Annotated in this window: 195 protein-coding genes, 2 tRNA genes, 8 pseudogenes and 1 riboswitch (2 of these 206 only partly in view); of the genes and pseudogenes, 112 read left to right on the plus strand and 93 right to left on the minus strand. The window is 37.0% G+C overall.

The window, feature by feature from the left end; translation table 11 throughout:
• The 9 genes from hisD to IPP64_13340 form a co-directional block, all read left to right on the plus strand.
• Positions 1 to 640: the 3' portion of a histidinol dehydrogenase gene (hisD, locus tag IPP64_13300; protein ID MBL0330364.1), read on the plus strand. It extends 638 nt beyond the left edge of the window; only the last 640 of its 1,278 coding nucleotides appear in the window; its start codon lies off the left edge, out of view; the stop codon is at positions 638 to 640.
• A 4-nt stretch (positions 641 to 644) separates the two neighbouring features.
• Positions 645 to 1,712, plus strand: a complete 1,068-nt coding sequence (gene hisC, locus IPP64_13305) for a histidinol-phosphate transaminase (protein MBL0330365.1) — start codon at positions 645 to 647, stop codon at positions 1,710 to 1,712.
• Entirely contained in the window at positions 1,705 to 2,817 is a 1,113-nt protein-coding gene (hisB, locus tag IPP64_13310) for a bifunctional histidinol-phosphatase/imidazoleglycerol-phosphate dehydratase HisB (GenBank protein MBL0330366.1), read from the plus strand. Before hisC ends, hisB begins: the two co-directional genes overlap by 8 nt.
• Positions 2,818 to 3,399: an imidazole glycerol phosphate synthase subunit HisH gene (hisH, locus tag IPP64_13315; GenBank protein ID MBL0330367.1), complete on the plus strand. Its 582-nt coding sequence runs from the start codon at positions 2,818 to 2,820 to the stop codon at positions 3,397 to 3,399.
• The gene (hisA, locus tag IPP64_13320; GenBank protein MBL0330368.1) at positions 3,396 to 4,175 is read left to right on the plus strand and encodes a 1-(5-phosphoribosyl)-5-[(5-phosphoribosylamino)methylideneamino]imidazole-4-carboxamide isomerase; all 780 of its coding nucleotides are present in this window, start codon (positions 3,396 to 3,398) and stop codon (positions 4,173 to 4,175) included. Before hisH ends, hisA begins: the two co-directional genes overlap by 4 nt.
• Complete coding sequence (gene hisF, locus IPP64_13325) at positions 4,169 to 4,924, plus strand: imidazole glycerol phosphate synthase subunit HisF (protein ID MBL0330369.1); 756 nt, start codon at positions 4,169 to 4,171, stop codon at positions 4,922 to 4,924. The genes hisA and hisF overlap by 7 nt, the downstream gene beginning before the upstream one ends.
• Positions 4,925 to 4,948: 24 nt before the next feature.
• The gene (locus tag IPP64_13330; GenBank protein MBL0330370.1) at positions 4,949 to 5,542 is read left to right on the plus strand and encodes a bifunctional phosphoribosyl-AMP cyclohydrolase/phosphoribosyl-ATP diphosphatase HisIE; all 594 of its coding nucleotides are present in this window, start codon (positions 4,949 to 4,951) and stop codon (positions 5,540 to 5,542) included.
• 156 nt (positions 5,543 to 5,698) lie between these two features.
• Complete coding sequence (locus IPP64_13335) at positions 5,699 to 6,265, plus strand: hypothetical protein (protein ID MBL0330371.1); 567 nt, start codon at positions 5,699 to 5,701, stop codon at positions 6,263 to 6,265.
• A 1-nt stretch (position 6,266) separates the two neighbouring features.
• Positions 6,267 to 6,644: a DUF1987 domain-containing protein gene (locus IPP64_13340; GenBank protein ID MBL0330372.1), complete on the plus strand. Its 378-nt coding sequence runs from the start codon at positions 6,267 to 6,269 to the stop codon at positions 6,642 to 6,644.
• A gap of 154 nt (positions 6,645 to 6,798) precedes the next feature.
• On the opposite strand, the gene era is transcribed toward IPP64_13340, so the two are convergent.
• Positions 6,799 to 7,680, minus strand: coding sequence for a GTPase Era (gene era, locus IPP64_13345; GenBank protein MBL0330373.1), 882 nt, complete (start codon positions 7,678 to 7,680; stop codon positions 6,799 to 6,801).
• 120 nt (positions 7,681 to 7,800) lie between these two features.
• Between era and IPP64_13350 the strand changes: the two genes are divergently transcribed.
• A tRNA-Met gene (locus tag IPP64_13350) sits at positions 7,801 to 7,873 on the plus strand.
• A gap of 42 nt (positions 7,874 to 7,915) precedes the next feature.
• On the opposite strand, the gene IPP64_13355 is transcribed toward IPP64_13350, so the two are convergent.
• Entirely contained in the window at positions 7,916 to 9,604 is a 1,689-nt protein-coding gene (locus tag IPP64_13355; protein ID MBL0330374.1) for a T9SS type A sorting domain-containing protein, read from the minus strand.
• Between the two features lie 175 nt (positions 9,605 to 9,779).
• Between IPP64_13355 and der the strand changes: the two are divergent.
• Positions 9,780 to 11,083: pseudogene (der, locus tag IPP64_13360) on the plus strand (ribosome biogenesis GTPase Der).
• Here the strand turns inward: der and IPP64_13365 are convergent.
• From IPP64_13365 to gldA, 4 genes are all read right to left on the minus strand, one after another.
• Positions 11,084 to 11,692 carry a hypothetical protein gene (locus IPP64_13365; protein MBL0330375.1) on the minus strand — a complete coding sequence of 203 codons (609 nt, stop codon included), beginning with the start codon at positions 11,690 to 11,692 and terminating at the stop codon, positions 11,084 to 11,086. It abuts the pseudogene before it with no gap.
• An 80-nt stretch (positions 11,693 to 11,772) separates the two neighbouring features.
• The gene (locus IPP64_13370; GenBank protein ID MBL0330376.1) at positions 11,773 to 13,026 is read right to left on the minus strand and encodes a methionine adenosyltransferase; all 1,254 of its coding nucleotides are present in this window, start codon (positions 13,024 to 13,026) and stop codon (positions 11,773 to 11,775) included.
• A gap of 98 nt (positions 13,027 to 13,124) precedes the next feature.
• A complete protein-coding gene (locus IPP64_13375; GenBank protein ID MBL0330377.1) occupies positions 13,125 to 15,173 on the minus strand; it encodes a M13 family metallopeptidase in 2,049 nt (682 codons plus the stop codon).
• A 35-nt stretch (positions 15,174 to 15,208) separates the two neighbouring features.
• The gene (gene gldA / locus IPP64_13380; protein ID MBL0330378.1) at positions 15,209 to 16,117 is read right to left on the minus strand and encodes a gliding motility-associated ABC transporter ATP-binding subunit GldA; all 909 of its coding nucleotides are present in this window, start codon (positions 16,115 to 16,117) and stop codon (positions 15,209 to 15,211) included.
• Positions 16,118 to 16,352: 235 nt separating this feature from the next.
• On the opposite strand from gldA, the gene rsgA reads away from it, so the two are divergent.
• Both rsgA and IPP64_13390 read left to right on the plus strand, forming a co-directional pair.
• The gene (gene rsgA, locus IPP64_13385) at positions 16,353 to 17,285 is read left to right on the plus strand and encodes a ribosome small subunit-dependent GTPase A (GenBank protein ID MBL0330379.1); all 933 of its coding nucleotides are present in this window, start codon (positions 16,353 to 16,355) and stop codon (positions 17,283 to 17,285) included.
• Positions 17,286 to 17,394: 109 nt separating this feature from the next.
• Positions 17,395 to 17,847: a D-tyrosyl-tRNA(Tyr) deacylase gene (locus IPP64_13390; GenBank protein MBL0330380.1), complete on the plus strand. Its 453-nt coding sequence runs from the start codon at positions 17,395 to 17,397 to the stop codon at positions 17,845 to 17,847.
• Between the two features lie 33 nt (positions 17,848 to 17,880).
• Here IPP64_13390 and IPP64_13395 read toward each other — a convergent pair whose 3' ends face one another.
• On the minus strand, positions 17,881 to 19,122 hold the full coding sequence (locus tag IPP64_13395; GenBank protein ID MBL0330381.1) for an ABC transporter permease: 1,242 nt from the start codon (positions 19,120 to 19,122) through the stop codon (positions 17,881 to 17,883).
• Positions 19,123 to 19,276: 154 nt separating this feature from the next.
• Here IPP64_13395 and IPP64_13400 point away from each other — a divergent pair, with 154 nt between their 5' ends.
• From IPP64_13400 to IPP64_13410, 3 genes are all read left to right on the plus strand, one after another.
• A complete protein-coding gene (locus tag IPP64_13400) occupies positions 19,277 to 20,149 on the plus strand; it encodes an ankyrin repeat domain-containing protein (GenBank protein MBL0330382.1) in 873 nt (290 codons plus the stop codon).
• A gap of 49 nt (positions 20,150 to 20,198) precedes the next feature.
• On the plus strand, positions 20,199 to 22,466 hold the full coding sequence (locus IPP64_13405) for an aconitate hydratase (GenBank protein ID MBL0330383.1): 2,268 nt from the start codon (positions 20,199 to 20,201) through the stop codon (positions 22,464 to 22,466).
• A 123-nt stretch (positions 22,467 to 22,589) separates the two neighbouring features.
• Positions 22,590 to 23,462, plus strand: a complete 873-nt coding sequence (locus IPP64_13410; protein MBL0330384.1) for a hypothetical protein — start codon at positions 22,590 to 22,592, stop codon at positions 23,460 to 23,462.
• Here the strand turns inward: IPP64_13410 and IPP64_13415 are convergent.
• Positions 23,459 to 23,734, minus strand: coding sequence for a DUF493 family protein (locus tag IPP64_13415; GenBank protein ID MBL0330385.1), 276 nt, complete (start codon positions 23,732 to 23,734; stop codon positions 23,459 to 23,461). The genes IPP64_13410 and IPP64_13415 overlap by 4 nt on opposite strands.
• 39 nt (positions 23,735 to 23,773) lie before the next feature.
• On the opposite strand from IPP64_13415, the gene IPP64_13420 reads away from it, so the two are divergent.
• Both IPP64_13420 and IPP64_13425 read left to right on the plus strand, forming a co-directional pair.
• Positions 23,774 to 23,980, plus strand: coding sequence for an RNA-binding S4 domain-containing protein (locus IPP64_13420; GenBank protein ID MBL0330386.1), 207 nt, complete (start codon positions 23,774 to 23,776; stop codon positions 23,978 to 23,980).
• A gap of 3 nt (positions 23,981 to 23,983) precedes the next feature.
• Complete coding sequence (locus IPP64_13425) at positions 23,984 to 24,412, plus strand: hypothetical protein (protein MBL0330387.1); 429 nt, start codon at positions 23,984 to 23,986, stop codon at positions 24,410 to 24,412.
• On the opposite strand, the gene IPP64_13430 is transcribed toward IPP64_13425, so the two are convergent.
• A complete protein-coding gene (locus IPP64_13430) occupies positions 24,409 to 24,771 on the minus strand; it encodes a nuclear transport factor 2 family protein (protein MBL0330388.1) in 363 nt (120 codons plus the stop codon). The genes IPP64_13425 and IPP64_13430 overlap by 4 nt on opposite strands.
• Positions 24,772 to 24,912: 141 nt before the next feature.
• On the opposite strand from IPP64_13430, the gene IPP64_13435 reads away from it, so the two are divergent.
• From IPP64_13435 to IPP64_13500, 14 genes and pseudogenes are all read left to right on the plus strand, one after another.
• On the plus strand, positions 24,913 to 26,985 hold the full coding sequence (locus tag IPP64_13435; GenBank protein MBL0330389.1) for a penicillin acylase family protein: 2,073 nt from the start codon (positions 24,913 to 24,915) through the stop codon (positions 26,983 to 26,985).
• An 18-nt stretch (positions 26,986 to 27,003) separates the two neighbouring features.
• Positions 27,004 to 28,027 (plus strand): annotated as a pseudogene (gene hemE / locus IPP64_13440) (uroporphyrinogen decarboxylase).
• A gap of 6 nt (positions 28,028 to 28,033) precedes the next feature.
• Positions 28,034 to 29,131: an OmpA family protein gene (locus IPP64_13445; GenBank protein MBL0330390.1), complete on the plus strand. Its 1,098-nt coding sequence runs from the start codon at positions 28,034 to 28,036 to the stop codon at positions 29,129 to 29,131.
• Positions 29,132 to 29,153: 22 nt separating this feature from the next.
• Positions 29,154 to 30,497, plus strand: coding sequence for an MFS transporter (locus tag IPP64_13450; GenBank protein MBL0330391.1), 1,344 nt, complete (start codon positions 29,154 to 29,156; stop codon positions 30,495 to 30,497).
• A 65-nt stretch (positions 30,498 to 30,562) separates the two neighbouring features.
• Positions 30,563 to 31,285 carry a (Fe-S)-binding protein gene (locus IPP64_13455; GenBank protein MBL0330392.1) on the plus strand — a complete coding sequence of 241 codons (723 nt, stop codon included), beginning with the start codon at positions 30,563 to 30,565 and terminating at the stop codon, positions 31,283 to 31,285.
• Positions 31,286 to 31,306: 21 nt separating this feature from the next.
• Positions 31,307 to 32,452, plus strand: coding sequence for a UDP-N-acetylglucosamine 2-epimerase (non-hydrolyzing) (gene wecB, locus IPP64_13460; GenBank protein ID MBL0330393.1), 1,146 nt, complete (start codon positions 31,307 to 31,309; stop codon positions 32,450 to 32,452).
• 1 nt (position 32,453) lies between these two features.
• Positions 32,454 to 33,761 carry a polysaccharide deacetylase family protein gene (locus IPP64_13465; GenBank protein ID MBL0330394.1) on the plus strand — a complete coding sequence of 436 codons (1,308 nt, stop codon included), beginning with the start codon at positions 32,454 to 32,456 and terminating at the stop codon, positions 33,759 to 33,761.
• Between the two features lie 3 nt (positions 33,762 to 33,764).
• Positions 33,765 to 34,658: an AAC(3) family N-acetyltransferase gene (locus IPP64_13470; protein ID MBL0330395.1), complete on the plus strand. Its 894-nt coding sequence runs from the start codon at positions 33,765 to 33,767 to the stop codon at positions 34,656 to 34,658.
• Positions 34,659 to 35,651 (plus strand): hypothetical protein, encoded by a 993-nt coding sequence (locus IPP64_13475; GenBank protein MBL0330396.1) that lies wholly within the window; start codon positions 34,659 to 34,661, stop codon positions 35,649 to 35,651.
• Positions 35,648 to 35,896, plus strand: a complete 249-nt coding sequence (locus tag IPP64_13480) for a hypothetical protein (GenBank protein MBL0330397.1) — start codon at positions 35,648 to 35,650, stop codon at positions 35,894 to 35,896. The genes IPP64_13475 and IPP64_13480 overlap by 4 nt, the downstream gene beginning before the upstream one ends.
• 53 nt (positions 35,897 to 35,949) lie before the next feature.
• A complete protein-coding gene (locus tag IPP64_13485) occupies positions 35,950 to 36,567 on the plus strand; it encodes a GNAT family N-acetyltransferase (protein ID MBL0330398.1) in 618 nt (205 codons plus the stop codon).
• A gap of 3 nt (positions 36,568 to 36,570) precedes the next feature.
• Positions 36,571 to 37,218, plus strand: a complete 648-nt coding sequence (gene upp, locus IPP64_13490) for a uracil phosphoribosyltransferase (GenBank protein ID MBL0330399.1) — start codon at positions 36,571 to 36,573, stop codon at positions 37,216 to 37,218.
• An 11-nt stretch (positions 37,219 to 37,229) separates the two neighbouring features.
• Positions 37,230 to 37,709 carry a hypothetical protein gene (locus IPP64_13495; GenBank protein ID MBL0330400.1) on the plus strand — a complete coding sequence of 160 codons (480 nt, stop codon included), beginning with the start codon at positions 37,230 to 37,232 and terminating at the stop codon, positions 37,707 to 37,709.
• Positions 37,684 to 38,376, plus strand: coding sequence for a noncanonical pyrimidine nucleotidase, YjjG family (locus IPP64_13500; protein ID MBL0330401.1), 693 nt, complete (start codon positions 37,684 to 37,686; stop codon positions 38,374 to 38,376). Before IPP64_13495 ends, IPP64_13500 begins: the two co-directional genes overlap by 26 nt.
• A 56-nt stretch (positions 38,377 to 38,432) precedes the next feature.
• On the opposite strand, the gene IPP64_13505 is transcribed toward IPP64_13500, so the two are convergent.
• From IPP64_13505 to IPP64_13520, 4 genes are all read right to left on the minus strand, one after another.
• Entirely contained in the window at positions 38,433 to 38,744 is a 312-nt protein-coding gene (locus IPP64_13505) for a hypothetical protein (protein ID MBL0330402.1), read from the minus strand.
• Positions 38,745 to 38,905: 161 nt separating this feature from the next.
• On the minus strand, positions 38,906 to 39,565 hold the full coding sequence (locus tag IPP64_13510; GenBank protein MBL0330403.1) for a phosphatidylserine decarboxylase family protein: 660 nt from the start codon (positions 39,563 to 39,565) through the stop codon (positions 38,906 to 38,908).
• Between the two features lie 11 nt (positions 39,566 to 39,576).
• Positions 39,577 to 41,472 carry a membrane protein insertase YidC gene (yidC, locus tag IPP64_13515; GenBank protein MBL0330404.1) on the minus strand — a complete coding sequence of 632 codons (1,896 nt, stop codon included), beginning with the start codon at positions 41,470 to 41,472 and terminating at the stop codon, positions 39,577 to 39,579.
• Between the two features lie 231 nt (positions 41,473 to 41,703).
• A complete protein-coding gene (locus tag IPP64_13520) occupies positions 41,704 to 42,345 on the minus strand; it encodes a DUF4412 domain-containing protein (GenBank protein MBL0330405.1) in 642 nt (213 codons plus the stop codon).
• Between the two features lie 219 nt (positions 42,346 to 42,564).
• Between IPP64_13520 and IPP64_13525 the strand changes: the two genes are divergently transcribed.
• The 6 genes from IPP64_13525 (at position 42,565) to IPP64_13550 (ending at position 50,555) form a co-directional block, all read left to right on the plus strand.
• The gene (locus tag IPP64_13525; protein MBL0330406.1) at positions 42,565 to 42,924 is read left to right on the plus strand and encodes a YraN family protein; all 360 of its coding nucleotides are present in this window, start codon (positions 42,565 to 42,567) and stop codon (positions 42,922 to 42,924) included.
• An 81-nt stretch (positions 42,925 to 43,005) separates the two neighbouring features.
• Positions 43,006 to 44,319, plus strand: coding sequence for an rRNA pseudouridine synthase (locus IPP64_13530; GenBank protein MBL0330407.1), 1,314 nt, complete (start codon positions 43,006 to 43,008; stop codon positions 44,317 to 44,319).
• Between the two features lie 100 nt (positions 44,320 to 44,419).
• A complete protein-coding gene (locus IPP64_13535) occupies positions 44,420 to 47,089 on the plus strand; it encodes an AsmA-like C-terminal region-containing protein (GenBank protein ID MBL0330408.1) in 2,670 nt (889 codons plus the stop codon).
• A gap of 72 nt (positions 47,090 to 47,161) precedes the next feature.
• Positions 47,162 to 48,664 (plus strand): HAMP domain-containing histidine kinase, encoded by a 1,503-nt coding sequence (locus tag IPP64_13540; GenBank protein MBL0330409.1) that lies wholly within the window; start codon positions 47,162 to 47,164, stop codon positions 48,662 to 48,664.
• On the plus strand, positions 48,664 to 49,800 hold the full coding sequence (gene hemW, locus IPP64_13545; GenBank protein ID MBL0330410.1) for a radical SAM family heme chaperone HemW: 1,137 nt from the start codon (positions 48,664 to 48,666) through the stop codon (positions 49,798 to 49,800). The genes IPP64_13540 and hemW overlap by 1 nt, the downstream gene beginning before the upstream one ends.
• Positions 49,797 to 50,555, plus strand: a complete 759-nt coding sequence (locus IPP64_13550; protein MBL0330411.1) for a cyclase family protein — start codon at positions 49,797 to 49,799, stop codon at positions 50,553 to 50,555. Before hemW ends, IPP64_13550 begins: the two co-directional genes overlap by 4 nt.
• 212 nt (positions 50,556 to 50,767) lie before the next feature.
• Here the strand turns inward: IPP64_13550 and IPP64_13555 are convergent, their stop codons facing one another.
• Positions 50,768 to 52,219 (minus strand): DUF2807 domain-containing protein, encoded by a 1,452-nt coding sequence (locus tag IPP64_13555; GenBank protein MBL0330412.1) that lies wholly within the window; start codon positions 52,217 to 52,219, stop codon positions 50,768 to 50,770.
• A 291-nt stretch (positions 52,220 to 52,510) separates the two neighbouring features.
• Between IPP64_13555 and IPP64_13560 the strand changes: the two genes are divergently transcribed.
• The 3 genes from IPP64_13560 (at position 52,511) to IPP64_13570 (ending at position 63,107) form a co-directional block, all read left to right on the plus strand.
• Positions 52,511 to 61,099 carry a gliding motility-associated C-terminal domain-containing protein gene (locus IPP64_13560; protein ID MBL0330413.1) on the plus strand — a complete coding sequence of 2,863 codons (8,589 nt, stop codon included), beginning with the start codon at positions 52,511 to 52,513 and terminating at the stop codon, positions 61,097 to 61,099.
• A gap of 67 nt (positions 61,100 to 61,166) precedes the next feature.
• Complete coding sequence (locus IPP64_13565; protein MBL0330414.1) at positions 61,167 to 62,093, plus strand: type IX secretion system membrane protein PorP/SprF; 927 nt, start codon at positions 61,167 to 61,169, stop codon at positions 62,091 to 62,093.
• Positions 62,094 to 62,249: 156 nt separating this feature from the next.
• The gene (locus IPP64_13570) at positions 62,250 to 63,107 is read left to right on the plus strand and encodes a DUF2911 domain-containing protein (GenBank protein MBL0330415.1); all 858 of its coding nucleotides are present in this window, start codon (positions 62,250 to 62,252) and stop codon (positions 63,105 to 63,107) included.
• A gap of 51 nt (positions 63,108 to 63,158) precedes the next feature.
• Here the strand turns inward: IPP64_13570 and IPP64_13575 are convergent, their stop codons facing one another.
• Positions 63,159 to 64,850: a sodium:solute symporter gene (locus IPP64_13575; protein MBL0330416.1), complete on the minus strand. Its 1,692-nt coding sequence runs from the start codon at positions 64,848 to 64,850 to the stop codon at positions 63,159 to 63,161.
• A 118-nt stretch (positions 64,851 to 64,968) separates the two neighbouring features.
• Positions 64,969 to 67,461 (minus strand): PIG-L family deacetylase, encoded by a 2,493-nt coding sequence (locus IPP64_13580; protein ID MBL0330417.1) that lies wholly within the window; start codon positions 67,459 to 67,461, stop codon positions 64,969 to 64,971.
• Between the two features lie 115 nt (positions 67,462 to 67,576).
• Between IPP64_13580 and IPP64_13585 the strand changes: the two genes are divergently transcribed.
• Both IPP64_13585 and IPP64_13590 read left to right on the plus strand, forming a co-directional pair.
• On the plus strand, positions 67,577 to 68,500 hold the full coding sequence (locus IPP64_13585) for a hypothetical protein (GenBank protein ID MBL0330418.1): 924 nt from the start codon (positions 67,577 to 67,579) through the stop codon (positions 68,498 to 68,500).
• 23 nt (positions 68,501 to 68,523) lie between these two features.
• A complete protein-coding gene (locus IPP64_13590; GenBank protein MBL0330419.1) occupies positions 68,524 to 68,988 on the plus strand; it encodes a heme-binding domain-containing protein in 465 nt (154 codons plus the stop codon).
• Positions 68,989 to 68,994: 6 nt separating this feature from the next.
• On the opposite strand, the gene IPP64_13595 is transcribed toward IPP64_13590, so the two are convergent.
• Positions 68,995 to 70,398 (minus strand): T9SS type A sorting domain-containing protein, encoded by a 1,404-nt coding sequence (locus IPP64_13595; GenBank protein MBL0330420.1) that lies wholly within the window; start codon positions 70,396 to 70,398, stop codon positions 68,995 to 68,997.
• 152 nt (positions 70,399 to 70,550) lie between these two features.
• On the opposite strand from IPP64_13595, the gene IPP64_13600 reads away from it, so the two are divergent.
• The 3 genes from IPP64_13600 to IPP64_13610 all read left to right on the plus strand — a co-directional run bounded on the left by IPP64_13600 (position 70,551) and on the right by IPP64_13610 (position 73,445).
• A complete protein-coding gene (locus IPP64_13600) occupies positions 70,551 to 71,639 on the plus strand; it encodes an Mrp/NBP35 family ATP-binding protein (protein MBL0330421.1) in 1,089 nt (362 codons plus the stop codon).
• Positions 71,640 to 71,719: 80 nt separating this feature from the next.
• Positions 71,720 to 71,968: a NifU family protein gene (locus IPP64_13605; protein MBL0330422.1), complete on the plus strand. Its 249-nt coding sequence runs from the start codon at positions 71,720 to 71,722 to the stop codon at positions 71,966 to 71,968.
• 103 nt (positions 71,969 to 72,071) lie between these two features.
• A complete protein-coding gene (locus IPP64_13610; protein ID MBL0330423.1) occupies positions 72,072 to 73,445 on the plus strand; it encodes a hypothetical protein in 1,374 nt (457 codons plus the stop codon).
• A 680-nt stretch (positions 73,446 to 74,125) separates the two neighbouring features.
• Here IPP64_13610 and IPP64_13615 read toward each other — a convergent pair.
• The 4 genes from IPP64_13615 to IPP64_13630 form a co-directional block, all read right to left on the minus strand.
• Positions 74,126 to 74,776 carry a T9SS type A sorting domain-containing protein gene (locus IPP64_13615; protein MBL0330424.1) on the minus strand — a complete coding sequence of 217 codons (651 nt, stop codon included), beginning with the start codon at positions 74,774 to 74,776 and terminating at the stop codon, positions 74,126 to 74,128.
• Positions 74,777 to 74,926: 150 nt separating this feature from the next.
• Complete coding sequence (locus tag IPP64_13620) at positions 74,927 to 76,546, minus strand: CTP synthase (GenBank protein MBL0330425.1); 1,620 nt, start codon at positions 76,544 to 76,546, stop codon at positions 74,927 to 74,929.
• A gap of 231 nt (positions 76,547 to 76,777) precedes the next feature.
• Complete coding sequence (locus IPP64_13625; protein MBL0330426.1) at positions 76,778 to 79,114, minus strand: TonB-dependent receptor; 2,337 nt, start codon at positions 79,112 to 79,114, stop codon at positions 76,778 to 76,780.
• 243 nt (positions 79,115 to 79,357) lie between these two features.
• Positions 79,358 to 81,736 carry a TonB-dependent receptor gene (locus tag IPP64_13630; protein MBL0330427.1) on the minus strand — a complete coding sequence of 793 codons (2,379 nt, stop codon included), beginning with the start codon at positions 81,734 to 81,736 and terminating at the stop codon, positions 79,358 to 79,360.
• 105 nt (positions 81,737 to 81,841) lie between these two features.
• Here IPP64_13630 and IPP64_13635 point away from each other — a divergent pair, with 105 nt between their 5' ends.
• The 3 genes from IPP64_13635 (at position 81,842) to IPP64_13645 (ending at position 85,133) form a co-directional block, all read left to right on the plus strand.
• Complete coding sequence (locus tag IPP64_13635; GenBank protein MBL0330428.1) at positions 81,842 to 82,618, plus strand: EI24 domain-containing protein; 777 nt, start codon at positions 81,842 to 81,844, stop codon at positions 82,616 to 82,618.
• A gap of 4 nt (positions 82,619 to 82,622) precedes the next feature.
• Positions 82,623 to 83,378, plus strand: a complete 756-nt coding sequence (locus tag IPP64_13640; protein ID MBL0330429.1) for a menaquinone biosynthesis protein — start codon at positions 82,623 to 82,625, stop codon at positions 83,376 to 83,378.
• A 105-nt stretch (positions 83,379 to 83,483) separates the two neighbouring features.
• Positions 83,484 to 85,133 (plus strand): PD40 domain-containing protein, encoded by a 1,650-nt coding sequence (locus tag IPP64_13645; protein ID MBL0330430.1) that lies wholly within the window; start codon positions 83,484 to 83,486, stop codon positions 85,131 to 85,133.
• A gap of 171 nt (positions 85,134 to 85,304) precedes the next feature.
• Here the strand turns inward: IPP64_13645 and IPP64_13650 are convergent, their stop codons facing one another.
• The 9 genes from IPP64_13650 to rsfS form a co-directional block, all read right to left on the minus strand.
• Positions 85,305 to 86,099 (minus strand): polysaccharide deacetylase family protein, encoded by a 795-nt coding sequence (locus tag IPP64_13650; GenBank protein ID MBL0330431.1) that lies wholly within the window; start codon positions 86,097 to 86,099, stop codon positions 85,305 to 85,307.
• Positions 86,096 to 86,596, minus strand: a complete 501-nt coding sequence (locus IPP64_13655; protein ID MBL0330432.1) for a GNAT family N-acetyltransferase — start codon at positions 86,594 to 86,596, stop codon at positions 86,096 to 86,098. Before IPP64_13655 ends, IPP64_13650 begins: the two co-directional genes overlap by 4 nt.
• Before the next feature lie 3 nt (positions 86,597 to 86,599).
• The gene (locus tag IPP64_13660; GenBank protein MBL0330433.1) at positions 86,600 to 87,304 is read right to left on the minus strand and encodes a hypothetical protein; all 705 of its coding nucleotides are present in this window, start codon (positions 87,302 to 87,304) and stop codon (positions 86,600 to 86,602) included.
• Positions 87,305 to 87,398: 94 nt separating this feature from the next.
• Complete coding sequence (locus IPP64_13665) at positions 87,399 to 88,667, minus strand: Glu/Leu/Phe/Val dehydrogenase (GenBank protein MBL0330434.1); 1,269 nt, start codon at positions 88,665 to 88,667, stop codon at positions 87,399 to 87,401.
• A gap of 362 nt (positions 88,668 to 89,029) precedes the next feature.
• Positions 89,030 to 89,845, minus strand: coding sequence for a phosphatidate cytidylyltransferase (locus IPP64_13670; GenBank protein MBL0330435.1), 816 nt, complete (start codon positions 89,843 to 89,845; stop codon positions 89,030 to 89,032).
• Positions 89,846 to 89,853: 8 nt separating this feature from the next.
• Positions 89,854 to 90,513, minus strand: coding sequence for an LUD domain-containing protein (locus IPP64_13675; protein MBL0330436.1), 660 nt, complete (start codon positions 90,511 to 90,513; stop codon positions 89,854 to 89,856).
• A 107-nt stretch (positions 90,514 to 90,620) separates the two neighbouring features.
• Complete coding sequence (gene ftsH, locus IPP64_13680; protein MBL0330437.1) at positions 90,621 to 92,495, minus strand: ATP-dependent zinc metalloprotease FtsH; 1,875 nt, start codon at positions 92,493 to 92,495, stop codon at positions 90,621 to 90,623.
• Between the two features lie 2 nt (positions 92,496 to 92,497).
• A complete protein-coding gene (locus IPP64_13685) occupies positions 92,498 to 92,722 on the minus strand; it encodes a hypothetical protein (GenBank protein ID MBL0330438.1) in 225 nt (74 codons plus the stop codon).
• A 17-nt stretch (positions 92,723 to 92,739) separates the two neighbouring features.
• Positions 92,740 to 93,102 (minus strand): ribosome silencing factor, encoded by a 363-nt coding sequence (rsfS, locus tag IPP64_13690; protein MBL0330439.1) that lies wholly within the window; start codon positions 93,100 to 93,102, stop codon positions 92,740 to 92,742.
• A gap of 286 nt (positions 93,103 to 93,388) precedes the next feature.
• Between rsfS and IPP64_13695 the strand changes: the two genes are divergently transcribed.
• A complete protein-coding gene (locus IPP64_13695) occupies positions 93,389 to 94,162 on the plus strand; it encodes a biotin--[acetyl-CoA-carboxylase] ligase (protein MBL0330440.1) in 774 nt (257 codons plus the stop codon).
• A 72-nt stretch (positions 94,163 to 94,234) separates the two neighbouring features.
• Here IPP64_13695 and IPP64_13700 read toward each other — a convergent pair whose 3' ends face one another.
• Both IPP64_13700 and IPP64_13705 read right to left on the minus strand, forming a co-directional pair.
• Positions 94,235 to 94,639, minus strand: a complete 405-nt coding sequence (locus tag IPP64_13700; protein MBL0330441.1) for a hypothetical protein — start codon at positions 94,637 to 94,639, stop codon at positions 94,235 to 94,237.
• A gap of 50 nt (positions 94,640 to 94,689) precedes the next feature.
• Positions 94,690 to 95,354, minus strand: a pseudogene (locus tag IPP64_13705) (orotate phosphoribosyltransferase).
• 60 nt (positions 95,355 to 95,414) lie between these two features.
• Here IPP64_13705 and IPP64_13710 point away from each other — a divergent pair.
• Complete coding sequence (locus IPP64_13710) at positions 95,415 to 96,023, plus strand: NUDIX domain-containing protein (protein ID MBL0330442.1); 609 nt, start codon at positions 95,415 to 95,417, stop codon at positions 96,021 to 96,023.
• A gap of 22 nt (positions 96,024 to 96,045) precedes the next feature.
• Here IPP64_13710 and IPP64_13715 read toward each other — a convergent pair whose 3' ends face one another.
• The 5 genes from IPP64_13715 to IPP64_13735 all read right to left on the minus strand — a co-directional run bounded on the left by IPP64_13715 (position 96,046) and on the right by IPP64_13735 (position 99,534).
• Entirely contained in the window at positions 96,046 to 96,753 is a 708-nt protein-coding gene (locus tag IPP64_13715; GenBank protein MBL0330443.1) for a TlpA family protein disulfide reductase, read from the minus strand.
• Positions 96,754 to 96,885: 132 nt separating this feature from the next.
• A complete protein-coding gene (locus IPP64_13720) occupies positions 96,886 to 97,464 on the minus strand; it encodes a hypothetical protein (protein ID MBL0330444.1) in 579 nt (192 codons plus the stop codon).
• 54 nt (positions 97,465 to 97,518) lie between these two features.
• On the minus strand, positions 97,519 to 97,989 hold the full coding sequence (gene coaD / locus IPP64_13725; protein MBL0330445.1) for a pantetheine-phosphate adenylyltransferase: 471 nt from the start codon (positions 97,987 to 97,989) through the stop codon (positions 97,519 to 97,521).
• Positions 97,990 to 98,116: 127 nt separating this feature from the next.
• A complete protein-coding gene (locus tag IPP64_13730; protein MBL0330446.1) occupies positions 98,117 to 98,659 on the minus strand; it encodes an RsmD family RNA methyltransferase in 543 nt (180 codons plus the stop codon).
• The gene (locus tag IPP64_13735; GenBank protein ID MBL0330447.1) at positions 98,659 to 99,534 is read right to left on the minus strand and encodes a DUF3822 family protein; all 876 of its coding nucleotides are present in this window, start codon (positions 99,532 to 99,534) and stop codon (positions 98,659 to 98,661) included. Before IPP64_13735 ends, IPP64_13730 begins: the two co-directional genes overlap by 1 nt.
• Positions 99,535 to 99,578: 44 nt before the next feature.
• On the opposite strand from IPP64_13735, the gene IPP64_13740 reads away from it, so the two are divergent.
• Positions 99,579 to 101,003, plus strand: a complete 1,425-nt coding sequence (locus tag IPP64_13740) for an AAA family ATPase (protein MBL0330448.1) — start codon at positions 99,579 to 99,581, stop codon at positions 101,001 to 101,003.
• Positions 101,004 to 101,006: 3 nt separating this feature from the next.
• On the opposite strand, the gene IPP64_13745 is transcribed toward IPP64_13740, so the two are convergent.
• The 8 genes from IPP64_13745 to IPP64_13780 form a co-directional block, all read right to left on the minus strand.
• Positions 101,007 to 101,405 (minus strand): hypothetical protein, encoded by a 399-nt coding sequence (locus IPP64_13745; GenBank protein MBL0330449.1) that lies wholly within the window; start codon positions 101,403 to 101,405, stop codon positions 101,007 to 101,009.
• An 83-nt stretch (positions 101,406 to 101,488) separates the two neighbouring features.
• Positions 101,489 to 102,433 carry a DUF3078 domain-containing protein gene (locus IPP64_13750; GenBank protein MBL0330450.1) on the minus strand — a complete coding sequence of 315 codons (945 nt, stop codon included), beginning with the start codon at positions 102,431 to 102,433 and terminating at the stop codon, positions 101,489 to 101,491.
• Positions 102,434 to 102,441: 8 nt separating this feature from the next.
• On the minus strand, positions 102,442 to 102,810 hold the full coding sequence (gene mscL, locus IPP64_13755; protein MBL0330451.1) for a large conductance mechanosensitive channel protein MscL: 369 nt from the start codon (positions 102,808 to 102,810) through the stop codon (positions 102,442 to 102,444).
• A 103-nt stretch (positions 102,811 to 102,913) separates the two neighbouring features.
• Positions 102,914 to 104,146 carry an isocitrate dehydrogenase (NADP(+)) gene (locus tag IPP64_13760; GenBank protein MBL0330452.1) on the minus strand — a complete coding sequence of 411 codons (1,233 nt, stop codon included), beginning with the start codon at positions 104,144 to 104,146 and terminating at the stop codon, positions 102,914 to 102,916.
• Positions 104,147 to 104,287: 141 nt separating this feature from the next.
• On the minus strand, positions 104,288 to 107,230 hold the full coding sequence (locus IPP64_13765; protein ID MBL0330453.1) for an insulinase family protein: 2,943 nt from the start codon (positions 107,228 to 107,230) through the stop codon (positions 104,288 to 104,290).
• 51 nt (positions 107,231 to 107,281) lie between these two features.
• On the minus strand, positions 107,282 to 107,722 hold the full coding sequence (locus IPP64_13770; GenBank protein MBL0330454.1) for a hypothetical protein: 441 nt from the start codon (positions 107,720 to 107,722) through the stop codon (positions 107,282 to 107,284).
• Between the two features lie 3 nt (positions 107,723 to 107,725).
• Complete coding sequence (lhgO, locus tag IPP64_13775; GenBank protein ID MBL0330455.1) at positions 107,726 to 108,946, minus strand: L-2-hydroxyglutarate oxidase; 1,221 nt, start codon at positions 108,944 to 108,946, stop codon at positions 107,726 to 107,728.
• Between the two features lie 124 nt (positions 108,947 to 109,070).
• Positions 109,071 to 109,976: a T9SS type A sorting domain-containing protein gene (locus IPP64_13780; GenBank protein MBL0330456.1), complete on the minus strand. Its 906-nt coding sequence runs from the start codon at positions 109,974 to 109,976 to the stop codon at positions 109,071 to 109,073.
• Between the two features lie 251 nt (positions 109,977 to 110,227).
• Between IPP64_13780 and IPP64_13785 the strand changes: the two genes are divergently transcribed.
• Positions 110,228 to 110,488, plus strand: a complete 261-nt coding sequence (locus IPP64_13785) for a hypothetical protein (GenBank protein MBL0330457.1) — start codon at positions 110,228 to 110,230, stop codon at positions 110,486 to 110,488.
• On the opposite strand, the gene IPP64_13790 is transcribed toward IPP64_13785, so the two are convergent.
• Positions 110,451 to 110,864 carry a hypothetical protein gene (locus IPP64_13790; protein MBL0330458.1) on the minus strand — a complete coding sequence of 138 codons (414 nt, stop codon included), beginning with the start codon at positions 110,862 to 110,864 and terminating at the stop codon, positions 110,451 to 110,453. The genes IPP64_13785 and IPP64_13790 overlap by 38 nt on opposite strands.
• Between IPP64_13790 and IPP64_13795 the strand changes: the two genes are divergently transcribed.
• From IPP64_13795 to IPP64_13830, 8 genes are all read left to right on the plus strand, one after another.
• A complete protein-coding gene (locus IPP64_13795) occupies positions 110,779 to 112,035 on the plus strand; it encodes a SprB repeat-containing protein (protein MBL0330459.1) in 1,257 nt (418 codons plus the stop codon). The two genes, IPP64_13790 and IPP64_13795, sit on opposite strands and share 86 nt — an antisense overlap.
• Positions 112,008 to 112,259 carry a T9SS type A sorting domain-containing protein gene (locus IPP64_13800; GenBank protein MBL0330460.1) on the plus strand — a complete coding sequence of 84 codons (252 nt, stop codon included), beginning with the start codon at positions 112,008 to 112,010 and terminating at the stop codon, positions 112,257 to 112,259. Before IPP64_13795 ends, IPP64_13800 begins: the two co-directional genes overlap by 28 nt.
• Before the next feature lie 304 nt (positions 112,260 to 112,563).
• Positions 112,564 to 113,796: a hypothetical protein gene (locus IPP64_13805; GenBank protein MBL0330461.1), complete on the plus strand. Its 1,233-nt coding sequence runs from the start codon at positions 112,564 to 112,566 to the stop codon at positions 113,794 to 113,796.
• Positions 113,747 to 113,959, plus strand: coding sequence for a hypothetical protein (locus tag IPP64_13810; GenBank protein ID MBL0330462.1), 213 nt, complete (start codon positions 113,747 to 113,749; stop codon positions 113,957 to 113,959). Before IPP64_13805 ends, IPP64_13810 begins: the two co-directional genes overlap by 50 nt.
• Positions 113,960 to 113,973: 14 nt before the next feature.
• Positions 113,974 to 114,150: a hypothetical protein gene (locus IPP64_13815; protein MBL0330463.1), complete on the plus strand. Its 177-nt coding sequence runs from the start codon at positions 113,974 to 113,976 to the stop codon at positions 114,148 to 114,150.
• Between the two features lie 10 nt (positions 114,151 to 114,160).
• On the plus strand, positions 114,161 to 114,478 hold the full coding sequence (locus tag IPP64_13820; protein ID MBL0330464.1) for a hypothetical protein: 318 nt from the start codon (positions 114,161 to 114,163) through the stop codon (positions 114,476 to 114,478).
• Positions 114,478 to 114,606 (plus strand): T9SS type A sorting domain-containing protein, encoded by a 129-nt coding sequence (locus tag IPP64_13825; GenBank protein MBL0330465.1) that lies wholly within the window; start codon positions 114,478 to 114,480, stop codon positions 114,604 to 114,606. Before IPP64_13820 ends, IPP64_13825 begins: the two co-directional genes overlap by 1 nt.
• Before the next feature lie 169 nt (positions 114,607 to 114,775).
• Positions 114,776 to 115,759, plus strand: a complete 984-nt coding sequence (locus tag IPP64_13830) for a pyruvate dehydrogenase complex E1 component subunit beta (protein ID MBL0330466.1) — start codon at positions 114,776 to 114,778, stop codon at positions 115,757 to 115,759.
• Positions 115,760 to 115,915: 156 nt separating this feature from the next.
• Here IPP64_13830 and IPP64_13835 read toward each other — a convergent pair whose 3' ends face one another.
• The 6 genes from IPP64_13835 to IPP64_13860 all read right to left on the minus strand — a co-directional run bounded on the left by IPP64_13835 (position 115,916) and on the right by IPP64_13860 (position 133,994).
• A complete protein-coding gene (locus tag IPP64_13835; GenBank protein MBL0330467.1) occupies positions 115,916 to 119,983 on the minus strand; it encodes a gliding motility-associated C-terminal domain-containing protein in 4,068 nt (1,355 codons plus the stop codon).
• 35 nt (positions 119,984 to 120,018) lie between these two features.
• Positions 120,019 to 120,402 (minus strand): hypothetical protein, encoded by a 384-nt coding sequence (locus IPP64_13840; protein ID MBL0330468.1) that lies wholly within the window; start codon positions 120,400 to 120,402, stop codon positions 120,019 to 120,021.
• 208 nt (positions 120,403 to 120,610) lie between these two features.
• Positions 120,611 to 124,195, minus strand: a complete 3,585-nt coding sequence (locus IPP64_13845; GenBank protein MBL0330469.1) for a gliding motility-associated C-terminal domain-containing protein — start codon at positions 124,193 to 124,195, stop codon at positions 120,611 to 120,613.
• A 141-nt stretch (positions 124,196 to 124,336) separates the two neighbouring features.
• A complete protein-coding gene (locus tag IPP64_13850; GenBank protein MBL0330470.1) occupies positions 124,337 to 126,685 on the minus strand; it encodes an SBBP repeat-containing protein in 2,349 nt (782 codons plus the stop codon).
• A gap of 77 nt (positions 126,686 to 126,762) precedes the next feature.
• Positions 126,763 to 132,096: a choice-of-anchor L domain-containing protein gene (locus IPP64_13855; protein MBL0330471.1), complete on the minus strand. Its 5,334-nt coding sequence runs from the start codon at positions 132,094 to 132,096 to the stop codon at positions 126,763 to 126,765.
• Between the two features lie 143 nt (positions 132,097 to 132,239).
• A complete protein-coding gene (locus IPP64_13860) occupies positions 132,240 to 133,994 on the minus strand; it encodes a DNA polymerase III subunit gamma/tau (protein MBL0330472.1) in 1,755 nt (584 codons plus the stop codon).
• Positions 133,995 to 134,361: 367 nt separating this feature from the next.
• Between IPP64_13860 and IPP64_13865 the strand changes: the two genes are divergently transcribed.
• From IPP64_13865 to IPP64_13885, 5 genes are all read left to right on the plus strand, one after another.
• Positions 134,362 to 134,703, plus strand: a complete 342-nt coding sequence (locus IPP64_13865) for a 30S ribosomal protein S6 (protein ID MBL0330473.1) — start codon at positions 134,362 to 134,364, stop codon at positions 134,701 to 134,703.
• 27 nt (positions 134,704 to 134,730) lie between these two features.
• On the plus strand, positions 134,731 to 134,997 hold the full coding sequence (locus tag IPP64_13870; protein MBL0330474.1) for a 30S ribosomal protein S18: 267 nt from the start codon (positions 134,731 to 134,733) through the stop codon (positions 134,995 to 134,997).
• 10 nt (positions 134,998 to 135,007) lie between these two features.
• Entirely contained in the window at positions 135,008 to 135,454 is a 447-nt protein-coding gene (locus tag IPP64_13875; protein ID MBL0330475.1) for a 50S ribosomal protein L9, read from the plus strand.
• An 87-nt stretch (positions 135,455 to 135,541) separates the two neighbouring features.
• Entirely contained in the window at positions 135,542 to 135,877 is a 336-nt protein-coding gene (locus IPP64_13880) for a nucleotide pyrophosphohydrolase (GenBank protein ID MBL0330476.1), read from the plus strand.
• Between the two features lie 63 nt (positions 135,878 to 135,940).
• Complete coding sequence (locus IPP64_13885; protein MBL0330477.1) at positions 135,941 to 139,702, plus strand: DUF3857 domain-containing protein; 3,762 nt, start codon at positions 135,941 to 135,943, stop codon at positions 139,700 to 139,702.
• 2 nt (positions 139,703 to 139,704) lie between these two features.
• Here IPP64_13885 and IPP64_13890 read toward each other — a convergent pair whose 3' ends face one another.
• From IPP64_13890 to IPP64_13900, 3 genes are all read right to left on the minus strand, one after another.
• On the minus strand, positions 139,705 to 140,703 hold the full coding sequence (locus IPP64_13890; GenBank protein MBL0330478.1) for a DUF3089 domain-containing protein: 999 nt from the start codon (positions 140,701 to 140,703) through the stop codon (positions 139,705 to 139,707).
• A gap of 100 nt (positions 140,704 to 140,803) precedes the next feature.
• Positions 140,804 to 141,043 (minus strand): ATP synthase F1 subunit epsilon, encoded by a 240-nt coding sequence (gene atpC, locus IPP64_13895; GenBank protein MBL0330479.1) that lies wholly within the window; start codon positions 141,041 to 141,043, stop codon positions 140,804 to 140,806.
• 20 nt (positions 141,044 to 141,063) lie between these two features.
• Complete coding sequence (locus IPP64_13900; GenBank protein ID MBL0330480.1) at positions 141,064 to 142,569, minus strand: F0F1 ATP synthase subunit beta; 1,506 nt, start codon at positions 142,567 to 142,569, stop codon at positions 141,064 to 141,066.
• A gap of 206 nt (positions 142,570 to 142,775) precedes the next feature.
• Here IPP64_13900 and IPP64_13905 point away from each other — a divergent pair, with 206 nt between their 5' ends.
• From IPP64_13905 to IPP64_13920, 4 genes are all read left to right on the plus strand, one after another.
• Positions 142,776 to 143,705 carry a bifunctional riboflavin kinase/FAD synthetase gene (locus IPP64_13905; GenBank protein MBL0330481.1) on the plus strand — a complete coding sequence of 310 codons (930 nt, stop codon included), beginning with the start codon at positions 142,776 to 142,778 and terminating at the stop codon, positions 143,703 to 143,705.
• Entirely contained in the window at positions 143,702 to 144,331 is a 630-nt protein-coding gene (locus IPP64_13910) for a leucine-rich repeat domain-containing protein (protein MBL0330482.1), read from the plus strand. The genes IPP64_13905 and IPP64_13910 overlap by 4 nt, the downstream gene beginning before the upstream one ends.
• Positions 144,332 to 144,394: 63 nt before the next feature.
• Entirely contained in the window at positions 144,395 to 144,697 is a 303-nt protein-coding gene (locus tag IPP64_13915) for a GSCFA domain-containing protein (GenBank protein ID MBL0330483.1), read from the plus strand.
• Positions 144,619 to 145,356, plus strand: a complete 738-nt coding sequence (locus IPP64_13920) for a GSCFA domain-containing protein (protein MBL0330484.1) — start codon at positions 144,619 to 144,621, stop codon at positions 145,354 to 145,356. The genes IPP64_13915 and IPP64_13920 overlap by 79 nt, the downstream gene beginning before the upstream one ends.
• 115 nt (positions 145,357 to 145,471) lie before the next feature.
• Here IPP64_13920 and IPP64_13925 read toward each other — a convergent pair.
• From IPP64_13925 to IPP64_13945, 5 genes and pseudogenes are all read right to left on the minus strand, one after another.
• Positions 145,472 to 147,881, minus strand: a pseudogene (locus tag IPP64_13925) (TonB-dependent receptor).
• A gap of 124 nt (positions 147,882 to 148,005) precedes the next feature.
• Positions 148,006 to 148,151, minus strand: a riboswitch (TPP riboswitch).
• 6 nt (positions 148,152 to 148,157) lie between these two features.
• Positions 148,158 to 148,709, minus strand: coding sequence for an ATP-binding protein (locus IPP64_13930; GenBank protein MBL0330485.1), 552 nt, complete (start codon positions 148,707 to 148,709; stop codon positions 148,158 to 148,160).
• Entirely contained in the window at positions 148,685 to 149,290 is a 606-nt protein-coding gene (locus IPP64_13935) for a nicotinamide mononucleotide transporter (GenBank protein ID MBL0330486.1), read from the minus strand. The genes IPP64_13930 and IPP64_13935 overlap by 25 nt, the downstream gene beginning before the upstream one ends.
• 9 nt (positions 149,291 to 149,299) lie before the next feature.
• Complete coding sequence (locus IPP64_13940) at positions 149,300 to 149,935, minus strand: thiamine phosphate synthase (protein ID MBL0330487.1); 636 nt, start codon at positions 149,933 to 149,935, stop codon at positions 149,300 to 149,302.
• Positions 149,936 to 149,938: 3 nt separating this feature from the next.
• Positions 149,939 to 150,679, minus strand: coding sequence for a geranylgeranylglyceryl/heptaprenylglyceryl phosphate synthase (locus tag IPP64_13945; protein ID MBL0330488.1), 741 nt, complete (start codon positions 150,677 to 150,679; stop codon positions 149,939 to 149,941).
• 142 nt (positions 150,680 to 150,821) lie between these two features.
• Between IPP64_13945 and IPP64_13950 the strand changes: the two genes are divergently transcribed.
• The gene (locus IPP64_13950) at positions 150,822 to 151,865 is read left to right on the plus strand and encodes a WG repeat-containing protein (GenBank protein MBL0330489.1); all 1,044 of its coding nucleotides are present in this window, start codon (positions 150,822 to 150,824) and stop codon (positions 151,863 to 151,865) included.
• A 93-nt stretch (positions 151,866 to 151,958) separates the two neighbouring features.
• On the plus strand, positions 151,959 to 153,278 hold the full coding sequence (locus tag IPP64_13955) for an adenosylhomocysteinase (protein MBL0330490.1): 1,320 nt from the start codon (positions 151,959 to 151,961) through the stop codon (positions 153,276 to 153,278).
• Between the two features lie 71 nt (positions 153,279 to 153,349).
• Here the strand turns inward: IPP64_13955 and IPP64_13960 are convergent, their stop codons facing one another.
• Positions 153,350 to 153,787, minus strand: a complete 438-nt coding sequence (locus IPP64_13960; GenBank protein MBL0330491.1) for a hypothetical protein — start codon at positions 153,785 to 153,787, stop codon at positions 153,350 to 153,352.
• Between the two features lie 78 nt (positions 153,788 to 153,865).
• Here IPP64_13960 and IPP64_13965 point away from each other — a divergent pair, with 78 nt between their 5' ends.
• From IPP64_13965 to IPP64_13995, 7 genes and pseudogenes are all read left to right on the plus strand, one after another.
• Positions 153,866 to 154,177, plus strand: coding sequence for a hypothetical protein (locus IPP64_13965; GenBank protein ID MBL0330492.1), 312 nt, complete (start codon positions 153,866 to 153,868; stop codon positions 154,175 to 154,177).
• 328 nt (positions 154,178 to 154,505) lie between these two features.
• Positions 154,506 to 158,267: a carboxypeptidase regulatory-like domain-containing protein gene (locus IPP64_13970; GenBank protein MBL0330493.1), complete on the plus strand. Its 3,762-nt coding sequence runs from the start codon at positions 154,506 to 154,508 to the stop codon at positions 158,265 to 158,267.
• Between the two features lie 53 nt (positions 158,268 to 158,320).
• Positions 158,321 to 160,288 (plus strand): hypothetical protein, encoded by a 1,968-nt coding sequence (locus IPP64_13975; GenBank protein MBL0330494.1) that lies wholly within the window; start codon positions 158,321 to 158,323, stop codon positions 160,286 to 160,288.
• A gap of 31 nt (positions 160,289 to 160,319) precedes the next feature.
• Positions 160,320 to 162,359: a T9SS type A sorting domain-containing protein gene (locus IPP64_13980; GenBank protein ID MBL0330495.1), complete on the plus strand. Its 2,040-nt coding sequence runs from the start codon at positions 160,320 to 160,322 to the stop codon at positions 162,357 to 162,359.
• Positions 162,360 to 162,408: 49 nt separating this feature from the next.
• The gene (locus IPP64_13985; GenBank protein MBL0330496.1) at positions 162,409 to 163,488 is read left to right on the plus strand and encodes a PorV/PorQ family protein; all 1,080 of its coding nucleotides are present in this window, start codon (positions 162,409 to 162,411) and stop codon (positions 163,486 to 163,488) included.
• 89 nt (positions 163,489 to 163,577) lie between these two features.
• Positions 163,578 to 164,051 carry a transcription elongation factor GreA gene (gene greA / locus IPP64_13990; GenBank protein MBL0330497.1) on the plus strand — a complete coding sequence of 158 codons (474 nt, stop codon included), beginning with the start codon at positions 163,578 to 163,580 and terminating at the stop codon, positions 164,049 to 164,051.
• 2 nt (positions 164,052 to 164,053) lie between these two features.
• Positions 164,054 to 164,445, plus strand: a pseudogene (locus IPP64_13995) (HIT family protein).
• 63 nt (positions 164,446 to 164,508) lie between these two features.
• Here IPP64_13995 and ruvC read toward each other — a convergent pair.
• Positions 164,509 to 165,012, minus strand: a complete 504-nt coding sequence (gene ruvC, locus IPP64_14000; protein ID MBL0330498.1) for a crossover junction endodeoxyribonuclease RuvC — start codon at positions 165,010 to 165,012, stop codon at positions 164,509 to 164,511.
• Between the two features lie 126 nt (positions 165,013 to 165,138).
• Between ruvC and IPP64_14005 the strand changes: the two genes are divergently transcribed.
• From IPP64_14005 to IPP64_14015, 3 genes are read left to right on the plus strand one after another with little or no spacing between them, the layout of a single operon-like run.
• Complete coding sequence (locus IPP64_14005; protein MBL0330499.1) at positions 165,139 to 166,101, plus strand: flippase-like domain-containing protein; 963 nt, start codon at positions 165,139 to 165,141, stop codon at positions 166,099 to 166,101.
• A complete protein-coding gene (locus tag IPP64_14010; GenBank protein MBL0330500.1) occupies positions 166,102 to 167,256 on the plus strand; it encodes a glycosyltransferase in 1,155 nt (384 codons plus the stop codon). It begins immediately after the preceding gene.
• Positions 167,257 to 167,259: 3 nt separating this feature from the next.
• Entirely contained in the window at positions 167,260 to 168,507 is a 1,248-nt protein-coding gene (locus tag IPP64_14015; protein MBL0330501.1) for an ABC transporter permease, read from the plus strand.
• Positions 168,508 to 168,580: 73 nt separating this feature from the next.
• Here the strand turns inward: IPP64_14015 and IPP64_14020 are convergent, their stop codons facing one another.
• Both IPP64_14020 and IPP64_14025 read right to left on the minus strand, forming a co-directional pair.
• Positions 168,581 to 168,946, minus strand: a complete 366-nt coding sequence (locus IPP64_14020; protein MBL0330502.1) for a DUF3127 domain-containing protein — start codon at positions 168,944 to 168,946, stop codon at positions 168,581 to 168,583.
• Positions 168,947 to 168,987: 41 nt separating this feature from the next.
• Entirely contained in the window at positions 168,988 to 169,887 is a 900-nt protein-coding gene (locus IPP64_14025) for a flavin reductase family protein (protein ID MBL0330503.1), read from the minus strand.
• Between the two features lie 249 nt (positions 169,888 to 170,136).
• On the opposite strand from IPP64_14025, the gene IPP64_14030 reads away from it, so the two are divergent.
• Positions 170,137 to 170,218 (plus strand) — tRNA-Leu (locus IPP64_14030).
• Positions 170,219 to 170,477: 259 nt separating this feature from the next.
• Here the strand turns inward: IPP64_14030 and IPP64_14035 are convergent.
• From IPP64_14035 to IPP64_14045, 3 genes are all read right to left on the minus strand, one after another.
• Positions 170,478 to 171,869, minus strand: coding sequence for a tetratricopeptide repeat protein (locus IPP64_14035; protein ID MBL0330504.1), 1,392 nt, complete (start codon positions 171,867 to 171,869; stop codon positions 170,478 to 170,480).
• A 233-nt stretch (positions 171,870 to 172,102) separates the two neighbouring features.
• Positions 172,103 to 172,927 (minus strand): tetratricopeptide repeat protein, encoded by an 825-nt coding sequence (locus IPP64_14040; protein MBL0330505.1) that lies wholly within the window; start codon positions 172,925 to 172,927, stop codon positions 172,103 to 172,105.
• Entirely contained in the window at positions 172,899 to 173,606 is a 708-nt protein-coding gene (locus IPP64_14045; protein MBL0330506.1) for a tetratricopeptide repeat protein, read from the minus strand. Before IPP64_14045 ends, IPP64_14040 begins: the two co-directional genes overlap by 29 nt.
• A gap of 37 nt (positions 173,607 to 173,643) precedes the next feature.
• Here IPP64_14045 and IPP64_14050 point away from each other — a divergent pair, with 37 nt between their 5' ends.
• The 6 genes from IPP64_14050 to clpX all read left to right on the plus strand — a co-directional run bounded on the left by IPP64_14050 (position 173,644) and on the right by clpX (position 180,995).
• Positions 173,644 to 175,182 (plus strand): tetratricopeptide repeat protein, encoded by a 1,539-nt coding sequence (locus IPP64_14050; protein ID MBL0330507.1) that lies wholly within the window; start codon positions 173,644 to 173,646, stop codon positions 175,180 to 175,182.
• A 7-nt stretch (positions 175,183 to 175,189) separates the two neighbouring features.
• Positions 175,190 to 176,821: a tetratricopeptide repeat protein gene (locus IPP64_14055; protein ID MBL0330508.1), complete on the plus strand. Its 1,632-nt coding sequence runs from the start codon at positions 175,190 to 175,192 to the stop codon at positions 176,819 to 176,821.
• A gap of 129 nt (positions 176,822 to 176,950) precedes the next feature.
• Positions 176,951 to 177,142, plus strand: coding sequence for a cold shock domain-containing protein (locus IPP64_14060; protein ID MBL0330509.1), 192 nt, complete (start codon positions 176,951 to 176,953; stop codon positions 177,140 to 177,142).
• A gap of 247 nt (positions 177,143 to 177,389) precedes the next feature.
• On the plus strand, positions 177,390 to 178,730 hold the full coding sequence (gene tig, locus IPP64_14065) for a trigger factor (protein ID MBL0330510.1): 1,341 nt from the start codon (positions 177,390 to 177,392) through the stop codon (positions 178,728 to 178,730).
• Between the two features lie 142 nt (positions 178,731 to 178,872).
• A complete protein-coding gene (gene clpP / locus IPP64_14070) occupies positions 178,873 to 179,547 on the plus strand; it encodes an ATP-dependent Clp endopeptidase proteolytic subunit ClpP (GenBank protein MBL0330511.1) in 675 nt (224 codons plus the stop codon).
• Positions 179,548 to 179,747: 200 nt separating this feature from the next.
• Entirely contained in the window at positions 179,748 to 180,995 is a 1,248-nt protein-coding gene (gene clpX, locus IPP64_14075; GenBank protein MBL0330512.1) for an ATP-dependent Clp protease ATP-binding subunit ClpX, read from the plus strand.
• Between the two features lie 5 nt (positions 180,996 to 181,000).
• Here clpX and IPP64_14080 read toward each other — a convergent pair whose 3' ends face one another.
• From IPP64_14080 to IPP64_14150, 15 genes and pseudogenes are all read right to left on the minus strand, one after another.
• A complete protein-coding gene (locus IPP64_14080) occupies positions 181,001 to 182,554 on the minus strand; it encodes a gliding motility-associated C-terminal domain-containing protein (protein MBL0330513.1) in 1,554 nt (517 codons plus the stop codon).
• Positions 182,555 to 182,639: 85 nt separating this feature from the next.
• Positions 182,640 to 183,974, minus strand: coding sequence for a T9SS type A sorting domain-containing protein (locus tag IPP64_14085; protein MBL0330514.1), 1,335 nt, complete (start codon positions 183,972 to 183,974; stop codon positions 182,640 to 182,642).
• A complete protein-coding gene (locus IPP64_14090) occupies positions 183,949 to 184,692 on the minus strand; it encodes a hypothetical protein (GenBank protein ID MBL0330515.1) in 744 nt (247 codons plus the stop codon). Before IPP64_14090 ends, IPP64_14085 begins: the two co-directional genes overlap by 26 nt.
• Positions 184,692 to 185,120, minus strand: coding sequence for a hypothetical protein (locus IPP64_14095; GenBank protein MBL0330516.1), 429 nt, complete (start codon positions 185,118 to 185,120; stop codon positions 184,692 to 184,694). Before IPP64_14095 ends, IPP64_14090 begins: the two co-directional genes overlap by 1 nt.
• Positions 185,121 to 185,160: 40 nt before the next feature.
• A complete protein-coding gene (locus tag IPP64_14100; protein ID MBL0330517.1) occupies positions 185,161 to 186,951 on the minus strand; it encodes a hypothetical protein in 1,791 nt (596 codons plus the stop codon).
• A 291-nt stretch (positions 186,952 to 187,242) separates the two neighbouring features.
• Positions 187,243 to 188,058 (minus strand): hypothetical protein, encoded by an 816-nt coding sequence (locus IPP64_14105; protein ID MBL0330518.1) that lies wholly within the window; start codon positions 188,056 to 188,058, stop codon positions 187,243 to 187,245.
• Between the two features lie 33 nt (positions 188,059 to 188,091).
• Complete coding sequence (locus IPP64_14110) at positions 188,092 to 188,928, minus strand: hypothetical protein (protein ID MBL0330519.1); 837 nt, start codon at positions 188,926 to 188,928, stop codon at positions 188,092 to 188,094.
• A 41-nt stretch (positions 188,929 to 188,969) separates the two neighbouring features.
• Positions 188,970 to 189,467 (minus strand): dihydrofolate reductase, encoded by a 498-nt coding sequence (locus tag IPP64_14115; protein MBL0330520.1) that lies wholly within the window; start codon positions 189,465 to 189,467, stop codon positions 188,970 to 188,972.
• Positions 189,468 to 189,481: 14 nt separating this feature from the next.
• A complete protein-coding gene (locus IPP64_14120) occupies positions 189,482 to 190,276 on the minus strand; it encodes a thymidylate synthase (GenBank protein ID MBL0330521.1) in 795 nt (264 codons plus the stop codon).
• Between the two features lie 108 nt (positions 190,277 to 190,384).
• Positions 190,385 to 191,635 (minus strand): annotated as a pseudogene (locus IPP64_14125) (nucleoside permease).
• 45 nt (positions 191,636 to 191,680) lie between these two features.
• The gene (locus IPP64_14130; protein MBL0330522.1) at positions 191,681 to 192,274 is read right to left on the minus strand and encodes a bifunctional nuclease family protein; all 594 of its coding nucleotides are present in this window, start codon (positions 192,272 to 192,274) and stop codon (positions 191,681 to 191,683) included.
• Between the two features lie 90 nt (positions 192,275 to 192,364).
• Entirely contained in the window at positions 192,365 to 193,336 is a 972-nt protein-coding gene (locus tag IPP64_14135) for an electron transfer flavoprotein subunit alpha/FixB family protein (GenBank protein ID MBL0330523.1), read from the minus strand.
• Positions 193,337 to 193,374: 38 nt separating this feature from the next.
• Entirely contained in the window at positions 193,375 to 194,115 is a 741-nt protein-coding gene (locus tag IPP64_14140) for an electron transfer flavoprotein subunit beta/FixA family protein (protein ID MBL0330524.1), read from the minus strand.
• A gap of 115 nt (positions 194,116 to 194,230) precedes the next feature.
• Complete coding sequence (locus tag IPP64_14145) at positions 194,231 to 194,956, minus strand: hypothetical protein (protein ID MBL0330525.1); 726 nt, start codon at positions 194,954 to 194,956, stop codon at positions 194,231 to 194,233.
• Positions 194,956 to 195,621, minus strand: a complete 666-nt coding sequence (locus IPP64_14150; protein ID MBL0330526.1) for a hypothetical protein — start codon at positions 195,619 to 195,621, stop codon at positions 194,956 to 194,958. Before IPP64_14150 ends, IPP64_14145 begins: the two co-directional genes overlap by 1 nt.
• A gap of 132 nt (positions 195,622 to 195,753) precedes the next feature.
• Here IPP64_14150 and IPP64_14155 point away from each other — a divergent pair, with 132 nt between their 5' ends.
• The 10 genes from IPP64_14155 to IPP64_14200 all read left to right on the plus strand — a co-directional run bounded on the left by IPP64_14155 (position 195,754) and on the right by IPP64_14200 (position 206,370).
• Positions 195,754 to 196,431 (plus strand): DUF4290 domain-containing protein, encoded by a 678-nt coding sequence (locus IPP64_14155; protein ID MBL0330527.1) that lies wholly within the window; start codon positions 195,754 to 195,756, stop codon positions 196,429 to 196,431.
• A gap of 347 nt (positions 196,432 to 196,778) precedes the next feature.
• On the plus strand, positions 196,779 to 198,083 hold the full coding sequence (gene murA / locus IPP64_14160; GenBank protein ID MBL0330528.1) for a UDP-N-acetylglucosamine 1-carboxyvinyltransferase: 1,305 nt from the start codon (positions 196,779 to 196,781) through the stop codon (positions 198,081 to 198,083).
• 41 nt (positions 198,084 to 198,124) lie between these two features.
• Positions 198,125 to 198,673: a redoxin domain-containing protein gene (locus IPP64_14165; protein MBL0330529.1), complete on the plus strand. Its 549-nt coding sequence runs from the start codon at positions 198,125 to 198,127 to the stop codon at positions 198,671 to 198,673.
• A 104-nt stretch (positions 198,674 to 198,777) separates the two neighbouring features.
• Positions 198,778 to 199,953, plus strand: a complete 1,176-nt coding sequence (locus tag IPP64_14170) for an OmpA family protein (GenBank protein MBL0330530.1) — start codon at positions 198,778 to 198,780, stop codon at positions 199,951 to 199,953.
• Positions 199,954 to 200,168: 215 nt separating this feature from the next.
• Positions 200,169 to 200,705: a nucleotide exchange factor GrpE gene (gene grpE, locus IPP64_14175; GenBank protein ID MBL0330531.1), complete on the plus strand. Its 537-nt coding sequence runs from the start codon at positions 200,169 to 200,171 to the stop codon at positions 200,703 to 200,705.
• 38 nt (positions 200,706 to 200,743) lie between these two features.
• On the plus strand, positions 200,744 to 201,898 hold the full coding sequence (dnaJ, locus tag IPP64_14180; protein ID MBL0330532.1) for a molecular chaperone DnaJ: 1,155 nt from the start codon (positions 200,744 to 200,746) through the stop codon (positions 201,896 to 201,898).
• Positions 201,899 to 201,901: 3 nt separating this feature from the next.
• Positions 201,902 to 202,852 (plus strand): ATP-binding cassette domain-containing protein, encoded by a 951-nt coding sequence (locus IPP64_14185; GenBank protein ID MBL0330533.1) that lies wholly within the window; start codon positions 201,902 to 201,904, stop codon positions 202,850 to 202,852.
• Positions 202,852 to 204,195: an ABC transporter permease gene (locus IPP64_14190; protein ID MBL0330534.1), complete on the plus strand. Its 1,344-nt coding sequence runs from the start codon at positions 202,852 to 202,854 to the stop codon at positions 204,193 to 204,195. Before IPP64_14185 ends, IPP64_14190 begins: the two co-directional genes overlap by 1 nt.
• A 56-nt stretch (positions 204,196 to 204,251) precedes the next feature.
• The gene (locus IPP64_14195) at positions 204,252 to 205,184 is read left to right on the plus strand and encodes a Ppx/GppA family phosphatase (protein MBL0330535.1); all 933 of its coding nucleotides are present in this window, start codon (positions 204,252 to 204,254) and stop codon (positions 205,182 to 205,184) included.
• Between the two features lie 19 nt (positions 205,185 to 205,203).
• Positions 205,204 to 206,370: a sigma-54-dependent Fis family transcriptional regulator gene (locus tag IPP64_14200; protein ID MBL0330536.1), complete on the plus strand. Its 1,167-nt coding sequence runs from the start codon at positions 205,204 to 205,206 to the stop codon at positions 206,368 to 206,370.
• A gap of 4 nt (positions 206,371 to 206,374) precedes the next feature.
• Here the strand turns inward: IPP64_14200 and IPP64_14205 are convergent, their stop codons facing one another.
• The 11 genes from IPP64_14205 to IPP64_14255 form a co-directional block, all read right to left on the minus strand.
• Positions 206,375 to 207,193 (minus strand): glutaminyl-peptide cyclotransferase, encoded by an 819-nt coding sequence (locus tag IPP64_14205; GenBank protein ID MBL0330537.1) that lies wholly within the window; start codon positions 207,191 to 207,193, stop codon positions 206,375 to 206,377.
• 5 nt (positions 207,194 to 207,198) lie between these two features.
• Entirely contained in the window at positions 207,199 to 207,948 is a 750-nt protein-coding gene (locus IPP64_14210) for a capsular biosynthesis protein (GenBank protein MBL0330538.1), read from the minus strand.
• A gap of 55 nt (positions 207,949 to 208,003) precedes the next feature.
• Entirely contained in the window at positions 208,004 to 208,996 is a 993-nt protein-coding gene (locus tag IPP64_14215; GenBank protein ID MBL0330539.1) for an SDR family oxidoreductase, read from the minus strand.
• Between the two features lie 7 nt (positions 208,997 to 209,003).
• A complete protein-coding gene (gene rfbB / locus IPP64_14220; protein MBL0330540.1) occupies positions 209,004 to 210,059 on the minus strand; it encodes a dTDP-glucose 4,6-dehydratase in 1,056 nt (351 codons plus the stop codon).
• The gene (locus IPP64_14225; protein ID MBL0330541.1) at positions 210,052 to 210,456 is read right to left on the minus strand and encodes a hypothetical protein; all 405 of its coding nucleotides are present in this window, start codon (positions 210,454 to 210,456) and stop codon (positions 210,052 to 210,054) included. The genes rfbB and IPP64_14225 overlap by 8 nt, the downstream gene beginning before the upstream one ends.
• Position 210,457: 1 nt before the next feature.
• Complete coding sequence (locus tag IPP64_14230; GenBank protein MBL0330542.1) at positions 210,458 to 211,747, minus strand: nucleotide sugar dehydrogenase; 1,290 nt, start codon at positions 211,745 to 211,747, stop codon at positions 210,458 to 210,460.
• A gap of 65 nt (positions 211,748 to 211,812) precedes the next feature.
• Entirely contained in the window at positions 211,813 to 212,838 is a 1,026-nt protein-coding gene (locus tag IPP64_14235) for a Gfo/Idh/MocA family oxidoreductase (GenBank protein ID MBL0330543.1), read from the minus strand.
• Positions 212,835 to 213,410 carry an N-acetyltransferase gene (locus IPP64_14240; GenBank protein MBL0330544.1) on the minus strand — a complete coding sequence of 192 codons (576 nt, stop codon included), beginning with the start codon at positions 213,408 to 213,410 and terminating at the stop codon, positions 212,835 to 212,837. Before IPP64_14240 ends, IPP64_14235 begins: the two co-directional genes overlap by 4 nt.
• Positions 213,410 to 214,381: an SDR family oxidoreductase gene (locus IPP64_14245; protein MBL0330545.1), complete on the minus strand. Its 972-nt coding sequence runs from the start codon at positions 214,379 to 214,381 to the stop codon at positions 213,410 to 213,412. Before IPP64_14245 ends, IPP64_14240 begins: the two co-directional genes overlap by 1 nt.
• 78 nt (positions 214,382 to 214,459) lie before the next feature.
• Complete coding sequence (locus IPP64_14250) at positions 214,460 to 215,773, minus strand: UDP-glucose/GDP-mannose dehydrogenase family protein (GenBank protein ID MBL0330546.1); 1,314 nt, start codon at positions 215,771 to 215,773, stop codon at positions 214,460 to 214,462.
• A gap of 49 nt (positions 215,774 to 215,822) precedes the next feature.
• Positions 215,823 to 216,935, minus strand: a complete 1,113-nt coding sequence (locus IPP64_14255) for a DegT/DnrJ/EryC1/StrS family aminotransferase (protein ID MBL0330547.1) — start codon at positions 216,933 to 216,935, stop codon at positions 215,823 to 215,825.
• A 144-nt stretch (positions 216,936 to 217,079) separates the two neighbouring features.
• Here IPP64_14255 and IPP64_14260 point away from each other — a divergent pair, with 144 nt between their 5' ends.
• The 13 genes and pseudogenes from IPP64_14260 to IPP64_14320 all read left to right on the plus strand — a co-directional run.
• Positions 217,080 to 217,832 carry a hypothetical protein gene (locus IPP64_14260; protein MBL0330548.1) on the plus strand — a complete coding sequence of 251 codons (753 nt, stop codon included), beginning with the start codon at positions 217,080 to 217,082 and terminating at the stop codon, positions 217,830 to 217,832.
• A gap of 51 nt (positions 217,833 to 217,883) precedes the next feature.
• On the plus strand, positions 217,884 to 219,125 hold the full coding sequence (locus tag IPP64_14265) for a 3-deoxy-D-manno-octulosonic acid transferase (GenBank protein ID MBL0330549.1): 1,242 nt from the start codon (positions 217,884 to 217,886) through the stop codon (positions 219,123 to 219,125).
• Between the two features lie 131 nt (positions 219,126 to 219,256).
• Entirely contained in the window at positions 219,257 to 220,693 is a 1,437-nt protein-coding gene (locus IPP64_14270) for an MFS transporter (GenBank protein MBL0330550.1), read from the plus strand.
• A 12-nt stretch (positions 220,694 to 220,705) separates the two neighbouring features.
• A complete protein-coding gene (locus tag IPP64_14275) occupies positions 220,706 to 221,656 on the plus strand; it encodes an ROK family protein (protein ID MBL0330551.1) in 951 nt (316 codons plus the stop codon).
• Between the two features lie 80 nt (positions 221,657 to 221,736).
• Positions 221,737 to 222,735 (plus strand): c-type cytochrome, encoded by a 999-nt coding sequence (locus IPP64_14280; GenBank protein MBL0330552.1) that lies wholly within the window; start codon positions 221,737 to 221,739, stop codon positions 222,733 to 222,735.
• A gap of 77 nt (positions 222,736 to 222,812) precedes the next feature.
• Positions 222,813 to 223,372: pseudogene (locus IPP64_14285) on the plus strand (YeeE/YedE family protein).
• A gap of 21 nt (positions 223,373 to 223,393) precedes the next feature.
• The gene (locus IPP64_14290) at positions 223,394 to 223,804 is read left to right on the plus strand and encodes a YeeE/YedE family protein (GenBank protein ID MBL0330553.1); all 411 of its coding nucleotides are present in this window, start codon (positions 223,394 to 223,396) and stop codon (positions 223,802 to 223,804) included.
• A gap of 37 nt (positions 223,805 to 223,841) precedes the next feature.
• On the plus strand, positions 223,842 to 225,023 hold the full coding sequence (locus IPP64_14295) for a metallophosphoesterase (protein ID MBL0330554.1): 1,182 nt from the start codon (positions 223,842 to 223,844) through the stop codon (positions 225,021 to 225,023).
• Between the two features lie 3 nt (positions 225,024 to 225,026).
• Positions 225,027 to 225,590 carry a 5'-nucleotidase C-terminal domain-containing protein gene (locus IPP64_14300; GenBank protein MBL0330555.1) on the plus strand — a complete coding sequence of 188 codons (564 nt, stop codon included), beginning with the start codon at positions 225,027 to 225,029 and terminating at the stop codon, positions 225,588 to 225,590.
• A 41-nt stretch (positions 225,591 to 225,631) separates the two neighbouring features.
• Complete coding sequence (locus tag IPP64_14305) at positions 225,632 to 227,281, plus strand: beta-N-acetylhexosaminidase (GenBank protein ID MBL0330556.1); 1,650 nt, start codon at positions 225,632 to 225,634, stop codon at positions 227,279 to 227,281.
• Positions 227,282 to 227,453: 172 nt separating this feature from the next.
• On the plus strand, positions 227,454 to 228,449 hold the full coding sequence (locus IPP64_14310; GenBank protein ID MBL0330557.1) for a N(4)-(beta-N-acetylglucosaminyl)-L-asparaginase: 996 nt from the start codon (positions 227,454 to 227,456) through the stop codon (positions 228,447 to 228,449).
• Positions 228,450 to 228,551: 102 nt separating this feature from the next.
• Positions 228,552 to 229,224: pseudogene (locus tag IPP64_14315) on the plus strand (copper homeostasis protein CutC).
• A protein-coding gene (locus IPP64_14320) for a glycoside hydrolase family 2 protein (GenBank protein ID MBL0330558.1) crosses the window boundary here: on the plus strand, positions 229,221 to 230,686 show its 5' portion. 1,144 nt of this gene lie beyond the right edge of the window; only the first 1,466 of its 2,610 coding nucleotides appear in the window; the start codon lies at positions 229,221 to 229,223; its stop codon lies beyond the right edge, outside the window. Before IPP64_14315 ends, IPP64_14320 begins: the two are co-directional and overlap by 4 nt.

The following is a 230,686-nucleotide window of genomic DNA, read 5'->3' on the forward strand; positions in this document are numbered from 1 at the left end:
TTCCGCTAAACAGTATGTAAGTAAAGCCGGTGTTGCAATTGATATGCCAGCAGGCCCCTCTGAACTTGCAATGTTAGTTGATAATACGTGTAATCCTCAATTTGTTGCTGCCGATTTATTATCACAAGCAGAGCATGGTGCCGATTCTCAAGTAGTTTTGGTATCATCTAACGAACCTATAATTAAAAAGATAATTGAAGAATTGGAAATTCAATTAGAATTATTGCCTCGAAAAGCAATAGCCTTGAAAGCACTTGACAACAGTAAAGCAATTGTTGTGAAGGATAATGCTGAGGGAATGGACTTGCTGAATGCCTACGCACCAGAGCATTTAATCATTGCATGTGAAAACGATGAGGGCTTGGCAGAAAAGGTGATGAACGCAGGTTCTGTTTTTTTAGGGAATTATTCCTGTGAAAGTGCAGGCGATTATGCATCCGGCACAAATCATACCTTGCCAACCAATGGTAATGCAAAAGCATACAGTGGTGTATCTTTGGATAGTTTTGTCAAAAAAATTACCTTTCAAAAAATTACTGAAAAGGGAATGAATAACATTGGTCATGCGATAGAATTAATGGCAGAAGCCGAAGGTTTGGAAGCCCACAAAAATGCAGTAAGTGTTCGATTAAAAAAATAAAATTATGTTTGAATTAAATAATGTTCTTAGGGAAAATATTAAAAAGTTAGTTCCATATTCTTCTGCAAGAGATGAATACAAAGGGAAAGACGGAATTTTTTTAGATGCCAATGAAAATGCATACGGCTCTCCTATTGCAACGGAAGGAAGCGGTGCTTTGAATCGGTATCCGGATCCATTACAATTGGCTGTAAAAGAAAAGTTGAGCAAAATAAAAGGTCTGCCCATTGAAAACATCTTTTTAGGCAATGGAAGTGACGAGGCGATTGATATTCTGTATCGTGCATTTTGTATTCCGGGAAAAGACAATGTGATTGTTTGTCCGCCTACCTATGGGATGTACGAGGTGTCGGCTAATATCAATGAGGTAGAGGTAAAAAAAGTACCATTACTGCCTGAAACGTTTCAATTGGACGAAGAAAAAATTTTGGCAGCAATCAATGTGAATACAAAGTTGATTTTTATTTGCTGCCCGAATAATCCTACGGGAAATGGTGTAGCATGGGATACGATAAAAAAAATACTTAATACATTTCAAGGAATTGTTGTGATTGATGAAGCGTATATCAATTTTGCCAGTTACAGAAGTTTAATTCCGGAATTGTTGAATTATCCTAATTTGGTAATTCTTCAAACGCTTTCAAAAGCCTGGGGTTTGGCCGGATTGAGAATAGGGATGGCATTTGCTTCCGAACCGATAATCGATGTTTTTAACAAGATAAAACCACCTTACAACATCAATGTGGTTTCACAGGAATTGGCATTGAAAGCCCTTGATAATGTTAGCCAAGTGAATGAGTGGATTAAAACAATTGTTGAGCAACGTGAAAAATTAAGTGCAGAAATTGCGTTGTTGCCATTTGTGAAAAAGGTATATCGCAGTGATGCGAATTTTATTTTAGTGAAAGTGGTGGATGCTCCAACACTATATTATTTTTTAACACAACATCAAATCGTAGTAAGAGATAGAAGCAAGGTGGTTTTGTGTGATGATTGTTTGAGAATAACAATCGGTAAAAAGGATGAAAATGAACAATTGATTTCAATTTTAAAAAAATATAAAAATGGGTAAAAAGGTATTGTTTATCGACAGAGATGGGACATTGATCTGGGAACCGCCAGCAGATTTTCAGATTGACAGTTTCGAAAAATTTAAATTTCTTCCTGGAGTCATTACCTGGTTGGGAAAAATTGTTCGTGAATTAGATTATGAATTGGTAATGGTTACTAACCAAGATGGTTTAGGTACAGATTCTTTTCCTGAAAACACATTTTGGCCGGTTCAAAATCTAATGGTTCAAACCTTGGAATCAGAAGGGATTGTGTTTGCTGAAATTTGTATTGATCGAACATTTGAAAAAGACAATGCACCAACTCGTAAACCGAATACTGGTTTGTTGACAAAATATCTGTCGGGGAAGTATGACTTAAAAAATTCATTTGTCATTGGAGATCGTCTCACAGATGTGAAATTGGCTAAAAATTTAGGAGCCAAAGCGATTTTTATTACGAACTATGATAAATCAGATTCACACAAAAATGATATTGCGATTCAAGTAGATAGTTGGAAAGAGATTTATGAATATTTAAAAATACCGGATAGGAAAATTGTGCATGAACGAATTACGAAAGAAACAGCCATTTCAATTGAATTAAATTTAGATGGAAAAGGGAAGTCAGCAATTTCAACTGGATTGGCTTTTTTTGATCACATGTTGGAACAAATTGCAAAACATGGAAATATTGATTTGAATATCACTGCGAAAGGAGATTTGCACATTGATGAACATCATACAATAGAAGATGTTGGTATTGCTTTAGGAGAAGCCTTTTTAAAAGCATTGGGTGATAAAAAAGGAATTGAAAGATACGGTTTTGCTTTACCAATGGATGATTGTTTGGCACAAGTAGCAATTGATTTTGGAGGAAGAAATTGGATTGTATGGGAAGCGGACTTTAAGCGAGAAAAAATCGGTGAAATGCCAACCGAAATGTTTTTTCATTTTTTCAAATCGTTTAGTGATGCTTCTAGATGTAATTTAAATATTAAAGCAGAAGGAACAAATGAGCATCACAAGATTGAAGCAATTTTTAAAGCATTCGCAAAAACAATAAAAATTGCTGTAAAAAGAGATATGGAGAATATGAGTTTGCCAAGTACAAAAGGGATATTATAAATGAAGGTAGCAATTATAAAATACAATGCTGGGAATATTCGTTCCGTTTCTTTCGCTTTAAAGCGAATTGGTGTAGATCCCATTGTTACGGATAACATTGAAGATTTGAATACGGCCGATAAAATTATTTTTCCGGGAGTAGGTGAGGCCAGCAGTGCAATGCGTTATTTGAGAGATAAGCAACTCGATAAAGTAATTTGCAATTTTAAACAACCTGTTTTAGGTATTTGTTTGGGAATGCAATTGTTTTGTGAAAATTCAGCGGAGGGCAATACCGATTGTTTGGGAGTATTTAAACAAAAAGTATTGAGATTTTCTGATGCGAATAAAGTCCCCCAGATTGGCTGGAATACGATTGAAAATTTAAATTCGAAAATTTTTGATCGCCTGAAAGAACAAGAATTCATGTATTTTGTGCATGGATATTATGTTGAAAAGTCAGAAAATACAATTGCAATAGCGAACTATGGAATTGAGTACAGTGCGGCTTGGCAGAAAGGAAATTTTTATGGAGTGCAATTTCATCCTGAAAAATCGAGCGATGCCGGACAACTTATTTTAGAGAATTTTTTAAACCTATGAACGAAGTAAAAAACAATATCAATACACATTCCACTGTTTCGATAGAGGCAAGAAGCTTTGTTATCCCTGCAATAGATATTATCGATGGGAAATGTGTTCGATTGACGCAAGGAGACTACAATCAAAAAATAATTTACAATGAAAATCCTTTGGAAGTTGCCAAACAATTTGAAGATATTGGAATTATACGATTACATCTGGTTGATTTAGATGGAGCAAAAAAAGGAGAAGTTGTCAATTATAAAGTTTTAGAAAAAATTGCTTCGCAAACGAAGTTAATTATTGATTTTGGTGGAGGTATAAAAACGGATGAATCGATTGCGAATGTTTATGATTCAGGAGCCACGATTGCTACTGTTGGAAGTGTAGCTGTAAAACAAAAAGAATTGTTTTTTTCTTGGGTTCAAAAATTCGGTGCTTCCAAACTATTGTTGGGTGCAGATGTAAAAGGAGAAAATGTTTCAATTAACGGTTGGTTAGAAACAACAACAATCAATGTTTTTGATTTTGTTGAGGAAAATAAAAAACAAGGTGTTTTAAATTTATTTTGCACGGATATTTCGAAGGATGGATTATTGCAGGGTGCAAGTGTTGATCTGTATAAAAAAATTATTCATAATTCGCCACAGGTAAATTTGATTGCAAGTGGAGGAGTGACATCATTAAATGATTTAGATGAATTAAAAGAAATTGGCTGTAAAGGAGCAATTGTTGGAAAAGCCATTTATGAAGGAAGAATTACAATGAAGGAACTTAAAAAGTATATTGAATGTTAACAAAACGAATAATTCCTTGTTTGGATATTAAGGATGGGCGCACGGTGAAAGGTGTGAATTTTGAAAATATTCGTGATGCAGGTGATCCTGTTGAATTGGCCATTTTATATAGTAAACAAGGTGCTGATGAATTGGTGTTTTTGGATATTACCGCAACGAACGAAAATCGAAAAACTTTGTCGGAATTGGTTACTCGAATTGCTCAAAGTATTAATATTCCATTCACTGTAGGTGGAGGAATTAGCTCGATCCAAGATGTTGCAATGCTGTTAGATGCCGGTGCAGATAAAATCTCCATCAATACATCCGCATTTAAAAATCCTCATTTAATTCGGGATTTAGCAAATCAGTTTGGTAGTCAGTGTATTGTTTTAGCGATTGATACAAAATTTGAAAACGGTGATTGGTTTGTGTATTTGAATGGGGGTAAAGTAAAAACAGATAAGCGAACATTGGATTGGGCAAAGGAAGTGGTTGCTTTGGGAGCGGGAGAAATTTTGCTGACTTCAATGAATAATGATGGAACCAAAGCCGGTTTTGCAAATGATATCACTAGATTGATTTCAGAAAATGTGAATGTTCCGGTGATTGCAAGTGGTGGTGCTGGAGATTTGACACATTTTAAAGATGCGTTTTTGCTTGGAAAGGCGGATGCCGCGCTGGCAGCCAGTGTTTTCCATTTTAAAGAAATTGAAATTCCACAATTAAAAATATTTTTAAGAGCAGCTGGAATTGATGTTAGAATTTAATATGTATGTAATAGATTTATAGTTATGAAGCCAAATTTTAAAAAGTCAGCCGATGGGTTAATTCCTGTAGTTGTTCAAGATCATAAAACAAATGTGGTTCTGATGTTAGGATATATGAATGAAGAAGCATATCAGAAAACAACTGCAGAAAAACGAGTGACCTTTTTCTCACGTTCTAAAAATCGTTTGTGGACAAAAGGAGAAGAAAGTGGAAATTTTTTGGATGTGAATACTGTTCTGTTGGATTGTGATCAAGACACACTTTTGATAAAGGTTACGCCTAAAGGTGTTGTCTGCCATACCGGTTCAGATACCTGTTTTGATGAAAAAAATCAAATGAATTTTCTTTCACGTTTAGAAGGAATTATACTGGACAGAAAGATGAATCCGGATGATAAATCTTACGTTTCCAGCCTTTTTGGTAAGGGAATGAATAAGATTGCTCAAAAAGTAGGAGAAGAGGCTGTGGAGTTGGTAATAGAGGCAAAAGACAACAATCCGGATTTATTCCTTGGTGAGGCAGCCGATTTATTGTTTCATTACCTGATTCTATTGTCTGCCAAAGGGTTAACTATTAAAGAAGTGGTGGATTTGTTGGAAAAAAGAAACCAGAAATAGCTGTTTTTGAGGTCGATGTTCTGTTTTAGAGCAAATTAGTGTATAAAAATATGCTTTTTTACCCCTAATATTTAATTAATTTTCTTATAATTGGTGAAATTTTGCAGAGAAAAGGCAATTTTTTTTGATAAGAATAATTATTCTATGGATTTAAATATGAGCGGTTCAGTTGAAGAGGCTATTTTTACTAACAAAGTAAATAGTATCAAGGCTGCTTTTAATGTTGCGGATCGTAAAATTATCGTGTCGCATATTGGAGAACTGGATCAAGATAAGGTAAATACTATTTCTACATTAGTGGAAACACAAATGGAGTATCTTGGTGTTAGCAAAAGCGCAATCAAAAAGATTTTTAATATCGTTATTGAAATGCTTCAGAATATTTGTATTCATGGAGAGAAAGACAATAACGGTTATCAAATGACCTATTTTATTATAGGTAAAAATAGCAATGAATACACCTTGTTTTCTGGAAATATTGTTAGTTCAGTTGTTGCGGAACGTTTAAATAAACGTCTGAATGCCATTAAATCGATGAATGATTCAGATTTGAAAAAACAATACATGGATGTTCTTTCGAATGGGGAGCTTTCCTCAAAAGGAGGAGCGGGCTTAGGCTTTTTGACAATTGCATTAAAATCCAATAATGAAATTGATTTCGACTTTGAAGTTTTAAATAAAGAATATTCATTGTTTTCATTACAAGCAAAAGTATCCGGATAACATGAAGCGTATAGAAATACAGGCATCGAACAATACGCCACATATAATTTTAGATGCGGGTGCAAATAATTTGTTGATTGAAGGGAAGTCTTTTCCTGAAGATAGCAAGGAGTTCTATCGCGAAGTGATTGACTGGATGGATGAACTTAAAACAACTAATCCCAAGGAAATAAAAATTAATTTCAACTTATTCTACTTGAGCTCATCTTCTATTATTTCTGTAAAACAGTTTTTAATGAAGTTTGTAGAGTTAAGCAATGCCGGGACTAAAACAACAGTTGTATGGTGTTATGATGAAGATGATGATGATATCAAAAAAACCGGTGAAGACTATCAAAAGCTAACCAAACTAAATTTTGAATATAAAATTAACGAGTAAGCTCGATTGTTATAAAAGCAAAAATCCCCAATTGATTCAGTTGGGGATTTTTTTTGTTACATCTTAATGATTAAATTAAAAAAAAATTAAAAAACAACTTTTCCTTAGGTCAATTTAACAGGAGCGGAAGTGCTTCGAAAGAATCATTTAGCGCTTATCCACTATACCCAAACCGTTTTAATTGCGTATCACTATCACGCCAGTCTTTGTTTACTTTCACAAACAATTCGAGGAATACTTGTTTTTGAAAAAACTCTTCCATGTCTTTGCGTGCTTCTGTTCCCACCTTTTTTAAAGCTTTTCCTTGGTGACCAATGATGATGCCTTTTTGGGAATCGCGAACAACCATGATTTCTGCTCGGATTTTAATTATTTTTTCTTCGTTTTTGAACGATTCTACAACAACCTCAACGGAGTAAGGAATTTCTTTTTTGTAGTTGGTCAGAATTTTTTCTCGGATGATTTCTGAAACAAAGAATCGTTCTGGTTTATCTGTTAATTGGTCTTTGTCATAAAAGCCCGGACTTTCAGGAAGAAGTGCCAGAATTCGGTCAAACACATAGGAAACATTAAATTTCTCCAATGCAGAAACTGGAATTACTTCTGCTTTGGGTACTTCTGTTTTCCAATACTGTACTTTTTCTTCTAATTTGTCTTGGGTTGAAAGATCTATTTTATTAATAAGAAGCAGAACGTGTGCGTTTGTGTTTTTAATCTTATGAAGCACTTTCTCCTCAATTTTTATGTCTTCGTAGATATCGGTAACAAATAAAATAATATCAGCGTCTTGAAGTGCGGTATTTACAAAATCCATCATCGACTCCTGAAGTTTGTAATTGGGCTTTAATACACCCGGTGTGTCAGAATAAACGATTTGAAAATCCTCACCATTTACAATTCCCATGATTCGGTGGCGAGTAGTTTGTGCTTTTGATGTAATAATAGAAAGTCGTTCACCCACTAATACGTTCATTAGTGTTGATTTTCCTACATTGGGTGATCCAATAATGTTTACAAACCCTGATTTATGAGCCATTTCAAAAAATGTTGATAAGATATTTGGACTACAAAGAAACAAAATATATCTTTGCACCGCAATTTAAAAAGGCAGACAACCTTTTTCGTTCTTTAAGACATATAAAATATCGCGATATATTGCGGGGTGGAGCAGTTGGTAGCTCGTTGGGCTCATAACCCAAAGGTCATCGGTTCGAGTCCGGTCCCCGCTACTAGTAGCCGGTTCTTTTGTAAAAAAAAGGCCGGCTTTTTTGTTACTTTATAAGATTAACTTTTTGGGTGAAGCGGCCTTTTTCTGTGCTTAGACGTATGAAATAAATACCGTTCGCTTGACTCGAGATATCAACTTGGGCACTGTTATTATTTACTTTTTCAGAAAGGATATCTTCTCCGAGCATATTTATTACCTCTATTTGAAAAATTTTTGTTGAGCTGTTTACACTGAAAATTCCATTGGCAGGATTGGGAAATATATTAAAATCATTACTAGCACCATTCTCTGAAATTCCATTAGGTTCAAAATGATCAGGTCCAATCTTTACTAAAAAAATATTTGGGGAACTAGTAGAATATGGAGCTAAATTTAGAGAGCCAAAAGTAAGAGTAGGGCTGTCAAAATGACCTCCAACATAGGTGTTTCCGAGCGGATCGATACAAGTAGCCCATGCTTGGTCATTTGCATTTCCTACAGAATTTTCTGCCCAAGTCACATTCCCTGCGGCATTGTATTTAGCAATAAATATGTCGCTGGTAATTCCCGAACCTGAATTGGTTAAAACGGAAGTTCCCATTGTGATGGCATTACTGTTAAACCAACCTGTAACAGAAGTATTGCCTGCTGCATCAGAAGAAACGCTGTATCCTCTATCATCTTCCGATCCTCCTGCATTCTTTGCCCAAAGGACATTTCCATTCGAATCATATTTTGTCAAAAAGAAATCAAAATTACCTGCACAGGGTAGTATAGTGCTTCCAAAAGTAACAGAGGTGCCATAACCATATTTTCCTGTTATGTAAATATTATTAGCAGCATCAGAAGAGATCCCTGCTCCTGCAGAGGCCGCAGTTCCAGCCGTAGCACCCCGTCCCCATAAAATATTTCCTGCTGCATCGTACTTTGCAGTGAAGACAGTTTCCGAACTTGTAGTACTAATTGTAACCGTGTCAAAATTCATCGTAACAGGACCGGAATCATATAGATCACCTGTAATTACTGGATTATTATCTGCACCTACAGTAATACCATATGCTCTTGCAGAATAACCTGGACCAGAAGATTTTCGCACCCAGATCACGTTACCCAGTGAGTCATACTTAGCCAGGAAGCAATTCTCACCTGGTCCTGTAGCTGAAAGGTTTATTGCGTCAAAAGAAGCACTGGAACCTGCAAACCACCCGGTAATATATACATTATTGCTGGCGTCAGTTGCTACTCCTGCTGCTGATTGCACATTTAACCCCTTGGTATTTTTAACCCACAGAACATTCCCGGAAGGATCGTATTTTAGTAGGAAAGCTGCGTTTCCCGCACCAGGTGTTTTTGTGATGGTATCGGTTCCAAATACAAGAGGTGAACTACTTTGCAAACCTGCAATCAATACATTATTGCTGGCATCGGTGGTAATGCTTACTCCTTCATCCGTTGAAGGTGAGCTCACTAGCCCTGTTCTTACCCAAAGAAGAGTTCCTGTGGCATTGTATTTGGCCACATACATCGAAGCTCCGTAAGTTATTGTGGTTGTTCCAAAATTCATTGTCGGACTTCCGCTACCACGACCGGTGATGTATACATTGCCGAGATTATCGGTACAAACTCCGAATAAATAGTCCCCACAGCAAGCTGCACCCGCTTTGTTTGCCCATAAATAATTTGGGATTTGTGCAGTTAAGGAAATCGTAATTAGTAAATAAATGCTGATTAAAAGAGTGAGTTTGATTTTCATTTGTAGAGTATCTCTTCCTCCAAATTTACAAAAAATATAATTTTAAAACAATAGCAAATGAGAGAGAACTGGAAGGAAGTCAAAAGATTAGCACGTTTGAATAATTCCTATAAATCGATTATTCTATTACCTTTGTGCCTTTGAAAACAAGCCGAAGAGATATTAAAAAAATAAAATGGCAAACATCGTAGCAATAGTAGGACGCCCGAATGTGGGTAAATCAACCATTTTCAACCGTTTAACCGACAGTAGGAAAGCGATTGTTGACTCCGAGTCGGGAGTAACACGTGACAGACATTACGGTAAATCGGAGTGGAATGGAATTGAATTTTCCGTTATTGATACCGGAGGTTATGTAAAAGGGTCGGAAGATGTTTTTGAAGCAGAGATTCGTAAACAAGTGAATTTGGCGATTGAAGAAGCGAACGTAATTTTGTTTGTATTGGATGTTGCTGATGGTATTACCGATGATGATAAGGTAGTTGCCAACATTTTACGGAAAGGCAAAAAGAAAGTATTTGTTGTTGCCAATAAAGTTGATAATAACGTTCGCCAAGGCCTGGCAGGAGAGTTTTATGCGCTCGGTTTAGGTGAAGTACACAATATCTCTGCAATCAGTGGAAGTGGAACAGGTGATTTGTTGGATGAGGTTGTAAAAGCATTCGACAAAGATGCGGTTGTTGAAGAATTAGATATTCCTAAGTTTGCAATTGTAGGACGACCAAATGTTGGTAAATCATCTATGATTAATGCCCTTTGGGAAAAGAACGCAACATCGTTACTCCCATTGCTGGTACAACGCGCGATTCTATCAATACACGTTATACGGCTTTTGGTCATGATTTTTTATTGATTGATACTGCCGGTATTCGTAAAAAATCAAAGGTAGAGGAGGATTTGGAATTTTATTCGGTCATGCGCTCTATTCGTGCAATTGAAGATTGTGATGTTTGTTTGTTGTTGATTGATGCAACACTTGGATTGGAAGCACAGGATATCAATATATTTCACTTAGCAGAAAAGAATAGAAAGGGAATTGTGATTGTAGTGAATAAATGGGATTTGGTTGAAAAGACAACCAATTCAACGAAGGAATATGAAGAGAAGATTCGTGAAAAATTAGCCCCGTTTAAAGATGTTCCAATCGTATTTACATCGGCACTCACCAAACAACGCGTTTTAAAAGCAATTGAAGTAGCTGAAAAGGTTAATTTCAATCGCACAAAATCGATTAAAACACGTGAATTAAATGATGTGATGTTGCCAATTATTGAACATTCTCCTCCTGCTGCTATTAAAGGGAAATACGTGAAGGTGAAGTTTATTAATCAGTTGCCAACACATGCTCCAACATTTGCTTTTTATTGTAATCTTCCACAATATGTGACGGAATCCTATATTCGTTTTCTCGAAAATCGTTTGCGAGATAACTTCGATTTTACCGGTGTGCCGATTCAAATTTTTATGAGAAAGAAATAATTAGTCTTTCTTTTTAAAATCCAAATCAATACGAAGTTCCAGGTTAATTAAATGGCGGTATTTGCTATCGGTTTCAAACGATGCAAGTGCGGGTCTATAAATGGCTGCAACGGAATAATTCCGGTTGAAGCGATATTCTAATCCGGCAGATAGTCCCAATGTTTGGTCCGTTTTTTTATAGCTCGGTATGCTGTCTACGCTACTGGATAAACGAAAGTTGTAATTCACAAAATTAAATCCATATACAACATTTATATTTTCATACATTGTTCTGTGTTGAATGATTTCAAAATAAGTGGATCCGATATTTGTTTTTATTTCAGAACCATACAACTTGTTTATGCGAACAGGGGAAGTTAAGTCTTCGGTAATGCTAATGTTTACGGATGTTTTCTGTTTTGGCGTTTTGTAGTATCCGGAGAGCCCTAATCCGAAAAAACCAAAAGTGCGTGCGCTTGCATTTTTATAATAATCGATGTAGCTGTAATAGTTCACCCAGGGTAATGAAAATGTTATTCCCCAATTAGTATTGTTTTGCACACCATCCATTTGCCCTTTGCAGGGCAAAAGAAAGATAAGTATGCAACACAGTGTAACGAAGGTTTTCATTAAATAAGTATTTTGCCTATAAATTAAAAACGCCTCATTCTTAACTTTCAGAATGAGGCGTTATTGTATGCGATAAAAAATTATTTCAATTTAAATGCAGCTTTTACTTTTGAAACATAATCCAGTTTCTCCCAAGTAAACAATTCTACTTTCATTGTTTTTGTTTTTCCATCTGGAGATTTGAATGTTTTGGTAATGGTTTCATTTTTTCTACCCATATGTCCGTATGCTGCAGTTTCGCTGTACATCGGTGTGCGAAGTTTGAAACGCTGTTCGATAAAGTAAGGACGCATGTCGAATACTTTTTCTACAATTTTAGCAATTTGTCCGTCAGTCATTTTTACTTTGGAAGTACCATATGTATCGATGAAGATACCCATCGGCTGAGCCACACCAATTGCATAGGAAACTTGAACCAACACTTCGGAACAAACACCTGCAGCAACAAGGTTTTTAGCAATATGACGTGTTGCATATGCAGCAGAACGGTCAACTTTTGAAGGATCTTTTCCTGAAAATGCACCACCACCATGAGCACCTTTTCCACCATACGTATCAACAATAATTTTACGTCCAGTTAAGCCGGTATCACCATGTGGTCCGCCAATTACAAACTTTCCTGTTGGGTTGATGTGGTAATTGATTTTGTTGTTAAACAAATGAGCGTATTTTGGGTATTTCTTTTTTACTCTCGGAATTAAAATGTCAATGATGTCTTTTTTAATTTTTGCCAACATTTTAGGTTCAGAATCAAAATCATCATGTTGCGTAGAAACAACGATTGCATCAATACGAACAGGAACATTGTCATCATTATATTCTAAAGTAACTTGTGACTTTGCATCTGGGCGCAAGTATTTAATTTCTTTGTTCTCTCTGCGCAGCGCAGCAAGTTCTAATAAAATGCCATGTGCTAAATCCAATGCCAAAGGCATGTAGTTCGCGGTTTCGTTTGTCGCGTAACCAAACATCATTCCTTGATCACCGGCACCTTGCTCTTCTTTCTTTTTTCTGTCAACACCTTGATTGATGTCAGCAGATTGTTCGTGAATAGCAGATAAAATACCACATGAGTTTGCTTCAAACATGTATTCACTTTTGGTATAACCAATTTTACGAATCACTTCACGCGCAATTTCTTGAACATCCAAATATGCTTTTGATTTCACTTCACCGGCTAGAATAACTTGACCGGTGGTTACCAATGTTTCACAAGCAACTTTTGATTGAGGGTCAAAGGCTAAAAAATTATCAATTAATGCATCAGAAATCTGATCTGCTACTTTGTCCGGATGACCTTCCGAAACGGATTCGGATGTAAATAAATATCCCATTTATGTCTTCTTATTTTTATTAACGTTTATTTTAAATTTTTAACGAGTGCTAAAGTACAATTTATTAAGTAATTGAGAAAAATAAATAAGGCTCTTTTTTACCAAATTTTCACTCGGATTTTCTCATCACGATACATCTTATCACCTTTCTTAATATTAAATGCTTTATAAAATTCATCCACATCAGAAAGTGGCCCGTTGATACGGAATTCAGCCGGTGAGTGAACATCACTCATGATTTGTTTTGCTAAGGAAGCGTCCGTTCGATTGACCATCCAAGCATACGCATAGGCAAGGAAGTAACGTTGGTCAGCTGTATAACCATTAATTAACGCTGTTGATTGTCCTTGTTTTGTTTTCTTAAATGCCTCGTATCCCATAATTACACCGCCTAAATCGGCAATATTTTCGCCTTGTGTGTTTTCGCCTCTCACATGCATGCTATCCAATACAACATAATTGTTGAATTGCTCAACAATTAATTTTGTTTTGGCAACAAATTTTTCTCTGTCTTCTTTTGTCCACCAATCAGTAAGATTCCCGTTTTCATCATATAAACTTCCTTGGTCATCAAATCCGTGGGTGATTTCATGTCCGAATGTAGAACCACCAATAATTCCATACAGCACAGCATCATCTGGCATACGTCCTTCAAATCCGGGAACAATGATGTTACATGCTGGGACTACAATTTCGTTAGAAGCAGGATTGTAATAGGCGTTGTAGGTCTGTGGATACATTTCCCACTCCGTTAAATCAACAGGTTTGCCATATTTGTTTATCATGAAATTGTATTCCCATTTTTCAATGTTAATCATGTTTTGTAAATAACTGTCGCGTGAAATTTCTAAGCTGGACATATCTTTCCATTTGTCGGGATAGCCGACTTTCATCACAATCTTATTCAACTTGCTCAACGCTTTTTGTTTGGTGACATCACTCATCCAATCCAGTTTTTTAATGTGCTCTGCATAAATGTCGCGGATGTTGTTCCCTATTTCTAGAAGTTTCTCCTTTGTTCCTTTTGGAAGGTATTCCGTAACATATACTTGTCCGATTAATTCACCTAACGATTCGTTTGTGGTTTCTACAATTCTCTTCCAGCGTGGTTTTTGTTCTTGAATGCCATCCAGCACAGTTGAAAAGAAGTAGAAGTTTTGTTGTTCGATTTCTTTATTTAATTCATTGGCGAAGTTGTCGATTAAGTTCCATTTTAAATACACTTTCCAATCGTTGATAGAAACCTTTTTTAGAGTTGACTCTAATTGCGTGAAATATTCGGGTTGTCCTACAACAATAGAATCTACTTTGTTTAATCCAAGCAATGTTAAAGTTTCATTCCAATTGATTGATGGTGTGCTTTTGTTTAAAGAAGCAACCGCCATTTTGTTGTAGTTTTTATATGGATCTCTCAGGTCTTCCATCTTTCTCGAAGCCTTTGCAAGGGTTGATTCGATTGTCATCACAGTCGCTGCATTTTTTTCTGAAATGCTTTTTTCCGTTCCCGTTAATTCAAATATTTTTTGAATGTGTTTTACATATTCGTTTCGGATGTTAATGGTGCGTGAATCGGTATTAAAATAGTAGTCGCGCTCAGGTAAACCAAGTTTTGTTTGACCAAGATATACAACGTATTCGGAGCTATTTTTATCATCGCGAATAACACCAAATCCAAACATGCTTCTCACATTCATCTTATATAAATGAGTAATCTGTTTTAATAAATCCGATGTAGTATTAATTTTGTCGATGTTAGAAAATTCATCTTTTAATAAAGCGATTCCAGCCTTTTCTATGCTGGTAGTATCCATTCCGCTGTAATACAAATCACCGATTTTTTGTTTGTTGCTTCCTTTTTCAGCTTTCGTGTCAGCGGCAGACGATTCACAAATTTTGCGTATCGCTTCGTTAATAGTGTCGTTAATAGTTTGGAAGATACCATTACTTTTTTCGGATGCAGGAATTGGATTTTTTTTAAACCAACCATTGTTTGCATACAAGAAAAAGTTTTCACCTGGAGAGATGGAAGAATCGATATGAGTAGTAATCGGGTCTGTGAAATTATCTTCTGTTTTTTTGTCTACGCCAGTACTACAGGCATAGATAAATGTAATAAGGGCAATGGATGCGAAGATTGTTTTTTTCATTTGAGTAGAATAAGATGGAGGAGTATATGGTTAAATTATTTTGTTAGATGTTTAAAAACATCTTCTAGTTTTTGTTCTTCTTTATGTAATGTCAAAACGGCTAATCCGTTTTGTACGGCAAACTGAAAAATATCTGTGCGGACATCTTTATCGGTATGCGCTTCAATTTTCCAAACGTTGGCTTTAATCTGTGTTGCATCAAAAACGCCATTTATCTTTTTTAATGCGCTTCGGTTGGTTTCTTTATCAAACTCAACCGTAACAAATTGTTTGTTCTTGGTTTGTGTGTTTTGAATCACCGAGGTGGTATCATTCGCAACTATTTGTCCGTTGTTGATAATGATCACTCTGTCACATACGGCTTCCACTTCCTGCATGATGTGTGTTGAAAGCATTACCGTTTTTTCTTTCCCTACTTTAATAATTAAATTACGAATTTCTTCCAATTGATTGGGATCTAAACCGGTTGTAGGTTCATCCAGAATAAGCACTTTCGGGTCATGGATTAAGGCCTGCGCCAAGCCAACACGCTGTCTATATCCTTTTGACAATGCTCCGATTTTCTTTTTTTGCTCTACCTGCAAGCCGGTCATCTCAATCATTTCAGCAATACGTGCATTCACGTTCTTTAATTTATGCAATCCGGCAATAAATTCTAAATACTCTTTCACATACATATCCAAGTAAAGTGGATTGTGCTCAGGCAGATAACCCACATTTTTTCTAACATCTAAACTTTGTTCGGAAACATCAAATCCGCAAACCGATGCTGTGCCAGATGTTTGCGGGATAAAACAAGTTAGAATTTTCATCATGGTAGATTTTCCAGCACCATTAGGACCAAGAAAACCAACTATTTCACCGGTGTTTACTTCAAATGAAACATCATTCAAAGCGTTTTGTTCACCATAGGTTTTTGTTATGTTACTTACTTTTATGGACATATTAGATTCAATTCAAGATTTTCTACCCCAACGAATTAAGAATTTATACGAATGTACGAAATACAAATAATTTCCTGGTTTTTATAATTCGTATTTTTCGTATCTTTTTTAGTAACCTGTCTACCGACAGGCAGGTTCGCTGGCGTCAGGGTGTTTGTAAAGATTCGTGATTTCTAGTCACAAAGCTAATTCTTTTTGATAAATTTGGTGTTCAAAAAGTGTTAAACGATAAAAAATGCAAGGTGTTGTCATTAAGTCCACAGGAAGTTGGTATTCGGTTCTATCCCAGGGGAGTACTGTTGAATGCAGAATCAAAGGTGTTTTTAGAATCAAAGGCATAAAAACGACCAATCCGATAGCCGTTGGCGATCATGTTGATTTTGAAATGGAGGCAGATGGAAGAGGTGTGATTCATGCCATCGCTGATCGTAAAAATTACATCATCCGTAAGTCCATTAATCTTTCAAAGCAGTCTCATATTTTAGCAGCGAATGTTGACCAAGCGATGTTGGTGGTCACGTTGGCTTTTCCGCGCACTTCCGCAGGTTTTATTGATCGGTTTTTGCTAACTGCAGAAGCGTATCACATCCCAACAAAAATAATTTTCAATAAAGTAGATTTGTTTTCAGCGGATGAAATTCTTATGAAAGAACTCAACGACTTCATCGCTGTCTACGAAAAGATTGGTTATCCTTGTTATAAGGTCTCTGCAACAGAAAAAACAGACATTGAAAGTTTAAGAACACTTACAAAAGGTAAAACAACCTTAATAGCCGGACATTCTGGAGTTGGTAAATCAACACTGGTAAATGCTATGGATTCGAATTTAGATTTGAAAGTAGGAGAAATTTCAGATGCGCATAATAAAGGAAAACATACTACAACCTTTGCAGAAATGCATCTCTTGACATATGGGGGATTTATTATTGATACACCCGGAATCAAAGAGTTGGGCTTGGTAGATATGGAAAAAGAAGAAATTGGGGATTATTTTCCGGAGATGCATGCGCTGAAAAATGAATGTAAGTTCAATAATTGTATTCATTTGAATGAACCTAAATGTGCAGTAATTGCAGCTGTTGAAAAAGGAGAAATTGCATTATCGAGATATACCTCCTATGTGGGGATAATTAATGGTGAGGAATTGGATGTTACAAATTACGAATAGTTTTACCGCAGAGAAAAATGAGAAAAAAGGAGAGCCGCTGAGCGCTCTGTGTTCTCTGCGATTCCGATAGCTATCGAAACTCCGCGATCTCTGCGGTTAATTTTTAGAAATGAGAGTTGTAATACAAAGAGTTTCAAAAGCATCGGTTACCATTAATGGGGAAATAAAAAGTTCCATTGGTCTGGGATTGCTTGTTTTGTTAGGTATTGAAGATGCCGATACGCAAGAAGAAATTGAATGGTTAAGTTCAAAAATTATTAATCTTAGAATCTTTAATGATGCGGATGGTGTAATGAATGTGTCTGTGAGAGATGCAGGTGGAGACATCATTTTAGTTTCCCAATTCACATTACATGCGTCAACAAAAAAAGGAAATCGTCCTTCTTATATTAAAGCAGCGAGACCAGAAGTTGCAATTCCGCTATATGAAAAGATGATTGTTCAATTACAAACAGATTTAGGGAAAGCCATACAAACTGGTGAGTTTGGAGCCGATATGAAAGTGAGTTTGTTGAATGATGGTCCGGTTACGATTGTTATTGATAGTAAGAATAAGGAATAGATATCTTTTTTACTTAGTTACTTAATCACCTTTTTACTCAAACCTCAACGCCTCAATCGGGTCCAATTTGGAAGCTTTGATAGCTGGGTAAATTCCTGCAAGTGTTCCAACAAATAAACAAAGAAGAATACTCATGATAATCCAGCCCCAGGGAATAATAAAGCTGATATCAAAAGAGAGAGCAATCATGTTTCCTAAAATAATTCCAAGTAAGGTGCCGGCAAATCCACCTAGTTGACAAATTACAACAGCTTCTACTAAAAATTGCGCACGGATTACTTTTCTTGTCGCGCCCACTGCTTTTCGAATTCCGATTTCGCGCGTTCTCTCAGAAACAGATACCAGCATAATGTTCATTAAACCGATTGCTGCGCCCAACAATGTAATGATTCCGATAATTGTTGCTCCGAGCGTTACTTTCTGCATATTCTCAATCAACAAGTTGGCAAGGTTGTCGCTTTTGGTGATTTCGAAATTATTTTCTTCTGCGGCACTCAAGTTTCGAATAACACGAAAGGTTCCGATTGCTTCACCAATTGCGGCTTCCATCAGTTGCGAATTGTTGCACATAATGTTAATCGTAAAAGTCATGTTCGGAATCGAAAAGTACTGACGGACATTGCTCAAAGGTAAAATGGCTACTTTGTCGCCACCAAAACCAACACTGTTTCCTTTTGATTTTAAGGTGCCGATAATTCGGTATTTCCCGCTTCCAATTGTAATGATTTTGTCAATCGGATCTTGTTTTTTTGTGAATAAAGCATCCAACACATCTTTTCCTAAAATAACAACCGGACTTCCATAAAGAATTTCATTTGGGGAAAAATTTCGGCCTTTGTCTAATTCGTAACCGGACGTAGCCATGTAATTTTCATCACCTCCAAATACACGAATGTTGGGATTGGTTTTTTTTGACTCAAATTTTAATGTGGAAGCACCTGAAGCAAATGTGGATACGGATGGTTTTGCAGGAAAATTATAAGCTTTACTGAAATCCACCGCTTCTTGGTAGGTAATATTTCTGAACGCTTTTGGGCGCTTTCCGTTTCTTCCAATTCTTACAGTCATTTCACGATTTCGAATCGTAAATGTGTTGGCACCCATACTGGTGAAGTTGCTGTTGATGGAAGATTTTAATGCATCAATTGACGTGAGTGTGCCTACTAACGATGTTATCCCAATCGTAATGATAAACACAGTAAGGATGGTACGTAATAACTGGCTACGAATTGCTCTTAATGATATTTTAATATTTTCTCTTAAAACCGAAGCCATTATTTATAAAATAGAGCACCAAAATTAATAAAGTAATCGATTGGAACCACTTTATATACCCAGAGTTTGATATTTTGATAATTTTCGGTATAAAATTGGCTATAAATCGCTACAAAAATGTATCTTTATGTCGTTCTATAAAAACCCATTCATAATGTCTCAAAAACATCCTTTCATAAAACTAGCTCTTCTTTTATTCGTATTTATATTGTCGAGTTCAACCGCCTTTTCACAAGGTGCTAAAAAACCGGCAGCAAAAGGAGCACCTGCGCCTAAAGCATCTGCAAAAGGTACATTGGCTGCAGATATGGATTGTACTGTTAAACTAAATGGTGCTGCAAAAATCATCAACTTAAAAGCATATACACCTCTGGAAGTGGTTTTGAAGGTGGGTGATAATAGTATCGAAGCGCAATCCATTGATAAAAAGGCAACCTACCGAAATACAATTGTAGGAGTAGCAGGTACAACCACAATTGTTGAGATTTCATTCTTTGATGACTCAAAATTCTTAGATTATATCAAAACGGGAAATGTAAATATGGCGGAAACAGCGATTAAAAAGAATCCCGGTTTAGCAACCAATGCTGATGGAATGTTGGTGAGTTCTCCACTTCAAATTGCAATTGAAAATTCCCAACCAGAAATGGTTACCTATTTAATGAACAAAGGAGCCAGTTTTTTAAAACCAGAGAATATTTATCCTTTGCATTTGGCTATAAAATTTGCTTCTGCTACAAAACCTTCAAAAGATAAACCGGCACCTGACAAACAATTGGCTGAATTGTTTTTAAGTAAAGGTTGTAAAATTACAGATAAGGATGATGGAGGGAACACACCTTTGCATTGCGCTGTTCGTGCCGGGAAAATGGACATGGTTACCATGTTGGTTAAAATGGGTGCGGATGTTAATGCAAAGAATGATTTTGATGATACACCGATGAAGATTGCAGAAGAAAAAGGATTAATTTCAATCATCAGCTTCTTAGCTGCAAATGGCGCAAATCCTACAAAAAAATCAGAATAAAAGCACTTTACTAAACGAAACGATAACAACAAAAAAACAAAACAAAATTATGGCTTTTGATATTGAGATGATTAAGGCACTTTATGAAAAGATGCCCGCTAAAGTTGAAGCAGCGCGTAAATTAATTGGTCGCCCGCTTACCCTCACCGAAAAAATTCTTTATTCCCATTTGCATGTTGATCAGAAATCGGAAAATTTCCAAAGAGGAAAATCCTATGTAGATTTTGCCCCTGACAGAGTTGCGATGCAAGATGCGACAGCTCAAATGGCCTTGCTGCAGTTTATGCAATCAGGGCGCCCGAAAGTAGCTGTTCCTTCTACTGTTCATTGTGATCACTTAATAACAGCAAAAGAAGGTGCTGCAACAGATTTAGCTTTTGCTACAAAAGAAAGTAAAGAAGTATTTGATTTCTTAGGTTCTGTTTCTAATAAATACGGTATCGGTTTCTGGAAACCAGGTGCCGGAATCATTCATCAAGTTGTTTTGGAAAATTATGCATTCCCAGGTGGAATGATGATTGGAACGGATTCACACACTGTGAATGCAGGTGGATTGGGAATGATTGCTATTGGTGTGGGTGGTGCAGATGCTTGTGACGTAATGGCTGGATTGGCTTGGGAATTAAAAATGCCAAAATTGATTGGTGTGAAATTAACAGGAAAATTAAACGGTTGGACGGCTCCCAAAGATGTGATTTTAAAAGTAGCTGGTATCTTAACCGTGAAAGGTGGAACTGATGCGGTTGTTGAATATTTTGGTGAAGGTGCTACATCAATGAGCTGTACCGGTAAAGGAACCATTTGTAACATGGGTGCGGAAATTGGTGCAACTACTTCTACATTCGGTTATGATGCTTCGATGGAACGTTACTTAAAAGCTACCGGAAGAGCAGATGTTGCTGAGTTGGCAAATAAAGTAAAAGAACATTTAACTGCGGATGCGGATGTATACGCGAATCCTGAAAAATATTTTGATCAAGTGATCGAAATCGATTTAAGTACATTGGAGCCACATGTTAATGGTCCATTTACTCCCGATTTGGCAACTCCGATTTCTAAATTAAAAGAGGAAGCAATTAAAAATGGCTGGCCTTTGAAAATTTCTGTTGGCTTACTTGGATCTTGTACCAACTCTTCTTACGAAGATATTTCTCGTGCGGTGAGTTTAGCAAAACAAGTATCTACAAAAAATTTAAAAGCGAAAGCTGAATACTTAATCAATCCGGGTTCTGAACAAATTCGTTACACCATTAAACGTGATGGGTTCTTGGATGTGTTTGACCAAATCGGAGCAAAAGTGTTCACCAATGCTTGCGGTCCTTGTATCGGAATGTGGGATAGAATGGGTGCTGAGAAACAAGAAAAAAATACCATCATTCACTCGTTCAACAGAAATTTTGCAAAACGTGCGGATGGAAATCCAAATACCTATGCATTTGTTGCATCTCCTGAAATCGTTACAGCAATGGCAATTGCAGGTGATTTAACTTTTAATCCCTTAACAGATTTTTTAACAAACGAAAAAGGGGAAAAAGTAAAATTGGATCCTCCTACCGGTGATGAATTGCCAACTAAAGGTTTCGCTGTTGAAGATGCAGGTTATCAAGCTCCTGCTGCCGATGGAAGTAAAGTTTCAGTTGTTGTTTCTCCAACATCTGATCGTTTACAATTGTTAGATCCATTTGCTGCTTGGGAAGGTGTCGACTTGAAAGGATTGAAATTGTTGATCAAAGCAAAAGGAAAATGTACAACGGATCATATTTCGATGGCAGGACCATGGTTGAAGTTCCGTGGACATTTGGATAATATTTCTAACAACATGCTAATTGGTGCTGTAAATGCATTCAACGAAAAAACGGATAACGTTAAAAATCAATTAACCGGTGCTTACGATTCTGTGCCGAAAGTACAACGTGCATACAAAGCGCAAAACATCGGATCTATCGTTGTAGGTGATGAAAATTACGGAGAAGGTTCTTCTCGTGAACATGCAGCGATGGAGCCTCGCCATTTAGGTGTTCGTGCGGTATTGGTGAAATCATTTGCGCGTATTCACGAAACAAACTTGAAAAAACAAGGAATGTTAGGATTAACATTTGCTGACAAATCGGATTACGAAAAAATCAAAGAAGATGATTCAGTAGATATTATCGGATTAACTTCCTTTGCTCCAAATACGCCATTAACATTGGTGTTTAATCATGCTGATGGAAGCAAAGATGAAATTAAAGCAAACCATACTTACAATGAACAACAAATTGAGTGGTTCAAAGCGGGTGGAGCGTTAAATATCATTCGTGCAAATGTGAAAGCATAAAAGAGAATCAAGATACATTAAACAAGATTCAATACAAAAGTGCGTTGCAAAACTGTAGCGCACTTTTGTTATAAATACGAATAACAAAAAACTAACAACCAATAACCAATAACCAATAACGAAGTGAAAGCTTATAACCCTAAAGACTGGTCGAAATTAATTTTTCATTTTCATAAGTCGGATTCCTTTCGAATGTTACTGCCTGCTATGATTGCCTTGGCGATTTATGCATCTGCCTTGTGTTATCTGGATGTAGAGCTTAAAATCATTAAACTTCGAAGCACGACTGTTTTGCATTCGCTGTTAGGTTTTGTACTTTCATTATTGTTGGTTTTTCGAACCAATACAGCTTACGACCGCTGGTGGGAAGGTCGCAAATTGTGGGGTGATTTGATGAATAATAGTAGAAATCTGATGTTGAAATTGAATGCATTTATTCCCGCAGAAAACAAAGAGTTAAAAAGCAATTTTCGAATTTTAATCAGCAATTATGCATTTGCGCTAAAAGAACATTTACGTGGTGGATTCAAATCAGAACAACTGGAAGAACATTCCAATTTAACCCTGAAAGAATTAAGTGAATGTAATCACATTCCCAATAGAATTGCCCAGCAATTATATTATGAAATCGAAAAATTATACCAGCAGAAAATAATTAGTGAAGAAAAGTTGATTGTTTTAAACGAAGAACTGCGTTCTTTTACAAACATTGTCGGAGCCTGCGAACGTATAAAAACAACACCCATTCCGTTTTCCTATAGTACATTTATTAAACGTGTAATTTTGATATACACGATTACTTTGCCACTGGGCTTGGTGGATGATTTTAAATGGGCAACCATACCGATGGTCTTGTTTGTATTTTATGCATTTGCCGGCTTGGAGCTGATTGCAGAAGAAATTGAAGATCCTTTCGGCCATGAAGATAATGACTTGCCAACGGATGAAATTGCAGCGAGAATTAAAAAGAATTTAAGCGAAATCGTGAAGTATTAAAGTGCCATTAGGCCTTCAATTCCTTCCATTTCTTTATATTTTTCAATGATGGAATCGGCAGTGAGCATCGCTTCCTTTACCGTAATACTAATGTATTTTCCGTTGGAGGATTCCTTTTGAGTTATAATGGCTTCATCCGAAAATTTCGACTCTACCAAAGCTATCTTGCGATTATCGGCAGGAATAATGAATTTAAACATGTAAATGGTGGGCCATTCTTTTTCCTTGCTTAATTGTTCTCTTAATTTTTCGAATTGTTCTTCCTTATTCATAGTGCAAAGATAAAGCTAATGTTATAACTTTACAGCAGAATGGAAAAATTTCAACTAACCGAAGAATATATACAATTGAATCAATTGCTCAAAGCAATGGCTTGGTGCTCCAATGGTGCAGAGGCTAATGCGCTTATTGATAATGGATTAGTAAAAGTGAATGGAGAAGTTGAGTTGCGGAAACGAAATAAAATTAGAACCGGATTTGTAATTGAATTTAATAATCAGAAAGTAACAATTGAATAAACGATGCGAAATTATTTATACATCATCTTGGTAGTTATCACCTTTAATAATCTGTCCGCTCAAGAAGTTCCTCTTGAAACGCAGCTGGAACAGAGTGTTTTGAATGATTATGAACTTACTGATAAGCAATACAGTGCTTGGAAGTCGATTAAAAATAACTGGATGGCTACTGAATATGAAGCCATTCAAGCAGAAAATAAAATTAAATTAAACTGCAAAAATTGCCAAACCTTTTATGTAGAAGTGGTAATAAAAATTAATGCAAATGGTAAGTTGGAGTATTATAAATTGTTGAATGGCAAAAGATGCAGTGTAGGATTGACCAAAGAACTTGAATTAAGAGTAATGCGTAAGTTTTTTAAGTTTGAATATCCTTTTGAACTCCGAAATACTACGTTCAAAACACGCTTAGGCAACGCATTAAAATGTTAGCCGTGGTATACTTTTGAGAATATAATTCTTTCGTTTTCAATTTCGAGCAACTCAGCTACCATCATATCTTCTTCGTTGTCGACCTTTCGGATATACTCCATAAAGATGCGGTTCTCGTTGGCAGTTAATTGAGTGACTTCATAATTTAAAGATGGCAATCGCTCAAATGCATCTTTCCACCAAGTTCTTAGCGCCTCTTTCCCGGTTACCAAGCCATTTGTTTCGGGTTGTCTAATTTTTAATTTAGGACTATAATGTCTGGCGTTTTCATGATAAAGCGCCAGTAAAGTTTCTAAATCATGAGTGTTAAAGGCGTTAAACCAATTTTTTGCAATCATTTCATTTTTCTGAGCACTCATTCGACTATTTTTAGAGGTATAAAAATAGCATTTTTTGTAGATAATTCAATAGAAAAATTGTTTTTAAACCCTTAATAAAATCAATAGATTTTGCTATTTTTACCACATAGTGGTTCCCTCGGAACGAATTAAGTAGCTCTAATGACCCAACGCATTTTTTATTCTCTTTTTCTGTTTTTTTTATCACAGTCTTTTTTTGCTCAAATTGACCCGGCAAAAGTTACCATCGCGCGTGATACGTTTGGGATTCCTCATATTTTTGCGGATACAGATGCTGAAGTTGCATATGGTTTAGCCTGGGCACATTGTGAAGATGATTTTGAGCATATTCAATTGATGATTATAACCGCTCAAGCAAGAGTAGGGGAGTTAACCGGGAAGGATGGGGCTATTTCTGATTATTTCGTCCGTTTTATAAAAGCAAAAGAAATTGCCGAACAAAAGTATGAAACCGATTTGTCGGCCGAATACAAAAAAGTAATTCAATCCTATGCGGATGGAATCAATGCTTATGCTGCAAAACATCCCGAAGAGGTCAAACTCAAAAATATTTTCCCGATTACTCCTCAGAACATCGTTACAGGTTATGTGGTGATATTAACGAGTATGGTTGGAACCCCACGTGCACTCGAATGTATTGTAAAAGGAACTCCTGATGATTATATATTTAATGCCAGTGCCGGTTCCAATGGAATCGCCATGAACAAAAATATTACGAGTGATGGTTCAACCTTCTTGTTAATAAATCCACATGTGCCCTTGGAAGGCAGCGCTTCCTGGTATGAAGCACATTTGTGTAGCAATCAAAAATTAAATGTTTACGGAGCGTTAGTTCCAGGAATGATTTTTCCGGCAATGGGTTGTAACGAACATTTAGGCTGGGCGATTACCTTTAACTGGCCCGACTATGTTGACATTTATAAGATGGAAATAAATCCCCAAAATAAAAATCAATATAAGTTTGATGGCGAATGGCGAGATTTTGAGGTGCGAAAAATTCCATTAAAAGTAAAGGCGAAGTTTTTTAATCTCAAGGTCAAAAAAGAAGCTTTGTGGTCGGTTTATGGACCAGCCTATCGAACAGAAAAAGGCGTTTATGCCTTGCGATACAATTCAACTTCGAATGTGAAAGCTGCTGAACAATGGTATACAATGTGCAAAGCAAATCAATATGATGATTTTTACAAAGCAATGGAAATGCAAGGCATACCACTTTTTAATTTTGTAATGGCAGATGATCAATCGAATATTTTTTATTTGTTTAATGGATTAATACCAAAACGAAATCCTGATTTTGATTGGCAGAAAACATTGCCCGGGAATACCTCTAAAACCTTGTGGAATGAATATTATCCTCTTACGCAATTGCCTCAAAAACAAAACCCGAAATGCGGGTATGTGTATAATACCAACAATACTCCTTTTCATTGTACAGCTGCCTCAGAAAACCCCGATGAAGCAGTGTTTAGTAAGCAAGCTGGATTTAGCTGGAATAGAGTGAACAATCGTGAATTGCGATTTAATGAATTGATGAACGGCAAAACAAAAATTTCATTCGATGATTTTAAAAAAATAAAATATGATTGTGCGTATCCAACAAAACAAGGCGGGATTTATAAAACGTTTAAACCGATTTATGATTTGAAAGAATCAGAGCATCCTGATATTGCTGCTGCCATAGCAAAACTAAAAAAATGGGATTTCTCTGGGTATGCAGATAATCGTGAAGCTGCACTTGTCACACTCACCTTCGATTATTTATTCAAGAAACAAAATGCTGCTTACAATGAGTTGGAAACAGGTATAGAATACTCCACCCCAACATTGGTAGAGGCCATTCGGCATGCTCAAAAAATATTGATTAAACATTATAAGTCGATTGATGTACCTTTTGGTGAAGTGCAACGCTTGATGCGTGAGGATAAAAGTTATGCCGTTTATGGTTTGCCTGAATGTTTAAAATCCTTGGCGAGTGATGTCACCAAAGATGGGCATTTGCGAGCACAAAATGGTGATTCATTTGTCATGTTTGCGAAGTTTTCCAAAGAAGGAAATACCTATGAAACGGTTGTTCCATATGGTGAGTCAAGACGAAAGGGAAGTCCACATTTAACCGATCAGATGGAATTATACAGTCAACAAAAAACAAAACCAATCTTGTTGGATAAGGAGCAGGTGCTAAAAACGGCTACTCGCACCTATCATCCGCAATAAATAGCGTAAATTTACAATATGGAAATTAAAAATGATTTGATATTAAGAGCTGCAAGAGGCGAAAAGGTAGAAAGAACACCTGTGTGGTTAATGCGTCAGGCTGGAAGAGTTTTGCCAGAATACAGAGAAGTGCGCGCCAAAATGGGTGGCTTTAAAGAATTGGTTGAAACACCAGAATTTGCATGCGAAGTGACAATTCAACCGGTGGATATATTAGGCGTGGATGCAGCAATCATCTTTTCGGATATTCTTGTAATTCCTGAAGCAATGGGCTTGCCTTACCAAATGATTGAAGCAAAAGGGCCTTGGTTCGAAAAAACGATAAAATCGGCAGCAGATGTTGCACAGGTGCGTATTGCTCAATGGAGATTTACAATATGTTTTGGATGCAATTTCGTTGACAAAGAAAGAACTTAATGGAAGAGTTCCCTTAATTGGATTTGCGGGAGCACCCTGGACCATCTTTGCATATATGATTGAAGGAAGTGGTAGCAAAACGTTTTCAAAAGCCAAGAAGTTCTTGTATACCCAACCTGAAGTTGCCCACCAATTGCTACAAAAAATTACGGACAGTACGATTAATTACTTAAAAGCTCAGGTTGTTGCCGGTGCAGATATGTTACAACTTTTTGACAGTTGGGCAGGCGTATTATCTCCAGAACAATACAATGAATTTGCTTTGAAATACATCGCACAAATTTGTGATGCAATCAAAGATGTACCATTTACAGTTTTTGCAAAAGATGCACATTTTGCTCGTAAGCAGATGGGACAATTAAGCTGTGATACAATTGGATTGGATTGGACAATGAATATAGCCGAATCTCGTTTATTAATTGGTGATAACAAAACGTTACAAGGGAACATGGATCCATGCATGCTGTATTCGGATTATGCAACAATTAAATCAGAAGCACAAAAAATGTTAAAAGCATTTGGTCCTCATCGTCATATTGCCAATTTGGGTCATGGTTTGTATCCGGACTTAGAGAAAGATAAAGTAAAATGTTTTGTCGATACAATTAAAGAATTCAGATTCTAAAAAAGCATGTCTCAACAAACAAAAAATAATATATCCGTTTGCATAAAAACATTTTTGTTTTTAGCGGTGTTGTTGTTTTCTGTTTCTGTTTTTTCTCAAGCAAAACAAGGCAAAAATCTCATTCCAAATCCTAGTTTCGAAGAACGCAAAAGCAAAGGAAGCGATATCAAAGCAGCTATCCCCTGGAAAGGTGTTGGTACAGTTGATTATCACATGAAACCTGATAAGCGCGATGTTTCGCAGTACAAAGGTGCTCGCACAGGAACAAGTTATGCCGGTTTGCGCTTTCAAGCGGATTATAAAGAGTACATGCATGTAAAATTGCTGGAGACGTTGGAGAAAGGAGAGGTTTATGAGTTTAAAATGTACATCCGAATTTTGGAAGCAGAAAATGTTACCGTGACAGTGAAACAGCTCGGTGCATTTTTTTCACCGGAAGAATTCAGAATCGGGATGGAGTTTAAGGAAGAAGGATTGGTGGATACAACTTACAACAAAGGAATTGCCGGCACACTCAATTGGATTTTAATTCAGGGCGACTATACAGCCACCGGAAATGAAAAATATATGATCATTGGGAACTTTCGGACAAAAATGAAGGATGACTTTGTGAAAAAAAACAAGTGGAGTTTGTTTGCCTTTCAAGAAGCGTATTATTACATCGATGATTTATCGCTCCGTAAAAAAAATCCGGAAGACGATTCTCCAAAATATGATACTGAAGGAGGAAGTGTGAATTGGTTGCCGCATGCTTTTCATGCCGGTAAAACATTTGAAATAAAGAATTTGTATTTCGAAAAAGGTACTTCTAAATTGATGAGTTCCTCTGATAAAGCATTGGATGAATTGGCGAAAGCATTGATTGAAAAGCCTTCTACAAGTATCCAAATTAATGGACATATGGATAAGTTTGGAGATGATGCTGCTGAAAAACAATTATCGAAAGAACGTGCTAAAGCGGTATACGATTATTTAAAAGGAAAAGGAGTCACCAATCAAATGATCTTTAAAGGGATGGGTTCATCACAACCTGTTGCCCCAAATGATTCTGAAGAGTATAAAGCCAAGAACAGAAGAGTGGAAGTCACCATATTAAAAGAGTAGTATTCACATAATTCTAAACTGAATGAGCAAACTCAAAAAAGATGATAAAAAAACAATTCGCGCATGGACGTTCTATGACTGGGCGAATTCATCATTTCCGTTAGTGATTAATACAGCCATTTTTCCAACGTTTTACGAAGCACAAACAACTACTCGGGATGATGCCGGTGTTGTGCTAAACGATATGGTAAACGTAATGGGATTTCAATTAAAAAATTCTGAGTTTTATTCTTACATCGTTTCACTCTCCCTAATCATCGTTTGTTTTACCGCTCCCATTCTTTCCGGTATTGCAGATTATTCGGATAGCAAAAAGAAATTTCTTCGTTTTTTCTGTATCATGGGTTCTTTCTCATGTGCAGGCCTTTACTTTTTCGACAAAGACAGCATTGTCTCAAGTATGCTACCATTTCTTATTGCTACTGTCGGGTATTGGGGAAGTCTTGTTTTTTATAATGCCTATCTGCCGGAAATTGCTTCTGTTGAAAATCAGGATAAAGTGAGTGCGCGAGGATTTGCATTGGGTTATTTTGGAAGCTCCTTGTTGCTGATCTTAAATTTAGTGATGATTACAAAGTTTGAAGCTTTCGGATTTGAAACCAAAGGCGAAGCAGTTCGTTTGGCATTCATCACTGTAAGTATCTGGTGGTTCGGATTTGCTCAAATTACGCTGAGAAGACTTCCTTCAGGCTCTTCAGAACATAAGAAATCAGAAGGTAATCCTTTTTCAAAAGGCTTCAGAGAGATTTCAAAAGTATGGAATGAATTAAAACACATTACGCGTATCAAGCGTTTTTTATCTTCTTACTTTTTTTATAATATGGGAGTTCAAACAGTGATGTATATGGCTGTGTTGTTTGCAGCAAAAGAAATTAACTGGCCGGATGAAAAAACAAAAAGCACGAGTTTAATCATTAGTATACTATTAATTCAATTTTTAGGGATGGCAGGATCATTTCTTTTTTCTTTCGTATCCTCAAAAATTGGAAACATAAAAGCATTGGGTGTGGCCATTTTCTTCTGGGCATTGGTATGTGTGGGTGTGTTTCTGTTTGTAACAGAGCCGATGCATTTTTACATTACTGCAGTATGTGTTGGTTTGGTAATGGGAGGAACTCAGTCTCTGTCGCGTTCTACGTATTCAAAATTGTTGCCGCCTACAGAAGACCATGCCAGTTACTTTAGCTTTTTTGATGTGTTGGAAAAAGCCGGAATTGTTATCGGAACATTTTCATTTGGATTAATTGAAGGTATCACCGGTGGGATGAGAAATTCTGTGTTAGTTTTGATCGTGTTTTTTGTTATTGGTTTTCTGGTAATGTTAACCATTCCTAAAAGTAAAACCGTTGAAGCAGCTGATGAATAATATTGAACCCACAATGATTCGTAAAATTTGTAATTCGTAAATTCGCTTAGATTCTTAATTCGTATATGATTGTAGATATTTTTATTCCTTGTTTTATTGATCAAATTTATCCTGATACAGGATTGAATATGGTGAAAATTTTAGAAAAAGTAGGTTGTGGTGTGAACTATAATCCTGAACAAACATGCTGTGGACAACCCGCTTTTAATGCGGGATATTGGGATGACTGTAAAGAGGTTGGGGAAAAGTTTATTCGTGGGTTTCAAAACGACAGATACATTGTTTGTCCTTCTGCCTCGTGTGTAGGAATGATAAAAAATTATTATCCCGAAATGTTTCACAATTCTGTTCTTCATAATGAATACAAACAAATTCAAAAAAATATTTTTGAGTTTTCCGATTTCATGGTGAACGTATTGAAGATTACGGATTTGGGTGCAACACTCAATGGGGTTGCTACCTATCATGATTCCTGTGCAGCATTGCGTGAGTATGGTATTAAACGTGAACCACGTGTTTTACTTGAAAAAGTGAGAGGTTTGGAATTGAGAGAAATGAAAGATTCTGAAACCTGCTGTGGATTTGGAGGAAGCTTCTCCGTGAAATTTGAACCAATTGCGGTGGGAATGGGAGATCAAAAATTAGAAAATGCATTGCAAACCGGTGCTGAGTATTTAATTTCTACAGATGTTTCCTGTTTGATGCACATAGATGGTTATGCTAAAAAAGCAGGAAAAAATATGAAGATGATGCACCTTTGTGATGTACTTGCTTCCGGATGGGACTAATAATATTGATTGTTGAAAATGATTAAGCTATTAACAATAATTGGTGCAAGACCGCAAATTATAAAAGCGGCAGCATTGAGCAGAGTCATAAAAAATAAATTCTCAACTAAAATTGAGGAAATAATTGTGCATACAGGTCAGCATTACGATGATAATATGTCACAGATTTTTTTTGATGAACTCGATATTCCTCATCCGAACTACAATTTGAATGCAGGCTCTGGAACTCATGGAAAACAAACAGCCTTGATGATTGAAGGCATTGAGGAGATTCTCTTGAAAGAAAAGCCCAATTGCATTGTTCTTTATGGGGATACCAATTCGACTTTAGCAGGGGCTGTAGCTGCATCAAAAATTCAAGTTCCAATTATCCACATCGAAGCTGGATTACGGTCGTTTAATAAATCAATGCCGGAAGAAATTAATCGAATTATTTGCGACCGCATATCTACGCTTTTGTTTTCACCAACAAAAGCCGGTTTTGATAATTTGGTAAAAGAAGGTTTTAAAAAGAAAAATACCGGACCATACACGTTTAATAATCCTAGAATTTATCATTGTGGTGATGTGATGTTCGATAATGCGTTGTTTTTTTCTTCGTTAACTCACCCAAAAAGTACGATTCTAAAAGATAATCAGCTGGAAGAAGGGAAGTATATTCTTGTGACCATTCATCGCAATAACAATACGGATGAACCGGAACGATTAAATGCTTTATTTCGTGCAATTAATAAGATTGCAGTTGATGATAAGATTAAAATGATGCTGCCTTTGCATCCACGTACTGCAAAGTTGTTAGCACAGAATCTATCCCCCGAACTTTATAGCACGATAAAAACTAGTGAATATATAAAGATTGTTTCGCCTGTTTCGTATCTTGAAATGATTGCATTGGAAAAAAATGCACGATTAATCATGACAGATTCCGGTGGCGTTCAAAAAGAAGCCTACTTCTTCAAAAAACCGTGTGTGATTTTGCGTTCTGAAACGGAATGGATTGAATTGGTGCGTTCAGGATCTGCCATCATTGCCGATGCAAATGAAAAGGAGATAGTAAAAGCGTATGAAAAGTTTAAAAAGACAAAAAGATTAAAATTTCCGGATTTGTTTGGAGATGGAAATGCCGCTGAATTTATCTGCGGAGAAATTGTAAAGAACATCCACTAAAATGCTACTGGTCTATACACATAAAATTACGCATCGTAATAAATATATCTTTAATCTTTTTTTTAAAGATACATTGGGTATCGATTTTGTGCTTACCACAGATATCGAACAATTTAAGGCAGCTGAGGGTGCCAAGTTAAGTTATACCAATAATCCTGTTGCGGATGAATTGTTTTTTACTTCCCGTAATTTGTTGTTTGAAACAGGAATAAATGAACAGAATATTTCTGTGTTTGATTACAACGAAAGCAAAGTTTTTTTTGCAACGGGTAAAGCTTCTTCGCTTCCTTTTGATGTATTTGCTGCCAGTTTTTATCTAGTGAGTCGCTATGAAGAATATCTCCCACACATTCGGGATGAACACGATCGCTTTGACGCCAAAGATAGTCTTGCATTTACAAATGGATTTCTACATAAGCCGATCGTGAATACCTGGATTATTTGGCTGCGTGAATTATTGCAAAAAAAATATCCTCATCTAGTTTTTCCTAAAAAGAACTATGAGTTTGTTTCGACTATTGATATCGATAATGCGTATGCTTATCGTGAAAAAGGTTTCACCCGAAGCGTTGGCGGATATTTAAAATCCATTTCGAAATTAGATTTTAAAGAAATAACGGAACGTACACGTGTGTTGTTCGGATTAGATAAAGATCCTTATGATACCTATGAATTTCAATTGGAAACGATTAAGAAATATAAATTGAAAACAATTTATTTTTTCTTGTTGGGCGATTATGGTGTGAATGATAAAAACTTACCAATTGAAAGTAAACGTTTTCAGTCACTTATAAAGATGTTGGGCGATTATGCTCAAATTGGAATTCATCCATCATATGGTTCCAATAAAAGTACACTTCAGTTGAAAAAGGAAGTAGAGCGTTTGTCGAAAGTATTGCATCGGGATATCACACAAAGTCGGCAACACTTTTTGAAACTTACACTTCCGGAAACCTATCGTAATTTAATTGATTTGGATATTACCGATGACTATACCATGGGATTTGCTTCCCAGGTGGGTTTCAGAGCAAGTATCTGCACTGCGTTCAATTTTTATGATTTGGATACAGAGATGGAAACAAAACTGAAAATTCATCCTTTTGCAATTATGGAAGGAACATTGAAGTATAGCATGAAAGTGAGTCCGGAGGAAGCGATGAATAAAATTAAACCATTGATTGATGAAGTAAAAAAGGTGGATGGTGTATTTATGAGTTTATGGCATAATGATACATTGAATGATCGAAAAATTTGGATTGGTTGGAGAAGTGTTTTTGAAAAAATGGTGCAGTACGCTGTCGAAAAGTAATACATGCTTAAAAAATTAGCTCTTAAATATGCTCCCGAATTTGTTCTTGAATGGGCAAAACAGTTGAAGAAAAATCAGCGCAGGAAAGAATTGGAACTGCAGAAGCAAGGAGGAAATGTTATTTCTAAGCAAAGGTTGGTTGCTGATCTTATAAAAATTGGAATCAAAAAAAATGATTCTGTTTTGGTACACAGTAGCTTGAGTAAGATTGGTTTTGTTGAAGGAGGGCCCAAAACAATTGTGGATGCACTGTTTGATGTTGTAGGTAAAGAAGGCACAATTTTATTTCCTTCTTTCCCGGCAATCGGTCGCAACAAAACACATCTGGAAGAACATCCTTTTTTTGATATCAACAATACCCCTTCTCAGATGGGAGCAGTTACCGAATATTTTAGAAAATTGGACGGTGTCTATCGCAGTTTTCATCCAACAGATGCGGTGTGCGCAAAAGGCCCTTTGGCTGAATTTTATACGAATTCTCATTTCGGACAATTAACTCCTTACAATGAACATTCTCCTTTCAGAAAGTTATGCAGTAAGAATGGAAAAATATTAATGTTAGGAACCACTTTAAATGGCGCATGCACCAATCTTCATACCTTGGAAGATGCTGTGGAATTTAGATTCCCGGTATATGATGGAAAAATATTTGAGGTCGACATGGTGGATATGCAAGGGAAAACATCTCAGATGAAAACAAAAGTGCACAACCCTGATTATTCGGCAAAAAGAAATTGTGATGCATTGAAACCAATGTTTGAAAAGGAGAATGTGTTAGTAAACGAAAAAATTGGTGAGGCAAACAGTATGCTAATTGATGCGAATAAAATGCTGGAGGTGATGATTAAGAATTATAACGAAAAAGGAGTGACAATGTACACTCCGTATGGAAACTAAATGAATATTTACTTGACACTCGACTATGAAATTTACTTTGGTGAAAACCATGGTACGGTAGAGAAGTGTATCATTTATCCTACCTCTGAATTAATTCGAATAGCTGAAAAACACAATGTACGGTTTAACTTTTTTGTTGATTGTGGCTTTATTCTGAAGTTAAACGAGTATCGTGAAAAGTTTCCTGTCCTTGAAAAAGATTATAAAGCAATTACTGAACAGGTAAAGTATTTGTCAAATACCGGGCATGATATTCAATTGCACATTCATCCCCACTGGGAGGATAGTTATTTTGATGGAAAACGTTGGGTGATTGATGTAAAACGTTATAAACTAGCTGATTTTAGTGATGTAGAGATTGCAGACATTGTTGTTCGTTATAAAAAAGTGCTTGTTGATTTAACAAATAAAAATATATTTGCTTTTCGAGCTGGCGGTTGGTGTCTGCAACCTTTCACTATGCTTTCCAAGGTGTTTAAAGAGAATAAAATAACATTGGATAGTAGTGTTTTCCGCAACGGTTATTTCAGTTCCAAGCAATATGCCTATGATTTCAGAAATGCTCCGGAAAAAGATATTTACCGGTTTGAAAACGATGTGGTTGTTGAAGATAAAAATGGTTTTTTTACCGAGCTGCCTATCAGTCCGATTAAAAATTCACCGCTCTTTTTCTGGATGTTATTTTTGTTGGGCAGAAAAAATCCATTCCTGCACAAACCTTTGGGCGATGGCCAGGCAATGCCTGCACCCGGATACAGAAAAAAATTATTGACAAAGTTTACAAACAATCCGGTTTCGGTGGATGGATATAATTCAAGTCTTCTTCAAAAAGCGTTAGGTGGCTTGTCCAAGAAAAAATGTGAACACATGGTCATCATAGGTCACCCCAAAGCATTGTCGCGCTATTCGATTCAAAAAATCGAAGAATTTGTAATTAGAAATAAAGAAAAAATAATTTCACGACCTATACCAATATCTTTGGAAAATAAATGATTCAGTATTTAGAGCATAAAAAGATAAATAAAAAAAAGTGGGACGAATGTATTAGCAATGCTGGTAATTCTTCTGTTTTTGTTTATTCCTGGTATTTGGATGTTGTCTCCGAAGATTGGTCTGCCTTGGTTTTAAACGATTATGAGGCTGTTTTTCCGATTGCTTCAAAATCGAAATATAAAATCAACTATGTGTATCAACCTTTTTTTACACGTTATTTTGGTGTGTTTTCGAAACAAAAATAAGTGCAAAACTGATTTCTGAATTTGTTGAAGCAATTCCTGAAAAGTTTAAGTACATGGAGTTTTGTTTGCAGGAAGGCCAAACAATTTCATCCAAAGCATTTGAGCTCAACGAAAAGAAATATCAGTTGTTGGATTTAAATGTGAAGCACGAAATTTTGTTTAAAGAGTATTCTGACAATGCCAAACGAAACATCAAAAAAGCAATAAAAGCCGGTTTGAAAATTCGCCCGGATATCGCACCTGAAAAAATTGTACAATTATTCAAAACAACAAAAGGAAACGAATTGGAGGTTTTTAGTCCGCAAGACTATAGAACCTTGATTCAGTTGATGGATATGTGCAATGACCTCAAAAAAGGACAATCGATTGCCATTTATGATGGAGATAAGTTGTGTGCAGCAGCCTTTTTTATGTTTTCGAACAATCGATTTACATTTTTGAAAAGTGGGGTGACAGACGATGGCAAGGCAAAAGGGGCAATGCATTTGCTTTTCGACTACTTCATCAAGGAAAACTCGGGTAAAAAGTATCAGCTTGATTTTGGTGGCTCTTCCGTAGAGAATGTGGCACGTTTTTACAAAAATTTCGGAGCGAAAGATTGCGTATATTTGCAGGTGAAACGCAACAATTTACCCGCGTTGGTAAAATGGGTTAAATCTTTAAAAAAATAGGTGATGGTACATATCATTGGAGCAAACAATTCTGTTTTTAATCAGTTTATTTCAGAAATACGTGATGTAAACGTGCAAGGCGATAGTATGCGTTTTCGTAGAAATATGGAGCGTATGGGTGAGATTATGGCATATGAAATTAGCAAAACATTAAATTACGAAGTACAAGAATTCACAACGCCACTTGGTATCGCAAATGTATCGGTGCTGAAAGAACAGCCTGTGATTGCAACAATTTTGCGTGCAGGATTACCATTGCATATTGGTATTTTAAACTATTTTGATAAAGGTGAAAATGCGTTTATTTCAGCCTATCGTAAACATCATAAAGATGGGAGCTTTGATATTCAAGTAGAATACATGGCTTCGCCTGATTTGAATGCAAAAACATTAATTCTTTGTGATCCCATGTTAGCTTCAGGTTCATCCATGGTGTTGGCATATCAGGCCTTATTAAAAAGAGGAGTTCCGTTTCATACGCATATTGTTTCAGTCATTGCGAGTACAGAAGGATTGGAATATGTAAAAAAACATTTGCCTGCAAACGTTACATTGTGGGTAGGAGCGGTGGATGAAGAATTGACGGCACAATCGTATATCGTTCCCGGATTGGGCGATGCAGGTGATTTGTCTTTTGGTGTGAAAATTTAATAGATCGTGTTATGGACTCCTGGTGGGAAATTGTTTCTGTTTTTTTATTGAGTACAGTAAAGTTCTTTTTCGGAGGAGTGCCAATGGCGTTAGGTTTTAATTTTTCGCATTGGGAAAGTATTATCGTGACAGCTGCAGGTGGATGTACCGGTGTTACTGTTTTTGTGTTTGCAAGTGATAAATTACTGGCCTTTTTCAAAAAAAGAGCTGCAATTAAAAGAAAAACAAATCCAAATCTTCCTCATAAGAAAAAGTTTACACGAACCAATAGAGTGATTATTGGCGTGAAACGGAAATTCGGATTGTTCGGGTTTTCACTAATCGTTCCATTTTTGATTCCAATTCCTCTGGGTTGTTTTTTAGCGGTTCGTTATTTCGATCATAAAATAAAGATTATATCTACCTTGTGTGTAGCAGTTGTTTTTTGGGCTGTTGCAGGTGCATTTTTATACAAACCTCTCTTTGATGCCATACGATACTATATTCTTTGATTTGGATCATACGCTTTGGGACTTTAATACCAATTCGAATGAAGCACTTTCAGAAATCACATCAAAGTATCAGCTGATTGATAAAGGTGTAACCTCATTTGATCATTTCATGACAGAGTATTTCGCAATCAACGAAACGTTATGGGAAGCCTATCGCAAAAATACCATCTCTAAAGAAACATTGCGCTACGATCGTTTTCATCAAGCATTAAAGAAGTTTGATATTGATGATTTCGAATTGGCTACTGCCATCGGAAACGATTATGTAAACAGTGCTCCTTATAAAACCAATCTTTTCCCCGATGCAATAGAAGTATTGGAATATCTCAACGGGAAATATACATTGCATATCATTACAAATGGTTTTGAAGAAGTTCAGCACCTGAAACTGAAGAATTCCAAAATAGATCATTATTTTAAAGATATAATAACTTCTGAACGCTCAGGTTTTAAAAAACCTGATGAGCGGATGTTTCATTTTTCGTTGAAAGAAACCAAAGCGAACCCTGATACTAGTATCATGATTGGCGATAGTTTAGAGGCCGATATTTTAGGTGCAAAAAATGTGGGAATAAACCAGGTGTATTTTAATCCTGATGAACATAAACATTCCGAAGAGATAACACACGAAATAAAAGGCTTAAAAGAATTGATTGGAATATTGTAAAAAAAAAAATCCCCTCCGAAATAATCGAAGGGGATTTTTTTATGAAGTGAAAAAAACTATTTTTCAGTTTTTGTTGCAGTTGTAGTTGTTGTAGTAGTTGCAGCAGTTGCTGTTCCTTTTGATTTGCAGCAAGATTTACCTTCTGTTTTTTCTCCAGAACAAGCTTTCGCTTCTGTTTTTTCTCCAGAACAAGCTTTTGCACTACCTTCTTTTTTGCAACATGCTTTTTCTTCTTTTTTCTTTTTGTCATCGCCTTTTTTGTCGTCACCTTTAACAGTTACAACAGTTGCTTTAGTAGCTACTAAAGTTGTAGCAGATGCAGCACCAACAATTCCTGTGAATGCTAATAATAAAAATAATTTTTTCATTTGGTTATGGTTTTAGTAGTTGTTTCGATTATTGTACCCTAAAATTAATTAAAATAGTTGAAATGCCGTAAAATTTAACATTTGAAAATGTTAATTCCTGTTAAAAGTCATATTTCTGCACTTTACAAAGCAATCTTGTTCGAAAATAGTGATCAATAACCTTATTCAAATGTAGCAATCACCGTCTCGGGTCCGGTAACCTTTTGCTCTAAACTCACTTTTACTTTTACAGTTAGCGGTAAGAACAAATCGACTCTGGAGCCGAACTTGATGAAGCCGAATTCGCTTCCTTGAGCTGCGGTATCGTTTTCTTTGGAATAATTTACAATTCTTCTTGCCATTGCTCCGGCAATTTGACGGAATAGGATTTCTTGTCCGTTTTTATGTTTTACCACAATGGTTGTCCGCTCATTGTCAGTGGATGATTTCGGATGCCACGCAACCAAAAATAATCCCGGATGATATTTTGAGTATTTTACAATACCGTTAATCGGATAACGATTGATATGCACATTGATGGGTGACATAAAAATCGAAATCTGTAGACGTTTGTCATTGAAGTATTCGGTTTCCACTACTTCCTCAATCACCACCACTTTTCCGTCAGCTGGTGCAACAATGTTGTTGTCGTTGATGGTGATGGTGCGCTTTGGATTTCTGAAAAATTGTAAAATTGTAATTAATAGAAAAGCAGATAGGGCATATCCCAACCAAAGGACAATCGCATAAGCTCCACAAAAATAATGTGTCAGAAAATTAATTACCCCACAAACAATGAGTGTGATAATGAGTGATGGGATACCTTCTTTGTGAAATTTCATATTAAAAACGACTATTTCTTTTTACTGATTTCTTGACGTTGTTTGGTCATTTCTTCCAACTTTTGTTGGAATTTCGACTGTTTTACAGGTTTCTTTTTATTCTCTTGTAGTTTCGCGTGCAATGCTTCGTGATCAATCACAAATTTTTGAATTACCCATGTTTGTCCGAATGTAATCATGTTCGCTAAGAAATAATACCAGCTTAATCCGGCTGAATAACTGTTCATGAATCCTAAGAATAAAATCGGCATCAAGTACATCATCCATTTCATACCTGGCATTTGATTGCTGGTTCCCATCAATTGACTGTTACTCCATGTATATAACAATGTAGAAGCAGTCATTAATAATGCGAATAAACTCACATGGTCACCATACCATGGAACATTAAATCCGAAATTGTAAACGGAGTCGAAGGTTGATAAATCATGTGCCCAAAGGAAACCTTGCTGACGCAATTCGATAGAAGCAGGGAAGAAGTTGAACAATGCAATTAAAATCGGCATTTGTAATAATACAGGGATGCAACCAGCCATTGGATTAACTCCGGCTGATTTATAAAGGGCCATTGTTGCTTGTTGCTTTTTAATTGGATCATCATTTTTATGTTTCTCATTGATTTCATCAATTTCCGGTTTTAACACACGCATCTTCGCAGAGGATAAAATCGTTTTGTATGCAATTGGCAATAACAAGATTTTTAAAATGATTGTTAAAATCAAAATGATGATACCGTAGTTTAAGTTTAAACTATCCAATGCATTAAAAATAGGAATGGTTAAGAATCGGTTGAGCCAACCAAAAATTTTCCAACCTAAATTGATTTGTTTCTCCAATTCCAAATCATATTTTTTCAATGTTTTGAAATGGTTCGGACCAAAATACATGCGCATACCAATCGATTCGTTTGGTTTTGCATACGGTATAGAAAGCGATGCATGGTATTCTTTTACATAGTTTTTTGAACCTTGTTGTGAGATGGTTTCAATTTCAGATTCTTTGTTAAAAGTATTGTCGGCAATGATTACTGACGTAAAGAATTGTTGTTTGAATCCAACCCACTTTACCGGAAATTCCATTGGCAATTTCTCGTAAGTCGATTCACTAATACGATCCACATTTTCATTTGGATATTTGTAGTAAATCGTAGAAGCCATTTGTTGATTTTGATGGCTGCTTTCCTGCATTGGTGTTTTCATTCCCCAATTCATGGTAATGCTGCCATTGTGAGAAATCACTTCTTTCATTCCAACGGTATTGATGCGGAATCCCATCATGTATTCATTTCCAGTTAGGGAATAAACATATTCAATGTATTTTCCTTTGTCGCCTGCATACAAGCGCATTGCAATACTTTTGCTTTCTGTTCCTTTGATGTTAAATGCAGTTCCTTCCGGGGTAAAAAATAAGGTGTCGGTTGTAAAGTCTTTGCCAAAAGCTTTGATGCTTAAATTCTGAACGGATGAATCTGCATCAAATAAAATAAGTGGCTTTTGGTCGTGTGTTTTATAGTTTTTTAACTCTACGGAGGAAATTCTACCGCCTTTCGGAGAGATAGAAACTTTCATTACTTCATTTTCTAAAACGATGGTTTTCGAATCACCAGAAGAAGCGTCAGCAAAGCCGCCATATACTTGTTTTTTTAGAAGGTTTTGAACAGAATCGTTTACTTTCCCGGTAGAGTCTCTCAACAATGCAACCGGAATACCGGCAACAACAGCTGGTTTTTCAACTTTTGCAACGGTTTGACTTTTTATATTTTCGTTGGTTTTGAATTGCGCAATTGAGTCCGCAACAATTGCTTCTCTACGTTTAGCCAATTCTTCTGCAGAAGGCTGACTTAATACCATCCATCCAATTAATATTGCTCCAATAAGTAATAAGCCGGTAATCGATTTTTTATCCATTATAATTGATGTAAATCTTGTTTTTTAATAAGGCGCAAAGATAACAAATATTTGTTGCTCAATGGGGTATCGAGCAAGAGAATCTGTAAATAGTCGAAGCGCTATATAGGTAAACGATTGAGGGACGTTTATACTTTAAAAGAGGGTTAAAAAGGAAGTGTTTTGTTTAGGGGAAACAAAAAATCCCCGCTTCGACTATTCGGAGCGGGGATTTTCTTTGGTTTTTACAACCTATTTTTCGAATTTGTTATATCCTTTCGGGATTTCAAAAATGGCTGGGTCAATTTCCTTTTTTGTGATTTTTGTAACCTCTAATCGGCTATTCTCTTTTCCTGCTAAATCTGTTTGGAAAGAAAGCATTGGGAACATGTTTTTGATATCAGCAATTTGTAAAAAATATACCGCTGATTTTTCTTTACGGTTTAATTGACGTAATAATTTTTCAAAGAAAGAAAATTTACCATCTGCAATGTAGTAAGTGATTTGTGTGTTTTCTTCATTGTTTGTAACTATGTACTCCACGCATTTAAACCCTTGCAAGTTTTTTACATTTTGTCCTTTTTTTACAGTGCATGTTCCTTTAATTACAGGAGCTGCAGGTGTATTTTGATCACCGTATAGTTTTCTGTCGTGATTTAAAAATTTCATTGTTTTTGCATCCAAATCCACTAAAAAAGAACCTTCCACTTTGCGTGATTTAGATCCGATTTCATCGATGCGCACCATGTTGTCTTTAATTGTGTAAACATAACTGGTAGTATCGATAGTTGTAGATTTTTTGAATTCAATCACCCCTTCGAAAGATTGTGCAGCCGTTGTTAATGAAAACGATACAATCGTTACAATCACGGTGATTAATTTAAGGATAGACATTTTACGCATGGTTTGTTAGTTTTTTAGATATTGGTGAATACTGTATAATTCATTTCTTGTTTTATTACGTATCGCACTGCTGTGCTAAAATAGTAATTTTTTTTAAGAGCAGTCTCAGTATTTCAAAAGTTGTACCAAAAATTGTAAACATCTTGCATTTTTGGCAGTGAGATCCTTCATATTTGCCCAATTATCTTAATAAATAAAATATATAAAATAATGGCAGAACACAACATTACCGGGCAAAAAGGCGAGCAAATGGCTGCTGATTTTTTAGAAAAAAATGGATATAAAATCCTGGAAACCAACTGGCGTTTTATGAATTTAGAGGCCGATATTATCGCTGAAAAATCAAAAATCTTGGTGATTGCCGAAGTGAAAACAAGGAAGAGCAATTATTTTGGAGAACCGGAGAGCTTCGTTACAAAACAAAAGCAAAAGAATTTAATCAAAACAGCCAATGCGTATATTGAACGGAAACAATTGGATTTGGAGGTGCGTTTTGATATTATTTCTGTTGTTTTAAATGATCATACATCTATTAAGCACATTGAAGATGCTTTTTATCCGATGTTATAGGAAGAGCGCTGTTTTCCTTTGCCGAATGGTATTCCTGAGCTAAAACCTATTATTTTTCGTATCTTTGCAAAAAATATTAAAATGGCAAAGGAATTCAAGCGTAAAACTGGTAAAGATTTAAAAGGAAAACGTCCGTTCGGATCTCAGAAAGAGGGTGGAGAAGAAAGAAAATCTACTTCTGAATCAAAATCATTCCCCTCAAAGGATAGAAAAGACAAACGCGACTCAAAACCTGCCTTTGAACGTTTTCGTGACGAATCCCGTCCTTCAGATTTTGGAACTTCTAAGCCAAAAAGCGATGGTCGCAGTGGTGACTTCAAAAAAAGAAAACCAGCAGAAGATGGTCGTTTCAATAAGAAAGAATTCACTAAAAAAGACGACTCTTTCGATAGCAAAAAAACAGAGCGTAGTGCCAAACCGTTTAATAAAAAGCCATTTTCAAAAGAATCCGGACCGATAAAAAAATCCGTTCAGGCAAATCCTTACGATTTGGATGAAAAAGATTTTGAGTACGACAAACCGAAAACCACCTCTAGTGGAGAAAAAGGAAAAGGATTTCTCCGTGGAGTTCCTTCGGGAAAAGGCAGAGGGTATGAGAAAAAGCCATATGTAAAGAAAACCTGGACCAACAAACCTGCACCGGCAAAAAAATCACGCGAAGAAGATGATGGCAGCATGCGATTGAACAAATACATTGCGAATGCAGGTATTTGCTCTAGAAGAGAAGCAGATGATTTGATTTCATCAGGAGTTGTTCAAGTAAATGGTAAAACCATTACTGAAATGGGCTACCGTGTGAAACCAACAGATATTATTAAGTATGGCGGACAAACACTAAAAAAGGAACGTCTGGTATACCTGATTTTAAATAAACCCAAAGATTATATCACCACTGCTGATGATCCTCAAAAACGAAGAACTGTTTTAGAACTCATTGCAGGTGCTTGTAAAGAACGTATTTATCCGGTTGGACGATTAGACCGAGCAACAACAGGTTTGTTAATGTTTACAAATGATGGTGATTTAACAAAAAAATTAACCCACCCGAAATACGGTGTTCGTAAAATTTACCACGTAGAATTGGATAAACCCTTGAAGCGTGCCGATATGGATAAAATCATTGAGGGATTAGAGCTTGAGGATGGCCCAATTAAAGTAGATGAAATCTCTTATGTTGCCAATGGTGTTGATAAAACACAGGTTGGAGTAGAAATCCACTCCGGTAAAAACCGAATTGTAAGAAGAATCTTCGAACACATGGGCTACAACGTGCGTAAATTGGATCGTGTGATGTTTGGGTCATTAACCAAAAAAGACATGGCTCGCGGTCGATGGAGATTTCTTACCGATGCTGAAGTGGGGATGTTGAAGATGATTAGCACCGAAAAAGAATAATACTAAACTTATCCACTTTTCGTTATTGATAACATCTTGTTGCACTGCAAAGGATACCTCTATTTTTTTGTAAACTTTGTGACAGCTTCAGGTGCGCTCAATGGAAAACGAAAATCAATTAAATAGTCCGGAACAACAGCCGAAAAAAACACCTCGTTTTTTTCGTTTTCTAAAGCGATTCATTCTGTTTGTTTTCACACTTCTTCTGTTAATCATCGGTGGTGGTTTCCTGGTTGGTTACCTTTATCAGGATGAGGTGAAGGAATATGTTATTGGTGAACTGAACAAACAATTAAATACCGAAATCATTGTTGATGGAAAAGACATCGACTTTACGGTAATTAAAAATTTCCCGTATGCCTCTGTTGATTTTAAAAATGTAAAAGCGTTAGAAGCAATCGTGCGTGAAAATGAAGCGCCAAGAAAAAAAGATACACTTTTCTCAGCAGGAACCATTTCACTTCAATTTAATATCCTTGATATCTTCAAAAAAAATTACCGTGTCAGAAAGATGGAGTTGGAAGATGTTGACTTGAAAGTTCGAATCGATAAGTTCGGTAACGATAATTATCACTTTTGGAAAGAATCCACTGATACTTCCTCGACTTCTTTTGCATTTTCCTTAGAAGAAATAGTCCTAAAAAATATTCAAGTTTCATTTAAAAATGCGAAAGCAAAACAGAATATTGATTTTAAGATTGAACAAAGTCATTTGTCGGGCAATTTTTCAGATGAAAAATATGCTTTGCAAACTACCAGTGATTTGTTTGTGAATGTAATAAAGGCAGATAGTACAAACTTTATTCGCAAAAAAAATGTCCATCTGGAACTTGATTTGAGTGTTGATAATTCAGTGCCCTCCTACAAGATTAAAACAGGAAAAATTCAAATCGAAAACCTCCTTTTTGAAATTGTTGGAAATGTTGTAAACAGCAATAATGATCCGATTCTGAATTTGGGAGTAAAAGGGAAAGATATGGATATAAAATCTGTTTTATCCTTAATACCTAATAAATATAAAGGCGTTATTAATGATTATGAGAGTGATGGCGAGTTTTATTTTGATGCAACCATTCAAGGTGTTTTCTCAGGAAAACAAATGCCTCAAATTACAGCAGATTTTGGAATTAAAAATGCAGACATCACGCAAGTGAAAGAGAACATCCAACTTCGCAATGTAAATGTAAAAGGTCATTATTTTAACGGAATTAAAAATGCAAACGAACCATCCTTGCTCACATTGATTCCTTTTTCAGCGACTATTGATCAAGGAACGCTGTCGGGTGAATTGTCGATAAAAAACTTGGCAAATCCTTCGTTTTCCGGAAAAGTGAATGCAAATCTGGATTTGGCAAATGTTCAGAAATTTATGAAGATCGATACGATTGAATCACTTACCGGGAATGTTTTTGTGGATGCTGTTTTTAGTGGTGATGAAAAAAATATCAGCTCCGGGAATTATGAAAATATTACTACAACCGGTGATTTGAAAATCAAAGATATGAATGTGCGATTAAAGAACTACACATTGGACTTTTCCGGAATTAATGGTGATTTTAAGTTTGATAATAATGATTTGGCGGTCAATACGTTCTCAGGAAAAATTGCCAGCAGCGATTTTGAATTAAAAGGTTTTTTTAGAAACATTATTGGTTTTATGTTGAAAGAAAATCAAAGTATCGCGATTGAAGCTACCTTGAAATCGGAAAATATTAATTTGAATGAATTGTTGTCCAATAAAGAAGATTCGGGAAAATCTAGCAAATATAAATTGCGATTTTCGGAATTACTGGATGTGAATTTAAATAGTGAAATACAACATTTGGTTTTCAGAAAATTTGATGCAACCAATATTCATGGGGTTATCAAATTGAAAGATCAAAAAATGGTAGTAGACCCAATTGTGCTTTCAACAATGAATGGGACAATCACTACAAGCGGTTTAATTGATGGCACAGATAGTACAAAGCTGCTTATTACCTGTTTCTCGGATGTGAATCGAATAAACATTACCAAAATGTTTGAAGGGTTTGAAAACTTTGGACAAACAGCTGTGACGGATAAAAATTTAAAAGGCGTAGCAACGGCTAAAATTCAATTTGCTTCGATGCTTAGTCCGGATTTGAAAATGGATTTAGATAAATTGTATGCAGGAGTAGAAATGATTATCGAAAATGGAGAAATGAACAATGTGGAGGCAATGAAAAGTTTATCGCGATTTATTGAATTGAAAGATTTGGAAAATGTACGTTTCTCAACCTTAAAAAATCAAATAGAAATAAAAAATCAAATCATAACCATTCCGAAAATGGAAGTAAAATCCAATGCAATAAATATTGTTGCATCCGGAACACATACATTTAAAAATGAAATCAATTATCGAGTAAAATTATCACTCAATGAATTGCTTTCAAAGAAAGCAAAAAATGCTAAAAGGGAAAATGATGAATTTGGTGAAGTGGCAGATGATGGATTAGGACGAACCAATATCTTTTTATTAATGACAGGAACGGTTGAGCATCCAACCATTAAGTATGATTCGAAAAGCGCCATTAAAAATGTGCAGCAGGATTTGAAAGTAGAGAAGCAAACACTCAAAACAATTTTAAAGGAAGAATTCGGTTTGTTCAAAAAAGATTCCACTTTGAATCATAAAACTCCAAAGGAGGATACCAAATTCATAATTAAGTGGGACGAAGCAGATAATGGCGGTATAGAGGAAAAAAAGGAGCTGAAAAAGCCTAAAAAACCGGAAGAAGAAGATTTTTAAGGTAAAATCCCTCTTGTTAGAGTGTTTCTCCTAAAAAACACTAATTTCGTACTCCAATTTAAAAAGGAATCCATGAGTATTTATTCGAAGAAGCAGCAATGGAAATTGTGGTTGTTTATGGCAGCCATTGTTATCATTACAGCATCCCTTTGGTACACAAATACACTTGTAAATAAAATAGCGCAAGAAGAACGCGTAAAGGTCAAACTATGGGCGGATGCAATTAAGAAAAAGGCCGATTTAGTGAAGTACACCAACGAACTTTTTAATAAAATCAAAATTGACGAACGTAAGAAAGTAGAGCTGTGGGCAGAAGCAACACGTCAACTTTCTCAGGATTTAACCGATTATGGTTTTGTGTTAAAAGTGGTTTCCGATAATACTACCGTGCCTGTTATTCTTACAGACGATCATGGAACGGTGATTACCTCTCGAAATCTAGACCCCGAAAAAGAAAAGGATAAAACGTATTTGAAACTGCAAATGCAAGCCATGCGTGCAAAGCAGGAACCAATAGAAATTACGATTTATAAAGGACAAAAAAATTATTTATACTACCAAGATTCTAAATTGTTTTCGGAGCTGAAAAATAATTTGGATGATTTAATCAAATCATTTATTTCTGAAGTGGCTGTGAATTCGGCTTCTGTTCCTGTGATTTATACCGATTCTACAAGAGAGAATGTGATTGCATATGGGAATGTAGATTCTGTAAAAATTAAAGATGTCGCTTATTTAAATCAAACATTAACATTGATGGCTTCCCAAAATCAACCGATTGAGGTGGAGTTTGGCGATGGAAGCAAAAGTTATATTTTCTATCAAGAATCAATGTTGTTGACACAGCTGAAATATTACCCGTATGTGATGTTTACAATTATTGGTTTGTTTCTACTGGTAGCTTACTTATTGTTCAGCACTGCTCGCAGAGTTGAGCAAAATCAGGTTTGGGTGGGAATGGCAAAAGAAACAGCGCACCAATTAGGAACACCTCTGTCGTCTTTAATTGCATGGCTGGAATATTTGCGTTCCAAAGGATTGGATCCGGAAACAGCTGCTGAAATTGAAAAGGATGTAAAACGATTGGAAACAATCACCGAACGTTTTTCCAAAATTGGTTCTGTTCCCAAATTGGATACCGTTGATTTGGTCCAAGTGCTGGAAGCAGCTGTGAACTATATGAAATTGAGAACATCTAAAAATGTTAATTTCAGAATAGAAACAAGCAATCAAAAAGAAATTTTCGGACAATTGAATATTCCATTGTTTGAATGGGTGATTGAAAATTTAATTCGAAATGCTGTAGATGCAATGGATGGGAATGGTTCGATTGTAATCAGTATTTCGGATCAAACTCAATTCGTATACATAGATGTGGCAGATACAGGAAAAGGTATTCCTAAATCAAAATACAAAACTGTTTTTGAACCTGGTTTTACAACGAAACAAAGAGGCTGGGGATTAGGTTTGTCGCTTACAAAACGAATCATTGAAAATTACCATTCGGGAAAAATATTTGTAAAAAATTCTGAAATTGATAAAGGAACAACATTCAGAATTGTGTTGAATAAATAATGGCCGGTATTTATATTCATATTCCTTTCTGCAAACAAGCTTGCCATTATTGCGATTTTCATTTTTCCACTTCTCTTCAGAACAAAGATGCGTTCTTAAATGCACTTAAAAAAGAAATAGTACTTCGAAAAGAGTATTTGAAATCAGAAATTATTTCTACCATTTATTTTGGAGGAGGCACGCCTTCCTTGCTTTCAAAGCAGGAAATTCTTGAAATTTATGATGTTCTAAAAAGTAATTTCGAAATAGATGAAGATGCAGAAATTACGCTGGAAGCTAACCCTGACGATTTAACAGAAGAAAAAGTGGTGAGGTTGAAAGATACGCCAATCAATCGGTTGAGTATTGGGATCCAAAGTTTTTATGATGAGGATTTAAAATTAATGAATCGTGCGCACTCTGCAGAAGAAAGCATAAAAGCGGTAAAGTTGGCGCAGGAAAATGGTTTTAATAATATTACCATTGATTTGATTTATGGGATTCCTTCACTTTCACATCACCGATGGAGAAACAATTTACAGATTGCTTTTGCCTTGGATGTGAATCACATCTCAGCATATTGCTTAACCGTTGAGCCTAAAACAGCGTTGGCACATCAGGTGAAAAAAGGATTAGTGAAGAATGTGGATGAGCAGCATAGTTCTGAACAGTTCGAGATAATGTTAGAAGCCATGCATGCAAATGACTTCGTTCAATATGAAATTTCGAATTTTTGTAAAAACGGAGCGTTTTCCAAACACAATAGCAACTATTGGAGAAAAGAACATTATTTAGGCTTAGGTCCTTCTGCACATTCGTTTGATGGAATAAGTCGTCAATGGAATATTGCCAACAATGCGCTCTATATAAAGTCGATTGAAAAAGGGAATCTGAATTTTGAAAAAGAAGTGCTTTCTCCAGAACAACAGTATAATGAATATGTGATGACTTCTTTAAGAACCATCTGGGGCTTGGATTTAATACAGGTGGAAAAAAGTTTTGGAAAAATATTTTTAGATGATTGTATGCAAAACGTAAAGAGTTATATTAAATCGGAGGATGTGCTGCTTGAAGAAAATAAATTATATTTATCAGATAAAGGAAAATTAATTGCAGATAAGATTGCAAGCGATCTTTTTAAAATTCGTGAATCATGATTTCAAAAATAACACACAAAGGAAAATCATATAATGTGGATTTAGATAATCCCATTGATATTTCCATCCCTTTAAGAACAGGAAAAGAAAATGTAAATGCATGGTATTCGAATCCTGTTTCCATTGAGCCCGTCCGTATGGGAGATTGGGTGGGTGATGTGAAGCAAGGCGGTTCAGTGAATTTTCGTAACATCCTTTTTAATCCACACGGTAATGGAACACATACAGAATGTGTGGGTCATATTAGTAAAGAAGATTATTCCATCAATCAAACGTTAAAAAAATTCTTTTTTATGGCGGAAGTAATTACGGTGCTTCCCGATGAATTAGAAAATGGTGACAAAGTGATTACCCAAAAGCATATTGAAAATTGTTTGGGTGAGAAACGACCGGAGGCAATCATCATTCGTACACTCGACAATCATATTTCTAAAATTAATAAACAATATTCGAATACAAATCCTCCTTATTTATTAGAAGAAGCCGCAAAATATATAGATGGATTAGGGATTGATCATTTAATGATTGATTTGCCATCTGTGGATAAAGAGGTTGATGGAGGTAAATTGTTAGCGCATCATGCATTTTGGCAATATCCTCACAATACCCAATTGCATCGTACGATTACCGAGATGATTTATGTGCCGAATACAATTTATGATGGTAGTTATTTGCTGAACATTCAAATCGCCAGCTTCGAAAATGATGCTTCACCAAGTAAACCATTGTTGTTTCAGTTGAACACTGCTTTGTAAGATTTCATTGCTTGGTGAAATAGATTGCTTCGTTCATTCCAATGACGTTGTTTTTAATAAATAAAATTTATAATCGTCATTGATAGGAACTAAACAGTCTTTTATTTATCTCATTCGATAAAAAAACGCCCTACTCATTTGAGTGGGGCGTTTTTTAATCTAACTAAACGATCGTATTCCTCTTTGTTTTTTTCTTGTGTGATATCGAGAACCTACATTGTAAATGTTACTCCGACTGTGAAAGGGTAAACTTGTGGCCCTTTGTCTTTTTTGAACAAACGGTTCAAGCCGTAGTTTGCAAAAATGGTTACATCATTAAACCCGATTCGAGCAACAGCGCTATAACGGAATGGTTCTAAATTGAAATCATCTTTTTGTTTGATTTTATAAGTTCTATCGTTGACCTCATATTTTTGTTTTATAACAGCATGAATTCGATATGCTATTTCAGCACCCACACCAATATGTAAGTTTTTGTTGGGATTTTTGCTGGTGTTGAATTCTAACATTAAGGGCACTTTTAAATAGGTGACATTTAATTTATTCTTTTTGTAGTCGATGGTTGAATCGTTCCATGCTGATAAATAGGTGGTGTCGCCATTTAATGTTACATTATTTTGAAGTGCATAATGGTTAAAGTCAAATCCAAAACCGGTAACAAGATTAATGTAGTTTTTGTAGATGTGAAAATCTTTTTCGTAAAGATTCAATCCTAATTGAATTGATTTTGCATAGTCCAGTTCAAGGAAATTAGCTCCCGGACCAAGATCAATACTGTTTTTGTAGTCCATCATTCCATTCACTCCGAACTCAATACCATTCCAATGTTTGAATTGTTCATTGATGTTACGTAAAGAATCCTTTTTAGAAATTCTTTCGTTTTTATCATCATCATCACCATCGCCAATGATCGTGTAGTTTTTTCCGCCTAATTTGATTTTTGTTGTATCGCTTGCAGTTTCTTCACCTGTTCCGCTTTTGCTTTCGCGAACAGATCCGGCTCCGCTAATGTTAACATTTCGATCTACCGGATTCCCTTTGTAAATAATTGATCCTGCGCCTGAAACATCCGCATCTAAACCTTGTATGGCATATACTTTTGCATCACCGGCACCGGAAACTTTTGCTTTAATTTTGGTCGCTTCTAAGTTGGATGCTTTTAAATCACCGGCTCCTGATACAGTAACATCAAGCAGTTGAGCGGTACCTTTTAAGGTAACATCGCCTGCGCCACTAATGTCTGCTTTGATATCGTTTGCTTTTACATCTAAGTGAATATCTCCCGCCCCATTGGTGATGATTGTTAATTTCTCACAGGTTAATTGATTTTCACTTTTTACATCGGAAGCACCTGAAATATCAAGGCTGGTTAGGGATTTCATTGCAACAGAAATAGTGATTTCATCCGCATCTTTAATGTTCCCTTCGGTAGTGATTGTTAAAATTCCGTCTTTTACTTCTGTTTTAATTTGGGATTGAACATTTTCCGGTGCGTTTACTTTTACGCTGTTAGCATCACTTTGAGTAATGTTAATGTTAAATGCATCTCCTGCTTTTATACCTGTGAAGTCGCCAACCGGTCGTGTTTGTTGAGCTTGGCTTGTTAAAAAGGAGAAACTTGTCAGTAAAGTTAATCCTAGAATTTTTGTTTTTATAGAGTTCATAATTTTAGAGTTTTCGTTGTTTTTTGAATGTGACGTTTGTGTTGTTCTGAAAGTTACAGCGCTTTAACTTTTATGTATTTTAGTTGATTTTTGAGTAGGACGACCTCGTTTCTTAAAAGTTACACCGTGAAGGTGATTATTTTACCGCCTCATACCTTTTATTCACCGCTTAGAAGCAACTATTTTGTATATTGCTGCATCTTTCAATTATTAACACAGGCTTGTGTATAAGAGTTTTACAGGATTTTTATATTTAAAGTATTTGTAGCATATTTGTAAGGAAATCCGTTTATGAAGAATTTGAAAAGAAATATACTCCTATCCATCGTTTTTTTACTGGTCACCTCTGCTTCTGCTACCAACTTATATTGGATTGGAGGTACGGGTGCATGGAATGATAAAGCACACTGGTCGCTAACAAGCGGTGGTGTCTCTTCAAACTCGATTCCAACGCTTGAAGATAATGTGTTTTTTGATCAGCACTCTTTTTCTGCTGATCATCAAACCGTAATGGTTACAGTCAATACGGCTTGTAAAAATATGGATTGGACGGATATTGACGCTAAAGCGGTATTTTCCTGCGCTGCAACGAAGTCGCTTTCTGTTTATGGTTATTATAAGCTTTCACCTTTGTTAATGAATGGCTTCAAAGGGAAGACCATTTTTTCCGCTACGACACTCAATAATGAGATCTATTCAGCAGGCAAACCAATTATTGGAGATTGGCTTTTTAATGGTTCAGGTTCATGGAGTCTTCAAGATGATTTAAATGGAACCAATGGAATTACCATTTATCTGTTGAAAGGCTCACTGAACTCAAACGATAAAAAAATAGTTTGTGATTATTTTAATGGAAATTCAACACAAACAAGAAGTTTATCTTTAGGGAATTCTGAAATAACAATTAAAAAATGTTGGGACTTTACCAATTCCACTAATGCTACATTGGATCCAGGAGCTTCCACAATTATTTTCCCCGATAGTATTAATACCACAAATTTTAGAGATGGTAATTTAAGATATGCAAACGTTTCAACGTTCAGAGCATTAGGTCAAAATACAGTTACCTGTGTTTTCCCAGGAGTATTCACAATCACATTGACAGCAGATAGTGTAACTTGTAATGGATTGTTTGATGGTTCTGTTTGTGCTGTAGTTACTGGTGGTTCTGGAACATTTACGTACGATTGGAATTTTGCTGCAGTTCCTGTTGGAGATGGTACACCGTGTATCACGCTTCGTCCTACCAGTGTTAATACACTACAAGTAACAGATGTTGTTTCTGGAATCACGCGGTTTTGTTCTATTACTGTTGGAGAGCCTGCGCTCTTATTTGACTATGAAGTATTAAATATTTCGCCTTCATGTTTTGGAGTCTGCGATGGTTTAGCAGAGGTAGATGAAACAGGAGGGACACCCCCTTATACCTATTCTTGGACAGGTGGATTGGGAACAAACGATTCTGCAATAAATGTTTGTGCTGGAACGTATACAGTTACAGTTACAGATTCGAGAGGCTGTACAAACAATTCAGCTGTAATCAATATGGTGCAACCGGTTTTACTCATTGCACCAGGAACAGCTTCAATGGTTAGCTGTAATGGTTTTTGTGATGGTACCGCTGGCGTAATTGCTTCTGGAGGAACATCTCCTTATACGTATGATTGGACTCCAGGTGCACCTATAGGTGATGGAACCCCAAACGTTTCTGCCTTGTGCCCAAATACATATACTTGTACGGTTACAGATGTGAATGGATGTATAGCAACTTTTGATACCGTCATTACACAACCCCCCGTATTGACTTTAAATATGTCTCATGTAAATGCGACCTGCGGTGGGATGTGTGATGGTACCGCAACAGCTACAGTATCAGGTGGCACTCCTCCTTACATTTACGTTTGGTCGAATGGATCGGTTACTTCTACGGCTTTAACTACAAATACAATCAGTGGTTTGTGTGCCGGAGGTTATACGGTTACCGTTACAGATGCAAATGGATGTACGTTGAACAATAACGTTACGATTACAGAGCCTCCGGTATTGGTGGCAACGGCCTCCGGGACCAATATTTCATGTTTTGGATTGTGCAATGGTACGGCTACAGTTGTTGTTGTTGGCGGAAACGGTGGAAATACATTTGATTGGACACCAGGAAATCCTACCGGAGATGGAACCGCTAACGTTTCAGGTTTGTGCGCAGGAACATATACCGTTACCGTTTTTGATAATACTGGCGTGTGTACAGATACCGGTGTTGTTGTTATTACAGAACCAGCAATATTAGCAGCAAATCCAATCAGCACTAATGTATTGTGCTTTGGTGCTTGTAACGGAACCGCAACTTCCATTCCTACCGGTGGAACATTACCATATGCATTCGATTGGACTCCAGGAACACCAACCGGAGATGGCACAGCATCCATAATTAACTTATGCCCAAATACCTATACAGTTACTGTAACGGATGGGAATGGTTGTACCAATAGTCAAAGTGTTACGATTACCCAACCCGCAGCTTTGAATGATGGGGCCACATTTACAAATGTTACTTGTAATGGTGCATGTGATGGAACAGCAACAGCAAATCCTACCGGTGGAACTGCCGGTTATACTTATTTGTGGAGTACAGGCGCTGTAACTCCCGGCATTACAGGCTTGTGCCCTGGCTCTTACACTGTTACAGTTACAGATGCGAACTTGTGTACAAATTCAGGAACAGTTGTCATTACCCAACCCAATAGTTTAAGTGTTAGCATTGCTGCAACCACATTGGCTTGTAATGGTGATTGTAATGGAATTGCAGTTGCAACTATTTCAGGAGGTACGGCTGCATTTACAATTGATTGGACTCCAGGTGCTCCAATAGGGGACGGGACTACAACCATTAGTTCATTGTGTTCGGGTACATACAATGTAAATATTGTTGATGCAAATGGTTGTCCTGCAACTGCTTCTACTACGATTTTTGAACCAACTGCTTTGGTACTGACATCTTCTGTTACAAATGTAACCTGTTTTGGTGCATGTGATGGAACGGCTTCTGCAATTGCAGGTGGAGGAACTCCAGGCTATTCCTATTTGTGGCTACCGGGTGCAGCAACCACTTCTTCTATCTCCGGTTTATGTCCGGGCAGCTACACGGTTACTGTTACAGATTTAAACGGATGTACAATTTCTGACACGGTTACAATTACGCAACCAACACAAGTTTTAGCGAATCCTTCTGTAATTACAAATATTAGTTGTGCCGGAGTAATTCCTTGTGATGGCTCTGCAACAGCGGTTCCATCGGGTGGAACACCACCTTATTCTTTGTTTGATTGGTCGCCCGGTGCACCGGCAGGCGATGGTACTCCAACTGTAACTGGTCTGTGTGCCGGTACATATAACGTAACGATATTGGATGCAAATCTCTGTCCATCAACAATGCCAATTACGATTACCCAACCTCTAGCATTAAGTGCACCAATTACCAGTTCAACCTCTAGTTGTAACGTCTGCAACGGAACCGCAACGGTGACACCTGCAGGTGGAACAGCACCTTATTCATATTTGTGGATGCCAGGCGGACAAACAACCCCAATTGCTACCGGCTTATGCCCGAACATTACCTATACCGTTACCGTAACTGATGCAAATGGTTGCGTGGCCTCTAGCACAGTAACGATTTTGCAAACGATTATTATCAGCATCACAACCTCTCCAACAACCTTAAGTTGTTTTGGTGCGTGTGATGGAATTGTTACTGCAAATGCTGCAGGTGGAACAATTCCATATAGTTTTATTTGGTCCGGTGCTTCCGGAACAGTTTCTTTAACTCAAACAGCTGTTGGTTTATGTGCTGGTACATATACCGTTAACGTATCGGATGCAGCTGGCTGTTTTAACAGTGACTCAATCACTTTTACAAATCCTCCTATACTAACTGTAAGTGCTGTAAGCGTAAACGAAACCTGCAATGGTTCATGTGATGGAACGGGAACAGCTAGTGGAGTGGGTGGAACAGGAGCATTAAGTTATTCTTGGAATACAGTACCAGTTCAAAATACAGCAACAGCAACCGGTTTATGTACAGGAACATATACCGTTACTGTCACGGATGTTAGCGGATGTACAGCTACAACAACCGTCACAATTACAGGACCTCCAGCCGTTATTGATAATGTTACCATTACAGATGCTAATTGTTTATTTGCTGATGGACAAATTACAGTTGCACCAACCGGTGGAGCAGGTGCAGGTACCTATACTTATAACTGGGGGCCGGGTGCGCCCGCTGGTGATGGCACTCCAACAATCACAGGATTACTGCCTGGAATTTATACCTTGGCAATTACTACTGGTGGATGTACTTATAATTTTAGTTATATTTTAAACAATATTGCTGGTCCAACTACTGTAATGACTGATGTTGATGTTTCCTGCTTTAATGCTTGCGATGGAACAGCCAGTGTTGTAGCCTCTGGAGGAGCAGGTGGATATGTCTATGATTGGACTCCTGGAGCTCCTGTTGGCGATGGTACTGCAGCTATTTCTGCTTTGTGTGGAACTACAACTTATACTGTTACTGTTATTGATGCTGCAGGATGTGTCACCATTGATACCGCTCAAATTATTAATCCTGCATTAATTTCTCCAAACCCAACCATTGTGAACGAAAGTTGTGGCGGTGCTTGCGATGGAAGCATTACCTTGGCTCCTACAGGTGGAACTCCTACCTATACATTCTTGTGGAGCACAGGAGCAACAACTCCTTCCATTACAGGTTTGTGTGCTGGAGTGTATACATTTACCGTTACAGATGCTAACGGTTGTGATTCTACATTAACTATTACGATTGTTTCTCCTCCAACATTAGTAGTTACACTTTCTTCAACAGATGTATTGTGTAATGGTGATTGTGATGGAACCGCAACCGCTACCGTTGTTGGTGGAACTGGTGCAGGTACCTATACTTACTCATGGTTGCCGAATCCTCCATTAGGTCCATTATTCCCTTTGCCAAATGTTGTTGGATTATGCCCTGGAAGTTACGATGTTACTGTTACTGACGGTAATGGTTGTACCGCCTCTGATACTGTGATTATTTCTGAGCCATCTGCATTAACTACTGTGACATCTCAAATTAATGCTTCATGTTTTGGCGTCTGTGATGGACTAGCAGAGGTGACCGCAAGTGGCGGTACTGCTCCATATTCATTTGTTTGGAATCCGGGAGCGATTGCGAATGATACAGCTAGCGGACTGTGTGCTGGAAATTATATTGCCACTGTTACTGATAACAATGGTTGTGTTTCTGTACCTCCAACGGTTATTATTACTGAGCCTGCTCCAATTCTTCCTAACGCTGTTGGTGTAAACCCATTGTGTAACGGAGCATGTAACGGGACTGCAACAGCAAATCCTACAGGCGGTTCTGGTGTTTATACGTATTCTTGGAACACCGTTCCAGTTCAAACAACACAAACAGCGGTTGGTTTATGTGCTGGAATTTATACCGTAACGGTTGACGATGGAAGTTGCTCGAATACACAAAGTGTTACATTAATTGAGCCTTCTGTTTTAATTGCAAATCCTTCTGCAACTTCTCCAACATGTGTTGGTGATTGTGATGGAAGTGTTACTGCAAATCCAATGGGTGGAGTAGGAGGATATACCTATTCTTGGACTCCGGGAGCAATAGCTACACAAACGGTTATTAATTTATGTCCGAATATATTTACTGTAATTGTAAACGATGCAAACGGTTGCGCAGATACACAAAGCGTAACGTTAGCAAATCCAATTGGAATGGATGTGGTTGTTGGTAGTACCCCGGCAAATTGTGGAGCATGTGATGGAACCATTACATTAACTCCGGTGTCGGGTGTTGGGCCATATACATATGTATGGACCATCGGAGGAGTTGCTCCACCACCTCCTTTTGCAGGAAACGGAACTCCAAACGTTACAAATGTTTGTGCCGGATTGTATGATGTTTTAGTGACAGATGGAAATGGTTGTGATTCTATATTCACTATTCCAATGAATAACTCTAGCGGACCTACAGGTGAAACGGTTATTACTACTCCAACGACATGTAATGCAGGCTGTGACGGAACGGGATCTGTAACTCCTATTGGAGGAACACCGCCTTACACCTTCTTATGGAATGATACACCTTCAACACCGCTTGATACTGCATTCAATTTATGCGCAGGGAATTATTTTGTTCAAGTAACAGATGCCACAGGATGTATTCATTTTAGTCCGGTTACAATTGTTGAACCAGCTCCAATTATTTCAAATGAAATTATTACAAGTGCTTTGTGCAGTAATATTTGTACTGGAGCAATTACTGTTGCTCCAACCGGTGGAACAGGTGCATATTCTTATTTCTGGGCCCCTGGAGTAATTGTCGGACAAGGTACGCCAAGTGTTACAGGTTTGTGTTCAGGAACATATACATTAACAATCACCGATGGTAATTTATGTACACAAGTTGATTCGTTTGTAGTTTCTCAATCTACTCCATTAACAGCAACAATTACTTCTACAACGATTTCTTGCTCATCTGCTTGTAATGGAATGGCATTCATCAATATTACCTCCGGAACTGCTCCATTCACAATTCAATGGAATGATGCACTCGGACAAACAAACGATACAGCATTTGCTTTGTGTGCAGGAAATTATTCAGTGGATATTACTGATGCATTGGGTTGTATTTTAACTTTAACAACTACGGTTACTGCAACACCTCCGGTTACTGCAAATGCAGTTATTACAGACGCTACTTGCGGGCTGTGTGATGGTAGTGCTGTTTTAACGCCTACAGGTGGTACTAGCGGTTATACCTATGTATGGAGCAACGGACAAACAACTTCAACTGCTACCGCATTGTGTTCCGGTTTATATACAGTTGATATTACTGATGCAAATGGTTGTGTTACGAATGTTTCTATTCCTGTAAATAATACAAGCGGACCAACCAGCGCGACAATCGCATCAACAAACATAACATGTAATGGCTTGTGCAATGGTGCAGTAACAGCAGTAACACCGGTTGGTGGAACAGCTCCATATACTTTCTTGTGGATTGCAACCGGAGAAACAACAGCAGCCGTTGGTAGTTTATGCGCAGGTACTCATTTTGTTCAAATCACTGATGCGAATGGTTGTTCGCTGATGGATTCGATTACCATTACTGAGCCTGCTCCAATTGTTCCAAATCAAATCATTGCTGCTGCAACTTGTGGATTGTGTGATGGTTCTATCTCAATTGCTCCAACAGGCGGAACAGCACCTTATACCGTTTTGTGGAATACCGGTTCAACAGCTTTCTCATTAACAAATTTATGCGCTGGCGTTTATTCGGTTGATATTACTGATGCCACTGGTTGTGTTTTGAATTTAATTGTTCCAATCAATACTCAAAGTGGTCCGACATTGGCTACTGCTTCTACTGCAGTTTCATGTAATGCATCTTGCAACGGAACAGCAAGTGTTGTTGCTACAGGCGCAACCCCATTTGTTTATTTGTGGAATGATATCGGTTTGCAAACTACAGCAACAACAACTCCAACATTGTGTGCAGGAACTTATTTTGTTCAGGTAACCGATGCTGCAGGTTGTGTTACCATTGCCCCTACAACAATCACAGAGCCCGATTCAATCGGATTTAGTGTAGCGAATGCACAAGATCCATTGTGTAATGGAAATGCAAACGGAAGTATCACAATTATTCCTTCAGGGGGAACATTGGCGTATGCATATTCATGGACGCCAGCTCCTGCACTTGGACAAACAACTGCAACTGCAATTAATTTAGATGCAAATACTTATGTGGTGACTGTTACCGATGCCAATGGCTGTGTTGCTACGCAAACAGTAACGTTGGTAAATCCAACGTCTTTAACCATCAGCAGTACTTCTGTAAATTCAAGTTGTAATACCATCCCCGATGGAAGTATTGATGTAACTGTTGGTGGTGGAACTCTTCCATATGCCTATCAATGGAGTGGAGGTTCAACGGCTGTGACAGAAGATTTAACCGGAATTTTAAGTGGCACATATACCATCACCGTTACCGATTCAAATTCATGTACAATCGCTGATACGATTATTTTATTGCCAAATCAAACAGTAATTGCAACTGCCGGAAATGATACTTCTTTCTGTCAATCAGGTACAATTACATTGGACGCTTCTGCAAGTGTAAATGGAATTACTTTCCAATGGTTTGATATGTCAAATGTACTTTTAGGTTCTTCTACAACGTTAACATTTAGTCCACCTGCAGGTACAAATAGTTTTTATGTGGTGGTAGATAACGGAACGGGTTGTGCGGATAGTGATACGGTGGATGTTACCGCCAATCCATTGCCAAATGCGAATGCCGGAACGGACGCAACCATTGTCATTGGAGCCAATACAACCATTGGTGGTAGCCCAACAACAACTACTGCCGGAGCAACCATTCAATGGACACCAACACCAGGTGCTTTGGATAATCCGAATGCAACTAATCCTGTTGCAACACCATCCTCAACCACAACATATACCGTTACCATTACATCGCCACAAGGTTGTGTTGCTTCCGATTCAGTTGTTGTTACTGTTTTGCCTACGATTATTTTTCCTGATGGTATTTCTCCGAATGCAGATGGTGCAAATGATGAATGGATTATTGATGGAATTGAGTTGTTCCCGAATTGTGAAGTAGAGGTGTACAACCGTTGGGGTGAATTGTTATTCCAATCTGTAGGATATAAAGAAAATTGGGATGGTACTTACAAAGGTGAACAGTTACCTGTTGGAACCTATTATTATGTCATTGATTTAAAAGATCCATTGTTTCCGGATGCATACACCGGACCAATAACGATATTGCGATAAACCTTAATGTCTTACCCTTTCATCAAATTGATAGAGGGAGTAGATGAAAGGCTAAAAAATAAAAAAAATGAAAAAGTATTTTTACATATTTATTTTCATATTAAGTTCAGTTGTTGTTCGTGCACAACAGTTGCCACATTACAGTAATTATATGATCAATGATTATGTAATGAATCCTGCGATTGGTGGAACTGATAACTATTTTGAAGGTGTTTCAAATAATCGTTATCAATGGATTGGAATTACGGATGCTCCACGCACCTATATTTTGAGTGTGAATGGTCCAACCAAAAATTTAAAAATGGGATTGGGTGGTTTGTTGTTTACCGATATTGTTGGACCTACCCGAAGAACCGGATTGTATTTTTCATACGCGTACCATTTGAAAGTATCTGAAAAGGTAAAAATTTCATTGGGATTGTCTGGTGGAATTCTTCAATTTATGGTCGATGGTTCTAAAATTACCCTACGTGATCCTTCTGATTTGGTTATTAGTAATGGTGTACAATCGGTATTGATGCCGGATTTTGGAGCGGGTGTGTATGCGTATTCAACGGATAAAAAATGGTATGTAGGTGCAAGTGTGCCACAGATCTTGCAAAATAGAATAAAGTTTTTTGACAATTCAACGACCTCTTTAAGTAAACTGGCAACGCATTACTATGTTACAGCAGGATATAAATTTACAATTACGGACGATATTAAAATCGAACCATCTACCTGCTTAAAATATGTGAAACCGGCTCCATTTCAGTTCGATCTTGGCTTGAGAGCCATCTACCAAGAGAAAATATGGATTGGTGGTGCTTTCCGATATTTAGATGCTGTTTCGGCAATGGTAGGCTATACAATGCAAGAGAACATCACATTTGCGTATTCCTATGATTTTACGATGACGAACATTAAAAAATACAGTACAGGCACACACGAGCTGATGATTGGGATTAAATTCCATAGAAAGAAAGAGAGTAAGGATGCAGTGAAAATGCAGTAAATATTTCGTTTTGATTTTGAATCCCGTTTTACTTTTCTTGTAAAACGGGATTTTTATTTAATATAAAATTGTCAAAAACGTATCCTAAAGTTTTTAACTTTGAGAACATATTCATATTTCAATTGTATTATAACTATTAAACTTAAAACGATAACTATGTTAATCAACAAAATTAAAACATTAGCGGGGGCGTTGGCCATTGTCGCTATAACAACTTCTTCAATTAGTGCGCAACAGTTAAAAGTTCCTGCACCAAGTCCGTTACAAACCGTAAAACAGGCGTTTGCTTTGTCCGATATTACAGTTGAATATTCTCGTCCAAGTGCAAAAGGGCGTGTTATTTATGGTGATGTAGTTCCTTTTGGTAAAGTATGGCGTACAGGTGCAAATGCTGCAACCAAAATTACGTTCGGTGAGGATGTGAAAGTAGAAGGAATGGATGTAAAAGCTGGGACGTATGCGATTTATTCGGTTCCGAATAAAGACACTTGGGAAATTATGTTGTACAAAGATTTAACCATGGGTGGTGATGTTGCTTCTTACAAAAAGGAAGACGAATTGATTCGTTTTGTGGTTAAGTCAACTGCTATTGCTGAAAAAGTAGAAACATTTACTATCAATGTGGCAGATGTTACTTCTAGTACTTCAAATATCGAATTGATCTGGGAAAAAACGCGTGTAGCATTTAAAGTAGTAGCGGATATCGATTCAAAAATTATGAAAACAATTGAGTCGACTGTTGTGAAAGACAGCAGACCTTATTTTCAAGCGGCAAGTTATTATTATGAAAATGATAAAGACTTGAAACTAGCAGGTGAGTGGGTAGACAAAGCAATTGCAAGCAATCCAAAAGCATATTGGGTAGTTTTGTTAAAAGCAAAAATCCAATACAAAGCAAAGGACTTTAAAGGAGCATCTGCAACAGCAGAGCAAGTGAAAGTATTGGCGAAAGAAGATCAAAACGATGATTACATCAAAATGGCGGATAAAATTATCGCTGATAGTAAGAAATAAACGAAACTTAATTATTCCTAAAAAATCCTGCCTCGAGCAGGATTTTTTAGTTTATACCTTTTTCTTGTTCAGGAATATCTGAATTAAAAATGCGAATGCCATTACTAACAAACAGCCAATCACATTCAACCATAAAAATGCTGTTAAGTCAACTATCCAAGCATAAACGATAAAGAGTTCAGCGAGAATGGCTGCGTAAAAAACAGCTGTTCCGTTTATCTTCTTCATATAAAAGGCAACCAGAAAAACACCTAGAATGGTTCCGTAAAATAAAGAACCTAAAATGTTAACGGCTTCAATTAAATTACCAAGTTTGCTGGCATAGAGAGCGGTGATGATGCAAAAAATGCCCCACAATACCGTTGCCCATCGGGATGCGGAGAGATAGGTTTTATCAGATTCTTCTTTTTTAAAGATACGTTTATAGAAATCTACAATGGTGGTGGAAGCCAATGAATTTAATCCGCTTGCCGTTGAGCCCATGGCAGCTAAAAAGATAATCGCAATTAACAATCCGATAATTCCTATTGGTAACTGTTCTGTCACAAAAGTCAAGAAAATGAAATTGGTGTCGTTCACATCCGCTTTCGGATTGTTTTTTGTCATCAATGCTGTTACTTCTTTTCGGATAGAGCTACTTTTTTTATCGGCTTCTTGCACATTAATACGAGCTGCATCAATGGCAGATTCATTGTTGCTATGAACCGCTTCTACCAAAGCATTTACCTCGACTAGTTTTTCTTCGTGAGCAAGGTGATACGCATTTTCGAGTTGTTGATACTCCTGCTTGTAATTACTGTTTTCGATCCTGTTGACCTCTACCTTGTTGAAAAAAATAGGCGCTTGATGAAATTGATAAAAAGTAAAAACCAATACCCCAATTAATAAAATAAAAAATTGCATTGGTATTTTAATAAGTCCGTTCATCACCAATCCTAATCTGCTTTGAGCAATCGACTTCCCTGTTAAGTATCGTCCAACTTGCGATTGATCGGTTCCAAAATAGGAAAGTTGCAAAAAGAAACCACCAATAATTCCCGACCAGATGTTGTAACGGTTGTTCAAATCGAAGGTGGTGTCAATGGCATTTAGTTTTTCCATTTTACCGGCAATATGCAATGCATCGGTGAAACTTACATTATCAGGCAGCAAGTGGACAACCATATAAGCCGCTAAAAACAACCCGGCAAAAATGATACTCATTTGTAATAATTGTGTGTAGGAAACAGCTTTGGTTCCTCCATAAACGGTATAGGTAATCACTAATAATCCATTGGCGATAATCGTATACGTAATGTCAATATTTAAAATGGTGGAAAGGATAATTGCGGGTGCATAAATGGTGATTCCGGTTGAAAGCCCTCGTTGTAGTAGAAATAAAAAGGCTGTGAGTGAACGTGTTTTATTGTCGAATCGTTTTTCTAAATATTCATAGGCTGTATATACATTCAGTTTGTGAAAAATGGGAATGAAGGTGATACACAATACCACCATCGCCAAAGGCAAACCAAAATAGAATTGTACAAATCGCAAGCCATCCGAATAACCTTGCCCCGGTGCTGAAAGAAACGTAATTGCACTCGCTTGTGTGGCCATTACAGATAATCCTACATGATACCAGGGCAATTGTCGGTCCGCTAATAAATAGGTGTCAATATTTTTTGCACCGCGACTTTTCCAAACACCATAAATGATGATGGAAAGCAAGGTGATGCTTAATACCAACCAATCGATTAAACTCATTTATAATGTTGGGTGAAAAAATAAAGAAAAACAATTACGCAAATCAACACTCCAATCACAAGTGCGTAAACATTTTTCCATGATTTTAAAATTGGTGATTTTTCTTCTTGTTCCATACTTAATTGTTTTTTGGAATGCTCAATAAGTTTGCAAACAAGCGGTAAGCACCGGGAATACCGGCAGGTAACTCTCTGAAGAAAACCAATCCGGTATACACGAAGTTTCCTTTTCCGTATTTAGCAACAATCAAACTTCCATCACTTGGTTTTTCATTTGGATCTTTGATGCTAAAAATGGTTTCGTATTGTTTATCGATTTCAGTTGCAAAATAAATACCTCGTTCCTGAATCCATCCGTCAAAATCTTTTACAGTGATTTTATTTGGGAAATTTAATATTGGATGTTTTTCATTGTTGAATTGCACATTCGCTTTTTCATCGGTTACCCTGTCGCGCGAAATGGTGAATGGGAAAGGACCGATGTTTGCTTTTACCGGCCCGATTCGATTGTTCGTATTGTATTGCACAATTAAATTTCCTCCGTTTTTTACATAGTCCATCAGTTTTGTATAATGCACTTGCAAACGATCGTTGGTATTGTATGCTCTTACTCCGGATACAATTGCATCATATTTGGATAAGTTTTCGTTGGTTAATAAGGCGTCATCCAAAATGGTGACTTCATAACCGATTTGTTTCAAACATGCCGGCACATCATCTCCTGCCCCGGGAATATATCCGATTTGAAGGCCCGTTTTCTGAACATCAATATTTACCAAGCCAGCTTCTGCATCACTTAAAATAAATTGATACGGAATGTGATCGTATTCAATTCGCTTGATGCTTTTGTTGTAAAATTTGTTTTCGATTGTGATAGTAGCTGATAATTGTCCTTCTGTGGCCGTTTTTTCCATTGAAACAACTGCTTCCATAACCACTTCATCACCTTTATTGATTAATTTAAATTCTGGATTTTTGATGGCAATGTTCCATCCATTTGTTGCTTTTATTTCCAATGTGCCATTAATATTTGCTTTGTTTGCCTTGATTGTAAGGGAAATTGTTCTGGCTATGCCATTGTTGAATACAAATACTTTTTCTGGGAAATTGACTGTTGCCGGTGGAAGGATTTCAAACGGGCGATAAATCTCACCTTTTACGGGGTCAGTAAATTTGTATGTCAGTTCACGTGTGATGGTTAAGTTTAAATCTTGAATCGTAATTTTAAACTGAACATTTGTTTTTGATTCATTTTCGGGCTGTCCGATGAGCAAAGGATTTTTTACGGAATAAATGCCGATGTCGTGTTTTTCGTTTAGCCAGTAAGGATTGGAGTAGGGAAGCGAAGTGGCTATTTTTTCTTTACGTTTGAACGTGTATAATTCATTTGGTTTTAAAATAAGTGCAGTGGTGGTATCACTTTGTTGTAAGAACGAAACAGTATTTAATTTTACTTCGTTTTTATTTCTATTAATGATTTGTGTGGTGATTACAACCTCTTGTTCAGCTATGCCAATGTAGTTGTCAGCAGAAGCTTCCATCCATAAGCCGGAACAAGCCAATAATAGGTTTTCGGTTTCTTTTAATTTTAATTTTTTCCAATAGGAAGCTATTGCATCTTTTTCATCCACTAGTAAAAGTTGTTTGTAAATAGAAACCAGCGCAGAAATTGACTTTTCCGGTGTTTGAGGTTGGTAGTTGTTGATGCAATCGGTAATTAATTTTTGAAGTTTTTCTTGCCCTTTAAGTTTCGTCCAAGAAGTGGAAATACCTTCAAATAAATCGGTTTTCACGCTATCTCCTTTTAGAAGTTTAAAGTATTCGATGTTGGAGCCACGTTGTTTGGCAGATCCAAAGCCTTGGCTTTTATGACAGGAACGGCTTCTCGCAGCGATTTCACCATAACTTTCTCCCAGCAATGGATTAAATCCACCCACATCAATTTTAAGTTGATTATTGGCAGTTGTATTGGTTGTCCCGAAGTTAAAGGTGTTCCAAAAAATACGTTTCGCTTGCCATACTTCTGTGTATTTTAATTGTTCCGGAAATTTTTTTGGATCGGCAGCCGCATCAAATGCTTCTACTGCAAGCATGGCTGAAGCAGTATGATGGCCATGTCCGCCTTCTCCGGTTGTTGGAAAGCGACAAATAATTACATCGGGTTTAAATTTTCGGATGGCGAACACGACATCCGCCAGAATGCTGTCTTTGTTCCAAAATGAAAATGTTTCTTCCGGATTTTTAGAATAGCCGAAATCATTCGCACGGGTAAAAAATTGCTCTGCACCATCAATTCTTCTTGCAGCAAGTAACTCTTGCGTTCGTATCAATCCCAAAAGTTCACCTTGTTCTTTGCCTACTAAATTTTGTCCACCATCCCCACGTGTTAAGGAGAGATAACCTGTTCGGAGGTTTCGTTCATTCGCTAAATAGCCCAATAAGCGAGTGTTTTCATCGTCAGGATGTGCTGCAATGTACAATACACTTCCAACAGTGTTTAGTTTTTTTAAACCTTGCACAATCTCTGCTGAATTGAATGAAGCAACAGTTTGGCAATAAGAATAGGTGTTTAAAAGAAAAAAGGAGACTATAAAAAGGACTTTTAGTTTCATATGCATGTTTTTTGGTTGAACCAGATTTTGAAGGTACTAATTATTCCAATACCACTTAAAGACAGATACTGCAATTAATCTGTTAAATTATTTAAAGAAAGTTTATATTTGTAAAATGAAGGTTAAGATTCTGATTATACTCATTGTAGTCGCATCTAAAGCGGTATCACAACCCTTTGTGGATATCGTTAATTTTAATTTGCAGACATTTTCGGCCAACTATGCTGATAGCAGTCAATGGAAAAACAAAACGGATAATTATTTCTTGAATTTATTTTTACCAAAAAATTTTAAAAATGGGCATACGCTATTGGTGCGCTTAAATACCGAACATTTAAGCTCTACGATTAGTTCTGATTCGGCTTATTCATCGCAGTTATCGAGTATTTCGATGCCAATCGGAATGAAGTTTTTATGGAAAAATAAAAAATGGGAAACGGTTTTGATCGCGATTCCTAAAATTGCATCTGACTTTAAAGACAAGATTGACGCATATGATTTTCAATATGGTGGGGTCTTTATGCAACACTATGTGCCGAATGATAAATTAAAAATAAAAGCCGGGTTGTATTATAATCGTGAAGCCTTTGGAAACCTTTTTGTTCCTTGGGTTGGAGTCGATTGGAAAATAAATAAACGTGTGAGCATTTATGGTTTGTTGCCGGTAAATTACAAGGTAGAATTTAATCTGGTGAAAAATAAAGTATACACAGGGTTGAATTTAAAGGCCTTCACCCGTTCATTCCGATTGTCAGAAAAGAACAATTACGATTATGTGCGATATGACGAATTGCAAGTGAAGCTCTTTGTTGATTATTTTGTTGTTCCAAAAGTATTAGTGTTTGCAGAGGTAGGATATTCGTTGAGCAGAAGCCCTTGGTTGCATAAATATGGTACAAATGATAAAAAGGATGCAACTTACTCCTATACGAATCCACTCTATTCACCAATTAAAAATTTTCCAATCATAAGTGTAGGCTTTGCTTATCGTATGCGCTTTGATTTGGAGAAGAAAGAGGAAATAACACCTACTCCGTAATTAAAATAAATTATTAAAAGCAAATGTCAAAAAAGAAAAAAATCCTCTATATCCTTCTCTCGGTTATTATTATCATTCAATTCATTCGTCCTGAGCGCAACCTAGGAAAACGCGAAACCGAAAATACCATTTTTGTGTCCAATGAAGTAGGGCAAATTTTACAAACGTCTTGTTTCGATTGTCATTCCAATTATACCGTTTACCCATGGTATACGAATATTCAGCCAATTGGTTGGTGGTTAAATCATCATGTGAATGAAGGAAAAGAAGAATTAAATTTTTCGGAATTTGAAGCGTATTCCTTAAAACGCAAATTGCATAAGCTAGAAGAGATCAAAGAAATGGTGGATGAAGGGGAGATGCCATTGAGTTCGTATACACTCATTCATGGCGATGCAACATTAAGTGCTGAACAAAAAGAGATACTTTCTAAATGGGTGGTGGAAACCAGAAAATACCTGAGTGATACGCTTTCGAATGCGAAGTGATAATTATTATTCGCTATCAGCAATAATTAATTTCTTTACAGCAAGTGTATTGTTCTGTTCAATTAAATGAATGAAGTATACTCCACTTGGTAATTCATCTCGAGAGAGATTGATACTTTTGCCATTGATATAACCTGTTTGTTTTATCAGCTTGCCAAGTGTATTGTAAATGGAAAGAGTTGCATTGTTGAGATTTCTATTTAACTCAATTGTTGTTGAATGAGTAAATGGATTAGGGAATATGCTCAACGAATAATAATCTTGTGTTTCATTTATGTTCACTAGGTTGCAAGGCAGTATTGTGCCTCCAACATCAATAAAATTTTGATAAAAAGATTGGTAGAACATATTAGCAATAGTATCGTTATGTATTATTAATTCATTCTCATCATTTTGTGTTTCTGCCGGTGTTGTCCAGTTGTATGAACCTGTTATTACAGTTGGATCAGAAGAGAGGGTGCATGGGTCTGTAATAAGGATTTTGCTATGATAAACAGAAGTAAATGAAGAGTACACTTGAAAATTTGCTCCCAATGAAGAAGTAAGTGATGTGTATGGTGAGTAAATCATACTGCTTTGATCGATTATGCCAGTTACGTTAATCCCTTGATTTTTCTTGTTAATAATCGAATCGGAATTACTGTCTAAGGAAAATGCCAACATCCCAAAAAATAAATCGGAATCAGCATGTTGGATTGTGTTTAAAACCTTCGTGTTCGTTCCGTCTGTCGGGCTAAAATACAATTCAATTAAAGAGCCTCCAATCGTGAAATTATGAATGGTATTATCTGATTTAAATGGTCCAAATTTGGAGTTTGCAATACTAGGAGTAATTCCTACATCACCCCACATTTCATTGAATTCAGCAAGATACGCTTGGGCAAGAGCTTGGTCCTGAATGATAATTGTATTATTTACGTTCGAATTAAAATGTGTTTTTGTCCAATTCGCAGAACCCGTCCATACGATAGGGTCATTTACATTAATTGAGTTGGCATCGATAATCATAAATTTGTTGTGCATAATACCATAAGCACTGGTTGTTGGGCTACCAAATGTATTGACGCTGCTTACTAAAGGAATCATCCCTGAATTACTTTGTGAAGCATCGTATATCCATCTCACAACAACACCTCGGGCAGTCGCATTGTTAACAGCAGTTGCAATGTCTGCCATCCCACTTGTTTGCTGGTAATTATATACAGCAATGTCTAGCGTATATTTTGAGCGATTTATATAGGCTACCAAAGTATCGTCCATGCTATTGTTAAGATATATAGCATTTGTACCAGAAGAAACAGAAGTGCTAATAGGAGTGGAAAAGTAAATCTTTATTTTCCCATTTAACTGTGCTTGCAAAAAAGTGCTAGGGAGAAAGGCAAGTGTAAAAGCGAGTAAAAGAGTTTTCATAAGGGAAGTTATAATTTGGGAATCTATAACAAGCATAATGAAAAATCAATATTTTTTTAGCTAGAAAGACGATTTTATTCTTCCGAATAGCCTTATTCTTAATCCCTTTTTTTCGTATCTTTACCCTACAAAATTTCAATAAATATAATAGAATGAGCATAACAGCAGCACAAGTTTTAGATGCCTTAAAAAATGTAGATGATCCCGATTTGAAAAAGGATTTGGTGACGTTGGGCATGATCAAAGATTTAGAAGTAAATGGTAAAAATGTAAACTTTACTGTTGTTCTTACCACTCCGGCATGTCCGATGAAAGACATGATTCATAAAGCCTGCGTCAATGCCGTTTTGCATTTTGTAGATAAAGAAGCCGTTGTAAAAGTGAACATGACCTCAAATGTAACATCTGGAAAAGTAAATACGGGTCCGTTGTTACCTCAGGTTAAAAATATTATCGCTGTTGCATCCGGTAAAGGTGGAGTAGGGAAATCTACGGTAGCTTCCAACCTCGCTGCTGCCTTGGCAAAGCAAGGTGCTAAAGTAGGATTGGTGGATGCTGATATTTATGGACCTTCTCAAACCATCATGTTTGATGTGGTGCACGAAAAGCCAATGATTAAAGTGATTGACGGAAAAAATAAAATTATTCCAGTTGAAAGTTACGGTGTGAAATTATTATCCATCGGATTTTTTGCAGATACATCGCAAGCCATTGTATGGCGTGGGCCAATGGCTGCAAAAGCTTTGACCCAAATGTTTGCGGATGCTGATTGGGGTGAACTGGATTATATGATTATCGACTTGCCTCCGGGTACTGGTGATATTCATTTATCTTTGGTTGGTGCTATTCCATTGAATGGAGTCGTGATTGTTAGCACTCCTCAAAATGTGGCTTTGGCTGATGCACAAAAAGGGGTAGGGATGTTTCAAATGCCTTCCATCAATGTCCCGGTATTGGGCATTGTAGAGAATATGGCCTATTTTACTCCTGCTGAGCTTCCAAACAATAAATATTATATCTTTGGTAAGGACGGAGCGAAAACGTTGGCAGAAAAGCTGGGTGTTCCATTATTAGGCGAAATTCCTTTGGTTCAAAGCATCTGTGAAGCCGGTGATGCCGGTCGTCCAGCTGTTTTGCAAGAAAGTACGCCACAAGCATTGGCATTTATGGAAATGGCTAGCAATGTTGCACAGCAAGTATCGATAGTAAATAGTCAGAGACAATTGGTCACTAGTAACTAGTTGATTTGTGAAGTGTTGAAAAATAAGTAGTGATTCGTATTTAGTATTTTTCGTAATTAATATTCGTAATTCGTTGGTGTATGGTTGATTTATCAAAAAAAGTAGAAGAAGCATTGGATCAAATTCGCCCCTATTTGCAAGCAGATGGCGGTAATGTATCGTTGGTTGAAATTACTGACGACTTTGTTGTGAAAGTTGAGTTGCTTGGAGCCTGTAAATCTTGCTCTATGAGTATGATGACAATGAAAGCCGGTATTGAAGAGTCGATCAAAAGAGCCGTGCCTGAAATAAAAAGTGTGGAAGCGGTTAATTTATCCCTGGCAATTTAAGTATATAGTCCAGCGCGCTTTATCGACTCCGCTCGAAATGATCGCGCAATTGTCATTGCAAGCGGAGTAACGTATGAAGGTAAAATTTAGATTTTAAAAGACAATGAAACACCTAGTCATTCAGTCACCTAGTCACCTAATCACTTTTTTATTTATCACGCTATCACTTGTGGCTTGTACTCCCGAAATAGAGATGCCGGAGCCCAATGCAGGAGATGCCGATTTTTCTAAAATGATTGCCGTTGGTGGAAATTATTTAGCAGGTTATCAAGATGGTGCATTGTATGAAAAAGGACAACGACTTTCTATTCCTGCTTTATTAGCCGAGCAATTTAAGTTGGTGGGAGGACCAACATTCGGACAAGCGCTAATGCCCGACAATAATGGATTGGGAGTGAATAGTAAATTGTGGGAAAGTTGGTTTGTAACACCGAGTCATCTTGGAAATAAAACAAACTGTCAAGGTGTTACTTCTTTATCACCAATAAAATATACGATTGCTACATCCGCTGCAACGCCTTATTTAACAGATATGGCCGGTAATAGTGTTCAAAATTTAGCAATTCCGTTTGCGAATCTTTCAGATTATACAAATCCTGCGTTTGGGTATAGTTCATTTACCGGAAATACCAATCCGTATTATGCACGTATTGCAAGTGATCCGGGAGTTTCTACATTGTATGAAGATGCTCGTCAACAAAATGCAAGTTTTATTACTGCATGGTTGGGCATGGAAGATATTTACAATTTTGCTAGTAGAGGAGGTATTGGAAATCCAATTCCATCAGCAACCACCTTCGCAAATTATTTGGATACCATTTTGGGTGGATTAACTGCAAATGGCTCCAAAGGTGTTATTGCCAATATTCCAGATTTCAGAAGTTATCCTTTTTACACATTAGTAGCTTGGGATAATGCCGTTTTGGAGCGTCAATCACAAGTTGATTCGTTAATGGATATTTATACACTTGCGGGGTTAACGCATTTGAATTTTGCATTGGGTAGAAATGGTTTTATAATCGATGATCCTGCTGCATTCGGTGGTTTGCGTCAGTTGCATGCCGGTGAATACATCACACTTTCAGTTCCGATTGATTCAATGAAATGCTTTAAATATGGTTTACTCTTTGAAACAATAAATGATCGTTATGTATTGGATAGTACTGAAGTGTTTGAAATAGATCAAGCAATCAATTCCTACAATGCTGTGATTGCACAGAAGGCGAATCAATACAATTTGGCATTAGTGGATATGCATTCATACATGAGTAATGTGTATAGCGGTATTAAATGGAACGGGGTAGACATGAATATGGTATTTGTAAGTGGGGGCTTTTTGAGTTTAGATGGATATCATCCGAACCAAAAAGGATATTCCTTGATTGCGAATGAATTTATTAAAGCAATCAACAATAAATACAATGCGACCATTCCGGAAGTGTATTGCACCGAGTGTGATGGCGTGAAATTTCCTTAATTGCCTTTAAAATAGAAAGCCTCGAACATTCGCTGTTCGAGGCTTTTTTTATTCGCTTATTTCTTATCCTGAATTTTACGAGTCGTTTTTACAACCATTGCTCTTGGTAAAAAGCGAACGGCATTTGCCATTACGGCATTCATAAAACCATGAATGGCAACGGTTTTTCCTTGCATCATCGCTTTGTAACCATATTCTGCAACTTCCTTTGATGTAGGTAGTTTTTTCCCTTGATAAAGAAAGCAAGACCGTTTGTCATTCTGAGAAATGACATATACTCCCGAGGAAACGTCTGACCCACTTGTTCTTGCAAACTAATAAGCTCCGATTCGCTAAGGCCGACATACAGTTCATGTAGCCGGGATCGGACTTGAACCGATACGTCCGCAATGGACACAGGATTTTAAGTCCTGCGTCAAGCCCTTTAACCTCTTTGTTTGTCAAATTTAATACTTTATTTCCGGTTTTTTCTGAAGGCAAATCTTCGTTAGTTCGAAGATTTAAGGTAGATATTTAGTCGAATAATCGACTTTGAAGCACTCGTAGTCTTTCTATCATGGAGATGCTATTTCGTAGTAGGGTCACAATAGCTATTGGGAAACGTTTGTGAAGAAATGATTCGTTACTAAAAAATTAAAAAATCAGGTTTTATAATGACAATCATAATAATTTGCGTTCCCTTATTCCAACACAATTTTCTTAGTCAAAACTTTATCAGCAACGATCACCTGTACAAAATAAATCCCGCTCCGTAAGTCGCCACGGTCTATTGATGATAAGCGTTCATTGGTCGTAAGTGTTTTTACCATTTTTCCGGTCAAGTCATAGATGTTGATGGTGGCAACAGAAGTTTTTAATTCAGAAAAGTCGATGTTGAAAGTTGTGGTAGCAGGGTTTGGGTAAATATTGAAAGAAGCAGTAGATGCGAATTCATTCACTCCAACTGTACAAGACATTGGGTAACTATAAGCGCAAGGAGCAATAGAATCTGTTGGGTCATCATAATATACGGTTCCTGTGAATCCAGCCGGAATACTATCCAAGGATGTGGGAATGGTATGTGTTAACGTATCTCCGGCTAAGTGTCCGAAAAAGAAAAACAAGCTGTTGATGTTAGCAATGGTATCTCCTAAAGCATCTGTAACAATTACAATCGGGTAGTTTACAAAAACGGTGTCGCCATTGTAGATGGTCACATCCAATGTGTTGCTGCCCACCGTATCAATGTTGTTGATATTTAATATGCAAAAGTTGCCGCAAGTAATGTTTTGTGATTTACTTGAAAAAGTAAATGCGATTATTGCGATAGATAGGAGTACTAGTTTTTTCATAAAAAATATTTTGCCACAGATTCACAGATTATTTTCTATAAAAAAGAAATTAAAGTGATTATATATTGTGGTGGATTTTATTCGAATTAATTCGCGTAATTATTTTTTTAATTTTTATTCTGTGAATCTGTGGCAAAAAGCCACGTCTCACTAATGAACGAGTTTCTTAATTTCAATTGCTGCTTTTACAAAATGCACAAATAGCGGATGAGGGTTTGCTACGGTACTTTTGTATTCAGGGTGAAACTGAACGCCCACAAACCAAGGGTGATCTTTAATTTCAACGATTTCTACTAAGCCACCTTCCGGATTTATTCCGGACGCAAACATGCCTGCTTTTTCAAAATCCTGTAAGTATTCGTTATTAAATTCATAACGGTGACGGTGACGTTCGTTGATTTCCTTTTGTTTGTATATCTCCCAAGCTTTTGTGTTTTCTGAAACATTACATGGGTAGGAGCCCAAACGCATGGTACCACCTTTTTTGGTTACTTTCTTTTGCGCTTCTAACAAATCAATCACCGGATTAGTAGTTCCCGGATTCATTTCTGTAGAGTTGGCATCTTTAAAGCCCAAAACATTTCTTGCAAATTCAATCACGGCACATTGCATACCTAAACAAATTCCGAAAAATGGTACATTGTTTTCGCGTGCATATTTGATGGCGGTGATTTTTCCTTCTATTCCACGCTGTCCGAATCCCGGGGCAACTAAAATACCACCTAATCCTGCAAATTTTTCTTCAACATTTTCATCTGTGATACTTTCAGAATGAATCCATTCGATTTCTACTTTGCAATCGTTGGCCGCACCCGCATGTATGAATGCTTCTGAAATAGATTTGTATGAATCTTTTAATTCAACGTATTTTCCAACCAGTCCAATGCGTACTTGATGTTTCGGATGTTTAAATTTTTGTAAGAAATCTTTCCACTTTCCTAAATCGATGTTTTCAGAAACAGGGAGTCCTAATTGATTCAAAACAACAACATCCAATTGTTCTTCTTCCATTAATAAAGGCACTTCATAGATTGTGCTTGCATCGCGTGCTTCAATAACTGCATTAGGTGCAACGTTACAAAACAAGGCAATTTTATTTCTAAGATCTCTGTTTAATGGGTGTTCTGTTCTACAAACTAACACATCGGGTTGAACACCGTATTCCAACAATAGTTTTACGGAGTGTTGTGTCGGTTTGGTTTTTAATTCTCCTGTAGTAGATAGATATGGAATCAATGTTAGGTGAATCACCATTGCATCTTTCCCTAATTCCCATTTTAATTGACGAACCGCCTCCACATAAGGAAGAGATTCAATATCACCAACGGTTCCACCAATTTCAGTAATTACAAATTGATAGTTGCCGGTTTTGCCTAATAATTTTACACGATTTTTTATCTCATCGGTGATGTGAGGGATTACCTGTACGGTTTTTCCCAAGTAATCACCGCGTCTTTCTTTCTCAATAACGGATTGATAAATTCTTCCGGTAGTTACATTGTTTGCTTGTGATGTCGGAACATTCAAAAAGCGTTCGTAATGTCCTAAATCCAAATCGGTTTCAGCACCATCATCCGTTACAAAACATTCGCCATGTTCATAAGGGTTTAATGTTCCCGGATCTACGTTAATGTAGGGGTCTAATTTTTGGATGGTAACGGTATAACCTCTTGCTTGTAATAGCTTCGCCAACGATGCGGCTAAAATTCCTTTTCCTAATGAAGACGTAACTCCTCCGGTAACAAATATGTACTTAGTTGATGCTGACATGTTCTAATGTAATTTCAGGTAATCCCTGACCAGAGGAAATTTGTAGGTCGTACAAAATTACGAATAATTTCTGCTGGTCTGTGTCCGTTTTGATAATTTGTTGAAAAAAGCCTTTTCGAATACCGGATGTGGTTGAATAAGAGGCTTTGCGTTGGAGAAATAACGCAGTTATAGTAAACAAAAAGCTCCTTAGATTGAATCCTAAGGAGCTTTTTAAATGGCGTTTTATAACTAGAATGTCATTACCAAACTTACCGTTGGTAATAACGGCAATTGGTCTACACGTTTATAGCGTACACGGTCAAAATAGAATACATTCGGTCGGTTGTAAACATTGGTTGCGCCAACCGCTGCTTCCAATTTCGTGTTTTCAAAGAACAGGAAGGTGCGTTTTACGGTAATATCCAAACGGTGATACCACGGCAATTCTTTGGTTTGACCTTCATCAAAATAATAGTTCAATTCTCCATTGCTACTTACATAGTTGGTATTAATACCTTGGGTAAAGTTTTGATCTTCGTAAAATCCTCCTGTAGGCTTGAAAGGGAAGCCGGAACCTAAATTCCAGCGTACATCAAATTCCCAGTTACGGTTTTTACCAAAAATATAGGATCCAACAATGTTTGCATTGTGTCTTCTGTCGAAATGTGGTCGATAGGTTTGAAGTCCATCCCAACGATTTACATACGATAAGGAATAAACAAACCATAAATACAAGCGTTTGTGATCATATTTTAACACCATGTCAATCCCTTGCGCTCTTCCGGTTTCAATGATGAAATCGCTTTTTAATTCCTCAGGTATAGAAGCGTTTTCAGGGGTGTCGTCAAACATTTTATTGGTATTCAAATTGGTCAATTGTTTGAAATCTTTGCGATATGCTTCGATATTCAAATCCCAATGCTTGGCAATGTCAAATTCAAATCCGGCAACATAATGGTTTGCCTTTTGTAGTTTGTGTTTTACTTTTTGAACTTCGCCATTTTCATCCGTATATTGTTCCGGTAAGTTATCAGGGCCGGATAAGAAACCGTAGAATAAATTCACAACATCTCTTTCAGAAGTTGCAGCAATTAAGTTTTGTGAATACATACCGGTTGCAAATTTGAAGCGCAATCTTGGAATGATATTCCATTTCATGCTGAAACGGGGTTCAGGTGAGAAGTTTGCCAATGAAGCGTAATACATGACCCTCATGCTGGGCTCAAGTAATAATTTTTTCTTTTTAGAAACGTATTTTACTTTTACATATCCGCCAATTTCGGTGGTGCTTTCTTCTTGTGAAATATGTCGATTGGAAGCGTTGTAGAAATCAAAATCTGTTCGGAATCCCAATACTTCTAAACCGTAGTTGATTTCACTTTTTCCTGAGAAGTAAGTGAATCCTACACCCATGTTGAAACCTTTGATGGCACTTGTTTTTACAGAGTCAATTTCAGGTTTTATTTTTATTTTGTACTGAGAATACGCAAAGTTACCAGTTACCAAAATAGGGGAGTTTTGTGGAACCAACAAGAAGTTACCGCCACCACCATACGAATCCCATTTCATTTCCTGCACCGCTTTGTAGTTTACTTTGTCATTAAAGTTAAACCCAAACAAGTTTAATTTACTACCGTTGTTGGCATTAAATGATACTTTACCATAATAATCGTTAAAGCTAAATGGTAAGCCTTCCGGATCAATATAGCTGTATAGGACTTTTGAAGTAGTTGGCAAATAGGATGTTTTTGCAGAAAGAATAAAAGATGCAGTTGCTTTACTGTCTTCTTTTTGTTTAATCAATGGCCCTTCTGCTAATACTTTCGCTCCAAAAGGACTTGCCGCAATTTTACCGGATACTCTGCGCTTGTTTCCATCTCGAGTGGTAATGTCCATGATGGAAGAGATTCTTCCGCCATACTCAGCACCAAATCCTCCACTGTATACATCCGCATTACGAATGATATCTGCATCAAAAACTGAAAACAAACCAATCGAGTGGAAGGGATTGTATACAATCATACCATCCAATAATACTTTATTCTGAATAGGCGAGCCTCCTCTGATGTAGAGCTGTCCACCTTGGTCACCGGTAAAAATTACTCCTGGCAAAACTTGTAAATATTGTGCTAAATCAGGTTCTCCACCAACTGAGGGTAATTTTTTGATGGTTATCGGGTCAATCTTATTTACTGAAATTTGTGTTTCGGTTTGCTTGGCTTCTTGTTCTGCAGAAATTTCAACAACATTTAATTTAACATTTGCTTTGGTGAGGTATAGTTTTTTAGTGATAATGTCTCCCGCTTTTACAGTAATGTTTTCCAACAAACTATCGTAGCCGATGGAAGTAATCATCAATGTGTAGTTTCCTGGAGGGACTTTGTTAATCGAAAAGTATCCATTTACATCCGTTGCATTACCAATGGTTGTTCCTTTTAAAATAACGTTCGTGAAAAGAACCGGTTCACCGGAATCTTTCAAGTAAACAAAACCGCGCACCGTTCCTACTTGAGCAACTGCTGCAGAAGTAAAAAGAATAAAAAAAGCAATAGATAATCGTTTAATAAGTAATGTTGGGATACTCATATTTTTGTAGCATTTAAATAAAAAATAACACCTCTTTTTTTAGGTTCGTAAATGTAATAATTTATTGGATTAAATAGGGGGTTATTTTCCAGATTGACATTTCTTGGAGATAATCGGTGGTTTTTGAAGGGTAAATGGTAAAATGAAAGGGAATGGTTAATCGAAAATTAGCTAAATAAGGTGAATGAGGATGAAAAATGGATGAGGGAGGAGGGTGGATGTTGGTCTTCCCATTTTTCCTTTTTAAAACTCAATTTTATACCCAAAGTAAGGAAACAATCCTAACTGGTATTCTTGCTGAATTTTTTGTAAAACCGGATCGTAGGATTCTCTTAAAATATTTTGGGTGTCAAAAATGTTCTCGACTACTAAAAAGATACTTTGTGATGTTTTTTTACGATTGGTTTTATAGGAAACTTTGATGTCGAATCGGGAATAATCTTTTAATTGTTTTGAAAATGCTTCTTCATCGATATAAACGGCATCACCATAAATTTTTGATTTCTCTATGTCAATTGGTGTATATCTGTTGCCTCCTGCTTGTGTGAATTTTAAATCAATGGATAAGGCTTTGTTTTTGTTTTTTCCAAGTACAAATTCATATCCTGCTAACGCATTTAAAACATATCCTCCGTCATAACTGGTATGATGCTCCACACCATTGCTTCCTTTGTATTTTGATTGATAGACTGAAATGGTAGCGAGGTAATAAAAATGTTTATTAAAGAATTTTTCAACGGTCAATTCAACCCCTATGTTTTCTCCATCTCCTTTGTTTTCTAAGCTATCTACCAGCGGTATTCCCTCCAATGCATTTCCTACATTAATCATTGAGAATGAAGATTGATAATTTTTTTGTACCGGCACATTGTAAACATATTGATAATAACCTTCCAGCTTCAATCGATAATCTTTTGCAAAATTCAAGTCGTACCCCAAAATGACATGTTGACTTTTTGATAAATCCAAATTTCGGTTGCTTCTGAAATAGCTGTCTGTAGCGGGAAGGTAGGTTTCGTAAAAATAATAAATGGTGGGTTGCATTTGACTATGCAATCCATAACCCAAACTAATGTTTTGTTTTTTGCTCATTTGAAAACGTAATCCCAATCGTGGTTCAATGGCGGAGGTGTTGTTGAGTAAAAAGTTCTGATAATGCACGCCACTGTTGATTGTAATTTTGTCGGTTGGTCGAAATTGCCAATGTGCAAAGCCTTGCACCAAACCTGCGGTAGAGCCTTTTACATTCAGGTCGTAAATGTATTTTCCATAATTGTTTGAATAGGAAAACGATTCAGCATTAAAATAAATGGTTTGATAGGTTGCTCCGATTTTAATTAAATGTTTGGCATTTATTTTTTTTGAAACAGTATAGTTGGCAATAAAATTTGCTTCAGTTGATTTGTTTTTTCGATCTAGAAATGCCGATTGGTCAACAGGTGAAAGGGTATCCACATAGGCATCCAAATTGGTTGCCGAAACAGACAATGAAAGTTTTCCAGATGTTTTTGAATTAAAAAAGTACAAATGCGAAAGGCCTGTCGCGCCCATGCTTGCACCAAATACTAAATCTTGTCCGCCTGTGATGTACGACCAATCTGTTGCTTTTCGGTCGCTATCCAGTAAGGTCAATTTGCTTTTTCCACCAATTCCCCACAATGAAAAAACACCTGCTTTTTTTGTTGGCACATTTACTTTGTAAGATATGTCTTGATACTCAGGACTGGCAGAAACGCCAAAGCGAATCCCCAGTTTGTTAAATACTTCTAATGTAGAATAACGGTAATTAATTAAGTATGAGCTTCCATTCTTTTTTGAGATAGGACCTTCCGCTCCAAGTTCTACTCCATTGATACCAAGTGATCCGGTGTATTCATTTTGTTCGTTGTTTCCATTACGTAATTTAATATCAAAAACGGCTGCTGTTTTATTTCCGTATTCAGCAGGGAAAGCACCGGTTAAAAAATCGGAGTTGCCTAAAATGTTGTTGTTAAGCATGCTGATGGGGCCACCAGTTGCTCCTTGTGCTGAGAAATGATTCGGGTTTGGAATGTCTACGCCTTCCATCCGCCAGAGCACACCTAGAGGAGAATTCCCTCTCACGATGATGTCGTTACGCGCGTCATTGCCGGAAGAAACACCGGCATAGTTTGCAACCATTTTGCTGGGATCGCCTCTGCTGCCGGCATATCGTCCGGTTTCTTCTGCCAAAAAATTACGAGACGAAACCGTTACCAAATCATTGTTTGCTTTCGTTTTATCTGTTTCTGCAACAATTTCAATTACTTCGGAGGTGTATACTTTTTCGCGAAGTTCAATGGTCAGCACCACTTCTTTCCCGGACGTAACAATAATATTATTGATGAATGTTTCTTCGTAACCGATGGATGTAATTTTTAAGGCACGTCTTCCAACAGGTACTTTATCCAATCTGAATTTTCCATCCACATCCGTTGTGGAACCAATTAACGTATCGCTATTTAATAAAATAATGTTGGCGCCAAATAAAGTGGATTTTGAATCTGCATCAATTACTTTTCCACGAATGGTTTGTGTATAGGTTTGTGCAGATACGTTTAGTCCGATTAGCAGAAGAAGAAATATGAAAGCGATTTTTTTCACACCGTAAAATTAGCATTTTATTTATTACATTATTGCTTTTCACTTCGTAATGAGGCTGCTTGAATGTTCCAATGAAATCCCGAAAATAAATGTTAATTTTGACTCATGAACAAGCAGTTATCCTTCTTCCAACAATTTGGTTTGGGAATAAAAACCTACGGCAAAGCCATTTCTTTTGTTTTTGAGAAAGGTTTGTGGATGTATTTTATTTATACCATTTTGATTGCATTATTGCTGGCATTGGGTGGGTTAACCTTAATCCATAATTTATCCGACTGGCTTGAAAATTGGATTATGTCGTATGTAACTACAGACTCTGAAAATGGTATCTTTCATTTCTTAGGCAGTGCCTTGCAAGTGCTGTTGTCGGTTGGCTTAAAGATTTTGTTCTTTTTTGTTTTCTCCACGTTTAGTAAATATATTTTGTTAATCATTATGTCTCCGATCATGGCATTATTGTCTGAGCGTACTGAAGAAATTATTACAGGGAAGGTTTATCCATTTAATTTGGGTCAGTTTTTGAAAGATATTTGGCGAGGAGTGATGATTGCAATTCGTAATATGTTTATTGAATTTGGTTTTATTTTCTTGGGTTTCTTTGTCGTTTGGATTCCAATTATTGGATGGGTTGCTGCCCTCTTTTTAATTATTGTTTCCTATTACTTTTATGGGTTTTCAATGATTGATTACGTGAGTGAAAGACGAAGAATGGGTATTTCACAAAGTGTTTCTTTTGTCCGCCAACACAAAGGGTTGGCCATTGGAAATGGATTTATTTTTGCATTAGTATTTGCCATTCCGTTTGTTGGTGGAATGATTGCAGCGGTGATCGCTCCTGTTGCAGCGTGTATTGCAGTAATGGAGATCGAAAACAAACAATAGATCTATGAAAAAAGTGAAAGTATCCATTGTTTCTTATTTGAATTCAAAGCCGTTTATTGCTGGATTCAATCATTCAGATATATTGGATAAAATGGAATTGGATTTGGATATCCCTTCTGTTTGTGCTCAAAAATTGATGGATGGAACGGTTGATTTAGGTTTGATTCCAGTTGCGGTACTACCTTTATTAAAAGATAAATTTATTGTCAGCGATTATTGTATTGGTGCAGTAGGTAAAGTGGCTTCGGTGAACCTATATAGTAATGTCCCTTTGCAGGAAATTACATCTGTTCTGTTGGATTATCAATCGCGTACTTCTGTTTCGTTGGTGAAAGTACTGGCTAAAAATTTCTGGAAAATTGAACCGAAATGGGAACCTGCAACTGAGAATTATGAAAACACAATTTCAGGAACCACGGCTGCAGTGATTATTGGTGATCGCACCTTTGGTTTAGAAAATAAATATAAATACAACTACGATTTATCAGAAGAATGGCAAAAATTTACCGGACTTCCATTTGTTTTTGCCTGCTGGGTGGCGAACAAAGAACTTTCACAATCTTTTATCGCAGAATTTAATAAAGCGCTCCAAATAGGCTTGGATATGCGTTCCGAATTGGCAGCCGACTTGCAAAAAAGCAATAAATATGCTACAAATGTGGAGGTCTATCTTCGTCAGAATATCGACTACGACTACGATACAGCCAAAAAGAAAGGTTTGGAACTATTTTTGTCTTATCAGGCAAATCTTCAGCAATAATTTTTTATATTTGTTTCTGTGACTTAAGATTTATTTTTGTGAACGGTAGGGCACAGAAATAGAGCCAATGCAGAATTCGTAATTCAACTATTAAAGATTTTCTATATGAAAAAAGTAATTTATTTGTCGGTGTTTTCTTTGTTCATTTTTGGAGCAGCAGTTGCTCAGGAAAAAACAGAAAACAAGCAGAACGTTTTTGATAAAGGCAGTGATGCCGCTAAGATGGTTCTTGCTGAACAAAAATTTTATGCGATGGACTTTGCCGGTGCATTGGCAATTTATAAAGATGTATTGGCGGGTAAACCGAACGATGCAAATGTGCTTTTTCATATTGCTGAATGTCATTATGAATTGAAACAATTGAAAGAAGCACGCGAATTTGCTGAAAAATCGAAAGGAATTGACCCGAAAGCGAATATTAATAATGCGCTTTTGTTAGGGAAACTCTATCAGTTGGAAGATATGAAGGACGAAGCGTTAGCGGAATTTACGTTCTTTAAAACAAATGCCGGCAATAAAGCTATTCAAGAAAGTGATGTTGATATGTACATCCTTCAGGTAAATACAGCGAAGGAATTAATGGCAAGTCCGATTGATGTAAAAGTGGAGAATATGGGTGATGTGATCAATTCAGAGTATGAAGATAAAGCACCAATGGTCAGCGCTGATGGAAAAACATTAATTTTTACTTCTCAACGTCCGGGTAAATCCAGCGCATTAAATCCTGAGGATGGAATGTATTTCGAGGACATTTATATTTCTCGTTGGGATACACTGAAAAAAGCTTGGGCAGATGCCGAATTAATTCCCGGTGCATTAAATACCGAAGGACAAGATGCAGCAACCAGTATTTCTCCGGATGGGAAACAAATTTTTCTTTTCAAAAATGATATAGAAGCGGAGTCTCGTGGAGGTGATATTTATGTTTCACGTTTGAGCTCTTCCGGGAAATGGGGGGCACCAAAATCAATGGGGAAACCAATTAATACTACGTATGCTGAATTAGGTGCATGCATCTCTCCGGATGGTAAGACCTTATATTTTGTTAGTGAGCGTCAAGGCGGGAAAGGCAATGCCGATATCTGGATGGTAAAACGTAAAACACGTACCGAATGGGAAAAACCTGTTAACTTAGGAGATGTTGTGAATACCGTTGAAGATGATGCAGGTATATTTTTAGCTCCTGATGGAAAAACATTGTTCTTTACTTCTAAGGGTCACAACTCGATGGGTGGATACGATGTATTTAAAACGGTAAACGAAGGAGGAAAGTGGAGTACTCCGGTAAATTTGGGGTATCCAATCAATACCATTTACAACGACTTCTGCTTTAGCTTGTCTGTAGATGCAAAAACAGGATACATTGCCAGCAATAGAAAAGGTGGATTAGGTGGTCGTGATGTTTACAAAGTAGATTTAACGAACTATATGGTTCTTGAAAAAGACATGAAGAAAAAAGCAACAGCGGATGGACCAGTAATGGCCATTTTGAAAGGCGATGTATTTGATGGGTCTGCTGGTGCGGGAATGGAAGCAGAAATTGTAGTTTATGATGAAACAGGAACAACGAAAGTAGGTAGCACAACTTCTTCAGAAGGAAGCGGTGAGTATTTCTTAACCTTGTTATCAGGAAAAACATATCTGGTAAAGATTGAAGTAAAAGGCTTTAAACCGGTTGAAGAAAAAGTAGAAATAAAAGCAGCAAAGGAAGGAGCAACATCTGTTGTGAAACATTATTTGTTGTATAAAAAATAATAATAAGCAATTTTTAAAAGTAAAGCCATTCTAGATAAAAGAATGGCTTTTTTTATGCGTCATTGCGAGGAACGAAGCAATCTCTAATGATGAAGAGAGAAGCCTCCATTGACGAAAGATTGCTTCGTTCCTCGCAATGACGTCCTAAATAGGAATGATTTGCTAGATTATTTATTTCGAAAATAAAAAAGAACGAAACTCCGGATTGAGCTTGTTTGGGAAATTGTCGTTTAGTTCGGGAAGCGTAAATCCATCTTCTTTTAATTGTGAGAGGATCAAGTCGACAGCTTTGGGAACCCAGCTGCGATCGTAATCGGATGGTTTGTTTTTTGAACGAGCAACATTTATTTTAGAGTTTATTTTAGGATGTTCATTTCTCCCATCATGTAAAACATAAACTCCTCCATTGTTTGCTTTTATTTTTTCTGTAAAATGTCCGATAAATTTTTTCATCCCAACAGGTTTTACTTTATGATCGAAAAAGAAATCGGTAACAGGAAGGAGTTGCATGTTTTTTGATTCCCAAAAAGGAATGTGCTTTTTGAGATACGCTCCATAACCCGGCCGAAAATATTCAATTTGATGTGCAGTGCTTTCGATGGCTTCACAAATCGCGTTGTTGCATGCATCAATATCTTCTGCAATCGCTTTCATTCGTTTGAAAACAAAAGGATCACCCGTGTTACCGTGATTTCCTATAATGTGTCCATCCTGAAATAGTTGCTTTACAATATGTGGGTGTTGCTTTACATTTTTTCCGATCAAACAAAAAGCAGCTTTTACATTGTGCGTCTTTAAAACAGAAAGTAAATCTAAAGTAATGTTGTCGATGTGATTCGGGCCATCATCAAAGGTTAGTAATACAGGTTTGAAATTGGCGTTTCCTTTTAGGTTCGGACGAACAATAGAGTAGCGCTGAATCGGCAGAATAGAAGAGACGGAGCCAATGTTTTTTAAAATTCTCATTTTCTTCTTATTGCATAAATCAATTCGTCTTTGTATTCTCCATTTTTGAACAGCGTTTTTTCGAACCTTGCTTCCAAAATAAATCCTGCTTTTTCTAGGACACGTTGAGAGGCGAAATTCGTTCCGTATGGCCGCGCAAAGATTCTGGTGATGTCAAAATTTTTAAAGCCGTAATCTGCTATTTGTTCAATGGCCTTTGTGATAATTCCATTGCCCCAATAATGTTCTCCTAACCAATAGCCTAATTCTGCATTTTTACGATGAACCTCTTCTTGCGGATGTATGCCAATGCCACCGCATGCTTCACCATTGATATCAATTGCAAAAATATTCGTTGGTGTGTTTTTAGTCGCAAATTCGATAAACATTTTTCCGTTTTCTTTGGTGTAGGGATATGGAAATTTATCCGTTAAGTTGTTTGCAATTTTTGGATTGTTTGCATACTTGACCAAACTGTTTAAATCATTTATTGTAAACGGGCGAAGGGTGAAATGCATGATTTATTTATTGTTTTCGTCAAATGCTAGTTTTTTATTTTTCATGGCTCCTTGCCATCCTGCAGGAAAAATAGCATTGTTGTCCTCGTAAATTTTTGCCATTACTTCCTGCACACGCGCTTGAATTTTAGCAGGTAATTCGTAAAAGGCTTTGTCTACTTTTGTATTTCTTTGAAAATCCAATTCTCCATTTTGATGACGGATGGCATACTTGGAGTTTTTATAATAGGTCAGGATTTTGATTCTGCCATCACCTGTCCCATTGCTTCCGGATGTACCGTAAATGATGATGGGGTCAATGATACTGTCTCCATCAAGGTCTTTTAACTCAATGTATTTGCTCCAAAACCAAATAGATGTTTCCTCTGAAATTTCGTTTGTTTTTAATTTGAAATCGTTGATGGTCCATTGAATCGTCAACTTATTGGATTCAGATAGAACGTTGAATGCTTTAATGGTATCATTTTTTGTTTCTTTCACTTCTTTTTCGTTCCCATTTTCGGTGAGAATGAGGTAGTGCTTCCCAAGTTTATCAGTGTATTCGTAAGCTTTGAAAATTGGAAAACGGATGCCGAGTTCTTTCTTTGTAGCATCCGTAAAAACTGTTTGAATGATGGAATCGGTTAAAACTTTACTTTCTACAATAGTTTGTTGCCCAAAAGAAAAAAGGGATATTAAAAAGAATAAAAGAGTTGGAATAGATTTCATTTTTGTTGTTTGTTAAGTTACTAATATACAAAAAAACGCCTTCCGATTAGGAAGGCGTTCTCTTAAAAACCTAGTCACCTAGTCACTTAGTTACTTAGTATTGTCCTCTTGCTTTGATTCCTAATTCTACTTTTTGTAAAGCAGTAATGTAAGCGCCAATACGCATTGTGGTTTTGTATTTTTGTCCGTTGTTCCAAACGCTTTCGAAAGCGGCACTCATAGAAGCATCGTGTTTTGCGTTTACATCATCTTCTGTCCAGTAATAACCTTGGTTATTTTGTACCCATTCGAAATAAGAAACCGTTACACCACCACCATTCGCTAAAATATCCGGAACAACAATGATTCCTTTTTCTTGAAGGATATGATCTGCTTCAGCAGTAGTTGGGCCATTAGCACCTTCTACAATTAATTTAGCTTTTACAGCGTGTGCGATTTCTTCAGTGATTACGTTTTGTAATGCTGCAGGAACTAAAACATCAACATTTGCAGTTAAAAGTTCGGAAGGTTTAATTTCAACACCACCGGTAAATCCTTTTAATACATTTCCATTTGCTTTTACATAATCCAATGCCGCTTTGATGTCAATTCCTTTCTCATTCCAGAAAGTAGCAGTATGATCACCAATTGCGCAAATTTTAATGCCTTGTTCGTGCAATAAACGTGCAGCATGAGAACCAACATTACCAAAACCTTGAACAGCACAGGTTGCTTTTTTTGCATCCATGTTCATTTTTTTCAAAGCAGCTAATGTTGCTACCATCACTCCGCGACCGGTTGCAGCATCACGACCTAATGAACCACCTAAACCAACAGGTTTTCCTGTTGTAACACCTGGGAAATTTCCGCGGTGAACTTTGTTGTAGGCATCCACTAACCAAGCCATTTCACGTCCGCTTGTTCCCATATCCGGAGCAGGAATATCTTTTGTTGGGCCAAATACATCAGCCATTGCTACAGTATAGGCTTTTGTTAAACGTTCCAATTCTCCAACACTCATCTTACGTGGATCACATTTGATTCCGCCTTTACCACCGCCATAAGGCAAGTTGGCAACAGCACATTTAAATGTCATCCAAGCTGAAAGAGCTTTTACTTCGTCATCACATACATCCATTGCGTAACGGATACCACCTTTTGATGGACCGAGTACGGTAGAGTGCACGGTTCTGAATCCTTCAAAAACTTCCATTTTGCCGTTATCCATCATAATCGGAAGGCTAACTTTAACTTGTTTTTGAGGATTTCTTAATACTGTTGTAACTTCTTCTGATAAACCATAAATTTTTGCAGCGACATCAAGTCTGGCAAGAACTGCATCAAACATACTGTCGTGACTTTCTACTGTTGTCTTAGTTGTCATAAATTTTTATGTTCGGTTCCGTATTAATAGAGAGTCGGAACGCATTAAAGTCTGCGAATTTAAGTAAAATTATATAGTATTTAAAATGTAATCGTTAAATATGGCTTTTCCTTCGTTTAATTGCCTTTTTTGACGATTTTTTTAGAATTATTGTAATGTAACTTATTTTTAATCAATTAGTTGTGTTTCTTTCGTTTCCTGATTTTATCTCTTTCTTCGTCCCTTTTTAAGGCAATCCATACTCTTATAACGATGTAGAGAAGAATGCCGACAGCGATAATATAAGTCCACAAGGGCATTCCGTATGCGCTATCATAAGGGGCAGCATATTCGGATCCTGCGAAAGAATAGGATAGAAACATCTAGGCGAAAAATTTGATGAGGTAGAGGTATGTGAAAACGAAAGGCGTTGCCATCAAAAGGCTATCAAATCGATCCAATATTCCTCCATGTCCGGGTAATAATGTTCCCGAGTCTTTAACATTTTTGCTTCGTTTATAAAGGGATTCTACTAAATCACCCAGGGTACCGATTACGATCAATATACCGGCAATGATCATCCAGTCGATGATGCTATAATCGGTATACCATTTTGAAATAATGAATACCACAATATAACTCGCGATTGCACCACCGATACTTCCTTCCCATGATTTGCCGGGAGATACACGTGGAAATAATTTCCGTTTCCCGAAAGCGGATCCTGCCAAATATGCTCCTGAATCGTTACACCAAAGAATAAAAAAGAAACCGAACAAAAGTTCATGATTGTATTTGCCGGAATATGTTACTAAATAATTCAATAATGAAAACGGCACGGCAACATATACAATTCCCAAAATGGTAAAAGCAATGTTTCGAAACGGATTTTTTGATTTTGTGTATAATTCAAAAATGAAAATGAGAAAAACAACGGGAATGTTAATGATTAAGAGGTGTGCATCGTATCCCATACAAACAAGCACGGTAGTTGTAAAAATTCCTGCTCCGGCAATCGTCCCAATTACTTTTTGTGGTTTGTTTTCTCCTTTTTCTGAAAGGGTATAAAATTCCCAAACGCCTAAAATGGTAATAATGAAAAATAATATAGAAAAGGAAAGTTGATTGTAATACGTGCATCCTAAAAGAACTGCAACAAATGCACCAGCGGTAAGTGTACGTTTAAAAAAGTTGTTCATGTTTGATCTTAGTTATTATCCACATGCACATCATCAATTAAAAATACAAATACTTCTTTTGGTCCATGTGCGCCTTGAACCAATGTTTTTTCAATATCAGCCGTTTTGCTTGGACCGGTAATGGTTGAAATCATCGAAGGTAATTTATCGTTGTGTTTTTCTTTAATAAATTTTAATCCGTCTTTGATGTTGTCTACTAGTTGAGAGGTGTATGCTACAACAATATGAAAATTTGCATATACAGGTAATCGTCTGCCTGAGGCCTGTTTGGAAGTAATCATAATGCTTCCGGTTCTCGCGATTAAACATTCACACAAGGTGATACCAATATCGGTATTTAATAAATCGACTTCATTATCCGAAAAGGTAATTTTTCCTTTTTTTAAAAGTTCTTTCAATTGGGGTTCCAAGCAGAATAAGTTTTTCCACTCATTGTCTTTCACAATCCAATCAAAATTTTCTATGAATTCTGTTTCATTTTCACAAAAGATAAATTTCCCGTTGAGAGCAGTGAAGTTTTGAGCAAATTGCATTTCGAGGGATTCTTCAGAAGTAGCAAAGATTTCTGAATCAATGTCAATGTCACCAATCTCTTGAGTAGATTTATGAATCAACGCTTTCCGAATTTTTTTTAATATTTTTTCTTTTGAAGTAGTACTGTCGCTCATTTACGGTACGAATAACACCCTTCGACTAATCTCAGGGGGCAATTAATTGTGTTTTGTTATATCCAAAAGGGAATGCCGAAAGGCATTCCCTTTTAATGGTTTCAACTTTAGAATAAAGTATTCAATGGTTTTTCCGGTTCACCATCTTTTTTTTCTTCCGGTTTTTTCTCCTCCGATTTTGGCTCTTCTTTTTTCTCTTCCTCTTTCGATTCAATCACAACTTGTGCAGTTGGTGAAATATTCGAATCTGCTTTTATCAAAGGCAAATCTTCTTTGTCGAAGGGACGTTTACCAAAAATGATTTCCAAATCTTCCTTAAAGATAACTTCTTTGTCCAGCAATTTTTCAGCTAACTGTGTTAATAAGTGTTTGTTTTTTGTAAGAATATCTTTTGCACGGATATAGGCTGTTTCAATCAATTTGCTTACTTCTTCATCAATTGTTTGTGCGGTGCGCTCACTGTATGGTTTCGTGAAACCATATTCGTTTGCTCCGGTGGAATCGTAATAGCTGATGTTACCAATTTTATCGTTTAAGCCATAAATGGTAATCATTGCATAGGCTTGTTTGGTAACTTTTTCAAGATCGCTCAACGCACCGGTAGAAATTTTACCGAAAACAATTTCTTCTGCAGCTCTTCCTCCAAGTGTTGCACACATCTCGTCCAACAATTGTTCAGTTGTAGTGATTTGGCGTTCTTCAGGTAAATACCATGCAGCACCCAATGAACGTCCTCGCGGAACAATGGTTACTTTAATCAATGGATGCGCATGTTCTAATAACCAGCTGGTAGCAGCATGTCCTGCTTCATGATAAGCGATTACTTTTTTCTCGTGTGAAGAAATGATTTTATTTTTCTTTTCCAATCCTCCGATAATACGGTCAACAGCATCTAAGAAATCTTGTTTTTCGATGAATGATTTATCGTGACGTGCTGCAATCAAAGCCGCTTCGTTACAGATATTTGCAATGTCTGCTCCCGAAAATCCTGGAGTTTGTTTTGCTAAGAAATCGATGTCAACAGATGCATCTAATTTTAATGGTTTTAAATGTACTTTGAAGATGTCTTTACGCTCATTTAAATCGGGCATATCAACATATATCTGACGATCAAAACGACCGGCACGCATCAAAGCTCTGTCTAAAATATCCGCACGGTTGGTAGCTGCTAAAATGATTACGCCACTATTGGTTCCAAAACCATCCATCTCCGTTAACAATTGATTTAAGGTGTTTTCACGCTCATCGTTTCCGCCTTGGGCAGGATTTTTTCCACGAGCACGTCCAATCGCATCAATCTCATCAATGAAAATGATACATGGTGATTTTTCTTTTGCCTGGCGGAATAAGTCACGAACACGTGATGCACCAACACCAACAAACATCTCCACAAAATCAGATCCTGATAATGAAAAAAATGGAACTTTTGCTTCACCTGCAACAGCCTTTGCTAGCAATGTTTTACCGGTTCCCGGAGGGCCAACTAACAATGCACCTTTAGGGATTTTTGCACCCAGTGCGGTATATTTTTTTGGGTTTTTTAAGAAATCAACAATCTCTTTGATTTCAATTTTTGCGCCTTCTAATCCGGCAACATCATTGAACGTAATATTTACATTGGTGTTTTTATCAAACAAGGTTGCTTTTGATTTTCCGATATTGAAAATTTGTCCGCCTCCGGCACCGCCACCCATTCTTCTCATGATAATAATCCAGATAACGATCATCAATACAATTGGAATAATCCAGCTTAATTGGTCTGCCCAAGAAGTTCTGTTTTCACTTACGGCATCAATACGTTGTTCCGGTAAAAAATCTTTCTGCGCTTCTTTGATACGTTCTTCAAACTTATCTACACTTGCAATTTTTACTCGGTAGTGCGGACCATCTTTGTGTTTTTCCAAATTGTCAGCAGCATATTGCGGCAATTTAAGGAAGTCTTTGCCAATTGTAATTTCAGCGGTATTGTCGGATGGAATCACTACTACTTTGTAACATGATGTTGTTTCAACATGTTTTCAATAAATTCATTGGTGCTCTTCTCCGGCATTGGGGTAGATGTGAAGAAGAGTTGCATCACAATAATTGCAACGGCTATGATTCCGTAAATCCAATAAAAGTTGAATGGATTTTTAGGGATGTTTGGTTTCTTTGGAAATTTACTCTTTTCAGAATTATTATTTTCCGTTTGTTTTTCTTGCTCGCTCATATATCGCTGTCTAAATTTTATTTATCAAATGCAATTTCCGTTACTTCGGCATCCGCCCATAACGATTCTAAATTATAAAAATTTCGTACTTCTGTTTGGAAGATGTGCACAACTACTGTCACGTAATCTACTAAGATCCACTCTGCGTTTTCAAATCCTTCTTTGCGGTATGGGCGCTCTCCAGTTTTCTTTTTTACCATTTCTTCAACCGACCCTGCAATGGCATTCACTTGTGTGTTAGAGTCAGCTTGACAAATGATAAAATAATCACAAACACGGTTATGAATACCTTTTAAGTTCAATACGGAGATGTTTCTTCCTTTTACTTCTAATATTCCTTCAACAATTGCATCCGCAAGAAGTTCAGTTGGACCTTTGATTTTTTTAGGTTCTGGTTTTGAAAGAGGTTTGGCAACCGCTTTTGTAGGCTTTACCACTGCTTTTTTTACCGGAGCGACTTTTTTAGGTGCCGCTTTTTTTACTGTTTTCTTAGGAGTTTTCGGGGCTGCTTTTGGGGCAGCTTTTGTTTTAACCGGAGCTTTCTTTGCAGCTGCTTTTTTTACAGGTGCTACTTTCTTTTTCGCCATTTAAGGATATGTCTATTTATATTACTTTCTTTGCTTCGTGATTATTCACAAAAATAATCAAATCTTTCGCAAAACTCTAATGAAAACATTATTTGTAGGGCAAAATAGCATCCATGTTGAGTCGGTTGATTCTACCAACAGTTATGCCAGTGAAATGTTGCGACAAATTGCTCTGTTGGAAGGCAGTATTATTTATACGTTTGTACAGTTAAAAGGCCGTGGACAAAGAGGCAATTCCTGGGAGAGCGAACCCAACAAAAACGTGGCTTTGAGCCTGATTTTATATCCTAAATTTTTAAGTGCAGATCAGCAGTTTTTGCTCACTAAAATGACCTCTTTAGCAGTTGCTGACTTAATGGCAGAAATGCTGGTAGGTGTCATCGAACCGAATGAAATTCGGGTAAAATGGCCAAATGACATTTACGTGGGTGCGCAGAAAATCGCTGGTGTTTTGATAGAAAATACGTTGAGAGAGACGACTATTCAAACATCTGTAATTGGTATCGGACTCAATATTAATCAGCTGAAGTTTGCTGAAAAAAAAGCAACATCGTTGGCAATGCTTTCCGGCAGGGAGTTCGAACTGAGGGATGTTTTTAAAAGATTTTGTGAATTGATCGAAGCCCGGTATTTACAATTGAAATCCAATAATCTTGTAAATATCGACAATGCTTATTTAGAGCGATTGTATCGTTTTAATGCACGGGCAACATACCAATCGGGTGAAACACGTTTTGAAGGCAAAATAATAGGTGTTTCCAAAATAGGATTGCTTCAATTAGAATTGAAATCTGGGGAAGTCAAGGAGTTTGATTTGAAGGAAATTGCCTTTGCAGACAATGTAATAACGTAATAATGTATAATGGTTGATGGAAGATGGTGAGGAAAATTTACATCAGCCATTTGCCATTATACGTCTTCCATTTTACTTAATATCCTTCATTTTGTGGGCAAGCATGTTGAAGAAATTGCCCAAAGGTTTTTCCACCATCATTTTTATCATTGGATTCATATCTGATTCAAATGTAAGCTGACCAATAGAATTAGTGGAATCTTTTTCGGTAAGCAAAACGAATAATTTAAATTCGAAAGGAACTTTTCCGTTGGAGGAAATTGTAATTTTTGTAAAAGGTGTCTTTTCAATAATTTTCATCCCGATGGTCGCCATTCCGTTTATTGTAAAAGAGCATTCTTCGGCAGTGGATGTCCAGTTTGTTACCTGAGATGGCATTAATGCTTTGAAATTATTAAAGTCACTTAAGTAGGTAAATATTTTTTCAGCAGAATTAGGAATTTCTACTTTTTCGCTTTCGATTTTCGTAACTGACATAGTGATGATGAATTGAAAAATTAAAAATTAAATTCTCTATTTATGAATTGTTACTTCTTTTTTTTATCAGTTGTAGCAACACCCCATTCAGCTGGGTTTTCTCTCCATGCTTTTAGCGACAACAAATCTTTTTCGGTAATATAATTTGATTGCAACGCTTGTGCAATCATTGTATCGTAATTACTTAATGTTACCAATTCGCATTTCGCTTTTTTGAAATTTTCAACGGCAGTTGTAAATCCATAGGTGAAAATCGCAGCCATACCTTTAACATCACATCCTGCTTCACGCAGTGCTTCTACCGCTTTCAAGCTACTTCCTCCGGTTGAAATTAAATCTTCAATTACAACAACAGATTGGCCTTTTCAACAATGCCTTCAATCATGTTTGTTAGTCCGTGCTTTTTAGCTTCTGAGCGAACATATACAAAGGGTAATCCCATTTCTTGAGCAACCAATGCTCCTTGCGCGATACCACCTGTTGCAACACCTGCGATAACATCCGGTTTCCCGAACTTTTCCATAATTGCATCTACAAATTGTTGACGAATATAGGTACGTACTTGAGGAAAGGATAAGGTCACTCTGTTGTCGCAATATATAGGTGACTTCCAACCTGATGCCCATGTATATGGATTAGCCGGTTGTAATTTTACAGCTTTAACTTGTAATAAAAATTCTGCAACCTTTAATGCAGATTCATCGTTCTTCATCATGCGGCAAAAATAACTAAATTTGTAGTAGCAAACCGTTTTTTTTAATTAACATTATTCACGATGGTAAAAGTATTCTCCTTAAACAAAACTATCTGCCTCACCAGTAACCTGATGGACTATCAGCAGAAAAAGGATACCGTTTTGGTGCGGATTCATTCCTTAGACGAGTTGCAGATGATGTACGATGAATTGGTGAATAAAAATCAATTTTTGGAAGTATATTATTATCATGAGAACGAAAAATTGCTTTTGACTAGTTTTTCTTCCGCTTTTAAAGTTATTGAAGCTGCAGGTGGTTTAGTGAAAAATAAAGCGGGTGAATACTTGTTTATTTTTAGAAATGGAAAATGGGATTTGCCAAAAGGGAAAATAGAAAAAAGAGAAGGAATAAAACACGCTGCTTTGCGTGAAGTAGAAGAAGAGTGCGGTGTTGGAAAGTTGAAAATTATGAAAGAACTAGAGTCAACCTATCATACCTACGACCAAGATGGGAAAGCCATTTTAAAACGCACGTATTGGTTTGAGATGTTGTGTGAAGATGATTCGAAATTGATCCCTCAAACGGAAGAAGGAATAACGGAAGTGAAATGGCTCTCTAAAAACGAGTTGGAGCAAGTAACAGAAAACACCTATGAATCTATTAAAGAGGTGATGAAAAGTATTCACTAATTGTTTTGTCTCTTGATGTTATCTATTGGTTTCTCTTGTCACCTATTCGATGTTCTTTCGCTTTGGGTTTTGTAATGTCATAAAATACACGATCAATATCCTCCTCCGGACTTTCTGCCGGCACCTGAATAAATTTCCCATTCGGGTCAATTAAAAAATAGCTAGGAAGGGTTTTGATTTCATAATCCGCTTTGAATTTTCCTAAGGAGTTATCTTGTAAAAACAACCAAGTATATTTTGGATTTTTTGTTTGGAAATTTTTTAAATCGGCATTTGTTTTATCGGTTGAGATGCTAACAAATGTGATTCGATCACCATATTTTTTTATGAGTGAAGGAATAATTTTCATTTGCTGTTGACATGCTGAGCAGTTGATGTCATAAATCATCAAATAAACATATTTGTTGGTACGTAATTCATCCAAACTATGGGTTACTCCAGCTTTGTCGGGAAATTCAAAAAATGGTGCTTGCCCGCCTTTTTGAAGTTTTGAAAAAGAATTGAGAATGTTTTTTGCAATGCGTTTGTGTTCCTCAATTGGTGTTTCTTGAACCAGTTGTTGCAGTATGGCAATGATGCTTGGCTTTTTAAAGGCGTTGTCGTAGTATGATTCATACAATCCTTTAATTAATACCAATTCTCGAATACTATCATTTTGAAGAAATTCGTCTCTTTTTAATACATCCATTGTGCCGGCATAACTTCCTCGGTCGTTTATTTGAAACGACATTGGGGTTCCCAATTTCGACATCGAAAAATCTTGAATTTTCTGTTTGAAAAAATCATTAAAAAAGCATGTACTCCGGGTTATTATAAAGGATGGGCTTTTTTGCTATGTATTCAACAAATAATTTTTTTTCACTCACTTTTGTTTTTGCTCCAGAGATGCAATTGTGTAATTGATGTAGTTTTTGAAATAAGGATTATTCACGGTGGAGTAAAATTCCTTCATTGCTATTTTGAATGAATCGATTTTTGCTTGTGGTGTTCTTTTCAAAAAGGCGAAATAATCGGCTGTTAAAAAATCGTCAAACCGTTTATCATAATCCATCGTTAATGAATTGATTTCTGTTTTACTTTTTAGTTTAATGGATAATTTTACATCGTGATTCAGGTTGGGGTTGTGGTATGTTGTTGAATCGGGAGGCATAAAAATTACTTCATAATTCCCTTTCGGTTCAATATACATATTGGAAATATACGTATCTACTTTTAGGGTAATGTATTGTATCTCTTTGCTGTTAAATTCAAGTGTGAAATTTCCAAGGGAGTCGATGACCGAATAGGTCAATTGTTTTTGTGTATTAGAAATATAATCACTGTTTGCCCACACGCCAATTTCGCGATATTCGTAAGATTGAGCCACTCCTTTTATAGTCACATTTTGAGCTTGTGAAAAAAGAGTAATTACGATGCTAAGTAATGTTAAGAATTTGGTCATGGCATTTACTTTCTTCGTTCGAAGTGGAAAATCGTTAGCAATAGTTGTGCCTAATTAGGGTGCTTTTACTTCAATTCCTTTGGGTACAAATGGCGTTGCGTCACCGCCATTTCTGATAATATCACGCACAATTGTTGAATTTATTGCAGACAGTTCTGGAATAGGCAAAATAAAAATTGTTTCTATTTCTGGAGCCATTACATTGTTGTTCTGTGCGATTGATTTTTCAAATTCAAAATCAGCGGATGTTCTGAGTCCGCGTAAAATGAAATGTGCATTTACTTTTTTGCAAAATTCAATCGTTAATCCGGTATACGATTCCACACGCACTTTTGGTTCGTTTGCAAAAACTTGTTTGATCCATTTTTCACGCTGTTCAAGGCTAAAGTAGTTCTGTTTGCTGCTGTTTTTCCCAATTGCAATAATGATTTCATCAAAGAGTGGTAAAGCTCTTTTTAAAATATTTTCATGCCCTTTGGTGATAGGATCAAAGGAGCCCGGAAAGATTGCAATGCGTTTGTTCATGTTTGATTCGATTAAAAATACGCTGTTTGCCATTGCTTGAGCGATGGTTCTACGAATTTACGAAAAATATTGAATATGAAAAGGTTCCCTCCTTCCCTCCAAAAGAGAAATGTTTTTGTGACAAAATTTATTCGGTTGTATTCTCAAAGATGGCAAAATTTACGTTGCCATAACTACGGTGTTCTTTAAAATGAGGTAGTTTTGATAAATCGGTATGAGGGCCATGTTCCACAATCAACCATCCATTTGGTTTTAATAGTTTATTGGTAAAAACCAATTCCGGTAGCACCTCAAAGTTTTCCATGTCATACGGTGGATCACAAAAGATAATATGATAGGGATTGGTAGCGCGTTTTAAAAAGGCAAAAGCATCTGATTTGATTACTTTCACAGCATCCATTTTGAACTCTGAAATTGTTTTTTTTGCAAATTCACAACAGCTGTAGTTGCTATCAACGCTGGTAATATCGCCACAACCACGTGATGCGAATTCAAAAGTTATATTGCCTGATCCACAAAACAAGTCAAGGATTTTTAAACCGTCAAATTCAAAGTGATTGTTTAAAATATTGAAGATGCTTTCTTTTGCAAAGTCAGTTGTCGGCCGAACCGGTAAGTTTTTAGGAGGGTGAATTACTCTTCCTTTGTGCATTCCTCCGATGATACGCATTATGCCAGATAGCTATTAAAGAGTGTAAAATAGGAATGCTTCGGAAGTGTTTGCAATTGATAGCTATAGTCTGACCCGTCAGTACGTTCTCCAAATTTTAGCGTTCGAATATATTTTTGTAATAAAGTATAAATAGCGGAAGTTTTTTCTATTTCTCCTAAAAGAATGGTTTCTGTTTTTTCAGGATTCAATTGTAATTGTTCGCAAACAAACAAAACATAATAAATAAAATCCTCAGGAGATTGGTAGTTAAAGGTGTTGTAGAAAATCAGGTTTTTACCATCAATTAAAATGGTTTCAAAATGTGTGCTTTGAACATGCACATATAATTTTTTACCTGTTTGGTTTTTGTGACTGGCAACAAGTGTGTCGATTAATGTACTGGATGCATGATGATAGCTTATTTGACGGTAGTGCGCATCTAATTTTGATTTTATTGAAAATGGAATCGCAAAAACGTTTTTTGCATCTAAGCTTCTGATTTCGTCAACAACTACTAGCTCGTCTCCCTCTAATGTTGCATTAAATTTCAAATACATTCTTTTTCGATCGTCTTCATAAAGAGCGTTTGGAACGAGTGTGGAAAGGTTACTCACAATTATACAAGCTACCGCCTGAAATTTATGGTTGACTATTTTCGACTCACTCAGCAACACGTCTATTAATTCACCAACGCCTTCAAAGCTGTGAATGTTTGATAATGCATATTTTTCTAAAGCAATGTATTTGTTTTTTTGCTTGTCGTGAATCCCTACCAAAATTTCACTCGTACCAATCTGCAAAAGCAATTGGTAAGTGGCTGTTTTTTTAGCATCAAATGCTTCATCAACAAAAGAATGAAGCTGAGTGATTTTATTTTTTATTTCGGTAGTCATTGTTTACAAAGATATGTAAATTCGCAGATATTCGCCCTCCCAAAATGAAGATAGAAGAGTTTAGTAAAATATTGTTGGAACGTTTTCCTTTTGAAACGACAATGGGACAGCGGCAACTGTTTGCAAAGCTTTCGGCATTTATATTAAATAAGAATTCGGATCAAATATTTGTATTGAAGGGGTATGCTGGAACAGGTAAAACAACCACTGTTCGGGCTTTGGTAGAAAGCTTACCGGCTTTGAATGGGAAAACAGTGTTGCTTGCACCAACGGGAAGGGCAGCAAAAGTACTTTCCAATTATACAGGCAAACAAGCCTTTACGATTCACAAAAAGATTTATTACCGCAAGCCGGATACCGCTGGTGGAATGGCCTTTACGTTGCAACAAAATTTGCATACCAATACGATTTTTATAGTGGATGAGGCTTCTATGATTTCAAATTCCGGTGGATTGGCAGGTGGTTCATTCGGGAGCAGTAGTTTATTGGATGATTTGATTTCCTATGTATTTAATGGAAACAATTGCAAGTTAATCTTTATAGGTGATACCGCACAATTACCTCCTGTTGGTTTAGATGTAAGTCCGGCCTTGGATATTGATTTTTTAAAAGCTTCTTTTTATTTTCAATTGGATTGGCATGAGTTAACCGAGGTAGTGCGACAGTCTGAAAATTCGGGTGTGTTGACAAATGCCACCGCCATCCGGAATCAAATAAAAAATGATTCGAATGTGAAACCTCATTTTGAATTGGAAGGTTTTAAAGACATCGTTCGATTGGGAGGTGATGAATTGGAAGATGCTTTAAATAGCGCATATTCAAAATATGGAGCAGAAGATACGATGGTGATTTGTCGTTCCAATAAACGTGCAAATATTTTTAATCAACAAATTAGAGCACGCATTCGTTGGCAGGAAAACGAGCTGTCAACAGGCGACTTTATGATGGTGGTGAAGAATAACTATTTCTGGTTGCCCGATGAATCAAAAGCCGGATTTATTGCCAATGGCGACATTGTTCAGTTAACGAGCATTGGTAAAATTCAGGAGATGCATGGGTTTAAATTTGCAGATGTTCGTATCCGTATGATTGATTATCCGGATGAACCGGAATTGGAAACACGTTTGTTGTTGGATACCATAATGAGTGAAGCACCTTCGCTATCTCAAGAAGACAACAAGCGGTTGTATAATTCTGTTTCAGCAGATTATAGCGATATCGCAGATCGCAGGTTGCGTTTGAAGAAAGTAAAGGAAGATGGTTTTTTTAATGCACTGCAAGTGAAATTTGCATACGCTGTTACCTGTCATAAAGCACAAGGCGGACAGTGGCCTTGTGTATTTGTTGAGCAAGGGTATTTAACGGATGAAATGATTAATAAAGAATATCTGCGCTGGTTGTATACAGCAGTTTCTCGTGCTTCGGAAAAGCTGTATTTGGTGAATTTTAATAAAGACTTTTTTGAATAGGAATTATTCTTCTTTCTCGTAAGAGAATCCCAGTTTTGTAGAAAATTTTGGCCAGTTGATAGTTGTGCCATTTTTCTCTTTCACTTTGATGTTTGTGAAAAATAATTTAGTTCCACCATCCACACGTTCAAGCCGTTTTTGCATATCCCCGGATAAGGTGGTTCCTTGAATAATTTCAGAGTAGGCTATTCCTTTAATGGTTACAATCATTTCAAAAGAGACGACAACCGAATCAAGAATATTTCCATACTGATCTTTCCCGATTAATCGATTGTTGACGTTATCAAAAAAAATTGATGAAATGGTTCCTTTTTTTTCAACTTTGATAGTGCCATGCTTTTCTTCTTGGGCAATACTGGAATAACTAATAAGAAATAGAAAGAAGTAGATTAGTTTTTTCATAATTGCTCTAACGCAAATATAAGGCCAATGGTTATAATTTAATGGAATAAAAAAATCCCCTTCGCAGTGAAGGGGATTTTCTATTAAAATTTATAAGAGAAACCAACGGCTAATACTTGTTTGAATTGTAAGCGTGGACCGGTACTCATGTATGTCGCGCCATTTGCATCGGTGCGTTCAACCGGAACTGGGATGTCGTGGTCATAAATTAAATTGGTGGAAATGCTTGCGGAAATATACTTGTTTACTTTTAAACCAATAATATTTTCCCAGTTTACATCAATGTTTTGAGGGTCGTTGATGTAATTACTGAATAATTCCAGTTTTGTAGCGAAGTTTACATTTTTAAAAATATCTTTTTTATAAGTGAGTTTGAAGTATCCCCCAAATTCACTTCTCACCATTTGGCCATCTTTAATTTTTACTCCGGCTGTATCGTATTCTGCCGGTTCTACACCATAGGCTCCTGCATCTGCTAGCATTTCGCTATAAACAATGGTTGTTTTGGAGGTAACTGGTGAAATAAACATTGAAAAGTAAGCATTGGGTTTATAGTCAATCCCGATTGCACCCAAAACATATGCCGGTGCTAAAAAGTGAGAGATAACGGTAGAGTCGTTTGGATAATTGTATCCGTTAGCAAATTGACTTTTAAAGTTTACCAAAGCGGTGTAGTACCAATAATCTTTGAATGCATATCTCCCATATTTGGAGGAGAAATCGATTTTGTCTTCGTTTTTTCTGAGCGGTGCTTTCCCGCTTTGAAGCATACCATAGGCCATATCAAGGGTGTTGTCCCAGGTAGTTTTTTCTTTTTTATAATTTGCATAAACGCTGAGCATCGCGGTAGCTGAAAGTGCATTTTCTCCACCGGCAGCCCAATTGGTAAAGCTTGATTGCGCGAAATTGATACCACCAACACCACCTTTTGTCCATAATTTAGGAGCAGGCTTTGTTGTGTCTGGGGTTTGGGCAACAGCAGTTGCCGCAACAAGGATTGCTCCAAGTAGGAATGTAATTCTTTTCATGTTTGTAATTATTTTTTTAGTAAATCGCGAATTTCTGCCAATAATTCTTCTTGACTCGGTCCTTTTGGAGCAGCTGGTGCTTCTTCTTTCTTCTTAACAGCAGAATTCATTCCTTTAACAATAAGGAACAATACAAATGCAATTACAATAAAAGAGATGGACGCAGCAATAAATTTACCAAGCAAAATACCACCCGGAGCCCAGGTCTCGATTGTTGCGGCACCAGCAGCTTTTAATGCAGGTTTTAGTAATAATGGTGTGATAATGTCTTCTACCAATGATTTAATAATTGCACCAAATGCACCACCAATGATTACACCGACAGCAAGGTCAATCACATTGCCTCGCATAATGAACGCTTTAAATTCTTTTAGCATTTTTTTTGTTTTTAAGTTTAAAAATCGCGCAAATATACTATAAATACTTAAACAAAAAAGACGCACCGAATAAGTGCGTCTTTCATAAGAATAAATTAATGGATTATTTACCTAGTTTTGCTTTTAAATTGGTATCCAAAGCGGTTAAAAACTCTTCGGTATATAAATAGTGTTCACCATGGTTTACTTTGTTTCCATGAATACAAACGGCTAAATCTTTCGTCATTTTACCGGATTCAACAGTTTCTACGCATACTTGTTCCAATGCATGGCAGAAATTGATTAATTCTTGGTTACCATCTAGTTTTCCTCTGAATTCCAATCCACGTGTCCAAGCAAAAATAGATGCGATTGGATTTGTAGACGTTGGTTTTCCTGCTTGATGATCACGGTAGTGACGTGTTACCGTTCCGTGTGCAGCTTCCGCCTCCATTGTTTTTCCATCTGGTGTTACCAAAACAGAAGTCATTAATCCTAAGGAGCCGAAACCTTGAGCAACCGTATCGGATTGAACATCTCCGTCATAATTTTTACAAGCCCAAACGAAATTTCCGTTCCATTTCAAAGCAGATGCAACCATGTCGTCAATTAAACGATGTTCGTAAACAATTTTTGCAGCATCAAATTTTGCTTTGTAATCTTTCTGGTAAATCTCTTCAAAAATATCTTTAAAGCGCCCATCGTATTTTTTTAAGATGGTGTTTTTAGTAGATAAATATAAAGGCCATCCTTTAGATAATGCAGTGTTAAAACAAGAATGGGCAAATCCACGAATTGACTCATCTGTATTGTACATGGTTAATGCTACACCATCACCTTTGAAGTTAAATACTTCAAATGATTGTGGTGCACTTCCATCTTCAGGAGTGAAACTTACTGTTAATTTTCCTTTTCCTTTTGTAACGAAATCGGTTGCACGGTATTGATCACCAAATGCATGACGTCCGATACAGATAGGAGCAGTCCAGTTTGGAACCAAACGAGGCACATTTTTACAAACGATTGGTTCACGGAAAACGGTTCCATCCAAAATATTACGGATGGTGCCATTTGGTGACTTCCACATTTGTTTTAATTTGAATTCTTTCACACGCTCTTCGTCAGGAGTAATCGTCGCGCACTTAATACCAACATTGTATTTTTTAATGGCTTCAGCCGAATCAATGGTTACTTGATCGTTTGTTGCATCGCGGTGCTCAACACCTAAATCGAAATATTTAATATCCAATTCCAAATAAGGAAGGATTAATTTGTCTTTAATGAATTTCCAGATGATGCGAGTCATTTCATCGCCATCTAATTCAACAACAGGGTTTGCTACTTTAATTTTGCTCATTGTAATTTATGTTTATTGTTTATTCCGAAGGAACCCCTTCGGGGGAGTCTGTTTATGAGGTTACAAATATAGCATTTTGGATGAAAAAAAAGAGCCAAAAATGTATTTCTTGGCTCTTTCTTTCTGAAGTAGGTTTGCTGATTAATATCCAAAAATATCTTCCAAGCTGAGGAAGGTTACTTTTCCATATTTTTCAAGGGTTTTTAGGTCTAGGTTCTCCTTCTTGCCAATCACTAATACGGTGTATTGTTTGTTTTTTACATGCATTTCTTCAAAAGCTCTCAGCTGCTGAAAGGTGATTCCTGGTACATTTTTATACACATCTCGTCTGATGTCGTAATCCAAACCTAGGCGCTGTGCATTTTCATAATTAAAGAGAATACCTGCTTTGGTGATACGTTCGGTACGAATACTTTGGATGATGGACTCTTTGGATGCGTTGAAATTATTTTCTGATTCAGGCATACTGTTTACCAATTCCATCATGCCTTTCATTGCTTCAGGGAGTTTGTCGGATTGTGTTCCGATATAGGAGAATACATAATTGTAATCAGCTTTTTTACCGGCAGTACTATAGCTTGAAAATACAGAATATGCCAATGCTTTTGATTCTCTCATTTCCTGGAAAACGATGGATGACATTCCTCCTCCAAAATATTCGTTGAACAAGCGAATATCCGGTGCGATACTCTTGTTGTATTTTTCATCTTTGGAAATGAAAATCACTTCTGCTTGTTTCATGTCATAATCAACGGCATATACATTTGTGTTTGCTTCTGTTTCCTGAAATTTTACAGGAAGCGGTGTTGGTTTTAATGTAGAAGGAGTAATGTGTAGTTTGTTGAGCATCGCTGTTACTTCTTCAATACTGTTATCTCCGTAATATAAAACACGATGTTGGTAAGCGGTTACATCCTTGATAATGGAAATAAGTTCCTCCGATTTTAAATTTTTTAATTCGGTTGCAGATAAGATATTTGTATAGCTAGAGTTCTTTCCATACTTGCCATAAGCAGTAAGCGCACCAAAAAGGATTTCTCCTTTGTCTAGTTTTGCATCTTCTCGCTTCTTTAAAATATCAGAAACAAGATTTGTAAGGGCCGGTTCATTTGGTTGCGGGTTGGCAAGCAAGTTTTCGAAAAGTTGTGTTGCCTTTTCGATGTTTTCAGTTAACCCTCTGAGGCTGACCCATGTTTGGTCTTCACCAACATAAACATCGAAGGAGCATCCTAATTTATAAAACTCTTGCTGAACGGAAGCTGCAGTCAATTCTTTTGTTCCTAGGTATTTTAAATAGTTAATGGCAACGTCTGTTTTTTTATTGTGGTTGGATCCCATGTCTAATACATAGTACATGTCAAACGTTTTGTTTTCAGTGTTTGCTGTATATAAAACTGGGATTCCACTTTTTAAAGCAGTTTTTTTGATGTCTGTTGAGTAATCAATAAAAACCGGCTCGATATCTTTAATGGGTGTGGATACAATACTTTTTACAAAATCACTTTGATCATCTCGATTGACACTCACAGGAGTAATTTCCGGTTTTTCTACTTTTTTAACCGACTTGTCTTCTCCAGTTCGTTTATAAACTGCAACATAATTAGACGTGTAGTTTGCTTTTACAAAATCAATAATTTGTTGTTTGGTGATTTTTGCCAATCGGTCAATTGTATAAACAGATTCTTCCCAACTTCTGCCGGTGATAAATGAATTTACAAATGCATCTGCACGAGAACTGTTGTATTCATTTGTTTTTGTTTGTTGTAAGCGCATGTCGGTAATAATCGCACTTGGCAACCAATCAGGAAAATCACCTGTTTTTATTTTTTCTATTTGTTCAAGCAATAAGTCTTTCAGTTGTTCAAGTGTTTGTCCTTCTTTTGGAATTGCTTGAATGATATGGGTAGAATAGTCTTTGAATTGCAAATCAAAAGCATAGGCTTCCAATACTTTTTGCTCTTGATTTAAATTTAAATCAATTAGCCCAGCTTTCCCATTCGATAAAATTTTGTTTACCATCATCATCATATCAGCTTCTTTGCTTCCGATACCTGGAAAGCGATATCCAATCATGATGTTTTCGGCATCTGGTCCAACCACTTCTTTTACAACAGGAGCCAGTATCGGTTTCTCAATAAAAGGTTGGTAAGCTGGAACTGGCTTGCTTTTCCATGAACCAAATTTTTCGTCAATCATTTTAATAGTTGCATCCGGATCTAAATCACCTGATAAACAGATCGCAATGTTGTTTGGGACATAATAGGTGTTGAAGTACTTTTTTATTTCGGTGAGTGATGGATTTTTTAAATGGTCGATTGTTCCGATTGTAGTTTGAGAACCATATGTGTTAGTAGGGAATAAACCTTTAAAGAGTGCTTCCCATGATTTATCGCCATCATTATCTAAGGAGCGATTTTTTTCTTCGTACACAGCTTCTAACTCGGTGTGAAATAAGCGCAATACAGGATTTCTAAAGCGTTCAGCTTCAATGGTTGTCCATTTATCCAATTGGTTGGAAGGGATGTCATTCACATAAACAGTTTGTTCTAACCAGGTGTATGCATTTGTTCCCTTAGCACCTAAATTCGAAAGCATTTTGTCATATTCATTGGCAATCGCAAATTTTGACGCATATCCAGAAATACTATCTATTTTATGATAGATTTTTTTGCGTTGATTGGGGTCTTTTGTTTTTCTGTAAACTTCGTAGAGCTTTTCAATTTTATCAAGCTCTACTTTCTCTTTAGCAAAATTTTTGCTTCCGTACTTATCAGTTCCTTTAAAGAGCATGTGTTCCAGATAATGGGCTAAGCCGGTAAATCCACTTGGATCATTTTTACTTCCTGCACGAACAGCGATGGATGTTTGAATACGGGGAGAGTTTTTATATACACTGATGTAAACAGTAAGTCCATTGTCCAGTTTATAAATGCGTGTGTTGAGTTGATCACCAGTTGTGTTTTTGTATTTATACACTTTAGGTGTGGGCGTGGTTGTATCTTTTTTTGCTGTTGGAGTTTGTGCATTTGAAATAGAAAGGCACAAAACAGATAGCGAAAATAAAATTGAAATTGATTTTTTCATTTGATAATTGAATTTATGTAGTTGTAAATATACTACAATATTCGAATGTGTTCAAAAATCAAATGTGGGAGATTTTGTAATCGTTGAAGAAGCGTTTTTATTTTTAATGACAAATTGTTTACACCATTCATAAGCTGTTTCTTTGTTAGTGAAAACGGCAAATGGTCTCTTCGGTTTTTGAATTTTTATATAGAAGTCGGTAATTAGTTTGTAGGCCATGTTTTGCACAACAACGGCAGTGCCATACATCGGTGAAATGTCTTCAATTTTCAGAGAGTTGTCTCGTGCCTCGCGGGAGATGGTTACATTTTCTCCGGCTGTAACTACAAAAGGAGTATTGATGTTATTCGTTATTTCAATAATGTATTTAAGGTTTTCCATTTGTTCTTCAATTTCTTGATGACTGCCATCTTTGAAATGCATAGAGCCAATGCCTTCTTCATTTATTGAAATAATACAAATGGATGATTCAACTGATTTTAGAATCTTCATCGATTAACCTAAGTTAAAATGTTCGGTTGCCATTTTTTGAATCGCTGTTCCGATTGCTAATGAAGATGTTGCTGCCGGAGAAGGCGCATTTAAAACATGAATGGCATTGCCATTGACTTCGATTTTAAAATCGTCAATCATTTCGCCTTCCGGAGCAAGTGCCATTGCGCGTACTCCTGCACGACCCGGTTTTAAGTCGTCCATTTCCAATGTAGGTATAAGTTTACGAAGGCGTTTAAGAAAAAATGTTTTAGAAAAAGCACCACGATATTCATCTACTCCGAACTTAATGTTTTTTGCAAAAAACTTCCACGTTCCTCCGAAGCCGAATGCCTCAGCAGTATCTTTTATTGAAAAATCAGTTTTGCCATAACCTTCACGTTTGAATACAAAAACTGCATTGGGGCCACATTCGGTTCCACCATGAATCATTCGTGTGAAATGTACTCCTAAGAATGGGTATTTGGGATTTGGAACAGGATAGATTAAGTTTTTTACTTTACTAAGACCTTTGTCGGTTAAGTCATAATAATCACCTCTGAAACCAACAATGGCGGTATCAATTTTTGCTCCTTCTTTTTTTGCAATTCTATCGCTTTGCAATCCTGCACATGTAATGATATAGGTTCCTCTGAATGTTTCTTTTTGTGTAATAACGTTTGTGTAGCCTTCGTGTTTTTCGAATGCTTTTACTTCCTGTTGTGTCAAGACTTTGCTTTGAGAAAATTTTGCATGTATAAGTTCAACATATTTTCTGGATACATCAGCATAATCAATGATGCCAGTGCAAGGTACCCACAATCCTTCTATTCCAACACAATAAGGTTCAATTTCTTTGATACGTTTGGCATCGATTTTTTCAACGCCTTCCACACCATTTGCTAAACCATTATTAAACACTTTGTTCATGTGCGCCAATTCAGACGAGTCGGTTGCAACAACAATTTTCCCGCAAATATCATGAGGGATTTTATGTTCTTTTGCAAAGGCAACCAATTCTCTACGTCCGTCCACACAGTTTTTTGCTTTGTAAGAGCCGGGTTTATAGTAGAGCCCTGAATGAATAACACCAGAATTGTGACCAGTTTGATGGGCGGCTACTTCCTTTTCTTTTTCTAGAACAAGAATTTTTTTGTTGGGATATTGCAAATTGATTTTGTAGGCAGAAGCAAGCCCGACAATTCCACCGCCAACAATAATTATATCGTATTGATTGTTTTCCACAAGAATTAAATTTTCGTAAAAATAATCAATTGTTTTGATTGTTTCATATCGTATTTTTTTAATACTTGGAAAAAAAAGAGAGACCACTGGGGGTCTCTCTTTTTTTTATAACAAAAAATCTTAATTATTGCACAATCAATTTTGATGTTTTTTGTCCTTCAGAAGATTTCACGTTTACATAGTATAAACCTTTAGAAATATCTGTTGTATTGATTTGTTTTGAAAACCCAGCGGATACATTGTTTTCAATCATGCTGTAAACTACTTTTCCTTGAATATCAGTTACAGTTATTTCAACTGATTTCGCAGTTAAATTGTCAATTGAAAGAGTAAATGATTCAGTTGCAGGATTTGGGAATACAGTTGTGTTGAATGTTGATTCTGCTGTTTCAGAAACTCCTGCAGCAGAAGGGAACATTGAATTGATAGCCACTTCATACATTTCAGACGTTGCTGTTGCATCACCTAAATATCCAAAAACAAACATGTTGTTTGACATGCTTCTAATTAAAGCTGCTTCACCACTCGCAAATGTTCCTGAAACAGTACTTCCAGCTAATGGAAGTAATCCATAAGAAAATGTACCCCAACCCGAGTTCGCGATTGTGAATGGATTAACCGTTATCCAAGAAGTTAAAGTGGTATCAGTAATCGTTACTACCGTTTCATTTACATTTCCTGTAAAATTTACACCAACCAATGCTCCGTTTGTAGCATCTAATGACCAATCTGCATACATGCCTTTGTTGCCAAGGCTTACAAAGCCTGCAAGTGCTGCAGTTGTTGCATTTACAGAAGCATTGTTTTGAGCAAAATACACCGCTAAATCAAAATTTGTTGGAGTTGCAATTTGAGTTTGGAAGTCTAAATCGCTTGTAGCGGTTGTTACAATACATCCTGTGTTTGTAAGTGCGGCAGCAAGTTGATCAGTACCAATTGTTGCGCCATCTGTAAAATAAAGCACTCTTGTTTGAGCAAAAGAAAATAAGCTGCATAAAAAAAGTGAAGTTGTAATAGTAATTTTTCTCATAGGTTTTTGGTTTAGTTGGTTTAATTATAGTTTAGCCAAAATTACGATTATTTTAGATTGAAGGGACTTGTTTTTTTGTGAAAGGCTGTGTGTGTTTATTTACGAATGATTTATGTGGTTCCTGGTTGTTTGAAATGTTGTGGATTTGTTGTGATGATGTTAAAGGAAAGTGATGATTCTTGTCATAAAATTATAACATAGGTTTTTTCTTTATTTTTTTTAGTTTTGCATTAAATCTAAACAAATTAAATATGAAAAAAATTACATTTTTGGGGTTGGCGCTTGCTTCTACTGTTATGGTGAATGCACAAGTGTCAACTTTTAGCTTTACTGGGGGGATGCAGACGTATACTGTTCCTGCCGGTGTTACGGCTGTTACCGTAACTTGCTCTGGTGGGCAAGGTGGAAGTGGTGCAACTGGTAATAGTTCTGCTGGTGCTACATTAGGTGGACCTGGCGGATTAGGTGCTATGACTACCGGTGTTTTGGCGGTAACGCTAAGGCAAGATTAAATGTATTTGTTGGTGGTGCAGGTGCTACACCAACAGGTGGATTTAATGGTGGTGGTAATGGTGGAAGTACGAATGCTGGTGGAGGTGGAGGAGCTTCTGATATCCGCGTAGGTGGAACAGCTGAAGCAAATCGTGTTGTTGTTGCTGCCGGTGGCGGTGGTGGCGGAAGAGGTGGTTGTGAGTCATTAAGCACTATCAATGGTGGTGCTGGTGGAGCAGGGAATACAAATGGTGGAAATGGAATTGATGCTCCTACTTCTGGTGGAAGTGCAGGTGGTGGATTTGGTGGTGTGTCTGCAACAGGTTTAGGTGGAGCTGCAGGAATTGGATGTGGCGGATTTTTAGGTCTTCCCGGTGGAACAGCTACTACTGGCACTGGTGCTAATGGTGGCGGTGGTCAGTCTTGTTGTTGCTTTTCTTTCGGTAGCATCCCTGGTGGTGGTGGCGGAGGAGGCGGATTCCTTGGCGGTGGCGGAGGAGGCGGAGGTTCTGCTGGAACTTCCGGTTGCTCTGGAAACGATAAAGGTGCTGGCGGTGGCGGTGCTGGTGGAACATCATTTGTTGGTGCTTTAACAACTACTTCTGTTGTAAATGCTGTGAATACAGGTAATGGTGTAATTACAATTACTCCGGTTTTAACGGCAACTTCTACAATGGGCGCTTCTATTTTATGTAACGGTGGAACAACAACAGTTACTGTTGTTGGTTCAGGTGGTGTTCCTCCATACACAGGTGAAGGTACATTCACTGTTGGTGCAGGTACTCATAACTATACTGTAACGGATGCTGCTTCAACTTCTGTTGTAACTTCAATCACTGTTACAGAACCAAGTGCAATCGTTGTTTCATCTGCTGTTACCAGTGTTTCTTGTGCAGGTGGTTCAAATGGTGCAGTTGATTTAACAGTATCTGGTGGAACTCCAGGATATTCGTTCTTATGGAGCAATGGTGCTACAACTGAAGACTTAACAGGGTTAGTTGCTGGAACTTATTCAGGAACGTTGACTGATGCGAATGGTTGTACTGCTAGTGGTCCGGTTGTTATTACTGAACCAACAGCTCTTGCTTCAACAGTTTCAGGAACAAATCCTACAACATGTTCAGGAACAAATGGTGCAATTAACTTAACTGTTACTGGTGCTACTTCCCCTTATGCTTACGTTTGGAGCAATGCTGCTACAACGGAAGATATTAGTGGTTTAGCTGCTGGTTCTTATACAGTGACAATTACTGATGCGAACGGTTGTACTTCAACTGCAACTTCAACATTGTCTGATCCTCCAGCACCAACAGTAACTTTAGCGTTAACTGTTGATACTGTTTGCGTGAACCTTACTTCTTTTGCATTAACTGGTGGTTCTCCAACAGGTGGTTCTTATTCAGGAACAGGTGTTTCTTTAGGAAACTTTAATCCTGCATCTGCTTCATTAGGTAACAACGTGATTACTTATAGTTATACCGATGCAAATGGATGTTCTGCATCTACAACGGGAACAATCTATGTTGATCTTGAGCAGGAATTGCAACATATTCTCAAGATGGTTTAATCAATGTTTATCCAAATCCTACAACAGGTATTTTAAATGTTGAAACAACGTTAGATGAGAATATGATTACAATTGTTGATGTGTTGGGTAATGTAGTGTATTCTACACGATCAACTTCTGTTAAAACAGCAATTGATATGTCAAGTTTTGCAAACGGAATTTATTTCTTGAAAGTTGAGAACGAGAAAAACGTTACAACAATCAGAATTGTTCGTAGCAAATAATTGTTTTTATAATTTACAAAAAAAGCCATTCTTCACTGAAGAATGGCTTTTTTGTTGTTTTATATTTTCTCCAATTCAGAATCTCAATTATCAGGATTCCTACTATTTTAGTTTCGTTTGAATTTAGGAAATTAATACTTAATTATTAAATTTTCAAATGATATGGCATCAAATTTTGCCCTAAATAGTAGGCGATGGCTCCGATGATATCTAATAAATTGTGTTGATTAAGATGCCTGCTAGACCATTCAATATGCGTTTCATTTTTTTTTCTATATTTGCTTCAAATCAAAACAAACAAAACATGAAAAAAATTACATTCTTAGGTTTGGCTCTTGCTTCTGCCGTAATGGTAAAAGCACAGGTGACAACCTTTAACTTTACTGGGGCGGTGCAAACCTACACTGTTCCTGCTGGCGTAACTTCCATATTTGTTTCAGCTTGGGGAGCGCAAGGTGGTAATGGAGCTACTGGTGGCGCTGGTGTTGCTGGTGGTTCAGGTGGACTAGGTGGATATGCAGAAGGTACTCTCGCTGTAACTCCAGGTCAAGTTCTAAATATTTTTGTTGGAGGCCAAGGTGGCACACCAACAGGTGGATTTAATGGTGGTGGTAATGGTGGTAGTACGAATGCTGGTGGAGGCGGAGGAGCTTCTGATGTCCGCGCTTTTGGTACTGCTGAAGCTAATCGAGTTATTGTTGCTGGTGGCGGTGGCGGTGGCGGCCGTGCAGGTTGCGATGAAGGAAGCGCAAGTACAGGTGGAATTGGTGGAGCTGGTGCATTTGCTGGTTCAGGTGTTGGTGTAAATGGTTTTGATTCACCTACCTCTGGTGGTGTAGCTGGTGGTGGTAAAGGTGGAAATTTTGGTGGAGTTCAAGGTGCAGGTGGACCTAAAGGTGTTGGTTGTGGTGGATTCTCTGGTATTGATGGAGCAACTGCTACCACTGGAACCGGAGGAAATGGTGGAGCAGGTCAAACATGTTGCTGCTCTAGTTCAGGGTCAATCCCTGGCGGTGGTGGTGGCGGAGGCGGACTCCTTGGCGGTGGTGGAGGAGGCGGTGGTTCTGCTGGAACTACGGGTTGCTCTGGAAACTCAAAAGGCGCTGGTGGAGGCGGAGGCGGAGGATCTTGCTCTATCTCAGGTGTTACTTCTGGTTTAATTACAAATAATGTTTGGCTCGGTAATGGACAAGTTACTATTATGATTCCATTGTCAGCAACCTCTACTATGGGAGCAGCAATTTTATGTAATGGTGGAACAACAACAGTTACTGTTGTTGGTTCAGGTGGTGTTCCTCCATACACAGGTGAAGGTACATTCACTGTTGGTGCAGGTACTCATAACTATACTGTAACGGATGCTGCTTCAAATTCCGTTGTAACTTCAATCACTGTTACAGAACCAAGTGCAATCGTTGTTTCATCTGCTGTTACCAGTGTTTCTTGTGCAGGTGGTTCAAATGGTGCAGTTGATTTAACAGTATCTGGTGGAACCTGCAGGATATTCGTTCTTATGGAGCAATGGTGCTACAACTGAAGACTTAACAGGGTTAGTTGCTGGAACTTATTCAGGAACGTTGACTGATGCGAATGGTTGTACTGCTAGTGGTCCGGTTGTTATTACTGAACCAACAGCTCTTTGCTTCAACAGTTTCAGGAACAAATCCTACAACATGTTCAGGAACAAATGGTGCAATTAACTTAACTGTTACTGGTGCTACTTCCTTATGCTTACGTTTGGAGCAATGCTGCTACAACGGAAGATATTAGTGGTTTAGCTGCTGGTTCTTATACAGTGACAATTACTGATGCGAACGGTTGTACTTCAACTGCAACTTCAACATTGTTCGATCCTCCAGCACCAACAGTAACTTTTAGCGTTAACTGTTGATACTGTTTGCGTGAACCTTACTTCTTTTGCATTAACTGGTGGTTCTCCAACAGGTGGTTCTTATTCAGGAACAGGTGTTTCTTTAGGAAACTTTAATCCTGCATCTGCTTCATTAGGTAACAACGTGATTACTTATAGTTATACCGATGCAAATGGATGTTCTGCATCTACAACGGGAACAATCTATGTTGATCCTTGTGCAGGAATTGCAACATATTCTCAAGATGGTTTAATCAATGTTTATCCAAATCCTACAACAGGTATTTTAAATGTTGAAACAACGTTAGATGAGAATATGATTACAATTGTTGATGTGTTGGTAATGTAGTGTATTCTACACGATCAACTTCTGTTAAAACAGCAATTGATATGTCAAGTTTTGCAAACGGAATTTATTTCTTGAAAGTTGAGAACGAGAAAAACGTTACAACAATCAGAATTGTTCGTAGCAAATAATTGTTTTTATAATTTACAAAAAAAGCCATTCTTCACTGAAGAATGGCTTTTTTGTTGTTTTATATTTTCTCCAATTCAGAATCTCAATTATCAGGATTCCGAAAATCAGGTAAATTCGTTTCTATATATAAAAATCATTAAATTTGTAGTTCATTAAAATTTTAAACAAATGAGAACAATCGAATTTCGTGAAGCACTTCGTGAAGCAATGAGTGAAGAAATGCGCAGAGATGAAAAAGTATATTTGATGGGTGAGGAGGTTGCTGAATATAATGGGGCATATAAAGTTAGTAAAGGTATGCTTGCTGAGTTTGGTGAAAAACGGGTAATTGATACGCCAATTGCAGAGCTTGGTTTTACTGGTATTGCAATAGGTTCTGCCGTGAATGGCTTACGACCGATTGTTGAGTTTATGACCTTTAATTTTTCATTGGTTGCCATTGATCAGATTATTAATTCGGCAGCAAAAATGATGAGTATGAGTGGTGGCCAATTTCCTGTTCCAATCGTATTTAGAGGGGCCACAGCTTCTGCCGGAATGTTAAGTTCTCAGCATTCTCAAGCGTTTGATAATTGGTATGCAAACTGTCCGGGATTAAAAGTAATTGTTCCATCCAATCCATACGATGCCAAAGGTCTTTTAAAATCAGCTATTCGTGATAACGATCCTGTAGTTTTTATGGAGAGTGAACAAATGTATGGAGATAAAGGAGAAGTACCTGAAGGGGAATATTTAATTCCTATTGGTGTTGCTGATGTTAAACGTGAAGGGAAAGATGTAACGATTGTTTCCTTCGGTAAAATTATGAAACAAGCGCTGGCTGCAGCAGTTGAATTAGAAAAAGAAGGTATCAGTGTTGAGGTAATTGATTTGCGTACCATCCGCCCGATTGATTATGCAACAGTGATTACTTCGGTGAAAAAAACCAATCGATTAGTGATTGTTGAAGAAGCTTGGCCATTAGGCTCAATTGCTACTGAAGTCGCATTTAAAGTACAGAAAGAAGCATTTGATTATTTGGATGCTCCGGTTTTAAGAATTACAACTGCAGATGTACCTTTGCCTTATGCACCAACATTAATAGAAGCATCATTGCCAAATGTTGCGCGTGTTGTGAAGGCTGTGAAAGAAGTGATGTATGTTAAGAAGTAACAAGCTCATTTGGTAACTTATTAAATTGTATTAAAAAACGAAAGAGTGTTGAATTTAAAATTCAACACTCTTTCGTTTTTTTACCTAGTTACTTAGTCACCTAGTTACCTAGTTACTTAGTCACTTAGTCACTTAGTCACCTAGTCACTTAGTCACCTATTTCACTATCGTAACGGTTCCTGTATAATTATGTTTTTTGTCAAATACATCTGTTAATTTAACTTTCCAAACATACACATCTTGCTGTGCCATGTCTTTACCATGGTTTGCTTTTCCATCCCATAATTTGTTAATGTCATCCGTATACCAAATCATATTTCCCCAACGATCAAAAATCATGATTTCATATTTTTTAATTCCTACTCCTTGCCCTTGGAAAAAATCATTCACTCCATCTCCATTTGGAGTAAAGGCATTTGGGATAAAGAACGTAAACTCAGGATTGATAATAATTGTGTGGGAAACATCATCTATACAACCATTGCCATCAACAACTGTAAGTGTAACATTGTAGCTACCTTCAATGATATTTGGAAAATCATGAGATGGATTTGTAGCCGTTGAACCGGATGAGCCATCACCAAAATCCCAATTCCAAGATACAATAGGAAAGGTGGAGGTGGACTGATCTGTGAAGTTTACAGTCGGTTCCAATATTGTTGCCGGATTCGGTGAAGCTGTAAATTCAGCGACCGGATTTGCAAATACAGTAATATAATTCAAATACGAATCGGTAGATGTACATCCGCCCAAGGAAGATGTAACCGTTAAACCAACAGTAAATAATGCATCGGTTGTGCCTGAATTGGAATAACAATGTAATGGAGGATTTTGACCTATAAACGTTGTTCCATCTCCAAATGACCAATTCCAATTGGTAATCGTACCACCTGCTACCGTAGACGCATCTGTGAAGATTACACATACTGGTGAGCATCCTGAAAGAATATCACCACTGAAGGTAACAACGGGTAAAGGAAGCACTGTTACTATAACTGTTGCCGTTACTGCTGGTGAACATCCATCTGTTACGGTTACAGTATAAGTTGTAGTTGTTGCTGGTGATGCCGAAGGGTTCGAAATGGCAGGATTACTCAAGCCAGTTGCAGGCGACCATGAATAAACATAAGGTCCACCTGACCCATTTGATCCTGTTGCAGAAATCGGTGCAGATGCACCCGGACAAATTGAAACAGCTGGTGATACAATTACTGATAAAGGAGGATTTACAGTTACTGTAACATTCACAGGAGCTGCCGCACAGCCGTTTACATCTGTTGCATTTACAGTATAGATTGTTGTTGCAACTGGTGATGCATTTGGATTGGCAATGTTAGTAAAATCCAATCCGGTAGCCGGACTCCAAGTATATGCATATGGTCCACCATTTCCGCCAGAAGCAGACGCAACCAAATTTGTGGTACCGCCAAAACAAATAGTCGGAGAAACGATAGGAGCAATCACAACGATACTTGGTTCTGTAATTGTTGCGGTAGTGGTAGCCGTACATCCGTTTGCATCAGTAATAGTACAAGTATACGTTCCAGCGCATAAGCCAGTAGCAGTTGCTGTAGCCTGAACAGGAACCGTGTTCCATGAAAAAGCGTATCCGCCACCAATTGTTCCACCATTTCCAGCTGCAGTCGCTGTTCCATCACAAACGCCATTACATGTAGTTGGTGTGGATGCTGTTATTGATGCAGTTAATAATGTAGGTTCGATAACGGTTGCTGTTCCTGAGGATGTACAACCCCATGAATCCGTAACGGTAACGGTATAGGTTCCAATGCAAAGCGGACTGCAGGAAGCTGCAGCACATCCGGATGACCACGCGTAAGAATAAGCTGGTGTTCCACCAGCCGGAATCACTATGGTTTGCCCGTTACAAGCACCATTACAAGTCACATCAATCCCAGCAATTGCCAATGTTATTTCAGGGTCAGAATAAATCGTTACATCATCCGTTCCAACGCATCCACCCGGATCAGTAATTGTCACTGTATAGGTTGTGGTAGTAGCCGGATTGGCAACGGGGTTAGAGATTGCCGTGTTGCTTAATCCTGCAGCTGGAGCCCATGAATATGTGTAGCCAGCACCGGTTGGTGTTGCATTTAAAGTGGTATTTCCACCAAAACAAATGGTGTCATCCAATCCTGCGTTTACAATTAAACCAGGAGCAATAGTAACTGTAACCGGTGTTAGTGGACTCGTACAGCCAAGTATAGTTGTTTGCACATAGTACGTTGTATTTGCTGTTAAAACGGGTGTTGTAAAACTAGCACCAGTAAATAATAATGTTCCACCAGGAGCATTAAACCACTCGTAGGTTCCGCCAGGTGCGGTTGCAGTAAGGGTTGTTGAATTATTTGTACAAATAGAAGTTCCCAAAGCTGTTGGAGCAACAGGTGTAGGATTTACAGTTATGGTATATGTATTAGGCGTTCCTAAACATCCTGCAACAGTTGGTGTTACCGTTATCGTTGCTGTTATTGGTGCTGCTCCTAAATTTGTAGCGGTGAACGCAGGAGTATTTCCAACACCGGATGCAGCCAAGCCAATTGCGGTATTTGAATTTGTCCATGTAAATGTTCCTCCCGCAGGAGTACTCGAATAGGCAGAAGCGCCAATATTCGCCCCATTACAAACGGTCATATTCGCGGGTACCGTAACGGTAGGTGGAGGGTTGATGACAACCACCACTGTGGATGATGCAGTACATCCACCTGAAGTTGCAACAACGGTATATGTTCCAGCAGCTAATGCAGTAACACTTGCGATGCTTGGATTTTGTAATGCTGATGCAAACGCATTTGGACCTGTCCACGCGTAGGTTGCTCCTGCAACTGTTGTTGCTGTTAAATTCAATGTAGATCCGATACAAACCGGACTGTTACTTCCAGCTGTTGGAGTAGCGATTACACCACCGCCTGCAGTTACTGTTACAGTGTTTGTAACTTCACAACTTAATGCTGTATTTAAAATGGTTACGGTATATGTTCCGGGTAATAATCCTGTTGCAGTGTTTGCACCTGCAACCCCGGATGTGCTTGATACAACTGTTCCAACAGAGTTGGTCCACTCATAATTGTATGGTCCAGAAACGCCAACAGGAGTTGCTGTTGCTGTTCCATCATTTCCTACACAAGTTGTTGGTGTGGAAGCCATCGTAGGAATACAACATGCTCCAACAGCCGGTAATACAGAAGCAGGATCATCCAAACAACCTAAACTGCTCCATGAACCGGATTCACCATCACCAGTAGTATTCACTGTTACGCTTAAGTTTGAGCCAGGTGCACATCCATTAGCTACAGCAATCGTAAAACAAAAATTCCAAGTGCCGGCACCTAAAACTCCAGTACAATTATCTCCGAAATTATCTCCCGGATTTGTTCCTGCATCTGGTGTGTCAAAATAAAATCCAGGTCCAAATGTTGTTCCTGTTGCGGAAGATGTACATCCTGCAGGATAATAAGCCCAAGTACCACCTGCTGGTGTAGTTTGGCAAGCAGCAGGTGGAGTGGTTGTTAATGATGCTAAGTTCCATCCTGATCCAAAGGTTAATTGTACTCCATGTAACCAGTTGGTATTAATTTGTGTGTACTGACTGATATGATAACAGAAAGAAACAACTTGTCCGGGATTATACATTCCATTTACCGGAAGAGGTGTTGCAGTATAAGTAGTAGCATTAATACAATCAGAGCAATCTTTATTGTTTCTGATGATCATGTTGAATGTCCCTGTTTCTCCCGTTGCTCCACTTACTTGGATATAATAGGTTGTGCCAATCACCATTTGTTCAACGGTAAGTGTAACTGTTCCACCGGAACCAACAGCGCAACCTCCAACGCCTCCACCCAATGCTCCACAAGTTCCGGAGTACATGGCAATATTAGGTGTTGCAAAAGTTGAATTGATTGTAATCACTGCTTGATAGCTACTTGCGGTAAAAGAATACCAAACATCATTTGCGGGAACAGCCATTGTTCCTCCAGCACATCCGGGTTGATAAACGTAAGGACTGGCCGGAGTGGCTCCTACTAATGTTCCAGGGATGGTCATGGTTGCACCAAGCTGAGGTGCTGTTCCGGCACAAGCTGCCGGTGCTGGAAGTGTACCAATGTTTTGTGCTGTAGCACACTCATCATTTGCCGGTTGAGCAAATGCTTCCTTGCTATAAAAGCTAACCAGTAAAGTTAGTAAAAGAATAATTTTTTTCATTTTGTATGAGAGAGAGTTTAAGAGAGTTTCTTGGCTTAGTGATATTTTGATTTTGTATGGTGTTCTTCCATAATAAAATTATTCGGACCCAATGAAAAGACAGGAACATCTCTGTCAGCTGAAAAGTTTTCAGGATATTCTGAAAGATTTAATGTGTGAAGACTTGCATTGATTTCTGTTGCTGAAAACAATTCAACTTTAACACCACTTGTAAACTCAATTGTATAACGCGAGTTTTTTAGTCGGTGATATTTCATATTCGAATTGTTCAATGCTAAAATATAAGGCTGGATATCTGTTACAGTTCCATTACTAGTAATGGTATAGGTTTGATCTTGTATTTCTTGTCCTTTTATTACCATGCAAAAAGATAATCCTAAAAACAAGAAGAGAGATTTTAGTAAGATGTTCGTTTTCATTTGATTATGTATAAAAATTGATTTTTACGAAGTAAGTGAATTTTTTTTTGGAAAGCAAACTCACCTGCTAAAGGTAATTAGATTTTATTAGTACTTATTCGCTTATAAGGATGTCAAAATCAGAGAAATAGTTGCATGTTCTCGAATTAAAAAAGCCCCGCTACAATTAGTTGTAGCGGGGCTTTTTGTGCCGATGAATTTGTGAAAATTATTTCACAATGGTTACCGTGCCTGTGTATTTATGCTTTTTGTCTTTGTGATCACTTATTTTCACTACATAAACGTAAACATCTTCTTCTGCTATTTCTTTTCCATGATTCGCAATTCCATCCCAATGTTTATTAATATCGTCTGCGAAGAAAATTAAATTTCCCCAGCGATCATAAATTAATAATTCATATTTTTTGATGTAATCACCTTTTCCATAGAATTCGTCATTGATTCCATCGCCATTCGGAGAGAATGCATTTGGAATAAAGAATGTGAATTCAGGATCTATAATGATGCATATTTGTGTGTTGTCGATACACCCAAAATTTGTTGTAACAGCAAGTGACGCACAATAGGTTCCTGCTTCGGTGAAGGTATGTGTTGGATTTTGTAAGCTACTCGTGCTGTCTGTTCCTGCAAATGGATCCCCGAAATTCCAATGCCATCCAGTGATCGCACCTGTAGCTACACTTGAATTGTCGACATAACTCACATCAGGATTAAGAATACTACTTGACAAAGGTGCCGTAAAATCTGCTATAGGATTTGGATGCACAGTGATGTATCCAAGCACAGTACTTGTAGAACTACAACCACCTAATGTAGAAGTAACGGATAAGGTCACGTTGTAACTACCGGCAGCTGCATAACAATTAGTAGGTGTAGGCAAGGTGCTGGTGTTCCCATCTCCAAAATCCCAATTCCAAGTTGCAATAGCTCCACCTGCAACGGTTGAATTGTCGGTAAATGTAACGCATAAAGGCTCACAACCTGAAGTTATTGGTGCGCTGAATGCCACAACGGGCAAAGGTAATACGGTAACTGTAACAGTAGCCGTAACCGTAGGTGAACATCCGTCACTAGCTGTAACGGTGTATGTCGTGGTTACAGCAGGTGAAACCGTAAGTGGTGTTCCTGCACCTGCAGGTGCCCATGAATAGGTATATGGTCCGCCAGTTCCCAATGAGGCCAATGCCGAAATGCTGGTAGAGGCTCCCGGACAAATAGAAGCAGTACCGCTGGCAACCACAGTGAGTGGAGGATTAACAGTAACGGTAACGGTAGCCGGAGCAGAAGGACAACCATTTACATCTGTTGCGTTAACCGTGTAAATCGTTGTAGCAGCGGGAGTAGAAGTAGGGTTTGGAATATTTGTAAAGTCTAATCCCGCAGCAGGTGACCAAATATAATTATATGCTCCACCATTTCCACCTGAAGCCGAAGCTGTAATCATTGTGCTTCCACCTGTACAAACGGCAGCAGGTGCAATCGGTGCAATCACCACCAATGTAGGTTCTGTAATGGTAGCGGTAACGGTAGCTGTACAACTATTTGCATCCGTAATGGTACACGTATAAGTACCTGCACATAATCCGGTAGCAGTAGCCGTAGTTTGAACAGGAACAGTGTTCCATGAATAAGAATATCCAGCGCCCACAGTTCCACCGGCACCGGTAGCAGTAGCCGTTCCATCACAAACAGCATTACAAGATGTTGGTGTTGTTCCCGATATCGAGGCAGTTAATACGGTAGGTTCAATAATAGTAGCTGTTCCTGAAGATGTACAGCCCCACGAATCGGTAACGGTAACGGTGTATGTTCCAATACATAACGGACTGCAAGAAGCGGCCGAACATCCAGAAGACCATGCATAATTATATGCAGGTGTTCCACCAGAAGGAATCACAATGGTTTGTCCGTTACATGCACCATTACAAGTTACATCAATACCAGCAATGGCAAGTGTAATTTGAGGGTCAGCAAATACGGTAACGGTACTTGTTCCAGTACATCCACTGGCATCGGTTACTAACACCGAATAGGTAGTGGTAGTAGCAGGTGAAGCGGTAGGAGTCGCGGTGGTAGCACCAACAAGTGATGCAGCCGGAGTCCAGTTGTAAGTAAATCCAGCACCGGTTGGTGTAACACCTAAAACAGTGCTAGCACCAAAACAAATGGTATCGTTTAATCCGGCATTGATAATCAGTCCGGCATTCACGGTAACGGTAGCAACAGCAGTTGATGAACAACCCAATGAAGTACCTGTAACCGTATAAGTTGTTGTAACAACAGGTGAAGCGTCAGCAGTGTTTACACCGGTAGATGTAGCGCCAGCACTCCAAGTATATGTAGTTGCACCACCGGCAATTAAGTTGGCGGTGAACGTTGGACAAACATTGGGTGAGTTAACGGTTGTTATTGGTAATGGATTAACAGTAACAGTGCTTATTGCCGTTGAGGTGCAACCGCCTGTTGTTCCGGTAACAGTATAAGATGTTGTAGTAATTGGTGTAACGGTAATTGGATTTGTGATAGCACCTGTTGACCAAGAGTAAGAAGTGGCACCTGCACCAGTTAAGGTAGCAACATCTCCTTCACAAATTGTTGGTGAGTTTACTGTTATAGGTGCTCCTGGATTTACTGTAACCGTTGCGATTGCTGTTCCGGTACAACCGGCTGTTGTACCCGTAACCGTGTAAGTTGTTGTCACAAGCGGGCTCGCATCAGCGGTATTCACACCCGTAGAAGTTGCTCCTGCAGTCCATACATAACTAGAAGCACCACTTGCAGTTAAGTTTGCTGTAGCACCCGGACAAATAGTTGGTGAATTCACGCTAATAGTAGGTGCTGGACTAATGGTAATGCAAATTACATTTGAATAAACGGGTGCTCCACAACCACTAACTTCTGCTCTAAAACAGGTGTTCGTAGTCATACCAGCAGTAGTAAACGTTGCCGCAGTTGCGCCAGCTATGTTGGTAAAAGGTCCTCCTGCTGTTGGTGCACTTTGCCATTGTATGCCTCCGGTACTTCCTGTTAGTGTAAGATTGACGGGTGTTCCGGAACAGACCGATGCTGGTGTGACTGAAGCGGTTCCTGCAATAGGTGCAGGGACAACGTTGATGGTCATACTAACATTCGCAACTTGATTGCTGCAATCATCCGTTACTGCACAGGTGTAGGTTGTTGTTACTCCTGGGCAAACAGTAATAGATGGAGTAGTTGCTCCATTGCTCCAGTTATATAAAACAGCAATTTGACACCCTCCAGTTGGAGTTGCAGTAATTGTGGTACATGCACCGGCACAAATGTTATTTGCTGTTGCTGCTACTGTCGCAGTAAATGTTGGCATAACACCAGGTACAACAAATGTTTGCGTTGCACACCAAGGACCAACACTAAAGTTGTGGTTTTCACGCATTCTGTATTGGTAAGTTGTTCCTGGACAAAGTGCAGCAAAATTAATTGTTACACCCGGATAATTTTGAACAACACAACTCGGTTTCATCATTTGTGCACTTTGATAAAACGGGTAGGTGCCTAAAGGTCCGTAAAATCCAGGCGAGAAAGGAGCTCCATTAAATGCTTCACCGATACAACGTACTTCTACGTCTAGCCAATAGGCGGCACAACCACAAGTTGGTGAATCGGAAGCGGCATTTACAATAATTCCTCCGGCAATAGGAGTTTGTTGGGTTATATTTACAAGTGCAATGGCATGACATGCTTCTGCTCTTTTCACAGAAAAGGCAAAAAATATTGTAAATAAAAAAAATACGATAGTCGAATGAACGCGTTTCATAATAGTAGTAGTTAATATAGTAGTAGTGTAAAGTCTGTTTAGTTAAAGGTTAGACGTAGCCTTGAGCCTAAACGTTGCATGATGGAGGTTAAAAAAGCGGATATAATTTATTAACAAAACATAAATAGAATCATCGGAATGTTAATTCAATTTTATGAGCTTGTAAGTGCTTGAACTTGAGTTGGAAGTTAGTTGAATCGTGTAAATTCCGTTTAGAAGATTTTCTAATGAAGAAAGTTCAATTTGCCCGGTGCTTTCATAATTCAGCTGTTTTAATTGCTGTCCTTGGCTATTAAATAGCTGCACAGAATATTTCCCCACAGGAATTCCGAGGATAATTACTTTGTCATTGGACGGATTGGGATATAAATAACTATTGTTATTAATATTCGAATTTTCAATTGTTGTTATAATTGAAACCGTATCAATTTGCCAAACAAATGCATCTACATCTCCACTTTTTATTGTTTGAAAAACACCTGAAGTGACAGGAAAGTCTGTACTGTAAGTATTTCCGGAAACAACAATTTTCTGTTGCATTACTTCGCAAATGTTGTAAGCGTAATCGGCACTTGCTCCACCATTCAAATTCGATAATTCAACAAAACCTGTCGAGTCAAGTGTCATATAAACAATATCAGAAATGCCATTATTGATGGTGTCGAATTGGTTGCCAATCATTGGAAAGTCCGTGGAGTTGGTCTCTCCTACGATGGTTAATTTTTGATTGGTGTTGACGATGATTCCTCTTCCGGTATCCCAAGCTGCTCCTCCTGCATAGGTTAACCATCTTAGGTTTCCGGAAGGAGAGAAGCTGCCGATTGATAAATCTCTTACTCCATTCATTGTTGATTGAAACGCTCCTGCACTTATTGGGAAATCACTACTCGCACTATACCCGGTAAAATAAATGTTGTTTGCTTTGTCACATGCTAAAGCATAAATGTCTTCATTGCCAACACCTCCTAAATAGGTTGACCAAATTTTTACTCCTGAGCTATTAAATTTTGTAACAAAAGCATCGCTCCCACCCATCAAAAAATTTTGATAAGAGGTTGCTTCAACTGGAAAATTGCTGCTATATGTGTCGCCTGCTACAATTACGTTTCCAAGTGTGTCAAATTTTATTGCATGTGCATCTTCGCTATTCATTCCACCCAAAAATGTGCTCCAAACTCTGTTTCCTGTCGTATCGAACTTGGAAACAAAACAGTCCAATGCGCCTCCAAATAGTGATTGCCAGGCTCCCGGAGATGTAGGGAAGTCGTTACTGCTTGTGAAACCACCCAGTGCAATGTTTCCTTGCTTGTCCATATCCATGCTTACCGCAAAATCACCACCGGTTCCTCCGGCAAAAGTACCCCAAAGAAAATTTCCATTCGTATCAAATTGCGTGATAAAGGCATCTACAGATCCAGAAAAAGATGAACTGAAAACTCCACTAGCACTGATAAATAAATCGGAGCTGTAGGTATAACCTGATAATGTTGGTTTCCCAGTAGGAGTTACTTTTAATCGATAACCGAAATCGTTTTGACTGCCTCCATAATACGTTGCCCATAATCGCTGTCCGTTTGCATCAAACTTGAAGATGTAAGCATCATAGTTGGCATTTAAATTTATTTGGAATGCACCGGCACTACTCGGAAAATCAACACTTTGTGTATATCCTGAAATGTAAACATTGCCGAAGCTATCACCATCTAATCCATAACATTCATCAACATCTGCACCTCCTGCAAATGAAATCCAAGGGTCAATCACAATAGATTGACAATTTAAAGGAACAGCAGTGGAATAAGAAATAGTATTATCCTGAATGGTAATGTTGCAAACTTGTTCTCTGCGAACTACTTTATTGTTTTTTTGAACGTCTGCATAAACGGATGGGAATTGTTCTTTTATTTCTCCAAGCGGTGTTTCAATAGATAGCAGTTGTTTTTTTTTTGTTTCGTCAAGTATTTTTTTTGCAGTTACTCCGAGTAGTTTAAATGAAAATGTAACTTCATTTGTTTTTGGATTTTCAAAAACGATGTCATATTTTAAACCCTTTTCAGGATGGTTATAAAAAACCATAGACACGCCTTTTGATTTGTTCGTATAAGTTATTTTTTCAAATTGATTTGCTGTGTAACATTTGCCGCGTGTGTAAAATGTTAGTTTTTCTGAAGCGGTTTGCCCTGCTTCTATATTGAAATTTTCTGCGTTTTCAAATTGGTAGTCGTATCTAAAAACGTTTGTTTTATTCTCAATTAAAAATGTATTAAATAATTTTTTTTCTGTTGTTTGGTATAAAACAAATGCAATGCGATCTTTTAAGAAATAAGCGGTTCCTCCATTGATTGCGGTATAAAATAAAATCTTTTGTGAGTCAAATTCTTCCTGTGTGATTTGTCCTTTGTTTTCAATAATGCTAGACGCATTCACATTTTTTAAATATGAAAATAGAAATAGAAGAAGGAAGATTTTTTTTAAAATAAGTCGAATCATTTTTCTGTTGTTAGACTAAAAATAATAAAAAATCCGCTCCGAATTTTCGAAGCGGATTTTTAGTAGTCGTTTTTATTTTATTTTACAATGGTTACTGTACCAATGTAGCTGTGTTTTTTATCAAACACATCAATTAATTTTACTTTCCAAACGTACACATCTTGTTGTGCTACATCTTTCCCATGATTTGCTCTTCCATCCCATCCTTTATCTAATTCATCTGCAAAGAAAATCATATTGCCCCAACGGTCGTAGATATATAGTTCGTATTTCTTAATTCCAATGCCTGTTCCAAAGAAGGTGTCATTGATTCCATCATCATTTGGTGAAAATGCATTCGGAATAAAGAAGGTGAATTCTGGATCAATAACGATACACTGTTGTGTATTGTCGGTACATCCATTTACACTTGTAACGGTTAAAGTTACGCAATAGGTTCCAGCTTGACTATAGCTATGTGTAGGGTCTTGCAACGTACTGCTGCTATCTGCAGGCAATGAGAATGGATCACCAAAATTCCAATTCCAAGATGTTGCATTTGTTGAATTGTCGGTGAATGGAACTGTTGGATTAATAACACTGCTCGACAATGGTGCAGTAAAACTAGCAACCGGATTTGGATAAACAGTAATGTAGTTTACGATGCTATCGGTAGCTGTACAACCCAGTGTAGTTGTTGTTGATAATGTAACAGTATAATTACCCGGATTCGCATAGCAGTTGGTTGGTGCAGCAGCAGTGCTGGTGTTTCCATCACCAAAGTTCCAGTTCCAAGAAGCAACGGTTCCACCGGTTGTGTTATCAGCAAATGTGACACATAACGGAGCACATCCGGAAGTTACCGGAGCGCTGAATGCAACCACCGGTGCAGGTAATACGGTAACAGTAACGGTAGCAGTAACGGTAGGTGAACATCCGTCACTCGCAGTAACTGTATATGTCGTAGTTACCGCAGGTGAAACCGTAAGTGGTGTTCCAGCACCTGCAGGTGCCCATGTATAAGTATATGGTCCGCCAGTTCCTAGTGAAGCCAATGCCGAAATGCTGGTAGATGCTCCCGGACAAATAGATGCAGTGCCGCTGGCAACCACAGCTAGTGGAGGATTTACGGTAACTGTAACGGTAACCGGTGCAGCCGGACAACCATTTACATCGGTTGCATTTACAGTATAGGTTGTAGTTGTTGCCGGTGTAACCACTACAGAAGGAGTCGTTCCCGTTCCAGCCGGTGACCAAGTATAATTATATGCTCCACCATTTCCACCGGAAGCGGAAGCTGTAATAGTTGTGCTTCCACCTGTACAAACACCAGCAGGTGCAATCGGTGCAATCACCACCAATGTAGGTTCTGTAATGGTAGCGGTAACTGTAGCTGTACAACTATTTGCATCCGTAATGGTACAAGTATAAGTACCTGCACATAATCCGGTAGCAGTAGCCGTAGTTTGAACAGGAACGGTGTTCCATGAATAAGAATATCCAGCGCCCACAGTTCCACCGGCACCAGTAGCTGTAGCTGTTCCATCACAAACAGCATTACAAGTAGCAGGTGTAGCAACAGCAGTAGCTGTTAGCAAAGTAGGTTCAACAACGGTAGCTGTTCCTGAAGAGGTACAACCCCACGAATCGGTAACGGTAACGGTATAGGTTCCAATACATAACGGACTGCAAGAAGCGGCCGCACATCCGGAAGACCATGCATAATTATATGCAGGTGTTCCACCAGAAGGAATCACAATGGTTTGTCCGTTACATGCACCATTACAAGTCACGTCAATACCAGCAATGGCAAGTGTAATTTGAGGATCAGCAAATACGGTAACAGTACTTGTTCCAGTACATCCGCTGGCATCGGTTACTAACACCGAATAGGTAGTGGTAGTAGCAGGTGAAGCGGTAGGAGTCGCGGTGGTAGCACCAACAAGTGATGCAGCCGGAGTCCAGTTGTAAGTAAATCCAGCACCGGTTGGTGTAACACCTAAAACAGTGCTAGCACCAAAACAAATGGTATCATTTAATCCGGCATTAACAGTTAAACCCGGGTTTACGGTAACAGTAGCAACAGCAGTTGATGAACAACCCAATGAAGTACCGGTAACGGTATAGGATGTAGTAGCAGCAGGAGTAACATTAATTGGATTGGTAGTAGCACCAGTGGACCAAGCATAGGTAGTAGCACCAGCAGCAGTTAATGTTGCAGTACCTGCAGGACAAATACTGGTAGAGTTTACAGTAGTTACCGGAATAGGGTTAACGGTAACGGTAGCAACAGTAGTAGATGTACAACCCAATGAAGTACCAGTAACGGTATAAGTAGTTGTAGTAGCAGGTGTAACAGTAATCGGGTTGGTTGTAGCACCAGTAGACCAAGCATACGAAGTAGCACCGGCAGCGGTTAAAGTAGCCACATCACCAGCACAAATAGTTGGTGAGTTAACGGTAGTAACAGGTAATGGATTTACAGTTACGGTTGCAATGGCTGTACCCGTACATCCTGCAGATGTGCCGGTTACTGTGTATGTTGTGGTGGTTGCCGGTGTTGCATCAGCAGTATTTACTCCTGTTGATGTTGCGCCTGCAGTCCAAGTATAAGTTGTTCCACCGGTAGCAGTTAAATTTGCAATTTGTCCCGCACAAATAGTTGGTGAGTTTACAGACACAACTAAAGCCGATGCAACGGTAACGGTTGCAACAGCAGTTGATGAACATCCCAAAGATGTTCCAGTAACAGTATAAGTTGTTGTTGAAGCAGGTGTTGCGGTTGCAGTATTTACTCCTGTTGATGTTGCGCCAGCGCTCCAAGTATATGTTGTAGCTCCACCGGCAGTTAAGGTAGCGGTAGAAGCAGGGCAAATTGTTGGAGAATTTACGGTAGTAACCGGAATAGGATTTACAGTAACTGTTGCAATAGCAGTTGACGAACAGCCTAAAGATGTTCCAGTAACCGTATAGGTTGTTGTGGTAGCTGGTGTAACTGTAATTGGATTTGTTGTAGCACCGGTGGACCATGAATACGTTGTAGCCCCAGCCCCTGTTAATGTAGCAGTTGCACCAGCACAAATGGTCGGTGAGTTTACTATTGTAACAGGGATTGGATTAACAGTTACTGTTGCAACGGCTGTTCCTGTACATCCACCGGATGTAGCAGTAACGGTATAACTCGTTGTTGTTGCAGGTGTAACGCTTAGTGGATTTGCTGTTGAGCCGGTATTCCATAAATACGTTGTTCCACCTGTTGCTGTTAATGTAGCCGTTTGTCCTGCACAAATGGTTGCAGAGTTAACGGTTGGAGTAATTGAACCACCAATAGTAACAGTTGCAATAGCTGTTGATGTACAACCTGCAGTTGTACCTGTAACGGTATAACTTGTGGTTGTTGCGGGTGTAACACTTAATGGATTTGCAGTTGAGCCTGTACTCCATAAATATGAAGTAGCACCACCTGCAGTTAAAGTAGCCGTTTGTCCAGGACAAATGGTTGGTGAATTTACAGTTGTTACAGGCAGTGGGTTCACCGTTACTGTTGCAATAGCCGTTGAAGAACAGCCTAATGAAGTTCCTGTAACGGTGTAAGAAGTTGTTGTACCAGGTGTAACCGTAATTGGATTTGTAGTGGCGCCTGTTGACCAAGCATATGTTGTGGCACCTGCTGCAGTCAATGTTGCAGTAGCACCTGCACAAATGGTTGGAGAGTTAACGGTTGTAACCGGAATTGGGTTTACCGTAACAGTGGCAACAGCAGTGCTTGTACAGCCTCCAACAGCAGTTCCTGTAACGGTATATGAAGTTGTAGTTGCAGGTGTAACAGTAATAGGGTTAGTGGTTGCACCAGTAGACCAGGCATACGTAGACGCTCCTGCACCCGTTAATGTGGCGGTTGCTCCAGCACAAATGGTTGGTGAATTAACCGTTGTTGTTGGTAGTGGATTTACAGTAATGGTGTAGGTACTTGTTGGTCCGGTACATCCCGCTAAGCTAGGGGTTATGGTGATTGTTGATGTAATTGGAGCTCCTGTTGCATTGGTTGCAGTAAAAGCAGGTGTGCTGGTTGCTCCGCTAGCTCCAAGTCCTATTGCGGTATTCGAGTTCGTCCAGGTAAATGTTGCACCAGCAGGTGTGCTTGCAAAAGTATTTGCAGCGACAGCAGCTCCTGCGCAATACGTTTGGTTGGCCTCTGCAGTAACCGTTGGTAATGGGTTAACTGTAACAGTGCTGACAGCCGTGGTAGTACATCCGCCAAGGGTGTAGGAAACAGTATAGGTTGTAGTTGATGCCGGTGTAACGTTTATTGCAGCCGTAGACGCCCCACCTGGAGCCCAAGAATATGTTCCACCTCCGGTAACAGGAGTTGCTGTTAATGTTGTGGTGGCACCTGCACAAATGGCTGGAGAATTCACGCTAACAGCACTACCAGCAGCTCCACCAATAGTGATTGTGCTTACTAAGTTTGGAGTACAAGCATATGCATCTGATACGGTGCATGTATAGGTTACACCGGCTGTTAATCCGGTTACACTTGCTGTTCCTGCGCCACCGCCAACTGCGGGAGTCCAAGTATAGGTGAATGGAGGAAATCCGTTAACAACAGTTGCTGTAGCGGTTCCATTGTTTACACCACAAGAAGCAGGAGTAGAAGCTAATGTTAAGGTCGGTACGTTTACACATTGCAAGAAATCAACAAATACACCGGAATCGTAGGAACAATCTCCGGCATCTGCGATGGCCAGCTTGAAATGATAGGTGGCGCAAGGGGTCAGATTCACATTGGAGGTTATTTGTGTGGTTAATCCATCGTACTGAATCGTTGTTCCACCCGTATTGTTGACGTAATAGGCGGCATTCGTTGTGGCATTGATGTTATCGATACTTGCCGGGATTCCGCCTGGAATTACTGCAACGTTTTGGTTGGTGTAAGAACCGCCCAAAGGGTTTGGTCCAGTAATAAAAAATCCAAATGCATCGTTAAATCCGGAGCTCACAAATTCAGGATACTCTTCCGAACCGAATACAAATCGGATGGTGAGCTGGTTACATTGCGGAATGATATCAAATTCAAGAATACAAACATCTTCATTTGCTTGCGGATCAAGAGTTGTAAGTTGAGGGTCGCTGAAAGATGTTCCGTAGCAACCGGTAAAACTTGTGCTATTGTTGGGACCAACGGCACCGGTAGCGGTTCCTGTCGTCAATAAAATTCCATTCGCCATACCTATACTAGAAGCTGCTCCACCAGTAAATGTTCCGTAGGCAGCAGTATTACAGTTGATGGTTGCTCCGCTAATCGTTAATCCTGAGCCAACAAATCCTGCCAAAATAGAAGCAGGCGTACCTCCTGGAGTAACAGTTATTTGTGCATTTGAAGTGATACTAACTACACAAAGAATCGTGAGAAAGAAAATTATTTTTTTCATGCTATAATTTAGTTTAGAGAGCGGAGATGAATTATAAGTTGGGCTTATAATTAATTCCATTAATTATAGGATGCACACTAAAAAGAAAAGGTTGCACTAGGAAATGGTTATCTATTAACAATTTGCAATAGAATTGTGGATATCTAAAATTCGATGTCGAGGTCGAATTTCTGACGGAAGGCAAGAATTGCCGGGTTCTTTTCGGATAGCCGCTTGTAACGATCGGTAGCAGTATACAGATTCGTTTTGTCCTCTATAGAGCTCATAACTAATTGAAGCTGAATAGAATAGTTGTTTAGTTCCTTGCGTAAGTAGCCTAAAAAATTAATTTTATCTTCATTGATGGATTCTTCTATCGCTTTATTATTGATTGAAAATTCAATAATGAAGTTTTCTTTTAAAACCGGTTTTTTATTTAAAAGGCTGGTAGATAGATTGGTTTTTCCTTTTTCTTTTAATCCGTTGGCATATTTCTCCCACGTTTCTTCCAATTGTTGTTGGTTGAAATTACTTTTTGGTTGAGAAGAATTAATTTGCTCCAATTGCTCCGGAGTGCTTTTTTCATTTTTTTTATCCGAATTCAAATGTTGATTGATAGAAGGAGTAATCGATTTAATGATTGGCTTCTTTACAATAGTTGCAGCTTCAGCTACTGGAGCTGCTTTTTGAATGGGGATGGAAGACGGGATGCTTTCTCCTTTTGGTTTTTCAACAGGAGCCGTGGCAGTTGCTTGCGGACGATTTTGTTTGGTAGCGGACTTACTTATGAGGAGTATGTCATTTTTTTTTTCAGCCTCAATTCCAATTGAATTGAGCGAACAAAGCTGCATTAGCGCTAGCTCCACCTGGAGTCGATGATTTTTACTCGACTTATAATTGATATCGGTCTTATTTAGGATTGTTAATCCTTTTACCAACAATGGTAAGGAGCATTTTGCTGATTGCTCTTTGTATTTTTCACGAATGTTTGTTCCAACCTCCAAAAGTTGTAACGTTTCCGGATCTTTTCCAACCAAGAGGTTTCTGAAGTGATCACCCATTCCTGCAACAAAATTATGACCATCAAATCCATTGTTTAAGATGTCGTTGAAAATCAATAATGCGGAAGAAATATTTTCAGTTAAAATAGCATCCGTTACTTTAAAATAATAATCGTAATCTAAAATATTTAAGTTGTCGATTACAGCTTTGTAGGTAACATTCGTTCCTGCGAAACTGACAATCTGATCAAAGATAGAACAAGCGTCACGCAAGGCACCATCGGCTTTTTGAGCGATGATGTGTAATGCATCTTTTTCAGCGGTAATGTTTTCGTTGCCGGCAATGTAAGCCAAATGATTGGCAATGTCTTCGATTTGTATTCTGTTGAAATCAAAAATTTGGCAACGGGATAATATCGTAGGAATGATTTTATGCTTTTCTGTTGTCGCTAAAATAAAAATAGCATGTTTGGGTGGTTCTTCCAGTGTTTTCAAAAAGGCATTGAAAGCCGCCGAAGAGAGCATGTGAACCTCATCGATGATGTATACTTTGTGAGTTCCTAATTGGGGTGCAAAACGTACTTGATCAACTAAATTTCTGATGTCGTCCACAGAATTGTTAGAAGCAGCATCCAATTCAAAAACATTCAGAGATGCACCACTATTAAAGGATTCGCAGGATTCACATTTGTCGCACGCTTCAATTTCTGAAGTGCGGTTCGTACAATTAATTGTCTTTGCTAAAATACGAGCACACGTTGTTTTACCAACGCCACGTGGACCGCAGAACAAAAACGCATGTGCTAAATGTTCCGTTTTGATAGCATTTTTTAATGTATTGGTAATATGCGCTTGTCCAACAACCGTATTAAACGTTGCCGGGCGATACTTACGAGCCGATACAATAAAATTTTCCATAATTGATAGGACAAAACTAAGTATTAAAATGAGATTTTTGTAAAATGTGCAAAAGTCGATTTTTGGTTGATAAATAGTTAGGTAACTAAGTGACTAGGTAACTAAGTAACTAGGTGCAGTGATAGGGCGATAATGTGATAGGGGAGATTTATGATGGAATAGGTTAAGCATTCATCCCGACTGAAATTCCTCGTAGTCACCCAGTTACCTCCTCACGTAGTCGCCCCTATTAAGCTTTAACCAGCTGAAAATCATTAAAATGAGGAAAAATTTCCTGTAGGACGTGCACCCATGCAGTATTTTTACTATATTTGCGTCCCTTTTAGAAAAAAGGTGAATAATTATTAACCAATTAAATTACAAAACAATGCTAAAACATTATGAAACCGTCTTCATTATGACTCCCGTTTTGTCTGATGAACAGGCAAAGGAGACGGTAAGTAAGTACAAAAAGTTACTTACAGACAATGGCTGCAAGATTGTAAACGAAGATGCCTGGGGCCTTCGCAAATTGCAGTATCCAATCCAAAAGAAAACAACTGGTTTTTACCACTTGTTTGAATTTCAAGCACCTGCTGCATTTATCGCAGATTTAGAAGTTGCTTACAAACGTGATGAGCGTTTGTTGCGTTTCTTAACTGTTGCGTTAGACAAGCATGCTGTGGCTTACAGTGTTAAACGTAGAAACAAAGCGAAAGTAGTCGCTTAATTCATTCACTAAAAAAATTCAAACAAAATGGCAGACAATTCAGAAATCAGATATCTTGCACCTCCCACAGTGGATGTGAAGAAAAAGAAATACTGTCGCTTCAAAAAAAGCGGTATTAAGTATATCGATTACAAAGACCCTCAATTCTTATTGAAATTCATCAATGAACAAGGTAAAATTTTACCTCGTAGATTAACGGGTACATCAGTTAAATATCAACGTAAAGTTTCTAAAGCAGTTAAGCGTGCTCGTCACTTAGCTTTATTGCCTTATGTTGCTGATATGTTAAAATAAGATTTAAGACATGGAAGTAATTTTAAAGCAAGACGTTAAAAACCTTGGATACAAGGATGACGTTGTAAATGTAAAACCTGGTTACGGAAGAAATTTCTTAATTCCGAAAAACCTTGCAGAAATGGCGACTGTATCATCTAAAAAGATGTTGACAGAAACAGTAAAACAACGCGCTTTCAAAGAACAAAAAGTGAAAGCTGCTGCGGAAGCTACTGTTGCTAAATTAAAAGATTTAGTTGTAAAAGTTGGTGCTAAGGTAGGTGAGTCCGGAAAAATTTTCGGTTCAGTTACAACTGTACAAGTTGCTGATGCAATGAAAAAATTAGGATACGATGTGGATCGTAAAAATATTACAATGAACGAAGATGCTATCAAAACGGTAGGTACTTATTCTGCGAATATTCGTTTCCACAAAGAAGTTGTTGGAACAGTTACTTTTGAAGTTGTTCCTGAATAAACTAACTTCTCAATAATTAAAAAAGGCAATTCAATTTTTGAATTGCCTTTTTTATTCTTACAACATTAAAGAACAACCAATAAACCAATGAATCAATTAACCATTCAAGCAGCACAAAAAAAAGTAGACGATTGGATTCAACTCCATGGCGTACGCTATTTTTCGGAATTAACCAATATGGCTATTCTTACCGAAGAAGTAGGTGAAGTGGCACGCATTATTGCCCGTGAATACGGTGAACAATCATTCAAGAAAAAAGACAAAGGAAAAGAATTGTCGGATGAACTTGCAGACGTTTTGTTTGTTGTTATTTGTTTAGCAAACCAAACAGGTGTGGATTTAACAAAAGCACTTGAAAAAAACTTAGAAAAGAAAACAAAACGTGATAAAACCCGTCATAAAAAAAATAAAAAATTAAAATAAAAAAGACATTTCGGTGTTTTAATCCATTACACTTAATCAAATTCATCCTTACTACTCCGCTGTATGAAAAACATTAAATCAATCCTCTTTTTTCTACTATTCTCCATTTCTTTTCAATCAATTTTAAAAGCGAACGATAATCTCAAGAAGGGGTGGGAAGCTTTTATTTCGAACAAACGTACGGAAGCAATTGGCTTTTTTAAAGCAGCTACAACAGATCCACTTTCAAAGGCGGAAGCAAGTTTGGCCTTGTCTATTATCTCGAGAGGAAACGGAAATACATCTGATGCTTTTAAATATTATTTTGATTTTTATAAAACTTCTGAAAATTCCTATCCTTACGCATTTGCCTTGTGGACGAGCATTAGTGTAAATGGCGGATACAACAAAAAAAACAAAGAACAAGTTGCTTATTTGAAAGCGGTTGCAAATGACCCCAAAGCCAATTCATCTATGCAGTCGATGGCCAACTCCATGTTGGGCTATCATTTTCAACGGAGCAATGATTTTAAAAATGGAAAACTATATTTTGATAAGATAAACGTTGTTCAATTTTGTCAGGCTGTCGGACAATTTGAAAATGTATCTGGAAGTGGATTTCATAAAGATTTTGGCGTATTAGAAAACCCAAGTGCTTCTGCTGTTTTTAAAAATAAGGTTGGAGCCGATGTGAAATGGTTTAACGTCAAAAATATTCGCAATGATAAATGGTTTGATTTCTCTTATTGTTTTAATAGTGATGATGCTGTTTGTTATGCACAAGCATTTGTAAACAGTCCAATTGACCAAGAAGTGATTCTTCGTGCCGGTGCATCCGGTGCAATAAAAATATGGTTGAACGATAAAAATGTATGCTCAATTATTGAAGAACAAAGTACGGATATCGATGTGTATGGCTATAAAGTAAAATTGAACAAAGGATATAATCGAATTTTAGTTCAAACTGGTAAAAGTGAATTGTCACGCGCCAATTTTATTGTTAGATTATTTGATTTAAATGAAAATAATTTAAATAATCTTACTTATGCAACAGAAGCCCAATCCTATACAAAGGAAGTCGCATATGAAGTGAAAGAAATTTCTTTTTTCGCAGACACCTTTTTTAAAGAGAAACTTAAAACAGATCCTAATAATTTTCTTTCATTGTTAATGTTGGGTGAAATTTATTTGCGTAACGATAAAGCATACGAAGCGCGCAAAGCATTTAATCAGGCTGCCGTCATTGCCCCTTCTTGTACCTACTTGAAAGAACGATTAATCGAATGTTATTCAAGAGATGAAAATACTACGTTGTTGACAAAAGCGGTAGAAAGTATTAAGAGTAATGATCCCGACAGTTATTATGCAATCCGTGAGTTTTATAGCGATGCGGTGGATAAAGAAGATTACGATGAAGCAGAAAGAATATTGGAAAAAATGATTGCACTTTATGGCGAAAGTATCGTTACGGACGCCTTAAAGTTGGATATTGTTGTGAAGCGTAAGAAGTATGATAACATTGTTACTATTGGTAAAGAGCTTTACTCAAAATATCCCGATAACTGGGAAATTGTAAACTTAAAATACACGATTGAAATAAGTGTCAACAAAGATTATGATAAGGCAAATGATATTCTTGTTAAATATTTGAAAACAAATAATAATGAAGCAGCATCCAACACATTAGCAAGTAACTATTTTAAAAAAGGTGCCATTCAAAAAGGTTTTGATATCTATTTAAAACGAACGCAAGATTATCCTTATGCTACCGGTTATTATGAGAGTGTTTCTGATTTATACTTCTCTCAACAAGATTATGCAACAGCAGAAAAATGGATGAAAATAGTTTTAGAGTATTGCCCTTATTATGGTGAATATTGGAATCAGTTAGGGAAAATTTACGAAGCCATGAATAAAACTGAAGATGCAAAAATGGCCTTTGCTAAATGCATTTATTATTCACCAACAAATTATGAAGCACATCGTTTGCTTCGTAAAATGCAAAATAAAAAGGATTTGTTTGATTATTTTCCAACATCAGATGCAGAAGCATTGTTTGCTAAATCGCCTTCAGCAAAAGAGTTTCCGGAAGATAACAGTATGATTCTACTAAACGATATGCAACGCATTGTTTATCCGGAAGGTGCAACGGAACAAAAAACCGAAATTATGATTAAGATTTTTAATCAGGCTGGTATTGATGCTTGGAAAGAATATTCAATTGGGTATAACGAATACACGCAACGTTTAATTATTGAAAAAGCAGAAGTATTTAAAGTGGATGGCAATAAAGTAAAAGCGGAGACAAACGGAAATCAAATGGTATTCACGTCCTTGGAAATTGGGGACGCCATTCACATGACCTATCGAATTGAAGAATATGTATACGGGCAATTGGCCGCACACTTTACCGACCGATTTAATATGAATTATAGTTTGCCAGTTGGACTTTGTAAATACAGTCTGATTGTGCCTGAAGATAAAAAATTCAATTATAAAGTAATAAATAGTGATTTGCAACCGGTTGTTTCTGCTCCGGAAGCAGGATATAAACTGTTGATGTTTGAGAAAACAAATTTGCCGGGGTTAAAGAACGAATCCTATATGCCTACATTAGATGATGTTGGAATGGTTATCGATATTTCATCTATTCCGGATTGGAAATTTATTAGTAATTGGTATGCCGATTTAGCAAATACAAAAGCTAAATCAGATTATGAAATAAAAGAAGCGGTTGCTGAAGTGTTTAAGGATAAGCCGAAAGATTTAACTCAATTGCAAAAGGCAAAATTGATTTATGAGTATATCGAAAAAAATGTAAGTTATAGTAGCGTTTCGTTTTTGCAAGGAGCATTTATTCCTCAAAAAGCATCTCGTACACTCAACACCAAGTTAGGGGATTGTAAAGATGTATCAACACTTTTTGTGGCCATGTGCCGAGAAGTAGGTGTAACGGCAAATCTGGTATTGGTTAGTACACGTGAAAATGGAGATAATTATTTAGTACAGCCAAGTGTTGGATTCAATCATTGTATCGCACATTTGATTGCGGATAATAAATCGTATTACATTGAATTAACCGATAACAAACTGCCTTTTTCAACATTGAGTACTTCCTTGTTGAATACCCCCATTCTAAATATTCCGAACGAATCAACAACGGTGATTGGCGAATTGGAGCGTTTAAAAACAGAAAATAGAATTCCGAATAACATTATGCGTAAAATGAATCTTTCATTTAATAATAATGATTTGCTGGCTTCACGAACAACCACTTGCACAGGAGTGTATACGTCAGGCACGCGCTATGATTATGCGGAGTTAGGAAAAGAAGAACAATTGAAATTGATGGCGCAAGCGGTTAGTGCGGATTTTACAACACCGGTGAAATTAACCGAATTAACATTTAGCGACCTATCTACACTAAAAGATACGATTAGTTATTCGCTTTCATTTACCGTGAGCAATGCAATGACGGATGTTGCAGGAATGAAGATTGTGAAGTTACCCTGGTCAGAAGCGCATTCGAGTTTAGATTTCTTATCGTTGGAAAAACGAACATTCCCTTTTAATGTGTATTCATTTACATCGTTGGAATATGCGATAGAAGAAATGACGATTGATATTCCAAAAGGAAAAGTATTGGTTGAATTGCCCAAAGCTGTGGTGATTAACAATGCATTGTTGTCTTATAGTTTGACGTTCAAGATGTCCGGTACAAAAATTCTGGCTACTCGCACAATGAAATACAATAAAGAGATTGTTAGTCCGGAAGAATATCTTGCGTTCAAAGATGCATTCACAAAAATTTCAGAAGCGGATGCAAAGCAGATTGCGTTTAAGTAGGATTATTTAAAATATTCTTCAACTCTTGTAGAAGCATTTTTTCGTATGTCAAACCAGAAGAGATTGTAATCTAATGCGTGTAAATTTCGTATTCGTTTGAAAAAAGGAGCATTTGTTTTTACCCATAAATTATTATCAGAAACATGTGCTTCTGATTTGTAATGTTTTTTTCTGTTTAAATTAAATAAAACTCCTCCTTCTCCGTAAGCTTTTGTAGTATCCATTTTCCATGTAATCGGATTGACAGACATTTTATTTCGTGTATGACTTTTTAGTCCGGTCCCTTCAAAAGTATATTTGAAAGATGACCAGGTGAGGAAACAATTGATTTCTTTCGCATCTTTGCAAGGAGTTAGCACTTCGTAAGTTGTTGTGTCAACCTCATATCCGATAATGTATGCACATACCAATTGCTTTTTCTTTTCCGGAGTATCAAAAAATTCTTTTATAAGTTTTCTGCAATGGGTTGTACCTTGACTATGGGATGCAATAATAATTGGCCGATTATGATTATAATGCTCTAAGTAATATTGAAATGCTTTTTTTACATCTTCATAGGCAAAGTCGAGTGCTTTTTCTCCGTTTCCTGTAGTATCCAAATAGCTTGTAATTCTGGCTTGTCGATACCTTGGGGCATATATTCTTCCAACTTGATTAAATGCTGTTGCTTGGTATTGCAACAAATATTTATCGATGTACTTATTTAATTGTTTGTTTTTCAAATTTGCATTCCATGTTTTTCCATATAAATACAATGTTGGATAAACATAAAAAACATCTACTTTTTTTAATGAATCATTCATCCATATTTCTGATTTAGGAATAATATCTGCGTAGTCTTTTCTGAAAGGTAAAGCGCACCAATTTTTCTCATTGCTATAGTCTGGTGCAGCTGGTTGTTCCTCAGCTTTGAATGCAGCCGGAGTGGTGATGCAACTTTGGAAAGAAAGTGCAGTAAAAAAGAAGAGGATTACTTTGTATATTAATGAATGTACGTTCATGTGACATAAATATACATCAATAGGTCTTCACATCATATATAAATAAAAAATCCTGCTTCAAATTGAAGCAGGATTTCTAGAAATTAAGTATGCTTTTGAATTACGATTCAGCCAAAACAATTACATTGTTGTTTTGAACTTCAACAACACCGCCATTGATTTCAAAATTTTCAACATGCTTTTTTGAATCCGTAACTTTTATTGTTCCTTTTTTCAAAGAAGCAATAATAGGAGCGTGATTTTTCAAGATACCGAAAGAACCTTCGGCACCCGGAAGTTTTACAGAATCAACTTCTCCGCTGTAAACCTTTTTATCTGGTGTTATTATTTCTAAATGCATAGTTTAAACTTTGAACTGTTTTATTTCGCTTCCGCTAAAATGCTCTTACCTTTTTCAATTGCATCTTCAATTGTTCCAACAAGGTTGAATGCTGCTTCAGGATATTGATCCACTTCACCATTCATAATCATGTTAAATCCTTTGATGGTATCTTCAATTGAAACGAATACACCTTTTAATCCTGTAAACTGTTCAGCAACGTGGAAAGGCTGAGATAAGAAACGTTGAACACGTCTTGCACGAGATACAACCAATTTGTCTTCTTCAGATAATTCGTCCATACCAAGGATTGCAATGATATCTTGTAATTCTTTGTAACGTTGTAAAATGGTTTTCACACGTTGAGCTGTTCCATAATGTGCTTCACCTAAAACAACCGGAGTTAAGATACGAGAAGTAGAATCCAATGGATCCACCGCAGGGTAAATTCCTAACTCAGCAATTTTACGATTCAATACGGTTGTTGCATCCAAATGGGCAAATGTTGTAGCAGGAGCCGGATCGGTTAAGTCATCCGCAGGAACGTAAACCGCTTGTACCGAAGTAATAGAACCACGTTTCGTTGAAGTAATACGCTCTTGCATCAATCCCATCTCAGTTGCCAATGTTGGTTGGTAACCTACCGCTGAAGGCATACGGCCTAACAACGCAGAAACCTCAGAACCAGCTTGTGTAAAACGGAAAATGTTATCGATAAAGAAAAGGATATCACGCCCACCTGATTTTTCATCACCATCACGGAAATATTCCGCCATTGTCAATCCTGACAAGGCAACACGAGCACGTGCTCCCGGAGGCTCGTTCATCTGACCGAACACCAAGGTTGCTTGTGATTTTTCTAACTCTTTTAAATCTACTTTTGATAAATCCCATCCGCCACTTTCCATAGAATGCTTAAATGCTTCTCCATAACGGATTACATTTGATTCAATCATCTCACGCAATAAATCGTTTCCTTCACGGGTACGCTCACCAACACCTGCGAATACAGATAAACCTTCGTATCCTTTAGCGATGTTGTTAATTAACTCCATAATCAATACGGTTTTACCTACACCGGCACCACCGAACAAACCAATTTTACCACCTTTTGCATAAGGCTCTAAAAGGTCAATTACTTTAATACCTGTAAACAAAACCTCTGTAGAAGTTGATAAATCTTCATACTTAGGAGGCATACGGTGAATTGGTGCACCACCTTTTTTGTCTGTTTGTTTAATACCGTCAATCGCATCTCCAACAACGTTGAATAAACGACCTTTTACCTGCTCACCAACAGGCATTGTGATTCCTGCACCGGTTGCGGTAACAGTCATACCACGATATAATCCGTCAGAAGAGTCCATCGCGATTGTTCGCACGGTGTCTTCTCCAACGTGTTTTTGTGTTTCTAAAATAACAACTTGGCCATTCGGTTTTACAACTTCTAATGCATCCAAAATGTTTGGTAATGTAGCTCCGCCTTCAAAACTTACGTCTATAACCGGACCAATTACTTGTGAAATTTTACCTGTTTGTGTCGACATTTTATATAAATGTTAATTTTTTAAAATTCGAGTGCGAAATTACATAATATTATTCATGTAAAAAATCGATTTTTCACTTTTTTATAATTAAATTTGATGCTTTAAATCATACACGGTTTTTTATAGAAAAGATAAGCGATTTAAGCCTTGATTTTTAATGAATTATCGAAAAGTGTTAACATTTTGTATGATAAATATCACATTGAATGAAGGTTTACTCCAATATTGAGGATTTTAAAGAGGTTAAAAATCCGATAGTTACCACCGGCACCTTTGACGGTGTTCACCTTGGTCACCAAAAAATTATTGCCCGGTTAAAAGATGTTGCTCAGAAACATCAGGGTGAAACCGTTCTCCTCACCTTTTATCCTCATCCTCGAATGGTTCTTTTTCCAGATGATAATGAGCTAAAACTCCTGAATACCCAGCAAGAAAAAATTGAATTACTAGAGAAATACGGCATCGACCACTTGATAATTCACCCTTTTACCAAAGAATTTTCCCGCCTCACCTCCGTGGAGTTTGTACGCAATATATTGGTGAATCAGTTACGCACGAATCGATTGATTATTGGCTATAACCATCATTTTGGAAGAAATAGGGAGGGTTCGTTCGAACATTTAAAGGAATTTGGACCGGTTTATGGATTTGATGTCGAAGAAATTCCGGCTAAGGATATTGATAGCATTGAGGTGAGCTCTACCAAAATACGTGTTGCTCTCCAGTCGGGTGATGTTGAAACGGCTAATACCTATCTCGGACATACGTATTCGATTACAGGTAAGGTGATAAAAGGCAATCAATTGGGCCGAACATTAGGTTATCCAACGGCTAATATTTTTATTGATGATAAGTATAAACTTATCCCTGCTGATGGTGTTTATGCTGTAAAGGTTGGTGTGCAAGGTAAATCCTATGGCGGAATGTTGAATGTAGGCAATAATCCTACAATTGATGGAAAGGGCAGAAGTATTGAAGTAAACCTTTTCGACTTTTCAGGAGATATTTATGGAGCTGACGCAACCATTTATTTTATTAAGCGTCTAAGAGATGAACAGAAGTTTAATGGTTTGGATGAGCTGAAAAATGCACTGGCAATTGATAAACAAAATGCGCTTAAAATAGTATCTGCTTGAAATTGAAAATCACATATCCCACATTTCTTAAAAAGCGTTTGATTGTCCTCTTGGTTTTCATTTCTACAGGAGCATTTTCTCAAACCGTTTTATTGGATTCACTTACCTTAGATACTTTGAAAGCGTTTACGAGTTTAGAGGATGCCCTTAAAAATCCAGAAAAAGTAATTAAGCTGGAATTGCGTAGGAAAAAGTTGAAATCATTTCCGATGGAGATTTTGAAATTTCCAAATCTTCAATACCTCGACCTAACCAAAAACGACATTAAAGAATTGCCTGCAGAAATAGCACAGCTTAAAAACTTGCAATATTTTTCAATTTCCAAAAATGGATTGGAAGAATTTCCACCTGAAATTGGTCAGCTCACGAACTTGTTTTATTTAAACGCCAATCAAAATGAGTTAACCTCTATTCCTGCAACCATTGGTAAATTGATAAAGCTTAAAAATTTGGATTTATGGAGCAATAATATCGATCGCTTCCCTGATGAATTGAAAGATTTAAGAAGCTTGTTAGTATTGGATTTGCGTGTTATTTTAATTCCGGATGCACAACAGAGTAACATTCAAGCCATGTTGCCTCGAGCGAAAGTGTATTTCTCTCCTTATTGTAAATGCCAGCAGTAGCGAAACAGATTTAGTTTTTCGAATTCTAAAATTCTAAAAGTCAAAAAATCTAAAATTTGTTATATGAACTTTCATCTTCAATTTCCCATTCATCCTTTTCCTCAAAAGATAAACTATTCACATTCATTTGTATTCATTGGTTCTTGCTTTTCTGAGAACATTTCGGAAATCATGAACATGCATAAGTTCAACGTTGTAGAAAACTCACATGGGGTTTTGTATAATCCGGCAAGCATTGCTGTTGCATTGCGCAGAGTTATCAAAAATGATTGGATGACGGAAAATGAATTGTTTTTGCAAATGATTGTTGGAATTCATGGGAACACCACAGTCGGTTTTCTCACCCCAACAAACAAAAATGTTTAGAAAACATCAATTCAAAAATATCCGAAACACATGTTGCACTAAAGAGTGCCGATTGGCTTTGTATTACATTAGGTTCTGCATTTGTATACAAACGAGCCGAGCAATTGGTAGGAAACTGTCACAAGCTGCCGCAAAAGGAATTTGTAAAAACAATGTTGACGAGCTCCGAAATTATAGAGGAGTATACCTCTTTGATTAAAGAGTTAATTGCATTTAATCCAAAATTAAAAGTTGTTTTTACAATAAGCCCTGTGAGATACGTGCGTGATGGCGTGGTGGAAAATAATTTGAGCAAAGCTCGTTTGATAGATGCTGTACATCAATTAAAAAACACAAAAAATGTGTTTTATTTCCCTGCTTACGAGTTGATTTTAGATGATTTGAGAGATTATCGTTTTTTTAAAGAAGATTTGGTTCATCCCAACGGGCAAGCAATTAATTATGTGTTTCAGAAATTTTCAGAGACGAATTTTGATGCTGAAACCATGCAGTTGTATTTGTCTATTAAAGAAATAATTTCGGCAAAAAATCATCGACCGTTTCATGCCTCAACACCCTCACACCAGCTTTTTTTAAGCAACTATGCCGAACGTTGTAAAAAATTAAAAGCAGAATATCCGTATTTAGATTTGACCGAAGAGTTGAATTATTTTTCCTGAACTGTTTTTTATAAACGTCATTGCGAGGAACGAAGCAATCAATATAAATACGCGTTGTATTCGAACAGATTGCTTCGTTCTGCAATGTAAATTCTATTAAACTTTGTTTGCGATTCTAAAATCTCAAACTTAATCCACCCATAAAATTCAATCCCGCCTGAGGGTAATAGAAGTTCTCTACAGTATGAACACCTCCGTAAATATATCCGTAGGTATATCCATTGGATTCATAGCGTTCGCTAAACAAATTGTTTAATGCAAACGTAAATCCGATTTCTCGAATGTGTTTGGTTTTGATGGTGTAATTGATACGAATGTCATTCACAAAAAACGCATCCAGTTTTCGCGTTTTATTGGAGGTATTGTCCAGATATTGATCACTCACATATTTGCTAATGAAGCTGATCTTTAAATGTTGTATCGGTTCATAGGTAAATGTGCTTCCGGCAATAACACTTGGTGAGAATGCGATATCAGTTTCAGGATAATTATTTATTCGTTGTGCGGTACTATCGTAATTGTCGACATACTCTTCGAAGTTTAAAATTTTATTCTTGCTCAGTGTTAAGTTTGTGTTCCAAGTTAAATTTTTCAAAATTTTAATTCCCAACTCAGCTTCCATTCCGGCTCTGTAGCTATTGTCTACGTTGGCTCGATTATATGCACCAACATCATTTATTTCTCCGGTTAATACCAATTGATTTCTGTATTCCATGTAATAAAAGTTGAGTGCCCACTGTGCTTTTTTTGTGTTGTGGCGATAGCCCAATTCCAAATCGTTTAGCTTTTCAGCCTTTGGTCTGCTGGTAGGAGTAGATTGCGTGTAATCATCTCTGCTCGGCTCTTTATGTCCAATACTATAGGAAAAGTAAATGCTGGCGTACGTATTCAATTCATAATGCAATCCTATTTTCGGATTAATAAAACCAAGTGCAGCCGTTTGTTGAATGTTTTTTAAACTATCATCATAACCAAGAAATGAGTAGTTAACCATACGGTACTGCAAATCGGCATAAAATGAAAACTTTTTTGTGACAGCGTAATTCACTTTTGCAAATATGTTAAAGTCGATTTTGCTTGCGGTATCGCTGTCGTAATTGTTATAAAGTGTGCTGTTGGAAGCATATCTCGCCCAAATAATTTCTCCATAATGCAAGCCGTCATATTTATTCCATGCACCACCAAGTGTTGCATTTAATTTTTTATTGCTTTTGTAGGTTAACGAAAATGTGGTTCCATAAAAATGATTGTCCAGCCATTTTCTTCTCACCAAGTCGGTTGATGAAATGGTGTCAGATCCAATCGTTACATCTGCTAATCCATAGTTACTAAACGCTTGCGAACTTTTATATTCTTCATAATATCCTTTTCCTCTTGTATAATGAAAAGCAAGGTTAGCATCCCAGTTGCGGTTGAATTCACGGGAGAAATGTAATTGGTAATAATCTTGTTTGTAATGATCTACTTGATTTTTTATATGTAAATTGATTGTACGTTCGACTATCAGAATTTAATAAGTGCAATGCATCTTCGGGAGATAATCCATTTCGAATAATAAAATCGTTCATCCCTTGGATGTCTCCTTTTAAGCGAGATTCAGGAATGCCGTTCCATGCTTGATAGGTTTCCTCTAATCCAGAAAATGTAATAAATTTCACGATGGACTTCTTTCCATAATACGCACCCGCCAAATAATAGGATTTTAAATCAGAGCTGGCGCGGTCAATAAAACCATCCGATGAAATTTTCGACAAGCGTGCATCGAACGTGAATTTATCATTGATTAGTCCTGAGCCGGCATTAACAGTGTTTTTCCAAGTATTAAACGAGCCGTAAGAAGAATTGTATTCACCATAACCTTTCGGATTTAATTTTGTGGTTTGGATGTTTAAACTTCCTCCAAAAGAACCGGCACCATTGGTGGATGTTCCAACACCACGTTGTACTTGGATGTTGTCGATGCTGGATGCAATGTCCGGTAAATCTACCCAGTAAGTTCCTTGTGATTCTGCATCATTCACAGGAATTCCATTAATGGTTACATTAATTCTTGTTGCATCAATTCCACGCATACGTATTCCTGTGTAACCCACTCCGGCTCCGGCATCGGATGTTGTAACAACTGATGGCAGTTGGTTTAGTAAATAAGGCAAATCCTGACCTAAGTTTTGATCGGCTATTTGTGATTTGTTTAAACTGCTGTTTGCAATTGCAGATCGCTCATCTGTTCGTGTTGCTGCAACAATTACTTCATCCATTAACACTGTACTTTCTTCCAGTTCGATGAGGATGTTTACATCCTTGTTTTCTTTAATAGTGATAGTGTCCAGTTGTGTCAAGAAGCCTATGATGGAAGTTCGAAGGATATAGGTTCCTTTTTTTAAGTTGGTGATTTCAAATGTTCCATCACTTTTGCTTTGCGATGCAATAAATGTATTGTTGATTTGAAGTGTTGCACCGGCAATACTTTCATGGGAGCTTTTGTTGCTAACTTTTCCTTTGATGCTGAATTGAGCAAATGCCATCGTAGGCATGAGCAATAGCAACGTTGCTAACTTTTTTTTTGAATAAAACATGTTTTTAATTTTTTTATCCGCTTCCGCGAATTTTAGTTAAACCGATAGCAGCAAAGGGCAAGCAGCTACTATAATTTTAACAAAACCATTTCCCTACGCAGGCATTATCCTGATCAGGTGCATAAACAAAGGCTTTTGGAGCCGTTGCTTATTGGGTGTAATCTCAGCCTTTTTTTATCAAAACGTTGAACTATAAAAAAGGCACCCCTTTAAGATGATGCAAAACTATGAATTAATTTTAGAATGAGATAAAAAATTTTCGATGGCATCAATGCAGTTGGAAAATCGAATTTCGTTAGTTCCTTTGATGATGGTGTAGGTTGCTTGAATCGCTTTTAACTCTTTTTCATACCAATCGAAAAAAAACATTCTTCGATTAGGGTTCTCCCGATAGATGTCTGCTTCCCATGGTAAATCAGGGTAGGTGAGTAGGTATAAATCGTATTGATAAGGAAGGATGTTGTTTTTTATCCAATCCGGACAAGTGTGAAAGACATCTTCGCACCATACTTTTGAAAGTATTAATTCTGTGTCTGCAAAAAGAAATGTTTGAGCATGTGACAATGCTTTTTTTTCTTGTTCGAGTTGTTCTTGTGCGATAGTCAATACATCTTGCAATGTATAGGTTCTTGAAATTTTTGACAGGTATTCGCGCGAATATTCTTTCACCCAAACCGTGTTGTAGTGTTGGGCAAGTGCTTCGGAAAGACTACTCTTGGCGGTGCTTTCGGGCCCAATCAATGCAATGCGTATTATTTTAGTATTCGTTTGCGCCATGAAAAATATCCTGAAACAGATAAAAGTGTATAAATAATAGAAAGTAAAGCAATTAAATAAAATCCTCTGTAAGAATACAATAAAATTCCTAACCCATTTAAGAGTATCCAGAAAAGCCAGTTTTCAATAATTTTTTTTGCTTGCATCCAAGTTGCTATAATGCTGAATGCTGTTATGAATGCATCCAGGTAGGGAAGTGCTTGTGTGGAGTAACGATGTGAGATAAATCCCAGTGGAAACCAAAATATCAAACCAATAAGGATTAGTACAATATTTTTTTTTAATGAAAAAGAAGTGATGGTTAATTCTGATTTTTCTCTCGAACCGTAAAGCCATTGGTACCAGCCGTAAAAGCCTATCAATACATAAAAAACATTTAATCCGCTTTCGAGGAAAAGGTGTCCGGTAAAACAAAGGTATACTAACATAGCGCTGGATGCAATTCCAAATACCCAGCACCATTTGTTTTCGAAAGTAGCCAATATAACATATCCGAGTGCAGCGACAAAAATGGCCCATTCAAGTATACTTGTTTGAAAAAGTGTTTCTCGAATAGAAGAAAAAATTTCAGAAATGTTCATGTATGAAATTTATTCAATTGGGATTTTTAATTCTTGAAAACGCTCAATGATTTTGTTGAATGCAGCTAACGGATCTTTTTTTCTCCAGATTGCACTATAAAATGCCAATCCAGCAAAACCAATCTCATTTGATTTTTCAATTGCATTTACATCGACACCACCACGTGCAACAATATTAAAATTTGTTTTTTGAATGGCGGATTTAAGACTGTGCTCTGTAAAACCTCCTTGAAACTTGCTGTTTAAGCTATCAAAGATTGGGCTTAAAAAAACATAGTTGTAGGCATAGTGATGATCCTTTTCAAAAAGTTGTCCGATGTTATTAAAAGAAGTGGTGAGAATGATATCCGGATTTTTTAGTTGAATGAGCTTGATCGTAATCCAAGTTTTAAATCGTTTTTTGATATGCGATTTTGTTAAATGAATGCCTCTTAAATTAAATTTTCGAGCAAGATTATGATGCGAGTGTAAAATAATTCTATTGTGAAAATGCGCAGGAATAGCGTTGAGCAACTCCTTCGTTTTTTTTGTGGAAAGTTTATGTTTCCTCAAATGAAAATGATCAAGTCCGGCCTCAAAGAGGCTTGTAATAATTTGGGCTTCATTTTCAATCTCACCGGAGCTGGAAATAACAAGCAATTTCATGATTTATTTTTTATAAGTATGAATTGTTTTTGCAATGGATTCAAGTAAGTCAATATTTTTTTCAATAGCATTTCCCACTACAATTACATCTGCACCGGATTTGCATGCTAATAATGCCTTTTTAGGAGAGTCAATGCCTCCGCCAACAATCAATGGAATAGAAATGCTTTTGCTGACTTTTTTTATCATCTCTTCACTTACTGTCTGGATTGCACCACTTCCTGCATCCATATAGATTAGCTGAAGGCCCAATTGTTCTCCTGCCATGGCTGTACATGCAGCAATGTTTGTTTTATCAGCAGGAATTGGGGTTGTATTGCTCATATATGAAGCGGAAGTTTGTTTGCCACTCTCAATCAACATGTATCCGGTTGGTAAAAGTTCCAGTTGGCTTGCTTTTAAGAGCGGTGCGGCAATAACCTGTTTGCCGATCAAAAGTTCAGGGTTTCTGCCTGAAATAAGTGAAAGCAATAATATTCCATCCGCATTCTTGCTGATTTGAAGATGATTTCCAGGAAATATGATGACTGGGATTTTTGTTCTTTTTTTTATGATTTGGATACATTTCTCGAAACTTCCATCACTCAGTATGCTACCCCCAACCATGATGAAGTCAACGCCCGCGCGATTTGCTTTTGAGATCACATCTGTTGATTCAAATTTATCAGGGTCAATTAAAACAGCAAATAGTTTTTTGCCGTTTTTTTTACTTTTTAGAATATATTGGTAATTCTTTTTTTGCATAAAGGGATTAAAAAAGATTTTCAAGCAATATTAAATAATTCATTTGACGGAAGCGTAATTTATCATGAAAATTAATTTGGCGGTAAAATGTTCTGTTTTTCGTTTTTTTTTTAGATATTTACAAAAAATTATTGGAAAACGTATGAAATCAAAACTCCTTAAAATCAATTCCGCACTTATCGTTTTAGTTGTATTGTTTGCTCAAACAACAGTAATGGCGCAAGAGACGCTATATCCTTTTAGTGATAAAGGAAAATACGGATACATTAACAAAACAGGTAAAGTTGTTCTTCCTGCTCAGTTTGAATATGCTGAAAAGTTTTATGAAGGATTGGCTGTTGTGAAACAAGGTGGAAAGCGCGGTTTTATTGATGTGACAGGAAAGGTGGTTATTCCTTCAATTTATGATCAAAAAATTGATGGCTATTTTTCAGATGGATTGGCTTGTGTTAAGCAAGCAGGAAAATATTTTTACATTGACAAAACTGGGAAAACCGTTATTACTCCTCAAAGTGATATTTCGTATAAATTCTCCGAAGGAATGGCTCGTTTTCAAAAGGGGTTAAAGCTTGGATATATTGATAAGACCGGAGCTGTGGTTGTGAAACCTGAGTACGATGGTGCTTGGGATTTCAAAGAAGGAATGGGGCGTGTTAAGAAAAATGGCAAATGGGGTTTTATTGATAAAACTGGAAAAGTAGTTATTGATTTTAAATACGATGAAACATTTGAATTCTCAGAAGGATTGGCAAATGTTCGAATTGGAGATGATAAAACAGGAAAATGGGGTTATATCGATAAAACAGGTAAGGTTGTGATTGAGATGCAATTTGATCGTGCCTACACTTTTTCAGATGGTTTAGCTTGTATCCGTATTGGTGATTATAAAAACGGAAAATTTGGTTATATCGACAAAACCGGTAAAGTAGTTATTAATCCTGTTTATACTGGAGCTTATTTCTTCAATGATGGAATGGCCTGCGTAAGTACGTCTCCATTAGTGAATGGTAGCTTGAAAGATGCGAAATGGCAGTTTATTGATAAAACCGGTAAATTGGTGATTACACGAGGTGCTGATTATTATGCTGATTTTTATAAAGGTTTGGCATATGTAAGTTATGGTGGTGTGCTAACCTATATTGATAAAGCCGGAAAAGTCCTGTGGCCTGCCGGTGGAGGTAACTAAAATTATTCTTAATATTTAAACAAGTGCGAAATTTGTTTGTTATCTCAATAACAATTAATTTCGCATTTCTTTTTTAATTTAAAACTATATAAAATGTCAAATTCAACCGTGGAAAAATTCGTAAAATACAAAGTTAAGGACATGGCTCTTGCAGCATGGGGAAGAAAAGAAATTAAATTGGCTGAAGCAGAAATGCCGGGGTTAATGTCTTTGCGTGCAGAGTATGGAAAATCTAAACCTCTTGCAGGTGCGCGCATCGCAGGATGTTTGCATATGACAATCCAGACTGCGGTTTTGATTGAAACATTAAAAGAATTAGGTGCTGAGGTTACTTGGTCATCTTGTAATATCTTTTCTACACAAGATCATGCTGCAGCAGCAATCGCAGATGCGGGAATTCAAGTATATGCATGGAAAGGAATGAATGAAGTGGAGTTTGATTGGTGTATTGAACAAACATTGTTTTTTGGAGAAGATCGTAAACCATTAAATATGATTTTAGATGACGGTGGCGATTTAACCAACATGGTTTTTGATAAATACCCTGAATTAATTAAAGGTATTAAAGGTTTGTCAGAAGAAACAACTACAGGTGTTCACCGTTTGTACGAACGTATGAAAAACGGAACATTGCATATTCCTGCAATTAATGTAAACGACTCTGTAACAAAATCAAAATTTGATAATAAATACGGTTGCCGTGAATCTTTGGTGGATGCTATCCGCAGAGCAACAGATTTGATGCTTGCAGGAAAAGTTGCCGTTGTTGCAGGTTATGGTGATGTTGGAAAAGGATCTGCAGAATCATTGAGTTCTCAAGGTGTGCGAGTTATTGTTACCGAAATTGATCCAATTTGTGCATTGCAAGCAGCAATGGATGGATACCAAGTGCAAAAAATGGATGTTGCCGTGAAAGAAGCAGATATCATTGTTACTGCAACTGGAAATAAAAATATTATTTCTGAACGCCATTTCAGAGCAATGAAAAACAACGCGATTGTTTGTAATATTGGTCATTTTGACAATGAAATTGATATGGCTTGGTTGAACAAAAACTATGGTTCAACAAAAGATGAAATCAAACCTCAAGTGGATAAATATACAATTGATAAGAAAGATATTATTGTCTTAGCTGAAGGGCGTTTGGTAAACTTGGGTTGCGCAACCGGACATCCTTCCTTTGTGATGAGTAACTCTTTCACCAATCAAACATTGGCTCAATTAGAATTGTGGTTACATACAGATAAGTATGAAAATAAAGTATACACTTTGCCAAAACATTTGGATGAAAAAGTGGCGCGTTTGCACTTAGCAAAAATTAATTGTGAATTGGACGTGTTAACACCTGAGCAAGCTGCTTATATTGGTGTAACTGTTGAAGGACCATTTAAATCTGACGCATACAGATACTAATCAACATTTAATCAATTAAAAAGCCTCTTCATTTTTTTGAAGAGGCTTTTTTTATTCTGTTTTATTTAATACTAATTATAAATGTGTAATACCGTTCCGTCAAAGGAAGTATAATATGTTTTTAATGGAAGCACTGCGGGGTTTTGAATGACTGAGCCATCAACCATCGAGAATTGTGAATTGCAACACGTGTCAACTGCAATAATGTTGGAAGCATCAACAGAAACAACCGCACAGGCATCGCTCGAATTATACGTGCAATTTCTGTCGTAGGCCATAAATTCAGAAATGGATTTACGATAAACCAAAATACCGCGCGCTCCTCCTGTGATGTAAACCCAGCCACCCACAGCATTCAAATCAATAAAGCTCGGATTACTCAAATAAATATAGGTGTCAACCGGCACAATGGGAACCGTATTGTTTTCGTCTTTTTTACAGGTAGAAAACAATAAGCTCATAAAGCAGCCAAGGGTAATTGAGGCGAGGTATGTGTTTTTAATTCGCATGTGTGGAACAAATTTAATGTTTTTAATTCAATTGGCAGACTTTGGATTATTCATTAGATTTGTGTGCAAATACAATTTATGAAAACCATTTTTAAGATAATAACTTACGTGCTTGTTTTTTTATTGCCTATGGCTTCTCTTGCTCAAGAGAAAGTCAAGGATAAAGCACCTGCAACTAGCAGAGCTCAAAAAAAAGCAGCAAAAAAGAAATGGAAAGAACAACGCAAGATGGAGCGAGACCATGCAAAAGCGGTAAAAAAGCATCATAAACGTATTCAGCAAAAGAAGACCAGAAAAGAAATGCGCAAAGAAAGAAGGAAGGGAGAAAAGATGCGGAAAAATAAAAGAGAGTTTTTCTTGGTAAGATGGTTTAAAAATAGGCATCGGTAAAGTGAATTGAAATTATTTTGCATTTTTTTTCAAAAAAATGCAACTTATTTGAAATTAATTTGTATAATTGCATATAATTAGTTCTTAGAACAACATCCCTCCAATTTTATTTACAGTAGTATTTGTAGATTTGCCAATCAAAATTTTGTTTTAGTTTATTTTTTGCATTCATCCCCAATTGCTTGATTTTATTGCCTTTTAACTGGTGGTAATAGCGGAGTTTGAAATGTAAAAAATTGTTAAAAAAAATTTGTTTATGAATTTTAATTATTCATATATTTACGCACTTCATTTTGCACGAAAATTATTTTAAATAAATATTAAGATTATGCTAAGAAAATTACTTTCCACCTTATCCGTTGTTGTCGTGTCAGTAGGACTGACCATTGCGCAAAACGAATCTTCTATTAGAGTTAAGCTAACAGATAAAGCCAATAAGGAAACGATTCCATTTGCGAACGTTGTAGTTGATATGGGCGGTATTCAAGCCGGTGTTGGTACAACCAACATTGATGGTGAGGTGGTTATCAAACCATTGAATCCTGGTAAATACACTGTAAAGGCAACCTATGTGGGTTATCAATCTGTAGAAATGAAGGATGTGAATGTATCCATCGGTAAAACTGTGTATTTAAATATTGAAATGGCAGCAGGTCAGCAATTGGATATTGTTGAGGTAATTGAATACGCTGAACCATTGATCGATCCGGATACTAAATCTGGTGGAACCGTAACACGTGAAGAATACCAAAACATGGCTTCGAAAGATATTAACTCAGTAGCATCTACTACAGCTGGTATCTATCAAAAAGATGAAGGTGGAGAATTGAATGTGAGAGGTTCTCGTTCAAATGCAACAGCATATTATGTGGATGGTCAAAAAGTAATTGGTAGTGCAGGAGTTCCTCAAAGTGGTGTGGAGCAAATTACATCAATCACAGGTGGTACACCGGCTGAATATGGTGATGCTACCGGTGGTATTATTGCTATTACTACAAGAGGTCCTGCTAGTAAATATACTGGTGGTATTGAGGTAGTAACATCCGGAGCAGGTGAAAAAGATGGAAAAAACAGAGGGTTAGATGCATATGGGTATAATTTATTAGGCTTCTCAATCAATGGGCCTATTTTAATGAAAAAAGATTCTGCTAACAACATTAATAAATCAGTGTTAGGATTCAGTTTATCCGGACAAGTAGTTTCAGAAAAAGATCCTGATCCATCTGCAGTAGGTTTTTATCAGGTAAATCCTGATAAATTAGCGGAATTGGAAGCAGCTCCATTACGCCCATCTCCACAAGGAGCTGGTTTCGTTTTAAATTCGGAATATGTAAGAATGGAAGACTTGCAAAAAATTAAAGCAAGAAACAATGTAGGACAAAAAGCAATCTCTTTAGCAGGTAAAGTGCAATACCAACCAACTGCAAATATGGGTATCACCATTGGTGGTTCAATGGATTGGAAAAAATATCATGATTTCATTTATGAGTACGCTTTATTTAATCCGGTTAACAACTCTGAAATCACAAAAAATACTTGGCGTGTATATGCAAAGTTGACTCAAAAGTTTAACTCTGCTACCGCTACAGAAGAAGAGAAATCTTCATCCGTAATTAAAAACGCTTATTTCACACTTCAAGCAGGTTACGAAAAAACGTTCCAAAAAACACAAGATGATAACCACAAAGACAAATTGTTTGATTATGGTTACATCGGTAAATTTACCCAAACAAAAGAAAAAACGTATGCTGGTGAAACCAGATGGGATTATGATGTTGATGGCGATAATATAAAAGATACCATAAATGCATTCTTTATGCAAGGTTTCGAAAACACCAGCCTTACGTATACTCCTGGTGATGTAAACCCAACAGGTACCCCTTATACAAATCAATATTTTGAATTGTATTCAGCTTCCACAATCACAGATGTACAATCCGGATTAGGATTAGCAAATGGTGACAGACCAAGAAACGTTTATTCTGCTTGGTTTAATACTGGTCGTCAATCGAACCTTTATGGTTTGGAAGACCAAACACAATTCCGTGTATTTGCGAACTTTTCAGCAGATATCAAACGTCATGCAATTCAAATGGGTTTTGAATACGAGCAACGTGTAAAACGTGCTTATAATATTAACCCAATCGGTCTTTGGACCAGAATGCGTGAATTAGCGAATTTCCATATTCAAGATTTAAAAGATGATAGTATTAATGATGCAATTTTGAACACTGATGTTCACTATTTGCCTGATGGTTCTATTAATCCTTTTACCTTCTATGATTTTGATCGTTTTAATGATGCAAACAGCCAAACTCAGTTTGATAAGAGTTTGAGAGAAGCTTTAGGATATAATGTTGGTGGAACAGATTGGTTGGATGTAGATTCTTATGATAAAGACATGTACAACATCGATATGTTTAGTGCAGATGATTTATTAAACATCGGTGGTACTCAATTGGTAGCGTATTACGGGTATGATCATACAGGTAAGAAAACTTCCGGTAACCCAAGCTTAGACGATTTCTTCACCAAAACAGATGATAAAGGAAACTTAACTCGTGACATCGGAGCATATCGTCCAATTTATGTTGCTGGTTATATCCAAGATCGTTTCGATTTTAAAGACATTAAATTCAACGTAGGTGTTCGTATCGATCGTTTTGATGCAAATCAAAAAGTATTGAAAGATAAATACTTATTGTATGAAGCAAAAACAGCAGGTGAATTAGCAATCCCAAATCGTCCGGGTAATATTGGTGATGATTATGTAGTATATGTGGAAGATGGTGATAACCCGAGTGTGAACCAAGTTGTTGGTTACCGTGATGGAGATACTTGGTACAATGCTGCAGGTGTTGAAGTTGCAGATCCAAGTGCTGCTTTAGGACAAGGTGCTGGTCAAGTTCAACCTTATTTGGTTGATCCAGGCAATACAAAAATTTCCTCTAACGTATTTAAAGATTATGTTCCTCAGTTGAACATTATGCCTCGTATCGCATTCTCTTTCCCAATCTCTGATGTGGCGAACTTCTATGCTCACTACGATGTGTTAACACAACGTCCACCTGAATACAACAGATTGGATCCAATGCAATACTTGAACGTTGTAAATAACTCTGCAGGATTCGTAAACAATCCTGATTTGAAACCGGAAAAATCAATTGACTACGAAATTGGTTACCAACAAGTATTAAATGAAAAGAAAAATTCATCAATTCACTTGTCATTGTTCTACATCGAGAAAAAGGATATGATTCAAACAACACGTGTTGTTCAAGCTTACCCAGTGTCTTATAACTCTTTCTCGAATGTCGATTTCGGTACGATCAAAGGATTGTCATTAGCTTACGATTTAAGAAGAACAGCGATGGGCGTATCCATGACAGCGAACTATACATTACAATTTGCTGATGGAACTGGTTCAAGTACAACTGACGGACAAAATTTAGTTTCTTCAGGTGTTCCAAACTTAAGAACAACTCACCCGTTAGATTTCGATCAACGTCATACCATTACCTTAAACGTGGATTACCGTTTTGGTGCTAAAACAGATTACCGCGGTCCTCGTTTAAAATTACACAAAGGAAAAGACAACGAAAAAGTAATCAATGTTCTTGAGAACGTTGGTGCGAACGTTGTATTCAGAGCTGGTTCTGGTACTCCATACAGTAAACAATCAAATATTACTCACGAAGGTCAGTTTGGTATTGGTGGAACAAACACCGCATTAGAAGGACAAATCAATGGTTCTAGTTTACCATGGACTTATAAGATGGACTTACGTGTTGATAAAAATATGGAGTTAGCATTTGGTGGTAAAAAAGAAGGTGAAGAAAAGAAAACAGCTAACTTAACCATCTACTTACAAGTATTGAACGTGTTTAACACGAAAAATGTATTAGGTGTTTACAGAGCAACAGGTAACCCTGGTGATGATGGATACTTAACTTCAGCTGCAGCTCAAACAACAATTGCAGGACAAAATGATCCGCAATCGTTCAGTGATTTGTATACAGTTAAAATCAATAACCCAAATAATTATAGCCGTCCACGTGTTATCCGTATCGGTTTATTACTTGACTTTTAATACCAACAACTCTATCTATCAAAGAATTTATAATGCTACTTAATAATAACAATATGAAGAATCGATTCAAATTAATCGTCACTGCAAGCATCTTAGCGGTTTCCTTTTCTGCACAAGCGAGAGAAAACATCGGAAGAAGCGCTGCAACATCCCAAAATCAATTCAAATCAGTAATGGCTTTATGTGCTCCGGCTGCCGAAAAGAAAGATTTGGATATTAATAACGTTAGAGCTACCATTTTAACAGGTGGAGATATGTGGTGGGATTTGAATGATGGTAAGTACCTCGTGCCTAAACCTGCTGCTGGTTTAAATGGGCCTACTGCACTCTTTGCAGGTTCCCTTTGGATTGGTGGTTTTGATGCGAGTAATACACTAAAAGTGGCTGCGATGACCTATCGTCAAACAGGTAGCGATTTTTGGCCGGGACCTTTAAGTTCTGCTGCTACTACTGATGCAACAGTTTGTTTGGCTTGGGATAAATTCTTTAAAGTAGATAAAGCAGAAGTAAAAAAATACATCGATTGGATTAGAAGTGGTGGTGCAGGTGAAAATCCTGCTTCAGCAGAAGCAATGGATGTGATTTTGACTTGGCCGGCTTTTGGACCGGAAGGACAACCAATGGCTCCTTTCTACGATGCCAACACAAATGGTGTTTACGATCCGTATGCTGGTGATTATCCTGATTTTTGGTTAGGTGATAAAGATCCAAACGGTGTTGATTACCGTCCGGCTACTGAAACAGCTTGTGATGCTGAGTTATTTGGTGATCAAGTATTGTTCTGGGTATTTAATGATAAAGGGAACGTTCACTCTGAAACCGGTGGTGCTGCTATTGGTTTAGAAATTCAATCTCAAGCATTTGCTTTCTTAACAAATGATGAGATTAACAACATGACATTCTATAACTACACGATTATCAATAAATCTTCTTTCCGCTTGGATAGTACATTTTTTGGTGTTTGGGTGGATCCGGATTTAGGTTCTGCTACAGATGACTTCGTAGGTTGTGATGTTGGTTTAGGTTTAGGATATTGCTACAATGGTGATGAGGTGGATGATAATCCTCCTGCAGGACAAATTCCTTATGGAATCAATCCTCCAGCTATTGGTTGCGATTTCTTTGAAGGACCATTTGCTGATCCAGATGGGTTAGATAATGCTCCCTCTACTGTTCCTGCGAGTTTCGTTGGTTATGGAGACATAATTGTTGATAATGAGCGTATCGGTATGAAAAAGTTTGTGTATTACAACAATGACTTTACTCCAACTGGTAACCCAGTTGTGGCTACCGATTTTTATGGTTATTTAGCTGGATATTGGATTGATGGAACACCATTCACCTATGGTGGAACGGGTCACTTAACCGGTGTTCCTTGTGATTTTATGTTCCCAGGTACATCCGATCCAACCGGATTTGGAACAAATGGTAGTTCTCAAGCTCCTTGGGATGAAGCCTCTGTTGGTAACATCCCTGCAGATAGACGTTTCTTGCAAAGTGCTGGTCCGTTTACCCTAGATCCAGGTGCAAAAAATTCAATTACAACAGGTTTAGTTTGGGCGCGTGCTACACAAGGTGGTCCGGCTGCTTCTGTTACCTTAATGAAAGGTGCCGATTCAAAAGCACAAGAATTATTTAACAACTGTTTCGTGACGTTGCGTGGACCGGATGCTCCGATTTTAGCAATTCAAGAATTGGAAAATGAATTGATTTTGTCATGGACAAACCCTTCTTCTTCTAATAACTATAATGAGTTATACTCTGAGGATTATGATAAATCTACCGGTAGCGATTCATTGTACCGTTTCCAAGGATATATTGTATATCAATTAAAAGACGAATCGGTGACAAATGCAGATTTGTACAATCCTGATAAAGCACGTATCATTCTTCAATGTGATATCGCTGATGGAGTAAAACAAATTGTGAACTTTAAAAATGATGTGGCTTTACAAGCATTAGTGCCACAAGAAATGGTGGCAGGTTCTGATTTAGGTATCGTTCACTCAATGCGTTACTGAAGATAAATTTGCAGTTGGAAATCCAACCTTGGTGAACCATAAAACCTATTATTTTATGGTGATTGCTTATGGTTTCACTCCAACATTAGTAAACCCTGATTATGCAGTTCCAAGAGATTATTTACCATTTATCTCCGGTAACTTCTCTGCAGATGGAAGAACCAACATTTCTGCGATTCCTCACACTCCAAGTCCTGAAGCAGGTGGAACAGAAGCACATTCTACCTATGGAACTGGTCCTAAATTAACGCGTATCGAAGGACATGGTAACGGTGGACAAGTTCTTGATTTGACTTCAGGTACTGTTTCTGAAATTTTAGGCGCTAGTGCTCGATCAATTAACCCGGTGTATGAGCAAAGCCATGGTCCGGTTAATATTAAAGTAGTAGATCCTTTGAGCGTTCCTAAAGAAAATAGTTTCGAATTTAAATTGTTGGGTACAACTTCAGCTGCTACATGGCAATTGATTAACTTAACAACAAACGATACTGTTAACTCTGATAAAACAATTGCTTTAGCAAATGAACAAATCATTAATGGTCAACCTTCTGGTGTATCAACCTATACGGTTCCAACTTGGGGACTTTCTGTGAATGTTGCCTTTACTGCTGATCCATTAACTACAAATGCGATTGAAGGTGGTTTCTTAGAAGCAACAATGACATTCGGAGATAACACAAAACAATGGTTAACCGGTTTGGCAGATGAAGAAGGTGAAAGCCATACCAACTGGATTCGTTCTGGTTCTGCAGTAGGTACTATTGCAGCATTTAATGATGCTACTGGAACTGGTACAGATCCAAACCAAGATTATGAAAATATTTTGGGTAAAACATGGGCTCCTTACCGTGTTTGTGCTACCGGTTTAGCAACTGAACCAACCACAACATCTGTTTATACAATGGGTGCACCAGCTTGGCCTACAAACATTTCATTGAACAAAACATCCAACTTGGCTTCTGTGGATGTGGTCATCACTGCTGATAAATCACTTTGGACACGTTGTCCGGTATTGGAAGAATCTGATGATAATTTATTATCAGAAGGAAATGCAAGAAAATTGATGATGCGTGATGCACCATCCGTTGATAAAAATGGTGTTGCAAATTTCGGTTCATCTCCTGACAATAGTGATTTCCCTACTGGTATGGGTTGGTTCCCAGGTTATGTAATTAACTTAGAAACAGGTGAACGTTTGAATATGGCGTTTGGTGAAGATTCTTGGTTGACAACTGAAAACGGAAACGATATGAAGTGGAATCCGACAACTAAAAAATTCGGTTCTACTGCAACTATCATGAGCACTACAGGTCCAATTCCTGATCCAGTATTTGGTGGTAAACATTATATCTATATTTTTGGTCATAACGGTGATGCTCTTTTCCCAAGTACAGATGCTTTGTTGCCAAGTGCTCCAAGAGATATCCCTCGTTATGATAACGGTAGAGTATTACACGACTTATTATTTGCAGCGAACTCTTTAACAGGAACTGCTGGTGACCCTTACAAACGTGAAGCATTTTCTGATGCAATGTGGGTGAATGTACCGATGTTGGCTCCAGGCCACTCGTTGTTGGAATCAACAGTTAAAATCAGATTACGTGTTGCTAAGTCTTACCAAAAAGGATACACAGCAAACGTACCTTCAAGTGTGGATACTGCTTTAACACCTCAGAATGTTAACTGGCCAATGTATACATTCAATACTGCTGAGATCGAAACTCACAAAGGTGATAACGAACTTGCTGTAAATGCATTGGATTTAATCAATGTTGTTCCAAATCCTTACTATGCATACTCTGCATACGAAAGAAAAGCATTGGAGAATATTGTGAAAATCACGAATCTTCCTGAAAAATGTGACATCTCCATCTATTCATTGAATGGAACTTTAATCAGAAAATTCAGTAAAGATGATCCAAAAACATCTCTTGATTGGGATTTGAAAAATCAAGCGAGAATTCCAATTGCCAGCGGTATGTATATCATCTACATTAAAGTACCGGATGTAGGAGAGAAAACATTAAAATGGTTTGGTGTATTACGTCCAACGGATTTGGATTCGTACTAGTCTGAGATTAATTAGTTGTATTAGAACAAAGATTCATAAATATTGAGATATGAAAAAATATAGTAAAATAGTAGCACCACTTGCCATTGTAGGCTTGCTTTTAGCTCCAACACAAAATGTTTTAGCAGGAAATCCTGACCGTGCAGGTCAGGCAGGTGCAACAGAATTATTGATTAATCCTTGGGCAAGAAGCTCCGGATGGGCGGGTTCTAACATTGCAGGCGCAAAAGGCTTGGAAGCAATGTTTTTAAACGTAGCCGGAACAGCTTTTACAAAAAAGACAGAATTAATGTTTGCTCGTACCAATTGGTTAAAAGGAACAGACATTAACATCAATGCATTTGGTTTGACTCAACGTGTGGGTGAAACAGGTGCAATTGGTTTGTCCATCATGTCAATGGATTTTGGAGATATCGAAATCACTACAGTTGAAAATCCTGAAGGTGGTATTGGTACTTTTTCTCCTCAGTTTGTGAACTTGGGATTGTCCTATGCAAAAGGATTCTCTGATAATATCTATGGAGGTTTAACCTTAAAGGTGATTTCTGAGAAAACAGCAAACGTTGCTGCTAGAGGTGTTGCATTTGATGCAGGTATTCAATACGTTTCAGGTAAATACAATCAAATTAAATTTGGTATTTCCTTGAAAAATGTTGGACCACGTATGAAATTCAGCGGTGATGGTTTGTCTATGAAAGCTGAAATCCCTGGAAGTACAAATGGAACGACTTACACTGTTGAGAACAGAACAGCTCAGTTTGAGTTGCCATCTTTATTGAACATTGGCGGTGGTTATGATTTCTACTTGAAAAAAGACAGTGTTTCTATGAAAACACATAGAATCACTGCAATGGGTGCATTTACTTCTAACTCTTTCGAAAAAAATCATTTGAAAATTGGTTTGGAGTATGCTTGGAAAAACATGTTGATGGTTCGTGTTGGATATTGTCATGAAAAAGATATTCGCAACAAAGACAAAAGAACAACTGTTTTCACAGGACCTAGTGCTGGATTTACTGTAGAAATTCCATTTGGAAAAAACAAATCTACCTTTGCTTTGGATTATTCTTACAGAGCAACTGATCCATTTGAAGGAACACATTCAATTGGTGCAAGAATCAACTTGTAAGCTTTTTTTATTATATTTGTAGTATAAGCGAGTCCCGCCCCGAGTGATCGAGGCGGGATTCGTTTCTGTTTTAACTAATACATTGTACCATGTCAACTATTTCTTATTTTACGGAAGAAGGATTAAAGAAACTAAAAGACGAATTGCATCAACTAAAAGTGCATGACCGTGCTTATATTTCTAAACAGATTGCTGAAGCAAGAGATAAAGGTGATTTATCGGAAAATGCCGAATACGATGCTGCAAAAGAGGCGCAAGGACTTTTAGAGCTGAAGATATCTAAAATGGAAGAAGTGCTAAGTAATGCGCGTTTAATTGACGAATCGACATTGGATATGTCCAAGGTATTAATTCTTTCCAAAGTAAAGATTAAAAATGTTGCCAATGGAGCAACAATGACTTATACATTGGTGGCTGAAAATGAAGCGGATTTAAAAGCCGGTAAAATTTCTGTTGATTCTCCAATTGGTAAAGGATTGTTGGGTAAAAAAGTTGGCGATTTGGCCGATATTAAAGTTCCTTCCGGTATCATGAAGTTCGAAATTGTTGAACTTTCCCGTTAATCATGGCAAGTATTTTTACAAAGATTATTGAAGGAGAAATTCCTTGCTACAAAATTGCAGAAAACGAACAGTTTCTTGCTTTTTTAGATGTTTTTCGCTTGTTCATGGTCATATTCTCGTTGTTCCCAAAAAAGAAACGGATTATATTTTCGACATCGATGATGCTGAATTGTCGGCAATGATGCTTTTTGCAAAAAAAATTGCAAAGGCTCAAAAAGCTGCTGTTCCTTGTAAAAGAATCGGTGTAGCCGTTATTGGGTTAGAAGTTCCCCATGCACACATTCATTTGGTACCCATGAATACAGCCAATGATGTAAACTTTACCCAACCCAAAATTAAGCCCACTCCTCAGGAATTAGCCGATATGGCTGAACGTATTAAAGCGAAATTATAGGACGAATTTCTTACTCCTCGATTCTTATTTTTTGCTTGTATTCAAAGATATTTCGAAAAGCAATTATCCTTTTTTATCCGGATTGTCCGCTAAAAATGCTTTCCAGCCGGTGTAGGCTTTTTTTGTTGTTCCTGGTCTGCGTTGGAAATGATGACACATGGCTGCCGCTAAACCATCTGTAGCATCTAAAAATTCAGGTGTTTCTTTGAAATTTAGTAAGGATTTAAGCATGGATGCTACTTGCTCTTTAGACGCATTTCCGCTGCCTGTAATCGATTGTTTTATCTTTTTAGGGGAATATTCATTTACGGTTAAATCGCGCGACAAAGCTCCGGCAATGGCCACTCCTTGCGCTCTGCCCAATTTTAACATGGATTGAACATTCTTACCGAAGAAGGGGGCTTCAATGGCCAGCTCATCCGGTTTGTACTCATCAATGAGTGAAACCACACACTCGAAAATTTTCTTTAGTTTTAATGCAGGGTCTTCTATCTTTTCTAAACGTAATACACCCATCACAATCAGTTCCGGTTTTGTTCCTTTGATATGTATTAAGCCATACCCCATAATATTTGTACCGGGGTCAATGCCTAAAATTATTTTGTCAGTGTTTTTCAAGATGGAACAATGGTTATTTTTTTAGATTCTAAAATCGTGCGGAAATACCCGCTCTTTTTGTTAATATTGTAAAGAATGATTCCAGCTAAAAATAAGCCTCTTTACAAAGTTATAAGTCTTTTTATTAAGTCGGCTATTTTATTTTTTTCATTTTATTATATCTACGATAAATTAAAGGAGGCTCCACTTATTCTAGATGTTTCAATGTTGTTTTCTAAGGAAAATCGTTGGTATACAGTTGCTCTTCTTCTTTTAATGATCGCAAACTGGAGTGTTGAAGCTATTAAATGGAAACGGTTAATAGAGCCGCTTGAAAAAATCAATTTTAATCAATCTCTGAAAGGTGTTTTGGCAGGTGTAACAATTAGCATTTTTACTCCGAATCGAATCGGAGAATTTGCAGGAAGAGTTTTTTTCTTGAAACAATCGGATAAAATTCAAGCCACCATTATGAGTTTAATGGGTAGCATTTCTCAGCTTTTAGTAACTGTTGTGGCCGGCATTCTCGCCTTTTATATTTTGGAAAAAAAATATTATGATTTTTTTCAAATTGAAACGTTTGTCTCGGTGAATCTGCTTTTTTTAATTCTTCTTTTCATAATAGTGCTTAGTGCAAGTGCCATTTATCTGATGTTAAAAAAACAGCCGCAGTCTGAAAAATTCAAAAAGTATTTCGAAACATTAAAATTGCATTCAAAAAAAAGCCTGAATACGGTCCTTAATTTATCCATCTTGCGATATATTATTTTTTCCATTCAATATTATTTAGCACTTAAAATTTTTGGTATCAATGGTGGGGTGATGATTGTTTTTTCGCTTATTGCACTCACTTTTTTTGTTACATCAGCAATTCCTACATTTGCATTAACTGAAATTGCTGTACGCACAGGTGTTGCTATTTATTTTTTCGGAACCATTTCAGATGCGCATGCTTCTATTCTAGCTGCATCACTTTTTTTATGGATGATTAACTTAGCCATTCCATCCATCGTGGGATCTTTATTTGTGCACAAACTAAACTTTTTTAAGGAACACTAAATGGAATATCTGTTCTGGATATTAATTACAATTGGACTTGTACTCAGTGCCGGCTATTTGTTTTTAATAGCAAGTTTTTGTGTGGCTTGGATGCGGATGAGACAAGAACCACAAATCTCGAATCATTCTGTTTTTGTAAGTGTGTTGGTGGCAGTGCGAGATGAAGCGCAAACAATTGAAAAATGTTTACAGGCAATTGCTTCGCAAAATTATCCACATGAAAAATATGAAATCATTGTAATTGACGATCATTCGTCTGATGCAACTGCTTCTATTGTTCAAGCGTTTGCTTCAACAACGAATTGTATTACGTATCTGAAATTAAGTGAAGGTGCGGCAGGAAAAAAAGCTGCCATCTCCTATGGAATTGAAAAGTCTAAAGGTGAACTGATTGTTACCACAGATGGTGATTGTGTAATGGATGTTCATTGGTTGGAAGCGATTGTTGCTAAATACGAACACTCCAATGCAAAGATGATTGTTGGGCCAGTTGCTTTTTACAACGAAATAAGTTTGTTCGAAAAAATGCAAAGTCTGGAATTTATGGCATTGATTGCAAGTGGAGGAGGGGCTTTGTTTTATAAAAAAGCAATCATGAGTAATGGAGCCAACTTGGCATTTAAAAAGGAAATATTTTATGAAGTAGGAGGTTACAACAGTGAAAAATTAATTGCTTCCGGTGACGATGTGCTGTTGATGTATAAAATCAATGAGAAATATCCCGCGTCAGTGGTTTTTCTGAAGGACAAGGAAGCAATTGTTTACACAAAAGCAAAAGCGAGCCTGTCAGCATTTGTTCAACAGCGCAAAAGATGGGCTTCAAAGGGTTTTTCTGTCTTAAATATTGAAACTCAGCTGGTTTCGTTGGTTGTATACCTAATGAGTGCTTATTTGGTGATTGTGCCATTGTTAGGCGGTGTTTGTTTATCAAATACCCCGTTCTATCAACCTTTTATAGGAATTTGTCTTATTATTCTCGGAATTAAATGCATTATTGACTTTTTGTTATTATTTTTATCGGCATCTTTCTTCCAAAAGAAGCGTTTATTGATTTTATTCATTCCTGAACAAATCATCTATCTGCTTTATGTAGTGTTGTTCGGTTTAATTGGATCAATAGGAAAATACGAATGGAAGGGGCGCAAAACAAATTGACGAATGGCTAAAAAAGACGATAAATACTCACACTCACTTTCTTACTATGCTTGGCAGCGTTTAAAAACGAATAAGCTGGCAATGTTTGGTTTAATCGTGATTGGGTTGTGTATGATTTTGGCCATTTTAGGATTTGCAATCACTCCCGATTCAACTCCGGATGCCAATGATCAATTGTTAGAGCTTTCTAAAAAGCCACCAGGATTTGAAGTGCGTATGTTACAAACCCGCAAAAATGAACCTTTACACGATGTGAACTTTTTCTATAAAATGATATATGGCGAAATCAGTAATTTTCGTTCTATTCCTTTTTCTGATTATCATTTTGATGGAAATGATATCGTTATTCGTGAATACACGGGAGATGAAAAACGTCAGGGGACAGATATTCGCTACAACCTTGCGGATGCGGTATATGCCATTGACTACAATACTCCGATTGTTAATAATGTAGAGCAAGGGTATACTGAGTTTTATGAGTTTGGTAGTAATACAAAAATTAGAAAATCGGTTAAAGAGTTGCAAGCCGAAGTTGAAAAAAATTACATCATTACAAAGAAATATATTTTAGGAACAGATCCAGCAGGCAGAGATTTGTTAAGCCGATTAATTATCGGTACACGTGTTTCATTTTCAGTAGGATTTGTATCTGTATTTATTTCGGTGTTTATTGGCATCTTAATGGGTGCGTTGGCCGGATTTTACAGAGGTAGAGTGGACGATGTAATCATTTGGATTATCAATGTTGTATGGTCTATACCAACGTTGTTGTTGGTAATTGCAATTACATTGGCTCTTGGAAAAGGTTTTTGGCAAGTGTTTGTGGCAGTTGGTTTAACGATGTGGGTAGAAGTCGCAAGGGTGATACGTGGACAAGTAATGAGTTTGCGTGAAAAGGAATTTATTGAAGCAGGACGCGCATTGGGTTTTACAAATTATAGAATTATCATGCGACATGTATTGCCGAATGTAATGGGTCCTGTGATTGTTATATCCGCTGCAAATTTTGCATCTGCAATTTTGATTGAAGCAGGTTTAAGCTTCTTAGGTATTGGAGCGCAGCCTCCAACAGCATCGTGGGGTGCAATGATTAATGCACATCGTGGATACATTATCGGTGATGCACCTTATCTAGCTTTCCTTCCAGGATTAGCCATTATGATTATGGTTTTGGCATTTGTACTTTTGGGTAATGGATTACGCGATTCATTGGATACCAAATCCATGGATGACGATCAGATTATGTATTAAGAATATAATTATAGTTGCATAAAAAAAGCGTCATACAATTTTGTATGACGCTTTTTTTATTGAATTAAAAATATTAGAACGGAAGATCATCCTCTTGAGTTGATGCAGTAAATGTTTCTGCAACACCACTCATGTCGTTTGATGAAGAGTTGTTTGCACCGGCAGTGCTTCCTTCAATTCTCCAAGCTTCAAGTGTGTTAAAATATTTTACTTCGTTTTTCGGGCTTGTCCATTCACGTCCGCGTAAATTGAAATGTACTTTTATTTCAGCCCCTACAGCATAGTTATCAATTAAACTGCATTTGTCTTGTGTTAATTGAAAAGAAATGTGTTGTGGGTATTGAGATGAATTGTCGGTTAATACAAATTCTCTCTTTCTGAATTTGTCTGAAATTTGTTGTGCTTCGCCTTTTACTTTTAAGATACCTGTGATGTCCATTTTACTTTTAGTTATAGAGTTATTACTTTGTTGATTCTTATTTATTGATGATGGAAAGATAATAAAACCTTCCAAGCTTCTTCTACTTTATTGTGTCCTAATAATCCTTTTGCGATGTGGTGCAAGTGATCTTCTAGATTGTGAAGATTTTTGCCATACATTTCAAATGCCTCATTGATTGCACCTGAATTTTTATAGGCCATTACTTCGGCCTCTGTAGGGATTTTTTCAATGTTTCCAAGCTGTCCAAGATTGTTTCCCGATAATACATTGGATTGGCGAATATAAGCTGGGATTTGATCCACACCAATACCCAAATTTAATAAAGGTTTTGCAACTTCAAACAGTGCATCACCATTGGCACGGCTATACCAATTTCCGCCCATGCGTGCCACTAAATCAATTTTATTGGGGTCAATTTGTTTGTTGGCATCCAATACATTTTCATTGACATGAATCATCACTACTTCACAGATAATGAGATTTCCTGCACCGCCTTTATCTCCTAATTCAATTACTTGTTTCACAATGCATTCCAGTTGAGCAGGAGATTCTTTGACACGAAACGGTTTTATTTTTTCAGATGGAATGGGTGTAAACCCGGCTTTCACAAATTCATTCGTGCCTTTTGGATATTCGGTGCTGGCCAGGCTCATTTGTTGAACCATGTCGTAATTCACCACATTGATCACGACTTCCGGCACTTCTTTTACATTATCGTAGGTATGTTTTGTAATACCAGTTCTTCCACTTCTGGCGGGAGAAAAGATGGCAATCGGTGGATTCGCGCTAAACACGTTAAAGAAGCTGAATGGAGCCAAATTGGGGTTTCCGTCTTTGTCGATTGTGCTGGCAAAGGCAATTGGACGAGGAGCAACAGCTCCCAGTAAATAGCTATGCAAAACAGCTGTGGTAACTTCTTTTGGGTCGATTGAAATCATAATGTTTATTCTTTTGCAAAAATAAAACTTTATTCAAAGGCTTGCTAATTATGTTATCAACGGGTGTTGATATGTTGGCAGTAAATATAAAATTCGAGATTATTTTCTCGGAATGCTTCATTTTCAGTAAAATCTTTTATCTTTGCAGTCCTAATTTTAATAATTATGCGGATGTGGCATTTTTTGCGAACAAGCAAAAACCGCAGCCGCGCTAGTTCTAAACAAAGATTGAAGTAAAACAATAATTATGCGGATGTGGCGTAATTGGCAGCCGCGCCAGACTTAGGATCTGGTGCCGAGAGGCGTGGGGGTTCGAGTCCCTTCATCCGCACAAAACGACAAAAGCCCCTGTTTTAGGGGCTTTTAGCGTTGTGAGCCAAGTACTTTTTTGACTCTAACACCTTTTGAGATTCAATTTTTTTGGTTTATCTCTTCTTTAATCTATTTAAGTTTTTCTCAATGTATTTTTCGGTAGGGAGTAGGGATTGCTGAATTCTTCTTGCATAAGTTATGCTGTCTATGATGTCTTTTTGATGTTCTTCAACTATTACCTTTGCTTTTCAATTAATACTTTCTGTTTTTTGTTATTCTCAACGACCTGAATACAAACCCTGAAAAACAAGAACTAAAAATAAACCTCCTATTACAAAAGTTGTAACAAGTTTTTGCTTCCTATTCTTTTCTTCTGAAATGATTGCTTGATTTTTCAGTTCACTTTTGTGTTCTGCTTCTGCAATAGCCACTTTCTTGTCAAATTCATAGGTCATTTGAGTTTGAATTGTTTTCTTGCGAGTTTCTTCATTGTCTAAACTATCACGATAAAGGATGTATAATTTATAATTTGTAATTTGTGATTTATAATTGCCTGTCATACTATCAAGGATTGACAAATCAAAGTAACATGCTCTTAACTCTAATTTTGCTCCAATTTCTTTTGAAAGGGGTAGTGCATCTTCTAAGTATTTTTTTGCTTCAGCGGTTCTGTGCAATTTTAGTTTTGTCGAACCAATGTTGATGTACGAACCAGCGATTCCTTTTTTATCGCCTATTGCTTCTCTTATTTTCAAAGAAGCGAAATAGTTTTTCAATGCTTCGGAGTAATTGCCTTGGTCCTTATAAATATTTCCAATGTTGTTGTAAGAAGCAGCGATTCCAAACTTATCACCTATCACTTCAATCATCTTCAAGGAAGCGAAAAAATTCTTTAGTGCTTCGTGATAATTATCTTGCATAAAATAAATACCTCCAATGTTGTTGTAAGAAGCTGCGATTCCCTTTTTATCGCCTATTGCTTCTCTTATTTTCAAGGAAGCGAAATGATTTTTCAATGCTTCGGGGTAATTGCCTTGCATATCATAAATAATCCCAATGTTGTTGTAAGAATCAGCGATTCCATATTTATCGCCTATTACTTCTCTTATTTTCAAGGAAGCGAAATGATTCTTTAGTGCTTCGGGGTAATTGTCTAGCATAAAATAAGCAAGTCCAATGTTGTTATAAGAAGTAGCGATTCCTTTTTTATTTCCTATTGCTTCTTTTATTTTCAAGGAAGCGTAATGATTCTTTAGTGCTTCGGGGTAATTGCCTTGGTCTTTATAAATGTTTCCAATGTTGTTATACGAATCAGCTATTCCTTTTTTATCGCCTATGGTTTCACTTATTTTCAAGGAAGCGAAATAATTTTTCAATGCTTCAGTGTAATTGCCTTTATCCTCTGCAAAATAACCTTGATATTGATAAGTTGTTCCCAAGCCTTTTTTGAAATCAATCTTTTGAGATAATACAAGTGCTTTGGTTAAATAATCTTTTGCTTTTGCATCATCTGTATATTCAACTTCTAAAAAAAGGTCGTTATAGGAGTTTACTTTTGTTGTGTCTTGCTTGGTTGTTTTAAGCACATTTAACAGTGAATCCACCTTGCTTTGTTGCCCAAAAGTAAATTGAGAAATGAAAATTAATGGTAAAAGAAGTGTTCGCTTCATTCGGTTTTTGAGTTTTTTCAAATATAACTATTCCATACCATTTTGAAGTCCGTACTATTTATAATGAACCTTATTTTCGTGAACATTTGAGAAAAAAGCCGATTTTACTCCTTTAAACCTGTGAACCATTTCCTATTCTGCCCTGAAAGTACTGAAAATGCTGAAATGTTGCATTTAGGTCTGAGAGTCCCTTCATCCGCACAAAAAAAGGAGTTTCAAAAGAACTCCTTTTTTTATTCCTTTTTTCTTAATCGGTTGATGTTTTTCTCAATATACTTTTCGGTAGGTAATAGCGATTGCTGAATTCGTCTGGCATACAAAATACTATCTATGATTTCTTTTTGATGGTCCTCTACAATTAATTTTTGCTGCTCAACTTCTTCTTTTTGCTGTTCAATAATTTGTTTTTGTTTTCGGGTTGTTCGTAAGGAACGAAAAATAAATCCTGCAAAAATTACCACTAACAATAATCCAATGATCACCGACCAAATAATGATACTTTGTTTTCTGTTTTTTTCGTCCGCAATCGCTTTTTGATTTTTTAATTCTTCTTTATAAACAGCTTCTGCTATAGCCTCTTTTTTCTCGAATTCATAATTTAATTCCTTTCGAGTGATTTCTTTGTTTTTGTCAATATTGAATAATGTATCTTTCAAATTCATAGCATTGGTGTAATGTTCAAGAGCAAGCTGATATCGGTTCGTTTTTGTGTATACACTACTTAAGCTTTTTTCGATTTGCATTTCTCCTTGAATAACGCCTATTGATTTATTTAATTTGAGCCCTTCTAATAAATATTTTTCAGCTTCAGAATATTTATTTAATTCAAGGTAAGTAGAGCCAATTTTTTCTAATACAGATCCAATCAATTCTTTATCTCCCAATTCTTTTCTTATCTCAAATGTTTTAAAATAATATTCTAAAGCTGTATCATACTGCTTTTGTGTATTATATATGTCACCTATGTTACCAATATGCAAAGCAACTGCTTGTTTGTTTGCACTCTCCTCACTTAATTTTAAAGCAATATTAAAATGTTCGAGTGTTTTTGTAGTCACCTTTATAATAATATACAGCACCAATACTTCCATGATTGGTTGCTTGTGATTCTTTATTGCCAGTTTCTTCAACTAATTTTAACGCAGCATTATAATTTCCGAGTGCTTTATCATTTTCTCCTATTCCTAAATAAATATTCCCAATATTTGACATCCAAACAGCTATGCCATTCTTATTGCCAATTTCTTCTGATATTTTAAGGGCTTTATAATAATAATCAAGTGCTTTCGTGTAGTCGCCTTTTTTCTTGTACACTACACCAATGTTTCCCAATGAAATTTGAATGCGATTTTTGTCTTTAATCTCTTCTGATAAACGTAATGACCTGAAGTAGTAATTTAGTGCTTCTTTATAATCGCCCTTTACTTGATAAACAAGGCCAATTGAATTATTTGCGTATGCTTCTCCTAATTTATAATTTGATTTATCAGCAAGTTTCAATGCAGTATTCGCATAGTAAATAGCTGTATCATAATTTCCAATATTTTTGTATTCCCAACTTAAGTCACATAATATATTTACCTTATTGGTATCAAGAAGATTCGTTTTCAAAAGGATTAAAATAGAATCGATATTGCTTTGTTGGGCATTAGCGAAGGTTGTGAATAAACACAGGAATGCAAAAAAATACTTGTTCATCTCAATTAAATCTTTCAACGAATATAATAAATTTTTCATCTGATTATCTCGTCCTGATTTTGTATTTTAGCAATGAATGAAAAAAGACAAGCGATTTATTATTTTGATTTTATTGTGGCTGTTTTTGCCGCATGCGCTCTTTTCTCAAACCCCCGTTGCCGATTCGCTTACTTTACTCATAAAAAAGGATAAGCCGGATACGAATAAAGTAAATCATCTCCATCAATTGGCCATCGAATTATGGGGGAATTTAGATACGGCAATCATCTGTACTTCAAAAGCGCTTGAATTGGCTGAGCAAATTCAATTTGGTGAGAACGAAAAAGGATGGTTGAAAGGAATCGCAAAGTCCAATTACCTCTTAGGTGTTTTTAATTTTGATAAAGGAAATTTTCATTTAGCCCTTTCCTACAACTCTGCTGCTCTTAAAGTGTGGGAGCAATTGGAAAAGATAACCACTGATCCTGTTACTTTAAAACAAGTTCGAATTGCAAAAGCAAAATCGATTGGGGAAATTGGGAATGCGTATTTCGGACAAAGTAATTATCCGAAAGCGTTGGAATATCAACTTAGAGCATTGAAATTAAGCGAGGAATTGCAGCAAAAAAAGGCTATAGGTAATATCATGGGAAATATTGGGAATATTTATTCTGATCAAAAAGAATACGAAAAGGCTATTGAATATTATTTGAAATCCTTGAAGGTTGGAAGAAAGTTGGGTAACAAATACGATATGTCCATCGATCTTCGAAACATCGCAATCGTTTATAGCAAGATGGGGAATGGCTATAAACAGTTGGAGTATTCCATGATGGCTTTAAAGGTTTCCAAGGAGTTGGGGTATGATTTAGAAACGGCAAACAATTTAATTTCTGTCGGTTCGGCCATTCAAAACCTTGCCGATTCCGCGTTGCATTCTGGAGAGACTTACGAGCAATTGAAACCCCAGTATGATAAAGCCATGGGGTATTTCCAGGAATCGTTAAAGTTGGAGAAAGAGCAGGGCAATCTTTTCGGTGAAGCAATGAACTACTCAAACATTGCAGGAATTTGTATTGCTCAAAAAAAGTATGCCGAAGCTGAAACGTATTTGTTAAAGGCACTCGCTATTGATTCAACATTGGGTTCTTTGAGTCAGATTAAAGAAATACACGAAGGCTTAAGTGAAGTGTATTATCTAAAAGGTGATTATAAAAAGTCGTTGCTCCACACAAAATTGTTTTCGCAAACAAAAGATACACTCTTCAACGAAGAGAAGAATAATGAAATTACAAAGCATGAAATGAACTACGAATTCGAGAAGAAAGAGGCTGCACTAATAGCTGAACAAGATAAAAAGGAAGCATTAGCAGAAGCTGATCGAAAGCGCCAAGCTGTTTTTTTATGGTTGATTGCAATCCTCGCTATTGCAGTTGCAACCACGGCTGTTATTGTATGGCGGTCCTTGCGATTTACGAAGCAACAACAGGTGGTGATTGAACAGCAAAAAATTGTAGTGGAAGAAAAGCAACGCGAAGTATTGGATAGTATTCATTACGCCAAACGAATTCAGCAATCGTTGTTGCCGACAGAAAAGTACATTGCTAAAAACTTAAACCGATTAAAGGAACGTTAGGATGTTTTTGATTTCGCACATACGTAAAATTCTTTTTGTTTGGCTGCTAACAGCAACCATTGGATTTGGGTATGCACAAAACAGAAAAATTGATTCCTTACTTTCTTTGATTAAAATCGAAAAGGAGGAAACATCCAGACTGGATTATACAAATACAGTTTCGCGTGAGTTCATCAATATCGGCATGTATCATGAAGGTTACCGCTACGCAAATAATGTGATTGATAATTGCAACCGTCTCTTGTCTGCAAGTAATTCTAGCAATTCCGATTCACTTATTTTAAATAAAAAAGCAACGGCCTTAAACAACATTGGTGTGTTGTGCAAGGAGCAAGGCGATTATGCAAATGCATTGGAGCACTTATCGAAAGCTTTAAAAATTGACGAAGAAATTAATGATCGTGCAGGGATGGCGAAGCGGTATGGGAATATTGGTATCGTCTACATGAATAAAGGTGATTATTCGAATGCACTTGATTATTTTACAAAGTCGTTGGCAATCGATGAATCATTCGATAATAAAAAGGGAATTGCATCTTCTTGCTCAAACATCGGATTGGTTTGTTATTACAAAGGCGACTTCCCAAGCGCTTTATCCAGTTATTTTAAGGCATTAAAAATGGCCGAAGCGCTTGAAAATAAGAGCATGGTTTCTACCATCTATGGCAACTTGGGGCTCGTTTACAATGCGCAAAAAAACAGCGAAAAAGCACTCGTGTATTATTTTAAAGCACTTCAATTGGATGAAGAAATAGGAAACAAAAGTGGTGTGGCGCGCCACTTAAGTACTATCGGCTTAGTTCATAGCGATAGAGGAGAATACGAAAAAGCATTGGAATACTATGACCGCAGTTTAAAAATCAACGAAGAAATAGAAAATGAGGATGGAAAAATAAACCAACTGGGAAACATCGGAATTGTATACAAACAAATGGCAGAAAAGAACCAGAATGCCGTTCAACAAGCAGCATTGTTTCAGTTGGCCTTGGATTACGATTTCAAAGCCTTGAATTTGGCGAAGCAGGCGGGAGACAAAAGAAGTATGACGATTAATTTGGGGAATATTGCCGGTATTTATGCTGTTTTAAAAAACTACATTACTGCTGAACAGTATTATTTGGAAGCATTGAAGGTTGATACATTGATTGGTTTTCTGCATCATTTGTCCAATACCTATTACGAGTTAAGTGTTTTGTATGAAGCCACCGGAAAGTATCAAAAGTCGGTTGATTATTATCGATTGTACCAAAACACAAAGGATAAGCTGTTTAACGAAGAAAAGAGCAAAGAGATTACACGTTATGAAATGACCTATGAATTCGAAAGAAAGCAAGATGCACTGAAAGCTGAACAGGAAAAGAGGGAATTGGTAGCGAAAGCAGAGAAAAAACGTCAAAATATATGGATCTGGTTAATTGCAATTGTTGCATTTTTTGTTGCACTCATCACCATCGTTGTGTTCCGATCTTTGCAAATTGCCCGCAAACAAAAGCTTATAATCGAATATCAAAAAGAATTGGTGGAAGAGAAACAACGCGAAATTATGGATAGTATCTATTATGCCAGAAGGATACAACGCTCGTTATTGCCTACCGAAAAGTACATCGATAAAAGTTTTAAGAGGTTAATTCAACGGTAATTACCTCTAAAGTCAATCGGTTTTGCTGCTATTTTTCTCCAAAAAGCAGTAAAATCAAAATATTTCACCCATTCCCATTTATTTAGTGTATCTTTGCAGTAATTATTAATCAAAATATTATTATCAAAAATGAAAAATGGAATTGTAAAGTTTTTTAATGAAACAAAAGGATTTGGTTTTATTAAAGCAAATGACTCAGGTGAAGAATTTTTTGTTCACGTGTCAGGCCTAAAAGAAGAAATCCGTCAAAATGACGAAGTTCTTTTCGAAGTTCAAGAAGGCAAAAAAGGTTTAAATGCTGTAAACGTAAGATTAGCATAATTATAATCATCTATAATTTACCTAAAAAGTCCCGTTTTTTATTAAAACGGGACTTTTTTTGTTCAAAATTGTCCCGAAAACGATAGAATTCATAACGTTTTCCTTTTTTAACTCCTTCCTTCAGCCTTCCTCCCGAAAAATATGAGGGTTTATTGGCTTATTTTCTATATTTCTAGGTATAAAATTCTTATTTTTGTGTCCCTTTAAAAAAGAGCAACAATTAGTAACAATCTAACCATAAATTACAATGAACATTATTCAAGAAAACATTGATGAATTAAACGCAGTATTAAAAGTGAAAGTGGTAGCAAATGATTATTTGCCAAAGGTGGAAACTGCATTGAAAGATTATCAGAAAAAAGCGTCTATCCCAGGATTCCGTCCAGGTAAAGTACCAACCGGCATGATCAAAAAAATGTATGGTAAATCCATCATGGTGGACGAAATCAATAAATTATTGAACGATTCTCTTTATAACTATTTACACGAAAATAAAATTGAAGTTCTTGGAAATCCTTTGCCGAAAGCGGATAGCGTTATCGATTGGGACAACCAACAAGAATTTGAATTTTTATACGAGATGGGATTAGCTCCTAAGTTCTCCGTAGAATTGTCTCCAAAAGATAAATTTGTTTATCAAACCGTAAAAATTGATGATGAATTGGTGAACAAGTATGTAACCGATATCGCAAAACGTTACGGAAAAGTAGAAAGTGTTGAAGTTTCTGAAGAAGCTGATTTACTAAATGGTGATTTTGTGGAGTTAGATGCGAACGGTGAAATTTTGGCCGGAGGTATTTTCAAAACTGGTTCTTTGTTTTTAGATCGCGTGAAAGATGCGGCTACTAAAAAAGCATTGACCGGTCTTAAGAAAGATGATAAAGTAGTTGTGGACGCACAAAAATTGTCTGAAAATGCAACAGACCTTGCAGCGTTATTAGGTATTGATAAAGAAAAAGCAGAAAGCTTAAACTGCAAATTACAATTTACTGTGAAAGGCATCAGCCGTTTAGCTGCTGCTGAAATCAACCAAGAATTTTTTAATAAAATTTATGGTGAAGGAAATGTTACAACTGAGGAAGAGTTCAAAGCAAAAATTAAAGATGAATTGGCGAATATGTTTGTAAATGACAGCGAGCGTAAATTCTATAACGATGTAGTTGAACATTTGATGAATAAAATCAACTTCAATTTGCCAACTGAATTCTTAAAAAGATGGATTGTTGCGGCAAATGAAAAACCGGTAACATTCGAACAAGTAGATTCTGAATTCGATAATTATTCGAAAGGATTAAAATGGCAATTGATTGAAAATAAAATCATCAAAGACAATAATTTGGAAGTATCCAAAGAAGAAGTAGTGGATCATACCAAAGAATTAATCATTCAGCAATTTGCTCAAATGGGCCAAGGAGACATGGGCGAGGAAGAATTAAACCAAACTGCTCAACGTGTGCTTTCAAACCAAGAAGAAGCAAAGAAATTGTATGAGAAACTATACGGTCAAAAAGTAATGAACTTATTTAAAACCAAATTTACATTGGAAAATAAGGAAGTTGCCTATGATGATTTCTTTAAAAAAGCGTAAACATTTTAATGGCAATGTTTGTTGATTGGTCATTTCGAGCGGAGTCGAGAAATCTTGCCATTAATTGGAACAAATAATTTTAGGAAATGAGATTTGTTTGTACCTTGTAACAGTATTTAAAAACCTATTAAACTAAAAAAATATGTTTAACGACAACGAATTCAGAAAATATGCTGTAAAGCACAAAGGAATCAGTGGACATACATTTGATTCGTATACCAAACACAATGTTTCTAACATTACTCCTTACATTATTGAGGAGCGTCAGTTAAACGTTACACAAATGGACGTTTTCTCTCGTTTGATGATGGATCGTGTTATCTTCTTAGGTACAGGAATCGATGATCAAGTAGCAAACATTATCCAAGCTCAATTATTGTTTTTACAATCGTTAGATGCTAAAAAAGACATTCAAATTTATTTGAATAGTCCAGGTGGTTCTGTTTATGCAGGATTAGGAATTTATGACACCATGCAATACATCACTCCGGATGTAGCAACTATCTGTACAGGTATGGCTGCTTCCATGGGAGCAGTATTGATGTGTGCTGGTGCAAAAGGAAAACGTACAGCTTTAAAACATGCTCGTGTGATGATTCACCAACCATTAGGTGGTGCTGAAGGACAAGCTTCTGATATCGAAATCACAGCACGTGAAATTCAAAAATTGAAAAAAGAATTGTACGATATCATTGCAAACCATAGCGGACAAACCTACGAAAAGGTATGGGCGGATAGTGATCGCGACTACTGGATGACTTCAGAAGAAGCAAAAGCGTATGGTATGGTGGATGAAGTATTAGTGAAAGCGAAATAAATTTCGGAGAGAAAATTATATTTTTTGTAGTCATGCCGTGCTCCGACACGGCATCTGCTTTTTAGAATAGCGGCTTTCAATTAGGAGATAAATCTCTCCACGTTGGTCGAGATGACAGTTATAAACTTGGTCGAGATGACAGTAGTAAATGTCCTTTCGACCGAAGTGGAGAAATCTCATTCGAAAATAAGAAACAAATAATGGCAAAAGAAGAAAAAGAAATAAAATGTTCGTTTTGTGGTCGCACAAAAAAGGATACAGATGTATTGATAGCTGGAATCACCGGTCATATCTGTAATCACTGTGTGGCGCAAGCTCAAACGATTGTGAAGGATGAAATAGGAGCAAAAACTGCTTCTACGTTTAGTGCTGTTCAGTTGATGAAACCGATTGACATTAAAAAGCATTTGGATGAATACATCATCGGTCAGGATGAAGCTAAAAAAGTACTTTCTGTTGCGGTGTATAATCATTACAAACGTTTGATATTGAGTCAAACCAAAACTACCGCCAAGGATGAAATTGAAGTAGATAAATCGAATGTGATTATGGTGGGTGAAACAGGAACCGGCAAAACCCTTCTTGCGCGTACCATTGCCAAAGTATTGAATGTTCCTTTTTGTATTGCCGATGCCACTGTTTTAACAGAAGCAGGATATGTTGGGGAAGATGTGGAAAGCATTTTATCGCGTTTGTTGCAAGCTGCAGATTTTGATGTGGCTGCTGCTGAACGTGGAATTGTATTCATTGATGAGATTGATAAAATTGCACGTAAAAGTGATAACCCGTCCATCACGCGTGACGTTTCCGGTGAAGGTGTGCAACAAGGTTTGTTGAAATTGTTGGAAGGTTCAGTGGTTGGTGTTCCTCCTCAAGGTGGACGAAAACATCCGGAGCAAAAAATGATTCAGGTGAATACGAAAAATATTTTGTTCATCTGTGGTGGTGCGTTTGACGGAATCACGCGCAACATTGGTAGCCGCTTGAGCACACAAGCAATCGGTTATGCTATGAATAAAGAGATTGAGAATGTTGACAAAGATAATTTACTTCAATATGTTTCTCCGCAAGATTTAAAAAGCTTCGGATTAATTCCCGAGTTGATTGGTCGTTTGCCCGTTTTAACGTATTTAAATCCGTTGGATGCTGAAACATTGTTGCGTATTTTGAGTGAGCCTAAAAATGCCTTGATTAAACAATACACACATTTGTTTGATATGGATGGTGTGAAGATTAAGTTCGAAAAAGGTGTATTGGATTTTATTGTGGAAAAAGCAATGGAATTTAAATTAGGTGCTCGTGGTTTACGCTCTATTTGTGAAGCGATTATGATGGATATGATGTTTGATACACCGTCCGATGCAGGAGTGAAGGAGATTAATGTAACACTTCGTTATGCAAAAGATAAGTTGAAAAAATCTACATTGAATAAGTTGAAAGTGGCGTAGGGGAATTAGTTGCCTAAAACTTGAACAAATCCTTTATACTCCTTTTCATGAACCGTTAGTAGATAATAATATACACCATCTATTGATGTTGTCCAGTTGTTAGTATAATTATCAGTATTTAATAAGATTGTGCCCCATCGATTATAAATTTGCAATTTTGAATTATTAGGTAATCGATTGATGTAAAATACGTCATTGTTTCCATCAGAGTTTGGAGTAAATACATTTGGAATGGAAGGTAAATACTCCACTTTAATTCGAACTTTCTTTTTGATAGCACATCCAAAGCCATTGTTGTCATCTGAGTATATGTATTCAATATCTTCTTCCGGAGTTATAATTGGGTTGGCGCAACTTGTACAGCTTAAGTAGGTAGAGGGTGTCCAAGTTATATTGCCACTTCCATTCGAAAATAGTGTTGCTGATGTACCCCATATTATTGTTGTGTCGTATCCATCAAAAATAGATTCTCCCGGAGGGGATTGGTCGAAATAGTTTTCCGGGAAAGCTGGTAAACCATAATGGCAAGTACCAATTATTGGAACTGATGCGGAAGAATAGTTGCATGCTGTTCCTGAAGAATTTGGATTGAAAATACAACTCAGTGAAGATTGACCATCTCTTGATAAATAAATTTTATTGTCTTTGCCAATTTGGAATTGACAGAATGCAAAAGTATTATCGCCAATATACGTTTTGGTGCCGAGAATTGTTGAGTTGTTTCCCGAAGAGACATCCCATTGAAAAACTTTTGTTGCTCCCCAATTTCCCCCACTCGCATATAATTTTGAATTGTCTGGCGAAAAACTAATTCCATACCATGTTTCTTCATTGCTTAAATTTAGACAATTTGATAGTTTTCCGGTTAGTGAATTAAAGTCAAATAATTGAAGTGTATTGTCACCGCCATAATCACCATGTGCCATTGCGAATTTTTTTCCATTAGGGGAAAATTTTCCGGTTCCCCATCCTGCTTCTGCTGATGAAAAGCCAATTGAGCTTATTACTGGGGATGTTAACAATCCTGTAGAGTCCAAAAGGTATACATTGTAATTATTGCCAATTGCATCCTGAGAAATTATCCAATAATCGATACAATTTGCATGTTTTACAGCATGATTTATTTCAGCACATGGTGTAAAGAGTAAAATGTTTTTTGTAATAACATCTCCCATTCCCGAGTTAGCAGCCATATCGATTATATGGTATCTAAATCCATTCAGCCCATCATTTTGATATTGGTCGGTGGTAAATAAATAGAAAATTTTTGTGGATCCGGGTTTCGGTACAATTAGTGCTGCCATCGTACTAGAAAAACCACCTAATAACCCGGAACCGTTAGGCATTATTGTATGACTTGCATCCCATACAGTTTTTCCATCAGAATAGAATAACAGTGCACCTGTTATTGGATCACTCGCAGCAGAAGCCCCTTCAACATTATTAACCTGGCCACTTGAAATTGTAGTCGGTGTACCAGAAGAAAAGTCTAAGCCAGCAAACTGGCCAAAAAACCAAAAGTTAGTCTCATTCTGTGCTTCGGAAAATGTTGAGCACAAAATAAAAAATAAATTTAATAATATTAATCTTATATGAATTAACACATATTGAAATTACGAAATAAAGATGAGCTAAAAAAATACTTTACTGTTTGATTAATTTTTTCATTTCCATCTCACCTAACTCATTGGTGCATTTTACATAATAGATCCCAGCTGCATAAGAGGTGATATCAACATTTATACTGTTAGATAATACATCTGTTTTCCAAATAATTTTCCCCATTATGTCATAAACTTTCAATTTTTTAATTGCAACAAATTTATTGTCGTGAGTTAATGAAATTTGAAAAGATCCATTGTTTGGATTAGGTGTAATACTAATTTCATTGTTAAGGTTTTTCAATGGAGATGAATGTTCTAAAGAGCTAACGTTTGTTTTTTCTAAAGATGGCTTGCGAGATGACGGGTAGAGCACATGAGTAGTAGGACCATTATAAGCAACTAAGTTTTCGGATGGTGCTAATGAAGAATCATTGGAGTTATTTGATGATGATCGATACTCCCCATCTGTGGAACATTCAAATGGGTCTATGAATGCATGGAAATTGGCTCCGGCTTTTACTTCAAAGTCAGACACTAAAGCAATTTCTTTTCCCGCTCTATAGGTGACATCCGCATTATTATTAATTGTATTTGATGCTGTAATTGTATGGAAAGCTTCAATGGTTATAGGTGATGTTAATGTTCCAATATCATTGCTTGGTCCAGTTGGGAAAGGGTAGGTAATTGCGATGTCCATGTAGTTAAAATATTGGCTGGGGATTCCATTTATAATATAATACAAGTTATGATAAAGCATATAATCCAGCCCATTATATTCTCCTTTAAAGGCATTTTTATCTAACCCATCATTGTCCTCCCCTCTTCTTTGAGGATACAAAAGTCGATTTTCTGTTGACCATTCAAAACTTGCCGAGTTATCTGGGTAGCTAAAGTTATATGGCCCCTTACATGGTGCAGTGTTTAAAAGATTAAGATATGTTGCCTGCTCTATAGGATTTGTTTGACCATGTAAAACTTGATGTACTAACATTAAATGCTGATAGTCTCGAAGAATAGCTCTTGCTGCAAGTCGTTCAGCTGTTACATTTAATGCAAGCAATGGTGTTTCTGATGCTCTCCAAGAACTGCCAACAGCTGCAAGATTTTGTACTTTATTGTCTTCAGGCCAAAAAGCTACAATTGAACCTATTCCAAGTCCAGCAAGGTGCCAAGTGCTAGAAGCGGTATAGGAAAATGCATCATGGTATTCATTGCAGGTGTGAGCAGGGTATCCAAGATCTAAATTTGTGTTCCCGTTTCTAATAAAGCATGCAGCTTCTGCAGCTCCATATGACAACTCACCTACTTGCCAACCTCTATCCACATGAATGTTTGTGATAGGATCATAATCACCCATCTTTGATATAAGGCCCATCTTGATTTCGAACATGATTCATAATCCTGTCGGTAATATTTTTTGCTTCCTGACGAATGTCAGTATTGCCATCAACTTTATTTAAAGGGAAGTGTGATATCGGGATGTCGTCTAACAATTCGCTTACAAAAGCAAAACCAATAAATAAGTGCCAAATTTGGTCATGGCTCATCTCCTTATCTGTTGGAACCAAATAATTTACTAAATCAGAATTTATAACATTAATATTGTATTCTGAAACAACAGCTGTTTTTATTTGAGGATGATTAAATAAGAAATATTCGTCTACATCGTCCCGTATAAAAAAACCATTTAAATCTCCTGGAAGTGGCGTTGGAGGGCAGGTTGCACAACGAAAGTAAGATTCTGCAGTTTGATCCAATCTATTAAAGGCTTTTATGGCAAGGCAAAGTTCCTGAAGAGTAGTATCTGTAGGTTGATTGTTGTTTTTTAATAATTTGTATTCTGATGCTAAGACGGAAATGTAATTCCCTAAACTTATCGTAGCATCCGCCCACTGACCTTTTGACTCATTTTGATAGTTTCTTTCTGTCATAGGTAAGCTACATCCTTTACAGTCGCCTTTTACCATAAAATCCTGAACAAGGCGATGGTGATAATACCAATATTTTTTTTGATTAAGCAAATCATTCTGTGCATTAGATTCAACTGAAAATACACATAAAAACGTCAAAATTATTTTATAGATAAATCTCATTAGTTTTTAAATTTTACAAAATATTCATCCCCATTATAAATAGTTTTTAGCCAAAGTTCTTTGTTTTTTAATCGTCTAATTTCCCATGTAATATCATTTGTTCTGAATGGGCCAAGGGTGGGGCCACTTGAAAGATAATCGTAATGGATAAATATGGATTCTTTATGATTTAAGAACATCCAATAACCATCGCCATTGAAATTTGGTATAGTTGTATAGGAGTTTTCATAAACAAATAGATTTCTTCCATGTGTTTTGTCTTTGCCAATTAAGTACTTTCCATAAAATGGTTTGCTTTTTAAATATTCAGTAGAATCATACCCATTTACAGAAAAATACTCAACATCCCACTCGCCAGTTATTCTAGACTCTTTTGATAAAAGACTTATTGCCGGTCCATCAGGATATTTTTTACACCCATATAGCAACACAATCGTTATAAAAGTAATAATATTTTTTTCATGCGTATTAATTTTTAAGTGCTTTTATTTCTTCTTTTTGAGTTTCAACTATTTTAGAAAGTTCAACTAATTTCTTATTCATTTCTATGATATACAATGTAAGCTCTTCAATTTTTATTAATTGCTTTTCACTCATTTCACCTAAGCTAATTCCATTGTTTTTTTGTAATTCGGATGTGCTTGGAATATTAGGTAAATGGCTTTGGGACTTTACATAGTTTTCTAATTCATTTAAGGGCATAAGTTCATAGCTTTTTTCAAATACAAAATCCCCATGCGTCAATGGATTTAAAGTTACTTTAATATCTCTTGCTCTCACATGACCATCAGCGTAAACAACAAAATTTTCTATGAGTGTCCCTCCTGGAGTTTTTATTCCACCAACATAAGCTTTGCTCTCAGATAATTCCATTTCACTCAATATTCCTGTTTCGTTATCAAAATTCCTACTGCTTACTTTTAAACCAATTCCGGATGTCATAAATGAATTGATAATTTGAGTTTGTGCTTCGGGAGTATTTGTACCAATGCCTACTTTACCATCTCCAAAAACAACAAAATTTTCAGCGTTTGAGGAGTTGTTATATACTGCTAATGCCTTTGTTTTATCACGATTAACAGCAATTTTTGTGTTGTAATTATAATCGGTAGCATGTGATGTCGTCAAAAACAATCCCGTTTGCTGGTCTACACTTATGTTCATTGCGATATTTACATCTCTTACGGGGCTTCCAACCTCGAAATTTTTGCCACTTCTTACAAATCCTCCTCCGGTTCCAGTGCACATATAAATGTCCATTCCACAATAGTAATTTAATAGCAAGCTTGGGTTGGTGGTGCCACCTATCCCTGCGACATCTATTATGCCATTTGCTCCATCAAATCCTGAACGTAAAACATTTATTTGCCCTGTTGAATTCGTTCCTGCTGAATAAAGCATACCTGAAAAGACATTCGCAGTTGAAACACCACTCGGAGTGGATGGTTCAAAGCAGTATGGCAAAGTTGGTCCAATTATTTCGATTGGAGTCCCCCAGCCAATCATTTGTGGAAATGCTCCTGATGCAGGTGTATAACTAACCTTTTTATCTCCGGCAAACGTTAAACTTCCAAATGTTTTTAAATCACCGCCTATTGTAGCATTCCCATTTACAGACAATTTATTTGCAAGCTTAGCTTCATCTTTGAAGTTTGTTATTCCATAAATTGCTTTGGTACTGTCCATTAAAAGTGAATCTACAACAATTGATCCCGCTTTCATTTGTTTAGGTGTTTGAATTTTATCATTAATAACCAACTCTCCTTGTAAATATAAATTCTGTGTTATGCGTACATCTCCATCCACGTCTAATTTGAAGTTTGGTGTTGTAGTACCAATTCCAACTTTACCTCCTGTATAATAAATTTTACCACTTGGGCCTGTCGTCCATAAGCCACTTGGTAATGCGCCAAATGTACCATCTCCTAATAGAACTTGATTTGCATCGCCAGTAAAAGGAGTGTGAATTAATTTACCATTGTTATCTATAGTGATAATTCCGTTTCCTAATCCGTCCAAAGATTTAAGAATAATATTCCCGTTTGCTTTTATTTTAAATGCGGTTGTATTGTTAGTCTTAAATATTAAATCTTCATTGTTGGTTGTTCCTAAAAAATCGCTTGACGTAGCCGTATTTCCTTCAACACTCCATTTGGGTGCAGATTGAGAAAAACTTTTATTAGAGTTTGCCATTAAGCAAGTGAAAATAATAAGCGCTTTGCAGAGAATAGCGCCACAGAAATTGTGGGTGCGTTTCATTTTAATGTTTTTAAATTAGTAAATAATTAAAGCAAAATAATCGTCAAAAGGGGATTGTATAGGGGATGGTGTATACGACTCCCATAAAAAATAAATTTTTATGCGGATTATTTAATTAAATAATCAATGAGTGGAGTAGCCTCATGTAGAGCTAAATTATAAAAAATAATGTAGAAACCAAATTCTGAAGCAATTTTTTTGATTAGAGTTAGGTGTGTCTCTGAAATTTATAACCAACAAAAAAGTCCGCAGTACTATACTGCGGACTTTTTTTATTTCTATAAATGAGGATTACATGGTTATTTCGTATTCAACAGCATTGATGGTGACAATCGCTTTGTTATCACATGCACCACTTCCGAAATCGATGGTGCGTGGTGATAGATTGGCAGGTGTCAAGGTGAGTTTGCCTTGTTGTATATACGGACAATTTAATGCAACAATTAATGGACTGTCGATTGAAACTGTGAAGGTATTTCCATTCACACTGGTTCCATTTGCTGTTCCGGTAATAGAATATACATCATCCATCGGGTCGGAGGTGGTACTTTCACCTGCAATCCATTCACGTGTGCGATAGGAATTCCAGGAAATGGTTGCTCCGGATGAATTTACAATGTTGGCATTCACTACATTGATGGAATACGTTAAATTTCCAGAAGCATTGTGTCCGTTATTGGTGATGGTATGTGTGCCCACTTGTACTAAATTGTTGTTGTGGTAATACCCAACCAACGAAATGGTAATCACCGTTAATGAATCACGGTAGCGACCGGTAAAGGAAGCAATGATTTTTCCTCTTCGTAAATTACCATCTGCACCCATACAATTGGTGGTGCCATAATCAATGGTTAATGTTTTTGGCCAAGAGGTGGTTCCAATAGAATCAACCGTATACGATGCGCAACCTGCACGCAACAGAGATGTTGAGTCGGTATACTGACCGATTGATTTAAAAATGCCTGCAAAAGCATTTTCTGCAATGGCATTGTCCTGTGAAGCACTTTTATCGGTATCGTTATCTCTGTCGTTTTTTCTGCAGGAATTCAAGGTGAATCCAATGAATACAGTTAGAACAATGAGCGCGATTCGTTTTGATGTTGTCATTTTAGTTTGAAACAGAATGTATTGTATTAAAATCTAGTACATATAAAGATTATACACTGTACCGTCTAATGTTGCCGTTGCATCGCCATCACAAACGCCTGTTCCATAATCAAACACAATTGGATACGATGGATAGTCGGCAAGTGTTAACGTGAAATTTCCTTTCACAATCCAGTGGCAACCTACATTTACTTGCAAGTCGGTATTCGTTACAATTGTATACGATTCTCCTTCCATCGAAACTCCGCTTGCAGAACCTCTGATGAGATAGATGTCGTCAAAAATATTTAAACTGGTAGTATACCCTGCAAAAAATTCACGGTCTTGGTTGGTATTCCATGTGCTGGAACGACCATCAGTAGGATGTGTAACTGTTGCTCCACTTACAACTACGTTGTACACCAAATGACCCGCAGCATTGTTTCCTTTGTTGGTGATGGTTTGTGTTCCTTGAATATAATAATCGTTGTGGTAGTAGTTGGAAAGTGTAACCGTGATAACGGTTCCGGAATCTAAATACGGACCAGAGAATACAGCAGTGATGATCCCTCTTCTGTTGTTTCCATCGGATCCCATACAGTTAATGGTTCCAAAATTAATCACTACCGTTTTTGGCCATGTTACCAAATCAAAAGGGGTGATGGAAGCAGTTGCACATGCCGCTGCTGGTGAACGCAAAGCGTTAGAACTATCCGTTACGGTGCTGATTTGTTTCCAGATTCCTGCAAAAGCACTTTCTGCATTTGCATTGTCGCGAGCTGCATTCGCATCTTTTGGTTTCGGATCTTGCTTTTTACAACCGGTATAGACCAATGACGTTATTGCAATAAGTGCAATTGCTGTAAAGAATTTCAATGTTTTTGTTTTCATTATGGAGTGGTGTTTAGTTTTTCTTTGTTTAACGAATAAATTTAAGCAATTTTTTCGTAAGTATGAAATGTATGCGCGTACTTGTTCTTATCATCCACACTTCCTTCTGTTTTTGCAGTTTCTTTCCATTCGTTGACGTTTAGTTCCGGAAAAAAAGCATCACCTTCAAATGTATGGTGAATTTGAGTAAGGTAAATGCGGTTGGCAAGGTGCATGCATTGTTTGTAGATTTCAGCACCACCAATAATAAAAATTTCGGAATCGCCTGTTACTAGTGCTTTCTCGATGGCTTGTTCGATGGAGTCACCACGGTACCCCGGAGCAAGATAGTTTTTTTGACGGGTGATTACAATATTTGTTCGGTTAGGAAGCGGGCGAAATTTTTCAGGAATGGATTCGTAGTTTTTTCTTCCGGTGATGATGCAATGCCCGGATGTTTTTTCTTTAAAAAATTTCATGTCGGCAGGCAGATGCCAGATCAACGAATTATCTTTTCCGATGACATTGTTGTTTGCTACCGCTACTATAATTGAAATCATAAATAATTCTAGAATTAAACAGCAACCGCTGCTTTAATGTGTGGATGAGGATCGTAGCCTTCTAAGGTAAAATCTTCAAACTTAAATCCGAAAATATCTTTTACCTCCGGATTGATTTTTAATGTTGGAAGCTTACGCAGATCACGTGACAATTGAAGATTGGCTTGTTCGATGTGATTCGAATATAAGTGCGCATCGCCCAAGGTGTGAATGAACTCACCCGGTTGTAAGTTACAAACTTGTGCCACCATCATTGTTAAAATAGCATACGATGCAATGTTAAACGGAACGCCTAAAAAAATATCGGCACTGCGTTGATAGAGTTGACAACTTAATTTTCCATCGGCAACATAAAATTGAAAGAAGGCATGGCAAGGAGGTAATTTCATCTTGTCGATTTCACCAACGTTCCAAGCACTGACAATCATTCGTCTGCTATCAGGAGTATTTTTAATTTGATTGATTACTTGTGTGATTTGGTCGATGTGACGACCATCTGCTGCAGGCCAGCTGCGCCATTGAGAACCGTAAACCGGACCAAGATTTCCGTTTTCATCCGCCCATTCATCCCAGATACTAACACCATTATCTTTTAAATATTTGATATTGGTATCGCCTTTCAGAAACCAAAGCAATTCATGCAAAATAGATTTCATGTGTACCTTTTTGGTGGTCATCATGGGGAAACCTTCTTGCAAATCAAAACGCATTTGGTATCCAAAAACACTTACTGTTCCTGTTCCTGTTCGGTCGGTTTTGGTAGCGCCTTTGTCTAAAACGTGGCGCATTAAATCGTGGTATTGTTTCATGGTACGATTAACGAATTTTATGAATATAAAAGTACTCCGATTTTTGCCTCAGAATGCCGAGGTAGAAATGATAATATTCACAAAGTATTAACGAAAAATGGATGGAGCTTAATGGCTAACGTTTTCGACCTCTTTCGGGTTGTGTTTGTGCTTAAAAAGGATGGCGAAGGCAATGGCAATAACCAAGGCGTAAATTGAAAATGAAATCCAGATGGGTTGCCAGTTTTTGTTCCCGTCAGTCGTGAAGAAGGTGTCTATCAGATAGCCGCTCACATAACTTCCGAATACCGCTCCGAAACCATTTGTCATCATCATAAACAAGCCTTGCGCGCTGGAACGAATTTTTGCATCGGTAGAGGTTTCAATAAACAAGGAGCCGGAGATATTAAAGAAATCGAACGCCATACCATAAACGATACACGACATAATAATCATCCACAATCCGCCAGATGGGTCGCCAAAAGCAAACAGTCCGAAACGAAGAACCCAAGCAAACATCGAAAAGAGCATTACTTGCTTGATTCCAAATCGTTTTAAAAAGAAAGGAATCGCCAAAATAAAAAGTGTTTCCGAAATTTGAGAAATAGACATAATAACGGTGGAATATTTCACCACAAACGAATTTTCATATGCCGGCACTTTGGCGAAATCGGAAAGGAACGTATCGCCATACATGTTTGTTAATTGCAGTGCCGCACCTAAAAACATGGAGAACACAAAAAAGAGCGCAATTTTATAAGTGCCAAAAAGTTTAAAGGCATCCAAGCCCAATTTTTGAATAAAGGTTGATTCTTCGGAAATCAATTTTGAGGAGGACATTTTGGAAGAAAGAAGGAGTAAATTCCTAATGCGATAGCAGAGATGGCAGAGATGTAAAACATATTGGCCGATGCTTTATTTCCCGAAAGATTGGTGATCCATGGCAACGATAAACCCGATGGTTCCCCAAACGCGGATAGGAGGAAATACTTTTACAACATCTAAATGGTTGTTTTTTAAAATGGTATAAGCAATCGAATTGGATAAGGAGATGGTAGGCATGTAACAAAGCATAGCCATGAAAATGACCCAAAAGAAGGTTCCGGGATTGTCAACTTGAGGAATGAAGCATAAAATCAAGCCGCATAAAACATGTAAGATTCCGTATAACTTTTCGGCATTCATCCATTTGTCGGCTATGATTCCGGTTAACGCAGGCATAAGAATAGAAGAGAGTCCAAGTGTGGAGAAGATGGCGCCAAATTCGGCTCCGCTCCATTGTTTGGTTGCAAACCAATAATTTCCTACAGTAATTAGCCAAGCGCCCCAGGTAAAAAACTGAAGAAAGCTCATTAATGTAAGACGACTCTTAATATTCATGGAGTTGTGTTTTAAAATATTAAAAACCGTTGTTAGTAAATGGATTTATGATTTTTTGCGATTGTTTAATTCATCGCGGATGCGGGATGCTTTTTCGTAGTCTTCATCACTCAAAGCAGCTTCGAGTAATTGCTTTAATTCTTCAGTCGATTTTTTCAAAAAGTCGGATTCTTCTACTTCTACTAAATCTTCTTTTTCTACAGGATTTTCAGCGGCTGAAATCGCATCGTCATCCAATAAAATTCCGGCTTGTGATAAAATAAATTCGTAGGTATTGATTGGGCAGTTGAAGCGAACAGCTAGAGCGATGGCATCGGATGTGCGTGCATCAATCTCCACTTCTTTGTCGCCATTTGTTGTAATTAATTTTGCAAAAAAGATGCCTTCTACCAAATTGTAAATAATTACTTCTTTCACATCAATGTTAAATCCTTCGGCAAAACTTTTAAAGAGGTCGTGGGTAAGCGGACGACTAGGCGTCATCTTTTCCAACTCAATAGCAATGGCTTGTGCTTCAAATCCACCAATGATAATCGGTAATCTGCGTTTTCCTTTTGTTTCACCCAATACCAATGCATAAGCACCGGTTTGTGTTTGACTATAAGATAAACCTACTATTTCTAATTTTACTTTCTTCACAAAAAATATTTTTATCTCTAAATTTGAGATGAACTATCGTGTATAACTAAGTTACGAATTATTCGTCAATCGACAATCCGAATTTCTGAATTAATTCTTGTTTGCTTTGAAATTTTTAACGGCAGCAATTAATTTAGGAACCACTTCAAATGCATCTCCAACAATTCCGTAATCTGCTGATTTGAAAAAAGGAGAATCTTTGTCGGAGTTGATTACCACAATTGTTTTACTACCGTTTACTCCGGCTAAATGTTGAATTGCACCAGAAATTCCAATTGCAATGTATAAGTTCGGACGAATCGCAACACCGGTTTGACCAACGTGTTCGTGGTGTGGGCGCCAGTGCATATCGGCAACAGGGCGAGAACATGCCGTTGCTGCACCTAATTCTTTTGCCAATTCTTCAATCATTCCCCAGTTTTCAGGTCCTTTCATTCCACGACCAGCAGATACAACCAATTCGGCATCCGGTAAGTTTAATTCAGAAGTTACTTTTTTCACTTCTTTTACTTTTATCGGAGAGTTTACCGCATCTAAGTTTACTGCAAAATCTACTGCATCCACAACCGTTCCGTTTAGTTCAACCGGAAAGGAGTTGGGTAAAATAGAAATTACTTTTTTAGGAGATGTAATGGCGTAGGTAGCAACTGCTTTTCCGGAGAAGACATTTTTCTTTACAGAAAAAGCATCACCAGAAATAGTAGGATTGTCAACTGCACCTGCAACAATTCCGGCTTTTAATTTAGCTGCCAAACGAGGTGCTACTTCTTTACCGGTAAAATCGTGAGCAAACACAATTACTGTTGAACCTTCTGCTGTAGCAGCTTGTTCAATCGCTGCAGTAATATATTGTCCGTTTAAGTCGGCAAGTTTATCATTTTTTAATTTCAGCACTTTTGTAGCTCCGGCTTTTCCAAGGTCTGCTAAATCAGCATCACCAATTACCACTGCGGTTGCTGTTGTGTTTAATTGTTTTGCAATTCGGCTACCATAATTCACTGCTTCCAGTGATGCTTTTTTTACTTTGCCTTTTGCGATTTCTGTATATATTAAAACTGACATATCTTATTAGGATTAAGGAATTTTTTATTTAGGACTTATTAAATCACTTTTGCTTGCGTGTGAAGCAATTCAACTAACTGCTCTGGTGCATTCGCATCAATATATTTGCAATCCACACGGCCAGCTGATAAAGTGTAGTTCGTAATGCTGGTTAATTTATCAGCACTTGCAGCTGGAACAACGGTTAAAGGTTTTGTTCGTGCACTCATAATACCTTTCATATTCGGAATGCGTTGTTCAGCCATTCCTTTGTTTGCGGAAAGTACCAATGGTAAAGCACATTCCAATACTTCGGTTCCACCATCAATATCATGTTCGATAGTTGCAACACCCGCTGCCACCTCTAATTTAGTAGCTAAAGAAACATATGGCAAGTTCATCAATTCGGCTAACATGGCACCCACCATCGAACCATTGTAAGAAATGGTTTCTTTTCCTGCCATAATCAAATCAAAACCTTTGTCTTTTGCATAGGCAGCAATTTGTTCAGCAACCGCAAAAGCATCGTTGGGTTCTGCATCGATACGTACAGCATCATCAGCACCAATCGCTAATCCTTTGCGGATGGTAGCTTCACTATCGGCTGCACCCACGTGGATGATGGTTACATTTCCACCTTGTGCTTCTTTTAATTCAAGTGCACGAACAAGGGCGTACCATTCGTCATAGGGGTTGATTACAAATTGAACACCGGCAGTGTTAAAGGAGGCATTGTCAGTTGAGAATGCAATTTTAGTAGTTGTGTCAGGCACATTACTAATACACACTAATATTTTCATAAAGAATTAGATTTTATTATTCGTACCGATTTTTAAACGGAACGCAAATTTAACAATATCTATCGTATAAAAAAATGATTTTTTATGAGCAATTGTTGATAAAAAAAGGTGTGATTTAGAGCTTAATTCCGAAGGTCAAAGATGTGTTAAGCCCATTTCGTTGAAAATGTTTGGCTTGATTGTAATAATCTGATTGTATTTCAATAAAGAAATGTAATTTTTTTACTTTGAAATTGTAGCCGATTATTAATCCTCCCCCTCCAACAAATTCATCGTCTTTGTTTTTAGTAGTATTATTAGTTGTTGTGACTGCACCTAAAGGATCTGTTTTTACAATGGTTTCATTTGTCTTTGAAACATAATACATGTACCCCAAATTTGCTTTTGGAATTAAATAGATTTTGTTAATATAAAACACTGTTCCGATTGCCCCTGAATAATAATGACAGATTATATTGTGATCTCTGGCAGTGTGCAGGCTTGTTACTTCAAATAATGTAGGCGTGGGATTATATGTGGAAGAGTTTTTATTAATAGAATAATTGAGGCGAGAATAATTGTAAGTGAAATTAACCGCTAGACCAAAAGCCTTTGTGAACCTTTTTTCTAAACCTAATTTTAGTATGGGTGAAAAGCTGGAAGTATCATTGTTTTTCAAAGTTTCAGAAAAAGTTCCGCAATGGTAAGCACTTCTATGAGTGTAGTCCCTCTCAAAAATTAATTTATTGTGATTTACTCCAAGAGCTATCTTAAAAACAAAAGTGCTGTCTTTTGCTTTGCAAATAGTTAATGCGAAACAGAAAAAAATAAAAACGAAAAGAAGTTTGTTTTTTATTTGCATTATCTAATAATATTCCATCTTTTTAAACTCCACGATTCAATATTGCCTGGACTTAATTCTGTTTCTTTTTTTATTAAACCAACAGAATCGCAGTAATGAAAATAGGTATCGTAGGAGAATTCTGGGCAAGATTGGTCGGCAGCAATAATCTGAACTTTATCAACATTGTTAAAAGTGTTTATTCCAATATTCATTGTGAGAAACTTCGCAATAATCGTCATGCCGTTGTTGGTTGTTCCAATAGGACTATCAGCAGCATAAATTGATTGCCCATAAAAATTGCTCCAATTGCCTGAATAGTTTCTTACCCAAAAGTAATTCATTAATGTTTGATTGTATTGTTCGGATGCGCCAAAATCATGAAAATACATTTTGTAAAATTCAGTATAAGTACTTCCAGTAGTTCCATGAACGTTGGGGGTAGATTCGAAAAATCCTGTTAAAACACTGTCCACATTGATGCTGTCGGTTAATCCTGTTGAATCATTTTCGTAAATCCAGTAGCTGCCTGCTTTATACTTATGCGGAGTAACACTTTCTGATAGATAGTTAAAATGAGTAGTAGTCGATGTTTGGCTTGGTTGCGGTTCAGGATCTTGTTCTTTACGGCAAGCGCTGACTAATAATAATATAATAAACGCTGCTATGGGTAAAATACTTTTCATTTTTTCTAATAATTCAGGATTATAAATATACAAAAATACGAATACAGATATGCATTTTTGCCCATTTCCAATAAAATCACTACTTTTGATTCTCTATTGATTAAGATACTACCAAAACAAATTATAGATTAGATGGAATACAATACTAGTCTGCCAAAAATGATTATCCCCGAATACGGCAGAAACATTCAAAAAATGATTGACTTTGCGATGACTGTAAAAGATCGTGAAGAACGCAACAAAGTGGCTCGTGCTATCATTGATGTGATGGGGCAACTAAACCCACATTTACGCGATGTAACCGATTTTAAACATAAGTTGTGGGATCATATTTTTATTATTTCTGATTTTAAATTGGATGTGGATTCACCTTATCCGAAGCCTACTGCTGAAACTTTTCAAACAAAACCGGATAGAGTATTGTATCCAAGTAATGATATCCGTTACAAGCATTATGGTAAAACCGTAGAACGCATCATTGCGAAAGGGAAAGAATATCCAAACGGACCCGAGAAAGATGCATTGGTAGAACAAATTGCCAATTTGATGAAACGTTCCTATTTAACCTGGAACAGAGATTCGGTAAACGATGAGGTGATTTCAAAACAACTGGAAGAATTGTCGAAAGGACAATTAAAATTAGCAGATATTTCGTTGTTGAGAAGTACCCAAACATTTGTGCCTCGCAATCCGAATGCAAATCAAGGTGCCGGTGGCGGAAAGAAAAAGCAAAATAACAATGGTGGCAAAAACAATGGTCACCGTCATCATAAAAATAACAACCAGAATTTTAAACGCAAGCCTTTTTAGGTTCAAAGTTGGAAAGTCCAAAGCTGAAAGTTGGATTTCATACATCGTATTTGAAGCACTTTTCTTTAGGGGGAAAAGTGCTTTTTTTATGGACGTCATTGCGAGTCACGCTTTTTAGCGTGATGTGGCAATCTGTTCCCGTTTCGTGAGAGATTACTTCGTTTCTCGCAATGACGCTCCGGAAAGAAGTTCTCACTATTAACAATCCTTAGTTGGTAAAAACCAAATTGCCCTATACCAAATACCCTCATTAAACCCTTACTTCGTAACAAGGTATTGTTGTCCATTTGACCTCGTCACTTAGTCACCTAATCACCTCGTCACTTTATAACTTTAAACTATCAAACATGAGCGTATTCGAAATCATCGGAGGAAAAAAATTAAAAGGAGAAATTATTCCCCAAGGTGCTAAAAATGAAGCATTGCAAATACTTTGCGCTGTTTTATTAACGCCTGAAAAAGTTGTGATTCAAAACATCCCGGATATTGTGGATGTGAATAAACTCATTGATTTGCTCCGCGATTTGGGTGTAAAGATTGAAAAAACGGGTCACGAAGAATATACCTTCCAAGCTGATAATGTAGATGTTGATTACCTGAATTCAGCAGAATTCAAAAAGAAAGGTGGTAGCTTACGAGGTTCTATAATGATTGTTGGACCGTTACTTTCCCGTTTTGGGAAAGGATATATTCCTAAGCCGGGCGGTGATAAAATTGGCCGCAGACGATTGGATACCCACTTTATCGGTTTCCAGAACTTGGGTGCAAAATTCATCTATGATGATGCCAATGATTTTTATAAAGTAGAAGCGAAAAACCTCAAGGGATGTTACATGTTATTGGATGAAGCATCCGTAACAGGTACTGCTAATATTTTAATGGCTGCAGTATTGGCAAAAGGAACCACCACCATCTATAATGCAGCTTGTGAGCCGTATATTCAGCAATTGTGCAAAATGTTGAACCGCATGGGGGCTAAAATCTCCGGAATCGGCTCCAACTTATTGGTGATTGATGGGGTGGAATATTTGGGAGGAACCACCCATCGAATGTTACCGGATATGATTGAAGTGGGTAGTTTTATCGGTTTGGCTGCCATGACGCAATCCGAAATCACCATAAAAGACGTACAATATGATGAGTTAGGGGTGATTCCGAGTGTGTTTCAACGATTAGGGATTAAATTGGAGCGAAGAGGGGATGATATTTATATCCCATCGCAAGAGCGCTATGAAATCGATACCTTTATTGATGGCTCTATTTTAACGATTGCCGATGCAATCTGGCCGGGTTTTACCCCTGATTTGTTAAGTATCGTATTGGTGGTTGCAACACAAGCCAAAGGTGCGGTAATGATCCACCAAAAGATGTTTGAAAGTCGTTTATTCTTCGTTGATAAGTTGATTGATATGGGCGCACAAATTATACTTTGCGACCCTCACCGTGCAACTGTCATCGGTTTAAACCGTGAACATCAGTTAAAAGGTATTTCCATGACTTCACCGGATATTCGTGCAGGAGTATCTTTATTAATAGCTGCATTATCGGCAAATGGAAAAAGTACCATTCACAATATAGAGCAGATTGACAGGGGGTATCAAAACATCGATATACGTTTACAAAAACTTGGCGCACAAATTGTAAGAAAGTAGCCGAAATAATTTGTAATATTGTATCAATTAATACTACCCAGATGAAAAAAGTAAACATTCTATTTGTCCTTGCAGCCGTTTCGGTATTCGCATTCGGATTTATTAAAAATGATTCAGCACCAGTTCAAGAGGTGATTGGAACAAATGTAGGAAACAAAGCAGCAGAGCTAAATTTCAAAACTCCAGAAGACAAAGACTTAGCCCTTTCTTCTTTAAAAGGCAAAATTGTGTTAATCGACTTTTGGGCATCTTGGTGTGGCCCTTGCCGCAGAGAAAACCCGAATGTGGTAGCGATATACAATAAGTATAAAGATCAAAAATTTAATAAAAAAGCAAAGGGATTCACTGTTTTTAGTGTTTCGTTGGATAATAACAAACAAGCTTGGGTCAATGCCATCGCAAAAGATGGTTTGGTTTGGGAAAACCATGTAAGTGATTTAGGTGGATGGCAATCAAAAGGGGCAGCTATTTACGGAGTTAACTCCATTCCTGCAGGTTTCCTAATCGATGAAAACGGAATCATTGTGGCAAAAGGAGAAGCATTGAGAGGCCCTGGTTTAGAGAATGAATTAAAAAAATTAATCAAGTAGTTTAATCACTATGCATACTTAAGACAGAATTCGAAAGGGTTCTGTCTTTTTAATTTTATACATAGCCGATTTTTTTTAGCTTTGGTAAATAATTTCAGTAACAGATGGTGTCAAACATAAAATACATTCTTTTCTTCTTTTCTCTAGTTTTGGGTCAAGCCTTGGTAGCTCAGAGCGATGTGGAAGTGCGTATTGCAGGATTTGCCAGTGGGGAATATGCTTCCGTTGAAGATATTTTGAAATATCCTTCGCTGACAGTGGTGAACAGAAATGCAAGAGGTAATACAAAATTACTTTCCTATGATTGTGTGTTTGCAAACATGGATAAAAAACGCAATCCCAATGGTACAACAGTTAGTAAAAACACCACGTATGCTTTAAATGAAGAAACGATTGCCTTGTTGAAGAAATACCTTCCGGGAGAAGATTTTGTGATTAAAGACATTCAGGTGGAGGTGGTGAATACCAAAACCGGAGCGATTGAAGTGATAAAGATGGAGCCGTTATCGGTGAAAATTGCAGCTAAATCAGGCGGAGCTGTGCCGCCCTCAAAAATAGATTATGTCGGAAAATTAATGACCGGAAAAGATCGAAATCAACCGGTTGCGAACCAAAAAGTGGTTCTTCAGGATCAGGACGAAATAGAGTTGCAATCCACCATTACGGATAATTATGGGGATTTTAAGTTTACGGAGTTGAGTTCCGATAAGTCGTATAAAATTAATGTTTCCGTTTCGGATGATACGAAAATTAAGGACGGACAGCTTTATGCTGCCAGACCGGATGGAACAATTATCCGATCGTTCAATAAAACTAAAAAGGGATTTTCTTATGAACTATTACCGCTTGAATTAACAACCCTTGCTCGCGAACAAGAGGAAGACACGGGATTGAAAATCAAGAATTTTAGTGAGTCAAAAAATGCCAGTTTAACGGTGATCGAAAACATCTATTATGATCCTAACTCATCTGATATAAAGTCGGAATCGATTGAGAAATTAGATAAGATTATTGCTGCTATGGCAGAGAATAAATCCTTGAAATTGTCTATTAATAGCCATACCGATGCAAAAGGTGAAGATGCCTACAATATTTCTTTGTCTGAAAAAAGAGCCCAAAAAGTGATGGAGTATTTTGTACTGCAAGGTATCGAGAAAGGGCGTTTAACAGCAAAAGGATTTGGCGAAACACAGATTAAAAACAGGTGTAAAAATGGGGTGGATTGCTCCGAGTTGGAGCACCAGTTGAACCGAAGAACAGAGTTTAATTTCAGCAAATAAGGCTCTTTTTCTATAAAATAGACTCTTTTCATTGATCATTACTTACCTTATTCCCTTATCACTCAATTTCTCATTCACCTAGTCACTTAGTCACATAGTTACCTAATCACTTTCTTATTTATGTCAAAATGTCTTATTATCTTTGATGGCAAATAATTTGAGAGGTTTAGGCAGTTAAAAATTGGATGAAAAAATTAAAAAATATATTTAAGAAAATGAGCACACCGGAAAGCGATATTGTGAACGAACAAAACAAAGAACAAACTCCTCAGGAAGAAACAACAGCTGTGGATGAAAAAGACAAACAACTGTCGGAATTAAAAGCGAAAGCAGACGAGATAAACGATAAATACCTGCGTTTGTATTCGGAGTTTGATAATTTCAGAAAACGTACAGCAAAAGAAAAAATTGAGATGATGCAATCCGCGGGAGAAGATGTTTTTAAAAGCATTTTGCCTGTATTGGATGATTTTGAAAGAGCCATAAAATCCAATTCGGAAACAACGGATGTGAAAGCTGTAAACGATGGCGTGAATTTAATTTTTAATAAATTAAAATCTTCGTTAACGCAAAAAGGTTTATCGGAAATGAAAACGGTAGGAGAAACGTTTGATGCGGACATTCACGAAGCAATTACAAATATTCCTGCACCTTCCGATGATTTAAAAGGAAAGGTAGTAGAGGAATTAGAAAAAGGATATAGTTTAAACGGAAAAATAATTCGCTTTGCGAAAGTGGTAATAGGGAATTAATTTCCAGTTAACCAATTTTCCAATTTTCAATTAACAAAATGGCAAAGAGAGATTTTTACGACATATTAGAAATTCCCAAAGGTGCGAGTGCCGATGAAATAAAAAAGGCATATCGCAAAATGGCGATTAAATACCATCCTGATAAAAATCCGGGCGACAAAGCAGCGGAAGAAAAATTCAAAGAAGCAGCGGAAGCCTATGAGATTTTAAGTAGCCCCGAAAAAAAACAACGGTACGATCAATACGGTCATGCCGGAATGGGCAATAATGGTGGTTTTGGCGGTGGCGGTGCACAAGGTTTTGGTGGCATGAACATGGATGATATCTTCAGTCAGTTTGGAGATATTTTTGGTGGACACTTCGGTGGAGGTGGAGGCGGAAGAAGAGGCGGAAGAAGAGTGAACCGTGGTTCGAATTTGCGAGTGAAAGTGAAAATGGATTTGACGGAGATTGCAAACGGAGTTGAGAAAAAAATTAAAGTAAACAAATATGTTGCTTGTAAAACTTGCAGTGGAAGTGGTGCAAAAAATGGTTCCGCTTTTAATACCTGTTCAACATGTAAAGGTTCAGGACAAGTAACACGAGTAACCAACACCATTTTGGGTGCCATGCAAACTACCAGCACCTGCCCGAGTTGTGGAGGTGAAGGACAAACCATCACAGACAAATGTTCACCATGTAATGGCGATGGAATTGTGCGCGATGAAGAAGTAATCAGCATCAACATTCCGGGAGGAGTAGCTGAAGGAATGCAATTGTCGGTTGCCGGAAAAGGAAACATGGGCGCTCGTGGAGGTGTTGCCGGTGATTTGATTGTGGTCATCGAAGAGATTGAGCATGAACATCTGAAACGCGATGGAATGAATTTGTTTTATGATCATTTTGTAAGTTATTCGGATGCCGCATTGGGAACGCAAATTGAAGTGCCAACGATTGATGGTAAAGCCAAAGTGAAAGTAGATGCAGGAACACAAAGTGGCAAAGTATTGCGCTTAAAAGGAAAAGGATTGCCGGATATTAACACTTATGGACGTGGTGACATTTTAGTAAATATCAATGTGTGGACGCCTCAACATTTGACAAAAGAGGAAAAGAAAATTCTGGAAGATTTAAAAGAAGCAGAAAATTTCAAACCACATCCTACTAAAAAGGATAAAGGATTTTTTGAACGTATGAAACAATATTTTGAATAATAAATGAGCACAATTCTTTCTGCAAAAAATATTGTTAAGCGTTACGCAGCTCATACTGCGTTAGATGATGTTTCATTAGACATCCCGGCACAAAGTATTTTTGGATTACTTGGTCCGAATGGTGCTGGAAAAACTTCCTTAATAAGAATTATCAATCAGATTACCGGTCCGGATAGCGGAGAAATATTTTTCGAAAATGAAAAATTAGCTCCCAAACACATTGAGCAAATTGGTTATTTACCTGAGGAGCGAGGTTTATATAAAAAGATGGAAGTTGGAGAACAAGCATTATACCTTGCTCAATTGAAGGGAATGAAAAAGGATGAAGCCAAGAAAAAATTAAAATATTGGTTCGAAAAATTTGAAATCGATGCTTGGTGGAATAAAAAAGTAGAAGAACTTTCAAAAGGGATGCAGCAAAAAGTACAGTTTATTGTTACTGTTTTGCATGAACCTAAACTATTGATATTAGATGAGCCTTTCAGCGGATTTGATCCAATTAATGCAAATCTAATCAAGAATGAAATTTTAGATTTAAAAAAGAAAGGGTCTACGATTTTATTTTCTACCCACAATATGGGTTCGGTTGAAGAGTTGTGTGATAACATCGCGTTGATTAATCGTTCGAAAAAAATTGTAGATGGCTCAGTAAAAGATATTCGCAAGGCGAATAAATCGAATGTGATTGAAGTGGAATTTACCGGAAACATGATGGGGTTTACAAATTCATTGTGGACCTATGGTAAATTGGGTGAACATTCTGCTGAAGGAGAAATTTGTAAAGCACAAATTGAATTGACTCCCGGAAGTACTTCCAATCAATTATTATCATCCATTTTGCCGGTTGTCGAAATTCATTCATTTAAGGAATTGGTTCCGAGTATGAATGACATCTTTATTAAAAAAGTGAGTGAAGGAAATGCAATTGGTACACAAAGTAATTTTACGGAATAATGAATAAAATACTTCTCATCATAAAACGCGAGTACTTATCACGGGTAAAGAAAAAATCCTTTATTCTGATGACCATTCTTGGACCAATCTTAATGGTTGGAATTATGATTGTGCCAATCTGGTTGTCGATGCAGAAAACCGAGAAGCAGAAGGTACAAGTGATTGACGAAAGTTTTTTGTTTACGGATTTGATTCCAGAGAAAGACATTGTTCATTTTGATTATCCACCTGTTACTATTGAACAAGCAAGATCAGGTTTCTTTGATACCGATTATGATGCGATTCTTTGGATTCCTAAAAATGTATTGAATGGCGGACAGAAGGGAATTAATTTGTTTTATAAAGAACAATTGAGCAACTCTGCTCAGCAGCACATTCAATACAGCATTAGTAAAATGTTGTATGAAGTAATGCTTGCAAAAAACAATGTGAATGTTAATCTGATCAAAGACGCGAAGGATAAATCAACATTTACAATGATTACCACCCAAGTTGATGAGTTAGGTGAAGAGAAAAAGACGAACACTGGTTTGTACATGGGCATTGGTTTGGTTGCGGCCATCATGATTTACATTTTTATCTTTATGTATGGTGTGCAGGTAATGCGTGGAGTGATGGAAGAAAAAACGAGTCGCATTGTCGAAGTGATTTTATCCTCCGTAAAACCATTTCAGTTGATGATGGGGAAAATTGTTGGTGTGGCATTGGTGGGTTTAACGCAGTTTCTATTATGGGTAATTTTGTCAACAACTCTTTATAGTGTTGCCGTAGCTACCGTATTTAAGGATGTTGATATGAAACAAATTCAAGCCAAGGAAGAAGTAATAAAAATTGGTGAGAACTTGGATTTCGACAAGATGGGAAAAATTGATGAACCCAATCAAATGACCAAGCTTTGGAATGATTTTAAATCGGTGGACATGCCATTTATTACTTTCAGTTTCTTATTCTATTTCTTGGCGGGATATTTAATGTATAGTGCTTTGTTTGCAGCTATTGGTGCAGCGGTAGATAGTGAGGCAGAAACTAATCAGTTTATGCTACCCATCACCATCCCTCTTATTTTTTCATTTGGAATTGCACAAACGGTGATGCAAGATCCAAACGGCTCTTTAGCAGTTTGGTTTTCTATGATTCCGCTTACGTCTCCCGTTGTAATGATGGTGCGATTGCCGTTCAATTGTGTATCTGGAACCGAGTTGGCAATATCAATGGCATTATTGGTTCTTGGATTTGTTTTTACCACCTGGTTAGCCGGTCGTATTTACCGCACCGGAATTTTGATGTATGGAAAAAAAGTGACCTGGAAAGAGCTTGGAAAGTGGCTGTTTTATAAAGGCTAAAAACATTTTTATTTTTCCATAATTTTCATATCTTGTAGCTTTAAATGCTTATTTATATGAAGATTGCTGTCATTGATTTAGGAACCAACACCTTTAATTTACTCATTGTAAATGTTAATGCCGATCATTCCTATTCAACCATCTTTCAAACAAAAATATCCGTAAAACTTGCCGAAGGAGGAATCAATAAAGGATACATTGCGGATGTTCCCTTTCAACGCGGACAGGATGCTTTTAAAACACATTTCGAAACAACTCAACAGTACAAAGCGGATAAAATTTATGCTTTTGCAACTTCTGCAATTAGAGGCGCCTCAAATGGTGATGCATTTGTACAAAAAATAAAACAAGAAACTGGAATCGATATTCAAGTGATTTCCGGAGATCGCGAAGCAGAACTTATTTATTACGGGGTGCGCTCTGCAGTCAAAATGACGAATGAAGCGGTTTTGATTATTGATATTGGAGGTGGAAGCACTGAATTTATTATTGCGAATAAGGAACAAGTTTTTTGGAAGCAAAGCTTCTTATTAGGAGCTGCTCGTTTGTTGGAATTGTTTCCCCCATCCGATCCAATTACCGATAAAGAGATTGCTGTTTTTGTTGATCATTTAACGAAAGAGCTGCAGCCTTTGTATGAGGCGATAAAAAAGTATCCTGTAAAAGAGCTCTTAGGGTCATCCGGTTCCTTTGATTCATTGGCTGAAATGATTGCGCATCGTTTTTATACACCGGGCGTATTGGCAAATAAAACAGAATTTACCTTTAATTTGGAGGAATGTGAATTGATTTACAATGATATTTTAAAGTCGACCAATGCACAGCGTTTACAAATGAAAGGTTTGGTTGCAATGCGGGTGGATATGATTGTAGTTTCGAGTATCATTGTTAATTTTGTAATCCGGTCTTTTGAAATAGAAAAAATGCGATTGTCCACATATTCGCTTAAAGAAGGTGTGATTCATGAAGTGTTGAATGGAAAATTATAATTTATAATTAGTAAAAAAAATGGCAAAAATATTAATCATTGACGATGAAAAAAGTATCCGCAAAACTTTGCGTGAAATTTTAGAGTATGAAAAATATCAGGTAGATGAAGCACCTGACGGAGCAGAGGGAATTGCAATGGTACAAAAGGAGAAGTATGACATTGTTCTTTGTGATATTAAAATGCCGAAGATGGATGGGATTGAAGTGTTGGATAAAATCATGCAGTTGTCGGCTGATATTCCGGTAGTGATGATTTCAGGACATGGAAACATCGAAACTGCTGTGGAAGCAGTTAAAAAGGGTGCATTTGATTTCATTGCAAAACCTTTGGATTTGAATCGTTTGTTAGTAACGATTCGCAACGCCATGGATAAATCAACATTGGTAACGGAGACGAAAGTGTTGAAGAAAAAAGTGAGTAAAACATTTGATATGGTGGGTGAGTCGAAAGCCATTCAACAGATTCAGGAAATGATTGAACGTGTTGCACCAACCGATGCACGTGTTTTAGTAACCGGTGGAAATGGAAGCGGGAAAGAATTAGTTGCTCGATGGTTGCATGAAAAAAGTAATCGTGCGAATGCTCCGTTGATTGAAGTGAACTGTGCTGCCATTCCAAGTGAGTTAATCGAAAGTGAATTGTTTGGTCACGAAAAAGGTGCATTTACCTCGGCTATAAGTCAGCGTAAAGGAAAGTTTGAGCAAGCTGAAGGCGGAACGTTGTTTATGGATGAGATTGGAGATATGAGTTTGTCGGCTCAGGCAAAAGTATTGCGTGCTTTGCAAGAAAACAAAATTACGCGTGTAGGAGGAGAGAAGGAAATTAAGGTAAATGTGAGAGTTGTTGCAGCTACCAACAAAGATTTACAGAAAGAAATTGCTGCCGGAAATTTCCGGGAAGATTTATATCATCGTTTGAGTGTTATTTTGATTCATGTACCTTCTTTGAACGAACGCAAAGAGGATATTCCATTATTAGCAGAACACTTCTTAAAAATGATTTGTGAAGATCATGGTATGCCGAGCAAGAGTTTTACAAAAGATGCGATTAAAGAGTTGCAAAAAATTAATTGGACAGGTAATATACGTGAATTCAGAAACGTGGTAGAACGCTTGATTATATTATGTGATAAAACAATTACGGACAAAGATGTAATTGCGTATGCACGTCCGTTAAAAGGATAGTTGTTTATCTCAATTTCAAAACGTATACATTCGGGAACATTTTGCCGGTGATGAACATTCTTTTGGTGGTTGCATCGTACGCAATTCCGTTTAATACATCTGCTTCCGGATTTAATCTACGTGCTTCGTCTGTTAGTTGAGCACAATCCATCACTCCAACCACTTTTCCGGTTTTTACATCGATTTTTACGATATAATTTTTCATCCAAATATTTGCATAAATATAACCATCAACATACTCTAATTCATTGATATTGTCTTCGGCATATCCTGCATTGGTGACATTAATTGTTTTTGTGGGTTGTAAGGTATTGGGGTCGATATATGTTAAAATGTTCGTGCCATCGCTCATGATTATTGAAGTTCCGTCTGTCGTCATTCCCCAGCCTTCTTTGTTCTTATAAGTAAATCTGCTGAGTTGTTTATAGGTTTTTGCATCGTATACAAAGCCAATTTGATCTTTATATGTCAATTGATAGATTTTATCATTTAAAATGACAATTCCTTCCCCAAAATAGGTTCTGCCCAAATCAATTTTAGCATCAATTTTTCCTTTTACGGTATCTAAAATACCGACTACTGTTTTTATCTGAGGCAGATTTTCGGGAGCACCGGTACTTTCAAACAATTGGTTGTTGTGAAACAACAGACCTTCCGTGTAGGCACTCAGGTCGTGCGGTAGCTTGCCAATAACATCATAATTGATGCTGCCAACCAGTTCTTCTGTTTTTTGAGGAATCGTTTCTGTTTCAATCGGTTTAGGATCAGAAGAACACGCTTGTATAAATAGAACAAAGACAAATAGATAGAATACGTTTTTCATGAAGCTTATAATGTTTTATTAAGTAAGGTTCCGCTATTGATTAATTTTTCTAAATGAGGTTCGTAAACAACTTGTTTTAATAAGTTAATATGGCCCATGTGATGGCAATCTGTGCCGACAAATGAAATCATGTTTTTGTCAATCATTTGTTCTGCAACTATTTTAGTTCCTAAGGAATAATATCCGGTAAGGGAATTAATATTCATTTGAAGTAAAACTCCTTTATCAATAAATGCTTCGTATTTATCAAACTCCTTGTGCCAGAAATTATAGCGTTCGGGATGTGCAAGCACTGGTTTGTAGCCTTGTAGTTGCATTTTAAAAATAAGATGAAATAAATTGTCAGGAGGGTTCATGTATGAAATCTCGAACAATAAATGTTTATTTCCAAAAGTTAAAAGTGGACCATCATCCAGTTTTTTTTCTAAATCGTAATCGAGGTAGTATTCCGAAACGGCATCAAATTCAATGTTGATTTCAGCTTTTGTTAATTCTTGTTTCACTTGATCTCTGCCAGATAAAATGATTTCAGAAGTGTTGCGATAATAATCGCTCATTGTATGTGGGGAAGTAATAATTTTTTTATAACCAAGTTGTTGCATTTCAGCAATCATCTGAAGGCTATCGTTCATGGTTTTAGCACCGTCATCAATTCCTGGAATAAAATGGGAGTGGATATCAGTACCCAATACGGATAAATCTACAGGAGTAGAAAGTCGTTTTGGTTTTTTACGAAATATGTTAAAGAGTCCCATTACAAATAACGAATTATTACAAATTGTATGAATGTCTTTGCCAATTCATTTTTTTTTAATCAGCCTGCTTTGCTTTAAACCAAGCGAGTGTGTATTTTAATCCTTCTTCAATTTTTACTTTTGGTTGATAGTGCAATGCATTTTGTGCTTTGGTAATATCCGCTAAAGAATCTCTAACATCACCAGGACGATCAGCTCTATAGGTTTGTTGAATGGTAGTGCCAATTAATTTCTTCAAAATGTCAATTAATTGATTCAATGATACGCGTTCGCCAACAGCAATGTTAAATACGGTACCATCAGTTTTTACATTTTGTTCCAGCATTGCTTTGATGTTTGCTTGAACAGCATTGGAAACAAAAGTAAAATCTCGGGTTTGTTCTCCATCTCCGTTTATTGCAGGAGGAGTGTTATTCAGTAATGCATTAATAAATAAAGGAATGGCCGCAGCATATTCGCCCTGTGGATTTTGTCGTGGCCCAAAAATGTTAAAGTACCGCAAACCAATAATTTCCATGTTGTAGGTTTTTGCGAAAATTTCACCATACAATTCATTGGTCATTTTTGAAACAGCATACGGAGACAATTGTTTTCCAATTTGATTCTCCACTTTTGGAAGAATTTTGCTGTCGCCATAAACAGACGAAGAGCTGGCATAAACCACTCGTTTTACTTTTGCATCGCGAGCAGCAATTAAAATGTTAATAAAGCCTGTCGCATTTACATTGTGTGTTGCAATTGGATTTTTTATGGAGCGAGGCACGGAACCCAATGCTGCTTCATGAAAAACATAATCAATACCGATGCATGCTTTGTGACAATCCTCCAGATTACAAATATCTCCATTAATAAATTGGAAATTAGGTAGTGATAGGTAGGGTTTTATGTTTTCTTCAAAGCCGGTAGCTAAATTATCTAATACAACAACTTTCATGGCATTGTATTTTAAGAGATATTCAACGAGATTTGAGCCAATAAATCCGGCACCCCCGGTAACTAAAAAGGCTTTGTTTGATAAATCTATTGTGTGGAAGGGAGCAGTGTACATATATGAACTAGCGTTTAGTATATTGTTGTTCATAATACTTTTTATAATCTCCCGATGTTACATTGTTTAACCATTCTTCATTTGAAAGGTACCAATCAACTGTTTTTTCTAATCCTTCTTCAAATTGCAGGGATGGAACCCAGCCTAATTCTTTTTGAAGTTTAGTGGAATCAATCGCATAGCGTAAATCATGTCCAGCTCTGTCTTTTACAAAGGTGATGAGCTTTGCTGATTCTCCTTCAACACGATTTAGTTTTTTATCCATGATTTTGCATAACAAATGAATGAGGTCAATGTTTGTCCATTCATTATGTCCACCTATATTATAAGTAGTTCCGGTTTTAGCAGTATGGTAAATTACATCAATTGCTCTGGCATGATCTTCTACCCAAAGCCAATCGCGGATGTTTTCACCTTTCCCATAAATTGGAATGGACTTATTGTTTTTGATGTTGTGAATGGATAATGGAATTAATTTTTCTGGAAAGTGGTGACTGCCATAATTGTTTGAGCAATTGGAGATCACTGCATCTAATCCATAGGTATCGTGATAGGCTCTTACAAAATGGTCGGAGCTGGCTTTTGAAGCGGAGTAGGGGCTGTGTGGGTCGTAAGCGGTTGTTTCTGTAAACATCCCTGTTTCTCCTAACGTTCCGTATACTTCGTCTGTTGAAACATGATAAAAACGGTGAGCAGCATAGTTATCTTTCCAGTTTTGCTTCGCTGCATTTAAAAGGTTAACAGTGCCGATGACATTGGTCATAACAAACTCTAACGGATTGGAAATGCTTCTGTCTACATGACTTTCAGCTGCCAAATGGATTACTCCATCAAAATTATGAAGTGTGAAAAGTTCATTAATAAAAGTAGCATCCGTGATATCACCCTTTACAAAAGTGTAATTTGATTTCGTTTCAACATCTTTCAAATTGTTAAGATTCCCTGCATAGGTAAGTTTATCCAGGTTAACAATTTGATAGTTGGGGTATTTGTTTACGAACAGACGTACAACGTGTGAACCAATAAATCCGGCACCACCTGTAATTAAAATTTTTTTATTCATTGTTATTTGTTTTAAGGACTACCACTTTCATTTTTTTAGAAGTCACATGCATAATTCGCCATTTTACAGAACGGGTATTCCCAATAATGGTAATCAAATCATTGTGTAAGATCCATTTCTCATCACTGTATCGAATCGGGTTTGTTTCACTGCTGCAGAGTACGTTGTGATATTCGGAAAAATGATTATTTGCTGTAAATTCCACGCCTGCTAACGCACCAGACCATTGATATAGTTTATCAGAATAGTTAATTTTTGTGAAAACTAATGTATCATTCTCTTTCATGTCGAATAAATCAACCTCACACGTCCAATGCCCGATAACCTTTTTGCTTCCAATGGGTCCAAAGGAGAAAAAGAATGTCGAAATGACTGCTATGAAAAAAAGATGTCTCAACTTACAAACTCCAATAAGATAGGTTTTTGATCTTTCCTTTTAGAATTCCTTTTACATCTACCAAGATTCCACCTTCAGAAAGGATGGTTTTGTAATAGGCTTCATCTAAACCGATATATTCTTTGTGATTAACTGCTACAACAACCGCATCGTATCCTTTGCCAATAGATTTTACTAACTCAAAACCATATTCGTGTTTTAATTCATCAGAATCAGCGTAGGGATCAACAACATCCACCTGAACACCGAATGATTTAAATTCTTTGATTACGTCAGATACTTTAGAGTTGCGGACATCACTTACATTTTCTTTAAATGTAGCGCCCATAACAAGTACGCGAGATTCAGTTAGGTTCTTTTTAGCAGCAATAATTTTCTTTACAGTTTGTTTTGCTACATAAAAACCCATTGAGTCGTTTACATATCGTCCTGAGTTAATCACTCTGGCGTGGTAACCTAATTCTTCAGCTTTATAAGTTAAATAATATGGATCCACACCGATGCAATGTCCACCAACTAATCCGGGTGAAAACTTTAAGAAATTCCATTTGGTGCCGGCCGCTTCTAACACATCATAGGTGTTTATTCCGATACGACTGAAAATAATGGATAATTCATTCATCAAAGCAATATTTACATCGCGTTGTGTGTTTTCAATAATTTTTGCTGCTTCCGCTACTTTAATGGACGAAGCTTTGTGAACACCTGGCTCAACAATAATTTTATAGGTTTCTGCAATAACTTCTAATGATTCTTCATCACAACCTGACACTACTTTTAAAATTTTTGTAATGGTATGTTCTTTATCACCGGGGTTAATACGTTCCGGAGAGTAGCCTACTTTAAAATCAGATTTGAATTTCAAGCCTGAAACTTCTTCTAATACTGGTATACAATCTTCTTCAGTACAACCTGGATAAACAGTAGATTCATAAACAACATAGTCGCCTTTTTTTAATGCTTTACCAACAGAGCGAGATGCTCCAATAAGTGGTTTTAAATCCGGCAGGTTGTGCTCGTCAATAGGAGTAGGGACAGCAACAATAAAAAAGTTAGCAGATTTTAAAACATCAATAGAGGCGGTAAATTCAATATCACATCCTTCAAAATCTTTCGATGTTAATTCTTGAGACGGATCGATGTTGTTTTGCATCATCTTTACACGTTCTTCATTGATATCGAAACCAATTACTTTTACTTTTTTTGCAAAAGCAAGGGCGATAGGTAATCCAACATACCCTAATCCGATAACTGCAATTTTTGCTTCTTTGTTTTTTAATTTTTGAATCATAAAGTGAAATTGATTTGTGATATTAAATGTGCTTTTTATTTCAATTTTTTATTTGGAAGTATTAATTAACTTTTTCTATCTGTATTTCTTAATGAATAAATGCGTTCGATAATATCCACTACTTTTAATCCTTCCATTGCATTTGTTGTTAATGTTGTTCTGCCTTTTAATGTATCGATTACATTGGATATAACTTGAGGGTGATTGTTTGCAGATCCTTTATAAGCACCGTAATCATTCGCTTCGTTTGTTGGATCAAGGTTTGGCATCGTGTAGTCTTTAATGTTGCACAATTCAATTTGATCCATATATTGTCCACCTACCTTTACACTTCCATTGCTTCCAATGATAGTGATGCTGCTTTCTAAATTTGTATTCCAAACAGCAGTTGAATAGTTGATACTTCCCATACCGCCATTTACAAAATTGAAATTTACAAAACCGCTATCTTCAAATTCAGTTAAGTTGGCGTGATTAAAATCATTGAATTTTGCTTGTATGTCTTTCATGTCACCAAACATCCAGTATAATAAGTCAATCCAATGCGAAAATTGAGTAAACAAGGTTCCACCATCTAACTCTTGTGTCCCTTTCCATCCTCCTTTTTTGTAATAGCGTTCATCCCGATTCCAATAGCAGTTCAATTGAACCATGTAAACGTCTCCGATTATTTTTTCGTCAACAATTTTTTTAAGCCAAACAGATGGTGGAGAAAAGCGATTTTGCATCACACAAAAAACGGTTTTGTTTACTTGTAAACCTTTGAAAATAATCGTTTCACAGTCCGCTTTGCTTAAAGCCATAGGCTTTTCACAAACAACATGTTTTCCGGCTTCCAAAGCAAGCATTGAATGTTTTGCATGTAAACCATTGGGTGTGCAAATGTTTACAACTTCTACTTCCGGATGAGCTGCTAATAATTCTTCTGGGGTAGAATAAAATTTTTCTTTTAAATCGGTCAAGCCTAATTTATCAATGGGAAGTGTATCGCATACAGCGATTAGCTCTGCTTCAGGGTTTCTGCGAACCATCTCCGCATGTCGCTTACCAATATGCCCTTGTCCGATTATTGCAAACTTAATTTTACTCATAGTTTTGTTACTTTACCATTCTCCAATTTATATTTTTCTTTGCTTTCTATGCATGCAGCAATTCCTTCTTTGTCAAATTGTAATCGATGTCCATATTCGCTAATCCATCCCATTTGTTTAGCCGGATTTCCGACCCATAAAGAGAAAGGCTGAATATTTTTAGTTACCACAGCTCCCGCATCGATAAAGGCGTATTCACCAATATCATGTCCACAAACAATTGTAGCATTTGCACCAATGGAAGCACCTTTACCCACGTGTGTTTTTGCATATTCGCTTTTACGATTAATTGCACTTCGCGGATTAATGACATTTGTAAACACCATCGATGGGCCTAAAAAAACATCGTCATCACAAGTAACTCCGGTGTAAATGGATACATTGTTTTGAACTTTTACATTCTTGCCCAACACCACTTCAGGAGAGATCACTACATTTTGACCAATGTTGCAATTTTCACCCAAGGTACAATTGGGCATAATATGAGAGAAATGCCATATTTTGGTTCCTTTCCCTATTTTACAACCTTCGTCAATAATGGCTGTTTCGTGATTATAATATTCTTTACTCATTAATTAAAGCTTCTGTGTTCTGTTTTGTTTAGTTCTTCGGGCGACAATGATTTGAAATAGTCGTATGTTATTTTAAGGCCTTCTGCTCGTCCAACTTTTGGTTCCCATCCTAATATCTCTTTCGCTTTTGTTATGTCTGGTTTACGTTGTTTCGGATCATCTTGCGGCAATGGTTTGGAAACGAGTTTTTGTTTGGTACCAGTTAATTTTATAATCTCTTCTCCAAATTCTTTAATAGTTATTTCACTTGGATTTCCAATATTAACAGGATATACATAATCACTCATCAATAATCGGTAGATGCCTTCAACTAAATCATCGACATAGCAGAATGAACGTGTTTGTGAACCATCACCAAACATGGTTAAATCTTCACCACGCAATGCTTGTCCGATAAATGCAGGCAATACACGTCCATCATTCAGTCGCATACGAGGCCCGTATGTATTAAAAATTCGGATGATGCGGGTTTCCACTCCATGATAGGTATGGTAGGCCATCGTCATTGCCTCCATAAAACGTTTGGCTTCATCGTACACACCGCGTGGACCAACAGGATTTACATTTCCCCAATATTCTTCTGTTTGCGGATGAACAATTGGGTCACCGTAAACTTCGGATGTGGAGGCAACTAAGATTCTTGCTTTTTTTACTCTTGCTAATCCTAATAGATTATGCGTACCTAAAGAGCTTACTTTTAATGTTTGAATTGGAATTTTTAAATAATCGATAGGTGATGCGGGAGAAGCAAAGTGAAGAATATAATCCAACTCACCAGGAATAAAAACGAATTTAGAAACATCGTGATGATAAAATTCGAAATGTTCAAGTTTCATCAAGTGTTCGATGTTTTTTAAATCACCGGTAATTAGATTGTCCATTCCAATAACATGGAATCCTTCTTTGATGAAGCGGTCACATAAGTGAGAACCTAAAAAGCCTGCAGCACCTGTTATTAATACTCTTTTCATATTATTAGTTAAATAAATTAATTTGGTTATTAGGTTAAATGGGGTAATACTTCATTAACTATTTCCCATGTATCCTGATTAACCCTTCACAGTTTCTCTTCCGATGCTGGTGTAATAATATCCAAGCTCTTTCATCTGATCGATACCATATAAATTTCGACCATCAAAAATCACTTTGTTCTTTAACAGTGAAGAAACTCTGTCAAAGTCAGGTGTTCTGAATAAACTCCATTCTGTTGCGATGATTAATGCATCTGCATCGCGCAAAGCATCATATTCGTCCATTGCATAGGTGATTTTATCACCTATTAAACCTCTTACATTGTTCATCCCTTCCGGATCGTAAGCGCTAACAATTGCGCCAGCTTTTATTAACTCATCAATGATATACAAAGCCGGTGCTTCGCGAATGTCGTCTGTATCGGGTTTAAAAGCGAGTCCCCAAAGAGCAAATTTTTTCCCTTTCAAATTATTTTTAAAGTAGTCGTTAATTTTAGGGATGATAATCGTTTTCTGTTTTTCATTGATTTGCATTACGGATTCTAAAATTTTAAAATCGTAATTTACTTCCGCAGCAGATTTTGCAAGTGCTTGAACATCTTTTGGGAAGCAGCTACCGCCATAACCAATTCCAGGGAATAAAAATCGTTTACCAATTCGATCATCGCTACCAATTCCAATACGCACGGCATCCACATCTGCACCAACCAATTCGCACATGTTTGCAATTTCATTCATGAAGGTAATTTTTGTAGCTAAAAAAGCATTGGCAGCATACTTCGTTAATTCGGCAGAGCGCTCATCCATAAAGATGATTGGGTTGCCTTGTCGCACATATGGTTTGTAAAGTTCTTCCATTGTCTTGCGCGCTTTCTCAGAGCTTGCGCCAATCACCACTCTGTCCGGTTTTAAAAAATCATCTACAGCAAAGCCTTCTCTTAAAAATTCCGGGTTGGAAACAATATCAAATTCTACTTTTGCATGTTTTGCAACCGCTGCACGAACTTTGTCGGCAGTGCCAACAGGAACAGTGCTTTTGTCAACAATTACTTTGTAATCTTTGATGATTTTTCCAAGGTCATCTGCAACGCCAAGGATATAACTCAAGTCGGCAGAACCATCTTCCCCCGGAGGTGTTGGTAAAGCAAGGAAAATGATTTTTGCTTTTTCAATTGCTTCAGCAAGATTGGTAGTGAATGTTAGTCGTCCTTGTTTGATATTGCGCTCAAACAAAACATCCAGGTGTGGCTCATAAATAGGAACAACTCCTGCTTGCATTTTTTGAATTTTGTCTGCGTTAATATCCACACAGATCACATGATTTCCGGTTTCGGCTAAACATGTTCCTGTAACCAATCCTACGTATCCTGTTCCTACTACTGCTATGTTCATTTTAATTTAAAAGTTAAAAAGTTAAAAGTCAAAAGTTGTTGACGTAATTTTATTTACAGAATTCTAAAACAGAATCTGTGATGTATTTTAATGTTTCTTCATCCAATTCGGTATGCATAGGGAGTGACATTACGGTTTCGCATAATCTTTCAGTGACAGGAAAATCTCCTGCTTTGTAGCGTGGATCCAAATATGCTTTTTGTAAATGCAATGGAATCGGGTAGTAAATCATTGCGGGAATATCTTTGTTTGCTAAATATTCGCGCAATGCGGCACGGTCAACACCAACTAGTTGAAGTGTGTATTGATGGAAAACATGATCCGAAAATTTAGCGCGTGCCGGTGTTTTGATTTTTGGATGATTCGCAAATGCTTTGTCGTAATAGCTTGCCGCCTTGTTTCTAGCTGCAGCATAATTGTCCAAATCGCGGAGTTTGATTCTAAGAATCGCAGCTTGAATGCTGTCTAGTCGAGAGTTCACGCCAATAGAATCATGGATGTATTGAACAGATTGTCCATGGTTGGCAATCATTCTGATTTTTGCAGCAAGTGCATCATCATTGGTGAAAATGGCACCGCCATCTCCGTAGCAACCTAAATTTTTAGAAGGGAAAAAAGATGTACAACCAATGGTACCGATGGTTCCGGCTTTTTTTGTAGAGCCGTCAGCGGATTTGTAGTTTGCACCAATTGCTTGAGCAGTATCTTCAATCACAAATAAGTTGTGTTTCTTTGCCAAAGCCATAATCGAATCCATATCAGCACATTGACCAAATAAATGAACAGGAACAATGGCTTTTGTTTTTGGGGTGATGGCCTTTTCAATCGCTTTTACATCGATGTCGAATGTGTCAGGCACAACGTCCACCAATACTGGTTTTAATCCAAGAAGAGCAATTACTTCAGCGGTGGCAACATAGGTAAAGTCGGCTGTTATTACTTCATCTCCGGGCTTTAGTCCTAATCCCATCATTGCTATTTGCAATGCATCTGTCCCATTTGCACAAGGAATCACATGCTTTACTTGGAGATATTTTTCAAGTTCTGATTGAAATGCTTTAACCTCAGGACCATTAATAAATGCGGTGTTATCCAATACATTTTGAATGGCTGCATCCACTTCTGTTTTAATTTTTTCGTATTGACTTTTTAAGTCAACCATTTGAATTTTTTTTGCAGTTTTTGTCATGCGTTTTTACCAATTTTAATAAGAATGCGAATATACGGAAAATATATAAATTCTGAAGGCAATTTTTGGGCATCTGGTTCGTTTTAAAGCCTTATATTTACAAACATTTTTGTCAAAATGAAGAAACGTTATTTTTTAAGTATTTGTTTATCCTTTTTTACGGCTCATCTGGTTGCTCAAGTGAGCATAAAGGATTCCGTTATTTATACACCCTATTTTGGTTTAGGCTATGGCTACCAGATTTCTGCAGGCGATTTGAACAAACGTTTTGGGAATAGTTCGGCTATTGAATTTAATTTGGATTTTAAAACCAAAAAAAATTGGGTATTTGGAGTAAACGGAAGCTATATTTTCGGAAAAGATGTGAAAGAATCTTTATTTGATAGTATTTCTACCGCTTCAGGGTCGATTATTGATGGGAATGGACAATTTGCCGATGTTCGTTTATACGAAAGAGGTTTTACCGCTTCTGTTTCAGCCGGAAGATTATTTGCATTTAAAAAGCCGAATCCCAATAGTGGTGTTCTTTTTAGTGTTGGTGTAGGTTTTATTCAACATAAAATACGAATCGAAACAATAGGAAACACCACTCCTCAGCTTTCGAAAGAATATAAAAAAGGATATGATCGATTATCCAATGGCCTTTTACTAAGTCAAAACTTAGGGTATTTGTATTTAAGTAATAATCGTTTAGTAAATATTTATGTTGGATTTGAGTGTATGCAAGGTTTTACACAAAGTCGAAGAAGTTTTGATTACGATTTAATGAAACAAGATACTGAAAAGCGATTGGATATTTTGTACGGAGGAAAATTGGTTTGGATTTTACCTTTATACAAAAGAGCTCCTCAGGAATTTTATACCTATTAACTTATAACCTCACCCTTACGCTCCTTTTGGATGGAACGTTTTTAGCGAAAGATGAGATTTTTATATACTTTTTCCATTTTTTTATATGCATTTGCAATTCGTATTGCAGCGCTCTTCAATCCTAAAGCAAAACTTTTTTTGCTAGGAAGAAAAAATATTTTCGAATCATTAAAATCTCAAATTTCAAATCTCAAATCGGATCATCTTGTATGGTTTCATTGTGCTTCCTTGGGTGAGTTTGAACAAGGTCGCCCGTTGATGGAGAAGCTGAAAATACAACAGCCGGAGGTGAAAATTTTACTCACTTTTTTTTCTCCATCTGGTTACGAAATCCGAAAAAGTTATTCGGGTGCAGATTACATTTTTTATTTGCCGATGGATACTCCTGCAAATGCAAAAAGATTTGTTGAAATCGTAAATCCTAAAAAGGTGTTTTTTGTTAAGTATGAATTCTGGTTTAATTATCTAAACGTACTTAAAAGCAAAAATATTCCAACCTATCTGGTGAGTGGAATTTTCAGAGAAGATCATCATTTTTTTAAGTCGACAGGAGGCTGGTTTCGTCAACAATTGTCTGCATTTACACATTTCTTTTTGCAAGATGAAAAATCAATTCAGCTCTTGAATTCAATTGGATATTCGAATACAACACTTTGTGGAGATACACGTTTTGATCGAGTGTTTGAGGTAGCAAAAAACGCCAAACAATTGAATTTAATTGAGCAATTTGTGAAAAATAAAAAAGTAATGATTGTTGGTAGTTCTTGGTTGGAAGACGAGAGAATAATTTCAACTTTTTTTTCAAATTTTAAATCTCAAATCCCAAATTATAAACTCATCATTGCACCCCATGAAATTGATGAAAAACATTTGGCTTCAATCGAAGTTGCGTTTAAAAAAGTTGGTGTATGTCTGCGCTATTCCAAAGCAAATGAAAATACAATTAGCGAAGCTCAAATCTTATTAATAGACAACATCGGAATGCTTTCTTCTTTGTATCAATACGGTACAATCGCTTTTATTGGTGGTGGATTTGGAAAAGGAATTCATAATATATTAGAGGCAGCTACTTTTGGATTACCAATCATTTTTGGCCCCAATTATCATAAATTCTCGGAAGCAAAAGAACTACTAAAACTGGGAGGAGGTTTTTCAATAAAAGATGAATCTGAATTCGAAAAATCAATGTTACTCCTAAATGACGAGCAGGTGTTAAAAACAGCCTCCCAAATTTCAAAGATGTATGTGCATGGGAATGTTGGCGCAACCAACAAAATTCTGGCAGGCATCTGATACCCCATTTCCTCTCCTTACTTGATATCCCTTGTGAATTATTAACTGCCAATTGCTAACAAAAGTTAATAATTGCTTTTTGTTGTTACTTATATTAACCTTATTTTTCGGTAAAATATAAAAACAATTGTATGGAAAATACTTCTACAAAAACATCCGCTTTACTTACACTTATTTCCGTGTTCTTTTTTTGGGGGTTTGTTGCTGCAAGCAATGGAATTTTAATTCCCGTTTATAAAGATCATTTGCACTTGGAACAATGGCAAACCATGTTTATTGATGTTGCTTTTTATGTTGCCTATACAATCGGATCATTGGTTTATTTTCTTTTATCGAAAATGAGTGGTGGTGATATTTTAAATAAAATCGGCTACAAGAATGGTATTTCATTGGGTCTAATGATTTCTGCAATCGGAGCATTTCTTTTTTATCCTGCTGCTGAATCTGAATCTTTCGGATTGATGATTACAGGTTTGTTTATTATCGGATTAGGGTTTTCCTTGCAACAAACAGCTGCCAATCCGCTTGCGATTACAATCGGGGATCCTAAAAAAGGTGCTCAACGATTGAGTTTGGCGGGTGGAATAAATAATATCGGAACAACGATAGGACCTGTTCTGGTTAGTTTTGCCATCTTCGGTTCAATCGCCAAAGGACAAAAATTAGAATCGTTAGATGCTGTGAAAACGCCTTACATTATTTTAGGAATCGCTTTTTTAATTGTTGCTTTGATTTTTAAATTTTCTTCGATTCCAAACAAAATTGTACACAAAGAAGAATCAGATGCCCCAGAGAATGAAAAACAAAAAAGTGTATTTGCTTATCCTCAACTTTGGTTGGGCATGATTGCCATATTCGTTTATGTGGGTGTTGAAGTTGCTACAGCTGCTAATCTTCCGGAGTTTATGAAACAGCATGTAGGAATCGGAACAGCAGATGTTGCTCCTTATGTTTCTTTATTTTGGGCTAGTTTAATGATTGGCCGATGGGCCGGTGCAATTGGTGCATTTGATATCAAAAAAGGAATGAAACACATTCTTTCCTTTATAATGCCGTATGTTGCCTTTGGTGTTTTTCTGCTAGTAAATAAAATTGCAAATAATGATTTAACGCCATTCTATATTTACACGATTGTTATCCTTGCAATTATCGGTGCGGATATCTTGAGCAAAGGAAATCCTGCGCGTCAGCTGATTATTTTTTCTACTTGCGGAATTCTTGCTTTAATCGTTGGTATGCTTGCTGATGGAATGCTGAGTGTCTATGCATTTATCAGTGTTGGATTGTTTTGTTCTACCTTGTGGCCTTGCATTTTTACACTTGCAATTGCCGGACTTGGTAAAAAAACAAACGAAGGTTCCAGCTTTTTGATTATGATGATTATGGGTGGAGGTTTGATTAGTTGGTTGCAAGCATATCTTTCAAAAGATGGTTTGTTGGGGATTCAATTCAGTTATATCGTAGGTGTTTTGTGTTTTGCTTTTTTAGCATTTTATGGATGGAGAGTTGCTGCCATCTTAAAAGCACAAGGAATAGATTACGATAAAACAAATGATAGTGGACATTAAGAAGGTGCTATTATGAAGACATTAGTTGCAGCGATTGATATTGGAGGAACCAATACCGTTTTTGGATTGGTCGATATAAATGGTACAATTTTATTGAAAGAAACCGTTGCCACGGAGCATTTCCCTATTCCTGAAGATTTAGTAGCAGTGGTTTGTGAGCATATTAAAAAAGCGATGTTGCAATTTGTTGATTCGTATGAATTGAGCGGAGTCGGAATCGGTGCCCCTAACGGAAATTATTTTAATGGTACGATTGAGTTTGCTCCAAATCTAAAATGGAAAGGAGTTGTTCCGCTTGCAAAATTGTTTTCAGAACGACTTAATGTAAAAACTGTTTTGACAAATGACGCGAATGCAGCAGCAATAGGTGAAATGATGTTTGGTGCTGCAAAAGGGATGAAGGATTTTATTTTTATTACTCTCGGAACAGGTTTAGGAAGTGGGATTGTCGCCAACGGAGAATTGATTTTAGGTCATGATAGTTTTGCAGGTGAAATCGGACACGTCATTATTTTTCCGGAAGGAAGGCAATGTGGTTGTGGACGAAAAGGATGTTTGGAAACGTATTGTTCTGCAACCGGAATTAAAAGAACCTATTCTGATTTATTGATGAGTCATCACGATAAGGCAAACTTGCAGGCGCGTGTTGCAGACGCCAAATACATTTATGATAAAGCGATCGAAGGAGAAGCGGATGCAATAGAAGCATTTAATTATACAGGCGATATTTTGGGTTTGGCGTTAGCAAACAGTGTCGCATATACCAGTCCGGAAGCTGTTTTTTTATTTGGAGGTTTGGCATTAGCTGGAGAATTTATTTTTAAACCAACACAAGAAAGTTTCGAACGGAATTTATTGAATATTTATAAAAACAAAATAAAAATTCTTCCTTCTCAATTAAAAGAAAATGATGCAGCGATTTTGGGTGCTGCTTCTTTGATTTTGAAAGAATTAAAACAATGATGTCGAATCAAGATAAAAATAACAAAGAACAAAAATACATCGACCTTGTTTTTAAGTTGTGTTATCTGATTATTGCCTTCATGTTTCTTGTGGGCATTTTAATATACATCAAGGTTGCGGGTGTTCCTGAAATGTTTCAGTCGGAGGAAGACGTTGTTGAAGAAACCATATTAGATAGTATTCCGTCAAAAAAAAGTGACAAGGGTATTTCTGTTGATGAACTAGGTTTTTGGCAATCACCCGATACATTGGATATTGCGAAAGAAGCCAATGCTGAACAAATAACTTATGGCAGACATTTAATACAAAAAACTTCTGATTATTTAGGTCCGCATGGAACAATTGCAAAAATGACCAATGGAATGAATTGTCAGAATTGCCATTTGGAGGCCGGAACAAAAATTTGGGGTAACAATTACAGTGGAGTCGCTTCTACTTATCCTAAATTCAGAGAGCGTTCCGGTAGTATGGAAAGCATCTATAAGCGGGTGAATGATTGTTTTGAAAGAAGTTTAAATGGGCAGCCCTTGGATACATTGTCAAAGGAGATGCAAGCAATAAAAGCCTACATCGTTTGGTTAGGGAAAGATGTTGAGAAGGATGTTAAGCCGAAAGGGGCAGGTATATGGGAATTGAAATGTTTGCAACGAGCTGCGGACTCTGAAAAAGGAAGATTGGTCTATGTCTCCAAGTGTTTATCCTGTCACGGAGCGAATGGTGAAGGAAAAATGAATACGGCAAATTTCTCCTACCAATATCCTCCATTATGGGGCGAGCATAGTTATAACGATGGAGCAGGATTGTATCGCTTGTCGCGTTTTGCCGGTTATGTGAAAGCAAACATGCCATTTGGCGCAAAACATGATAATCCTCAGTTAACAGATGAAGAGTGTTGGGATGTTGCAGCATTTGTAAATTCTCAATCTCGTCCGAAGAAGGATTTGAGTAAGGATTGGCCAAAGGTATCCGGTAAACCATTTGATCATCCGTTTGGACCGTATGCCGATTCGTTTTCAGAAGAACAACATAAATATGGACCTTTTGAACCGATTATTGCAACCAAGAAAAAGAAAAAATAATTAAAAAATAGATCCTTCATTTGTGGGATAAAAATTAAAAAATAGAATACAAGCAAAACAACGTTGAATTTTAATCTATGAGTTTACTTACACAACCCTGGCCTTGGTATATCTCAGGTCCGTTAATTGGATTGATGGTGCCAATTTTATTAATTATGGGCAATAAAACATTTGGAATCTCTTCTTCTCTGCGACATATTTGTGCTGCTTGTATGCCTTCCAATATTACGTTTTTCAATACAACTGGAGGGCGCAATCTTGGAACTTAATTTTTGCTTCCGGTATTGTATTAGGCGGTTTGGTTGCAGGATACTTTTTTGCAAATCCTCATCCGATACTGCTTTCAGAAAATACAATTACAGACTTAAATGCAATGGGAATAAAAAATCACGAAGGGTTGATTCCTGTGGAGCTTTTTAGTTTTCAATCGTTGTTTACTCTAAGAGGGTTTCTATTAATGGTTGTTGGTGGCTTTTTTGTTGGCTTTGGTACTCGCTATGCAGGAGGATGTACTTCAGGTCATTCAATTATGGGAATGAGTAATTTGCAATTACCTTCCTTGATAGCAACCATTTGCTTTTTTATAGGTGGATTGGTAATGACCTGGTTCATTCTACCTTTTATTCTTTCATTGTAGCACTATAATTAAAAAAATAAAATGTCAAAAATTAAATATTTAGTACTCGGATTTATATTCGGGATCATCCTCATCAAAGCCGAAGTGGTTTCTTGGTTTAGAATTCAAGAGATGTTTCATTTTCAATCCTTTCACATGTATGGTGTGATTGGCTCAGCTGTTATGGTAGGCATCATCTCAATTTTAATAATCAAGAAATTGAAGTTAAAAACTATTGACGGGGATGAGATAGTAATAGAACCCAAAACCTTCAACAAAGGAAATATTTTCGGTGGTTTAATTTTTGGATTAGGGTGGGCGATGACCGGAGCTTGCCCCGGTCCTTTATACGCTTTAGTTGGTAGTGGTTTGTTGGTGGTATTGGTGGTTTTATTTAGTGCCGTTATCGGAACATTAATGTACGGTGCTTTAAAAGATAAATTGCCACATTAGTTTTTCAATTTTTTATTTGTTCTAATTATAAAATAAAATGTCTTCAAATAAACATATTAAATCGTGTTCCTGTGCGAATTGTCAACCCATTATCAATGATAGTGGTTTGTCAAGAAAAAGCTTTTTAAAAACATTGGGTGCAGCTACAATTGGTTTGGGACTTAATCCGATGAGTGCTTTTGCTTTACAAGAAGATGGGAAAAGTAAAGAAATTGAAAAAAGCAATGCAGTAAAGTCAGGTAAGGTTCAACGAATCAGTTTGCTTCATACAAGCGATATTCATGGGCAAATAAATGTGCACGATGAATTTTTTTGGGAAAATGGGAAAGCCGTTTTTAAAAAGCGTGGTGGCTTTTCTCATTTAAAAACGATGATCACTGAATTGAGAAAACAAAATCCGAATACCTTACTGTTGGATGGTGGCGATTGTTTTCAGGGAAGTGGAATTACAACGCTTACAAAAGGTCAAGCGATGATTCCGCTGATGAATCATCTGGACTATGATTTAGTATTGCCAGGAAATTGGGAGGTTGTTTACGGAAAGAAAATGTTGATGAAAGATTTGGGTGGATACAACGCTCAAAAAATTTGTGCAAACATGTTTGATGATGATGCCGTTTCTGATTTATTATTTCCTCCTTATTCAATTTTCTATATCGGTGGAATAAAAATTGGATTTGTTGGATACAATGATCCATTGACCCCAATTAGACAGTCACCGGATTATAGCAAAGGAATCGCGTTTTGCGATCCAGAAAAGAACCTCGCCAAATATGTAAAAATACTGCGTGAGCAAGAACAGTGTAAAATGGTATTTGTAATGTCGCACATGGGATTGGCTCAACAATTAAATTTAGCGTCACAGCCTTATGCCGATGGTGTCGACTATATTCTGGGTGCTGACACGCATGAACGGATTCGCGAACCGCTTCAAGGTAAATATGCGAAAGTGACGGAGCCGGGTGCTTTTGCTTCTTTTATTGGGAAGTTGGATATTGTGATTGAAGATGGAAAAATAAAAGATGAGTCGTATGAATTGATTGACGTTGATCCGGAAAAATATGCTGCAGATCCTGAAATGCAAGCGATGATTGAACAAACATATCAGCCGTATGAAACAGAATTGAAAAAAGTAATTGGTAAAACCAAAACATCTTTGCTTCGAACCTATGTGATTGAAACGCCTTTGGATAATTTGATTACCGATGCAATGATGTGAAGAATAAAAACAGATATCACTGTTTCAAATGGATTTCGATTTTGCCATCCATTAGCAGTTGATTCAAAAGTTGGTATTGTCGACATAACAAAAGAGTATTTATGGAATATGTTGCCTGTGAATTCTCGGGTTAAAACAGCAGAAGTTACAGGGACTCAGATTTTGAATTGGTTAGAGTCTGAGTTGGAGAATGCGTTTGCAAAAGATGCAACAAAACGATTGGGAGGTTGGTTTGTGCGATTTAGTGGCATGAAAGTGACATTTACAATTGGAAATGAAAAAGGAAAACGGGTTCAAAAAGTAACGGTGAAAAACAAACCACTAGATTTGAATAAGACGTATACGATTGCTGCTTGTGAACGTGATGGTGACCCAATGGATACATTGTGTCGAATTAAAAAAGTAAATAAGCCTGTTTCGCAAGAAATCTTTCTACATAACATTCTTGAAGATTATTTAACGAAGTTCTCACCTGTTTCACCGAAAGTAGATGGCCGAGCAATTGCAACAGATGCTGAACCTACGCTTTTAACGCAAGTGGAGGGTGTGAACTATAAATTTAGATAAACATTTTAATACATAGAAGTTATAATTATAAAAATATCCACATGAAAAAAATATTCTTAATTCTAGCCGTTTTATTTTCCTTCGCAGGGATTTCACAAGAAAATGGATCTAAAAAATCTTTGCCGATTATTCCTCTTCCTAAAGAAATAAAAACAAGTGATGGTGATTTTGTTTTGACCACTCAGACAAAGCTTGTTATAATGAGAGAAACCCAGGCGCTTGGCTTTATGCAGCCGATTGATTATTTTAATAATTATTTAAAAACAAATTTCAATCTGGAGCTTCCTGTTGTTACTATTTTACCAACTGATGGCAATTACATTATAGTTCTTTCACCGGAAGAAAAATTTGGACATGTAGAAAGTTATAGTCTTAGTATTAACCCAAATCAGATAATGCTTTCAGCTGAAGGAGAAGCTGGTTTATTTTATGGAATTCAAACACTTATTCAGTTACTTCCAATTGAAAAGAGTGCGGAAATAAAAATTCCGTGTGTTCAAATAGTCGATGCTCCTCGCTATCAATGGCGTGGTATGCATTTGGATTGCAGTCGCCATTTCTTCACGAAGGAAGAGGTAAAAAAATATATTGATTATTTAGCAATGTATAAGTTCAATGTGTTTCATTGGCATTTAGTAGATGATCAAGGTTGGAGAATTGAAATTAAAAAGTATCCATTGTTGACTTCGGTTGGTGGTAAAAGAAAAGAAACATTGATTGGGAAACCTCAATGGAATAAGGATGGAACTCCCTCGAAAGATGATAAGTATGACGGAATTGCTTATGGCGGATTTTACACACAGGAAGATATTAAAGAAATAGTAAACTACGCTCGGTTCAAATACATTACAATTATTCCTGAGATAGAGATGCCCGGGCATTCATTAGCAGCCCTTGCAGCATATCCACAATTTTCATGTACCGGTGGTCCGTTTGAAACGTACACAAAATGGGGTGTTTCGGATGATGTGTATTGTGCCGGGAAGGATGAAACATTTTCTTTCTTGGAAGATATATTAGCAGAAGTAATGCCGTTGTTTCCTGGAAAGTATATTCACATTGGTGGAGATGAGTGCTTAAAAGACCGTTGGAAAGCATGTGCAAAATGTCAAAAACGTATTGCAGATGAGAAATTAAAAAATCCCGAAGAGCTTCAAAGTTATTTTATCACCCGCATCGAAAAATATGTAAATGCGAATGGGAAACAAATTATTGGTTGGGATGAAATTTTGGAAGGTGGCTTGGCACCAAATGCTGCAGTCATGAGTTGGAGAGGCACCAAAGGTGGAATAGATGCAGCCAAGCAAAAACATTTTGTAGTGATGAGTCCGGGTAAACCATGCTATTTTGATCATTATCAATCGAAAGATAAAGCAAAAGAACCATTAGCAATTGGTGGTTTTAATCCATTAGATTCGGTGTATGCCTACAATCCTACTCCGAAAGTGCTAACAGCGGATGAAGCCAAATTTATTATGGGGGCGCAAGCGAATGTGTGGACAGAATACATTGTAGATTTTAAACAAGTAGAATACATGTCGATGCCACGCATGGCTGCTTTGTCGGAGGCGTTGTGGACACCTTTGGAGAAAAAGAACTATAAAGATTTTGTGGTACGCTTAAAACTACATGCTCCGGTTTTGGATAAAATGGGCGTGAATTACGCGAAGCATTTTAAGAGTTTGAAATAGTTGTATAAAAAGCGAATCCCGATAGGACTACTAAACCTATCGGGATTCTGGATAAACACTTACACATGATGTAAGAAAAACTACTGAGACAAATGTATAACAGGATCTAAAAGATACTAAATCAAGTTTCTTTTATTCTTAGAAATCGAACGACTAAAAACGCTGTAACTCTATGACAACCAGACGTAATTTCATTAAAACAGGTGCATTTGCAACAGCTGCATTATTGGTAGAAAAGGTAAATGCAACTACTGAACTATTACCTTTCCAAACAAAAATTCCGGTAACAAAACCGATTGTATTATCCACCTGGAATTTTGGATTAAAAGCCAATGAAGCTGCTTGGGAAATTTTGAGCAAAAATGGTCGCGCATTAGATGCTGTGGAAGCCGGAGTGAAAATTCCGGAAGGTGATCCCACTGAAAGAAGTGTGGGATATGGCGGCCGCCCGGACAGAGATGGAAGAGTGACTTTAGATGCTTGCATCATGGATGAGCAAGCAAATATTGGATCGGTAGCTTGTTTGGAACATATCAAACATCCAATATCTGTTGCAAGAGCGGTAATGGAAAAAACACCGCATGTGATGTTGGTGGGTGATGGTGCGCTGCAATTTGCTTTATCGCAAGGATTTAAAAAAGAAAATTTATTGGTAGAGGAATCTGAAAAAGAATGGAAAGAGTGGTTGAAAAATAGTAATTACAAACCCATCGTTAACATCGAAAATCACGATACGATTGGAATGATTGCCCTAGATGCGGCCGGAAATTTATCCGGTGCATGTACTACGAGCGGAATGGCGTTTAAAATGCATGGCCGAGTGGGAGACTCTCCAATCATCGGAGCAGGATTGTATGTGGATAATGAAGTTGGTGCCGCTACTGCAACTGGTCATGGAGAAGAAGTGATTCGCATTGCCGGTTGTCATTTGGTTGTTGAACTAATGCGACAAGGGAAATCACCTGAAGATGCTTGTAAGGAAGCGATAAACAAAGTTGTGAAACTAACAGCAAATCGCAAAAAGAATTTAAAAGATATTCAGGTTGGTTTTATTGCTTTAAACAAAAAAGGAGAGTATGGTTCTTATTGCGTGCAGAGTGGTTTTAACTATGCTGTTTACGATGCAAAAGGAAACAATTTAATAAATGCAGATTCGCATCTGAAATGATTTCTCAGCTTCTCCCGATTGCTATCGGGACGAAATGACAAAAAGCACTGTCATTTCGACCAGCGTGGAGAAATCTTTTTAAATCGTTAGAGGGAATTATAAATGAATAAACCAAAACTCGAAATAGCGTGTTTTAATTTAGAATCGGCACTCATTGCACAGCAAGGTGGAGCAGATCGAATTGAACTCTGTGATGACTTTTCCTCAGGAGGAATTACCCCCAATTACGGCACATTCGAAACAGCCAGAAAATTAATTCAGCTTGATTTACTCGTAATGATTCGCCCCCGTGGAGGAAATTTTATTTATACGGATACTGAGTTCGAACAAATGAAAAAAGACATCGTCTATTTAAAGAAAATGAATGCTGATGGATTTGTGTTTGGAATTTTAAATGAAGATGGAAGCATAAACGTAAATCAAAACAAAGAATTGGTTGAATTGGCAAATCCATTGCCTTGTAGCTTTCATCGAGCATTTGATGTTTTTTAATGAATTAAACAAAAATTTGGAAGATGTAATTGCTTGTGGGTTTAAAACAATTCTAACATCCGGACAAACAAAATCTGCCGTAGAAGGTATTGAGCAGTTGCGTGAGTTGGTGAAGTTGTCGAATAACAGAATTGTGATTATGCCCGGAGGTGGAGTTCGCTCTTCTAATATTGAATTATTAAAAGAAAAAGTGCAAACGGCCTACTATCACTCTTCTGCAATTGTAAAAGCAGATGTTGCAGATTTGGGTGAAGTAAAGTTGCTTAAAGAAAAATTAAAATGAAAAGTACTATTTTAAAATGCCTTCTTTTATTTTTTCTTCCATTAACAGGATTAGCGATTAGTTTTGAAAAAATACCTGTAGAGCGTGACTTAAATAGTGCTAAGTGGCAATTCCGAAAAAAAGCAAACAATTATTGGTTACCGGCAAAAGTTCCAGGGACTGTGCACACAGATTTATTCGCCAACAATAAAATTCCTGACCCATTTTACGGTAACAATGAAAAGCAGTTGCAGTGGATAGAAAATGAAGATTGGGAATACAGAACTGTTTTTCCCATTTCCGCAAAAGAAATAGGCCAACCACATATCGAATTGCAATTTGATGGATTAGATACCTATGCAAATGTATATGTGAACGATTCCTTAGTCCTTTCGGCTGATAACATGTTTCGAAGTTGGAATGTAGATGTGAAAAAATATGTTCATGAAGGAAAAAATAAGTTACTTGTTGTTTTTGAATCAGCTGTAAGAAAAGGGAAAGCAGAAGCTGCAAAACTTTCTTATGTATTGCCTGGTGACGAAAAAGTATTTACTCGAAAAGCTCAATATCAATATGGGTGGGACTGGGGCCCGCGATTTGTGACATGTGGGATTTGGAAAAATGTAAAGCTGATAACCTGGAATGAGCTGAAAGTAAATAAAGTTCAATTCATTCAGGATTCTATTATTAATGAAACAGCCTATACCCGTTTTGAATTTAACCTTGTGAGTGATTTTGATGGAGAGGTAACATTGTCTGATTATTTTAGCATTCCTATTCCTGGTACTTCAAGAAGAATAAAATGTTTCGAGCGTGCAATGCTAAAAAAAGGAATCAATAATGTTACACTGCATTGTGAAATTCCTAAGGCCATTCTATGGTGGTGCAATGGCATGGGAATGCCTTACCTCTACCAAATGCAACTTCAGTTAAACAAGGGAGACTTTGTTTTGTATAAAGGAATAAAAGATGTTGGTCTCCGTACCATTGAATTGATTCAAGACAAAGATAGTATAGGTAAAAGTTTTTATTTTAAATTAAATGGTGTTCCAGTCTTTATGAAAGGAGCTAATTATATTCCTTCCGACAATTTTTTACCACGCACTGCAAAATATCAATATCAAGAAATCGTTAGAAATGCCGTGGATGCAAATATGAACATGCTGAGAGTTTGGGGTGGTGGCGTTTATGCAGATGATGCTTTTTATGATGCATGTGATAAAAATGGAATATTGGTTTGGCAAGATTTTATGTTCGCTTGTGCCATGTATCCTGGGGATGATCATTTTGTTAACAATGTTGCTGCAGAAGTAATCGATCAAGTGGAGTGTTTAAGAAATCATCCCTCCATTGCTTTGTGGTGTGGAAATAATGAAGTGGATGAAGGTTGGAAAAATTGGGGGTGGCAAAAACAATTTAAATATTCAGAAAAGGATTCAACAACAATTGCTCAAAATAATGCTGCTTTGTTTAATTATCTTAT

Source organism: Bacteroidota bacterium, from assembly GCA_016722565.1.
GTDB lineage: Bacteria > Bacteroidota > Bacteroidia > 2-12-FULL-35-15 > 2-12-FULL-35-15 > 2-12-FULL-35-15.

What these genes read in the sequence shown, in the direction of transcription:
- IPP64_14255 (MBL0330547.1), bottom strand. Translation starts at nt 216,935, where the DNA reads ATGGTTGACTTAAAAAGTCAATACGAAAAAATTAAAACAGAAGTGGAT.
- IPP64_14085 (MBL0330514.1), bottom strand. Translation starts at nt 183,974, where the DNA reads ATGGGCCTTATATCAAAGATGGGTGATTATGATCCTATCACAAACATT.
- IPP64_13365 (MBL0330375.1), bottom strand. Translation starts at nt 11,692, where the DNA reads ATGAAAACCTTCGTTACACTGTGTTGCATACTTATCTTTCTTTTGCCC.
- IPP64_13765 (MBL0330453.1), bottom strand. Translation starts at nt 107,230, where the DNA reads ATGAAAAAATCAATTTCAATTTTATTTTCGCTATCTGTTTTGTGCCTT.
- IPP64_13355 (MBL0330374.1), bottom strand. Translation starts at nt 9,604, where the DNA reads ATGAAAATCAAACTCACTCTTTTAATCAGCATTTATTTACTAATTACG.
- IPP64_13845 (MBL0330469.1), bottom strand. Translation starts at nt 124,195, where the DNA reads ATGAAACGCGTTCATTCGACTATCGTATTTTTTTTATTTACAATATTT.
- IPP64_13740 (MBL0330448.1), top strand. Translation starts at nt 99,579, where the DNA reads ATGAAGATAGAAGAGTTTAGTAAAATATTGTTGGAACGTTTTCCTTTT.
- IPP64_13600 (MBL0330421.1), top strand. Translation starts at nt 70,551, where the DNA reads ATGAGCATAACAGCAGCACAAGTTTTAGATGCCTTAAAAAATGTAGAT.
- IPP64_14110 (MBL0330519.1), bottom strand. Translation starts at nt 188,928, where the DNA reads ATGAAAACAAAAACATTGAAATTCTTTACAGCAATTGCACTTATTGCA.
- IPP64_14205 (MBL0330537.1), bottom strand. Translation starts at nt 207,193, where the DNA reads ATGAAAAACGTATTCTATCTATTTGTCTTTGTTCTATTTATACAAGCG.
- IPP64_14035 (MBL0330504.1), bottom strand. Translation starts at nt 171,869, where the DNA reads ATGAAGCGAACACTTCTTTTACCATTAATTTTCATTTCTCAATTTACT.
- IPP64_13420 (MBL0330386.1), top strand. Translation starts at nt 23,774, where the DNA reads ATGGAAAAATTTCAACTAACCGAAGAATATATACAATTGAATCAATTG.
- IPP64_13675 (MBL0330436.1), bottom strand. Translation starts at nt 90,513, where the DNA reads ATGAGCGACAGTACTACTTCAAAAGAAAAAATATTAAAAAAAATTCGG.
- IPP64_13710 (MBL0330442.1), top strand. Translation starts at nt 95,415, where the DNA reads ATGGTAAAAGTATTCTCCTTAAACAAAACTATCTGCCTCACCAGTAAC.
- IPP64_13475 (MBL0330396.1), top strand. Translation starts at nt 34,659, where the DNA reads ATGAATATTTACTTGACACTCGACTATGAAATTTACTTTGGTGAAAAC.
- IPP64_13480 (MBL0330397.1), top strand. Translation starts at nt 35,648, where the DNA reads ATGATTCAGTATTTAGAGCATAAAAAGATAAATAAAAAAAAGTGGGAC.
- IPP64_13465 (MBL0330394.1), top strand. Translation starts at nt 32,454, where the DNA reads ATGCTACTGGTCTATACACATAAAATTACGCATCGTAATAAATATATC.
- IPP64_14195 (MBL0330535.1), top strand. Translation starts at nt 204,252, where the DNA reads ATGAAGATTGCTGTCATTGATTTAGGAACCAACACCTTTAATTTACTC.
- ruvC (MBL0330498.1), bottom strand. Translation starts at nt 165,012, where the DNA reads ATGGGGTATGGCTTAATACATATCAAAGGAACAAAACCGGAACTGATT.
- IPP64_13660 (MBL0330433.1), bottom strand. Translation starts at nt 87,304, where the DNA reads ATGAAATCTATTCCAACTCTTTTATTCTTTTTAATATCCCTTTTTTCT.
- yidC (MBL0330404.1), bottom strand. Translation starts at nt 41,472, where the DNA reads ATGGATAAAAAATCGATTACCGGCTTATTACTTATTGGAGCAATATTA.
- IPP64_14105 (MBL0330518.1), bottom strand. Translation starts at nt 188,058, where the DNA reads ATGACAACATCAAAACGAATCGCGCTCATTGTTCTAACTGTATTCATT.
- IPP64_13760 (MBL0330452.1), bottom strand. Translation starts at nt 104,146, where the DNA reads ATGAGCAAAATTAAAGTAGCAAACCCTGTTGTTGAATTAGATGGCGAT.
- clpP (MBL0330511.1), top strand. Translation starts at nt 178,873, where the DNA reads ATGTTTAACGACAACGAATTCAGAAAATATGCTGTAAAGCACAAAGGA.
- IPP64_13890 (MBL0330478.1), bottom strand. Translation starts at nt 140,703, where the DNA reads ATGAACGTACATTCATTAATATACAAAGTAATCCTCTTCTTTTTTACT.
- IPP64_14270 (MBL0330550.1), top strand. Translation starts at nt 219,257, where the DNA reads ATGGAAAATACTTCTACAAAAACATCCGCTTTACTTACACTTATTTCC.
- IPP64_13570 (MBL0330415.1), top strand. Translation starts at nt 62,250, where the DNA reads ATGTTAATCAACAAAATTAAAACATTAGCGGGGGCGTTGGCCATTGTC.
- IPP64_13580 (MBL0330417.1), bottom strand. Translation starts at nt 67,461, where the DNA reads ATGAAACTAAAAGTCCTTTTTATAGTCTCCTTTTTTCTTTTAAACACC.
- IPP64_13535 (MBL0330408.1), top strand. Translation starts at nt 44,420, where the DNA reads ATGGAAAACGAAAATCAATTAAATAGTCCGGAACAACAGCCGAAAAAA.
- IPP64_13620 (MBL0330425.1), bottom strand. Translation starts at nt 76,546, where the DNA reads ATGTCAGCATCAACTAAGTACATATTTGTTACCGGAGGAGTTACGTCT.
- IPP64_13715 (MBL0330443.1), bottom strand. Translation starts at nt 96,753, where the DNA reads ATGTCGTTTCAAATAAACGACCGAGGAAGTTATGCCGGCACAATGGAT.
- IPP64_14200 (MBL0330536.1), top strand. Translation starts at nt 205,204, where the DNA reads ATGGCAAAAATATTAATCATTGACGATGAAAAAAGTATCCGCAAAACT.
- IPP64_13635 (MBL0330428.1), top strand. Translation starts at nt 81,842, where the DNA reads ATGAACAAGCAGTTATCCTTCTTCCAACAATTTGGTTTGGGAATAAAA.
- IPP64_13650 (MBL0330431.1), bottom strand. Translation starts at nt 86,099, where the DNA reads ATGAGAATTTTAAAAAACATTGGCTCCGTCTCTTCTATTCTGCCGATT.
- IPP64_14145 (MBL0330525.1), bottom strand. Translation starts at nt 194,956, where the DNA reads ATGCAAATAAAAAACAAACTTCTTTTCGTTTTTATTTTTTTCTGTTTC.
- IPP64_13870 (MBL0330474.1), top strand. Translation starts at nt 134,731, where the DNA reads ATGGCAGACAATTCAGAAATCAGATATCTTGCACCTCCCACAGTGGAT.
- IPP64_13970 (MBL0330493.1), top strand. Translation starts at nt 154,506, where the DNA reads ATGCTAAGAAAATTACTTTCCACCTTATCCGTTGTTGTCGTGTCAGTA.
- era (MBL0330373.1), bottom strand. Translation starts at nt 7,680, where the DNA reads ATGGCTCATAAATCAGGGTTTGTAAACATTATTGGATCACCCAATGTA.
- IPP64_13950 (MBL0330489.1), top strand. Translation starts at nt 150,822, where the DNA reads ATGAAATCAAAACTCCTTAAAATCAATTCCGCACTTATCGTTTTAGTT.
- IPP64_13415 (MBL0330385.1), bottom strand. Translation starts at nt 23,734, where the DNA reads ATGAATAAGGAAGAACAATTCGAAAAATTAAGAGAACAATTAAGCAAG.
- gldA (MBL0330378.1), bottom strand. Translation starts at nt 16,117, where the DNA reads ATGTCCATAAAAGTAAGTAACATAACAAAAACCTATGGTGAACAAAAC.
- hisC (MBL0330365.1), top strand. Translation starts at nt 645, where the DNA reads ATGTTTGAATTAAATAATGTTCTTAGGGAAAATATTAAAAAGTTAGTT.
- IPP64_13590 (MBL0330419.1), top strand. Translation starts at nt 68,524, where the DNA reads ATGTCAAAAAAGAAAAAAATCCTCTATATCCTTCTCTCGGTTATTATT.
- IPP64_13400 (MBL0330382.1), top strand. Translation starts at nt 19,277, where the DNA reads ATGTCTCAAAAACATCCTTTCATAAAACTAGCTCTTCTTTTATTCGTA.
- IPP64_13395 (MBL0330381.1), bottom strand. Translation starts at nt 19,122, where the DNA reads ATGGCTTCGGTTTTAAGAGAAAATATTAAAATATCATTAAGAGCAATT.
- IPP64_14050 (MBL0330507.1), top strand. Translation starts at nt 173,644, where the DNA reads ATGAAAAAAGACAAGCGATTTATTATTTTGATTTTATTGTGGCTGTTT.
- IPP64_13960 (MBL0330491.1), bottom strand. Translation starts at nt 153,787, where the DNA reads ATGCGAATTAAAAACACATACCTCGCCTCAATTACCCTTGGCTGCTTT.
- hisH (MBL0330367.1), top strand. Translation starts at nt 2,818, where the DNA reads ATGAAGGTAGCAATTATAAAATACAATGCTGGGAATATTCGTTCCGTT.
- IPP64_13610 (MBL0330423.1), top strand. Translation starts at nt 72,072, where the DNA reads ATGAAACACCTAGTCATTCAGTCACCTAGTCACCTAATCACTTTTTTA.
- IPP64_14140 (MBL0330524.1), bottom strand. Translation starts at nt 194,115, where the DNA reads ATGAAAATATTAGTGTGTATTAGTAATGTGCCTGACACAACTACTAAA.
- IPP64_13770 (MBL0330454.1), bottom strand. Translation starts at nt 107,722, where the DNA reads ATGAAGATTCTAAAATCAGTTGAATCATCCATTTGTATTATTTCAATA.
- hisA (MBL0330368.1), top strand. Translation starts at nt 3,396, where the DNA reads ATGAACGAAGTAAAAAACAATATCAATACACATTCCACTGTTTCGATA.
- IPP64_14060 (MBL0330509.1), top strand. Translation starts at nt 176,951, where the DNA reads ATGAAAAATGGAATTGTAAAGTTTTTTAATGAAACAAAAGGATTTGGT.
- IPP64_13850 (MBL0330470.1), bottom strand. Translation starts at nt 126,685, where the DNA reads ATGATTCGACTTATTTTAAAAAAAATCTTCCTTCTTCTATTTCTATTT.
- IPP64_13525 (MBL0330406.1), top strand. Translation starts at nt 42,565, where the DNA reads ATGGCAGAACACAACATTACCGGGCAAAAAGGCGAGCAAATGGCTGCT.
- grpE (MBL0330531.1), top strand. Translation starts at nt 200,169, where the DNA reads ATGAGCACACCGGAAAGCGATATTGTGAACGAACAAAACAAAGAACAA.
- IPP64_13500 (MBL0330401.1), top strand. Translation starts at nt 37,684, where the DNA reads ATGCCATACGATACTATATTCTTTGATTTGGATCATACGCTTTGGGAC.
- IPP64_13875 (MBL0330475.1), top strand. Translation starts at nt 135,008, where the DNA reads ATGGAAGTAATTTTAAAGCAAGACGTTAAAAACCTTGGATACAAGGAT.
- IPP64_14150 (MBL0330526.1), bottom strand. Translation starts at nt 195,621, where the DNA reads ATGAAAAGTATTTTACCCATAGCAGCGTTTATTATATTATTATTAGTC.
- IPP64_14120 (MBL0330521.1), bottom strand. Translation starts at nt 190,276, where the DNA reads ATGAAACAATACCACGATTTAATGCGCCACGTTTTAGACAAAGGCGCT.
- IPP64_14260 (MBL0330548.1), top strand. Translation starts at nt 217,080, where the DNA reads ATGAAGAAACGTTATTTTTTAAGTATTTGTTTATCCTTTTTTACGGCT.
- IPP64_13430 (MBL0330388.1), bottom strand. Translation starts at nt 24,771, where the DNA reads ATGAGTGCTCAGAAAAATGAAATGATTGCAAAAAATTGGTTTAACGCC.
- IPP64_13945 (MBL0330488.1), bottom strand. Translation starts at nt 150,679, where the DNA reads ATGCAAAAAAAGAATTACCAATATATTCTAAAAAGTAAAAAAAACGGC.
- IPP64_14215 (MBL0330539.1), bottom strand. Translation starts at nt 208,996, where the DNA reads ATGTACACTGCTCCCTTCCACACAATAGATTTATCAAACAAAGCCTTT.
- IPP64_13880 (MBL0330476.1), top strand. Translation starts at nt 135,542, where the DNA reads ATGAATCAATTAACCATTCAAGCAGCACAAAAAAAAGTAGACGATTGG.
- IPP64_13485 (MBL0330398.1), top strand. Translation starts at nt 35,950, where the DNA reads ATGGAGTTTTGTTTGCAGGAAGGCCAAACAATTTCATCCAAAGCATTT.
- IPP64_13750 (MBL0330450.1), bottom strand. Translation starts at nt 102,433, where the DNA reads ATGAAAAGAATTACATTCCTACTTGGAGCAATCCTTGTTGCGGCAACT.
- IPP64_14015 (MBL0330501.1), top strand. Translation starts at nt 167,260, where the DNA reads ATGGCTAAAAAAGACGATAAATACTCACACTCACTTTCTTACTATGCT.
- IPP64_14230 (MBL0330542.1), bottom strand. Translation starts at nt 211,747, where the DNA reads ATGATTCAAAAATTAAAAAACAAAGAAGCAAAAATTGCAGTTATCGGA.
- IPP64_14005 (MBL0330499.1), top strand. Translation starts at nt 165,139, where the DNA reads ATGATTCCAGCTAAAAATAAGCCTCTTTACAAAGTTATAAGTCTTTTT.
- IPP64_13840 (MBL0330468.1), bottom strand. Translation starts at nt 120,402, where the DNA reads ATGAAAACGAACATCTTACTAAAATCTCTCTTCTTGTTTTTAGGATTA.
- IPP64_13735 (MBL0330447.1), bottom strand. Translation starts at nt 99,534, where the DNA reads ATGACTACCGAAATAAAAAATAAAATCACTCAGCTTCATTCTTTTGTT.
- IPP64_13830 (MBL0330466.1), top strand. Translation starts at nt 114,776, where the DNA reads ATGAGAACAATCGAATTTCGTGAAGCACTTCGTGAAGCAATGAGTGAA.
- IPP64_14090 (MBL0330515.1), bottom strand. Translation starts at nt 184,692, where the DNA reads ATGAGATTTATCTATAAAATAATTTTGACGTTTTTATGTGTATTTTCA.
- IPP64_13520 (MBL0330405.1), bottom strand. Translation starts at nt 42,345, where the DNA reads ATGTCTATCCTTAAATTAATCACCGTGATTGTAACGATTGTATCGTTT.
- IPP64_13670 (MBL0330435.1), bottom strand. Translation starts at nt 89,845, where the DNA reads ATGAACAACTTTTTTAAACGTACACTTACCGCTGGTGCATTTGTTGCA.
- IPP64_13605 (MBL0330422.1), top strand. Translation starts at nt 71,720, where the DNA reads ATGGTTGATTTATCAAAAAAAGTAGAAGAAGCATTGGATCAAATTCGC.
- IPP64_14025 (MBL0330503.1), bottom strand. Translation starts at nt 169,887, where the DNA reads ATGATTTCAATCGACCCAAAAGAAGTTACCACAGCTGTTTTGCATAGC.
- IPP64_13575 (MBL0330416.1), bottom strand. Translation starts at nt 64,850, where the DNA reads ATGAGTTTAATCGATTGGTTGGTATTAAGCATCACCTTGCTTTCCATC.
- IPP64_13540 (MBL0330409.1), top strand. Translation starts at nt 47,162, where the DNA reads ATGAGTATTTATTCGAAGAAGCAGCAATGGAAATTGTGGTTGTTTATG.
- murA (MBL0330528.1), top strand. Translation starts at nt 196,779, where the DNA reads ATGAGCGTATTCGAAATCATCGGAGGAAAAAAATTAAAAGGAGAAATT.
- IPP64_14240 (MBL0330544.1), bottom strand. Translation starts at nt 213,410, where the DNA reads ATGAGTAAAGAATATTATAATCACGAAACAGCCATTATTGACGAAGGT.
- IPP64_14210 (MBL0330538.1), bottom strand. Translation starts at nt 207,948, where the DNA reads ATGGGACTCTTTAACATATTTCGTAAAAAACCAAAACGACTTTCTACT.
- IPP64_13585 (MBL0330418.1), top strand. Translation starts at nt 67,577, where the DNA reads ATGAAGGTTAAGATTCTGATTATACTCATTGTAGTCGCATCTAAAGCG.
- IPP64_13390 (MBL0330380.1), top strand. Translation starts at nt 17,395, where the DNA reads ATGAGAGTTGTAATACAAAGAGTTTCAAAAGCATCGGTTACCATTAAT.
- IPP64_13860 (MBL0330472.1), bottom strand. Translation starts at nt 133,994, where the DNA reads ATGGAAAATTTTATTGTATCGGCTCGTAAGTATCGCCCGGCAACGTTT.
- IPP64_13955 (MBL0330490.1), top strand. Translation starts at nt 151,959, where the DNA reads ATGTCAAATTCAACCGTGGAAAAATTCGTAAAATACAAAGTTAAGGAC.
- IPP64_13915 (MBL0330483.1), top strand. Translation starts at nt 144,395, where the DNA reads ATGAACTTTCATCTTCAATTTCCCATTCATCCTTTTCCTCAAAAGATA.
- IPP64_14305 (MBL0330556.1), top strand. Translation starts at nt 225,632, where the DNA reads ATGAAAAAAATATTCTTAATTCTAGCCGTTTTATTTTCCTTCGCAGGG.
- IPP64_13595 (MBL0330420.1), bottom strand. Translation starts at nt 70,398, where the DNA reads ATGAAAACTCTTTTACTCGCTTTTACACTTGCCTTTCTCCCTAGCACT.
- IPP64_13665 (MBL0330434.1), bottom strand. Translation starts at nt 88,667, where the DNA reads ATGACAACTAAGACAACAGTAGAAAGTCACGACAGTATGTTTGATGCA.
- IPP64_14165 (MBL0330529.1), top strand. Translation starts at nt 198,125, where the DNA reads ATGAAAAAAGTAAACATTCTATTTGTCCTTGCAGCCGTTTCGGTATTC.
- IPP64_13510 (MBL0330403.1), bottom strand. Translation starts at nt 39,565, where the DNA reads ATGAAATTTCACAAAGAAGGTATCCCATCACTCATTATCACACTCATT.
- IPP64_13935 (MBL0330486.1), bottom strand. Translation starts at nt 149,290, where the DNA reads ATGAACATTTCTGAAATTTTTTCTTCTATTCGAGAAACACTTTTTCAA.
- IPP64_13425 (MBL0330387.1), top strand. Translation starts at nt 23,984, where the DNA reads ATGCGAAATTATTTATACATCATCTTGGTAGTTATCACCTTTAATAAT.
- IPP64_13655 (MBL0330432.1), bottom strand. Translation starts at nt 86,596, where the DNA reads ATGCATTTCACCCTTCGCCCGTTTACAATAAATGATTTAAACAGTTTG.
- IPP64_13335 (MBL0330371.1), top strand. Translation starts at nt 5,699, where the DNA reads ATGAGCGGTTCAGTTGAAGAGGCTATTTTTACTAACAAAGTAAATAGT.
- IPP64_14185 (MBL0330533.1), top strand. Translation starts at nt 201,902, where the DNA reads ATGAGCACAATTCTTTCTGCAAAAAATATTGTTAAGCGTTACGCAGCT.
- IPP64_14295 (MBL0330554.1), top strand. Translation starts at nt 223,842, where the DNA reads ATGTCTTCAAATAAACATATTAAATCGTGTTCCTGTGCGAATTGTCAA.
- IPP64_14265 (MBL0330549.1), top strand. Translation starts at nt 217,884, where the DNA reads ATGAGATTTTTATATACTTTTTCCATTTTTTTATATGCATTTGCAATT.
- IPP64_14045 (MBL0330506.1), bottom strand. Translation starts at nt 173,606, where the DNA reads ATGAAAAATTTATTATATTCGTTGAAAGATTTAATTGAGATGAACAAG.
- IPP64_13975 (MBL0330494.1), top strand. Translation starts at nt 158,321, where the DNA reads ATGAAGAATCGATTCAAATTAATCGTCACTGCAAGCATCTTAGCGGTT.
- IPP64_13640 (MBL0330429.1), top strand. Translation starts at nt 82,623, where the DNA reads ATGAAAAAAGTGAAAGTATCCATTGTTTCTTATTTGAATTCAAAGCCG.
- dnaJ (MBL0330532.1), top strand. Translation starts at nt 200,744, where the DNA reads ATGGCAAAGAGAGATTTTTACGACATATTAGAAATTCCCAAAGGTGCG.
- IPP64_13455 (MBL0330392.1), top strand. Translation starts at nt 30,563, where the DNA reads ATGATTGTAGATATTTTTATTCCTTGTTTTATTGATCAAATTTATCCT.
- IPP64_13695 (MBL0330440.1), top strand. Translation starts at nt 93,389, where the DNA reads ATGAAAACATTATTTGTAGGGCAAAATAGCATCCATGTTGAGTCGGTT.
- IPP64_14155 (MBL0330527.1), top strand. Translation starts at nt 195,754, where the DNA reads ATGGAATACAATACTAGTCTGCCAAAAATGATTATCCCCGAATACGGC.
- IPP64_13865 (MBL0330473.1), top strand. Translation starts at nt 134,362, where the DNA reads ATGCTAAAACATTATGAAACCGTCTTCATTATGACTCCCGTTTTGTCT.
- IPP64_13435 (MBL0330389.1), top strand. Translation starts at nt 24,913, where the DNA reads ATGACCCAACGCATTTTTTATTCTCTTTTTCTGTTTTTTTTATCACAG.
- hemW (MBL0330410.1), top strand. Translation starts at nt 48,664, where the DNA reads ATGGCCGGTATTTATATTCATATTCCTTTCTGCAAACAAGCTTGCCAT.
- IPP64_13785 (MBL0330457.1), top strand. Translation starts at nt 110,228, where the DNA reads ATGAAAAAAATTACATTTTTGGGGTTGGCGCTTGCTTCTACTGTTATG.
- IPP64_13780 (MBL0330456.1), bottom strand. Translation starts at nt 109,976, where the DNA reads ATGAGAAAAATTACTATTACAACTTCACTTTTTTTATGCAGCTTATTT.
- IPP64_14290 (MBL0330553.1), top strand. Translation starts at nt 223,394, where the DNA reads ATGTCAAAAATTAAATATTTAGTACTCGGATTTATATTCGGGATCATC.
- mscL (MBL0330451.1), bottom strand. Translation starts at nt 102,810, where the DNA reads ATGCTAAAAGAATTTAAAGCGTTCATTATGCGAGGCAATGTGATTGAC.
- IPP64_13470 (MBL0330395.1), top strand. Translation starts at nt 33,765, where the DNA reads ATGCTTAAAAAATTAGCTCTTAAATATGCTCCCGAATTTGTTCTTGAA.
- IPP64_13625 (MBL0330426.1), bottom strand. Translation starts at nt 79,114, where the DNA reads ATGAGTATCCCAACATTACTTATTAAACGATTATCTATTGCTTTTTTT.
- IPP64_13555 (MBL0330412.1), bottom strand. Translation starts at nt 52,219, where the DNA reads ATGAACTCTATAAAAACAAAAATTCTAGGATTAACTTTACTGACAAGT.
- IPP64_13560 (MBL0330413.1), top strand. Translation starts at nt 52,511, where the DNA reads ATGAAGAATTTGAAAAGAAATATACTCCTATCCATCGTTTTTTTACTG.
- IPP64_13965 (MBL0330492.1), top strand. Translation starts at nt 153,866, where the DNA reads ATGAAAACCATTTTTAAGATAATAACTTACGTGCTTGTTTTTTTATTG.
- clpX (MBL0330512.1), top strand. Translation starts at nt 179,748, where the DNA reads ATGGCAAAAGAAGAAAAAGAAATAAAATGTTCGTTTTGTGGTCGCACA.
- IPP64_13855 (MBL0330471.1), bottom strand. Translation starts at nt 132,096, where the DNA reads ATGAAAAAAATAATTTTCTTTCTCACGATTCTTTGTGTAGTTAGTATC.
- IPP64_13505 (MBL0330402.1), bottom strand. Translation starts at nt 38,744, where the DNA reads ATGAAAAAATTATTTTTATTATTAGCATTCACAGGAATTGTTGGTGCT.
- hisB (MBL0330366.1), top strand. Translation starts at nt 1,705, where the DNA reads ATGGGTAAAAAGGTATTGTTTATCGACAGAGATGGGACATTGATCTGG.
- IPP64_13495 (MBL0330400.1), top strand. Translation starts at nt 37,230, where the DNA reads ATGGACTCCTGGTGGGAAATTGTTTCTGTTTTTTTATTGAGTACAGTA.
- IPP64_13405 (MBL0330383.1), top strand. Translation starts at nt 20,199, where the DNA reads ATGGCTTTTGATATTGAGATGATTAAGGCACTTTATGAAAAGATGCCC.
- tig (MBL0330510.1), top strand. Translation starts at nt 177,390, where the DNA reads ATGAACATTATTCAAGAAAACATTGATGAATTAAACGCAGTATTAAAA.
- IPP64_13340 (MBL0330372.1), top strand. Translation starts at nt 6,267, where the DNA reads ATGAAGCGTATAGAAATACAGGCATCGAACAATACGCCACATATAATT.
- IPP64_13530 (MBL0330407.1), top strand. Translation starts at nt 43,006, where the DNA reads ATGGCAAAGGAATTCAAGCGTAAAACTGGTAAAGATTTAAAAGGAAAA.
- IPP64_14020 (MBL0330502.1), bottom strand. Translation starts at nt 168,946, where the DNA reads ATGGACATCACAGGTATCTTAAAAGTAAAAGGCGAAGCACAACAAATT.
- IPP64_13450 (MBL0330391.1), top strand. Translation starts at nt 29,154, where the DNA reads ATGAGCAAACTCAAAAAAGATGATAAAAAAACAATTCGCGCATGGACG.
- IPP64_14310 (MBL0330557.1), top strand. Translation starts at nt 227,454, where the DNA reads ATGACAACCAGACGTAATTTCATTAAAACAGGTGCATTTGCAACAGCT.
- atpC (MBL0330479.1), bottom strand. Translation starts at nt 141,043, where the DNA reads ATGCATTTAGAAATAATAACACCAGATAAAAAGGTTTACAGCGGAGAA.
- IPP64_13905 (MBL0330481.1), top strand. Translation starts at nt 142,776, where the DNA reads ATGAAGGTTTACTCCAATATTGAGGATTTTAAAGAGGTTAAAAATCCG.
- IPP64_13730 (MBL0330446.1), bottom strand. Translation starts at nt 98,659, where the DNA reads ATGCGTATCATCGGAGGAATGCACAAAGGAAGAGTAATTCACCCTCCT.
- IPP64_13720 (MBL0330444.1), bottom strand. Translation starts at nt 97,464, where the DNA reads ATGACCAAATTCTTAACATTACTTAGCATCGTAATTACTCTTTTTTCA.
- upp (MBL0330399.1), top strand. Translation starts at nt 36,571, where the DNA reads ATGGTACATATCATTGGAGCAAACAATTCTGTTTTTAATCAGTTTATT.
- IPP64_13565 (MBL0330414.1), top strand. Translation starts at nt 61,167, where the DNA reads ATGAAAAAGTATTTTTACATATTTATTTTCATATTAAGTTCAGTTGTT.
- IPP64_14235 (MBL0330543.1), bottom strand. Translation starts at nt 212,838, where the DNA reads ATGAGTAAAATTAAGTTTGCAATAATCGGACAAGGGCATATTGGTAAG.
- IPP64_13375 (MBL0330377.1), bottom strand. Translation starts at nt 15,173, where the DNA reads ATGAAAAAAACAATCTTCGCATCCATTGCCCTTATTACATTTATCTAT.
- IPP64_13805 (MBL0330461.1), top strand. Translation starts at nt 112,564, where the DNA reads ATGAAAAAAATTACATTCTTAGGTTTGGCTCTTGCTTCTGCCGTAATG.
- IPP64_13645 (MBL0330430.1), top strand. Translation starts at nt 83,484, where the DNA reads ATGAAAAAAGTAATTTATTTGTCGGTGTTTTCTTTGTTCATTTTTGGA.
- IPP64_13835 (MBL0330467.1), bottom strand. Translation starts at nt 119,983, where the DNA reads ATGAAAAAAATTATTCTTTTACTAACTTTACTGGTTAGCTTTTATAGC.
- IPP64_13445 (MBL0330390.1), top strand. Translation starts at nt 28,034, where the DNA reads ATGTCTCAACAAACAAAAAATAATATATCCGTTTGCATAAAAACATTT.
- IPP64_13745 (MBL0330449.1), bottom strand. Translation starts at nt 101,405, where the DNA reads ATGAAAAAACTAATCTACTTCTTTCTATTTCTTATTAGTTATTCCAGT.
- IPP64_13615 (MBL0330424.1), bottom strand. Translation starts at nt 74,776, where the DNA reads ATGAAAAAACTAGTACTCCTATCTATCGCAATAATCGCATTTACTTTT.
- IPP64_13685 (MBL0330438.1), bottom strand. Translation starts at nt 92,722, where the DNA reads ATGAGCGAGCAAGAAAAACAAACGGAAAATAATAATTCTGAAAAGAGT.
- IPP64_13885 (MBL0330477.1), top strand. Translation starts at nt 135,941, where the DNA reads ATGAAAAACATTAAATCAATCCTCTTTTTTCTACTATTCTCCATTTCT.
- rsgA (MBL0330379.1), top strand. Translation starts at nt 16,353, where the DNA reads ATGCAAGGTGTTGTCATTAAGTCCACAGGAAGTTGGTATTCGGTTCTA.
- IPP64_13930 (MBL0330485.1), bottom strand. Translation starts at nt 148,709, where the DNA reads ATGGCGCAAACGAATACTAAAATAATACGCATTGCATTGATTGGGCCC.
- hisF (MBL0330369.1), top strand. Translation starts at nt 4,169, where the DNA reads ATGTTAACAAAACGAATAATTCCTTGTTTGGATATTAAGGATGGGCGC.
- IPP64_14250 (MBL0330546.1), bottom strand. Translation starts at nt 215,773, where the DNA reads ATGAACATAGCAGTAGTAGGAACAGGATACGTAGGATTGGTTACAGGA.
- IPP64_14135 (MBL0330523.1), bottom strand. Translation starts at nt 193,336, where the DNA reads ATGTCAGTTTTAATATATACAGAAATCGCAAAAGGCAAAGTAAAAAAA.
- IPP64_14245 (MBL0330545.1), bottom strand. Translation starts at nt 214,381, where the DNA reads ATGAAAAGAGTATTAATAACAGGTGCTGCAGGCTTTTTAGGTTCTCAC.
- IPP64_13330 (MBL0330370.1), top strand. Translation starts at nt 4,949, where the DNA reads ATGAAGCCAAATTTTAAAAAGTCAGCCGATGGGTTAATTCCTGTAGTT.
- greA (MBL0330497.1), top strand. Translation starts at nt 163,578, where the DNA reads ATGTCAACTATTTCTTATTTTACGGAAGAAGGATTAAAGAAACTAAAA.
- IPP64_14010 (MBL0330500.1), top strand. Translation starts at nt 166,102, where the DNA reads ATGGAATATCTGTTCTGGATATTAATTACAATTGGACTTGTACTCAGT.
- rfbB (MBL0330540.1), bottom strand. Translation starts at nt 210,059, where the DNA reads ATGAATAAAAAAATTTTAATTACAGGTGGTGCCGGATTTATTGGTTCA.
- IPP64_13370 (MBL0330376.1), bottom strand. Translation starts at nt 13,026, where the DNA reads ATGGGATATTTATTTACATCCGAATCCGTTTCGGAAGGTCATCCGGAC.
- IPP64_14100 (MBL0330517.1), bottom strand. Translation starts at nt 186,951, where the DNA reads ATGAAACGCACCCACAATTTCTGTGGCGCTATTCTCTGCAAAGCGCTT.
- coaD (MBL0330445.1), bottom strand. Translation starts at nt 97,989, where the DNA reads ATGAACAAACGCATTGCAATCTTTCCGGGCTCCTTTGATCCTATCACC.
- IPP64_13940 (MBL0330487.1), bottom strand. Translation starts at nt 149,935, where the DNA reads ATGAAATTGCTTGTTATTTCCAGCTCCGGTGAGATTGAAAATGAAGCC.
- IPP64_14275 (MBL0330551.1), top strand. Translation starts at nt 220,706, where the DNA reads ATGAAGACATTAGTTGCAGCGATTGATATTGGAGGAACCAATACCGTT.
- IPP64_13700 (MBL0330441.1), bottom strand. Translation starts at nt 94,639, where the DNA reads ATGTCAGTTACGAAAATCGAAAGCGAAAAAGTAGAAATTCCTAATTCT.
- IPP64_14280 (MBL0330552.1), top strand. Translation starts at nt 221,737, where the DNA reads ATGTTTCTTGTGGGCATTTTAATATACATCAAGGTTGCGGGTGTTCCT.
- IPP64_14190 (MBL0330534.1), top strand. Translation starts at nt 202,852, where the DNA reads ATGAATAAAATACTTCTCATCATAAAACGCGAGTACTTATCACGGGTA.
- IPP64_13550 (MBL0330411.1), top strand. Translation starts at nt 49,797, where the DNA reads ATGATTTCAAAAATAACACACAAAGGAAAATCATATAATGTGGATTTA.
- IPP64_13900 (MBL0330480.1), bottom strand. Translation starts at nt 142,569, where the DNA reads ATGTCGACACAAACAGGTAAAATTTCACAAGTAATTGGTCCGGTTATA.
- IPP64_13985 (MBL0330496.1), top strand. Translation starts at nt 162,409, where the DNA reads ATGAAAAAATATAGTAAAATAGTAGCACCACTTGCCATTGTAGGCTTG.
- IPP64_14170 (MBL0330530.1), top strand. Translation starts at nt 198,778, where the DNA reads ATGGTGTCAAACATAAAATACATTCTTTTCTTCTTTTCTCTAGTTTTG.
- IPP64_14115 (MBL0330520.1), bottom strand. Translation starts at nt 189,467, where the DNA reads ATGATTTCAATTATAGTAGCGGTAGCAAACAACAATGTCATCGGAAAA.